The sequence below is a fragment of the Streptomyces sp. NPDC047853 genome, from assembly GCF_043204535.1.
Classification (GTDB): Bacteria; Actinomycetota; Actinomycetes; order Streptomycetales; family Streptomycetaceae; genus Streptomyces.
Map to the genome: position 1 here is coordinate 113,003 of NZ_JBIDCI010000001.1, position 224,584 is coordinate 337,586.

Below are 224,584 nucleotides of genomic sequence, written 5' to 3' on the forward strand. Positions count from 1 at the left end.
GCCCGGACCCAGCACGGAGAGCACACCCACCGCCACACAGCCGTACACGATCAGCGTGATGCCCAGGGCCAGCGGGATCGCGCGCGGGATGGTGCGCTCCGGGTCCCGGACCTCCTCGGCGAGCGTCGCGATGCGCGCGTATCCCGCGAAGGCGAAGAACAGCAGACCGGCCGCCTGGAGGATGCCGCCCGACACCCCGACGTCCAGCCGACCGGCGTCGGCCCGGCCCGACCCGAGACACACCACCACCACGGAGGCGAGGACCACCAGCACCACTGCCACGATCACCCGCGTCACACGGGCCGACTTCTGGATCCCGCCGTAGTTCACCGCGGTCAGCAGTGCCACGGCCGCGACCGCCACCGAGTGCGCCTGCTCCGGCCAGACGTACATGCCCACGGTGAGCGCCATGGCAGCACAGGAGGCCGTCTTGCCCACGATGAACGACCAGCCCGCGAGGTACCCCCAGAACTCCCCGAGCTGCTCACGCCCGTAGACGTAGGTGCCGCCCGAGGCCGGGTGGCGAGCGGCGAGCCGTGCCGAGGAGGTGGCGTTGCAGTAGGCGACGACGGCGGCCACCGCGAGGCCGAGCAGGAGCCCCGACCCGGCCGCGCGGGCCGCGGGTGCGAGGGCCACGAAGACGCCGGCGCCGATCATCGAACCGAGTCCCACGAACACGGCGTCGCCCACGCCCAGGGTGCGCCGCAGCTCAGGACCGGCAGGTGTCATGCGTCGCACCCTACTGATCGACGCAACCACCAGGAGTGATCGGAACGTCCCCCTGACCAGGAAGACATGAACACCCGCGGAGACCGGCCCGCCGGACGGGACCACGTGGGTACCGGGCGAACGGGCAGGTGCACGGCATGACGATCTTGAGTTGGATCATCCTGGGACTGCTGGCCGGGGCTGTCGCCAAGTTCCTGCTGCCGGGCCGTGATCCGGGAGGGCTCGTCGGCACGACCCTCATCGGCATCGCGGGTGCGTTCATCGGCGGGTGGATATCGGCCCGTTGGCTCGACCACCCGGTCAGCAAGGACTTCTACGACGGTGCCACGTGGGCGGCGGCGATCGGCGGTTCCCTGGTGCTTCTGATCGCCTACCGGCTCCTGTTCGGCAACTCGCGCGACTGACGACCAGGTACGGCACCCGGCCGACGCGAAGGGCGGGCACCCGCGGGCGCCCGCCCTTCCCCGTCGAACGGGACCTTGCCCGTCGTGCTGCGTCGGATCAGCAGGTCACCGGTGGATCACCGGTAGTTCACGAACTGCAGCGCGAAGTCGAAGTCCTGGTTCTTCAGCAGGGCGATCACGGTCTGCAGGTCGTCCCGGCTCTTGGAGGAGACCCGCAGCTCCTCACCCTGCACCTGGGCCTTCACGCCCTTGGGACCCTCGTCGCGGATGAGCTTGGCGACCTTCTTCGCGTTCTCCTGGGAAATGCCCTCCTCGATCGACGCGAAGATCTTGTAGTCCTTGCCGGAGAGCTGGGGCTCGCCCGCGTCCAGCGCCTTCAGCGAGATGCCGCGCTTGACCAGCTTGGACTGGAAGACGTCGAGGACGGCGTTCACCCGGTCCTCGGAGTTGGCCTCCATGAGGATCTTCTCCCCGGACCAGGAGATCGAGGCGCCCACACCCTTGAAGTCGTAGCGCTGCGAGAGCTCCTTGGCGGCCTGGTTGAGGGCGTTGTCGACCTCCTGCCGCTCGACCTTCGAGACGATGTCGAAACTGGAGTCGGCCATGTCCTGTGGCTCCTTGTATCTGGTGCGTGTCGGGCCGCGTATCGGGTCCGTACCGGCATACGTCGGCGACCGCCGGGCCCGCGGGGGCCCTCGGCCGCATCCGGACAAGACTAGCCACCCGCCGTCCCCCGGGTGGCGATCAATCGGGTGGCGAAGCACCCCTCCACATCGGGTATTGTTTACGTCGTTGCCACGGAGCGCCGCCGCAAGGCGGTTCGAAGGGCAGCGAACCCCGGCGGTGTGCCCGAGCGGCCAAAGGGAGCAGACTGTAAATCTGCCGGCTCAGCCTTCCCAGGTTCGAATCCTGGCGCCGCCACACGGGAACGCAAGGACCCCGTGACCTGTCCGAACAGCAGGTCACGGGGTCCTTCGTCATGTCCGGGGCCGAAAGCGCGAGTGCGTTCCGGGCGGACGGTGTCTCCGGGCAGACTGGTGCCATGGCCTCGCCCTCCCGTCGAAGAGTCTGCCCCGAGTGCCGCCGCGAGATCGCCGTCGTCGCGGGGCGGTACGCTCGTCACGACCCGTCCGGCGCGCGCGGGAGCGGCGAACTCGTCTCCTGCCCCGGCTCACGCCGACCGGCGCAACTGGGCGCGGTGCAACCCTCCCTGGACGGGTACGTCGTCCCCGACTTCCCCGGACAGCTGCCCCTGTTCTGACGCTCGTTCCGCTCCTGCTCGCGGCCTCCGGCGTGGTCAGTTCCCGGCCACCGACTTCACCGCCACCGACACCGGCGCCGAGCCGCCGATCAGCTCCAGGGTCAGGCCGGCCGTCGCCGGGCTGTCGACCAGCTCCGCCAGGACGGCGGCCACGTCGTCGCGTGCGACGGGCCCGCGGCCGGTGTGTGCCTCCAGGCGGACCAGGCCCGTGCCGGCGTCGTCCGTCAGCTGGCCGGGACGCAGGATCGTCCAGTCCACCCCGTCCAGCGACCGGACGTACGCGTCGGCCTCTCCCTTGGCGCGCAGGTAGACGTCGAAGATCTCGTCCCCCTGGTGTCGCGGGTCGGCTCCCATGGAGGACACGACGACGAGACGCCGTACGCCGGCCCGGACCGCCCCGTCCGCGAAGAGGACGGCTGCGGCCTTGTCGACCGTGTCCTTGCGGGCCGCTCCGCTCCCGGGGCCGGCGCCCGCCGCGAAGACCGCCGCGTCGGCGCCCCGCAGCCGCTCCGCGACCTCCTCGACCGAGGCCGACTCCAGGTCGAGCACGACCGGTTCGGCTCCGGCCTCGCGCAGATCGTCCGCCTGCTCGGGTCTGCGGATGATGCCCGCCACCTCGTCACCCCGCGCGGCGAGCAACCGCTCCAGCCGCAGCGCGATCTGACCATGACCACCAGCGATGACAATGCGCATGTCTTCGACCGTACGCCCCGACGGCCGCCCGCGCCGCACGACTTCGGCCGCGTCCGACCACTCCCACCGAGCCCTCGGACGCCCACGGGCCCCGCCACGCGCGCGGCCACATCCTCCGGGCGTCCACGGCCCCCACGGCCCCCACGGCCCCACGCCCGCACACCGCCACAGCCTCCGGACGCCACCGGAGTCACGGCCTCACGGCCTCACGGCCTCACGGCCTCACGGCCTCACGGCCTCACGGCCTCACGGCCTCACGGCCTCACGGCCTCACACCGCCACAGCCTCCGGACGCCACCGGAGTCACGGCCTCACGGCCTCACGGCCTCACGGCCTAAGCCCCGCCCGCCCGTCCGCCGCCGATGCCGACGGACGCCCCCGCTCTCAAGCCACGCCCGCCGCCAAGGCCCGCGGGCAGCACCGCGCCGGACCCCGACCCACCCCGTCACGACGGTTCGCCACGTCCTCCGCGTCCCTGCCGGGGGAGGTCGAGATCCGTCGGGGACGTCGAGTCGCCGTACTCCCGTACCGCGCTCGTCCGTGCCACCACGCGCCCCCGGTGCACCACGACGCGGCTGTACGCCAGGGAGAGGGCGGCTGCCAGCCGGTCCCCGCGCACCGCGAGGAGTTCGGCGGGGAACCCCGCCTCCACCCGTACCTCGGGCAGGCCCAGCGCCGCCCGCGCCGCCGTGCTCACCGCGTCGTACGCGTCGTCGGGGCGCAGCCCCTGGCGCGAGGCCAGGAGGTACGCCGCCTCCAGGGGGTCCCCGCGCCCGACGGGGTTGGCGGCGTCCCGCAGCGCACCGCTCCCGGCGGCGATCCGCACGCCGGCCGCCCGCAGCAGCCGTACCGGAGCCGTGCCGTCGCGGGAGCCCTCGGCACCGCAGGGGCCCTGTGGCAGGCACACCACCGTCACCCCGGCCGCCGCCAGCCCGTCCGCGGCCCGGGAGGCCACGTCGGAGGGGAGCCGGCCCAGACCGTCGCAGGGCCCGAGGGCGACTCCTGGACGCAGTCCGCCCGCCATCGCCGCCAGCCGGGCCAGCCGTGCCGGGTCGGCGGCGTCCGTGTGCAGGTCGACCGGGCAGCCGTGCTCCGCGGCGACCTCCAGGACCGCCTCCACGTACCCCGCCGGATCGGGGTCCAGGTCCGGGCACCCACCGACGACGTCCGCGCCCATCTTGACCGCGTCCCGCAGCAGCGCCAGCCCGTCCGCCCCGGCCACCCCGGTCAGCACCCTCGGCATCGCCACCGCGGACAGCTCGGCGAGCCCTCGCAGCGAGCGCCGCGCCCGCAGCACCCCCGTCAGCGCGCCCAGCCCCGCGACGTCACCCACGCGCACGTGCGCCCGCAGGGCCGTCGCCCCGTGCCCCAGCTGGAGCAGGGCGGCTTCCGTGGCCCGCCGCTGGACGGTGTGGGGGTCGTGGGAGGCAGGGGCCGGGGCGTCGGCCGTCAGCGCCGTGTCGCCGTGGAGGTGGGGCTCGGCGGGGGCGGGGAGGAGCAGGTAGCCGGCGAGGTCCACGCGGCTTCCGGGCCCCGGTGTGCGGGCCGCCAGACTGCCGGCCGTGCCGACCGCCTCGATGCGTCCGCCGCACAGGCGCACGTCCACGGTCCGGCCGTCGGTGAGCCGTGCTCCGGACAGCAGGAGCGAGCTGGGGCGGGCGGGGCCCGAAGGGGAGGGCGAGTGGGGCGGCTGCGGCTGGCTGTCGGGCATCGCACTCCTCTGGGCTCGGGGCTGCGCAGTGGGGGACGCAAGATCACGCAGAGTGGGACGAGCCTAGGACGGTGATCAGCCCCTGGCGCGGAGGAGGGCAATAGTCGTACCGGCCGCGGTCCGCCCCGCACGCCACCGGTCACCCGTCGGCCCAGCGTGCGGGGCGGCCGTGCCGGGCGGTCGTGCGGGGCGGACCGCGGGCGGCCGTGGGGGCCGGTTCCCGTCGCCCGCACGCCGATGGGGACGGGCCGGGGCACGGGCGGCGAAACGGATTTGGGCGAACGGCGGGCGACCGTGTAATGTCTTCATCGCTCGCCCCAATAGCTCAGTCGGTAGAGCGTCTCCATGGTAAGGAGAAGGTCTACGGTTCGATTCCGTATTGGGGCTCTGGTGTGAAAGGTTCCCGCCGCGAGGCGGGGCCCGATCACATCACAGCGGTGTAGCTCAGTCGGTAGAGCAAGCGGCTCATAATCGCTGTGTCACCGGTTCAAGTCCGGTCACCGCTACTCTCAGTAGCCGATTGCGGGGTCGGTCCTTCAATCGGCTACTCTTTCCTGCGTTAATACCATCAATCCGTTCGTCAAGGAGTGCACTCACGTGGCTGCCACCGACGTCCGCCCGAAGATCACGCTGGCCTGCGTGGAGTGCAAGGAGCGGAACTACATCACCAAGAAGAACCGGCGTAACAACCCGGACCGACTGGAGATGAAGAAGCACTGCCCGCGTTGCAACGCGCACACCGCGCACCGCGAAACGCGATAATCAAGGCTCGTACTCGAGGCCGTCCCCGAAGCTTGGGGGCGGCCTCGAGTCGTTCCTGGTCAAGAAGAGACTGGCCAAGAGAAGAGCAGCAGGAGGTTGCCACCCGTGGCGCTCGACCAGACGTTCGTGGGGCGGACGTATCCGCCGACCGCGCCCTATGAAGTGGGCCGGGAGAAGATCCGCGAGTTCGCGGAGGCGGTAGGAGACGCCAATCCGGCGTACACGGACACGGAGGCGGCGAAGGCCCTCGGTCATCCGGACGTGATCGCTCCGCCGACGTTCGTGTTCTCGATCACGTTCAAGGCGGCGGGGCAGGTCGTCGAGGACCCGCAGTTGGGCCTGGACTACAGCCGGGTGGTGCACGGCGACCAGAAGTTCGCCTACGTCCGTCCGGTGCGGGCCGGTGACCGGCTGACGGTGACCTCGACCATCGAGGCGGTCAAGTCGATGGCGGGCAACGACATCCTGGACATCCGTGGTGAGGTGCACGACGAGGCCGGCGAGCACGTCGTGACCGCCTGGACCAAGCTCGTGGCCCGCGCGGCCGAGGAGGCGTGAGCATCCCATGACGGCGAAGGTCGCGTACAGCGACGTCGAGGTCGGTACCGAACTGCCCGCGCGGAGCTTCCCGGTGGACCGCGCCGCGCTGGTGCGGTACGCGGGTGCCTCCGGCGACTTCAACCCGATCCACTGGAACGAGCGGTTCGCCAGGGAGGTCGGTCTGCCGGACGTCATCGCGCACGGCATGTTCACGATGGCCGAGGCGATCCGTGTGGTCACCGACTGGACCGGTGATCCGGGGGCGGTCGTCGAGTACGGCGTCCGCTTCACCCGGCCCGTCGTAGTCCCCGACGACGGCCAGGGCGCCGTGATCGAGGTCAGCGGCAAGGTCGCGGCCAAGCTCGACGACCGCACCGTCCGCGTCGACCTCACCGCCACCAGCGCCGGCCAGAAGGTCCTCGGCATGTCCCGAGCCGTCGTACGCCTGGCCTGAGGCGCTCCGGTCAGGTGTGCGTGACCTGGCGTCTGACCGATCGACCGTCTGGCCGCCCTCCCGCCGGACCGCCGGGGTAAGGGGCGTTCTCCATGGAGATCGCCCCTTACGGAGAGCGCCCCTCCGGCGAGGATCACACCCTCCGCAACCCCGCCTTGACGAAGTTAGTGATTGAGTACTAACTTCGTTCCCATGGTCAGGATGAGTGCGGAGGAGCGGCGCGAGAGCGTCATCCGGGCGGCGACGAGCGAGTTCGCCCAGGGTGGCTTCTACGGCACTTCCACGGAGGCCATCGCCAAGCGGGTGGGGGTGTCCCAGCCGTACCTCTTCCGGCTCTTCCCGGGGAAGAAGGCGATCTTCCTGGCGGTGGCGGAGCGCTGCCTGGAGGACACGCGCAAGGTCTTCGTGGAGGCCTCCGACGGCCTGCACGGCGAAGAGGCCCTGCACGCCATGGCCGAGGCCTACATGCAGCTGATCGCCGATCACCCCGAGAAGCTCCAGATGCAGTTGCAGGTGTACGTCGCGGTCGCCGCCGCCGAGGCGGCCGGGGACCACGAGTTCGGCAAGATGGTGCGCAAGGGCTGGCTCGAACTCTGGGACGCCGTGCACCTGCCTCTGGGCGGGGACGTCTCCGAGACGACGACCTTCATGGCGTACGGCATGCTCATCAACGCGCTGGCCGGGATGGGCTTCCCGCCGGGGCACCGGATCTGGGACGGCTTCTACATCTCGGCGCGTCTCAAAGAGGGTCGGGAAGGCGCGTAGGGGCGGTCGAAGGCGTGCGGGAGCGCGCTCCCGCACGGCTGCAAAAGTTAGTCATCGATCACTAACCAAACGGCAAGCAAGCAGTGCACACCCTCTGGGGGAGAGATGTCACAGCACGGCACACAACGCGGCTCACGCGGCGGGGGAGCGGTCTGGGCCCTCGTCATCACCAGCATCGCCGGTTTCATGGCGGCATTGGACAACCTCGTCGTCACCACCGCCCTGCCCTCCATCCGTGAGGACCTGGGCGGGGCGATGCACGACCTCGAATGGACCGTCAGCGCCTACACGCTCACCTTCGCCGTCCTCCTGATGTTCGGCGCGGCCCTCGGGGACCGTTTCGGCCGCCGCCGCCTCTTCGTCGTCGGACTCACCGTCTTCACCGGCGCCTCCGCCGCCGCGGCCATGGCGCCCGGCCTCGACTCCCTGATCGCCGCCCGCGCGGTCCAGGGCGTCGGCGCGGCGATCATGATGCCGCTGACGCTGACCCTGCTCACGGCCGCCGTGCCCGCCGAGCGGCGCGGGATGGCGTACGGCATCTGGGGTGCGGTCAACGGGCTGGCCGTGGCGTCCGGTCCCCTGGTCGGCGGCAGCCTCACCGAGCACGTCTCCTGGCAGTGGATCTTCTGGCTGAACGTGCCGCTGGGCCTCGCGCTGCTGCCGCTCGCCCGCCTCCGCCTCAACGAGTCGTACGGGAACGGCGCACCGCTCGACCTCCCCGGCACCCTGCTCGCCAGCGGCGGACTCTTCGGCATCGTCTACGGCCTGGTCCGCGGGCCCGTCGACGGCTGGACCGGCCCGGTGGTGCTGACGGCGCTGTTCGCCGGGGCCGCGCTGCTCGTCGGGTTCGTCCACCACGGGATCCGCGCCAGGAACCCCATGCTCCCCATGCGCCTCTTCCGCTCCCGCGCCTTCTCCGGCATCAACGCGGCGAGCCTGCTCATGTTCCTCGGGATGTTCGGGTCGATCTTCCTGCTCAGTCAGTACATGCAGAACGTGCTCGGCTACTCGCCGACCGAGGCGGGCCTGCGCATGCTGCCCTGGACCGGCATGCCGATGCTGGTCGCGCCGATCGCCGGCATCCTCTCGGACCGCGTCGGAGGGCGCCCGGTCGTCGCCGCCGGGCTCTTCTTCCAGGCGGCCGGCCTCGGCCACCTCGCCTACGTGGTCACCACCGATGCCTCCTACGGCAGCCAGTTGCCCGGCCTCATCCTGAGCGGCATCGGCATGGCCCTGTACTTCGCCCCCGCCTCCGCGCTCGTGATGTCCAGTGTCACCGCGAAGGAACAGGGCATCGCCTCCGGCGCCAACAACGCCCTGCGCGAGGTGGGCGGAGCGCTCGGCATCGCGGTCATGGCGTCGATCTTCTCGGCCCAGGGCGGCTACGAGACCCCGCAGGCCTTCGTCGACGGACTGCGGCCCGCGGTCGCGGCGGGCGCCGGGCTCGTGGCCCTGGGAGGCGTCGCGGCCCTGTTCGTCCCGGGGCGCCGCCGCGGTGGCGAGCCGGGCACCGCCGAGGTGGGGACGGAGCCCGTACCCGCGGCTGAGTCGGCGCTGGCCGGCACCGGGCCCACGGCGTCCCGCTGACGTCCACGAGCGACGGAACCGAAAGGAGCCGACATGCCCACCCTTCCCTGGACCGAGCCGCACCGGCCGCCGCGGGCCACCGAGGTCCACGTCTTCGCCTCCCGTTTCGAGACCCGCACCCTCTGGGGGGCGCTGAAGTTCCTGGCGGCCACGCCGCGCGTGTGGCGCCAGGTCAGAAGCGCGCCCGGAGCGTACGGGGCCTCCCTGAAGGCGGAGCCCTTCCGGCGGACCTTCTGGACCCTGTCCGCCTGGGAGTCGCCCGAGGCGCTCAAGGCCTTCGCCCGCTCGGGCACCCACGCGCCGGCCGCCCGAGGCCTGTCCGCACAGATGCGGGACGCCGAGTTCGCGACCTGGTCCGCGTCCAGCGACGACCTGCCGGTGAGCTGGGCGGAGGTCCGACGGCGCCTGACATGAGCACCCAGGACGAGAGAGGGGACGCCCCGGCCGACCGGTCGGGGCGTTTCCCGCTGCCCGGGGCTGTCGGTGCCGTCTCGTAGTCTTGAGCGCGTGCAGGTACTCCATGACGCCCCCCTCGCCCCGCTGACCACCTTCCGGCTGGGAGGACCGGCGACCCGGCTGGTCACCGCCACCACCGACGCCGAGGTGATCGCCGCCGTCCGCGAGGCCGACGACACCGGCACGCCGCTGCTGCTCATCGGCGGCGGCTCCAACCTGGTCATCGGCGACAAGGGCTTCGACGGCACCGCCCTGCACCTCGCCACCCGCGGCCTCACCCTCGACGGGACGACGCTGGAGCTGGCGGCCGGCGAGATCTGGACCGATGCCGTCGCCCGCACCGTCGAGGCCGGACTCGCGGGCGTGGAGTGCTTGGCCGGCATCCCCGGCTCGGCCGGCGCCACCCCCATCCAGAACGTCGGGGCGTACGGCCAGGAGGTCTCCTCCACGATCACCGAGGTCACCGCCTACGACCGCCGGTACCGCGAGACGGTCACCCTCTCCAACGCCGACTGCGCCTTCTCCTACCGGCACAGCCGCTTCAAGGCCGAGCCGGAGCGCTATGTCGTCCTGCGCGTCCGCTTCGCCCTGGAGGACGCCGAAGGTCTCTCCGCGCCCCTGCGCTACGCGGAGACGGCCCGCGCCCTGGGTGTCGAGCCCGGCGACCGGGTGCCGCTGGCCACCGCCCGCGAGACCGTGCTGAAGCTGCGCGCGGGCAAGGGCATGGTCCTGGACCCGGAGGACCACGACACCTGGTCGGCGGGGTCGTTCTTCACCAACCCGATCCTCACGGACGAGGAGTTCGCGGCCTTCCGCGCGCGTGTCGACGAGCGCCTCGGTGACGCCGTCGAGCCGCCCGCCTTCCCCGCGGGCGAGGGCCGCATCAAGACGTCCGCCGCCTGGCTGATCGACAAGGCCGGCTTCACCAAGGGGTACGGCAACGGAGCCGCCCGCATCTCCACCAAGCACACCCTCGCCCTCACCAACCGGGGCGAGGCGACCACGGAGGATCTGCTGGCCCTGGCCCGCGAGGTCGTCGCCGGCGTCCGCGAGGCCTTCGGGGTCACGCTGGTCAACGAACCGGTGACGGTCGGCGTCAGCCTCTAGCCGAAGCCGAAGCCGAAGCCGAAGCCGAAGCCGAAGCCGAAGCCGAAGCCGAAGCCGAAGCCGGGCGTCAGTAGGCGATCCCCACGCCCTGCCGTACCGTCCCCGGGTCGCCGGTCATCGCGAGCATCGCGTGGGCCACCTCGGCACGCCCGAGGAAGCGCCCCTTGGCCGGGAAACCGCCGACCACCGTCCGGTACCGGCCGGTCAGCGGCCTGTCCTGCAGCCGGGGCGGCCGGACCACCGTCCACTCCGTGGCACTGCGCGCCAGGTCGTCCTCCATGACGCGCAGGTCGGCGTAGACCTCCTTGAAGACCGTGGAGATCACCCCCCGCACCCCTCGGTCCAGCAGCCCCTCGCCCTCGGCCCGGGGCCCCACCGGCATGGCACTGACCACCAGCACCCTGCGCACGCCCTCCGCCTCCATCGCGCCGACCACCGTGCGGGTCAGCCGCGCCACCACACCGGCATCGGCACGGCGACGGGGGCCCAGCGCGGACAGCACGGCGTCCCGCCCGGCCACGGCAGTCCGCACCGAAGCGAGGTCGTCCAGATCGGCGCGGACCACCTCCAGACGCTCACCGCTCCCGGGCAGCCGCGCGGGGTCGCGCACGACGGCCGTGACGTGGTGCCCGGCGTCGAGGGCCTGCCGGACGACCTCCCGGCCGGTGCCTCCGGTGGCACCGAAGACGGTGAGCTTCATGGCGTACTCCATTCCGCGCGGCGGCGTCCGGGGCAGGGGCGCCGGCCGATGAGCGCTGACTCATCGGCGCACCGCCTCCCACCTTTTCAAGGCCCGTTCATCCAAGGCCCATTCAAGGGAGTGGGCACTCACCCGCCGGTCGAGTCCGCCTCGAGCACGGCACCGCCCGCCGGGCCACAGCCCCTCGTCAGTGCCGGCCCTGGAACGTCGGCGCGACGCCCTCGTCGGCCAGCCAGTCGTCGATCCCCGACAGGAGCTTGCGCTGCACGTCCTCCGGCGCGGCCGATCCCCGCACCGACTGCCGGGCGAGCTCCGCCAGCTCCGCGTCCGTGAAACCGTGGTGCTCGCGGGCGAACTCGTACTGGGCGGCCAGCCGCGCCCCGAACAGCAGCGGGTCGTCCGCGCCCAGCGCCATCGGCACCCCCGCAGCGAACAGCGTCCGCAGCGGCACGTCCTCCGGCTTCTCGTACACGCCGAGCGCGACGTTCGACGCCGGACACACCTCGCACGTCACCTGCCGGTCCGCGAGCCGCTTCAGCAGCCGCGGGTCCTCCGCCGCCCGCACCCCGTGCCCGATCCGGTCGGCCTCCAGGTCGTCCAGGCAGTCCCGCACGGACGCCGGACCGGTCAGCTCGCCGCCGTGCGGAGCCGACAGCAGCCCGCCCTCCCGGGCGATCGCGAACGCCCGGTCGAAGTCCCGGGCCATGCCCCGCCGCTCGTCGTTGGAGAGCCCGAAACCGACGACCCCCCGGTCCCCGTACCGCACCGCCAGCCGGGCCAGGGTCCGCGCGTCCAGCGGATGCTTCATCCGGTTCGCGGCGACCAGCACCCGCATGCCGATCCCGGTGTCCCGCACGGCCGTCTCCACCGCGTCCAGGATGATCTCCAGCGCCGGGATCAGCCCGCCCAGCCGCGGCGCGTACGACGTCGGGTCCACCTGGATCTCCAGCCACCCCGAGCCGTCCCGCAGGTCCTCCTCCGCGGCCTCCCGCACCAGTCGCTGGATGTCTTCCGGCTCCTGCAGACACGACCGCGCCGCGTCGTACAGCCGCTGGAAGCGGAACCAGCCCCGCTCGTCCGTCGCCCGCAGTTTCGGCGACTCCCCGCGGCCCAGCGACTCGGTCAGCGTCTCGGGCAGACGCACGCCGTGCTTGTCGGCCAGTTCCAGCAGGGTCGCGGGCCGCATCGACCCGGTGAAGTGCAGGTGGAGATGGGCCTTCGGCAGTTCAGAGACATCACGTACACGCTCCATTCCGTGATCCTGCCGCACGACACGCCCGACCCGACAGCACTTTCCCCGGACGTGGTCTTGCTCGCACAAACAAACAGGGCACCCCGTGATGCCACGGGGTGCCCTGCGGGAAGCGGGGGAAGTCAGTCCCTGGCCTCCGCCAGCAGCTTCTGGATCCGGCTCACGCCCTCGACGAGGTCCTCGTCACCGAGCGCGTACGACAGCCGCAGGTACCCGGGCGTGCCGAAGGCCTCGCCCGGCACCACCGCGACCTCGGCCTCCTCCAGGATCAGCGCGGCCAGCTCGACGGAGTCCTGCGGACGCTTGCCGCGGATCTCCTTGCCGAGGAGCGCCTTCACCGACGGGTAGGCGTAGAACGCGCCCTTCGGCTCCGGGCAGAGCACGCCGTCGATGTCGTTGAGCATCCGCACGATGGTCTGGCGGCGCCGGTCGAAGGCCTCCCGCATCTTCGCCACCGCGTCCAGGTCACCGGAGACCGCGGCCAGCGCGGCCGCCTGGGCCACGTTGGACACGTTGGACGTGGCGTGCGACTGGAGGTTCGTCGCGGCCTTGACGACGTCCTTCGGGCCGATGACCCACCCGACCCGCCAGCCGGTCATCGCGTACGTCTTCGCGACGCCGTTGACCACGATGCACTTGTCGCGCAGCTCGGGCAGCAGGGCCGGCAGGGAGACGGAGAAGGCGTCGCCGTACACGAGGTGCTCGTAGATCTCGTCCGTGAGCACCCACAGGCCGTGCTCGACGGCCCACTGGCCGATGGCCTCGGTCTCGGCCTCGGAGTACACCGAGCCCGTCGGGTTCGACGGGGACACGAAGAGGACCACCTTCGTCTTCTCCGTGCGCGCCGCCTCCAGCTGCTCCACGCTCACCCGGTAGCCGGTGGTCTCGTCGGCGACGACCTCGACGGGCACACCGCCGGCCAGCCGGATCGACTCCGGGTACGTGGTCCAGTACGGCGCCGGGACGATGACCTCGTCGCCCGGGTCGAGGATCGCGGCGAACGCCTCGTAGATGGCCTGCTTTCCGCCGTTGGTGACGAGGATCTGCGAGGGGTCGACCTCGTAGCCGGAGTCGCGCAGCGTCTTCGCGGCGATCGCGGCCTTCAGCTCGGGCAGACCGCCGGCCGGCGTGTAGCGGTGGAACTTCGGGTTCTTGCAGGCCTCGATCGCGGCCTCGACGATGTAGTCCGGCGTCGGGAAGTCGGGTTCGCCTGCGCCGAAGCCGATCACCGGACGCCCGGCGGCCTTGAGGGCCTTGGCCTTGGCGTCCACGGCGAGGGTGGCGGACTCGGAGATCGAGCCGACTCGGGCGGAGACCCGGCGCTCGGTGGGTGGGGTTGCAGCGCTCATGGCCCCATCGTTCCAGACCGGAAACCTCCCCGGCACAGGGGTTTCACGGACTGAACAGGACCGGGTCCCGTCCTGAACATCAGTCCGGGCGTGCTTTCTGTTCGACGCCCGGCCCGTGAACACGTACACTCTCACCTCGTTGGCCTTCACCGGCCCGCAGTCACTCGGTGCACACCAAGCATCCGGGCGGATGCGGTACGTTGGGGGACACACAAAGGGTCGTAGCTCAATTGGTAGAGCACTGGTCTCCAAAACCAGCGGTTGGGGGTTCAAGTCCCTCCGGCCCTGCTACACACACCTTCGCCAGGATGTGTGCGCATGTACGTACAGCAATGCACCGCCGTGCGGCTCAGACCGGGCGCGGCACGGCCACGACCCGGAATCAGGTGAGGACGAGTGACGGACGCCGTGGGCTCCATCGACATGCCTGATGCCCAGGACGAGGCGCCGGACAAGAAGTCTCGCAAGGGCGGCAAGCGTGCCAAGAAGGGCCCCCTGAAGCGCCTCGCCCTCTTCTACCGCCAGATCGTCGCGGAGCTCCGCAAGGTCGTCTGGCCGACTCGCAACCAGCTGACGACGTACACCACCGTGGTGATCATCTTCGTGGTCATCATGATCGGCCTGGTGACTCTGATTGACTATGGCTTCTCTCACGCCGCCAAGTACGTCTTCGGCTGAGTCGAGAGCGAAGGGCGCCGAGGTACCCGGCGCCCCTTTCGCGTGTTCCACCCCTATGTATCCAGGAAGAAGCAGCCACAGTGTCTGACCCGAACGTGAACGACGCCATCGAGCCGGTCGAGTCCGTCGAGGACGAGCTCGGCACCGTCGAGGGCGCCGACAACGAGGACACCGAGGTCTCCGCCGAGACCGAGGCTGCCGACGACGCCGTCGTCGCGGACGAGACCGACGAGGACGTCGCGGACGAGACCGACGAGGCCGTCGAGGACGAAGCCGCCGAGCCGGCGGACGAGGCCGCGGAGCCCGAGCCCGAGCTCGACCCGATCGAGGCGCTCCGCCAGGAGCTGCGCGTCCTCCCCGGCGAGTGGTACGTCATCCACACCTACGCCGGTTACGAGAACCGCGTGAAGACCAACCTCGAGCAGCGCGCCGTCTCGCTGAACGTCGAGGACTACATCTTCCAGGCCGAGGTGCCGCAGGAAGAGGTCGTCCAGATCAAGAACGGCGACCGCAAGACGATCCGCCAGAACAAGCTGCCGGGTTACGTCCTGGTCCGCATGGACCTGACCAACGAGTCCTGGGGTGTCGTCCGCAACACCCCCGGCGTCACCGGCTTCGTCGGCAACGCCTACGACCCGTACCCGCTGACGCTGGACGAGATCGTCAAGATGCTCGCCCCCGAGGCCGAGGAGAAGGCCGCCCGTGAGGCCGCCGAGGCCGAGGGCAAGCCCGCTCCGCAGCGCAAGGTCGAGGTCCAGGTCCTGGACTTCGAGGTGGGCGACTCGGTCACCGTCACCGACGGCCCGTTCGCGACGCTGCAGGCCACGATCAACGAGATCAACGCCGACTCGAAGAAGGTCAAGGGCCTCGTCGAGATCTTCGGCCGCGAGACCCCGGTCGAGCTGAGCTTCGACCAGATCCAGAAGAACTAGCACCGCACACCGGTCGTTCTCTGGACGTAGTGCTTCCGAGCCGGTCAGGCGGGCGTTCGCGCCCTGCCTGACCTGCTCGGTTTTTGGCCGCACATCCATACCCGTTATCGTTGTGCGGTATGCCTGTGTCCGGGTCGCCCCCGGATGCGGGCAGGACCCGAATCGAAAGGACCCGGAGAGCTATGCCTCCCAAGAAGAAGAAGGTCACGGGGCTCATCAAGCTCCAGATCCAGGCCGGTGCCGCGAACCCGGCCCCGCCGGTCGGCCCCGCGCTGGGTCAGCACGGCGTCAACATCATGGAGTTCTGCAAGGCCTACAACGCCGCGACCGAGTCGCAGCGTGGCTGGGTCATTCCGGTGGAGATCACGGTCTACGAGGACCGCTCCTTCACCTTCATCACGAAGACCCCGCCGGCCGCGAAGATGATCCTCAAGGCCGCGGGCGTGGAGAAGGGCTCCGGCGAGCCGCACAAGACCAAGGTCGCGAAGATCACCCGCGAGCAGGTCCGTGAGATCGCCACCACGAAGATGCCCGACCTCAACGCCAACGACCTGGACCAGGCGGAGAAGATCATCGCCGGTACCGCGCGCTCCATGGGCGTCACGGTCGAGGGCTGACCTCCACCCCCGTACACCAGCAGTAGTAGTGGCAGGGCCTGCTCGGCCCGGACCACGACTCCTCAGTAGCCAACAGGAGCAGTAGTGAGCAAGCGCAGCAAGTCTCTCCGCGCTGCGGACGAGAAGATCGACCGGGACAAGCTCTACGCCCCGCTCGAGGCCGTCCGTCTCGCCAAGGAGACCTCCACGACCAAGTTCGACAGCACCGTCGAGGTCGCCTTCCGCCTGGGTGTCGACCCGCGCAAGGCCGACCAGATGGTCCGTGGCACCGTGAACCTCCCGCACGGCACCGGTAAGACCGCCCGGGTCCTGGTCTTCGCGACCGGTGACCGTGCCGAGGCCGCGCGTGCCGCGGGCGCCGACATCGTCGGCGCCGACGAACTGATCGACGAGGTGACGAAGGGCCGTCTGGACTTCGACGCCGTCGTCGCCACCCCGGACCTCATGGGCAAGGTCGGCCGCCTCGGCCGCGTCCTCGGCCCGCGTGGTCTGATGCCGAACCCGAAGACCGGCACCGTGACCCCGGACGTGGCCAAGGCCGTGACCGAGATCAAGGGCGGCAAGATCGAGTTCCGCGTCGACAAGCACTCGAACCTGCACTTCATCATCGGCAAGACGTCGTTCGACGACACCAAGCTGGTGGAGAACTACGGCGCGGCGCTGGAGGAAGTCCTCCGTCTGAAGCCGTCCGCCGCCAAGGGCCGGTACATCCGGAAGGCCGCCATCAGCACCACGATGGGCCCCGGCATCCCGCTGGACTCCAACCGCACCCGCAACCTCCTCGTCGAGGAGGACCCGGCGGCGGTCTGAGCCGACGGCTCAATCCCCCAGGGTTCACGGGCCCCGCACCTTCCGAGGTGCGGGGCCCGTTCCGCTTTTCCGGTACGGACACCGGCCCGCTGGGCTAGCGTGCGGGCAGCGAACTCGCATACGGCGCACAGGGGTGGGGCGGATGACGCGCACGACGGCACGCCGTACGGTCCTCCGGATCGCGGTGACGACCGCGCTGATCTCCGTCACCGCCTGCACCTCCGCCGCCGGGTCCGCGCCCTCCACCGACGCCGCCCGCGCCACCGACCCGACGACCCGGCCCCTGCGGGCCGTGGAGCGGGCCACCGGACGGGCCGGCTCGGCCAGGGTTGAGTCCACGACCGTCATGGGCGGGGAACTGTCCCTGAAGGCCGCCGGCACCCTCGGCTGGCGCGACGGCCTCACCGGCACCCTGACGATCACATACACGGGCGGCACGACCGCCGAGACGATGCGCCGGCTCGGCACCACCGCGCTGGAGGCCCGCTACCTGCCCGACGCGTACTACGCCAGGCTCGGCGACCGGTTCGCCGACCGGGTGGGCGGCCGGCACTGGATCAAGTACGCCTACGCGGATCTGGACGCCCTCGGGTCCGACGCGGGCGGCGGCTTCGCGGACCAACTGCGCGAGACCACCCCGCACCTGGCGGTGCAGGCCCTGCTGGCGGCCGAGGACGTGCGCGAGGTCGGCGCGGAGACGACCCGCGGCCGGCGCACCACGCACTGGACCGGCACGGTCGGCGGCGCCACCGCCCGCACCGTCGACATCTGGGTGGACGACCGGGACCTGCTGGTCAAGAAGGTCGAGCGGGGCCGGACGGAGACCGGGAAGCTGACCCAGACCGCGTACTACAGCGGCTACGGCACAGGCGCCGTCCCGAAGCGCCCACCGGCCGCGGACACGGCGGACTTCAGGGAACTGCTGAAGACGCGGGGCGGCGGCTCCTGACCGGACGCCGGCCGCCGTACTCCCGCGGAACGGCCCCCGCATAAACACAAGATCGTTCGAACCATCTCCGATACGCTCGCGTCCTTGCTGTGAAGAAGCAGTGCGCAGTCCGTGTGCCCTGCGAAGCGTGTTTCCGTGGGGGGAACTCATGAAGACGTCCGTACGCGTGCCCGTGGGCGCCGGTCTGACCGCTCTGCTGCTCGCCGCCGGCGCGGTGGGCTGTTCCGACGGGGGCGAGGAGTCCCCGAAGATGACGCCGGCCGCGGCCGTCGCCAAGGCGGCGAAGAACACGGAGGAGATCGACTCCCTCCGGTACCGCATGACCGGGCGGGCCCCCGAAGAGGGCCGGGTCGAGGCCGAGGCCGAGATGCAGATCAAGCCCACGCTCGCGATGAGCATGAAGATGACCGCGCTCGACCAGGGTGCCGACGCCAAGGCCGAGATCCGGCTCGTCGACAAGGCCATGTACATCGGCGGGGGCGCCGCGGCCGCCAAGGAGATGGACGGCAAGAGCTGGATGAAGTTCGACCTGGCCGCCATGGGGGCCGACGACGAGCTGAACCAGCTGGGCGGGGCCTCCCAGGCCGACAAGAACCCGGCGGCCGAGTCCACCTTCCTCACCGGCGCCAAGGACGTGGAGAAGGTCGGCACGGAGACGGTCGACGGCGTCGAGACCACCCACTACAAGGGCACCGTCACCCTCGCCGAGCTGGAGAAGGCCCTTGGGGACGAGGACAAGGCCACCCGGGAGAAGCGCCAGAAGAGCCTCGAGCAGTACAAGAAGATGGGCCTCGACAAGCTCACGATGGACATGTGGATCGACGGCGACGACCACACCAAGCAGTTCCGCATGCGCGGCAAGGCCGACAAGGGACCGCTGGACATGACGATCACCTTCCTCGGCTTCAACGAGCCCGTGAAGGTCACCGCGCCGCCCGCCAAGGACACCGTCGACCTGGCCGAGATGATGGAGGAGTCCCAGGCGGGCTGAGCGCCCTCCGGGTGGCCCCACGGGCGGATTTGCTCGACACTGCCCCGTTCACGTACGCTTCACGAGAAGCCAAAGACCGCTGGTCGTTGCCGTGTGCTCCTCGGAGGGCACGGTGGCCGAAGGATCCGCTGAACTGCGGACGACCCGCGCAGGTGACTGTGGATGAGCTCCCGGAGACCACGCCTCGTGCGTGTGCAGCCGGTCGAGCCACGCCCCGTGCGCCTGCGCCGGGGCGTTTCGTTTTCCCCAGTCCTCCTTCGGGTCCGCGCGGTCCGAATCACCCGGAAGGAGGCCGAGGCTCTATGGCGACGCCCGACAAGGCTGCCGCGGTTGCCGAGCTGACGGACAAGTTCCGCAGCTCCAACGCCGCCGTGCTGACCGAGTACCGCGGTCTCACCGTGGCGCAGCTCAAGACGCTGCGCCGGTCGCTCGGTGAGAACGCCCAGTACGCCGTGGTGAAGAACACGCTGACCAAGATTGCGGCCAACGAGGCCGGGATCACGACGCTGGACGACCAGTTCAATGGTCCGACGGCTGTCGCCTTCATCACCGGTGACCCGGTGGTGTCGGCGAAGGGTCTGCGCGACTTCGCCAAGGACAACCCCAACCTCGTCATCAAGGGCGGTGTCCTTGACGGCAAGGCGCTGTCCGCCGACGAGATCAAGAAGCTTGCGGACCTCGAGTCCCGCGAGGTTCTGCTCGCCAAGCTGGCGGGCGCCTTCAAGGGCAAGCAGACGCAGACTGCTCAGCTCTTCCAGGCGCTTCCCTCGAAGCTCGTCCGCACCGTGGACGCGCTCCGTGCCAAGCAGGACGAGCAGGGCGGTGCCGAGTAACTCGGCTCGCTTTCTGACTCACGCCGCCTAGCGGCGCGGGTCGCAGCGGGCCCGACGTACGCCCGCCTCACCCAGTACATACGGCACCCCCTGCCGAATAGTGGAAGGACCGCCACCATGGCGAAGCTCAGCCAGGACGACCTGCTCGCCCAGTTCGAGGAGATGACCCTCATCGAGCTCTCCGAGTTCGTGAAGGCCTTCGAGGAGAAGTTCGACGTCACCGCCGCCGCGGCCGTCGCCGCCGCCCCGGCCGGCCCGGCCGCCGCCGCCCCCGCCGAGGAGGAGAAGGACGAGTTCGACGTCATCCTCACCGGTGCCGGCGACAAGAAGATCCAGGTCATCAAGGTCGTGCGTGAGCTGACCTCCCTGGGTCTGAAGGAGGCCAAGGACCTCGTGGACGGCGCCCCGAAGCCCGTCCTCGAGAAGGTCGCCAAGGACGCCGCCGAGAAGGCCGCCGAGTCCCTCAAGGGCGCCGGCGCCTCCGTCGAGGTCAAGTAAGACCGCACCGGCACCACGGATCCGGCAGGGTCTGTAACGCCGTAGCACCGAAGAGCGATCATCCATCCGGGTGGTCGCTCTTCGGCGTATCCGAGGGTGCGGCGGCGGCTGCCTTGCACGCGTGACGGCGGAGAGTAGGGTGATCTTCGTCGTGCCGTCTCCGGGGCCCTGAGAGCCGCTGGAGGCGACCGGTTCGGGCCTAGGGGGGCCTTGACGAACAGCACGCAGCGCGCAATTCTCAGGGCGTCGTCAAAGGATCCGAATCCGAGGCATGGATCGACGGCGAAGAGGGCAGTATCAACGTGCGTTGAGGGCGAGGCCTTGCCGCAGGTGGTGAGAACAACGAGGAGTGAACACGGTCCCCGAGAACCGCACTGGACATCAGTGAGCCAAGTGGCTACACTGTCCCTTTGCGCTGCCTGTTAGCTGCCCCCTGCCCGTCACCAGGGGTCTACCCTCGCCCGAGCACTGACGACCAGAGCATGTCTGACCTGGCCCTTCGGTCACATCAGACACCCCCTGTCTTCGTGCACGGAAGAGGGGCCGGTACGCGCGTAGTGAGTCCGAGCCCTCGGAAGGACCCCCTCTTGGCCGCCTCGCGCAATGCCTCGACCGCGAATACGAACAACGCTGCCAGCACCGCCCCGCTGCGCATCTCCTTTGCAAAGATCAAGGAGCCCCTCGAGGTTCCGAACCTTCTCGCGCTGCAAACCGAGAGCTTCGACTGGCTGCTCGGCAACGACGCCTGGAAGGCTCGCGTCGAGTCGGCTCTGGAGTCCGGTCAGGACGTCCCCACCAAGTCCGGTCTGGAAGAGATCTTCGAGGAGATCTCGCCGATCGAGGACTTCTCCGGGTCGATGTCGCTGACGTTCCGCGACCACCGTTTCGAGCCCCCCAAGAACAGCATCGACGAGTGCAAGGACCGCGACTTCACGTACGCGGCCCCGCTCTTCGTCACCGCCGAGTTCACCAACAACGAGACCGGCGAGATCAAGTCCCAGACGGTCTTCATGGGCGACTTCCCGCTCATGACCAACAAGGGCACCTTCGTCATCAACGGCACCGAGCGTGTCGTGGTGTCGCAGCTGGTCCGTTCGCCGGGTGTCTACTTCGACTCCTCGATCGACAAGACGTCCGACAAGGACATCTTCTCCGCCAAGATCATCCCGTCCCGGGGTGCCTGGCTGGAGATGGAGATCGACAAGCGCGACATGGTCGGTGTGCGCATCGACCGCAAGCGCAAGCAGTCCGTGACCGTCCTGCTCAAGGCGCTCGGTTGGACGACCGAGCAGATCCTCGAGGAGTTCGGCGAGTACGAGTCCATGCGCGCCACCCTGGAGAAGGACCACACCCAGGGCCAGGACGACGCGCTGCTCGACATCTACCGCAAGCTGCGTCCGGGCGAGCCCCCCACGCGTGAGGCCGCGCAGACGCTGCTCGAGAACCTCTACTTCAACCCGAAGCGCTACGACCTCGCCAAGGTCGGCCGCTACAAGGTGAACAAGAAGCTCGGCGCCGACGAGCCCCTGGACGCCGGCGTCCTCACCACCGACGACGTCATCGCCACCATCAAGTACCTGGTGAAGCTGCACGCCGGTGAGACCGAGACGGTCGGCGAGTCGGGCCGGGAGATCGTCGTCGAGACCGACGACATCGACCACTTCGGCAACCGCCGCATCCGTAACGTCGGTGAGCTGATCCAGAACCAGGTCCGTACGGGTCTCGCCCGTATGGAGCGCGTCGTGCGCGAGCGCATGACCACCCAGGACGTCGAGGCGATCACGCCGCAGACCCTGATCAACATCCGGCCGGTCGTCGCCTCCATCAAGGAGTTCTTCGGCACCAGCCAGCTGTCCCAGTTCATGGACCAGAACAACCCGCTGTCGGGGCTGACGCACAAGCGTCGTCTGAACGCCCTCGGCCCGGGTGGTCTCTCCCGTGAGCGGGCCGGCTTCGAGGTCCGTGACGTTCACCCGTCGCACTACGGCCGCATGTGCCCGATCGAGACGCCCGAAGGCCCGAACATCGGTCTGATCGGCTCGCTCGCCTCGTACGGCCGGATCAACCCCTTCGGTTTCATCGAGACGCCGTACCGCAAGGTCGTCGAGGGCCAGGTCACGGACGACGTGGACTACCTGACCGCCGACGAGGAGGACCGCTTCGTCATCGCGCAGGCCAACGCCACGCTCAACGACGACATGCGTTTCTCCGAGGCCCGCGTCCTGGTCCGCCGCCGTGGCGGAGAGGTCGACTACGTCCCCGGTGACGACGTCGACTACATGGACGTCTCGCCGCGCCAGATGGTGTCGGTCGCGACCGCCATGATCCCGTTCCTCGAGCACGACGACGCCAACCGTGCCCTGATGGGCGCGAACATGATGCGTCAGGCGGTGCCGCTCATCAAGAGCGAGTCCCCGCTGGTCGGCACCGGCATGGAGTACCGCTCCGCCGCCGACGCCGGCGACGTGGTCAAGGCCGAGAAGGCGGGTGTGGTCCAGGAGGTCTCCGCGGACTACATCACCACGACCAACGACGACGGCACGTACATCACGTACCGCCTGGCCAAGTTCTCCCGGTCCAACCAGGGAACCTCGGTCAACCAGAAGGTCATCGTCGCCGAGGGCGACCGGGTCATCGAGGGCCAGGTCCTGGCCGACGGTCCGGCCACCGAGAACGGCGAGATGGCGCTCGGCAAGAACCTGCTGGTCGCGTTCATGCCGTGGGAGGGTCACAACTACGAGGACGCGATCATCCTGTCGCAGCGCCTCGTGCAGGACGACGTCCTCTCCTCGATCCACATCGAGGAGCACGAGGTCGACGCCCGTGACACCAAGCTCGGCCCGGAGGAGATCACCCGGGACATCCCGAACGTCTCCGAGGAGGTCCTCGCCGACCTCGACGAGCGCGGCATCATCCGGATCGGTGCCGAGGTCGTCGCCGGCGACATCCTCGTCGGCAAGGTCACGCCCAAGGGTGAGACCGAGCTGACCCCGGAGGAGCGCCTGCTCCGCGCGATCTTCGGTGAGAAGGCGCGCGAGGTGCGCGACACCTCCCTGAAGGTGCCGCACGGTGAGATCGGCAAGGTCATCGGCGTCCGCGTCTTCGACCGCGAGGAGGGCGACGAGCTTCCCCCCGGTGTGAACCAGCTGGTGCGCGTGTACGTGGCGCAGAAGCGCAAGATCACCGACGGTGACAAGCTCGCCGGCCGCCACGGCAACAAGGGCGTCATCTCCAAGATCAACCCGATCGAGGACATGCCGTTCCTGGAGGACGGCACGCCCGTCGACATCATCCTGAACCCGCTGGGTGTCCCGTCCCGAATGAACCCGGGACAGGTCCTGGAGATCCACCTCGGCTGGCTCGCCAGCCGCGGCTGGGACGTCTCCGGCCTCGCGGAGGAGTGGGCCCAGCGTCTGCAGGCCATCGGCGCCGACAAGGTCGAGCCCGGCACCAACGTCGCCACCCCGGTCTTCGACGGTGCGCGTGAGGACGAGCTGGCCGGTCTGCTCCAGCACACCATCCCGAACCGCGACGGCGAGCGCATGGTGCTCCCGTCCGGCAAGGCGCGGCTGTTCGACGGCCGCTCCGGTGAGCCGTTCCCGGAGCCGATCTCGGTCGGCTACATGTACATCCTCAAGCTCCACCACCTGGTCGACGACAAGCTGCACGCCCGGTCGACCGGTCCGTACTCGATGATCACCCAGCAGCCGCTGGGTGGTAAGGCCCAGTTCGGTGGCCAGCGCTTCGGTGAGATGGAGGTGTGGGCGCTGGAGGCGTACGGCGCCGCGTACGCCCTCCAGGAGCTGCTGACCATCAAGTCCGACGACGTGACCGGCCGCGTGAAGGTCTACGAGGCCATCGTCAAGGGCGAGAACATCCCTGAGCCCGGCATCCCCGAGTCCTTCAAGGTGCTCATCAAGGAGATGCAGTCCCTGTGCCTCAACGTGGAGGTGCTGTCCTCGGACGGCATGTCCATCGAGATGCGTGACACCGACGAGGACGTCTTCCGCGCTGCGGAGGAGCTCGGCATCGACCTGTCGCGGCGCGAGCCGAGCAGCGTCGAAGAGGTCTGACGGGAGTCAGGCGGGGCCTCCCACGCAGAGGCCCCGCCGATCCCGCGACCCCCGTTTCAGACCACAGACTTACAACCCTGAGAGGGATTGACGCATAGTGCTCGACGTCAACTTCTTCGACGAGCTCCGGATCGGCCTGGCCACCGCTGACGACATCCGTCAGTGGAGCCACGGCGAGGTCAAGAAGCCCGAGACGATCAACTACCGCACGCTCAAGCCCGAGAAGGACGGACTCTTCTGCGAGAAGATCTTCGGTCCGACCCGGGACTGGGAGTGCTACTGCGGCAAGTACAAGCGCGTCCGCTTCAAGGGCATCATCTGTGAGCGCTGTGGCGTCGAGGTCACGCGCGCCAAGGTGCGCCGCGAGCGGATGGGCCACATCGAACTGGCCGCACCCGTCACCCACATCTGGTACTTCAAGGGCGTCCCGTCGCGCCTCGGCTACCTGCTCGACCTCGCCCCGAAGGACCTCGAGAAGGTCATCTACTTCGCGGCGTACATGATCACGTTCGTGGACGAGGAGCGTCGTACCCGCGACCTGCCGTCCCTGGAGGCGCACGTCTCCGTCGAGCGCCAGCAGATCGAGAACCGTCGCGACTCCGACCTGGAGGCCCGCGCCAAGAAGCTCGAGACGGACCTCGCCGAGCTGGAGGCCGAGGGCGCCAAGGCCGACGTGCGCCGCAAGGTGCGCGAGGGTGCCGAGCGCGAGATGAAGCAGCTGCGCGACCGTGCGCAGCGCGAGATCGACCGCCTCGACGAGGTGTGGAACCGGTTCAAGAACCTCAAGGTCCAGGACCTGGAGGGCGACGAGCTGCTCTACCGCGAGCTGCGTGACCGCTTCGGCACGTACTTCGACGGCTCCATGGGCGCCGCCGCGCTGCAGAAGCGCCTGGAGTCCTTCGACCTCGACGAGGAGGCCGAGCGCCTCCGCGAGATCATCCGCACCGGCAAGGGCCAGAAGAAGACCCGTGCGCTCAAGCGCCTCAAGGTCGTCTCCGCGTTCCTGCAGACCAGCAACAGCCCCAAGGGCATGGTGCTGGACTGCGTGCCGGTCATCCCGCCGGACCTGCGTCCGATGGTGCAGCTGGACGGTGGCCGCTTCGCGACCTCCGACCTGAACGACCTGTACCGCCGCGTGATCAACCGCAACAACCGCCTGAAGCGGCTTCTCGACCTCGGCGCGCCCGAGATCATCGTGAACAACGAGAAGCGCATGCTCCAGGAGGCCGTGGACGCCCTCTTCGACAACGGTCGTCGTGGTCGCCCGGTGACCGGTCCCGGCAACCGCCCGCTGAAGTCCCTGAGCGACATGCTCAAGGGCAAGCAGGGTCGTTTCCGTCAGAACCTGCTCGGCAAGCGAGTCGACTACTCGGCGCGTTCCGTCATCGTCGTCGGCCCGCAGCTGAAGCTGCACCAGTGCGGTCTGCCCAAGGCCATGGCGCTGGAGCTCTTCAAGCCGTTCGTGATGAAGCGCCTGGTCGACCTGAACCACGCGCAGAACATCAAGAGCGCCAAGCGCATGGTCGAGCGCGGCCGCACGGTCGTGTACGACGTGCTGGAAGAGGTCATCGCGGAGCACCCGGTTCTGCTGAACCGTGCGCCCACGCTGCACCGCCTCGGCATCCAGGCCTTCGAGCCGCAGCTGGTCGAGGGCAAGGCCATCCAGATCCACCCGCTCGTCTGCACCGCGTTCAACGCGGACTTCGACGGTGACCAGATGGCCGTCCACCTGCCGCTCTCCGCGGAGGCGCAGGCCGAGGCCCGCATCCTGATGCTGTCCTCGAACAACATCCTCAAGCCGGCCGACGGCCGTCCGGTGACGATGCCGACCCAGGACATGGTCCTCGGTCTGTTCTTCCTCACCACCGACGGCGAGGGCCGGGACCTCAAGGGCGAGGGCCGCGCGTTCGGTTCCGCCGCCGAGGCGATCATGGCGTTCGACGCGGGCGACCTGTCGCTCCAGTCGAAGGTCGACATCCGCTTCCCGGTGGGCACCATCCCGCCCCGCGGCTGGGAGCCCCCGGCCCGCGAGGAGGGTGAGCCGGAGTGGCAGCAGGGTGACACCTTCACCCTGAAGACCACGCTGGGCCGCGCGCTCTTCAACGAGCTGCTGCCCGAGGACTACCCCTTCGTCGACTACGAGGTCGGCAAGAAGCAGCTCTCCGAGATCGTCAACGACCTCGCCGAGCGGTACCCGAAGGTCATCGTGGCGGCGACGCTCGACAACCTGAAGGCCTCCGGCTTCTTCTGGGCGACCCGTTCCGGCGTCACCGTGGCCATCTCCGACGTCGTCGTTCCCGAGGCGAAGAAGGAGATCGTCAAGGGCTACGAGGCTCAGGACGAGAAGGTCCAGAAGCAGTACGAGCGCGGTCTGATCACCAAGGACGAGCGCACGCAGGAGCTCATCGCGATCTGGACCAAGGCGACCAACGAGGTCGCCGAGGCGATGAACGAGAACTTCCCGAAGACCAACCCGATCTTCATGATGGTGAACTCGGGCGCACGAGGCAACATGATGCAGATGCGTCAGATCGCCGGTATGCGTGGTCTCGTGTCGAACGCCAAGAACGAGACGATCCCGCGTCCGATCAAGGCCTCGTTCCGTGAGGGCCTGTCCGTGCTGGAGTACTTCATCTCCACGCACGGTGCCCGTAAGGGTCTGGCGGACACCGCTCTGCGTACCGCCGACTCGGGTTACCTCACCCGTCGTCTGGTCGACGTCTCCCAGGACGTCATCATTCGCGAGGAGGACTGCGGCACCGAGCGCGGCCTCAAGCTGCCGATCGCCACGCGCGACGCGGACGGCACGCTGCGCAAGGCCGAGGACGTCGAGACCAGCGTGTACGCCCGCATGCTCGCCGAGGACGTCGTCATCGACGGCAAGGTGATCGCGCCGGCCAACGTCGACCTCGGTGACGTCCTGATCGACGCCCTGGTCGCCAACGGTGTCGAGGAGGTCAAGACCCGTTCGATCCTGACCTGCGAGTCCCAGGTCGGCACCTGCGCTATGTGCTACGGCCGCTCCCTGGCCACCGGCAAGCTGGTCGACATCGGTGAGGCGGTCGGCATCATCGCCGCCCAGTCCATCGGTGAGCCCGGCACCCAGCTGACGATGCGTACCTTCCACACCGGTGGTGTGGCAGGTGACGACATCACGCAGGGTCTGCCGCGTGTCGTCGAGCTCTTCGAGGCCCGTACCCCGAAGGGTGTCGCCCCGATCTCCGAGGCCTCCGGCCGCGTCCGGATCGAGGAGACCGAGAAGACCAAGAAGCTCGTCGTCACCCCCGACGACGGCAGCGACGAGACGGCGTTCCCGATCTCGAAGCGTGCCCGTCTGCTGGTGGGCGAGGGCGACCACGTCGAGGTGGGCCAGAAGCTCACCGTGGGTGCCACCAACCCGCACGACGTGCTGCGCATCCTGGGTCAGCGTGCCGTCCAGGTCCACCTGGTCGGCGAGGTCCAGAAGGTCTACAACTCGCAGGGTGTGTCGATCCACGACAAGCACATCGAGATCATCATCCGGCAGATGCTGCGCCGCGTGACGATCATCGAGTCGGGCGACGCGGAACTGCTGCCCGGCGAGCTGGTCGAGCGCTCGAAGTTCGAGACCGAGAACCGTCGTGTGGTCCAGGAGGGCGGTCACCCGGCCTCCGGTCGTCCGCAGCTGATGGGTATCACCAAGGCCTCGCTGGCGACGGAATCCTGGCTGTCGGCCGCCTCCTTCCAGGAGACGACCCGAGTGCTGACGGACGCGGCGATCAACGCCAAGTCCGACAGCCTCATCGGCCTCAAGGAGAACGTCATCATCGGTAAGCTCATCCCGGCCGGTACGGGCCTGTCCCGCTACCGCAACATCCGGGTGGAGCCGACCGAGGAGGCCAAGGCCGCGATGTACTCGGCCGTCGGCTACGACGACATCGACTACTCGCCGTTCGGCACCGGCTCCGGCCAGGCCGTTCCGCTGGAGGACTACGACTACGGTCCGTACAACCAGTGAGCGGGTAACGCTTGAACGCCGAAGGGCGGTCACCCCGGGAGGGGTGGCCGCCCTTCGGCGTGTGCGGACGCGGTGGCTACGGCACGCCCAGCTCGAAGATGACGTAGTGCGCGTACCAGCCGGAGGCGAGCGCGGCCGTGGTGAAGAAGACCGCGAGGCTCGGGAGCCTCAGGCGGGCGAGGGCCGCGGCCGGCGCGAGGAGCAGGGGGAAGGCCGGCAGCAGGTAGCGCATGGTGTTGCCGAACATCTGCTGGGTGCCGAGGACCGTGATGATCGTGGCCAGCGTGTAGGCGACCAGGACCAGCGGGGGCTTCTTGCGCAGCATCAGGGCGATCAGGAAGGGCAGCGCCAGGACCAGCTGGAGGGAGAGCAGGTCCGGGGTGGAGAAGGCGAAGACGTAGTCGCCCTTGCCGACGGCGAGGTTGCGCAGCACGTCCAGGGTGTAGGCGCCGTAGTCGAAGAAGTGCGCCCAGCCCTCGCGCTGGAGCGTGAAGTACGCGGTGGCCTCGCCGGTGCGGTAGCCGACCCAGGCGATGTAGCCGAGCAGGCCGAGCGGCGCCACGACCATGGCGTACACCGGGCCCCGTACGCCGTGCTCGCGCCGGGAGGCCGGCCGGGCCAGGGTCACCAGGGCGGCCAGGCCCACGGCGCCTATGAGGACGGCGGACGTCGGCCGGTTCAGGCCCGCGGTGAAGGCCAGCAGCCCGGCCGTCACCCAGCGCCCGGTCATCACCGCGTAGCAGGCCCAGGCGGCGATGGCGACGAACAGGGACTCGGAGTACACGGCCCACTCGACGCCCGCGCCGGGCGCGACGGCCCACAGCCCGGCGGCGATCGTGCCCGCGCGGGCCCCGGCCACGAGGCGGACCACGGCGAAGATGCCCGCGGCCGCGACGAACGAGCAGACGACGGAGACGAGGATGCCGGCGCCGTACAGCCCGAGGCCGGTGACCTCCGAGACCATGCGGATCAGCGCCGGGTAGAGCGGGAAGAAGGCGACCGAGTTCTGCTGGACGGTGAACAGGCCGTCGCCGCCGAGCCGTACCAGGGAGGGGCTGTAGCCGTGCTCGGCGACCTGGAGGTACCACCAGCCGTCCCAGGTGGCCAGCACGTCCCACCAGTGGGCGCCCCCGCCGAAGCGCGGGTTCTTGCCCTCGTAGTCACCGGCGTACTCCAGCAGCGACGCGAAGACCGCGAGGCCGACGAGCTTGGTGACGCCGTACAGGGCCAGTGCGGGCAGGTAGGGGCGGGCGCGGTCGGGGAGGACGGGACGCCAGGTCCGCCAGGAGCGCTCCGGACGGTCCTCGGACTGCCCGTCCGGTGCGCCGGCGGGCCTGTCGGTCACCGTGTCGTCGGCAGCCGTGTCCATGGCTGTCATCCCCCTCGGTCCGTGCTCAAGCGTCAATTGCTGCCATAAGATCGCACAAGAGTCGCACATCTGTGCTCAGGATCAGGGTGAGGGGAGGCGCGGTGCCCGAGGAACGGGACGCGGAGCAGCACGGACCGGTCGTGCTGTCGGTCGTCATACCGATGTACAACGAAGAAGAAGTCCTCCCCGCGCTGGTCAGCCGACTGCGCCCGGTCCTGACGGAGCTGGGCGTCGCCCACGAGGTCGTGGCGGTCGACGACGGCAGCGGGGACCGTACGGCGGAGCTGCTCGCCGCCTTCCGGCTGGGCTGGCCGGAGCTGCGTGTGGTCGCGCTGCGGCGCAACTCCGGGCACCAGGCGGCCCTCACGGCCGGCCTGGACCGGGCCGTGGGCACCTACGTGGTCAGCCTCGACGCCGATCTCCAGGACCCGCCGGAGAAGATCCCCGACATGCTGGCGCTGGCCCGTGCCGAGGGCCTCGACATCGTCTACGGCGTCCGCGACGACCGCAGCAGCGACTCCGGGTTCAAGCGGTGGACGGCGGGCTGCTACTACCGGCTGATGCGGCGCCTCGCGGGTCCCTCGGTCCCGGCCCAGGCGGGGGACTTCCGGCTGCTCAGCCGGGCCGCCGTCGACGCCCTGAAGGCCCTGCCGGACCAGCAGCGGGTCTACCGGCTCCTGGTGCCCTGGCTGGGCTTCCCGAGCGGGCAGGTGACGTACGAGCGCGCTCCGCGTACGGCGGGGCGCACCAAGTACCCGCTGGGGAGGATGATCCGGCTCGGGGTCGACAGCGTCACCGGCTTCTCCGCCGCCCCGCTGCGCATCGCCACCTGGCTGGGCGCCGGCGCGTTCGTCGTCTGCCTGGGGCTGCTGGTCTACACCCTCACCGCCTTCGCGCTGGGCCGGACGGTGCCGGGCTGGACCTCCCTGTTCACCGGCATCGTGTTCATCGGCGGGGTGCAGCTGATCTGCGTCGGTCTGCTGGGCGAGTACGTGGGGCGCATCTACACGGCCGTGCAGAACCGGCCGACGTACTTCGTCCGGCACGACACGGCGGCGCCGACCGCGCCCTCGGCGGGGCCGGCGTCCCCGGTACCGGGGCAGGGCGCGGCCGGGGAGAACGGGGTGCGGGTGCCCGCCCCCAGGGCCTGAGGCGCCCGGCGCCGAACGGTACGTACCGGGACGGAAAGGGTGGCGCTGTCGGTCCAGCGCATTTGTTTTGACCGCAGCGAATGCGATAGGTACGCTCAGACCTTGTGCCTGGGGTGTGCCCTGGCTCCCGTGCGTGCCTTCCCACCGCGATGGGGGTCTTCACCGGCCACCGTGATCCGCGCTCCTTCCGCTTTGGCGGCAAGAGTCCGCGGCTCCGACACACCCGACCGCGTGGGTCGGAAAAGTTCCAGGTTAGCTTCACCATTCGGCACACAGAAACCGGAGAAGTAGTGCCTACGATCCAGCAGCTGGTCCGGAAGGGCCGGCAGGACAAGGTCGAGAAGAACAAGACGCCCGCACTCGAGGGTTCGCCCCAGCGTCGCGGCGTCTGCACGCGTGTGTTCACGACCACCCCGAAGAAGCCGAACTCGGCCCTGCGTAAGGTCGCGCGTGTGCGTCTGACCAGCGGGATCGAGGTCACCGCTTACATTCCGGGTGAGGGGCACAACCTGCAGGAGCACTCCATCGTGCTCGTGCGCGGCGGCCGTGTGAAGGACCTGCCGGGTGTTCGCTACAAGATCATCCGCGGTTCGCTTGACACCCAGGGTGTGAAGAACCGCAAGCAGGCCCGCAGCCGCTACGGCGCCAAGAAGGAGAAGTAAGAATGCCTCGTAAGGGCCCCGCCCCGAAGCGCCCGGTCATCATCGACCCGGTCTACGGTTCTCCTCTGGTGACCTCCCTGATCAACAAGGTGCTGCTGAACGGCAAGCGCTCCACCGCCGAGCGCATCGTCTACGGCGCCATGGAGGGCCTGCGCGAGAAGACCGGCAACGACCCGGTCATCACGCTGAAGCGCGCTCTCGAGAACATCAAGCCGACCCTCGAGGTCAAGTCCCGCCGTGTCGGTGGTGCGACCTACCAGGTCCCGATCGAGGTCAAGCCGGGCCGTGCGAACACGCTCGCCCTGCGCTGGCTGGTCGGTTACTCCCGCGCCCGTCGCGAGAAGACCATGACCGAGCGTCTGCTGAACGAGCTCCTCGACGCCTCCAACGGCCTGGGTGCCGCTGTGAAGAAGCGCGAGGACACGCACAAGATGGCCGAGTCCAACAAGGCCTTCGCGCACTACCGCTGGTAGTCGCTACCCACATCGAGACCGAGAGAAGACTGAAGCCTTATGGCTACCACTTCACTTGACCTGGCCAAGGTCCGCAACATCGGGATCATGGCCCACATCGACGCGGGCAAGACGACCACCACCGAGCGGATCCTGTTCTACACCGGTGTGTCGTACAAGATCGGTGAGGTCCACGACGGCGCCGCCACGATGGACTGGATGGAGCAGGAGCAGGAGCGTGGCATCACGATCACGTCTGCTGCGACCACCTGTCACTGGCCGCTCGAGGACAACGACTACACGATCAACATCATCGACACCCCGGGGCACGTCGACTTCACCGTCGAGGTGGAGCGTTCCCTGCGTGTGCTCGACGGTGCCGTGACCGTGTTCGACGGTGTCGCCGGTGTCGAGCCGCAGTCCGAGACGGTGTGGCGTCAGGCCGACCGCTACGGCGTGCCGCGCATCTGCTTCGTCAACAAGCTGGACCGCACCGGCGCCGAGTTCCACCGCTGCGTGGAGATGATCTCGGACCGCCTGGGCGCCCAGCCGCTCGTCATGCAGCTCCCGATCGGTGCCGAGGCCGACTTCAAGGGCGTCGTGGACCTGGTCCGCATGAAGGCGCTCGTGTGGTCCGCCGAGGCGGCCAAGGGCGAGATGTACGACACCGTCGACATCCCGGCCACGCACACCGAGGCCGCCGAGGAGTGGCGCGGCAAGCTGGTCGAGGCCGTCGCGGAGAACGACGAAGAGATCATGGAGATGTTCCTCGAGGGCCAGGAGCCCACCGAGGAGCAGCTGTACGCCGCGATCCGTCGTGTCACCATCGCGTCCGGCAAGTCCAGCGACACCACGGTCACCCCGGTGTTCTGCGGCACCGCGTTCAAGAACAAGGGCGTCCAGCCCCTGCTCGACGCGGTCGTGCGCTACCTGCCGACCCCGCTCGACGTCGAGGCCATCGAGGGCCACGACGTCAAGGACCCCGAGGTCGTCGTCAAGCGCAAGCCGTCCGAGGACGAGCCGCTGGCCGCGCTCGCGTTCAAGATCATGAGCGACCCGCACCTCGGCAAGCTCACCTTCGTCCGGGTCTACTCGGGCCGCCTGGAGTCCGGCACCGCGGTGCTGAACTCCGTCAAGGGCAAGAAGGAGCGCATCGGCAAGATCTACCGCATGCACGCCAACAAGCGTGAGGAGATCGAGTCGGTGGGCGCCGGCGACATCGTCGCCGTCATGGGCCTGAAGCAGACCACCACCGGTGAGACGCTGTCCGACGACAAGAACCCGGTGATCCTGGAGTCCATGGACTTCCCGGCGCCGGTCATCCAGGTCGCCATCGAGCCCAAGTCGAAGGGCGACCAGGAGAAGCTGGGCGTCGCGATCCAGCGCCTCGCCGAGGAGGACCCGTCGTTCCAGGTCCACTCGGACGAGGAGACGGGCCAGACCATCATCGGTGGTATGGGCGAGCTGCACCTCGAGGTGCTGGTCGACCGCATGCGCCGTGAGTTCAAGGTCGAGGCCAACGTCGGCAAGCCGCAGGTCGCGTACCGTGAGACGATCCGCAAGACCGTCGAGCGCGTGGACTACACCCACAAGAAGCAGACCGGTGGTACCGGTCAGTTCGCCAAGGTGCAGATCGCGATCGAGCCGATCGAGGGCGGCGACGCCTCGTACGAGTTCGTGAACAAGGTGACCGGTGGCCGCATCCCGAAGGAGTACATCCCTTCGGTGGACGCCGGTGCTCAGGAGGCCATGCAGTTCGGCATCCTGGCCGGCTACGAGATGACGGGCGTCCGCGTCACGCTCATCGACGGTGGCTACCACGAGGTCGACTCCTCCGAGCTCGCCTTCAAGATCGCCGGTTCGCAGGCCTTCAAGGAGGCCGCGCGCAAGGCTTCGCCCGTGCTCCTGGAGCCGATGATGGCCGTCGAGGTCACCACGCCCGAGGACTACATGGGTGAGGTCATCGGCGACATCAACTCCCGCCGTGGCCAGATCCAGGCCATGGAGGAGCGGATGGGTGCCCGCGTCGTGAAGGGCCTCGTGCCCCTCTCGGAGATGTTCGGCTACGTCGGCGACCTCCGCAGCAAGACGTCGGGTCGCGCAAGCTACTCGATGCAGTTCGACTCCTACGCCGAGGTTCCCCGGAACGTCGCCGAGGAGATCATCGCGAAGGCCAAGGGCGAGTAACGGGCTACTCCGTTCAACGGACCCCGTTCACACGCTTTAGGCTTGACCCCGGAGCCTGCAAGGGTCATTCCGTCGCCAACCCGACGGAATGACCCGGGTCCGGGTTTCCCAGCAAAGATCACCTGGCGCCGATGAGTAAGGCGTACCAGAACCACTCTCAGGAGGACCCCCGTGGCGAAGGCGAAGTTCGAGCGGACTAAGCCGCACGTCAACATCGGCACCATCGGTCACATCGACCACGGTAAGACGACCCTCACGGCCGCCATTACCAAGGTGCTGCACGACGCGTACCCGGACCTGAACGAGGCCTCGGCCTTCGACCAGATCGACAAGGCTCCCGAGGAGCGCCAGCGCGGTATCACCATCTCCATCGCGCACGTCGAGTACCAGACGGAGACCCGTCACTACGCCCACGTCGACTGCCCCGGTCACGCGGACTACATCAAGAACATGATCACGGGTGCGGCGCAGATGGACGGCGCCATCCTCGTGGTCGCCGCCACCGACGGCCCGATGCCGCAGACCAAGGAGCACGTGCTCCTGGCCCGCCAGGTCGGCGTTCCGTACATCGTCGTCGCCCTGAACAAGGCCGACATGGTGGACGACGAGGAGATCCTGGAGCTCGTCGAGCTCGAGGTGCGCGAGCTCCTCTCCGAGTACGAGTTCCCGGGCGACGAGCTTCCGGTCGTCAAGGTCTCCGCTCTGAAGGCCCTCGAGGGCGACAAGGAGTGGGGCAACTCGGTCCTCGAGCTCATGAAGGCCGTGGACGAGTCCATCCCGGAGCCCGAGCGCGACGTCGACAAGCCGTTCCTGATGCCGATCGAGGACGTCTTCACCATCACCGGTCGCGGTACGGTCGTCACCGGCCGCATCGAGCGTGGTGTCCTCAAGGTCAACGAGACCGTCGACATCATCGGCATCAAGACCGAGAAGACCACCACCACGGTCACCGGCATCGAGATGTTCCGCAAGCTGCTCGACGAGGGCCAGGCCGGTGAGAACGTCGGTCTGCTCCTCCGTGGCATCAAGCGCGAGGACGTCGAGCGCGGCCAGGTCATCATCAAGCCGGGCTCGGTCACCCCGCACACCGAGTTCGAGGCCCAGGCCTACATCCTGTCGAAGGACGAGGGTGGCCGTCACACCCCCTTCTTCAACAACTACCGTCCGCAGTTCTACTTCCGTACGACGGACGTGACCGGCGTCGTGACCCTCCCCGAGGGCACCGAGATGGTCATGCCGGGTGACAACACCGAGATGAAGGTGGAGCTCATCCAGCCCGTCGCCATGGAAGAGGGCCTGAAGTTCGCCATCCGCGAGGGTGGCCGGACCGTGGGCGCCGGCCAGGTCACCAAGATCAACAAGTAAGCTCCGCTTGCTTGTCCGGTCTCTGACCTGACATGGGCTGATGCCTGAGAGAGGGCCCGCACGACTTCGGTCGTGCGGGCCCTTTCGCATGGGCGGTGGGCGTGGCGATGGGGGCGGGGGCGCTGGGCGTGGACGTCAAGCCGGGTCCCGGCCCTTCACCCGATCGGCGGCATTGCTGGCATATGTGGCTGGCAAGCCCCGTCCCTCTTCTACGTTCGGTGCATGGTCAGTTCATCCCACGAGGCGCTGCACCGGATCTTCCAGGAGGATCCGGCGCTCTTCGCCCGGGCCGTCCGGGCCCTCGGCGTCACCTTCGCCGAACCGGTCTCCGCGGTACCGCTCACGACCGACCTCACCGAGAACCGCCCGGTGGAGCGACGTGTGGACACGCTGCTGCGCATGGAGACGAGCGACAACGGCAGCTTTCTGCTCGCCGTCGAGTCCCAGGGCAGACAGGACCCCGACAAGCACGCGAGCTGGGCCTACTATCTGGCGCACCTCTACGCCAAGTACGGGTTGCCGCCGGTCCTGCTGGTCGTCTGCGCCGATCGACGCACCGCCTCCTGGGCCGCCCGGCAGGTGGACCTCGGGCCCCCGCAGTGGCCTTCGCTCACCGTGCGCCCGTTGGTCCTCGGGCCCGACCACGTGCCCGTGATCGACAGCCCCGACGAAGCGGCGCGCGACATCCCGCTGACCGTGCTCTCCGCGGCGCTGCACCGCCGGGATCCGGGCGCCGATGCGATACTGAAGGCGCTGGCCTCGGCGTTGAAAGGCCTGTCGGCCGAGGACGAGAGCACGGCAAGCATCTACATCGAACTCACGGAACAAGGACTCGGCAAGACGCCGGCCGCAGACTTCTGGAGGCAGATCATGGCCGCCGACCTTTCCTTCTTCCAGTCGGAGACCGCGCAGAGCCTGCGGGCTGAGGGGCGGGCTGAGGGGCGGGCTGAGGGGCGTGCGGAGGACATTCTGCTGTTGTTGGAGCGGCGGGGTGTTGCGGTGTCGGGTGGTGAGCGGGAGCGCATCGTGGGGTGTGCGGATCTTGAGGTGCTGGGGGTCTGGTTCTCGCGGGCGATCACGGCTGGGTCGGTGGCGGAGGTGTTCGGGCCCGCGGAGGGGGAGTGAGCCGCTTGGCCGCCGACCTTTCCTTCTTCCAGTCGGAGACCGCGCAGAGCCTGCGGGCTGAGGGGCGGGCTGAGGGGCGCGCGGAGGACATTCTGCTGTTGTTGGAGCGGCGGGGTGTTGCGGTGTCGGGTGGTGAGCGGGAGCGCATCGTGGGGTGCGCGGATCTTGAGGTGCTGGGGGTCTGGTTCTCGCGGGCGATCACGGCTGGGTCGGTGGCGGAGGTGTTCGGGCCCGCGGAGGGGTGAGGCGGGACGCCGTGGTGGTCACGGGCGGGTGCCCGCGAGGTGGACCGCGGTACGTCGCAGGGCCAGGGCCGAGGGGATGACCGAGGCGAGCACCGCGAGCACCGCGCAGGCGCCGACGGCCGTGCCGAGGGCCGTCCACGGGACCGCCGGCGTGGGACGTACCGCCAGCAGGCCCAGCGCCACCCACATCCCGGCCAGGTTGAGCCCGGCGACGAGCAGCCCGAGGACCGCGCCGACCGCGACGACCACCAGCGACTCGGCCCCCACCAGGCGCAGTACCTGTCCCCGCGTGGCCCCGGTCAGCCGCAGCGCCGTCAGGTCGCGGACCCGGTCGGAGGTGGCCATCACCATCGTGTTGACCAGCGAGATGCCGGTGTAGAGCAGGGCGATGCCGAGGACCAGCAGCAGACCGAGCCGGGTCGGGCGGTTGGTCTCCGGGTAGGTGGCCGCGACCCACTCGTCCGTGTCGTACACCCGCCCGCCGGCCGAGCGCACCGCCTCGCGCAGCCCGGCGGCCACCGCCCCGCTGTCGGCGCCGTCGGCCAGGGCCACGTCCACCCGGTCGACGAGGGCGCCGGGGGCGTTGGCGGGCGTGACCCAGACGCCGTTGCCGCCGGTGCCGGTGTGCATCACGGCGGCGATGCGCAGGGTCTTCTCGGTGCCGTTCCCCAGCCACACCCGCACGCTTTCGCCCACGGAGTGCCGTTCCCACTCCTCGTTGACGATGAGGGAGCCGTCGTCGAGGTCGGCCGGGTTCCCCGCGGCGAGCGGCAGCCGGGTGGTCGCGGCGAGGGCCGCGGGCCCCCCGACGGCGCGCGCCTCGGACCGGACGAGCGCGACGCCCTCCTCCAGGACGTGGACCGCCCCCGACGAGGTCGGCGAGACGGTGACCCCGGGCACGGCGCGCAGCCGCCGCACGGTCCGTTCGTCGAAGCCCGTGCCGTCCGGCGCGGTGACCACGAAGGCGGCGGCGGTCCGCTCGCGCGTCTCGGTGGCCTTCGCCTCGTTCAGCGTCGCGGTGGCGCCGAGCAGGGAGCCCGCGAGAGCGACCGTCACCAGTACGGGTGCCGCCACGGCCGCCGTGCGGCGCACACCGGCGGCCGCGTTCTCGCGGACCAGCATGCCCGTGGCGCCCGGCAGGCGGGCGGGCAGCCATGCCAGGAGCCGGGCCAGCGGACGCACCACGACCGGCGCGAGCAGCGCCGCCGCGGTGATCAGCAGCATCGGGCGGACGAGGTACGTCTTGCGGTGCAGCAGGTCGCCGGGGTCGTCCACCAGGGCGATGCCGAGCGTCACCAGGGCCGTCAGCAGCAGCGCGAGGCCGCACAGCCACCGGCCCCGGGTCATCGCCCCGGCGTCCACGGCGGCCTCGCGCAGCGCCTCGGTGGGGCCGGTCCGGCCCGCCCGCCAGGACGCCGCGACCACTCCGCACAGGGCGACGAGGAGTCCCGTCCAGAAGGCCATGTGGAACGGCCAGGTGTGGTCGCCGAGGGTGAACCAGGCCGGCGCCAGGCCGGCGTCGACCACCCACGCGACGAGCAGCGGCGCGCCGTACCCGCCGAGTGCGCACCCCGCGGCCGAGGCCGGTACGCCGACCAGCAGGGCCTCGGCGAACACCGTCCGCCGGATCTGGCCCGGCGTCGCGCCCGCCGTGCGCAGCAGCCCGAACTCGCGCCGGCGCTGGGCGACCGTGAAGGCGAACGTGGACGCCACGACGAACACCGAGACGAACGCGGTGACGCCGCCGGCCGTGCCGAACAGGGCGTTCATCGCGGTCAGTGCCTCGCCGTCCCGGCCGGGGTCGGCGTCGGCGTACCGGCGGTCGTCCCCGGTGAGCACCCGGACACCGGCGCTGCCCCGCACCGCGTCCCGTACGGCGGACGGGTCCGCGTCCACCACGAGCTGGAGGCTGACGGGGGACAGCCGGGCGGCACGCGGGTCGGTGAAGAAGACGGCGTCCTCGAACCCGAGGTCGGGGACGGTGCCCACGACCCGCACGGTGCCGCGGTCGGTCCGGACGCGGTCGCCCGGCGCCGCCCAGCCGCCGGTGACGACGACCTCGTCGGCCGTGCGGGGCGCGCGGCCCGCGTCGATCGCGTACGGAGCGAACGGGGCCGTGGACCACGGGTGGCCCACCAGGGAGCGGGGCCCGCCGTCGGCCCGTACCGGGAAGGAGCGGTCCTCGACGACGGTGCCGAGCCGCTCCAGCCGGGCCACGGCCGGAGCCGGCACGGCACGGGGCTGCGTGAGCGCCGCCGTACGGTCGCCGATCGGCGTGGACACCGTCAGGGTGTCCTGGCCCCGGACCACGACCGGCGCGGCGGCGAACCGTTCCGGGGCGCGGTCGGGGGCGTCCGACGAGGAGGCCAGGACCAGTCCCATGACGGTGAGCAGGGCGACGCCCAGCGACAGCGCGACGAAGCTGCCGGTGAAGGCGGCCCAGCGGAAGCGCAGGGTGCGCAGGGCCACGGTCAGCACGGGGTGGCCTCCGGCCGGGGGGTGGGGTGGGCGATGCGGTGGGCGCCGGTTGCGGTGGTGCGGGGGGCGCGGGGAGGTGACGTGCGGCCGAGGCGGCGGGTGTGGGGGGCGGGGGTCAGCACGGGGTGGCCTCCAGGCGGGTCATGCGGGTGGCGATGGCGTCGGCGCCCGCCGCGGTCAGCTCGCCGTGGACCCGGCCGTCGACCAGGAAGACCACGCGGTCGGCGTAGGAGGCCGCGACCGGGTCGTGGGTGACCATGACGACCGTCCGGCCCGCGTCGTCGACCATGCCGCGCAGCAGCGCCAGCACCTCACGCCCGGTCCGTGTGTCCAGGGCACCGGTCGGCTCGTCGCCGAAGAGGATCTCGGGGCGGGTGATCAACGCGCGGGCCAGCGCGACGCGCTGCTGCTGGCCGCCGGACAGCTCCGCGGGCCGGTGCCGGGCCCGGTCGGCGAGGCCGACCCGGGCGAGGACCTCGCGCACCCGGGCCCGGGAGGGGCGGCGGCCGGCCAGGCGCAGGGGGAGCGCGACGTTCTGCGCGGCGGTCAGCGACGGCAGCAGGTTGAACGCCTGGAACACGAACCCGATGCGCTCACGGCGCAGCAGAGTCAGCCGCCGCTCGCTCAGCCCGGTCAGGTCGGTGCCGCCGACGACCACCGCACCCGACGTGGGCCGGTCCAGACCGGCGGCACACTGGAGGAGGGACGACTTGCCCGAGCCCGAGGGGCCCATCACGGCGGTGAACGTGCCCCGGGGGAAGGCGAGGGAGACCTCGTCGAGGGCCGTGACGCCGCTGTCGCCCGACCCGTACCGTCTGCTCACGGAGCACAGCCGGACCGCGTCCACCGCGTCCACCGCGTCGAGCGCACGGGCAGGGTTCGCGCCGACCGCACGGTCATGGCCCGCGTCGAACGCCCGGGCCGTGTTCCTGTTCATCTGTCCCCAATCGTCGGCTTCTCGGCTGGTGACTCCACGAAACCGTCCGCGAGCACCCCGGCGCAGTGCGGCAGGGGCGAGAAAGGGGGTAGGGCCGGCCATACCCCCAGGACGCCCCCTGGACCGATGGCCCGGTCGTGCGCGGGCGACCTACGGTGATCCGCATGCACCCTCGCAACGTGTGGCAGGCCATGTCCGGCCCGGGCCCCGGCTTCCTGCTGTCGGCCTGGCCGTGGCGTGCGGTCGCCTACCTGGCGACCGGGGCGGTGGCCGGTGCCGTGACCCTGGTGGGGGCCGTGACCGCCGTCGCCGTCGGCGGTGTCCTCGCCCTCGTCGTGGTGGGTCTGCCGCTGCTGGTCCTCATCGCCCTCGCGGGCATACCCGTCGCCCACCTGGAGCGCCACCGTCTGCGTCTCGTCGACCGCGACCCCGTACCCGGCCGCCACCGGCAGCCGGCCGCCGCGGGGCTGTGGGCCTGGCTGACCACCCGGCTGCGGGAGCCGGCGACCTGGCGGGAGCTCGGGTACGCGCTGCTGTTCGCCTTCCTGCTCTGGCCGGTGGACGCCCTCGTCCTCGCCGCCGCCCTGGTCCTGCCGCTCTCCACGGTCGCCACGCCGCTGCTGATGGCCACCGTGGGCGACGGCGAGGAGGCGAAGGTCCTCAAGCAGTGGACGGTGACCACCTGGCCGACCGCGTTCGGCGTGGCGCTGCTCGGGCTGCTGCTCCTCGCCGCCGGGGCCTACGCGCTGGGGCTCGCGGCGGGCGCGCGGGCCGAGCTGGCCCGCGTCCTCGTGGGCACCCCGCGCGGCGGTGACCCGGACGACCGGGTCGTCGAACTGACCCGCTCCCGCGTGCGGTTGGTGGACGCCTTCGAGGCCGAGCGCCGCCGGATCGAGCGCGACCTGCACGACGGCGCCCAGCAGCGCCTGGTCGCCCTGACGATGGCCCTCGGTCTGGCCCGCCTGGACGCGCCGCCCGGCCCGCTCGCCGACCAGCTGGCCAAGGCCCACGGGGAGGCGGGGAAGGCGCTCGGGGAACTGCGGGAGCTGATCCACGGCATCCACCCCAAGGTGCTCGCCGACTACGGTCTGGCGGCGGCCGTCGAGGACGCGGCCGACCGGTCCGCCGTCCCCGTGGACGTGCGCCTGGAACTGCCCGGCCGGCTGCCCCAGGCCGTGGAGGCCGCCGCCTACTTCGTGGTCTGCGAGGCCCTCGCCAACGTCGCCCGGCACAGTGGTGCCGATCGGGCGGAGGTGACCGGCGGGCACCGCGACGGACGGCTGTTCCTGGCGGTCCGCGACGACGGCCGGGGCGGCGCGGAGGCCGGGGCGGGCAGCGGACTGACCGGGCTCGCCGACCGGGTGTCCGTACTGGATGGCAGACTCGCCCTGTCCAGTCCGCCGGGCGGACCGACCCTGTTGCGTGTGGAGATCCCGTGCGAGTGGACCGAACGCTTCGCGTAGTGCTGGCCGAGGACAGCGTGCTGCTGCGGGACGGCCTGGTCGGCCTGCTCGGCCGCTGTGGGCACGAGGTGGTGGCGGCCGTCGGCGACGCGGAGGCACTCGTCGCGGCGGTGGAGGAGCACACCCCGGACATCGTCGTGACGGACGTCCGGATGCCGCCCGCCTTCCAGGACGAGGGCCTGCACGCGGCGGTGCGGCTGCGCGAGAAGCGCCCCACCCTGCCCGTCCTCGTCCTGAGCCAGTACGTGCAACGGGCCTACGCCGCCGAACTGCTCGACTCCGGCGACGGCACGGGCGTGGGCTACCTGCTGAAGGACCGCGTCGGCCAGGTCGAGGAGTTCGTCGACGCGCTGACCGAGGTCGCGGCCGGCGGCACGGTCGTCGATCCCGAGGTGGTCCGCCAGTTGCTGCGCCGCCGCCGGGACCCTCTGGAGCGGCTCAGCCCGCGCGAGCGGGAGGTGCTGGCCCTGATCGCCGAGGGCAGGTCCAACGGGGCCATCGCCCGCGAACTCGTCGTCTCCGAGGCGGCCGTCGGCAAGCACGTCGGCAGCATCCTCACCAAGCTCGACCTGCCCCCGGCGGACGGGACGCACCGCAGGGTGCTGGCGGTGCTGGCGTTCCTGCGGGGCTGAACCGGTGGGCGCGCGCCGCCGCCCCGCGCCCGAGGCGCAGGACGGACGCGACCGGGCCCGGGCGCTCTCCCACTGCGCACCCGGGCCCGTCCCCGACATCCCCGGGTCGTCGCCCGGGGACCGTCCCCCGTGGGTTCCTCAGCCGCTCACACCCGCTGCCACAGCGCCGGTACGTTCGACGGCTCCCAGCCCCGCTGGGCCTGGTGGCCCTGGAGGCAGCGGTAGGTGGCGCCGCCGTACGTCACCGTGTCGCCCGGCTGGTAGACGGTGCCGGCCGCCCAGGTGCCGCCGGGCTCCTCGGGCTCGCCCGGGTCCTCGCCGCCGCCACCGGTCGTCTTCAGGGTGAGGCCGTAGTTCTGGAGCAGCGGGTTGATCGGCTGGAAGTACGTCGTCCCGCCGCTGCGGCAGTCGCCCGAGCCGCCCGAGGTGACGCCCTGCGCCTGGCTGCCGGAGATGTAGGAGCCGCCCGAGTCGCCGGGCTCGGCGCACACCGTGGTGCGGGTGACGCCCGTGATGGTGCCCTCCGGGTAGGTGACGCTGGTGTTGTGCTGCTGGACGGTGCCGCAGTGCCAGCCGGTGGTGGAGCCGGAGCGGCACACGGACGCGCCGACCGGGGCCTGGGTCGACCCGGCGACCTGCACGTTCTGCCCGCCCGCGCCGCTGACGTACGGGGTGGCCGTCCACTGGGAGTTGGTGGCCACCCACGCCATGTCGCGGCCCGGGAAGACCGAGCCCTGGAAGGTGCCCTGGGCCACCCGGTTGGCGCCGCTGGTGCTCGCGCCCGCCCGTCCGCAGTGACCCGCGGTGGCGTAGCCCTGCTGGGTGCCCTTGGTGACCGGGAAGCCGATCGAGCAGCGTCCGCTGTTGTTGATGTAGTACGCCTCGCCGCCGCGCAGGTCGTACAGCGGGCGGGGCCGCTCGGCCGACTTCTCGACGCGGACGGGCCCGGCGTCGACCCCGGCCGCGTCGAGCAGGGCGCGGGCCGCGGCGGGGTGCGGGGCCCGCACGGTGACCGTGTTGGCGCGTACGTCGACGTACCGCACGGGCGCGGCGGCGCTGTCCCGGGCGGCGACGGCACGGTCGACACGGGCCTTGGCCGCGTCCAGGTCGGCGAGCGAGTGCCGTACGACCTCCGCCACCGCGCCCTCGGCCTCGATCGCCGCCACGTCGCCCGCGTCCGTGGTCGCCACGGTCAGCGTGCCGGACTCGGCGCCGCGCACCCACGCGCCCGCGAAGTCGGCGCCGAGCGCGGCCCGGAGCCGTCCCGCGGTGGCGCCCGCGTCCGCCTCGTTGGCGAGCCGGAGCACCGCCTGCCGCCGGTCGAGGCCGAGGTCGCGTTCCATGGCCCGGAGCAGCGCGGGCGGTGCGGTGTCGGTGCGCAGGGACTCGGCCGCGGTGGGCGCCGCGTCGGCGGGGGCCGTCCCGGCGCTCGCGGAGCCGCTGAGCCCGGCCACGAGCAGGGCGGCCGTCGCGGCGACGGCGGCGCCCACGGCTCTGGTGTGTCGGTGGGGCATGGGGGATCTCCTCGGTCTCGGTGGGGAGGTCCCGAAACCGTAGGGAGGGCCGACCGGCGGCCATAAGCCGTCGGTCGACCCTCCCTACGGTGTTATGGAAGGCGTCTGCGGGTCAGGGCACCCGGTTCGCCGCCATCCACTGCGTGTAGCTGTCGCTGCCCGCCGCCACGCCCGCGTGGGCCATGCGCGCCTGCGCCAGCACGGTGGCGGCGATGTCCTGCCGCTGCGCCACCGCATGCCAGCCGAGCAGGTGCCGCCAGGCCAGCGGAGTGCCGGTGAGCGGACGGGTGACGATGCCGGGCGTGGTCGGGAAGGTCGCCCGGCACAGGCCCACCGCCCGCCCCACCTGCACCAGGTGCACGAGGGACGCGGTGTCCGTCTCGTACATGCGGCGCGGGGTGAACCCGGCGCGGGTGCAGGACGCGGTGAAGCAGTCACCGAAGCAGCCGTCGCCGGGCACGCAGGCCCACTCCTCGCCCGCCAGCTCGGTCAGGCCGACCTCGGGCCGGTGGGCGAGCGCATGTCCCTCGGGCACCATGACGAAGACCGGGTCGACGGCGACCTCCCGCCAGACCAGCCCCTCGGCGCCGGGCGGGGAGGCGGAGCCGCAGGTCCCGGCCAGGGCGAAGTCCAGCCGCCCCTCGGCCAGTTGTTCGGCCAGCGCCCGTTCCGACCAGGAGGTGCAGGTCGTCATGCGGGTGTCCGGCGCCACGTCCGCGAGCCGGTCCACCAGGGCGCCCAGCAGGGGCCCGTGCGTGCCGCCCAGCCGCAGGTGCCGCGCGGTACGGGGCGCCCGCGCGAACCGCGCCGCCTCCTGCTGCAACTCGGTCACCGCGGGCAGCACGATCCGGCTGCGCTCCAGCACCAGCTCGCCCAGCGCGGTGGCCCGCACGCCGTGCCGGCCGCGCACGAACAGCGCGCCGCCCAGCGCCCGTTCGATCCGCTTGAGCTGAGCGCTCAGCGCGGGCTGCGCGAGACCGAGCGCCGTCGCCGCCCTGGTGAGGCTGCCGGCGTCGGCGATGGCCCGGACCGTCCTGAGATGCCGCAACTCCAGCTCCATAAGGGGAGCTTGCGTCGGGGGAGGGGCGGGGGCAAGGGGTTGGTCCGGACCTGTGACGGTGCGCTGCCGACCGGAGCGCGGGAACGCAGGTGAGGGCCGTGCCCGCGGTCGTGCTTCAGGTCGTGCCGACGAGCTGTGACACCCACTCCGGCCTGGACGGCCGGGTCGAGCTGCTGAAGTTCCCGGACGGCACGGCGGTCGGGCCGGCTTTCATCGAGCGACTGCCGGGAGAAACATGATCCGCAAGACCACTGCCGGGGACGCCTCCGAGCCGGCGTGGTTCCAGAGCACTCACAGCGGCGGAAACGACGGCGAGTCCTGCGTCGAGATCGCGACCACCCCCGCCACCGTCCACGTCCGCGACTCCGAGCACGACGACGCCGGCCCCCGCCTCGCCCTCACCCCGAGCGCCTGGACGCACTTCCTCCCGTACGCCTCGCAGGGCTGACGACCTCCTGCGTCCCCACCACCGCCAGCAGCTCCAGCAGCCCCGCGCTCTCCGTCCCCACGGCCGGGGTGAACCACAGCAGCCGCTGGCGCCCGTCCTCGCTGAACAGGTTGAGGCAGTTGACCTCGATGACGCCGAGCGTGGGGTGCACGATCCGTTTCCGGTCGTCCCGTCGGAAGGCCACGTCGTGGTCGGCCCACAGCGCGGCGAACTCGGGGGAGACGCCGAGCAGCGTACGGATCATGGAGGTGACCTCCGGATCCTTCGCGTCCCTCCTCGCCGCCGCGGCCCGCAGGTCGGCGACGAAGGCGCGGGACTGGCCCTCGTGGTCGGCCTCGGGATGCAGGCGCCGCGCCTCGGGCTCGGTGAACCACCGGTGCACGAAGCTGGCCCTGGGTCCCGTCAGACCGGACTGGTCCCCGACCAGTGCCACGGCCAGCGGATTCTGCACCAGAGTGACGTGCAGGTCGGTGATCACCTGGGCGGGGGTCGAGGGCATGCGGCCGAGCAGGTCGAGCATGCCGGGATGCACGTGCGAGGCGGCGCCGCCCTGCACGGGCACCGGGCGGTCGGCGAGCCGGTAGAGGTAGTCGCGCTCGTCGGCGGAGAGCCGCAGTGCCCTCGCCGGCGCGGCGACCATCTGCTCGGACGGCTGGGACCCGGCGCCGCGCTCCAGCTCGTTGTAGTAGTCCACCGACGCCCCGGCGAGCTGGGCGACCTCCTCGCGCCGCAGCCCCGGCACCCGGCGCCGCGGTCCGGCCGGGAACCCGACGTCGGCCGGCCGGATGCGCTCCCGACGCGACCGCAGGAACGCTCCCAGCTCGGCGTACTTCACAGCGCTCATGCCGTCCATTCTGCGCCGGGCCGGGACCGTGACCCAGGGGATGGCGTCCCCTGGCTCCGCCGCCGCGCGCCGCGCATCGTGGAGGCATGACTCCGAACACGCCACCGAACACGACCCCGAGCACCACCCCGAACACGCAGCAGCACACCCCGGAACCGCCGCCGTCGGGCTCCCGGGTCGCCGTCGTCACCGGCGGATCACGCGGCATCGGACGGGCGGTCTCGCTCCGGCTCGCCCAGGACGGCCTCGCGGTCGTCGTGAACTACGCCCGCGACGCGGGCTCCGCCGACGAGACGGTGACGGCGATCACCGAGGCAGGCGGGCGGGCGATCGCCGTCCGGGCCGACGTGGCGGAGGAGAAGGAGGTCGCGGCCCTGTTCGACCGGGCGGAGGACGAGTACGGCGGTGTCGACGTGGTGGTGAACTCGGCGGGGCGGATGACCCTGTCGACCATCGCCGACCTCGACCTGGCGGCCCTGGACGCCATGCACCGCACCAACATCCGCGGCGCCTTCGTCGTCGCCCAGCAGGCGGCCCGGCGGCTGCGGGCGGGCGGTTCCTTCGTGGGCTTCTCGACCTCCGTGGTCGGCGCACAGTTCCCGACCTACGGGGCGTACACGGCGAGCAAGGGCGCCGTGGAGGCCATGGTCCTGATCATGGCGCGCGAGCTGCGCGGCCGGGACGTGACGGTGAACGCCGTGGCCCCCGGTCCCACGGCCACGGACCTGTTCCTCACCGGCAAGACCCCCGAGCAGATCGAGCAGCTCGCCAAGACCCCGCCCCTGGAGCGGCTGGGCACCCCGGAGGACATCGCCGCCGTGGTCGCCTTCCTCGGCAGCCCCGCCGGCCACTGGGTGAACGGACAGGTCCTGCGGGCCAACGGGGGCCTGGTCTGATGCCCTTCGCCCACTTCAAGGTCCCCGCGGGCACCGTCACTGCCGAGGACAAGCGGAAGATCGTCGAACGCACCACCGACCTGTACGCGGAGATCTACGGCGAACGGGCCCGCCCCACCACCGTCGTCCTCGTCGACGAGGTCGCCGACGGCGGCTGGGGCGTCGCCGGGAACGTCCTCACCGCCGAGATGCTCAACGGGGACGGGAGCGGGGACGGGGACGGGGGCGGGGGCGGGGCGTGACCCGGGTGCGGGAGGCGGTGGGGCCGAGCACGTCGGGCTCCCTTCACCCCTTATGATCCCGAGAAGCCGATATGTGAGGTACGCGTCTCACATAGTGGTCGCGCCCGAGACGCCACCCTGGCCAGGGTGTTTACATGCGCGTAACACTTACGTGTCCCTGCGCGCGGCAACGGCGCCGAGCGCCCCTCACCGGACGGGACCGGAACGCCGACCCCGGCGTTGCCGCCCGGCCCCGGTGTCCGCCGTGCCAGAAAGGGCTTCCGTGACGACGCGATCCGCATCGACGAACACGCTCGACCACCTCCTCACCGAGATCGAACACCGCAACCCCGCCCAGCCCGAGTTCCTCCAGGCCGCCCACGAGGTGCTGGAGACGCTCGCGCCGGTGCTCGCGGCCCGCCCCGAGTACGCGGAGCCGGGCCTCGTCGAGCGGCTGGTCGAGCCCGAGCGGCAGGTGATCTTCCGGGTGCCGTGGCAGGACGACCGGGGCCGCGTCCACGTCAACCGCGGCTTCCGCGTCGAGTTCAACAGCGCGCTGGGCCCGTACAAGGGCGGTCTGCGCTTCCACCCCTCGGTCAACCTGGGCGTCATCAAGTTCCTGGGCTTCGAGCAGATCTTCAAGAACGCGCTGACCGGACTCGGCATCGGCGGCGGCAAGGGCGGCAGCGACTTCGACCCGCACGGGCGCAGTGACGCGGAGGTCATGCGGTTCTGCCAGTCGTTCATGACGGAGCTGTACCGGCACATCGGCGAGCACACGGACGTCCCGGCCGGTGACATCGGCGTCGGCGGCCGCGAGATCGGCTACCTGTTCGGCCAGTACCGCCGGATCACCAACCGCTGGGAGGCCGGCGTTCTCACCGGCAAGGGCGCGGGCTGGGGCGGCTCGCTGATCCGCCCGGAGGCCACCGGCTACGGCAACGTCCTCTTCGCGGCGGCCATGCTGCGCGAGCGCGGCGAGGACCTGGAGGGCCAGACGGCCGTCGTCTCCGGCTCCGGGAACGTGGCGATCTACACGATCGAGAAGCTGGCCGCCCTCGGCGCGAACGCCGTGACCTGCTCGGACTCCTCCGGGTACGTCGTCGACGAGAAGGGCATCGACCTCGACCTGCTCAAGCAGATCAAGGAGGTCGAGCGCGGCCGCGTCGACACCTACGCCGAGCGCCGGGGCTCCTCCGCCCGCTTCGTGCCCGGCGGACGGGTCTGGGAGGTCCCCGCCGACATCGCCCTCCCGTCGGCCACGCAGAACGAGCTGGACGAGACCGACGCCGCGACGCTCGTGCGCAACGGCGTGAAGGCCGTCTCGGAGGGCGCGAACATGCCGGCCACCCCCGGGGCCGTCCACCTCCTCCAGCGCTCCGGCGTCGCCTTCGGCCCCGGCAAGGCGGCCAACGCGGGCGGCGTCGCCGTCAGCGCCCTGGAGATGGCCCAGAACCACGCGCGTACGTCCTGGACCGCGGAGCGGGTGGAGGAGGAACTGACCGCCATCATGAACAACATCCACACCACCTGCCACGAAACCGCCGCCCGCTACGGCGCCCCCGGCGACTACGTCACGGGTGCGAACATCGCGGGCTTCGAGCGCGTCGCGGACGCGATGCTGGCGCAGGGGGTCATCTGAGCCGCGGGGGCACGCCCACCCTCCCGGAGTGCGGACCGGCGCCCCGGGAGGAAAGGGGCCAAAGCCCCGGGGCCGGAGCGTCCTGAGGCGTGGCAGGTGTGGCCTTCGGTGACGTGGGGTACAGTCATCCGCTTCGATTGGCCAGCGCGGTGCCCCGTATGGCAGACTGGTCGAGTTGCTCGGTCGAGTGCCGATGCTGCGCGCCTCCCGCCGGGGGGACCGGAAGCGAGTCCCACAGTACTCGTCGCCCCACGCATTACATCGAGAGGTGTAGGGGCGGACGTACGGGAATCTTCCGGGAAGTGTCAGCGGGGTACCGGCCAGGCACCCGGTGGGCCTCTCGCCCCCGGTCCGCGGTTCCGGAAGGGCCCGCACCTCCCAGAGCAGGGATGTTCGAACAAGGGACATCTGTGTCAGCGAGAGTGCGACACGCCCGACCGCGTGGGTCGGAGGGTGAGGGAGTACCAGGGGCCACCGGGTCCAGAGCGTTACGAGAGACAGGACTACTGAGTAGCCATGGCGGGACAGAAGATCCGCATCCGGCTCAAGGCCTACGACCACGAGGTCATCGACTCTTCGGCGAAGAAGATCGTCGAGACGGTGACTCGCACTGGTGCGTCGGTCGCGGGCCCGGTGCCGCTGCCCACTGAGAAGAACGTGTACTGCGTCATCAAGTCGCCGCACAAGTACAAGGACTCGCGCGAGCACTTCGAGATGCGCACGCACAAGCGCCTGATCGACATCCTCGACCCGACCCCCAAGACCGTTGACTCTCTGATGCGACTCGACCTCCCGGCCGGTGTCGACATCGAGATCAAGCTCTGAGGGCGGTGATCTGAAGATGACCAAGCAGATCAAGGGCATCCTGGGCGAGAAGCTCGGCATGACGCAGGTGTGGGACGAGAACAACCGTGTTGTTCCGGTCACCGTCGTCAAGGCCGGCCCCAACGTCGTCACCCAGGTCCGCACGAACGACGTCGACGGCTACGAGTCGGTCCAGATCGCCTTCGGCGAGATCGACCCGCGCAAGGTGAACAAGCCCCTCAAGGGCCACTTCGCCAAGGCCGACGTCACCCCCCGTCGTCACCTCGTCGAGATCCGTACCGCTGGTGCCAGCGAGTACACCCTCGGCCAGGAGATCACCGCTGAGACCTTCGAGTCCGGCGTGAAGGTCGACGTCACCGCGAAGAGCAAGGGCAAGGGCTTCGCCGGCGTCATGAAGCGCCACAACTTCAAGGGTGGCAAGGCGTCGCACGGTGCCCACCGTGTGCACCGCATGCCCGGATCCATCGGTGGCTGTGCCACCCCCGGCCGTGTCTTCAAGGGCATGCGCATGGCGGGTCGCATGGGCAACGAGCGGGTCACCACCCAGAACCTGACCGTTCACGCCGTTGACGCGGAGAAGGGCCTGCTCCTCATCAAGGGCGCGGTTCCTGGTCCGAACGGCGGCCTCGTCCTGGTCCGCACTGCGGCCAAGGGGGCCTGAGGTAACCGATGAGCACTGTTGACATCCTTTCGCCTGCCGGCGAGAAGACCGGTAGCGTCGAGCTCCCCGCGGAGATCTTCGGCGTGGAGAAGATCAGCATCCCGCTGATCCACCAGGTCGTCGTCGCGCAGAACGCCGCTGCCCGCCAGGGCACGCACAAGACCAAGCGTCGCGGCGAGGTCCGCGGTGGCGGCAAGAAGCCGTACCGCCAGAAGGGCACCGGCCGCGCCCGCCAGGGTTCGACCCGTGCGCCGCAGTTCGCCGGCGGTGGCGTCGTCCACGGCCCGCAGCCGCGTGACTACTCGCAGCGGACCCCGAAGAAGATGAAGGCCGCGGCCCTGCGCCACGCCCTCACCGACCGGGCCCGCCACAACCGCATCCACGTCGTCTCCGGCGTCATCGAGGGCGACAGCCCGTCGACGAAGGCCGCCCGGACGCTGTTCGGCAAGATCTCGGAGCGCAAGAACCTGCTCCTGGTCGCCGACCGCTCCGACGAGGCCGCGTGGCTGTCCGCCCGCAACCTGCCCCAGATCCACATTCTGGAGCCGGGCCAGCTGAACACGTACGACGTTCTCGTCTCGGACGACGTGGTCTTCACCCAGGCCGCTTTCGAGTCCTTCGTGTCCGGCCCCAAGGCTGCTGACACCGAAGGGAGCGAGGCCTGATGGCTACGCGTCACCCGAGCATCGCCTCCAAGGCGGCCAAGGCCGCCAAGGCCGCGCGCGTCGCCAAGGCGCGTCGCCACGAGGCCGAGGGCAAGAACACCGTCGTCACCCCGGCCAGCAAGGCGTTCACGGACCCCCGTGACGTGCTGCTGAAGCCGGTCGTGTCCGAGAAGAGCTACGCGCTCCTCGACGAGAACAAGTACACGTTCATCGTCGCGCCGGGCTCCAACAAGACCCAGATCAAGGAAGCCGTCCAGGCGGTCTTCTCGGTCAAGGTCACCGGGGTCAACACGATCAACCGCCAGGGCAAGCGCAAGCGGACCCGCACGGGCTTCGGCAAGCGTGCCGACAGCAAGCGCGCGATCGTGACCCTTGCCGAGGGCGACCGTATCGACATCTTCGGCGGTCCGACCTCCTGACGGAGGTCCGGATCGTCCGGAATCGGACGAGGACTGAGAAATGGGAATCCGCAAGTACAAGCCGACTACGCCGGGCCGTCGTGGCTCCAGCGTCGCCGACTTCGTCGAGGTCACGCGGTCCACGCCGGAGAAGTCGTTGGTCCGCCCCCTGCACAGCAAGGGTGGCCGTAACAACTCCGGTCGTGTGACCGTCCGCCACCAGGGCGGTGGCCACAAGCGCGCCTACCGCGTGATCGACTTCCGTCGCCACGACAAGGACGGCGTGCCGGCGAAGGTCGCGCACATCGAGTACGACCCCAACCGCACCGCGCGCATCGCGCTGCTGCACTACGCGGACGGCGAGAAGCGCTACATCCTCGCCCCGCGCAACCTGCAGCAGGGTGACCGCGTCGAGAACGGTCCCGGGGCCGACATCAAGCCGGGCAACAACCTGGCGCTCCGCAACATCCCGGTCGGTACCACGATCCACGCGATCGAGCTCCGACCCGGTGGCGGCGCCAAGTTCGCCCGTTCCGCCGGTGCCTCCGTGCAGCTGCTCGCGAAGGAGGGCTCGATGGCCCACCTGCGCATGCCGTCCGGAGAGATCCGCCTGGTCGACGTGCGCTGCCGCGCCACCGTCGGCGAGGTCGGCAACGCCGAGCAGAGCAACATCAACTGGGGCAAGGCGGGCCGTAAGCGCTGGCTGGGCGTTCGCCCGACCGTGCGTGGTGTGGTCATGAACCCGGTGGACCACCCGCACGGTGGTGGCGAAGGCCGTACCTCGGGTGGTCGCCACCCGGTGTCCCCCTGGGGCAAGAAGGAAGGCCGTACTCGTTCGCCCAAGAAGGCGTCGAACAAGTACATCGTCCGCCGCCGCAAGACGAACAAGAAGCGCTAAGGACGGGTTGAGATGCCTCGTAGCTTGAAGAAGGGACCCTTCGTCGACGACCACCTGATCAAGAAGGTGGACACGCAGAACGAAGCCGGTACCAAGAACGTCATCAAGACCTGGTCCCGTCGCTCGATGATCGTCCCGGCGATGCTCGGCCACACGATCGCGGTGCACAACGGCAAGACCCACATCCCGGTGTTTGTCACCGAGTCCATGGTCGGCCACAAGCTCGGCGAGTTCTCGCCGACGCGCACCTTCCGGGGTCACGTCAAGGACGACCGGAAGTCGAAGCGCCGCTAGTCAGCGGGGTGTGAAAGATCATGACAAACACTGAAGGGACAACCATGGAAGCCAGGGCCCAGGCGCGGTACATCCGCGTCACGCCCATGAAGGCCCGCCGCGTGGTGGACCTCATCCGTGGCATGGATGCCACGGAGGCTCAGGCGGTCCTGCGTTTCGCCCCGCAGGCCGCGAGCGTGCCGGTCGGCAAGGTGCTGGACAGCGCCATCGCCAACGCCGCGCACAACTACGACCACACCGACGCCGACAGCCTCTTCATTTCCGAGGCCTACGTCGACGAGGGCCCGACCCTGAAGCGGTTCCGGCCGCGCGCCCAGGGCCGCGCCTACCGGATCCGCAAGCGGACCAGCCACATCACCGTGGTCGTCAGCAGCAAGGAAGGAACCCGGTAATGGGCCAGAAGGTAAACCCGCACGGGTTCCGGCTCGGCATCACCACCGACTTCAAGTCGCGTTGGTACGCCGACAAGCTGTACAAGGACTACGTCAAGGAAGACGTCGCCATCCGTCGGATGATGACGTCCGGCATGGAGCGCGCCGGCATCTCCAAGGTCGAGATCGAGCGCACCCGTGACCGCGTGCGGGTGGACATCCACACCGCCCGTCCGGGCATCGTCATCGGCCGCCGCGGCGCCGAGGCCGACCGCATCCGCGGTGACCTGGAGAAGCTGACCGGCAAGCAGGTCCAGCTGAACATCCTCGAGGTCAAGAGCCCGGAGACGGACGCTCAGCTGGTGGCCCAGGCCGTCGCCGAGCAGCTCTCCTCCCGCGTCTCCTTCCGTCGTGCCATGCGCAAGAGCATGCAGGGCACCATGAAGGCCGGCGCCAAGGGCATCAAGATCCAGTGCGGTGGCCGCCTCGGTGGCGCCGAGATGTCCCGCTCGGAGTTCTACCGCGAGGGCCGTGTGCCCCTGCACACGCTCCGCGCGAACGTGGACTACGGCTTCTTCGAGGCCAAGACGACCTTCGGCCGCATCGGCGTGAAGGTCTGGATCTACAAGGGCGACGTCAAGAACATCGCCGAGGTCCGCGCCGAGAACGCCGCTGCCCGCGCCGGCAACCGCCCGGCCCGTGGTGGCAACGACCGCCCGGCCCGTGGTGGCCGCGGTGGCGAGCGTGGCGGTCGCGGTCGCAAGCCGCAGCAGCAGTCCGCGCCGGCTGCCGAGGCCCCCAAGGCCGACGCTCCCGCCGCCGCTGCCGCTCCGGCTGAGAGCACCGGAACGGAGGCCTGACCGACATGCTGATCCCCCGTAGGGTCAAGCACCGCAAGCAGCACCACCCGAAGCGCCGTGGTCAGGCCAAGGGCGGTACGACGGTCGCGTTCGGCGAGTACGGCATCCAGGCCCTCACGCCGGCGTACGTGACCAACCGCCAGATCGAGGCGGCCCGTATCGCGATGACCCGCCACATCAAGCGTGGCGGCAAGGTCTGGATCAACATCTACCCGGACCGCCCGCTCACGAAGAAGCCCGCCGAGACCCGCATGGGTTCCGGTAAGGGTTCCCCCGAGTGGTGGATCGCGAACGTGCACCCGGGCCGGGTCATGTTCGAGCTGTCCTACCCCAACGAGAAGATCGCCCGTGAGGCGCTGACTCGTGCGGCCCACAAGCTGCCGATGAAGTGCCGGATCGTCAAGCGCGAGGCAGGTGAAGCGTGATGTCGGCCGGTACCAAGGCGTCCGAGCTGCGCGAACTGGGTGACGAGGAGCTTCTGGCGAAGCTCCGCGAAGCCAAGGAAGAGCTGTTCAACCTCCGCTTCCAGGCGGCGACGGGTCAGCTCGAGAACCACGGTCGGCTCAAGGCCGTCCGCAAGGACATCGCGCGGATCTACACCCTGATGCGTGAGCGCGAGCTGGGCATCGAGACGGTGGAGAGCGCCTGATGAGCGAGAGCAACGTGACTGAGACCAACACCGAAGCACGCGGCTTCCGCAAGACCCGCGAGGGTCTTGTCGTCAGCGACAAGATGGACAAGACCGTCGTCGTCGCCGTCGAGGACCGCGTCAAGCACGCGCTGTACGGCAAGGTCATCCGCCGTACCAGCAAGCTCAAGGCCCACGACGAGCAGAACGCCGCGGGTGTCGGCGACCGCGTCCTCCTCATGGAGACCCGGCCGCTGTCCGCGACGAAGCGCTGGCGCGTCGTCGAGGTCCTCGAGAAGGCCAAGTAATTTCCTGCGGCATCACCCCGCAGGTCAGTTCCGCCAGGCTCCGGGAGCCGCTCGCTGAGCGGCTCCCGGGGAACCGGCAGACAATCAGGAGATAGACGTGATCCAGCAGGAGTCGCGGCTTCGTGTCGCCGACAACACGGGTGCGAAGGAAGTCCTCTGCATCCGTGTGCTCGGTGGCTCGGGCCGCCGCTACGCGGGTATCGGTGACGTCATCGTCGCCACCGTCAAGGACGCGATCCCCGGTGGCAACGTGAAGAAGGGTGACGTCGTCAAGGCGGTCATCGTTCGCACCGTCAAGGAGCGCCGCCGTCCGGACGGCTCGTACATCCGCTTCGACGAGAACGCCGCCGTCATTCTGAAGAACGACGGCGACCCCCGCGGCACCCGTATCTTCGGCCCGGTGGGCCGTGAGCTGCGCGAGAAGAAGTTCATGAAGATCATCTCCCTCGCGCCGGAGGTGCTGTGAGCATGAAGATCAAGAAGGGCGACCTGGTCCAGGTCATCACCGGTAAGGACAAGGGCAAGCAGGGCAAGGTCATCGCGGCCTTCCCCCGCGAGGACCGCGTCCTGGTCGAGGGTGTCAACCGGGTCAAGAAGCACACCAAGGCCGGGCCGACCGCTCGCGGTTCGCAGGCCGGCGGCATCGTGACCACCGAGGCCCCGATCCACGTCTCCAACGTCCAGCTGGTCGTGGAGAAGGACGGCAACAAGGTCGTCACGCGCGTCGGTTACCGCTTCGACGACGAGGGCAACAAGGTTCGCGTTGCCAAGCGGACGGGTGAGGACATCTGATGGCTACCACCACCACTCCGCGTCTCAAGACGAAGTACCGCGAGGAGATCTCGGGCAAGCTGCGTGAGGAGTTCTCCTACGAGAACGTCATGCAGGTTCCCGGCCTCGTCAAGATCGTGGTCAACATGGGTGTGGGCGACGCCGCCCGCGACTCCAAGCTGATCGAGGGTGCCATCAAGGACCTCACCACGATCACCGGCCAGAAGCCGGCCGTCACCAAGGCCCGCAAGTCCATCGCGCAGTTCAAGCTGCGTGAGGGCCAGCCGATCGGTGCCCACGTCACGCTCCGTGGCGACCGCATGTGGGAGTTCCTGGACCGCACCCTGTCGCTCGCGCTGCCGCGCATCCGCGACTTCCGCGGTCTGTCCCCCAAGCAGTTCGACGGCCGTGGCAACTACACCTTCGGTCTCACCGAGCAGGTCATGTTCCACGAGATCGACCAGGACAAGATCGACCGCACCCGGGGTATGGACATCACCGTGGTGACCACGGCGACCAACGACGCTGAGGGCCGCGCGCTCCTTCGTCACCTCGGCTTCCCCTTCAAGGAGGCGTGAGCGAGATGGCGAAGAAGGCTCTGATTGCCAAGGCTGCTCGCAAGCCCAAGTTCGGTGTCCGCGGCTACACGCGCTGCCAGCGCTGCGGCCGTCCGCACTCCGTCTACCGCAAGTTCGGCCTCTGCCGCGTGTGCCTTCGTGAGATGGCTCACCGTGGAGAGCTGCCGGGCGTGACCAAGAGCTCCTGGTAATCCGGTAATTCCGGGTTATTCAGACTCTCGGTAAGCATCTGGGTCGGCAGGGGCCCGGCTCCGCATGCCTTAGGCTTGTGGGGTTGGGCGTCTGCCGCCCGTACGACTTACTACGCCGTAGGTCCACCGCGCCGCACCCGTCCCGTCTCGGATCGGGGAGAGGGATGGCGCACCAGGAAACCCCGGCGAGAGAGGCCGAAGGCCAATTCATGACCATGACTGATCCGATCGCAGACATGCTTACGCGTCTGCGGAACGCGAACTCGGCGTACCACGACTCCGTGACGATGCCGGCGTCCAAGATCAAGTCTCACATCGCGGAGATCCTCCAGCAGGAGGGCTTCATCACGGGCTGGAAGACCGAGGACGCCGAGGTCGGCAAGAACCTCGTCCTCGAGCTGAAGTTCGGCCCGAACCGTGAGCGCTCCATCGCGGGCATCAAGCGGATCTCCAAGCCCGGTCTCCGGGTGTACGCGAAGTCCACCAACCTGCCCAAGGTGCTGGGTGGCCTCGGCGTGGCGATCATCTCCACGTCCCACGGGCTCCTCACCGACAAGCAGGCCGGCAAGAAGGGCGTAGGCGGAGAAGTCCTCGCCTACGTCTGGTAGCGGAAGGGAACGGAGGAAACAGCTATGTCGCGCATCGGCAAGCTCCCCATCGCGGTTCCCGCCGGCGTGGACGTCACCATCGACGGCCGTACGGTCTCGGTCAAGGGCCCCAAGGGTTCGCTGACTCACACCGTCGTGGCGCCGATCGACATCGCCAAGGGTGAGGACGGCGTGCTGAGCGTCACCCGCCCCAACGACGAGCGTCAGAGCAAGGCCCTGCACGGCCTGTCCCGCACGCTGGTGGCGAACATGATCACCGGCGTGACCCAGGGTTACGTGAAGAAGCTCGAGATCAGCGGTGTCGGTTACCGCGTGCTCGCCAAGGGTTCGAACCTGGAGTTCTCCCTCGGCTACAGCCACCCGATCCTGGTCGAGGCCCCCGAGGGCATCACCTTCAAGGTGGAGTCCCCGACCCGTTTCTCGGTCGAGGGCATCGACAAGCAGAAGGTCGGCGAGGTTGCGGCCAACATCCGCAAGCTGCGCAAGCCCGACCCGTACAAGGCCAAGGGCGTCAAGTACGAGGGCGAAGTCATCCGCCGCAAGGTCGGAAAGGCGGGTAAGTAAGCCATGGCATACGGACAGAAGATCCTCAAGGGCGACGCCTACAAGCGCGCCGCGATCAAGCGCCGTCACATCCGGATTCGCAAGAATCTCTCGGGTACGGCGGAGCGTCCCCGTCTGGTCGTTACCCGCTCGAACCGCCACATCGTGGCCCAGGTGATCGACGACCTCAAGGGTCACACCCTTGCGTCGGCGTCCACCCTGGACACCTCGATCCGTGGTGGCGAGGCGGACAAGTCGGCGCAGGCCAAGCAGGTCGGTGCCCTGGTCGCCGAGCGCGCCAAGGCCGCCGGTGTCGAGGCCGTCGTGTTCGACCGTGGTGGTAACCAGTACGCCGGGCGCATCGCCGCCCTGGCGGACGCCGCCCGCGAAGCCGGACTGAAGTTCTGAGCCGGTTCCGTATCGCTAGCGGAAACAGAGAGAGGTAATTCCAATGGCTGGACCCCAGCGCCGCGGTGGCGGTGCCGGTGGCGGCGAGCGGCGGGACCGGAAGGGCCGTGACGGCGGCGCAGCTGCCGCCGAGAAGACCGCTTACGTTGAGCGCGTCGTCGCGATCAACCGCGTTGCCAAGGTTGTGAAGGGTGGTCGTCGCTTCAGCTTCACCGCGCTGGTCGTGGTGGGCGACGGTGACGGCACCGTGGGTGTCGGATACGGCAAGGCCAAGGAGGTGCCGGCCGCCATCGCCAAGGGTGTTGAGGAGGCCAAGAAGCACTTCTTCAAGGTCCCCCGCATCCAGGGCACCATCCCGCACCCCATCCAGGGTGAGAAGGCTGCCGGCGTCGTGCTGCTCAAGCCCGCGTCCCCCGGTACCGGCGTGATCGCCGGTGGTCCGGTGCGCGCCGTGCTCGAGTGCGCCGGTATCCACGACGTGCTGTCGAAGTCGCTCGGCTCCGACAACCAGATCAACATCGTGCACGCGACCGTGGAGGCCCTCAAGGGCCTGCAGCGTCCCGAGGAGATCGCGGCTCGCCGTGGTCTGCCCCTCGAGGACGTCGCCCCCGCGGCTCTTCTCCGTGCACGTGCCGGGGCGGGTGCGTAATCATGGCGCAGCTCAAGATTACGCAGGTCAAGTCCTACATCGGCAGCAAGCAGAACCACCGTGACACCCTGCGTTCCCTTGGTCTCAAGGGCATCAACACGCAGGTCGTCAAGGAGGACCGCCCCGAGTTCCGCGGCATGGTGCACACCGTCCGCCACCTCGTGACGGTCGAGGAGGTCGACTGATCATGGGTGAGCAGAACCCGCTCAAGATCCACAACCTCCGTCCCGCCCCGGGCGCCAAGACCGCCAAGACCCGTGTGGGTCGTGGTGAGGCGTCGAAGGGTAAGACGGCCGGTCGTGGTACCAAGGGCACCAAGGCCCGTTACCAGGTTCCGGAGCGCTTCGAGGGTGGCCAGATGCCCCTCCACATGCGTCTCCCGAAGCTGAAGGGCTTCAAGAACCCGTTCAAGACCGAGTTCCAGGTCGTGAACCTCGACAAGCTGGCCGCGCTGTACCCCGAGGGTGGCGAGGTCACCGTCGAGGGCCTGGTGGCCAAGGGTGCCGTTCGCAAGAACAGCCTCGTCAAGGTCCTCGGCCAGGGCGAGATCTCCGTGGCGCTGCAGGTGACGGTCGACGCCGTCTCCGGCTCCGCCAAGGAGAAGATCACCGCCGCCGGCGGTACCGTCACCGAGCTCGTCTGAACCCTTCAGGCGTCTCGATGACATGAGCGATCCCGACCGGGGATGCCCCACAAAAGGGGTATCCCCGGTTGGTCGTTCCAAGGAAAGTACTCCCGCCGGTAAGGTGGCCTGCGCTGCCCTCTTTCACGGGTGCGTCACATGGGGCACCCTGGGCGGCAGTTGACCGTTACTTACTTAGTCGTCAGTCGAATCCTCAAGACCGTCACCCTTGACGCAGTAGCGCGGGGGTCGCAGGAGGCACCGTGCTCACCGCGTTCGCCCGGGCGTTCAAGACGCCCGACCTGCGCAAGAAGCTGCTCTTCACGCTCGGCATCATCGTGGTGTACCGGCTCGGTACCCACATCCCCATCCCAGGCGTCGACTACAAGAGCGTCCAGGAGTGCGTGGACCAGGCGTCCGGCAACCAGGGCATCTTCGGCCTGGTGAACATGTTCAGCGGCGGCGCCCTGCTGCAGATCACGGTCTTCGCGCTCGGCATCATGCCGTACATCACGGCGAGCATCATTCTGCAGCTGCTGACCGTGGTCATCCCGCGCCTGGAAGCCCTGAAGAAGGAGGGCCAGGCGGGCACGGCGAAGATCACGCAGTACACGCGCTACCTGACCATCGCGCTCGCCATCCTCCAGGGCACCGGCCTGGTGGCCACCGCCCGCAGCGGCGCCCTGTTCTCCGGGTGCACCGTCGCCGGTCAGATCGTGCCCGACCAGGCGATCTTCACCACCGTCGTCATGGTGATCACCATGACCGCCGGTACCGCCACCGTCATGTGGCTCGGCGAGCTGATCACGGACCGCGGTGTCGGCAACGGCATGTCGATCCTGATGTTCATCTCGATCGCCGCGACCTTCCCCTCCGCCCTGTGGGCCATCAAGCAGGAGGGCACCCTGGCCGACGGTTGGATCGAGTTCGGCACGGTGATGCTCGTCGGCTTCGTGATGGTCGGCCTGGTCGTCTTCGTCGAGCAGGCGCAGCGTCGCATCCCGGTGCAGTACGCGAAGCGCATGATCGGCCGCCGTTCCTACGGCGGCACGTCGACGTACATCCCGCTCAAGGTGAACCAGGCGGGCATCATCCCCGTCATCTTCGCCTCGTCGCTGCTCTACATCCCGGCCCTGATCGTCCAGTTCTCCGGCTCGACCGCGGGCTGGGCCACCTGGATCCAGAAGAACCTGGCGGATCCGGAGGCGGCGCCGCACGTCGTTCTGTACTTCCTGTTGATCGTTTTCTTCGCCTTCTTCTACGTGGCGATCTCGTTCAACCCCGAGGAAGTCGCGGACAACATGAAGAAGTATGGTGGGTTCATCCCGGGCATCCGGGCTGGCCGACCGACCGCTGAGTATCTGAGCTACGTACTCAACCGGATCACCTGGCCGGGTTCGCTGTATCTGGGCCTGATCTCTCTCGTACCGACAATGGCGTTGGCCGGTTTCGGGGCAAACCAGAACTTCCCGTTCGGCGGGACCAGCATCCTGATCATCGTGGGTGTGGGTCTTGAAACGGTGAAGCAGATCGAGAGCCAGCTCCAGCAGCGCAATTACGAAGGGTTCCTCCGCTGATGCGAATCGTCCTCGTCGGGCCGCCGGGTGCTGGAAAGGGAACGCAGGCCACCCGCCTTGCCGAGACGCTGCACATCCCGCACATCTCCACGGGTGACCTGTTCCGCGCGAACATCAGCCAGCAGACCGAGCTGGGCAAGCTCGCCAAGTCCTACATGGACGCCGGAAACCTCGTCCCGGACGAGGTCACCATCGCCATGGCGAAGGACCGGATGGAGCAGCCCGACGCCGAGGGCGGCTTCCTGCTGGACGGTTTCCCGCGCAACGTCTCCCAGGCCGAGGCGCTGGACGAGCTGCTCGAGACCGAGGACATGACGCTCGACGCGGTGCTGGACCTGGAGGCCCCGGAGGACGAGGTCGTCAAGCGGATCGCCGGCCGGCGCGTGTGCCGCAACAACTCGGCGCACGTCTTCCACGTGACGTACACCCCGTCGAAGCGGGACGACGTCTGCGACGTCTGCGGCGGCGAGCTGTACCAGCGCGACGACGACTCCGAGGAGACGGTGCGCAAGCGGCTCGAGGTCTACCACACGCAGACCGAGCCGATCATCGACTACTACAAGGCGCAGGGTCTGGTCGTCACCATCTCGGCCATGGGCCCGGTGGACGAGGTCACCGGCCGTGCGCTGGAGGCGCTCAAGCGCGACAAGTAGTTCTTCCTCACGGATCAGCCGCGGTCCCTCGCCCGAGGGCCGCGGCTGAGCTGTGGGACGGGGTGGTCACCGCCCCGTATCGTTGGAAGCGTTCCCCGCCCTCCCCAGGTCCAGAAAGGCCGCAGCCCCCATGGTGCAGATCAAGAGCCCCGAGCAGATCGCCAAGATGCGTGAGGCGGGGCTGGTCGTCGCCGCCATCCACGCGGCCACGCGCGAGGCCGCCGTGCCCGGCGCCACCACCAAGGACCTGGACCAGGTCGCCCGCAAGGTGCTCGCGGAGCACGACGCCAAGCCGAACTTCCTCGGGTACGGCGGCTTCCCGGCGACGATCTGCACGTCCGTGAACGAGGTCGTCGTCCACGGCATCCCCTCCGACGACGTGGTCCTCAAGGACGGCGACGTCATCTCCATCGACTGCGGCGCGGTCATCGACGGCTGGCACGGCGACGCGGCCTACACGGCCTTCGTGGGCTCCGGTCACTCCCCGGAGCTGGTCGAGCTCTCCCGGGTGACCGAGGAGTCGATGTGGGCGGGCATCGCGGCGATGAAGCAGGGCAACCGGCTCGTGGACGTCTCCCGGGCCATCGAGACCTACATCCGCCGCCAGCCCAAGCCCGGCGGCGGCAAGTACGGGATCATCGAGGACTACGGCGGCCACGGCATCGGCACCGAGATGCACATGGACCCGCACCTGCTGAACTACGTCGACCGCCGGCGCGGCAAGGGCCCCAAGCTGGTCCCCGGCTTCTGCCTGGCCATCGAGCCGATGGTCTCCCTCGGTACCCCGCGCACGGAGGTGCTGGAGGACGAGTGGACGGTCATCACGACCGACGGCACGTGGTCCTCGCACTGGGAGCACTCGGTGGCCCTGACCGAGCGGGGTCCGCTGGTCCTGACGTCGCCGGACGGTGGCAGGGCGAAGCTGGCCGAGCTGGGTGTCACGGCGGCTCCGGACCCGCTGGCATGACGACGGCCTTGAGTCCGTCCGCCGGTCGGAGGCCGGCGCAGCCGCTCGAAGCCTGTGAGGCGCTCCCGGCGCCGAGCCCGCGAGGGGGGCGTGGGGGATCGGTCGAGTGGACGGTCATCACGACCGACGGCACGTGGTCCTCGCACTGGGAGCACTCGGTGGCCCTGACCGAGGGGGGTCCGCTGGTCCTGACGTCGCCGGACGGTGGCAGGGCGAAGCTGGCCGAGCTGGGTGTCACGGCGGCTCCGGACCCGCTGGCATGACGATCACCCTCCCGGGGCAGACTTCCCCGTTTCGCCTTTCCGGGTGTACTGACGTAGACTGACGCGTCGGCTCTCGTGCACCCGCATGTCTGCATGCGCTCGTACGGCGTACGGGGGTCGATCAAGGTAGTCGATTCGAAGGGCGAAGCGTGGCCAAGAAGCAAGGTGCCATCGAGATCGAAGGCACTGTCGTCGAGTCTCTTCCGAACGCCATGTTCAAGGTGGAGCTCCAGAACGGCCACCAGGTCCTGGCACACATCAGCGGCAAGATGCGTATGCACTACATCCGCATCCTCCCTGACGACCGGGTCGTGGTGGAGCTGTCTCCGTACGACCTGACGCGTGGCCGGATCGTCTACCGGTACAAGTAGATCTTGCCCACGTCCCGCGCGGCTCTCGCGCGGGTCCGCCGGCAACTGACCCGGAGAACCTCACACCCATGAAGGTCAAGCCGAGCGTCAAGAAGATCTGCGACAAGTGCAGGGTGATCCGCCGTCACGGTCGGGTCATGGTCATCTGCGACAACCCGCGCCACAAGCAGCGCCAGGGCTGACGTTCGACCGACCGAACCCTCTGCATCTTTCTCGCAGGGATTCGCGCGACGCGAGCTGAATTGTTCATACGCAGGACCCGGGCACGCGTGCCCGACACCCCCGGTTCGGAGGCCGGGGACCTTGTCCGTACCTAGTACGGCGGACGGGGAGCCGGTCCTGTGGAAGACCTCCGAAGATCACCAGGAGCCATTGAATGGCACGCGTTTCCGGTGTCGACATCCCGCGCGAAAAGCGCGTGGAGATCGCCCTCACCTACGTGTTCGGCATCGGCCGGACGCTTTCGCAGCAGACGCTGGCCGCGACCGGCGTCGACCCGAACACCCGCGTCCGCGACCTCTCCGAGGAGCAGCTCGTCGCGATCCGCGAGTACGTGGACAACAACATCAAGACCGAGGGTGACCTCCGTCGCGAGGTCCAGGCCGACATCCGCCGCAAGGTCGAGATCGGCACGTACCAGGGTCTGCGTCACCGTCGTGGCCTGCCCGTGCGCGGTCAGCGCACCAGCACGAACGCCCGTACCCGCAAGGGTCCGCGTCGCGCGATCGCCGGCAAGAAGAAGCCGGGCAAGAAGTAGTCCTCAGCGGACGCTCATCAGCGGTCTTCGCTGTAGGACCGACCACCTCCCGTAGGAGAACGACATGCCCCCCAAGGGTCGTCAGGGCGCTGCCAAGAAGGTGCGCCGCAAGGAAAAGAAGAACGTCGCTCACGGCCACGCGCACATCAAGAGCACGTTCAACAACACGATCGTGTCCATCACGGACCCGACCGGCAACGTGATCTCCTGGGCCTCCGCCGGCCACGTCGGCTTCAAGGGTTCCCGGAAGTCCACGCCGTTCGCCGCGCAGATGGCCGCCGAGTCGGCTGCCCGTCGCGCGCAGGAGCACGGCATGCGCAAGGTCGACGTCTTCGTCAAGGGCCCGGGTTCCGGTCGTGAGACCGCCATCCGTTCGCTCCAGGCGACCGGCCTCGAGGTCGGCTCGATCCAGGACGTCACCCCGACGCCGCACAACGGCTGCCGTCCGCCGAAGCGTCGTCGCGTCTGATCCGTCGCGTCACTCCCGACGCGTCTGATCTCGCTTCACCAGGGTTTCCGGGCGGTACGGCTCCTCAGGGCCGTATCGCCCGTACCCTTGCAGTACTGGTCGGGCGTCAAATAGCGGGCGCCCCTGACTGAAGGAACACCACATGCTGATCGCTCAGCGTCCCTCGTTGACCGAAGAGGTCGTCGACGAGTTCCGCTCCCGGTTCGTCATCGAGCCGCTGGAGCCGGGCTTCGGCTACACCCTCGGCAACTCCCTCCGCCGCACCCTCCTCTCGTCGATCCCCGGCGCTGCTGTCACCAGCATCCGCATCGACGGTGTCCTGCACGAGTTCACCACCGTGCCGGGCGTCAAGGAGGACGTCACCGACCTGATCCTCAACATCAAGCAGCTGGTCGTCTCCTCGGAGCACGACGAGCCGGTCGTGATGTACCTGCGCAAGCAGGGCCCGGGTCTGGTCACCGCCGCCGACATCGCGCCCCCGGCCGGTGTCGAGGTGCACAACCCCGACCTCGTCCTCGCCACGCTCAACGGCAAGGGCAAGCTGGAGATGGAGCTGACCGTCGAGCGCGGTCGCGGCTACGTCTCCGCCGTCCAGAACAAGCAGGTCGGTCAGGAGATCGGGCGCATCCCGGTCGACTCGATCTACTCGCCGGTCCTGAAGGTCACGTACAAGGTCGAGGCCACGCGTGTCGAGCAGCGGACCGACTTCGACAAGCTGATCGTCGACGTCGAGACGAAGCAGGCCATGCGTCCGCGCGACGCCATGGCGTCGGCCGGCAAGACCCTGGTCGAGCTGTTCGGTCTCGCCCGCGAGCTGAACATCGACGCCGAGGGCATCGACATGGGTCCGTCCCCGACGGACGCCGCGCTCGCCGCCGATCTGGCGCTGCCGATCGAGGAGCTGGAGCTCACCGTTCGGTCGTACAACTGCCTCAAGCGCGAGGGCATCCACTCCGTGGGTGAGCTCGTGGCCCGTTCCGAGGCGGACCTGCTCGACATCCGCAACTTCGGTGCGAAGTCGATCGACGAGGTCAAGGCCAAGCTCGCGGGCATGGGCCTGGCGCTGAAGGACTCGCCTCCCGGCTTCGACCCGACCGCCGCCGCGGACGCCTTCGGCGCCGACGACGACGCGGACGCCGGGTTCGTGGAGACCGAGCAGTACTGAGCGCTCCGCGAGGAGGGCCGTACTGCGGCTGCCGGTCCGGCGTGGCTGGTCGCGCAGTTCCCCGCGCCCCTCTGGGGCGCGGACCCTCCGGGGCGCCGGCAACGGCGCCCCGGATCTCCGACAGGCGACCGCCTGCTCGGATACTGACCTCGGTACCTGATACGGCCGGGGCAGACACCTAGGAGAAACACCATGCCGAAGCCCAGCAAGGGTGCCCGTATGGGCGGCAGCGCCGCGCACGAGAAGCTGCTCCTCGCGAACCTCGCGAAGTCGCTCTTCGAGCACGGCAAGATCAAGACCACCGAGGCCAAGGCGCGCAAGCTGCGTCCGTACGCCGAGCGTCTGGTCACCAAGGCGAAGAAGGGCGACCTTCACAACCGCCGTCAGGTGCTCCAGGTGATCACGGACAAGAGCATCGTCCACACGCTCTTCACCGAGATCGGCCCGCGCTACGAGAACCGTCCCGGTGGCTACACCCGGATCACCAAGGTCGGCAACCGCCGCGGTGACAACGCGCCCATGGCCGTCATCGAGCTGGTCGAGGCGCTGACCGTGGCGCAGCAGGCCACCGGTGAGGCCGAGGCCGCCACCAAGCGTTCCGCCAAGGACGCCGAGACCACCGAGGCCGCCGAGACCAAGGTCGACACGACCAAGGCCGACGACGCCGCCGAGGAGTCGAAGGACGCGTAAGCGTTCTGCCGCGGGCCCGTCCCTTTCGAGGGGCGGGCCCGCTTTCGCGTTGCTGAGAGGATCTCCGGGTGAGTGACGAAGTAGAGGCCGGACACGTCCGGGTGCGGCTGGACCTGTCCTACGACGGGGCCGAGTTCTCCGGCTGGGCCAAGCAGGCCGGCGGGCGGCGGACCGTCCAGGGCGAGATCGAGGACGCGCTGCGGACCGTGACGCGGTCGCGGGAGACGTACGAGCTGACAGTGGCGGGGCGGACCGACGCGGGCGTGCACGCGCGCGGTCAGGTCGCGCACGTCGACCTGCCGCACGCGGTGTGGGCCGAGCACCACGAGAAGCTGCTCAAGCGGCTCGCCGGGCGGCTGCCCAGGGACGTGCGGGTCTGGGCCCTCCGGGAGGCGCCCGACGGCTTCAACGCCCGTTTCTCCGCCGTCTGGCGGCGCTACGCCTACCGGGTCACCGACAACCCCGGTGGCGTCGACCCGCTGCTGCGCGGGCACGTCCTGTGGCACGACTGGCCGCTCGACGTGGACGCCATGAACGAGGCCGCCCGCGGGCTGCTGGGGGAGCACGACTTCGCCGCCTACTGCAAGAAGCGGGAGGGGGCCACCACCATCCGCACCCTCCAGGAGCTGAGCCTGGTGCGCGGAGAGGACGGGATCGTCACGGCCACCGTGCGGGCCGACGCCTTCTGCCACAACATGGTGCGCTCCCTCATCGGGGCGCTGCTCTTCGTCGGCGACGGCCACCGCACGCCCGACTGGCCGGCGAAGGTGCTCGCCGCCGGCGTACGGGACTCGGCCGTGCACGTCGTACGGCCGCACGGGCTGACGCTGGAGGAGGTCGGCTACCCGGCGGACGAGCTGCTGGCGGCCCGGAACAAGGAGGCGCGCAACCGGCGCTCCCTGCCCGGGGCCGGCTGCTGCTGACCGGGCGCGGGGCGCCATGAGGCGCCCCCGGGGGCCGGCGTCGTGGGGCGGCCCCGCCGGGGTCAGCCCGCGGCCGCCGCCGAGGCCTGCGCCTCGCCGCGCCGGTGGATCTGGCGGAAGGTGAACTCGGCCAGGTCGTCGCCGGCGCGGAAGACCTCCGTGGTCTTCTCCGTCACGTCCTTGCCGTTGGTGAAGCCGGCGAGGGTGAAGTAGGCGTAGCGGCCGTAGGAGTTGGTGGTGGAGCGGCAGACGGCGCCGGTGCAGAAGGACTTCACCCCGCCGCCGGACAGGGAGCGGACGATGCTCTTCTTGTCGGCCTGCCGCTTGGCCGCGAGGGCCTTGGCCTCGGTGTCGAAGACGGCGACGCCGACCGTCACCGCGGTGTCGCCCACGGTGTAGGTGACGCGCATCAGGCGGGTGCAGTCGTTGTCGGCCAGCACCTTCGGCAGCGTCTTCTGGGCCGCGGAGCCGCAGGTGCGGGTGTCGGCCGTCGGGCCCTTCTTGTAGACCGTCTCGCCCATGGTCAGCTGCGTGCCCGAGAAGAGCAGGTCAGGGCTGAGCGGGGCCTTGTCCTTCTTCGCGCCGGCGATGAAGTCCTTGGGGTCGAGCGGCGGCGGGGCGCTGGTCGGGGCGAAGGACGGGGTCGCGTCCGTCGCGCTGGGTATGTCGGCCGTCGCCGGGAGCTGCGAGGAGGGGCTGTCCGAGGCCTGCCCCGAGCCGTTGGCCGAGACCACCGCCACGGCGACGGCACCGGCGATCGCCACGGTGGCCAGCGCGCCGCCGCCGATGAAGAGCAGCCGGCGCCGCTTGGCGCGGGCCTCGGAGGCCTCGGCGAGGGCCGCCCAGTCCGGGGAGTTGTCGCCGTCGCCACTCTTCCAGGGCTGCTGCTGCGGCTGCTGCGATTGCGGTTTCCAGGGATCCCACTGCGACTGAGGTCCCCCCTGCCCAAAGCTCATGGGCCGCATCTTAGACGGGCCGCGGGGCGTGCTGGTGCGGCTCCCGGCGCCTTGCAGCGCCTAGCGTTCCGTCCATGCGGACGGGCAAAAACGACATCTCCGGGTGGTTGGTACGACCGGCGAGCGGGCATCTGTGGGCGGTGCTCGGGACGGTGCTGGCGGTCACCGTGGCGCACGCGGCGCGCGTGACCCCCGACGGCGCGGACGGCGGGATGGACAACGCGATCGTCGTGCGGGCCGCCCGCACCTGGCTGGCCGGCGGCTCCCCGTACGACGATCCCCACTTCCTCTACTTCCCGAGCGCGGTGCTCGCCGCCGCCCCGCAGGCGCTGCTGCCCCCGGGCGTGCTGCGGGTGCTGGCGCCGTGCGCGGTGACGGTCCTGCTGGCGCTGGCCTGGGCCGCCGCGCTGCGGCTGCACCGGGTACCCCTGCGCAGCCGGTTCGCGGTCCTCGGGCTGACCGGGCTCGCGGCGGGCTTCGCTCCCTTCGGGCACCTGGTGCGCCTCGGCAACTGGACCGTGACGGCGGCGGTGGCCCTGCCGCTGGCCCTGCTGCTGGCCGGGCGCGGTCGGTGGACGGCGGCGGGCGCGGTCATCGGTGCCGCGGTGGCGCTCAAGCCGCTGCTCGCGCCCGTGTGTCTGCTCCTGCTGTTCGCCGGGCGGTGGCGGGCGCTGGCGGCGGCCGGTGCGGTGCCCGCGCTCGCCTGCGGTGCCGCCGCGCTGCTGATGCCCGACCCGGCGGGCTTCGTCACCCGCACCCTGCCCTTCCTGCTCCACGGCGACGACGGCTTCGTACGGCTCTACGAGGCCTCCCCGGCCGCCGTGCTGCCCCGGCTCGGGGTGCCCGGGGCGCTCGCCCAGGGCGCGGCGGTGGCCGCCGCCGGTGCGGGGGTGCTGTGCGCGTACGCCCGCTGGCGCCGCGCCGACCCCGGACCGGCGCGGCTCGCCGAGACCGCCGCGGGCCTGATGCTCTCGGCGTTCCTCGTCTCCCGGCCCTCCTACGACCACTACCTGCTGGTCGTCCTGCCGCTGCTGCTCGCCGGGCTGCCGTACGCCGGTGCGGTGGCCCGGGGGCCCTGGTTCTGGATCGCCCTGGTGCCCCAGCTGCCGGGGCTGACGTGGCCCTGGCTGGAGTCGGGGCAGCGGCGGGCCTTCAAGGACGCGTTCACGCTGTGCGTGCTGGCGGTGGCGGTCGCCCGGCGGTCCGGGGCCGGTACGGTGGACGGCGACGATCACGCGGTCACCGGGCGGGCGACGGTGCCCGTGCGGGCCCCCGCGGCTCCGTTTTGACCCGGCCGTGGGACCCCGGGTATTCTGCACAGTCGTATGTGTATTGGCTTGCTCATTCTCACGTGAGGGGCCCTTACACCGGTCCACCGGGACCGATGACCAGCGACCAGCACGCGGTATGCGTCACCGCAGTGCGGTCAGGGCTGTCGTGATCGTCTTCGGTGACCAATGTCAGGACCACTCACTGAAGAAGCGAAGGCTACGAACCGTGCGTACGTACAGCCCCAAGCCCGGCGATGTGACCCGCCAGTGGCACGTCATCGACGCTCAGGACGTCGTCCTGGGTCGTCTGGCCACCACTGCGGCCTCCATCCTGCGCGGCAAGCACAAGCCGATCTACGCGCCCCACGTCGACACCGGTGACTTCGTCATCATCATCAACGCCGACAAGGTGCACCTCTCCGGCAACAAGCGGACCCAGAAGATGGCGTACCGCCACTCCGGGTACCCGGGCGGTCTGCGCTCCGTGCGCTACGACGAGCTCCTGGACAAGAACCCGGAGAAGGCCGTCGAGAAGGCCATCAAGGGCATGCTCCCGAAGAACTCCCTGGGCCGTCAGATGCTCTCGAAGCTGAAGGTCTACAAGGGTGACCAGCACCCGCACGGCGCGCAGCAGCCGCAGCCGTTCGAGATCACCCAGGTCGCGCAGTAGTTCCGGCCACCCCCTAAGACTGAACAGAATCTGAGGAGCATCGTGGCCGAGACCACTGCCGAGCAGCCGCTCGAAGAGATCGACATCGACAGCTACACCACCGAGTCCGAGGTGCCCGTCGAGGGCGAGTACACCTCGGAGTCCATGGCCTCCGCCTTCGGCGAGCCCCAGCCGGCCGCCGGCCTGGGCCGTCGCAAGAACGCCATCGCCCGTGTCCGGATCGTCCCGGGCACCGGCAAGTGGAAGATCAACGGCCGCACCCTCGAGGACTACTTCCCGAACAAGGTGCACCAGCAGGAAGTCAACGAGCCCTTCAAGGTGCTCGAGCTGGAAGGCCGTTACGACATCATCGCCCGCATCGCGGGTGGCGGCGTCTCCGGCCAGGCCGGTGCGCTCCGTCTCGGTGTCGCCCGCGCCCTGAACGAGGCCGACGTGGACAACAACCGCGGCGCCCTCAAGAAGGCCGGCTTCCTGCGCCGCGACGACCGCGCGGTCGAGCGGAAGAAGGCCGGTCTGAAGAAGGCCCGCAAGGCTCCGCAGTACAGCAAGCGCTAAGCTTCGCTGCCTGTACTCCGAACGCCCCGGCGGCACGCCACTGTGCTGCCGGGGCGTTCGTTTATCCCCGTCGTTGGGCGTATAACGGCACAAGACGTTCAGACGTTCAGACGTTCAGGCGCTCTAAGGCTTGTGTGATCGGATGGTCGGGCGGTGCGTCGCGAAGCGCGGCCGTGGCCACGGGAGCCGACCCCGTGTGAGCCGCACTTGCGGCCGGCTCCCGGAATTGACGTTTCCTCAGGAGGACAAGTGGGACGACTCTTCGGCACGGACGGCGTGCGCGGTGTCGCCAACGCGGATCTGACGGCCGAGCTGGCGCTCGGGCTCTCCGTCGCCGCGGCGCACGTACTGGCCGAGGCGGGCACCTTCGCCGGACACCGGCCGACGGCCGTGGTCGGCCGTGACCCGCGCGCCTCCGGGGAGTTCCTGGAGGCGGCCGTGGTCGCCGGTCTGGCCAGCGCCGGTGTGGACGTGCTGCGGGTCGGCGTGCTGCCGACGCCCGCGGTGGCCCACCTCACCGGAGCGCTCGGCGCCGACCTCGGCGTCATGCTCTCCGCGAGCCACAACGCGATGCCCGACAACGGCATCAAGTTCTTCGCCCGCGGCGGCCACAAGCTCGCCGACGAGCTGGAGGACCGCATCGAGTCCGTGTACGCCGAGCACCGCACGGGCGCCCCCTGGGAGCGCCCGACCGGCGGCGGCGTGGGGCGGGTGCGGGACTACGACGAGGGGCTCGACCAGTACGTCGCCCACCTGGTCGGCGTCCTGCCGAACCGCCTCGACGGGCTGAAGATCGTCCTCGACGAGGCGCACGGCGCGGCCCACCGGGTCTCGCCCGAGGCGTTCGCGCGGGCCGGGGCCGAGGTCGTCACCATCGGTGCCGTGCCGGACGGCCTCAACATCAACGACGGCTGCGGCTCGACCCACCTCGACCTGCTCAAGGCCGCCGTCATCGAGCACGGCGCCGCCCTGGGCATCGCGCACGACGGCGACGCCGACCGCTGCCTGGCCGTGGACCACACCGGCGCGGAGGTGGACGGCGACCAGATCCTGGCCGTGCTCGCGCTGGCGATGCGGGAGCGCGAGGCGCTGCGCTCCGACACCGTCGTGGCGACCGTCATGTCCAACCTGGGCTTCAAGCTCGCCATGGAGCGCGAGGGCATCCGGTTCGTGCAGACCGGCGTCGGCGACCGGTACGTCCTGGAGGAGATGAAGGCCAACGGCTACGCCCTCGGCGGCGAGCAGTCCGGGCACGTCATCATCCTCGACCACGCCACCACCGGCGACGGCACGCTGACCGGGCTGATGCTGGCGGCGCGGGTCGCGCAGACCGGCCGTACCCTCCAGGACCTCGCGTCGGTGATGGAGCGGCTGCCGCAGGTGCTGATCAACGTGCCGGACGTGGACAAGTCGCGGGTGACGACCTCCGCGGAGCTGGCGACCGCCGTCGCGGAGTCCGAGCGGGAGCTGGGCAGCACCGGCCGGGTACTGCTGCGTCCGTCGGGGACCGAGCCGCTGGTGCGGGTCATGGTCGAGGCCGCGGACATCGAGCAGGCGCGGTCGGTGGCGGGCCGGCTGGCCGACGCGGTGAAGTCCGCGCTGGGCTAGCGGAACCGTACGTGACGCAAGGGGCGGCCCTCGGGCCGCCCCTTCGCGTTCCTCCGGGCGGGGCGCCAGGCCGCGCCCGGCCCAGGTGTCACAGCTTGCGCAGGCGGAGCCGCTGCACCTTGTGGTCGGGGCCCTTGCGCAGGATCAGGGTGGCCCGGCCGCGGGTCGGGGCCACGTTCTCCACCAGATTGGGCTTGTTGATGGTGCGCCAGGTGGTGCGGGCGTAGTCGAGTGCCTCCTCCTCGGACACCTGGGTGTACCTGCGGAAGTACGAGGACGGGTTCTGGAAGGCGGTCGCGCGCAGTTTGCGGAAGCGGCTGAGGTACCAGCGCTCGATGTCCTCGGTGCGGGCGTCGACGTACACGCTGAAGTCGAAGTAGTCGGCGAGCCCTACCCGGGTGCGGCCGTCCTTGCCGGGCAGCGCGGGCTGGAGCACGTTGAGGCCCTCGACGATCAGGATGTCGGGGCGGCGCACGACCAGCTTCTGGTCCGGGACGATGTCGTAGATGAGGTGGGAGTAGACCGGGGCGGTCACCTCGGCCTTGCCCGCCTTGATGTCGGCGACGAACCGGGTGAGGGCCCGGCGGTCGTACGACTCGGGGAAGCCCTTGCGGGACATCAGCCCGCGGGCCTGGAGCTCCCGGGTGGGCAGCAGGAAGCCGTCGGTCGTGACCAGCTCCACGCGCGGATGCTCGGGCCAGCGCGACAGCAGCGCCTGGAGCAGCCGGGCGACGGTGGACTTGCCGACGGCGACCGACCCGGCGACCCCTATGACGAACGGGGTGCCCGACTGGGAGCCCTGTTCGCCGAGGAAGGTGTTCAGCGCGCCGCGCAGGCCGTCGGTGGCGCCGACGTAGAGGTTGAGGAGCCGGGAGAGCGGGAGGTAGATGTCCCGCACCTCGTCGAGGTCGATGACGTCGCCGAGGCCGCGCAGCTTCTCGACCTCCTCGGCGGTCAGCGGCAGCGGCGTCTTGTCGCGCAGCGCGCTCCACTCGGGACGGGTGAGGTCGACGTAGGGAGTCGCCTCCGGCCGCTGCCGGTGGGCGCTCCGGGGCATCGAGGGGACCGGAGAGATCACAGTCCATTGTTAACGGAGTTCGAACGCGGCGGCGGGTGGGGTGTGTCACGCCCGGCCGCGCCGTGTCCGCGGATGATCACGCCGGTGTCACGGTTCGGGTACCGGGTGGTACAGGGGTGATCGGCTGTCAGTTCCCTGTGCGACAGTGCTCGCACATACGTGCGGACCCTCCGCCGTCCGGAAGAGAGAAACCCAACGTGAGACTGACCGTCGTCCGCCGTACCGCCCTCGCGGCCTCCGCCGCCGCCCTGGCCCTGCTCGTCACCGCCTGCGGCGGCTCCGGCGACGACGGCGGCTCGTCCGACGAGGGCAAGAACGGCGACGCCGGCTCGGCGGCCCCCGCGGCGGCCGAGGCGCTCAGCGCCGCGGAGCTGGAGAAGGCGGCCCTCGCGCAGGCGGACGTCAAGAACGGCAAGGTCACCAAGGCGTCGGCGACGGACGACATCGCGAAGGACAAGGTCAAGGCGGAGAAGGCGGAGTGCGAGGCGCTCGCCTTCGCCGAGACCGGCGTCCCCCTGGGCACGCCGGCGGCGACCGTCAAGCGGTCCTGGACGGAGGGGCCGAAGAAACCGTCCGGGGGCGAGGCGACCGAGGAGTCCATCGGTGCCGCCTTCGACCTGGACAAGGCGCTGGTGACCCTGGCCACCTACGACGACGGCGGCGCCGAGACGGTCCTCGCGGACGTGAAGAAGGCGGCCGGCGCCTGCGCCGGCGGGTTCGCCTTCACCGCCATGGGTGAGCAGGCGAAGATCGCGAAGGTGGCCGAGGACAAGGCGCCCGGCGGTGCCGACGAGGCGGTCGCGATGACGATGACGATGACCGGCGACGAGGGAGAGGCCTTCCCGGTCAAGGTGGTCGTCACCCGGAAGGGCTCCACCGTCGTCACCTTCACCGTCCTGAACCTCGCCTCCGCCGGCACCGGCAAGGACTTCCCGTTCCCCGCCGAGATCAGCGACGCGCAGCTCGCCAAGCTGGGCTGAGGACGCGGCCGGGCCGCCGCGCACCGTGCACCGAAGTTCCCACCGGGGCGTTCGTACCCCGGTGGGAATTTCCGATTTCGGGCATGGGAAGGCCGGTTCAGGACCGGATCTGATCGTAGGCTGCCGGTCATGTGCGGAATCGTGGGATACGTGGGGTCTCAGTCGGCGCTCGATGTCGTACTGGCCGGACTGAAGCGACTCGAGTACCGGGGGTACGACTCGGCGGGCGTCGCCGTGCTCGCGGACGGCGGCCTCGCCACCGCCAAGCGCGCGGGGAAGCTCGTCAACCTGGACAAGGAGCTGTCCGAACGGCCCCTGCCGACCGCCGTGACCGGCATCGGCCACACCCGCTGGGCCACGCACGGGGGGCCGACCGACGCCAACGCCCACCCCCACCTCGACAACGCGGGCCGGGTGGCCGTGGTCCACAACGGCATCATCGAGAACTTCGCCTCCCTCCGCGACGAGCTGGCGGAACGCGGCCACGAGCTGGCCTCCGAGACCGACACCGAGGTCGTCGCCCACCTGCTCGCCGAGGAGTTCTCCGCCTGCGCCGACCTCGCCGAGGCGATGCGGCTGGTGTGCCGGCGGCTGGAGGGCGCGTTCACGCTGGTCGCGGTGCACGCGGACGCGCCGGACGTGGTCGTGGGCGCGCGCCGCAACTCGCCGCTCGTGGTGGGCGTCGGGGAGGGCGAGGCCTTCCTCGCCTCGGACGTCGCGGCCTTCATCGCGCACACCCGGGACGCCATCGAGCTGGGCCAGGACCAGGTGGTGGAGCTGCGCGGGGACGGCGTGACCGTCACCGGCTTCGACGGCACCCCGGCCGACGTCCGCTCCTACCACGTCGACTGGGACGCCTCCGCCGCCGAGAAGGGCGGCTACGACTACTTCATGCTCAAGGAGATCGCCGAGCAGCCGAAGGCGGTCGCCGACACGCTGCTGGGCCGCGTGGACGGCTCCGGCACGCTTAGCCTCGACGAGGTGCGCATCCCCGCGGCCGTGCTCCGGGAGGTCGACAAGGTCGTCATCGTCGCGTGCGGCACGGCCTTCCACGCCGGGCTGATCGCCAAGTACGCCATCGAGCACTGGACGCGCGTGCCCTGCGAGGTGGAGCTGGCCAGCGAGTTCCGCTACCGCGACCCGATCCTCGACCAGCAGACGCTGGTGGTCGCCATCTCCCAGTCCGGCGAGACCATGGACACCCTGATGGCCCTGCGCCACGCCCGCGAGCAGGGCGCCAAGGTGCTGGCCATCTGCAACACCAACGGCTCCACCATCCCGCGCGAGTCCGACGCCGTGCTCTACACGCACGCCGGCCCCGAGGTCGCCGTCGCCTCCACCAAGGCCTTCCTCACCCAACTGGTGGCCTGCTACCTGGTCGCCCTCTACCTCGGACAGGTGCGCGGCACGAAGTACGGGGACGAGATCCGCGACGTCATCCGCGACCTCTCGCGGATCTCCGGCGCGGTGGACCGGGTCCTGGAGACCATGGAGCCGGTACGGGAACTCGCCCGCTCCCTCGCCCACAAGAACACGGTGCTCTTCCTCGGCCGCCACGTCGGACACCCGGTCGCCCTCGAAGGCGCCCTGAAGCTCAAGGAGCTGGCGTACATGCACGCCGAGGGCTTCGCGGCGGGCGAGCTGAAGCACGGGCCGATCGCGCTGATCGAGGAGGACCTGCCGGTCGTCGTGGTGGTCCCGTCGCCGCGCGGCCGCTCGGTCCTGCACGACAAGATCGTGTCCAACATCCAGGAGATCCGGGCCAGGGGCGCCCGCACCATCGTCATCGCCGAGGAGGGCGACGAGGCGGTCGTCCCCTACGCCGACCACCTGGTGCGCATCCCGGCCACGCCGACGCTGCTCCAGCCGCTGGTGGCGACGGTGCCGCTGCAGGTCTTCGCCTGCGAGCTGGCGACCGCCCGGGGCAACGAGGTGGACCAGCCGCGGAACCTGGCGAAGTCGGTGACGGTGGAGTAGGCCCTCAGCCGTCGGCGGGGCGGAGGTCCGCGACCAGACGGAAGCGCTCCAGCACCGCGGGCGTCCCGTCGTCCACGGTGAACTCCGGGTCGCCCAGGGCCGCGCGCATCTCCTCGCCGTGCCAGAACCGCTCGTGTCCGGCCCGCCACCCGGCCACGTCGGTGTGGCCCTCGCCCTCGTCCAGCACGTGGGCGAGGTCCACCTGACCGAGCGGGACGACGCGTACGGCGGTGACCTCGATGACGGCGACCGGCCGGTCGTGGGAGTCGACGACCACCGCGCGGTTCCCGGGCCGCGGCAGCGGCTCGCCCTCGTGCTCGTAGTCGACGACGAGCCCGGTCGTCGTCGTCTTCGAGCCGTCCAGGATCGCCGAGACGAGCCGGTCGCGCAGGGGGCCGGGGAAGGCGAACTCGGCCCTCGGCAGCGCGGCGGGGTCCGTGGGCGCCGAGGCGGGGTCAGACGTCATGCGAGCACCGTATCGGTGCGGTGGGGTGCCGTGCGGTGCAGACGTCGTGCGAGGGCCGTATCGGCGTGACGCGGGCGCCGTATCGGCGTGAGGCGAGCGCCGTCACGGCGTCATGTGGTCACCGTGACGCCCCGGCGCCCCACGGAGTGCCCGCTCACCCCGCCCGCGCCACGTCCCGCCACGCACGGGGGATCGCCTCCGCGACGTCATGCGCCCCCGTCGGCGCGCCCTCCGCAGCGAACCGTCCCGCCAGCCCGTGCAGGTACGCCCCCGCGCTGCCCGCGTCCCGGGCCGAGAGCCCCGCCGCGAGCAGGGAACCGGCCAGCCCGGACAGCACGTCCCCGCTGCCCGCCGTGGCGAGCCACGAGGTCCCCGTCGCGTTGACCCGCACCGGCCCTCCCTCCGCCCCGGCGACCACCGTCGTCGACCCCTTCAGCAGCACCGTCGCCCCGTAGCGGCCCGCCAGCTCCCGCGCCGAGGCCAGCCGCGCCCCCTCGACCTCGTCCCGGCCCACGCCGAGCAGCGCGGCCGCCTCCCCGGCGTGCGGCGTCATCAGCGTCGGTGCCGTGCGCCCCCGTACCGCCTCCGCGTCCGCCAGCCGCAGCCCGTCCGCGTCGATCAGCACCGGCACGTCGGCCGCCAGCACCTGCGCCACGGTGCCGGCGTCGTCACCGGCCCCCGGCCCGACGACCCACGCCTGCACCCGTCCCGCCCGCTCCGGCCCCCGGTCCGACACCAGCGTCTCCGGGAAGCGGGCGATCACCGCGTCCCCCGCCGGACCGACGTACCGCACCGCCCCGGCCCCGCCCCGCAGCGCACCGGCGACGGCGAGCACGGCCGCGCCCGGATAGCGGGCCGACCCGGCGGCGATTCCGACGACCCCGCGCCGGTACTTGTCGCTCTCGGTCCCCGGCACCGGCAGCAGCCGCGCCACGTCGGCGTGCTGCAACGCCTCCAGGGCGGCCCCGTCGGCCGGCAGCGGCAGGCCGATGTCCACCAGCCGCACCGACCCGGCGTACTCCCGCGCGGGGTCGATCAGCAGCCCCGGCTTGTGCGCCCCGAACGTCACCGTCAGGTCGGCCCGTACGGCCGCTCCGCGCACCTGCCCGGTGTCCGCGTCGACGCCGCTCGGCAGGTCCACGGCGACGACCGCGGCCCGGGACCGCGCGGCCGCGTCCGCGAGCGGCACCGCCTCCTCGCGCAGCCCGCCCCGGCCACCGATCCCGACGATGCCGTCGACGACCAGGTCGGCCCGCGCGATCAGGTCGCCGGCCGCCCCGCCACCGGCCGCCACGACCCGCCCGCCGGCCCGCCGCAGCGCCGCCAGCCCCGCCCCGTGCGCGCGCTCCGGCGTCAGCGGCACGGCCGTCACGCCCGCGCCCCGCCGGGCCAGCCGGGCCCCGGCGTACAGGGCGTCGCCGCCGTTGTCCCCGCTCCCGACCAGCAGCACCACCCGGCTGCCGTAGACCCGGCCGGCCACCCGCCCGAGCACCTCCGCGCAGGCGGCGGCGAGTCCGGCCGCCGCCCGCTGCATCAACGCCCCCTCCGGCAGTCGTGCCATCAGCTCCCGCTCGGCCGTCCTGACCATCTCCACGCTGTACGCAGTCCGCATGCCGTCGAGTCTTCCCCGTACACCGCGCACGTTCACGAGTCCCGTGCGGGACAGTTGTCCCATGGGCGACGAGGAGACGGCACAGGTGATGACCTCGCTCGGGGCACGCCTGCGCGCCATCCGGCAGGCCCGCGGCCTCACGCTCGGCCGGCTGGCCGCCGCCACCGGCATCTCCGTGAGCACGCTGTCCCGGCTGGAGTCGGGCCTGCGCGAGCCCGGCCTGCGCCACCTCCTGCCGCTGGCCCGGGCGCACCGGCTGCCGCTCGACGACCTCGTCGGCTCCCGCACCGGCGACCCCCGGGTGCATCCGCGTCCCTTCACCCGGCACGGCCAGACGTGGGTGCCGCTCACCCGGAACCCGGGCGACGGGCTGCACGCCTACAAGCAGATCCTCCCGGCGCCGGCCACCCCGCGGACCGCGTCGACGCCCCGCCCCGCGCAGGGGTCGCACGAGGGCCACGAATGGCTCCACGTCCTCTCCGGCCGGCTGCTCCTCGCCCTGGGCGACCACGACCTCGTGCTGACGGCCGGCGAGACGGCGGAGTTCGACACCCGCGTCCCGCACGGCCTCGCCAACGCCGGTGAGCAGCCCGTCGAATGGCTCGCCCTGTACGGCGCCCAGGGCGAGCGCATGCACATCCGGGTCCGGCCGACGGGGAGCTGACGGAGGGAGCTGGAGGGGGGCGGCGTGGGGCGGGGAGAGCGGCGGTGCCGCTACCCCTCCGCGATCACCACCGCCGACGCGATCCCCGCGTCGTGGCTCAGCGACACGTGCCACGACGCCACGCCCAGTTCCGCGGCCCGCGCGGCCACCGTCCCCGAGACCCGCAGCCGCGGCTGCCCACTGCCCTCCACGTACACCTCGGCGTCCGTCCAGAGCAGCCCCGCCGGTGCGCCGAGCGCCTTGGCCAGCGCCTCCTTCGCCGCGAACCGGGCGGCGAGCGAGGCGGTGCCCCGGCGCTCCCCGCTGGGCAGGAGCAGTTCGCTCTCCAGGAAGAGCCGCCGGGCCAGGGCCGGCGTACGTTCCAGCGACACCCCGAACCGCTCGACCTCGGCCACGTCGATCCCGACCCCGATGATGCTCATGCCGGGCACCCTAACGACCGGCGGGCGCCGGCGTCGCCGCCGGACGCTGCGCCTCGGGGGGCGTCCGGGCGCTCTGAGAGACTGTGGGCACGATGAGTGAGACTGCTGCTCGGCGGGACGCGGTACTGCGGGCCCGGGCCGAGATCGACCTGGCCGCCCTGCGGGCCAACGTCCGCGCCCTGCGCGAGCGCGCCCCCGGTGCGGCTCTCATGGCCGTCGTCAAGGCCGACGGCTACGGCCACGGCGCGATCCCGTGCGCCCGCGCGGCCGTCGCGGCGGGCGCGACCTGGCTGGGCACCGCCACGCCGCAGGAGGCCCTCGCGCTGCGCGCGGAGGCCGGGCTGCCGGACGACGTGCGGATCATGTGCTGGCTGTGGACGCCGGGCGGCCCCTGGCGCGAGGCCGTCGAGGCCCGTCTCGACGTGTCCGTCGGCGCCCTGTGGGCGCTGGAAGAGGTCACCCGGGCGGCCCGGGCGGCCGGCACCCCCGCGCGCGTGCAGCTCAAGGCCGACACCGGCCTCGGCCGGGGCGGCTGCCAGCCGGGCGAGGACTGGACCGAACTGGTCGGGGCGGCCCTGCGCGCCCAGGACGAGGGGCTGCTGCGCGTCACCGGGCTCTGGTCGCACTTCGCCCGCGCCGACGAGCCCGGGGACCCCTCCATCGCCGCCCAGCTCACCCGCTTCCGGGAGATGACGGCGTACGCCGAGGAGGAGGGGGTGCGCCCCGACGTGCGGCACATCGCCAACTCGCCGGCCACGCTCACCCTCCCCGAGAGCCACTTCGACCTCGTCCGGCCCGGCATCGCCCTGTACGGCGTCTCGCCCAGCCCCGAGATCGGCACCCCCGCCGACCTCGGACTGCGCCCGGTGATGACGCTGTCCGCCTCGCTGGCCCTGGTCAAGCAGGTACCCGGCGGCCACGGCGTCAGCTACGGGCACCACTACACCACCCCCGGCGAGACCACCCTCGGCCTCGTCCCCCTCGGCTACGCGGACGGCGTACCGCGCCACGCCTCCTCCACCGGGCCCGTCCTGGTCGACGGGAAGTGGCGCACGGTCGCGGGGCGTATCGCGATGGACCAGTTCGTCGTCGACCTGGGCGGGGACCGGCCGGAGCCGGGCGCCGAGGCGGTGCTGTTCGGGCCCGGGGACCGGGGCGAGCCCACCGCCGAGGACTGGGCCCAGGCGGCGGGCACCATCGGGTACGAGATCGTCACCCGGATCGGAACACGCGTTCCGCGCGTCTACGTCAACGAGTGACACGCCTCCCTCCATGGAGCGGCGGGCCCGGCGGGTCCGGCGTGCATGACGGACGCGTTCGGGTGAATCAGGAACTAGAGGGGAATCCGCACAGCGGCCCGGCGAAGAGGAGCGGTACGTGAGCGAGAGCAGCGCGGAGGTCGTCGCGGACGTGGCCGCGGCGGCCGTCGCCTCCGCCACGGAGGCCGCCACCGAGGTAGCCGTCGGCGGCTGGCGCCGGGCGACCGGTGTCGCCGGTGTCGCGATAGGCGTGGTCGCGGCGGGCGCCGCGGCCGGTGTGGCGATAGAGCGGCTCACCGTCGGCCGCGGCATGCGCCAGAAGGCACGGCTCGCCCTCGACTCGGCGGGACCGTACGGCGGACTGCGCGGCACCCCCGGCAGGGCCTACGCCGACGACGGCACCGAGCTGTACTACGAGGTCGACGACGTCGACCCGGAGACGGAGTCCGCGCTCACCCGGCGCCGTCGGCGGCTGTTCGGCCGCAAGGCCCCCGCCCCCGTGACCGTCGTCTTCAGCCACGGCTACTGCCTCAACCAGGATTCCTGGCACTTCCAGCGGGCGGCCCTGCGGGGTGTGGTGCGCACCGTGCACTGGGACCAGCGCAGCCACGGCCGGTCCGGACGGGGCGTGTCCCAGACGCGGGACGGCCGGCCGGTCACCATCGAGGAACTGGGCCGCGACCTGAAGGCCGTCATCGACGCGGCCGTGCCCGAGGGCCCCGTCGTGCTGGTCGGGCACTCCATGGGCGGGATGACGGTGATGGCCCTCGCCGACGGCTTCCCCGACCTGGTCCGCGAGCGGGTCGTCGGCGTGGCCCTCGTCGGCACCTCCTCCGGGCGGCTCGGCGAGGTCAACTTCGGGCTGCCGGTGGCCGGGGTCAACGCGGTGCGGCGGGTGCTGCCGGGGGTGCTGAAGGCGCTGGGGCAGCGGGCCGAGCTGGTGGAGAGGACGCGGCGGGCGACGGCGGACCTCTTCGCGGGGATCATCAAGCGGTACTCGTTCGCCTCCCGGGAGGTCGACCCGGCCGTGGCCCGCTTCGCCGAGCGGATGATCGAGTCGACGCCCATCGACGTGGTCGCCGAGTACTACCCGGCCTTCAGCGACCACGACAAGACCGAGGCCCTCGCCCACTTCGCCGGCCTGCCGGTCCTGGTGCTGGCCGGCGTACGGGACCTGGTCACGCCGAGCGAGCACAGCGAGGCGATCGCCGACCTGCTGCCGGACGCGGAGCTGGTGCTCGTCCCCGACGCGGGGCACCTGGTGATGCTGGAGCACCCCGAGCTGGTCACCGACCGCCTCGCCGACCTCCTGGCCCGCGCGGGCGCGGTGCCCGCAGCGGCTACCGTTGACGGCTATGGAAGCACCAGCAGCACCGCAGGGCCCGGCTGAGCCCTCCGGATCCCCCGCACCCGCACCCGCCCCCGACGTCGAGATCACCGTCACCTCCCCGGAGCAGATGCGGGACCTGGGCCGCAGGCTCGCCGCGGTGCTGCGCGCCGGTGACCTCCTGATGCTGAGCGGGGAGCTGGGCGCGGGCAAGACGACGCTGACCCGGGGCCTCGGCGAGGGCATGGGGGTGCGCGGTGCCGTCACCTCCCCGACCTTCGTGATCGCCCGGGTGCACCCCTCCCTGGGCGACGGTCCGCCGCTCGTCCACGTCGACGCCTACCGGCTGTCGGGCGGCCTGGACGAGATGGAGGACCTCGACCTCGACGTCTCCCTCTCCGACTCGGTGATCGTGGTGGAGTGGGGCGAGGGCAAGGTCGAGGAGCTGACCGAGGACCGGTTGCAGCTCCGGATCGAGCGGGCCGTGGGCGACACCACCGACGAGGTGCGGCACGTGACCCTGACGGGCGTCGGCGCACGCTGGTCCACGGCCGACCTGGGCACGCTCGCCGTCTGAGCCGTCTGAGCCGTCTGAGCCGGTGGGGGCGAGGCGCTCACCGCTTGAGTGGCCGCAAGGGCGCTTGCCGTCTGGGCCGGTGGTTGCTGGGGGCGTGCTTGCCGTCTGGGCCGGTGGTTGCTGGGGGCGTGCTTGCCGTCTGGGCCGGTGGTCGTCGGGGGTGCGCTTGCCGTCTGGGCCGGTGGTTGCTGGGGGTGTGCCTGCCGTCTGGGCCGGTGGTCGTCGGGGGTGCGCTCGCCGTCTGGGCCGGCGGCTGCCGGGGGTGCGCTCGTCCTCCCGGTCGGCGGCCGCCGACCGGGAGCGTCCCGACATGACGTCGGCAAGATATTGCGTTCCGGGTCTTGCCCGTGGTCACATGGTATCCAGCTCGTGGTTAGGGTTGCCTAACTGCGCCCGCCCCCGACCTTCAGGAGGCGTCCATGTCGGAGACCGAGCCGCAGGCCCGGCCGAGGCCGCAGTCGTCCGCGCTCGCCGGGGTGTCCATGCGGGACCTGCTCGCGTCCTGCGCCGCCGCGAGGGCGGTCTCCACGCCGCCCCCCGCTCCCGGGCCGGCGACCCGCCGGCCCGCCCCGGAACACCGCGAGGCGGCCTGACCGCACCGGGCGGCCGTGCGCCCCTCCGACGCCCTGCCCCGCCCCCCTGGTCAGGGGACGACGACGACCCGCTGCCCGATCGTCGCGAACCGCCACATGGCGTCGCCGTCCGCGCGGGTCTGCCGGATGCCGCCGGTGCGCTCGCCCGGGTCGGGCTCGGCCATCGAGCCGTCCACCGCCGCGCTGAACCCGATGACCACGTCCTTGACGCCGGCGAACCGCACGACGTGCTCGACCGGGATGCCGTCGGACCCGGTGACCCGGTTCGAACGGGACGTGACCGCGTAGGTGCCCGGTGCCGGGTCGACCGTGCTGGGCGTGACCTCGAAGGTGCGCCGCACCGTGCCGCTCGCGTCGACCAGCCACACCCGGTCGTCGTCCACCGAGTACACCACCCGTTCACCCCGCCCGGACCCCGCGGGCAGCGCGTCCGGATGCCGCCGGTCGCGGGGGGCCTTGGAAGCACCGGGCGCCGGCGTGCTGCTCGCGTGGCTCCGGTCCAGCGCGGCCGGGGCGCCGGCCGACGCCTGATGGGTGAGGACGCCGATCGTCACGAGAGCCGCCGCGGTGAGGCCGGTGACGAAAACGGCGCTGCTGCTGACCACTGCCGACCACCTCGTCGTCGTAGGGCGTGCTTCTGCTTCCCGGCGACGGTAGCAGTAAGTGACCGTATGACCGCGGTGGGCGACGTGGTCGCGCCGGATGCCGTGCCGGGCCCGTCCACCGGGCGTCCGCCGCGCCTCCCGTGGCGCCGTAGGCTGTTTGCGTGCTCTTGCTCGCTCTGGATACCGCCACGCCCGCCGTGACCGTCGCGCTGCACGACGGTACGGACGTCATCGCCTCGTCGAGCCAGGTGGACGCACGCCGGCACGGCGAGCTGCTGCTGCCCGCCGTCGACCGGGTGCTCGCCGAGGCCGGACTGCGGCTCGACGCCGTCACCGGCATCGTCGCCGGGACCGGCCCGGGCCCGTACACCGGGCTGCGCGTCGGCCTGATGACCGCGGACACCTTCGGGCTCGCGCTCGGCGTCCCCGTGTACGGCGTGTGCACGCTGGACGGCCTCGCCTACGCCACCGACCTGGAGGGTCCCTTCGTGGTGGCGACCGACGCCCGCCGCAAGGAGGTCTACTGGGCCCGGTACGCCGACTCCCGCACCCGCCTCACCGACCCGGCGGTCGACCGGCCCGCCGACATCGCCGAGCAGGTCGCCGGGCTCCCGGCGGTCGGTGCGGGCGCGCTGCTCTACCCGGACACCTTCCCCAAGGCGCACGAGCCGGAGCACGTGTCCGCCGCCGCCCTGGCGTCCCTGGCCGCCGAGCGGCTGGCGGCGGGCGAGGAACTGCCCGTGCCCCGGCCGCTGTACCTGCGCCGGCCGGACGCCCAGGTCCCCAAGAACTACAAGGTGGTCACCCCCAAGTGACCGAAGCGACCGAGCCCCTGACCCCGCCCGCCGGACTGCGCGAGATGCGCTGGTGGGACATCGACCCCGTGCTCCGGATGGAGCGCGAGCTGTTCCCCGAGGACGCCTGGTCGCGGGGGATGTTCTGGTCCGAGCTGGCCCACGCGCGCGGCCCCGGGGCGAGCCGGCGCTACCTGGTCGCCGAGGAGGACGGCCAGGTCGTCGGCTACGCGGGCCTGGTCACCTCCGGGGAGCAGGCCGACGTGCAGACCATCGCCGTCGCCCGCGACCACTGGGGCACCGGCCTCGGCGCGCGGCTGCTGACCGAGCTGCTGCGGGCGGCGACCGCCTTCGAGTGCACCGAGGTGCTGCTGGAGTGCCGGGTGGACAACACCCGCGCCCAGCGCCTCTACGAGCGCTTCGGCTTCGAGCCCATCGGCTTCCGACGCGGCTACTACCAGCCGGGCAACGTCGACGCCCTGGTCATGCGGCTGACCGACCCTTCCACCTCCGTACCGGGAACCGAACGAGGAACCGACCACCATGGCTGACCCACGCGACGAACCCCTCGTCCTCGGGATCGAGACCTCCTGCGACGAGACCGGCGTCGGCGTCGTCCGCGGCACCACCCTGCTGGCCGACGCCGTCGCGTCCAGCGTCGACGAGCACGCCCGCTTCGGCGGCGTCGTCCCCGAGGTGGCCAGCCGCGCCCACCTGGAGGCGATGGTCCCCACCATCGAGCGCGCCCTGAAGGAAGCGGGGGTCACCGCCCGCGACCTCGACGGCATCGCCGTCACCGCGGGCCCCGGCCTCGCCGGCGCCCTGCTGGTCGGCGTCTCGGCGGCCAAGGCGTACGCCTACGCCCTCGGCAAGCCCCTCTACGGCGTCAACCACCTCGCCTCGCACATCTGCGTCGACCAGCTGGAGCACGGCCCGCTGCCCGAGCCGACGATGGCGCTGCTCGTCTCCGGCGGGCACTCCTCCCTGCTGCTCTCCACGGACATCACCTCCGACGTCCGCCCGATGGGCGCCACCATCGACGACGCGGCCGGCGAGGCCTTCGACAAGATCGCCCGGGTGCTGAACCTGGGCTTCCCCGGCGGTCCGGTCATCGACCGGTACGCGCGCGAGGGCGACCCGAACGCGATCGCCTTCCCGCGCGGCCTCACCGGTCCGCGCGACCCCGCGTACGACTTCTCCTTCTCCGGGCTGAAGACGGCCGTGGCCCGCTGGATCGAGGCCAAGCGGGCCGCGGGGGAGGAGGTGCCGGTACGCGACGTGTCGGCGTCCTTCCAGGAGGCCGTCGTGGACGTGCTGACCCGCAAGGCGGTGCGGGCCTGCAAGGACCAGGGGGTCGACCACCTGATGATCGGTGGCGGCGTGGCCGCCAACTCCCGGCTGCGGGCCCTCGCCCAGGAGCGCTGCGAGGCGGCCGGCATCCGGCTGCGCGTACCGCGGCCCAAGCTGTGCACGGACAACGGCGCGATGGTGGCCGCCCTCGGCGCCGAGATGGTCGCCCGTAACCGGGCCGCCTCCGACTGGGACCTCTCGGCGGACTCGTCGCTGCCGGTGACGGACCCGCACGTGCCGGGCAGCGGCCACGCGCACGGACACGAACACGGACACGGCCAGGCGCACGGTCACGGCCACGCGCACGGTCACGGCCACGCGCACGGTCACGACCATGTGCACGAGGTCAGCAAGGAGAACCTGTACCCGTGACCGTCGCGCTCATGTGGGAGGCGCGGGCCGTGCCCGGCCGCGGTGGGGACCTGCTGGCCTGGGTCCGCGCGCAGCGGCCCGGCGGCGACCCCCTGCGCCGGGAAATCCTGCGCGCCCCGCAGGACCGGGTCCTCGTCATCACCTGGTGGGACGCCGCCTACGACGCCGAACTGCCGGAACTGCCCGAGCCGGACGGCGACCTGGTCACGCGGGCGGTGCACCGGTGGCGGTTCGAGTCGGTGGCCGAGGACTGACCCGCGAGGCCACGAGCTTCCGCGTCCCGGCGTACCGCGTCTCCTCCTACCGCCCGCGGCGAATCGAATGTTTCGCCATCTCCAGCGAATGATCGGTGAGAGAGGGGCCGCCGAAGACTGCGTCAGGAGGCGTCGCAGGGTTACGATCGCCGCCATGACATCCCCGCAGCCCGCTGAAACCCGGACGCAACGGCGATCCGGGCAGACCGCGACCCTCGCCGAGATCGCGCGCGAAGCCGGTGTGTCGGCGCCGACTGTTTCGAAGGTCCTCAACGGCCGCGCCGACGTCGCCCCCGCGACCCGGGCCCGCGTGGAGGAGCTGCTGCGCGACCACGGGTACCGGCGCAGGCGCGCCGAGGCGACCCGCTCGCCCCTGATCGACCTGGTCTTCCACGAGCTGGAGAGCGCCTGGGCGATGGAGGTCATCCGGGGGGTGGAGAACGTGGCGCGGGACACGGGGCTCAGCGTCGTGCTCTCCGAGAGCGCGGGGCGCCTGACCCCGGGCCGGACATGGGCCGACCAGGTGGCCGCCCGCCGTCCGCACGGCGTGATCCTCGTCCTGTCCGACCTCGACGGGTCCCAGCGGGCGCTGCTCACCAGCCGCTCCATCCCGTTCGTGGTGATGGACCCGGCCGGCGACCCGGGCGCCGACGTGCCGTCCATCGGCGCCACCAACTGGCAGGGCGGGCTCGCCGCCACCCGACACCTGGTCGAGCTGGGCCACACCCGCATCGGCGCGATCAGCGGGCCCACCCGGATGATGTGCAGCCGCGCCCGCGTGGACGGCTACCGGGCCGCCCTGGAGACGGCCGGGCTGCCGGTCGATCCCGACCTGATCGTGACCGGCGACTTCCACCACGAGGCCGGCTACCGGCAGGGCCTGAACCTGCTGCGCCGCCCGGACCGGCCGACCGCCGTCTTCGCCGGCAACGACCTCCAGGCGCTCGGCCTGTACGAGGCCGCGCGCGAGCTGGGCCTGCGCATCCCGCAGGACCTGAGCGTGGTCGGCTTCGACGACCTGCCGGTGGCCCGTTGGGTGGGGCCGCCGCTGACGACCGTACGGCAGCCGCTCATGGAGATGGCCGAGGCGGCGGCCCGGCTGGTCCTGGACCTCGGGCGCGACGACGGCTCCTCGGCGGCGACCCGGGTGGAGCTGGCCACCAGCCTGGAGGTGCGCAGCAGCACGGCGCCGCCCGCGGCCTGACGGAGCCCGGCCGACCCGCCGGTGCGCCGGTGCGCCGATCCCATCGTGCCGCCGACCCCGTCGTGCCGCCGACCCCGTCGTGTCGCCGACCCCGTCGATCCGTCGACCCCGCCGGTGCGTCGACCCCGTCAGTCCGTCGGCGAAACTTTCGGCACTTTCGGCACCTTCGGCGTCCTCCGAAGTCTGAGAAATTCCGCAGAATGTCGGCCCTGTGTCCCCGCTCGCAACAATTCGGACTTATGTTCCTTGCGATGGGGCATTCGCGTGGGGACGCGAACGGGACCGGCACGGGCGGGGGCGGACGCATGGCTGCGCGGGGTGTGCCGGATGCGCGGGACGGGCGGGGCGCACTCCGTGGGCGTTCGAAAGGGCTGAAGGCGGCCGGGCTCGCCCTGGCCGGCGCCCTGCTGCTCGGGGTGGCCGCGGCGGGCTGGGCCTACTGGCACCTGAACGGCAACATCACCAGCGTCGACATCAACGGCGCGCTCGGCGACGACCGCCCCGAGCGGCCGGTCACCGCCCCCTCCGCCGCGCCCTCCGCGTCCCCGGTGCCCACCGGGGCCCTGAACATCCTGGTGCTCGGCTCGGACTCGCGCAGCGGCGAGGAGAACCGGGAACTGGGCGGCGGCGACAGCGAGGGGGCCCGTTCGGACACGGCGATGGTCGTCCACCTCGACCCGGGCCGGACCGCCGCCACCGTGGTCAGCATCCCCCGGGACACGCTCGTCACCCGCCCGTCCTGCCCGCTGCCGTCCGGCGAGGAGACCCGGGAGGCGAGCGGCGTGATGTTCAACTCCGCCTACGCCCTGGGCGGGCCCGTCTGCGCCGTCAAGACCGTCGAGACCCTCACCGACGTCCGCATGGACCACTACGTCGAGATCGACTTCTCCGGCTTCGCCGAGCTGGTCGACGCGCTCGGCGGGGTCACCGTCACCACCGACGAGGACATCGACGACGACAAGAGCCACCTCCACCTGGACGCCGGCACCCACCACCTCGACGGCACCGAGGCCCTCGGGCTGGCCCGCACCCGGTACGGACTGGAGGGCGGCAGCGACCTCGCCCGCATAGAGCTCCAGCAGAAACTGGTCAAGGCGCTGCTGGAGCGGATCTCCGGCACCAACCTGCTCACCGACCCCGCCCGGCTCTACCAGGTCACCGACGCGGTCACCGGCAGCCTCACCACCGACACCGGCCTGGACTCGCTGGGCGAGCTGATGAGCCTCGGACGGAGCCTCGGGGGCCTGTCGGCGGACGACGTGCGCACGGTCACGATGCCGGTGGTGCCGGCCCCCTGGGACGCCAACCGGGTGGTCGCCCGCGAACCGGACGCCGGTGACCTGTGGGAATCGCTGCGCTGAGAATTCCTGCGGAAAATCTCCGGGCGGCTGTCGATCCAGGGGGCTCCCGTTCGACGCAGGGGTGAGAGGCCGGCGGAACCCGGCCGCCGACGACCCCGAGGAGTCACCATGCCCCGCTACCTGTCCCTGATCCGGATCGAGGAGAGCGACGCGCTCTCCGGCGGTCCCAGCCCCGAGCTGATCCAGCGCATGGAGAAGCTGATGGAGGAGATGACGAAGGCCGGCGTCCTGCTCGACACCGCCGGGCTGACCCCGACCGCCGAGGGCACCCGCGTCCACTACGAGGGCGGACAGCTGTCCGTCACCGACGGCCCCTTCACCGAGACCAAGGAGGTCGTCGGCGGCTACTCGCTCCTCCAGGCCAAGGACAAGGCCGAGGCGATCGAGTGGACCAAGCGCTTCCTCAAGGTCCACGAGGAGCACTGGACGGTGACCTGCGAGGTGCGGGAGCTGATGGAGGGCTGACCGGAGTCGCCCCCCGCCCGCCCGAGGGTGTTGCATGGTGGGCTGTGGAACCACAGCCCACCGAGGCCCTCGAAACCGTCTTCCGGCTGGAGTCGCCCCGTGTCATCGCCGGCGTGGCCCGCCTCGTCCGGGACGTCGGCATCGCCGAGGAACTCACCCAGGACGCGCTGGTCGCCGCCCTGGAGCAGTGGCCGAGGGACGGCGTGCCCGACAACCCGGGCGCCTGGCTCATGGCCACCGCCCGGCGCCGCGCCGTCGACCTGATCCGGCGCCGGGAGACCTACGCCCGCAAACTCGCGGAGGTCGGCCGCGAGCTGCCCGCCGCGACGCCGCCGCCCGCGGAACCCGCCGATCCGCAGGACATCGACGACGACCTGCTGCGGCTCGTCTTCACCGCCTGCCACCCGGTGCTGTCCGCCGAGGCCCGCATCGCCCTCACCCTGCGCCTGCTCGGCGGACTGACCACGCCCGAGATCGCCCGCGCCTTCCTGGTCCCCGAACCGACGGTCGCGCAGCGCGTCGTGCGCGCCAAACGCACCCTCGCCACCAAGGACGTCGCCTTCGAGGTGCCCTACGGCCCCGACCGCGCGGCCCGCCTCGGCTCGGTCCTGGAGGTCATCTACCTGATCTTCAACGAGGGGTACGCGGCCACCGCCGGCGACGACTGGCTCCGCCCCGCCCTGTGCGAGGACGCCCTGCGGCTGGCCCGCGTGCTCGCGGCCCTGATGCCGAAGGAGCCCGAGGTGCACGGCCTGGCCGCCCTGCTGGAGCTGCAGGCGTCCCGTACGGCCGCCCGCACCGGCCCCGACGGGGCGCCGGTGCTCCTCAGGGACCAGAACCGCCGCCGCTGGAACCGCATGCTGATCACCCGCGGCCTCACCGCCCTCGACCGCGCCCGCACCGCCGGCTCCGGCGCCCCGGGTCCCTACGTCCTCCAGGCCGCGATCGCCGCCTGCCACGCCACCGCGTTCACCTACGAGGAGACCGACTGGCCGCGCATCGCCGCGCTCTACGGCCTGCTCGCCGCCCGCACCCCGTCCCCGGTGGTCGCCCTCAACCGCGCGGTCGCCGTGTCCATGGCCGAGGGACCGACCCCCGCACTCGCCCTCGTCGACGCCCTCGCCGCCGAGCCCGCCCTGCGCGACTACCACCTGCTGCCCAGCGTCCGCGGCGACCTGCTGCTGCGCCTGGGCCGCACCGCCGAGGCCCGCACCGAGTTCGAGCGCGCCGCCTCACTGGCCCGCAACGCGCGCGAACGCGAGCTGCTGGCCCGCCGGGCGGGGGAGTGCGGTTGAGACCGCCCGGTCAGCGCACAGGGTGCCCGATCAGCATCGTCGGTGCCCCCGCGACCCGGGTCATGAAGACCGTGGCCGCGTTCGGCCCCTGCGGCTTGACCTTCCGCCGCAGCTCCTCCGGCTCCACCGCCGAGCCCCGCTTCTTCACCGTCAGCGTGCCGACCCGGCGCTCCCGCAGCAGCGCCTTCAGCTTCTTGAGGTTGAAGGGCATCACGTCGGTGATCTCGTAGGCGGTGGCGTACGGGGTCGGCCTCAGCTCGTCGGCGGTGACGTAGGCGATCGTCGGGTCGATCAGCCCGCCGTCCAGCTCCTCGGCGACCTCGGCGACCACGTGGGCGCGGATGACGGCGCCGTCCGGTTCGTACAGGTACCGGCCGACGTTCCGTACCCCGGGGTCCGGGAGCATGGTCTCGGGCGTCACGTAGATGCCCGCGCCGGCGGGCAGCAGCGTCGCCCGCCGCGCCCCCGGCGTCATGTCCGGGCCGAACCACAGCACGGCCTCCTTGACGTCCCCGCCGTCCGAGACCCACTCGGCCGTCGCCTGCGGAGGGATCGCCTCGTGGGGGATGCCCGGCGCGATCTTCAGCAGACCCAGCGGCGCCCCGAGGGCGGCGGAGACGGCCCAGGACAGGGGCGGCGAGTAGGCCTCCGGGTCGAAGATCCGGCCACGCTTGGAGGAGCGTCGGGCCGGGTCGACGAACACGGCTTCGTACCCGGACGTGTCCACCTCGGTCACGTCGGCCTCGCGCACCTCGATCAGGCCCGCCAGGCCGAGCGCGTCGGCGTTGGCTCGGGCCGCCGCGCAGGTCGACGCGTCCCGGTCGACGGCCAGCACCCGGATACCGGCGCGGGCGAACGCGATCGCGTCCCCGCCGATCCCGCAGCACAGGTCGGCGACGGACCGCACCCCCATCGCCCGGAGGCACTCGGCCCGGTACGCGGCCACGCTCGCCCGCGTCGACTGCTCCACCCCGTTGGGCGTGAAGTACATCCGCCCGGCGTCCTCGGCCCCGAACTTCGCCACCGCCCGCTGCCGCAGCCGCGCCTGCCCGAGCGCCGCGGACACCAGCTCGGCCGGGTGCGTGCGCCGCAGCCGGGTCGCGACGGCGAGCTCCCGCGCGGGGTCGGTGTCGCGCACCTCGTCGAGGAGGGCACGGCCCTCCGGGGTGAGCAGGGCGAGGAGGGCGTCGAGGTCGTTCACCGGGACATTGTGGGCCAGTCGGTGGACGGTGTGCCTCCGGCGCGGTGTCGGACGGGGTCGGGCGGCCGGGGACTGCGAAGATCCGGCACCATGCGAGCAGTCGTACAAAATGACAAAAGTCGGATGTTCCGCGTCGCCCGGACGTCCGCCCCCGGGTCCCGGATGCGCGGCGCTGCCGCCGCCCTCGCCGTCGCCGCCCTCGCCTCCGGCTGTGCGCAGGACGCCTCCGAGGTCCGCGGCGCCTCAGGTCAGCAGCCCCTCCAGGCGCCCCCCGCCCGCGCGCTCGACGCCTACGCGTCCAAGCTGCGCGCCGCCCAGGCGGCCCGGGTCGCCGCCGCGAAGCGCTGGAAGCTGAAGAAGGTACCGCTGACGGCCCCGCCGCCCCCGGCCAGGAAGCCGGAGATCAGGGCGCGCAAGGGCTTCGAGGTGACCGGCCAGGAGGACCTCCCGCCGGTCTTCACCTCGATCCCCACCAAGGAGAAGATCGTCTTCCTCACCATCGACGACGGCGCCGAGAAGGACCCGGCGTTCCTGCGCATGATGAGCGAGCTGAAGATCCCGTACACCGCCTTCCTCAGCGACTATCTGGTCAAGGAGGACTACGGCTACTTCAAGGAGATGCAGGACCGGGGCGTCACCCTCAACAACCACACCCTCCACCACCCCTACCTGCCCGGCCTGTCCTACGCCGAGCAGAAGCGCGAGATCTGCGGCATGCAGGACGTGATCGAGAAGCGCTACGGCAGCCGCCCCACCCTCTTCCGCCCGCCCTTCGGCAACTACAACCGCGACACCCTGCGCGCGGCGAAGGCCTGCGGCATCAGGTACGCCCCGATCTGGAACGAGGAGGTCTTCGCCGACCGCTGGGACTACCGGGAGTGGGACCGGGAGATCCACCCCGGTGACATCGTCCTCAGCCACTTCCGGGGCGAGGACGACTGGGACGGCACCATGCGCGACATGGTCCGCGAGTTCCTCGACAAGGTCACCGCCGAGGGATACGCGGTGGCCCGGCTGGAGGACTACCTGTGAGGCGGGGGCGGTTCCGGACGGCCGGGGCCGCCCTGGCCGCCGTACTCCTCACCGGCTGCGCCCAGTTCGCCGGCCCCACGCAGCGCCCGGCGGCCGGCGAGCCCGCCCAGGGCGGCGACCGCGGGCAGAACCTGCCGCCCGTCGTGGACCACGTCCGCACCACCGACCGGGTCGTCTTCCTCACCTTCGAGGACAGCGCCGAGCGGGACCCGCGTCTCGCCGCCCTCATCCGCGAACGGCGCCTCCCGGTCACCCTGTTCCTCACCGACACGGTCACCGGACCCGCCTACGGCCACTTCGCCCGGCTCCGCTCGGTCGGCGCGAGCCTGCAGAACCACACCCTCGACCACCGCTCCCTGCGCGGCCTGCCGCACGCGGGCCAGCGCGCCGAGATCTGCGGCCAGCAGACCAAGCTCACGGCCCGCTTCGGCGTCCGCCCGCACCTCTTCCGCCCGCCCTACGGCACGTACGACACCACGACGCTGCGCGCCGCCGCCGACTGCGGCATCGCGGCGATCGTCCTGTGGCGCGCGTCCCTGGAGGCCGACGGCGCCCTCGCCTACACCCGCGGCGAGCACCGCCTCCATCCCGGCGACATCGTGACCGTCGCCCCGGACGACCCGACGGGCCGGGACCTGCGCGACCGCACGGCGCGTCTGTTGGAGACGATCGAGGAGCAGGGGCTGAGGGTGGGGCGCCTGGAGGACTACCTGTAGGCGGGGCCCGTCCAGGCCGAAAGCGGGGATCCGGGGGCGGCAGCCCCCGGCGGGCCCGGCACCGTCGCAGGGTGCCCACCTGGGCCGGCGAATACGAAAAAACCGCCGACGCGCCGTCGGCATTGGCACTCCGCTTGACCGAGTGCTAATCGCGGTCATAGTCTCGGGTCTGGCACTCACCACTGGAGAGTGCCAACACAGCGACGGGCAGGTCCGGCACCCGCGACGACGGATCCACCTGGTCGCCACCTCAGACAGTTAACCCCGTGAGATCTCCGAAGGGGGAGGTCGGATCGTGACGACCACCAGCTCCAAGGTTGCCATCAAGCCGCTCGAGGACCGCATCGTGGTCCAGCCGCTCGACGCCGAGCAGACCACGGCCTCGGGCCTGGTCATTCCGGACACTGCCAAGGAGAAGCCCCAGGAGGGCGTCGTCCTGGCCGTCGGCCCGGGCCGCTTCGAGGACGGCAACCGTCTTCCGCTCGACGTGAGCGTCGGCGACGTCGTGCTCTACAGCAAGTACGGCGGCACCGAGGTGAAGTACAACGGCGAGGAGTACCTCGTCCTCTCGGCCCGCGACGTGCTCGCGATCGTCGAGAAGTAGAAGCGGCTCTTCACTTCACCGAAGTACCTGGCTTCTCATCTGCGCCCCTGGCTCCCGCGACCTTTAACAAGCCGGGCGCCCGGGGCGCATTTGCCGTATAACCCCAAGATTTCCGGAAGAGGGCTCACGCTCCCATGGCGAAGATCCTGAAGTTCGACGAGGACGCCCGTCGCGCCCTCGAGCGCGGCGTCAACAAGCTTGCCGACACGGTCAAGGTGACGATCGGCCCCAAGGGCCGCAACGTCGTCATCGACAAGAAGTTCGGCGCCCCCACCATCACCAACGACGGTGTCACGATCGCCCGCGAGGTCGAGATCGAGGACCCGTACGAGAACCTCGGCGCGCAGCTGGTGAAGGAGGTGGCGACCAAGACCAACGACATCGCGGGTGACGGTACGACCACCGCCACCGTGCTGGCCCAGGCCCTGGTCCGCGAGGGTCTGCGCAACGTCGCCGCCGGTGCCTCCCCGGCGCTGCTGAAGAAGGGCATCGACGCGGCCGTCGCCGCCGTGTCCGAGGAACTCCTCGCCACCGCGCGCCCGATCGACGAGAAGTCCGACATCGCCGCCGTGGCCGCGCTGTCCGCCCAGGACCAGCAGGTCGGCGAGCTGATCGCCGAGGCGATGGACAAGGTCGGCAAGGACGGTGTCATCACCGTCGAGGAGTCCAACACCTTCGGTCTGGAGCTGGACTTCACCGAGGGCATGGCCTTCGACAAGGGCTACCTGTCGCCGTACTTCGTCACGGACCAGGAGCGTATGGAGGCCGTCCTCGACGACCCCTACATCCTCATCAACCAGGGCAAGATCTCCTCGATCGGCGACCTGCTGCCGCTGCTGGAGAAGGTCATCCAGGCCGGCGCCTCGAAGCCGCTGCTGATCATCGCCGAGGACCTGGAGGGCGAGGCCCTCTCCACCCTCGTCGTCAACAAGATCCGCGGCACCTTCAACGCCGTCGCCGTCAAGGCCCCCGGCTTCGGCGACCGCCGCAAGGCGATGCTCCAGGACATGGCCGTCCTCACCGGCGCCACCGTCATCTCCGAGGAGGTCGGCCTCAAGCTCGACCAGGTCGGCCTCGAGGTGCTCGGCACCGCCCGCCGCATCACCGTCACCAAGGACGACACCACGATCGTCGACGGTGCCGGCAAGCGCGACGAGGTCGAGGGCCGCATCGCCCAGATCAAGGCCGAGATCGAGTCCACCGACTCCGACTGGGACCGCGAGAAGCTCCAGGAGCGCCTCGCGAAGCTGGCCGGCGGCGTGTGCGTGATCAAGGTCGGCGCCGCCACCGAGGTGGAGCTGAAGGAGCGCAAGCACCGTCTGGAGGACGCCATCTCCGCGACCCGCGCCGCGGTCGAGGAGGGCATCGTCTCCGGTGGTGGCTCCGCGCTGGTCCACGCCGTCAAGGTCCTCGAGGGCAACCTCGGCAAGACCGGCGACGAGGCCACCGGTGTCGCGGTCGTCCGCCGCGCCGCCGTCGAGCCGCTGCGCTGGATCGCCGAGAACGCCGGCCTGGAGGGCTACGTCATCACCTCCAAGGTCGCCGAGCTCGACAAGGGCCAGGGCTTCAACGCCGCCACCGGCGAGTACGGCGACCTGGTCAAGGCCGGCGTCATCGACCCGGTGAAGGTCACCCGCTCCGCCCTGGAGAACGCCGCCTCCATCGCCTCCCTCCTCCTGACGACCGAGACCCTGGTCGTCGAGAAGAAGGAAGAGGAAGAGCCGGCCGCCGCGGGCCACGGCCACGGCCACGCCCACTGAGCGCTGCGCTGAACCGAACGGTGCCCGGTCCCCTGCGGGGGGCTGGGCACCTGTTCTTGGTGCCGGTTGTGCGCCCGCACGTCGGGCCTCCTGCCTGGTGCGGCGCCGTCGCGGTTGCTCGCACCCCCTGCTTGGCGGCAGGGGGCTGCTCCTCACCACGGGGAGGCGGCGTGGCGGCGGTCCGTCACCGGCGAGGCGTCACACCAGCCCGCTCAGGGGCAGCACCCGTTCGGCGAGCCGCCCCCGCAACCTGCCCCCGGCGGTGTCGGCCTCGGTGAGCCAGCCGGCGGCGACCAGCAGCTCGGCGTGCTCGGCGATGTCCTCGGGCCGCAGGCCGCAGAACGAGGCGACCGCGTCCAGGCCGACACCGTCGCCCTCGGCGCCTTCGACCCGCTCACCGAGACGCCCGTCGGGACGGCTGTGGGCGACGGTGTACACGGCGAGGAGCCGGGTGGCGGCACCCGCCTTCTTCTTCCGGAGCTTCCGGTCGCCCACCACTTTCTGCGCCCACCCCGACAGCCGCGCCCGGGTGACCTTGCCGAAGGGGAGCGGGCGCGGCTCGGCGGGCAGCAGCGAGGGGACGGTGATTTTGGTGGGCTCCTCGGGCCGGGAGTCCAGCGCGTCGGCGACGTCGACCCCCTCAGGCAGACGCAGCCAACCGACGTCGACGAGTTCCTGGAGCACCCGCTCGGCGTCGCCCTGCAACCAGCCGCCGAGATCCTGCCCGGTGACGTTCCCGGTGCCGGCGCGCGCGGCCCGCAGGGAGAGCATGAGCACCGCGAGCCGCGCCTCGGCCCCGGGGAGCGGGGCGTGGACCCGCACGTGCTCCAGCACGCCACGGGCGTGGGCGCCCTGACCCCGGGTCAGCAACCGCTCGACGACCGGCCCGCCCCCGTCCACCTCGATGCCGAGGCGGTTGGCGTTCATCTCGCGCGTGGTCCGCGCCGCTGTCTCCGCCCGCTGCGCCTCCTCCCGCAGGGACGCGTCGTCGGTGACGTCGGCCCACGACGCGAACGCGCGGGCCTTGCGGTCGTGGAGTTCGGCGAGGACGGCGAGGTCCGGTTCGGGGCGCCGCTGGTACGCGCGGAAGGCGTCCCCGAGTTCGGTCAGCTCCAGGCGCAGCGCCTCGGGCCGGAGGTCGTCCGGCACGATCCGCTGCGCGATCCTCCCCGACCGTCCCGCACCCGGGTGCCCGGCAGGGACACCGCCGGGCCGGGGACGCGGGGCGGGCCGGGCGCGTGGCACGGAGGCAGCCCCCGCACCGACCGCACCGGGGCACCCGGAGGCGGGATCCGCCGACGGCGACCCACCGGCGCCGGGGGCGTCGGAGAACATCACCGTCCCCCCGCCGGCCACCGCCCCCCGGCCCGCCCTGCCCCTGCCCTCACGCCCGCTGTCGGCGCCGTCGCCGAACAGTCCGCCCCGGTCACCCGTGCCCGCGCTCACCCGATGCCCCTTTCCTGTGCCTGCCTGCCCCGCCCCCTGCGTGGGCGCAGCCACCCGACGCTACGTTCCCCGCAGCCGCGGCCGGGCCGGGACCGGAATGGACCACACGTTCGGGTGACGCTCCCGCGCGTGCACCGGAGCTGGGCTCTCCACGGGCTTGGGCTCCACGAACGGCTCCGGCGGTGTCAGGGCCGATCCGTCGGCTCCGTCCGGCTATCGCGTCCTCACCTCGTTCCCGCAGCCCTAGCACCCAGATGTGGAGCAGTTGATGAGTCACCCGTTTCCGCCAGGACAGCGTTTTCACGAACTCAGCGATCTGCTGGGGTCGTACGCCAACGTGGACTTCACGTTCTCCGACACGGCAGATGCTCCCGGGCCGGCTCTCTCCGCCTACCTCCGGACCGCCGCACGGGACCCCGCGCGTGCCACGACGGCGATCCGGCAGATCGACGACCTGCTCTCCATCGGCCTGTTCTCCGAGGAGATCGCGGACGAGGTGGAGTGCCTACCGCACATCCGCCCGCCGATGGGCACGAGCGTCGAGGACTGTCTGCGCGTGGTGAGGGACCACCTTCACCGCTTCCTGCGGGACCCGTCACGCATCCCGCAGGTCAATCCGCAGAGCTCCTGGGAATGGAATGAGCGTTTCCCCTCCCTGGGCCAGTTGCTCGGCGCCTACTTCCACCGGGACTTCTCCGACATCTACGCCTCCCGCGAAGAGGCCCTCGGCGAGTACGTCAGCGAGACGCCACCGGAGGACCGCGCGCAGGCAGCCCAGGAAATCGGTGAGCTTCTGACCATGGTCTCGTCGGACCAGGAACTCATCACCGCGGGCACGGCCTTGGGCCTCGACCTCCTGCCGCCGCGAGGGACGACCCTGCGGACCTGGCTCGAGTCGGTCCGCCGGAGGATCTCCGAACAGTAGGGCCCCGCCGGAGCCGGGCTGACATGACGGGATCGTCCGTGCGTACGGCGGCCGTGTGCCCCCCCACGACCGTCAATCGTTCCACGACGGGGGAGGTGGGGCGCCGACAGCCGGTCCGGAGCCGGCTGCCCGACCGACGATGACGAGGGGGCGTGGCTCATCCCCGCCTACTGCGGCCCGTACTTCCGCCCCGTCCGCGACGACAGGCCGCCCAGCATGCCCCGCGGTACCAGCTTCGCCGCGCCCATCAGGGTCTTGTAGCGGGGGTCGGGGATCGACAGGGACTTGCCGCGGGACAGGTCGGCGAGGGCCGCCGTCACGACCTTGTCCGCGTCCAGCCACATCCAGTTCGGGATGTTGTCCGTGCCCATGCCGGCCCGCTCGTGGAACTCCGTGCGCACGAAGCCGGGGCACAAAGCCATCAGGCGTACGCCGCTGCCGGCCAGGTCCTTCGCCACGCCCTGGGTGAACTGCACGACCCACGCCTTGGACGCGCCGTAGGTGCCGCGCGGTACGAAGGCGGCGACCGAGGCGACGTTGACGACGCCGCCGCGGCCGCGCTCGCGCATCGCCTCCGTCGCCGCCGAGGTCAGCCGCAGCACCGCCTCGCAGTGCACCTTGAGCATGGTCAGCTCGTCGGCCATGGAGACCTCGAGGAAGCGGCCCTTGTTGCCGAAGCCGGCGTTGTTGATCAGCAGGTCCACGGGCTTCCTGCGCTCGCCGAGCCGGGCGGTCACCGCGTCGATGCCGGTGTCCGTGGCCAGGTCGGCCGTGAGCACCTCCGCCTCGATGCCGTGCCGGTCGTGCAGTTCGGTCGCCTGTTCGCGCAGCCGCTTGGTGTCACGGGCGACCAGCACCAGGTCGTGCCCGTCGGCCGCCAGCCGCCGCGCGAACGCGGCGCCGATGCCCGCCGTCGAACCCGTAATCAATGCCGTTGTCATGGCGCAAGATTATGGGTCGAGGCCGCGCGGGGTCCCCTTCGCTCACCGGGACCACCGCGGGACCGCCGCTCGCGGCGGAGCGGTGCGCACGGCCCCGGTGAGGGCCGGTCAGGCCCCGTGCGCCGCCACGTACTTCCGGGCGGCCGCCAGCGACTCCGGGTGGAGCGCCTCGCCCGCCGCGAGCAGCCGCGGCAGCAGCTCCCGCCGGGTCGTCACCGCCCGGAACTGCAAGGCCACCGTCACCTCGTGGTCGGGCCGGTGCACGAGCGCGACCGGGTCGCCGACCCGTATCTCACCGGGCGCGATCACCCGCAGGTAGGCGCCCGGCGCCCCCTTCTCCGTGAAGCGCCGCACCCACCGCTCCTCCCCCAGATGGCCCTGGAAGGTACGGCACGGGATACGGCCGCAGGTGACCTCCAGCACCAGGTCGGGGCCGATCCGCCAGCGCTCGCCGATCCGCGCGCCGGAGACGTCCACGCCCGTGGTGGTGAGGTTCTCGCCGAAGGCGCCGTTCGGCAGCGTCCTGCCCAGCTCGCGCTCCCAGTCGTCCATGTCCTCCCGCGCCACCGCGTAGACCGCCTGCTCGTCGCCGCCGTGGTGGCGCGTGTCGCACACCGTGTCCCCGGCCACCCCGCTCGCCCCGACTCCCTTCGGCCCGGGCGCCGACACCCGCACGATCCCGTCGGTGGGCTGCTTGTCGATACCGGTGACACCGTCGGGGTGGTCCGTGTAGGGCACGGCCTTCGGGCGGCCCAGGTTGACAGAGAGAAGCTTCATGGCGGAACGGTAGAACACCGCTCATCAAAGCGTCGACGCACTATTCGGCGTCCGGCCAAAGCGTCGCTTATCCTCGGCGGTGTGATCGAGGCTCGTCATCTCCGCGTGCTGCGCGCCGTGGCATCCACCGGTTCCTTCTCCGCCGCGGGACGCGAGCTGGGCTGCACCCAGCCCGCCGTCAGCCAGCAGATGAAGGCCCTGGAGGCCTCCGTCGGCACCCCCCTGCTCGTGCGCACCGGGCGGGAGATGCGGCTGACCCAGGCCGGCGAGGCGCTCGTGCGGCACGCCGCCGGGATCATCGCCGGGCTGACCGCCGCCGAGGAGGAGGTCGCCGCCATCGCCGGGCTCCGGGCCGGCCGGGTCCGCCTGGTCTCCTTCCCCAGCGGCAGCTCCACCCTCGTGCCGACCGCCCTGGCCGCGCTGCGCGCCGCGCACCCCGGCACCCGGGTCTCCCTGGAGGAGGCCGAGCCGCCGAGATCCGTCGAGCTGCTGCGCGAGGGCGACTGCGACGTGGCGCTCGCCTTCCGCTACGAGGGCGCCGCGGGCGCGGAGGAGTGGGACGACCTCGTCGTACGGCCGCTGCTGACCGACCGCCTGGTCGCGCTGGTGCCCGAGGACCACCGGCTGGCGCGCACCGAGGCGACCGGGGCCGTGGCCATCGGGGAGCTCGCCCGGGAGTCCTGGATCGCGGGCTGCCCGCGCTGCCGGGGGCAGCTGGTCGAGGTCTGCGAGGGGGCCGGCTTCACGCCCCGTATCGACTTCGCGACCGACGACTACCCGGCGGTCGTCGGCCTGGTGGGGGCGGGCCTGGGCGTGGCCGTCCTGCCCCAGCTCGCCGTCGAGTCCGTACGGCCCCGGGGCGCGCGCACCGTGGCGCTGGAGCCGGCGGTGCGGCGGGAGATCGTCGCGCTCACCCTTCCCGACCTGGCCCAGGTGCCGGCGGTGACGGCGACGCTGGACGAGCTGGCCCGGGCGGGGGCGCGTCAGCCGGCGGCGCGCTGACCGGCGGCCCCGACACCGCGCGCCGAGTCGTCGGGCCGCGTTGCCGAGGGGGAGAGAGAAACGTTCCTTCAGTGAGGTGCGGCCGCCTCCCCGCCGGCCGACGCCGACGCCGCCACCAGGCGGTTGCGGGCGCGCCCCATGAGCTCCTCGCGCTCGTCCTCGGTCAGGCCGCCCCACACGCCGTACGGCTCGCGCACCGCGAGCGCGTGTGCCGCGCACTCGGCGCGGACCGGGCACCTCATGCAGACCTCCTTGGCCGAGTTCTCGCGAGCACTCCGCGCCGCACCGCGTTCGCCTTCCGGATGGAAGAAGAGCGAGCTGTCCACCCCGCGGCACGCGGCCAGGAGCTGCCAGTCCCACAGATCCGCGTTCGGTCCGGGAAGGCGGGAGAAATCTGCCATTGCGTGACCCCTTGTAGCCGATATGGGTAGAAGCCGGGATACAGCGTCCACGACCGTACAACTACGATCTAAGGAGATGAAAATATGACTCATTGCGAATCTAGCCGCAGACACCAGCGAAGCGGAAGAAAAGCGGCTAAATGGGGCATCGGTTGTGATGAAACGGGGCGGGTCCAACGGGCATGTCTGCTGCGTGGCCGCCCCCTCACGTAGAGTGCCGAAGACGACACACAGCCCCGTAACTCTTTCGAGTGACCGTCGTTGAGAGTGCGGAGGCGGTTGAAGGAACAAGTGCTCGGGCGGGCGTCCGGGACGGTCGACCGCACAGGTGACGATTTCGTACCAGCCTGGAGGCTCAACGTGACGCGCATCAGCTGCGGAGGACGGCCATGACTTCCGTCCTCGTCTGCGACGACTCCCCGCTTGCCCGAGAGGCGCTCCGCCGCGCCGTCGCGACCGTGCCCGGCGTGGAGCGCGTGACGACGGCGGCCAACGGCGAGGAAGTCCTCCGCCGCTGGGGCGCCGACCGCTCGGACCTGATCCTGATGGACGTACGCATGCCCGGCCTGGGCGGCGTCGAGACCGTCCGGCGGCTGCTGTCCGCCGACCCCGGGGCGCGCATCATCATGCTCACCGTCGCCGAGGACCTGGACGGCGTGGCCCTCGCGGTCGCCGCCGGCGCCCGCGGTTACCTGCACAAGGACGCCTCGCGCGCCGAGCTGCGGGCCACCGTGACGCAGGCCCTCGCCGACCCGACCTGGCGGCTCGCCCCGCGCCGGCTGCGCTCGGCCGAGATGGGCGCCGCGCCCACGCTCACCGCGCGGGAGATCCAGGTGCTGGAGGGCATGAGCCACGGCCGCTCCAACGCGGAGATCGGCCGCGAGCTGTTCCTCTCCGAGGACACCGTCAAGACCCACGCCCGGCGGCTCTTCAAGAAGCTCGGCGCCTCGGACCGGGCACACGCGGTGGCGCTCGGCTTCCGGTGGGGCCTGGTCCGCTAGGGGCACCCCGTGCGGTGGAGGCGGAAAGGGCCCGTCGGGGATGCCGCGATCCCCGCTTATCGCGAGGTGAGCGGGGCTGACAAGGCGACCCGCCGGACGCCCCATGCTTGTTTCGCCGCCGATGACGCATCCTTGAGGTGTGGAGTTCCTCGGGGACGAGTCGGTCGAGCGGAAGGGGAGGGCGCAGGGGATGAGTTCCGGCGCACCTGCTCATAACGCTTCGGTGCACAACAACGGGCGCGGAGCCACGGATCGGACGGCCGCAAGGCACCATGGACCGATGCGTGACGACGAGGCGGCCCCCGATCAAGGGACGGTCGGTGGGCTCGTCCACCGCGCCGTCGACGGGGACGAGCAGGCCACGCACGACCTGCTCGCCCATGTCCACCCCTTGGCGCTGCGCTACTGCCGCACCCGTCTCTCCCGGCTGCCGGGCGACGCCCGGCACTTCGTCGAGGACCTCGCCCAGGAGGTCTGCGTCGCGGTGCTGCTCGCCCTGCCGCGCTACAAGGACACCGGACGCCCCTTCGAGGCGTTCGTCTTCGCCATCGCCGCCCACAAGGTCGCCGACCTCCAGCGCGCGGCGATGCGCCACCCCGGCTCGACGGCCGTCCCGTCCGACGAGATGCCCGAGCGGCCGGACGACTCGCTGGGCCCCGAGGAGCGCGCGCTGCTCAACAGCGACGCGGCCTGGGCCAAGAAACTGCTGGCCAACCTGCCCGAGAACCAGCGCGAGCTGCTTCTGCTGCGGATCGCGGTGGGGCTCACGGCCGAGGAGACCGGGCAGATGTTGGGAATGTCACCCGGTGCCGTGCGCGTCGCCCAGCACCGGGCCCTGAGCCGCCTGCGGGCCCTGGCGGAGCAGTAGCGCCGGGTCTGAACGCGCGACCACCGGCGTCCGTACGAAGCTACGAATGCCGCGGCCGCCCCGGATCGTGGAATGAGCCACCTCCGCTTCCCGTTAGCATGGACATCCGCACCGATCAAGGCCATTTTGAGGAAGGTGTCATGACTGCCAACGTCGACGGAGTGCCCGCCAAATTCGCGACACTCGGGCTGACCTACGACGACGTGCTGCTGCTGCCGGGCGCGTCGGACATGGCGCCCGACGAGATCGACACCGCCTCGTACGTCTCCAGGAACGTGCGGGTGAACATCCCGCTGCTGTCCGCCGCCATGGACAAGGTCACCGAGTCGCGCATGGCGATCGCGATGGCCCGCCAGGGCGGCGTCGGCGTCCTGCACCGCAACCTGTCCATCGAGGACCAGGCCAACCAGGTCGACCTGGTCAAGCGCTCCGAGTCGGGCATGGTGGCCAACCCCATCACCATCCACCCGGACGCCCTGCTCGCCGAGGCCGACGCGCTGTGCGCCAAGTTCCGCATCAGCGGCGTCCCGGTCACCGACGGCTCCGGCAAGCTCCTCGGCATCGTCACCAACCGCGACATGGCCTTCGAGACCGACCGCTCCCGTCAGGTGCGCGAGGTCATGACGCCGATGCCGCTGGTCACCGGCAAGGTCGGCATCTCCGGCGTGGACGCCATGGAGCTGCTGCGCCGCCACAAGATCGAGAAGCTGCCGCTGGTCGACGACCACGGCGTGCTCAAGGGCCTGATCACGGTCAAGGACTTCGTCAAGGCCGAGAAGTACCCGCACGCCGCCAAGGACGGCAAGGGACGGCTGCTGGTCGGCGCGGCCGTCGGTGTCGCCGGTGACGCCTTCGAGCGGGCCCAGGCGCTGATCGAGGCGGGCGTCGACTTCATCGTCGTCGACACCGCGCACGGCCACTCCCGCCTGGTCGGTGACATGGTCGCCAAGATCAAGTCGAACTCCTCCGGCGTCGACGTCATCGGCGGCAACATCGCCACCCGCGACGGCGCCCAGGCCCTCATCGACGCCGGCGTGGACGGCATCAAGGTCGGTGTCGGCCCCGGCTCGATCTGCACCACCCGCGTCGTCGCCGGCATCGGCGTCCCGCAGGTCACGGCCATCTACGAGGCCTCGCTCGCCGCCAAGGAGGCCGGTATCCCGGTCATCGGCGACGGCGGCCTCCAGTACTCCGGCGACATCGCCAAGGCCCTGGTCGCGGGCGCCGACACGGTGATGCTGGGCTCGCTGCTCGCGGGCTGCGAGGAGTCCCCGGGCGAGCTGCTGTTCATCAACGGCAAGCAGTTCAAGTCGTACCGCGGCATGGGCTCGCTCGGCGCCATGCAGACCCGCGGCGACCGCAAGTCGTTCTCCAAGGACCGCTACTTCCAGGAGGGCGTCGCCTCCGACGAGCAGCTGGTGCCCGAGGGCATCGAGGGCCAGGTGCCCTACCGCGGCCCGCTCTCCTCGGTCGTCCACCAGCTGGTCGGCGGCCTGCGCCAGTCGATGTTCTACGTCGGCGGCCGGACCGTGCCCGACCTCCAGGACAACGGGCGGTTCGTGCGGATCACCTCCGCCGGTCTCAAGGAGAGCCACCCGCACGACATCCAGATGACCGTCGAGGCACCGAACTACAGCCGCAGCAAGTAGACAGCAGCCTCCCGAGGGCGGCCCCGGACCACCCGGGGCCGCCCTCAGCAGTGCCCCGGCATGCCCGTCGGGGATACTGGAAGGCGCTGCAACGCATCAGGGAAAGGCCACAGACGTGACTGAGATCGAGATCGGGCGCGGCAAGCGCGGCCGCCGGGCGTACGCCTTCGACGACATCGCCGTCGTCCCCAGCCGCCGTACGCGGGACCCGAAGGAGGTCTCGATCGCCTGGCAGATCGACGCCTACCGCTTCGAGCTGCCGTTCCTGGCCGCTCCCATGGACTCGGTCGTCTCCCCGGCCACCGCCATCCGCATCGGCGAGCTGGGCGGCCTCGGCGTGCTCAACCTGGAAGGGCTGTGGACGCGGTACGAGGACCCGCAGCCGCTGCTCGACGAGATCGCCGAGCTGGACACGGACAACGCGACCCGCCGCCTCCAGGAGGTCTACGCGGCTCCGATCAAGGAGGAGCTGATCGGTCAGCGCATCAAGGAGGTGCGCGACTCGGGCGTGGTCACCGCCGCCGCGCTCTCCCCGCAGCGCACCGCCCAGTTCTCCAAGGCCGTCGTGGACGCGGGCGTCGACATCTTCGTCATCCGCGGCACCACGGTCTCCGCGGAGCACGTCTCCGGCTCGCACGAGCCGCTGAACCTGAAGCAGTTCATCTACGAGCTGGACGTCCCGGTGATCGTCGGCGGCTGCGCCACCTACACCGCCGCCCTGCACCTGATGCGCACCGGCGCGGCGGGCGTCCTCGTCGGCTTCGGCGGCGGCGCGGCGCACACCACGCGCAACGTGCTCGGCATCCAGGTCCCCATGGCGACCGCGGTCGCCGACGTGGCCGCCGCCCGCCGCGACTACATGGACGAGTCCGGCGGCCGGTACGTGCACGTCATCGCCGACGGTGGCGTCGGCTGGTCCGGCGACCTGCCCAAGGCGATCGCCTGCGGTGCCGACTCCGTGATGATGGGCTCGCCGCTGGCCCGCGCGACCGACGCGCCGGGCAAGGGCAACCACTGGGGCATGGAGGCCGTGAACGAGGAGCTGCCCCGTGGCAAGAAGGTGAACCTCGGCACGGTCGGCACCATCGAGGAGATCCTCACCGGCCCGGCCCGCAACCCCGACGGCTCGATGAACTTCTTCGGCGCGCTGCGCCGGGCGATGTCGACGACCGGCTACAGCGAGCTGAAGGAGTTCCAGCGCGTGGAGGTCACGGTCGGGGACTCGCAGCACCGGCGGTAGTCACCCGCACGCCGTACCGAAGGGCCCGCAGCGATCGCTGCGGGCCCTTCGGCGTCTCTTCGGGTCAGAGCCGGTGCGCCGCCCCCGTGGGCGTGGCCCCCCGCGTGTCCAGCAGCAGCTGGGCCTTGACCGACAGACCCTGGAGGTCGTACGTGCGGTGCTGCTGGAGGAGGATCGTCAGGTCGGCGGCGGCGGCGGCCTCGTAGAGCGAGTCGGCGCGCGGGACCGGGCGGTCGGCGACCTTCCAGGCCGGGATGTGGGGGTCGTGGTAGCTGACCGCGGCGCCCATCGACATCAGACGGGACGCGATCTCCTCGGCCGGGGTCGCCTGCTGGTCGGCCAGGTCGGCCTTGTAGGTGACGCCGAGGAGCAGGACGCGGGCGCCGCGCGCGGACTTGCCGTGCTCGTTGAGGAGGGCGGCGGCGCGCTGGACGACGTAGCGGGGCATCTGGGCGTTGACCTGCTGGGCCAGCTCCACCATGCGCAGGCTGTGGGGGGCCTGCCCGGTCAGGTCCTGGGGGACGGAGTGGCCGCCGACGCCGGGGCCGGGGCGGAAGGCCTGGAAGCCGAACGGCTTGGTCTCCGCGCAGCGCAGCACGTCCCACAGGTCGACGCCGAGGTCGTCGCAGAGGACGGCCATCTCGTTGACGAGGGCGATGTTGACGTGCCGGAAGTTGGTCTCCAGCAGCTGGACCGTCTCCGCCTCCCGGGGACCGCGTGCGCGGACCACCTTGTCGGTGAGGCGGCTGTAGAAGGCGGCGGCCGACTCGGTGCAGGCCGGGGTGAGGCCGCCGATGACCTTCGGGGTGTTGGCCGGGGTGAAGTCGCGGTTGCCGGGGTCGGCGCGGCTGGGGGAGTAGGCGAGGTGGAAGTCGCGGCCGGCGCGCAGTCCGGAGCACTGCTCCAGGAGGGGGCGCAGGAACTCCTCCGTCGTGCCCGGGCGCACCGGCGACTCCAGGATCACCGTGGTGTGCGGGCGCATGTGCGCGGCCAGGGTGCGGGCCGCGGCCTCCACCTGGGTGAGGTCCAGACCGCCGTCCGCGCCCGGTGGGGTCGGGGCGCAGATGACGGCGGTGCGCACGCGGCCCAGCTCGGCGGGGCCCGCGGGGGTGCGGAAGCCCGTGGCGAGCATCCGGCGCACCTCGGCGGGGGTGAGCGGGTCGGCCTCGGGGCCGGTGCGGTAGCCGAGGGTCGGGATGCCGGCGGCGACGGCGGCCTGGGCCAGGGGCAGGCCGTACGGGCCGAGTCCGATGACGGCGAGATCTGCGGGCATGGCGTGGGCCGTCCTTCCCAGTAACCGAAGCGGGACAGGTGCGCAAACCCGGTGGACAGGATGGGCGAGCACAACGTCAGACTAGGAGTAAATATGACCGATTTACGGGATTGGTCCGGCGAGTTTCGCTGAGTGTCGGGGGGCGGCGGTGAGCCGCCGGGGGGTGCGGCGGGACGGTGGGAGGGGAGTTGTCCACAGGCTGGGGGGCGTGCGGCGGCCGATGTCGGGCAGTCCGGTCAGAATCTGGGCATGGTGGGTACCAGGAACCGGGCTTCGCCCCGACGGGTGCGGCCGACGCGACCGACAGCGGGAGGCAGCAGTGAGGACAGCGACACTGGGGCCGGCGCAGCGCGCCGAGTCGCTCGCGGCCATGGCCGAGCGCGAGCTGGACGTGCTGGTGGTGGGGGCGGGCGTGGTCGGCGCGGGCACGGCGCTCGACGCGGTGACGCGTGGCCTGTCCACGGGCCTGGTGGAGGCGCGGGACTGGGCCTCGGGCACCTCCAGCAGGTCCAGCAAGCTGATCCACGGCGGCCTGCGCTATCTGGAGATGCTCGACTTCACGCTCGTCCGTGAGGCGCTGAAGGAGCGCGGCCTGCTGCTCGAGCGGCTCGCGCCGCACCTGGTGAAGCCGGTGCCGTTCCTGTACCCGCTCCAGCACAAGGGCTGGGAGCGGCTCTACGCCGGCTCGGGCGTCGCGCTCTACGACGCCATGGCGATGGCCCGCGGCCACGGCCGGGGCCTGCCGACGCACCGGCACCTGAGCCGTCGTCACGCGCTGCGGGTGGCGCCCGCCCTGAAGAAGGACGCGCTGGTCGGCGCGCTCCAGTACTACGACGCCCAGATGGACGACGCCCGGTTCGTGACGACGCTGGTGCGCACCGCGGCGGCGTACGGCGCCCAGGTCGCCAACCGCGCGCGGGTCACCTCCTTCCTGCGCGAGGGCGAGCGCGTGGTCGGCGCGCGCGTGCAGGACGTCGAGGCGGGCGGGGAGTACGAGATCCGCGCCAAACAGGTCGTGAACGCGACCGGTGTGTGGACCGACGACACCCAGTCCATGGTGGGCGAGCGCGGCCGGTTCCACGTCCGGGCCTCCAAGGGCATCCACCTGGTGGTGCCGAAGGACCGCATCCACTCCACCACCGGGCTGATCCTGCGCACCGAGAAGTCCGTGCTGTTCGTCATCCCCTGGGGCCGGCACTGGATCATCGGCACCACGGACACCGACTGGGACCTGGACAAGGCCCACCCCGCCGCCTCCAGCGCGGACATCGACTACCTGCTGGAGCACATCAACTCGGTGCTGTCGGTGCCGCTCACCCGCGACGACGTCGAGGGCGTCTTCGCCGGGCTGCGCCCGCTGCTGGCGGGGGAGTCGGACGCCACCAGCAAGCTCTCGCGCGAGCACACCGTCGCGCACCCGGTGCCCGGCCTGGTCGTCGTGGCGGGCGGCAAGTACACGACGTACCGCGTGATGGCCAAGGACGCCGTGGACGCCGCGGTGCACGGGCTCGACCTGCGCGTCGCCGACAGCGTCACCGAGATCACGCCGCTGCTCGGCGCCGAGGGCTACCGGGCGCTGTGGAACGCGCGGGCGCGGGTCGCCGCGCGTACCGGCCTGCACGTCGTACGGGTGGAGCACCTGCTGAACCGGTACGGGGCGATGGCCGAGGAGGTGCTGGAGCTCGTCGCCGCCGACCCCTCCCTCGGCGCACCGCTGCACGCCGCCGACGACTACCTGCGCGCCGAGGTCGTCTACGCCGCCTCGCACGAGGGCGCGCGCCACCTCGACGACGTGCTCACCCGGCGCACCCGCATCTCCATCGAGACCTTCGACCGGGGCACGCGCAGCGCCCGCGAGGCCGCCGAGCTGATGGCACCGGTCCTGGGCTGGGACGAGGAGCAGGTCGAACGGGAGGTCCAGCACTACGAGAAGCGGGTCGAGGCCGAGCGGGAGTCCCAGCGCCAGCCGGACGACCTCACCGCCGACGCGGCCCGGCTCGGGGCGCCGGACATCGTGCCCCGCTAGCGCGCGGAGGGGGCCGGCGGGAGGGGCCGGTGGGGCCCGGGTGACGTGCGGTCAGTCGGTCACGGCGCCCGCCCCGGCGCCCGGGCGGGCCGTGAGGCACCCTGGGCGTCGAGCACTTGTCGGGTGAGAGACAATGAAGGCTCTGTCAGGGCGGGTTGCATGAGGGGACGCATGTCGGAGGCGGAGCGGGCGGGGACATCCCGTACGGACAAGAGCGCACGTCTCCTCGCCGGGCGGTACCGGCTGGGAGACGTGCTCGGCCGCGGCGGCATGGGGACGGTGTGGCGGGCGGAGGACGAGACCCTCGGACGCACGGTCGCCGTCAAGGAGCTGCGGTTTCCCGGGAGTATCGACGAGGAGGAGAAGCGGCGCCTGATCACGCGCACGCTGCGCGAGGCCAAGGCCATCGCGCGGATCCGCAACAACAGCGCCGTGACGGTCTACGACGTGGTCGAGGAGGACGACCGGCCGTGGATCGTGATGGAACTCGTCGAGGGCAAGTCGCTCGCCGAGGCCATCCGTGAGGACGGCCTGCTGGAGCCGAAGCGCGCGGCGGAGGTCGGCCTCGCGGTCCTCGACGTCCTGCGCTCCGCCCACCGCGAGGGCATCCTGCACCGCGACGTGAAGCCGTCGAACGTACTGATCTCCGAGGACGGCCGGGTCGTCCTCACCGACTTCGGCATCGCCCAGGTGGAGGGCGACCCGTCCATCACCTCCACCGGCATGCTCGTCGGCGCCCCCTCCTACATCTCCCCCGAGCGCGCCCGCGGCCACAAGCCGGGGCCCGCGGCCGACCTGTGGTCGCTCGGCGGACTGCTGTACGCGGCCGTGGAGGGCACCCCGCCCTACGACAAGGGCTCCGCGATCGCCACGCTCACCGCGGTGATGACCGAGAACCTGGAGGAGCCCAGGAACGCCGGGCCCCTGCGGGACGTCATCTACGGCCTGCTGACCAAGGACCCCGAGCAGCGGCTCGACGACGCGGGTGCCCGCGCGATGCTCAACAAGGTCATCCACGCGCCGGACAGCACGGCCGACACCGAGCCGGCCGACGCCACCAAGGTCGTACCGCTGCCCGCGCAGCCGGACGAGCGGACCCGCCGGGGCGGCTCGGCGGGTGCCGGGGGCAAGCGGGCCGAGGAGGCCGGGGAGCGGTTGCGCGGCGCCCTGCGTTCCGTGCGCAAGGCCGCGGTCGGAGCCGGTGGAGCCGGCGCGACGGCCGCGTCCCGTGGCAAGCAGGGCGAGGCCGACCGGGACGCGCGAGGGGCCGCCGGCGCGGCCTCCGCCGCGGGTGCCGCCGGGACGGCCGCGCAGGCCCCGCGCGGTGCGCGGGCGGCGACGGACCCGGGAGCCGCCCCGGCCTCCGGCGCGTCGAACGCCGCCGCGGGCAACCGCAGCTCCGGCTGGCCCGTCGTACCCCCGCCGGACCTGCCCGCCCGGTCCGCGCCCAGGGCGCCGCTCACCGACGTGGTGCCGCGCCGGACGCTGGTGATCATCGCGGTGATCGTGGCGCTCGCCGTACTCGGCACCGTGCTGGCCCTCACCCTCGGCGGCGACGACAAGGGGACCGCGGGCGGCGGCGGCGACAAGCCGGTCGCCTCCGCCGGCGCGAGCGACGACACGAAGCAGGACGACGGGAGCGGGACCCGCACCGACGGCTCCGCGTCGGACGGGGCGTCGGACAGCCCCTCGGACGGGGCGTCGGACGGCGGCGCACCGGGAACCGGCCCGAGCGCGTCCGGCGACACCGGTGCCGGGTCGGGCGGTGCCGGGAAGTCCGACGAGGGGGGCGCGGCCTCCACCCACCGGGGCGGCCAGGGCTACTCCCTCGGGCTGCCCGCGGGCTGGAAGCACCGCTCCACGGACGCAGCGGGGGACCGGTTCACCGGCCCGCGGGGCCAGAAGCTGCTCGTCGCCTGGACGTCCACGCCCAAGGACGACCCGGTCGCCGACTGGAGGAACCAGGAGCGGTACATGGTCCGCTCCCAGTACAAGAAGATCCGCATAGAGAAGGTGGACTACCGCGGCTGGAACACGGCCGACTGGGAGTTCACCTACTCGGACGGCGGTACCGCGTACCGCACCGTGGACCGGGGCTTCGTCGTCAGCGACCGCCAGGGGTACGCGCTCATGTACACCGCGAAGGCCGCCGACTGGGACAGTGACCTGCGCCGCGACACCTGGCGCACCCTCACGAAGTCCTTCGAGCCCAAATCCTGAACCGACGCGGCCCGGGTTTGAGCGGTCCGATATCTGGCATCCCCTCTTTGTGGGTTGCCTCCGGCACGTATCGTGAATGCTCGCGGACCGTACGCAGCCGGAACGGCCCGCCGGGCGAACGGAATTGACCGACGGGCTGCCGGGGGTGGCGACGTGGACGACTATGCGGGTCGGGTGCTCGCCGACCGCTACCGGCTGCCCCTGCCGCCCTCCGACGAGTACGAACTCACCGAGACCCGGGCCTTCGACACCTACAGCGGCCAGGAAGTCCTGGTCCGCCAGGTGCCGTTGCCCGAGGTCGTCGAGGCGGAGGTGCTCGACGCCGACGGTCTGCCCGACGGCTTCACGGCCCGTGACGGCGTCCGGCGCCCCGGCCGGCGCGCGCACTCCGCGCAGGGCGGCACCCGGCGCCCCGCCGACCCGGTGGTACGCCGTGCCGTCGAGGCGGCGCAGGCCGCCGCCGCCGTCCCGGACCACCCGCGCCTGGACCAGGTCTTCGACGTGTTCGCGGAGGGCGGTTCGCTCTGGATCGTCAGCGAACTGGTGGCCGCGCGACCGCTGGCCGCCCTCCTCGCCGAGGAGCCGCTGACGCCCTACCGGGCGGCCGAGGTGGCCTCCGACATCCTCCTCGCGCTGCGGGTGCTGCACTCCTACGGCTGGGTGCACCGCAACATCACCGCGCGCACCGTGCTCGTCTGCGACGACGGACGCGTGATGCTGACCGGCCTGGCGGTCGGGGCGGCGGAGGAGGCGCTGTGCGGGTACGACCCGGTGCCGGCCCCCGAGGGCGAGGACGACGGGGGCTCGCCGGTCGCCCCCGGCGGGACCTTCGGCCGGGGCGGCGGCCCGACGCCCGGCGCCCTCGGGCCCGGCGGTGGCGGCGGTGCCGGGGCGGGCTGGCCCGGCGCGGGTGGAGCGGGGCCCGGCCTGCCCGGCCCCGTCGGCGCCGGCCCCCGGCACACCGGTCCCGCGGGCGTGCGGTCCGGGATGCCCGGTCCCGGTGGCGACGACCCCGAGGCCGCCCGGCGTGCCGCCATCGAGGCAAGGGGAGCCGGCGGGCTGCCGGGTCCCGGAGCGGTGCCCGGCGGAGCCGCCGGGCTCACCCCCGCCGCGCTCGACGCCGGCGGTGACGTCCGCGCCGCGCGCGCCGGGGCCATCGCCGCGTACCGCGCGGGGGCCCGGGCCGCGGCCCGCGTCCAGGAGGCGCAGAACGGCCGTGCCGCCCTGCCCGGCGCCCGCCCCGCCCCCGACGACCCCGGCCGGCCCCCGCACACGGCGGGCCCCGCACCCGGCGCGGGGCGGCACCCGTACCCGCCGAGTCCGGAGAGGCCGCCCCTGACCACCGGCCCCGGCGCGTCCCCCGCCGCCGACCGGCCCGGCCGGTCCGACCGGTCCGCGGCGGACCGCCACGGCGGCCCGCCCGGCGCCGTCCAGCCCGGGCAGATCGCCGACCCCTACGGCGTCCGCACGACCTCGTGGCACGGCGCCACGCCCCGCACCGCGGACGACCACCCCGCCGGTCCGGCGCCCTCCGGCCAGGTCCCGCCCGGCCAGACCCCCGCTCCGGCGGCCGGTCGTGCCCTGCCCGCCGGTCCACCGCAGGAGACCGGCGCCGCGCCTCCCGGCCAGTGGGACGACCTGGTCGCCCGGACGTCCGCCGCACGCGGCCCGGCCACCGCACTCGCCGCCGAACGGGCCCGGCAGACCCGGATGGCCGTGGTCGGACCGGTGACCGAGCGCTGGGCGCCGGAACAGGCCGGGCCGGTGCACGAGAACTGGCAGCTGGCCGCGCCCATCGGCCCCGCCACCGATCTGTGGGCGCTGGGCGCCCTGCTCTTCCGCGCCGTACAGGGGCACGCGCCCTACCCGGAGGACTCGACCGCCGAGCTGGTGCAGATCGTGTGCGCGGAGCCTCCGGCCTTCGCCGAGGAGTGCGGACCACTGCGGCCGGTCGTGGAGTCGCTGCTGCGTCAGGACCCCATCGAGCGCATCGACTTCGAGGAACTGAGCGGCTGGCTGCGCTCGCTGGTGCGCTCGGCCCCCGAGCCGGAGGCCGGCCTGCACGTCGTCCCGGCCCCGCCCGCCGAGACCAGCAGGCTGCCCATCGTGCGCCGCCGGGGCGAGCTGGTGCGCAGGCGGCGGGCCGGGCTGCCCGCACACCACGGGCGGCACAAGCGGGACCGGCGGGAGACGGACCGTTCCCCGCGCAGCCTCGGCCGGACCCTGCTCCTGCTGATACTGCTCGCCCTGGCCGGAGCGATCGCCTACGCCATGTTCCTGATGCCGAAGGACGACCCGGGTGCCACCGGCGGCGCCGACCGGACGGGAGCCGCGGGCGAGGCGAGCCAGGCACCGCCCGAGCGGTCCCCCGACGCCGGCGGCGAGCCCCGGCCGGAGCGGACGTCCCCGGAGGACCGGCCCAGCGCCGCCGAGACGGGCGCCGGTTCCGCAGAGACGCAGACCACCGACCCCGACGTCGCCGACGGGTTCGCCCTGCGCAAGGACCCGGAGGGATTCCGCGTCGCCGTCGCCGAGGGCTGGACCCGCACCCCGCGCAACGGGAGCGGCCAGGTCGTCTACGGCAAGGGCGGCCTGGAGCTGATCGTCGTGCCGGGCCGGGACCGCACCAGCGAGTTCGGCGACGACCCGATGACGTACCAGCGCGACAGCGAGCCCGAGTTGGCCTCCTACCGGGCCTCCAGCTGGGCGACCTCCAGTGGGCTGAAGACCATCGAGGTGGGCGGACGGACCATGGCGGAGGGGCAGTTCACCTGGACCGGCGCGAACGGCGAGCTGTACGTGCGCAACGTCGCGATCCTCATCGACGGCAGGTACCACGTCGTGCAGGTCCGCGGACCGGTGGCGGAGCGGGACGAGGTGAGCCGGCTGTTCGAACAGGCGTCGGCGACCTACCAGTACACCGGCTGACCGCGGTTCGGCCCGATGGTTGCCCTCCGGGACGGAAAGCGACAACCGTCACAGAGCGGTTTCCGTACCACCCCACCCGTTCCCCGAACAGGGCCCGGTCCCTAGTCTGACCCTGACAAGACCATTGCGGGGCAACGTGAATCAGATGCAGGGCCGGCTCGTGGCGGGCCGTTACCGGCTCGGCGACACCATCGGCAGCGGCGGCATGGGCCGGGTGTGGCGCGCCCACGACGAGGTGCTGCACCGGGCCGTCGCCATCAAGGAGTTGACCGCCGCGCTGTACGTCTCGGAGAGCGACCAGGCGATCCTCCTGGCGCGTACCCGGGGCGAGGCGCGCGCGGCGGCGCGGATCAACCACTCGGCCGTCGTCACCGTGCACGACGTACTCGAACACGACGGTCGGCCGTGGATCGTGATGGAGCTGGTCGAGGGCCGCTCCCTGGCCGACGCCGTCAAGGAGGAGGAGCGGGTCGACCCGCGCGAGGCGGCCCGCGTCGGCCTGTGGGTGCTCCGGGCACTGCGCGCCGCCCACACCGCCGGCGTGCTGCACCGCGACGTCAAGCCCGGCAACGTGCTGCTCGCCGACGACGGACGGGTGCTGCTCACCGACTTCGGCATCGCCCAGATCGAGGGCGACAGCACGATCACCCGGACCGGCGAGGTCGTCGGTTCGGTCGACTACCTCGCGCCCGAGCGCGTCCGGGGCCACGACCCCGGCCCGGCCTCCGACCTGTGGGCGCTCGGCGCGACGCTGTACACGGCGGTGGAGGGCAGGTCGCCGTTCCGCCGGACCTCGCCGCTCACCACCATGCAGGCGGTCGTCGAGGAGGAGGCCTCCGAGCCGCGGTACGCCGGTCCGCTCGCGCCCGTCATCAGCGCGCTGCTCCGCAAGAACCCGGACGCGCGGCCCGACATGACCGAGGCCGAGCACATGCTGGCCCAGGCGGCGGAGGGACGCCGGCCGGACGCGGCCCAGGCGTACGTGCCGACCCAGTACACGGGCCCGGCACGGCAGGGCGACACGCTCCACCAGAGGACGCCGGGTGCGCCGGGGACTCCGCCGGCACCGGAACCGGCCGGCGCGACGCCGTACCCGCCGGTGACCGGCCCGACGACGTTCGGCTACCCGGCCGTCGGCCCCACGGCGAGCGGACACCGGGTGCCGGGACACGCGCCGGGCGCCCCGCCCGCGGGGAGCGTCCCCACGGGCCCCACGGCGGCGGGGTACCCGCCGCCCGGACCGTCCGGCACGACCGGGTCCCGCGGCCCCCGGCGCGGCCGGCTGCGCATGGTCGTGGGGATCCTCGCCGTCGCCGCGCTCATCGGCGCGGGCACCGCCGTCGTCCTGCAACAGCGCGACGGGGGCGGCTCGCAGGACGGGCCCGGGCCCACCCCCTCGACGTCCTCCTCGCCCTCCGGCTCCGCCACCGGGAGGGACCCCGGCGGGTCCGTGCCGGCCGACTGGGTGCGGCGCGACGACCCGTTGGGTTTCAGCCTCTACCTGCCCGAGGACTGGAAGCGCGAGGCCTTCGACGACGAGGGCGAACTCCGGCAGGTCGACTACACCCCCGACGGCGGCGAGCACTTCATCCGCATCTCCGTCGACACCGCCCCCGACTACAACGACCCCTACGCGCACCAGCTCGACCTCGAGGCGCAGCTCCAGCGGCTGGTCGACTACCGGCGCGTCACCCTGGAGCGCACCACCTACCGGGACCGCGACAGCGCCCGGTGGGAGTACACCTGGACCGCGCTGGCGAAGGACACCCCCTTCCCCGGGCCGCGCAGCGGCGTCGTCCACACCTACCTGTCCCGGGGCGGGGCCGAGTACGCCCTCAACATGTCCGGGCCCACGGGCGACTGGCCGGTCACCCGGCGGCAGTTCGCAGCGGTGCTCCAGAGCTGGCAGGAGCGGACCGGCTGAGACCCGCGGCGGACACCGTCCGCGACCGCCGCGACGCCGGCCGGGTACCCGTCGGTTGTCGGCCACCCGTGGGACGGTGACACGGAGCCGCCGCGTCCGGTCGGGCATGATGGGACGCATGGTGACCGAGGGGGCGGGCGGGCGTGTCATCGCGGGCCGTTACCGGCTCCACGAACGGCTCGGCCGCGGCGGCATGGGCATCGTGTGGCGGGCCACCGACCAACTCCTCGCCCGCGAGGTCGCCGTGAAGGTGCTCCCGCTCGACGAGACCCTCTCCGCGGCGGAGGCCAGGCGGCGCCGGGAGCGCACCCTGCGCGAGGCCCAAGCGGTGGCGCAGCTGAGGCATCCGCACGTCATCGTGGTGCACGACGTCGTCGAGGACGACGAACGCGCGTACATGGTCATGGAGCTGGTCGACGGCGGCTCGCTCGCCGACCGCGTCCTCGGCCACGGCCCGGTCGACGCCACCGAGGCCGCCCGGATCGGCGTCGCCCTGCTCGACGCCCTGGGCACCGCGCACGCCGCCGGCATCCTGCACCGGGACGTGAAGCCGTCCAACGTGCTGATCGCCGAGGACGGCCGGGTCGTCCTCACCGACTTCGGTGTCGCCCAGGTCGCGGGCGCCACCACGCTCACCGAGAGCGGCTCCTTCGTCGGCTCCCCCGAGTACACCGCGCCGGAGCGGATGTCCGGTGCCGGGACCGGTCCGGAGTCCGACCTGTGGTCGCTGGGCGTGCTGCTCTGCGCGGTGCTCAGCGGCGCCTCGCCCTTCCACCGGGACTCGCTGGGCGGCGTCCTGCACGCGGTGGTCACCGAGGAGATCCGGCCGCCCGCCCAGGCCGGGCCGATCCTGCCCGTCGTCCGGGGGCTGCTGGAACGCGACCCCGAGCGGCGGCTGGACGCGGCCGAGGCGGAGCGAATGCTGCGCGCCTTCCTGGCCACCGGGCGCACGCCCCCGCCGCCCCGGCCCGGCGGGCCCCGGCAGGTGACGCGGGGCGTGCTCATGGCGGTGCTGCTGGTCGTCGCGGCGGCGGGCGCGGGCGTCGCGGCGGCGGCGCTGCTGGCGGACGCCGACGGCGGCGGGGCCGGTACGCCGACGAGTTCGACGCCCGTGACGCCGACCACGGGCCCGACGTGGACCGCCACGGCCTCCTCCGCGTCGCCGCCCGGCGCCGGGTCGCCCGTCGCACCGCACCCAAACGGGAGATAAGCGGCACGACGCGTCACGGGTCTGTGACCGAGGCGCACGGGTGGTGGATGCGGACCCGCCGGGCGAGATAAGGATGGAGCCATGAGCAGCAACGGGGGACCGCGCAAGGGCTCGGACGAGCCGACGAGTTTTGGCCTGCAACCGCCGAACCCGCCCGCCGCGGTGCCGCATCCCGGCAACCCGTACGCGGCGCCCACCCAGGTCGTACCGCCGCGACCCCCGGCAGGACCCGCGTCGGCGGACGTGCGCGAGCCGGGCGCCGGGCGGCTCATCGCGGGACGCTACCGGCTGATGGCCAAGCTCGGACACGGCGGCATGGGCACCGTGTGGCGGGCGAAGGACGAGACGGTGGACCGTGAGGTCGCCGTCAAGGAACCCCGCGTACCCGATCATCTTCCCGAGCGCGAACGGGACAACGCCTTCGAACGGATGCGTCGCGAGGCGCGGGCGGCGGCCCGGCTCGACCACCCCGCCGTGGTCAACGTGCACGACGTGGCGGTGGTGGACGACCAGCCGTGGATCGTGATGGAGCTGGTGCGGGGCCGTTCGCTGGGTGACGCGCTGCAGGAGGGAACGCTGGGCGCGCGCGAGGCGGCCAGGATCGGCCTGGAGGTGCTCGGCGCGCTGGAGGCCGCGCACGCGGCAGGCGTCCTGCACCGGGACGTGAAGCCGGACAACGTGCTGCTCGGCCGGCACGACCGGGTCGTCCTCACCGACTTCGGCATCGCCCGGATCGAGGGCGACACCAACCTGACGGACACCGGCGGCTTCGTCGGCTCCCCCGAGTACATCGCCCCGGAGCGGGTGCTCGGCCAGCGCCCCGGCCCGGCGAGCGACCTGTGGTCGCTGGGCGTGGTGCTGTACGCGGCGACGGAGGGCGTCTCGCCGTTCCGCCGCAGCAACACCCCCGCCACGCTCCAGTCGGTGCTCAACGCCGCACCGGCACCGCCGGCCTCCGCGCGGGGACCGCTGGCCGAGGTGATCACCGGCCTGCTGGACAAGGACCCGGCGCGCCGCCCGGACGCCGCCCGGGTCCGCGCCCTGCTGGAGGCCGCCGCGAACCCGCCCGCCCCGGCCCCCACCCAGGTCGTGCGGGTCGACGGACCGGGCGCGGCGCCCGTGTCCCGGTGGGGCGTCCGGCTGGGCCGCAACGCGTGGATCACCCTCGGTGCCGCGGTCGCCCTGGCCGCGGCGGCGTCGTACCTGGTGATCGCGGACCCCTTCGCCGGGCCGCTGCCCGAGGGCTGGAAGAAGCAGGAACTCGGCGCGAAGCTCGGCATGGGCGTGGCGGTGCCCACCGCGTTCGTGAAGCAGAAGCACGCCGACGACTGGGACGGCACCGACGAGTCGTTCGCCGACCCCAGCGGCGCGGTCGTCGTCCACGTGGACCGCGACATCAAGGCCGACGACACGGAGAACCGGATCCCCGACTCCGCGATCGCCAACGCCTGGGCGGACTGGGACGTGCTCAAGGACGGCGAGTACTCCTGGAACTTCGCCGACACCCCCGCCCCGAGGGGCGAACCGGTCGCCACCGAGTACGAGGGCGGCAAGGCCGCCGAGAACACCATCGCCTACACGACCGCGGACACGCAGAACCCCCGCGAGCGCGAGTTCCGCATCGTCTACTACCGGGCGGGCAACGGCGACATGTACAAGGTCTCGATCGACTACCCCCGCAAGGGCTACTTCGCCGACGAGGGACGGGACATTGCCCGGACCGTCGTCGCCAACTGGGAGGTCGACAAGCTCTGATGGAAGCCCAGGGCCGTCTGGTCGGCGAACGGTACCGGTTGCGGCGGCGCGTCGGTGCCGGCGCCTCGGGGACCGTCTGGCAGGCGTTCGACGAACGCGCGGCACGGGAGGTCGCCGTCAAACGGCCGAGGCTCCCCGGCGACCCGGAGGACGAGGCCTACCGCCGGGCCGCGCACCGCCTCTACCGCGAGGCACGGGCCGCCGCCCGCGTCGACCACCCGGCGGCCGTGCGCATCCACGACGTGGTCGTGGAGGAGGCCGGGCTCGACGGACTGCCCTGGATCGTCATGGAGTGGGTCCCCGGCGAGTCCCTGCACGAGGTGCTCCGGCGCGGTCCGGTGGAGGCCCCGGAGGCGGCCCGCATCGGCCTCGCGGTCCTCGGCTCCCTGCGGGCGGCGCACGCCGTCGGCATCGTGCACCGCGCGGTCAGGCCCGCGAAGGTCCTGCTCGGCCCGCACGGCCGGGTCGTGCTCACCGACTTCGGGACGGCCCGCGCACCGGACGAGGGCCCCCACCGGGGCGCCGGCCCGGAGGCGGACCTGCGCTCGCTGGGCGACCTGCTGCGCACCGCCGTCGGTGACCGGGCGCCCGCCGCACCGCTCGGCCCGCTGATCGCATCGCTGCGGGCCGGGGACGGGGCGGGGCGACCGGACGCCGAGGAGGTCGAGCGGCACCTGCGGGAGGTGGCCGGCACCCGTCGGCCCGCACCGGGCCGACGGGACGCGATCAGGTCCGGCCCTTCCGCGTAGCCGTCCCCAACTCCCTGATCAGCACGTTTGTTGCCAGCGATCACTGGCGGTGTGTGAGCACTCGGTGAATCCCCATTACCGACGGGTACACAAAGCTCGCGCGGCGGCATACCCTGCGGCTCATGACGGATGCGCAGGCCCCGGAAATCACCGGCACGAACCCCCTGGCCCCCGCCCCCGCGGGCGCCCGTACCGCTGCCGACGTGGTGACACCCGAGCTGGTCGCCCAGCTCACCAAGGGCGTGGCCGGCTCCGGCCGCACCGCCAACCACTCGCCGTTCACCGGCGAGAAGCTGGCCGACCTGCCCGAGTCGACACCCGAGGACGTGGCCCACGCCTTCGAGCTGGCCCGCGCCGCCCAGGCCGTCTGGGCCCGCACCCCGGTACGGCAGCGCGCCGCCGTCCTGCTGCGCTTCCACGACCTGGTGCTGGAGCGCCAGGCCGAGGTGCTCGACCTCATCCAGCTGGAGACCGGCAAGGCCCGCCTGCACGCCCACGAGGAGGTCCAGGCCGTCGCGGTCGCCGCCCGGCACTACGGCCGCAAGGCCCCCGCGTACCTGCGGCCCAAGCGGCACACCGGCGCGGTGCCGGCGCTGACGAAGGTCACGGAGCTGCGCCACCCGCGCGGGGTCGTCGGCCAGATCGTGCCCTGGAACTACCCCCTCGAACTCTCCGTCGGCGACGCCCTGCCGGCGCTCGTCGCGGGCAACGCCGTCGTGATGAAGCCCGACACCGAGTCCTGCCTCACCGCGCTGTGGGCCCGCGACCTGCTGATCGAGGCGGGGCTGCCCGCCGACGTCCTCCAGGCCGTCATCGGCGTCGGTCCCGTCATCGGACCCGAGGTCGTCAAGCACGGCGACTACGTCTCCTTCACCGGCTCCACCCGTACCGGCCGCGAGGTCGCCACCGTCGCCGCGGACCGCCTGGTCGGCGTCTCGCTGGAGCTGGGCGGCAAGAACGCCATGCTGGTCCTGGAGGACGCCGACATCGAGAAGGCGGCCGCGGGCGCGGTCCGCGCGTGCTTCTCCTCCGCCGGCCAGCTCTGCGTCTCCATCGAGCGGCTCTACGTCCACGAGTCGGTCGCCGACGCCTTCCTCGACCGCTTCGCCGCCCGCGCCCGCGCGATGCGGCTGGGCAGCGCCCTGGCGTACGGCGCGGACATGGGTTCGCTGGTCAGCGGGCACCAGCTGGAGACCGTCAAGCGGCACGTGGAGGACGCCGTCGCCAAGGGCGCCCGCATCGTCGCGGGCGGAGTCGCCCGCCCCGACATCGGCCCGTTCTTCTACGAGCCGACCATCCTCGACGGGGTCACGGAGACCATGACCCTGTGCTGCGAGGAGACCTTCGGCCCGGTCGTCTCCGTGTACCGCTTCTCGGACGTGGACGAGGTCGTCGAGCGCGCCAACGCCACGCCGTACGGGCTGAACTCCTCGGTCTGGACGACGAACGCCCGCCTCGGCCGCGAGGTCGCCGCCCGGCTGCGCACCGGCACCGTCAACATCAACGAGGGCTACGCCTCGGCGTACGGCAGCGTCCAGTCGCCCATGGGCGGCATGAAGGAGTCCGGCCTCGGCCGCCGGCACGGCTCCGAGGGCATCCTCAAGTACACCGAGTCGCAGACCGTCGCCCACCAGCGGCTGCTGCCGATGGCGCCCTCGCTGGGCATGGACGACGAGAAGTACGCGGCCTTCATGAGCCGCAGCCTGCGCCTGATGAAGGCGTTCCGCTTCCGCTAGACCACCGGACCCACCAGGCCGCCCAGGCCGCCCCAGGGCCCCAGGCCGCCCCAGGCCCCCAGTCCACCCCGTTCTCGACGAGGAGAGCACGTGCCGCAGGAGAAGACCGTCCGGACCCGGGACGAGAACGGGTACGACTACGACGTGGTCGTCGTGGGCTCGGGGTTTGGCGGTTCCGTGTCCGCCCTCCGGCTCACCGAGAAGGGCTACCGCGTCGGCGTCCTGGAAGCCGGCCGCCGCTTCACCCGCGACTCGCTGCCGAAGAACTCCTGGGACCTGAAGAACTACCTCTGGGCCCCCAGGCTCGGCATGTTCGGCATCCAGCGCATCCACCTGCTCGGGAATGTCATGGTCCTGGCAGGCGCCGGGGTGGGCGGCGGTTCCCTGAACTACGCCAACACCCTCTACGTGCCGCCGAAGCCCTTCTTCGAGGACCCCCAGTGGCGCGACATCACCGACTGGCACGAGGAGCTGACGCCGTACTACGACCAGGCCCGGCGCATGCTCGGGGTCCGGCTGAACCCGACGATGACCCCGTCCGACGTGCACCTGAAGGCGGCGGCCGAGCGGATGGGCGTGGGCGACACCTTCCACATGGCGCCGGTCGGCGTCTTCTTCGGCGACGGCGAGGACGCCGACGGCACGGCGAAGGCCAGGCCCGGCGAGAAGACACCGGACCCCTACTTCGGCGGCGCCGGCCCCGAGCGGCAGGCCTGCACCGAGTGCGGCTCGTGCATGACCGGCTGCCGCCTCGGCGCGAAGAACACCCTCAACGAGAACTACCTGTACCTCGCCGAGCGGGCCGGAGCGGTGGTGCACCCGATGACGACGGTCCTCTCGGTCACCGAGGACTCGCGCGGCGGGTTCGCCCTCGCCACCCTGCCCACCGACCGCCGCAAGAAGAGGGCGGGCCGCACCTTCACGGCCCGCCGGGTGGTCGTGGCCGCCGGCACCTACGGCACCCAGACGCTGCTGCACCGCATGAAGGCCGGCGGTCAGCTCCCGCACCTGTCCGACCGGCTCGGCGACCTGACCCGCACCAACTCCGAGGCCCTGGTCGGCGCCCAGACCGACGACCGGCGCTACCGCAGGGCCACCGGCGAGCCCCGGGCCGACTTCACCCGCGGCGTCGCCATCACGTCCTCGATCCACCCGGACGCCAACACCCACATCGAGCCGGTCCGTTACGGCAAGGGCTCCAACTCGATGGGCAGCCTGTCCATCCTCCAGGTCCCCTACGCCGGGCAGACCGCGTCCGGCGCCGCCCGTGTCCTGGGCTTCCTGGGCCACGCCGCCAAGCACCCGCTGCTGGTGCTGCGTTCGCTGTCCAACCGCAAGTGGTCGGAGCGGACCATCATCGGCCTGGTCATGCAGTCCCTGGACAACTCGCTGACCACGCACCTGAAACCGAGCGGCGTCGGCAAGGGCCTGCTCACCGCCCACCAGGGGCACGGCTCGCCCAACCCCAAGCAGATCAAGGCGGCCACGGAGGGCGCCTCCGCGCTCGCCGCGGAGATCAACGGCTTCGCGGGCTCCAACGTCGGCGAGCTGATGGGCACCCCGCTCACCGCCCACTTCCTCGGCGGCTGCCCGATCGGCGCCTCCCGCGAGACCGGCGTCATCGACCCGTACCACCGGCTCTACGGCCACCCCGGCATCTCGGTCGTGGACGGCGCCGCGGTCTCCGCGAACCTGGGCGTCAACCCGTCGCTGACCATCACGGCGCAGGCCGAGCGGGCGATGTCCTACTGGCCGAACAAGGGCGAGAGCGACCCGAGGCCGGCCCAGGGCACGGCGTACGAGCGCCTGGCCCCCGTCGAGCCCAAGGCCCCGGCGGTCCCGGCGGAGGCCTTCGGCGCGCTGCGGCTGCCGTTCCTGGGGATGCCGGCGGTGCCGCCGAGGGAGCCGAAGGAGTAGCGCGGACCGGACGGCGAAAGGACCTGCGCCCCCCTCCGAGCGCAGGTCCTTCCCGTCCGATGGGCCGTACCGGCGGCTACGCCTCGGTACCGGCCTTGCGGCGGCGCACCGCGAACACCGCGCCGCCGCCGACGACGAGGGCGAGCCCGCCGACCAGCCCGATCACCGGCAGCGCCGAGCCGGCGCCGGTCTCGGCGAGCGCGCCGGTGACCTCGGGCGTCCCGGCGGCCGGCTTCTCGACGGCCACCGGCGCCCTGCCGCCTTCCTGCGGCTCGGTGCCCTCGGTGTCCGTGCCGGCGGCCACGATCCGGAACTCGTAGGCGACGTCACCGAAGCCGGTGCACTCGCCGTCCGCGTCCCCGTAGATCGTCGCGCCCAGCGTGAAGCCGGCGCCGACCGGGGCGTCGGCCCGCACGTTGATCCGCATCGCGATGTCGACCTCGTAGCCGGGCGCCAGCTCGTCGGTGTAACCGATGTAGCCGACCGCGTACCCGAACTCGTCGAGCTCCTCCCAGCTCCCGTCCTCCGGGTTCCAGGCCTGGAGGCCGACCTTCTCGCTCTCGAACAGCTCCACGCCGTCCAGGTCGGCGGAGGCACCGGCCAGGTATTCGAGGTCCCGCAGCGTGGAGCCGGAGTTGTTCGCCACGGTCAGCGAGAACTCGTGCCAGCCGCTGCCCACCGCGATGCTGCCGGGCAGACCGCTCATGGCGACATCGACCTTGCTGTCCTCGCACACGGACGGCTCGGGGTCGGGGGTCTCCGTCTCCTCGGGCTCCTCGGGCGCCGAGGTGCTGGGGGACGGCGGGGTGGACGGCGAGGCAGGCGGCGCCGAGGTGCCGGGCGCCGTGGTCCCGGGCGCCGTCGTGCTCGGGGAGCCGCTCGGGGAACCGCTCGTCGTGTCACCCGGCGCGGGAGCGGTCTCGCTCTGGGACGCGCCGGGGGACGGAGCGCCGGTCGTGGGCGTGCTCTCGGCACTGCTCGCGGGCGGGGACGACGGCGTGTCACCGGTCGCGTGGGCGGCCGGTGCCGCGAGCAGCGCCACCGGGGCCAGCACGGCGGTGACGGCCGCGGCTGCCACGGCGCGACGAAGCTTCATGAAGACCTCGAGGTGTCCGGCGTGCCGCACGTGCGGCACGGGAGAGTCGGGAGGCCTCCGCGTGTGGGGCGCGGGTGTGGCCCGTGATCGTTCTGTGCGGCCTGTTTGATCGGTGAAAGCTGTGAAGGGTTGTCCGGCACTCACAGAACTTTTATGTAACGTGCGTCACCCGTTGCGTCACCTGTTGCGTCACCCGCGACCGGGGGGGCGGCATGCACGACCGGGGGACGGCATGGCGAAGGGCCCCGCGGGCTGGTGCCACGGGGCCCTTCCTCAGCCAGCACCGGCGTCAGGGCAGCGCCGGTGCCTGGGGAGCGGCGCCGGGGGGTTGCGCCGCTTGCCTCGGAGGCAGTGCGATCGAGTGGGTCGCGCGGGGGACTCGGGCGCGGACCTGTTCCGTCGGCCGGCTCCGGGCGTCCCCGGAGCCGACCGTTCTCTGGGTGACCGGGCTGCTGTCCCCTGCCGTCCGGTCACTTCCCTGGAGCGAGGTCCCACGACGTGCGGCACGATCCGTACGTCTCATCGCTCCAGCGAGCCACGCGTGGTTCTTTCGGGCCCGCCCCTGGATGACACGGACACCGGGACCAACGAAGCCGTCGGCGTCCCGGTCACGCGCCGTACGGGTGAGTCGGTCTCCGAACGCGGATGCGACGCTCGGACGCGTGCGGGCCTCAGACGCGCCCGCGGCACAGCTCCAGCATCGTCATCGCCAGCGCCGTACCCGGCTTGCCCAGCGCCTCCCGGTAGTGGTCGAGGACCTCCATCTCGCGGGAGAGGTTCACCCGCCGGCCGCCGGAGGTGATCCGCGCCTCCTGGATGACGGCGGACACGGCCATCCGCTCCTGGATCAGCCCGATGATCCGGTCGTCGAGGGCGTCGATGCGCTCCCGGGCACCGGTGATCACACCGGCGGCCTCACTGGTGCGGGCGCCGGTCCTCTCGGTCGCGGTCAGGGCTGTCGCGGTGGCGTCCGCTGCGGTCACGGTCATGTCGGGGTCTCCTCGCCGAAGGGGGCGGTGCCCCGGGCCGACAGACCCCAAGACGCCAGACGCCCCGGGCCTTGTCGGCCCGGGGCGCCTGGGAAGTCGCTTGTCAGTTGCTCAAGCAGCACGACCATGGCAGCCGGTGGGCCGGTTGCCATAGGTAAACAGGAAGGTCTGGTGCGTGAGCATGGGCCCAGTATGCCCCGGCGACGGACGGTGTCCAAGCCGGTTCGGATGGTGAGACGCGGCGGGCGCGGTCGCCCCCCGGGGCCGCGGGCGGGACGGGCCACCTGCCCGTCTCGGTAGAATCGGCAGTACAAGACCCCCGCCCGACCGCCGGAAGGCACCCCGTGTCATCAGCGACTCCCGCTGCCGCCGCCCCCGACACCGTCCTGGTCGTCGACTTCGGCGCGCAGTACGCCCAGCTCATCGCCCGTCGTGTCCGCGAGGCGCGGGTCTACAGCGAGATCGTGCCGAGCTCCATGCCGGTCGAGGAGATGCTCGCCAAGAACCCGGCGGCCATCGTCCTCTCCGGCGGCCCCTCGTCGGTGTACGAGCCGGGCGCCCCCACCATCGACCGCGCCCTGTTCGAGGCCGGCGTCCCCGTCTTCGGCATGTGCTACGGCTTCCAGCTGATGGCGCAGACCCTCGGTGGCACCGTCGACAACTCCGGCGCCCGCGAGTACGGCCGCACCGACCTGTCGGTCTCCAAGCCGTCCTCCACCCTCTTCGAGGGCACCCCCGCCGAGCAGGCCGTGTGGATGTCGCACGGCGACGCCTGCTCCGCCGCCCCCGAGGGCTTCACCGTCACCGGCTCGACGAGCGTCGTCCCGGTCGCCGCCTTCGAGAACGACGAGAAGAAGCTCTACGGCGTCCAGTACCACCCCGAGGTGATGCACTCCACGCACGGGCAGCAGGTGCTGGAGCACTTCCTGTACCGGGGCGCGGGCCTGCGCCCGGACTGGACCACGGGCAACGTGATCGAGGAGCAGGTCGCGGCCATCCGCGAGCAGGTCGGCGACAAGCGCGCCATCTGCGGCCTGTCCGGCGGCGTGGACTCCGCGGTCGCCGCCGCCCTCGTCCAGAAGGCCATCGGCTCCCAGCTGACCTGTGTCTACGTCGACCACGGCCTGATGCGCCAGGGCGAGACCGAGCAGGTCGAGAAGGACTTCGTCGCCGCGACCGGCGTGCAGCTGAAGGTCGTGGACGCCAAGGAGCGGTTCCTCAAGGCGCTCGCCGGGGTCTCCGACCCCGAGGAGAAGCGGAAGATCATCGGCCGCGAGTTCATCCGGGTCTTCGAGCAGGCCCAGCTGGAGATCATGCGGGAGGACGGCCCCGAGGTCGCCTTCCTCGTGCAGGGCACCCTCTACCCGGACGTCGTCGAGTCCGGCGGAGGCACCGGCACCGCCAACATCAAGTCCCACCACAACGTGGGCGGGCTCCCGGACGACATCGAGTTCGAACTCGTCGAGCCGCTGCGCAAGCTGTTCAAGGACGAGGTCCGGATGGTCGGCCAGGAACTGGGCCTGCCCGAGGAGATCGTCCAGCGCCAGCCGTTCCCGGGCCCGGGTCTGGGCATCCGCATCGTCGGCGAGGTCACCGAGGAGCGGCTCGACCTGCTCCGGGCGGCCGACGCCATCGCCCGCGAGGAGCTGACCGCGGCCGGCCTCGACCGCGAGATCTGGCAGTGCCCCGTGGTGCTCCTCGCCGACGTCCGCTCGGTCGGCGTCCAGGGCGACGGCCGCACCTACGGCCACCCGATCGTGCTGCGCCCGGTCTCCTCCGAGGACGCGATGACGGCCGACTGGTCCCGGCTGCCGTACGACGTGCTGTCCAAGATCTCCACCCGGATCACCAACGAGGTCAAGGACGTCAACCGGGTCGTCCTCGACGTGACGTCGAAGCCGCCGGGGACCATCGAGTGGGAGTGACCCCTGCCTAGGTGCGCCTGAGGGTGCGCAGGGGTTTCCCGGGCTGCCAGACCTGGACGACCAGATACGCGTCGTCCTCCACGTAGGTCCGCACGACCTCCGTCAGCTCGGTACGGAAGAGGTGGAACGGCTCCGGCGGTTCCACCTCTTTCACGTACCCCGCCCGGACCGCGGGGTCCTCGACCTCGACCGCCCGTCCCGAGATCCGCACGTCCCCGCCTCCCATGCCGGTGCCGTCCCCCGGGTTCGCCTGCAACGCGAACCGCGGATCGCGCCGCAGGTCGAGCGCCTTCAGCGAGCCCGGCATCATGCCGAGCCACAGGTCGCCGCTCAGGAAACGCACCTCCAGTCCGCTGGTACGGGGCGAGCCGTCCTGGCGCAGGGTGGCGAGGACGTGGTGGGTGTAGGCGCCGAAGCGGGCTTCCACGGTGGCCGCCAGCGCGGGTTCGGCGCCCGCGAAGGACGACCAGTCCGTCGTGGTGTTCTGGGTCATACGGTGAGTGTGGCCCCGAAAGGGGACACCTCGTGTCGGGTATGGACCCGGTGTCTGTCGCCCCGGCCGCACCGCCGGTAACTTCCGGCCCTAAGGCACATCCAGTGCCGGTCCGGCGCCGAAGGACAGAGGACACATGGACGGGACGCCCGGGGCCACGCCGCCCCCGCCGCTGCCCACCGAGAAGCTGCGGTTCGCGATGCCGCCGATGCACGACTCGGTCGAGGAGGAACGCCGGTACCGCAAGGAGCGTCTCGCGGGCGCGCTGCGGCTCTTCGGCCGGTACGGCTTCGAGGACGGGGTGTCGGGGCACATCACGGCCCGCGACCCCGAGTACAGCGACTGCTTCTGGGTCAACCCGTTCGGTATGCCGTTCGGGCACATCACGGTGGGCGACCTGGTGCTGGTCAACTCCGACGGGCAGGTGATCGAGGGCCGCCACCACGTGAACCAGGCCGCCTTCACCGTGCACTCCCGGGTCCACGCCGCCCGCCCGGACGTCGTCGCGGTCGCCCACTGCCACTCGGTGCACGGGCGGGCCCTGGCGGCCCTCGGCGACCTCCTCGACCCCCTCACGCAGGAGAGCTGCGCCTTCTACGAGGACCACGCGCTGTACGACACCTACTCCGGTGTCACCGTCGACGCCGAGGAGGGACGGCGCATCGCCGAGGTGCTGGGTTCCGGCAAGGCACTCGTGCTGCGCAACCACGGGCTGCTGACGGTCGGCGGCTCGGTGGACGCGGCGGCCTGGTGGTTCCTGTCCATGGAGCGGTGCTGCCAGGTGCAGCTGACGGCCCGGGCGGCGGGCCGGCCGGTGCTGATCGGCCACCGGCAGGCGGTGGCGACCCGGGAGCAGCTCGGCGGGGACCTGGTCGCGTGGATCAACTACCAGCCGCTGTGGCAGGAGATCAGCCGCAGCGAGCCGGACCTGCTGGACTGAGTGTCACCGGGGTCGGCCGTCCGGGCCGGGGGTCGGCGGTCCGGGCCGGGGGTCGGCGGTCCGGGCCGGGGCCGCTATGGGCGGGTTCAGAAGCACCGCAGCACGGCGGCCTTCGTCCGCGCGAACTCCTCGTCCGTCAGGACGCCGCCGCGATGCAGCTCGCCCAGCTCGCGCAGCCGGCGCAGCAGGACGTCGTGAGGGCCCGCCGGGCGCGGTACGGCGGCCCGGGGCGGCCGGGCCGACGGATGCGGCAGCCGGGCCGTGACCGCGGTCGCGATCAGCGCGGTGAGCAGATCGCGGCGGGCACTGCCCCACAGGTCCAGGGCGTACGGGTCCTTCCGCGGAGGCAGCCCGGGGGACGGCGCCCCCCGGGTCACGAAGCGCAGGAGGCCGCTCTCGGACCCGGAGTTGGGCAGCCACTCGACCCGGGCCAGATCACCGAGGCCGACGGTCCGGGGGCCGGCGGCGCGCTTGACCCGCTCGGAGGTGTCGGCCCAGTCGATCCGCACCCGGGCCCCGTCGAAGGAGACCGTGCCGTCCGAGGAGCGCACCGAGACCGGCACCGGCGGTCCGGGCAGCAGATAGGCCTCGGTGGGCCCCTTCGGGACCCGGTCGAGGAGGAGGGCCCGGCGGACCTCCTCGGCGACGTACTCGGCGACCGAACCGCGGTCGGCCTCCACCCACAGCCGGTAGGGGTTCGCCGCGTCGGGCAGCCGGCCGCCGGTGGCCCGCAGGAGGGGATCGGCGCCCTCGCGCAGCCGCAGACGCAGGCACCCTCGCCTGCGGTCCGGTGCCAGCGCGATGCCCGCGACGGCCTCCAACGGCACCGAGACCTCTCCGTAGGCCTGCCGGAACGGCGACACCGAGCGGTGCAGCCCCGGCGTGATCCGAACCGTGCCGCCGTCGAACGCCCAGGTCCCGTCGCGCTGGATGATCTCGGCCATGACGGAATTCTCGCAGCCGGGTCAACACGGTGGTCCCCGTGTCACTCGCCCTGAGCGGAGCGGGCCGGGGCCGCCGGGCGCGCGGGGCGCCATGTGGGGCACAATTCGCGTGCGCCCCACGGGACTTGCGGGTACGGCCGCGGGGGACGGCGGCACTGCCGCAGGGGTCGTTGCTGGGTTTCGCGGGAGTTCGGGAAGGCGGGCGTCGGGCGTGGCGGTGCGGGAGGCGAGACGCGGGAGCGGCTCGGACAAAGGCGCGTACGAGGCGGCGCACGGGGGCGGCTGCACCTGCGGGGACTGCCCCCACGGGGCCCGCGAGGGACACCGCCGGGCGGTGGCCGCGTTCCTGGTGCGGCGGGACGAGTTCGCGGCCGGGCAGGGGCTGCCGGCCGCCGTGGCCCACTCGGCCTCTGCCTCCCGGCAGTGGGTCTCGGAGGAACTGACCCAGTCCGCGGAAGTCGTCGCCGAACGGGGTCGCGCCGAGGGCGAGGCATGGCTGGCAGGCCTCGGCCGGCGCACCGCGGCCGTCGCGTGGGCCGCGGTCGTGCTGCTGCTCCTCGTGCAGGCGCTCACCGCGATCGGTGCCGGATGGACGGCGGCGCGCACCGCCGGGCTCGCGGCCGCGCTGGTCGTGGCGGGCGCGCTGAGTGCCGCGTCGTGGTTCCACCGGGCGCGGGGCGGGGCGCTGGCGCCGGTCATCGGCGAGGACAACCGCCTGTCCACGTCCCGGGCCGTGGCCGCGGTCTGGGTGCTGTTCGTCGCGTACGCGGTCCTGGTGCTGGCCGGACAGCTGGCCGTGGCCTCGGACGGCGAGCGGCGGGACGCGCTGATCTCCGGTCTGGAACTGGCCCGCGGCGCCGGGGCGGTGACGGTGCTCGCGGTGGTGTGCGGGATCGCGGTCCTGGTGCGGCGGGTGGTCGGGCTGCGGGTGCTGGGGCGGCGGCTGCAGAAGGTACGGGCGGACCGGCCGCGCGCCGCCGACCTGCTGACGGACGACGCCGGACGCGGGACCTTCGCCGACATCCAGTACGTGGTGATCAGCGCCGTCGCCCTGGTGTTCGCGGCGGTACGGCTGGCCCGGCGCCCGGAGCAACTGCCCGACCTGCCCTGGGGTCTTGCGGTCGTGGTGCTGGTGTCGGCGGCGACCTATGTGGCCGGCAAGTACGCGGAGGGCGGCCGGCCCGTCATCCTCTCCGTGGTCCGGGCGCGGGAGGCCGGCGACCTGGACGCGCCGATCCGCACCGGTGACGACATCGAGATCCGCGGCGCCGGATTCGTACCCCCGGGCGCCCAGCGTGCGGACCGCCTCTCCCGCATGGTCGTCCGCATCGGGGCGGTCAACGTCCACGTGCCGCTCGTCCCGGTCACCGGCGGCTTCAGCAACCCCGCGGACGACCTGCTGACCGTCCCGGTCCCCGCCGACGTCGAGCCGGGCAGGGTCGACGTCCAGGTGGTCACCGCCGCGGGCGTGGAGACCGACCGGTACGCGATCGACGTCACCGACTGAGACCCCCTCGCCGCGTCGGCCGCCTGTCGAAACCGACAGGAAGATCCCGGCCGGCGGAGGATTGAGCCAGGCTTCCGCGTCGTACGTATGGACTGTTGACGGAGGCTCGGCGCGCGGGTGAGAGGCGGCTGGCAGTGATGGCTCACGGCATGCGGACGGACGCGTACCTCTCCCCTCCGGGCGGCGGCGGGGACTGGCGCGACCACGCCACCCGGTACGCCCTGCTGCCCCTGCGGATCTTCCTGGGCGTCACCTTCGTCTACGCGGGGCTGGACAAACTCACCGACAGCGCCTTCATGAAGGACGCCGGGGCCGGCTCCGTCGGCGACATGATGCGCGCGGTCCGCGACTCCTCGGCCATCCCGTCCCTGGTCGACCTGGCCCTGGAGAGCCCGGCCGGCTTCGGCTACGCCATCGCCCTCGGTGAACTGGCCGTCGGCATCGGCACGCTGCTCGGCCTGCTGACCCGTCTGGCGGCCCTCGGCGGAGCGCTGATCTCGCTGAGCCTGTGGCTGACCGTCAGCTGGGCGTCTGACCCCTACTACTACGGCAACGACCTCGCCTACCTCATGGCCTGGACGCCCCTCGTCCTCGCCGGTGCCCCGCTGCTGTCCCTGGACGCCGTCCTGCGTACGCGGCGACGGCGCGGGACGGTCGACGGACACCGCGGCTAGCCGGAGAGGCCGGGCCCCGGCTCGTCGGCGTCCTCGCGGAGCGCCCCGCGGCGCCGGTGCGCGGAGCGGGCCACGACCCCGACCGCGCCCGCGAGGCCGAGGCCGCCCATGACGAGGGGGATCACCACGAACCACGGCGTCTCCCAGAGACCGCCCGCCTCACCGGCGTAGACGACGCCCGCCGCGGTCAGGAAGAGGCCGGCGACCAGGCGTCCGGGCTGGAAGCTATGACGCAGCACGGGACACCTCCGCCTGCCCGACGCCGACCTGGAGGTCGAGGTCGAGCGTGCCGGCGGCCTCGACGCCCGCGGTGGGGGACAGGGTGATCTCCTTGTGCTTGCCCGGTGCCACGTCCACGTCCTTCTCGTCGTCGCCGGGCAGTTGGATGTCGCCCACGCCCACCTCGACGTTCAACCGGACCGTCATGTCCTGCGGCACGACCACCCGTATGCGGCCCACGCCCACGTCGGCCCGCGTGGTCACCGTCTGCCCGGCGGCCAGGTCCAGCGCGGACAGGTCGAGGGTGCCGGTGCCGGCCCCGATGTCGTACTGCTCGCGCACACCGGCCGCCGTCGTGGGCTCCCAGGTGCGCCGGACCCAGTCGGTGCCCACGTCCTCGGGGACGGCCGCCGAACCGGCCAGCAGGCCGGCCGTGACGATCGCCAGGAAGATCGAACCGGCGCCCGTGCGCCCCAGGAAGGAGCTGACCGCGATGCCGATGCCGAGGACGGCGAGCGCACAGGCGAGCCCTGCCTGAAGACTCGTGCCGAGCGGCTGGTCGTCCCAGGTCAGCCGGGTGCCGAGGAAACCGGCGAGCAGGGCGAGGAGGAAGACCCAGCCGCCGATCCCGTGCGGGCCGCGCGGCTGCGGTGGCCGCGGACGCCGGTCGCCCCCGCCGCCCGGGACGCCACGGCCGATGTTGACGGCCGCCGCGATGTCGCGGTCCTGGGAGTCCGACGGGCCCCACAGATACCCCGTCCCGCCGACGCGCGTGCCGTCCTTGACGATGGGCTCGCGCCACCAGGAGGGCCACGTGAACATGATCGGCGGCGCCTGGGCCTCCGGCGGGGCGTCGGCGACGGCCTGGGCGGCGAGGGGGTCGGGATCGGGTGTCTTGCGGTGCCGCGACCAGTAGCCGGCGCCCGCGAGGAGGAGGGAGAGCACGACGGCGAAGGTCAGTACCCCGCCGTTGTTCAGCATGGTCAGCAGGACTCCGCAGCCGACCAGGGCGAACAGCACGGCCGCCAGCGCCTGGCCGTCGACCCGGCCGGTGAGCAGCTTGCGCACCTCGTTCTCGTCCTCGTCGTCATAGGGGACGAAGAGCCAGGCGAAGCCGTAGAAGATGAGGCCGATGCCGCCGGTGGCGGAGAGCACCGCGAGCGTGATGCGGAAGATCACCGGGTCCATGTCGCACTGCCGCCCGAGACCGGCGCACACCCCGGCGAACGTCTTGTGCCGCCGGTCGCGCCGGAACGAGGGGGGCGGCTCGGGGACGTCCGGGCCGGCCGCGGAGCCCGAGCCGGCCGCGGCACCCGCGGCACCTGTGCCACCCGCGGCGCCCGTCGCATCCGCGGCGGGCGCGGCACCCTGCGGCCCGGCGCCCCGTGGCGGGCGTGGGCCGGAGCCGGGTCCCGGACCCGTCGCGGCGTGCTCGTGATCTGTCATGCGTCCATGGTGACGGGCGCGGCGCCGTCACGGCAGTCGGTACGACCCTGGTCGGACCCTGATATCGGCCCTGACGCCTTGCCGGGGGAGCGTTCGAGGCCGCCCCGGACCGAAGATCAGGGGAGTCTCGGGGGCCGACCCTGATGCCCGCCCTCCCGGGGCCGTGTGAATATCGGTGTCATGCCGGACGCCGCCACAGCACCAGTCGTCGAACCGCGGCCGCCGCGCAAGCTCTACCGCAGCGGCGACGGACGCTGGCTCGGTGGCGTGGCGCGGGGGCTCGCCGGGCACCTCGGCCTGCCCGTCATCTGGGTGCGGTTCGCCTTCGTGGGCCTCTTCATGGCCGACGGCCTCGGTGCGCTGCTGTACGCGGCCTTCTGGTTCTTCGTGCCGCTGGGCATCGGCGGCGTCGACGCCCAGCGGCCGCCGTCGCTCGTCACCTCCGAGACCGCGCCGGACGGCCGCCGCAGACTCGTCGCCCGCAAGCCGGACAAGGGCCAGATCGTCGCCCTGCTCCTCATGGTCGTCGTGGCCCTCGTCTTCGTGGGCAACGTCGACCTCGGCGGCGGAGCCAAGGCCTACCTGTGGCCGACCGTGCTGGTCGGGGCCGGTGTCGCCCTCGTGTGGCGCCAGGCGGACAACGCCCGACGGGCCCGCTGGGCCGAGGTGGGCCGCCACCGGCGCACCGTCACCCTGCTGCGTTCGGTGGCCGGCGTGCTGCTGGTGACGGCCGGGGTCACGGGCATCTTCGTCCTCCAGGGTTCGGCCGCGCACCTCGGCTCCGTCCTCCAGGCGGCCCTCGCCGTCCTCGTCGGGATCACCCTGCTCGCCGGCCCCTACCTGGTGCGCATGACGCAGGACCTCTCCGAGGAGCGGCTGATGCGCATCCGCGCGCAGGAGCGCGCCGAGGTCGCCGCCCACGTGCACGACTCGGTGCTGCACACCCTGACCCTGATCCAGCGCAACGCCGAGAGCCCGGGCGAGGTGCGCCGGCTGGCCCGCGCCCAGGAGCGCGACCTGCGCGCCTGGCTCTACAAGCCGGAGGGCAACGGCAAGGACGAGGACGACGAGCCCACCACCCTCGCCGAAGCCGTCAAACGCAATGCCGCCGAGGTCGAGGACAAGCACGGCGTCCCCATCGAGGTCGTGGTCGTCGGCGACTGCCCGCTCGACGAGAGGATCAGCGCACAGATGCAGGCCGGACGCGAGGCGATGGTGAACGCGGCCAAGTACGGTGGCGAGGGCGGCGCCGTGCAGGTCTTCGCCGAAGTCGAGGGCAGGACGGTCTTCGTGTCCGTCCGGGACCGGGGACCGGGCTTCGACCTCGACTCGATACCCGCGGACCGCATGGGCGTCAGAGAATCGATCATCGGCCGCATGGAGCGCAACGGCGGCACGGCGCGGCTGCGCGCGGTGCCGGACGGCGGCACGGAGGTCGAGCTGGAGATGGAGAGGGCGGAGAACACGTCATGAGCGACCCGACCGAGACGGACGGCACGGCGGGAGCGGGCGAGGCGGCCCGGCCGACGAGCGGCGGCACGGGGGAGCGGCACGTACGCGTGGTGCTCGTCGACGACCACCGCATGTTCCGCACCGGCGTCCAGGCCGAGATCGGCCAGACCGCGCAGACGGGGGTCGAGGTCGTCGGCGAGGCCGCCGACGTCGACCAGGCCGTCACGGTGATCACCGCGACCCGGCCCGAGGTCGTCCTCCTGGACGTCCATCTCCCGGGCGGCGGCGGGGTCGAGGTGCTGCGCCGGTGCGCCCCGCTGATGAGCGACGCCGAACAGCCCGTCCGCTTCCTCGCCCTGTCCGTCTCGGACGCGGCGGAGGACGTGATCGGCGTGATCCGGGGCGGCGCCCGGGGCTACGTGACCAAGACGATCACGGGGACCGACCTGATCGACTCCGTCTTCCGCGTCCAGGAGGGCGACGCCGTCTTCTCCCCGCGGCTGGCCGGGTTCGTGCTCGACGCGTTCGCCTCCACCGACGCCCCTCCGGTGGACGAGGACATGGACCGCCTGACCCAGCGCGAGCGCGAGGTGCTGCGCCTGATCGCCCGCGGCTACGCGTACAAGGAGATCGCCAAGCAGCTGTACATCTCGGTGAAGACGGTCGAGTCCCACGTCTCGGCGGTCCTGCGCAAGCTCCAGCTGTCCAACCGGCACGAGCTGACCCGCTGGGCGACGGCCCGCCGGCTGGTCTGACCCGGCCGCGGGGAGGTCACACCACCCGCGTCGCCCCGGCGAACGGCATCTGGTCGACCGGGGCGAGGCGGACCGGCGCCGAGGGGTTCGGGGCGTGGATCATCATGCCGTCGCCGACGTAGAGGCCGACGTGGCTGATGCCGGAGTAGAAGAAGACCAGGTCGCCGGGGAGCAGTTCCGAGCGGGAGACGCGGCGGCCCGCGTCGATCTGGCCGTAGGTCGTGCGGGGCAGTGAGACGCCGGCGGCGCGGTAGGCGGCCTGGGTGAGACCCGAGCAGTCGAAGGCGTTCGGGCCGGTCGCGCCCCACACGTAGGGGCTGCCGAGCTTCTGGTGTGCGTAGGCGACGGCCGCGGCGGAGCGGGAGTCGGGCGCCTGGGCCGCGGCGGTGAGGCCGGCCCGTGGGCCCGCCGAGGCGCGGGAGGCGCGCTCGTCCGTGCCGTGCCCGACGCGGTCCCGTTCCCCGGCGGTCAGCCCGGACAGGAGACGGCGGGCGGCCCCCAGCTTGCCGGTGACCGTCTCGCGGTGGCGTTTCAACTCGGCCCGGCGCGACGTCAGCGAGGCCACCTCGACACGAGCGGCGCCGCGCAACTGCTCGATCTCCCGCAGTTCCGCGCGCACCCGGCGCACCGTGGCCGCCTGCCGGCTGCCCGCCCGCTCGACGAAGGCGGCTCCGTCGAGATACCCGTCGGGGTCGGCGGAGAGGGCGAGTTGCAGGGCCGGCGAGAGGCCACCGCTGCGGTACTGGGCCGCGGCGACCGAACCCAGCGCCTCCCGCGCCGAGTTCAGCCGGTCCTCCTTGCGGGCGACCTCGTCCCGCAGCCGCTCCAGGCGCCGTTCGGCGGCGTCGGCCTTCTCCCGGGCGCCGTTGTACTTCTCGGTGGCGACCTCGGCCTGTTGGTACAGCTTGTCCACCTTGGCCCTGACCTGCGTCGGCGTCGGCTGAGGAGCGGCGTGGCCGGTCCCGCCGCCCAGGCCGGTCGCGGTGGCCGCGCCCGCGAGGGTGAGGGTGGCGGCGGTGCGGGCCGCCCCGCCGCTCGCGGGACGCCGTGGCCTGCGGTGCGCTGCCACCTGGATCCACGTCCTTCCGTACTCGGAGCCTGCTCGTGCCGGTCGCTTCCGGTCGCTTCCGGTCACTCGACCTGGACGCTAGGCGGGGTCGCGGCGCGGGGGAGACGGGTTGCGCGGAACTGGCGGTACCGGATCGCGCGGTGCCCGCAAGTGACCGGAGGGCCGTCGTACGGCGGCCCCCTTCACGCAGGGTGATGACCGAGATGCCCTATCGGGGGCGGGTGAGGGGACTGAGGTGTTATGGGGCGCATATATGCACCCGCGCCGGTTCCGCACGCTCCCGCATCCGCCGGGCCGGTGTCGGACGGTGTCCAGGCCCCTGATTAGGCTCCGGCCCCATGGACGTACTCATCCACCTCTTCGTCGGTCTCCACATCATCGGCATCGCGGCGCTCCTCGGGGGCTTCCTGACCCAGATGAAGGCGATGGGCCAGGGCACGGCCCGTTTCACCCCCGCGATGCTGCACGGGGCGCTGACGATGCTGGTGACCGGCGTCGCCCTCGTCGGCCTCAACCAGGCCCAGGACTACTCCGTCGACAACATCAAGATCGGCGTGAAGCTCGCCGTGCTGATCGTGATTCTCGGCCTGGTCTACGTGAAGCGCGACGACGAGAAGGTGGAGAAGCCGCTGTTCGGCCTGGTGGGCCTGCTGACCGTCGTGAACGTCTTCATCGCGGTGCTGTGGACCTGAGCCCCTCCGCCCCCGCGTCCGCACCACCGGACCGCAGCCCCGCCCGGGCCTGCAGGACCGCCCCGGCCGCCACCGCCAGCCACGCGGCCACCGCGATCCACAGCAGCACCTGACCCGGAGCGTCCAGCCACGGGACGTCGACGGCGGCGGCGACGGACAGCGTCGCCGCCGCCGTCATGCCGAGGGGGAAGACCGTCGACCAGCGGCGCACGTCGTAGCGGATCCGGGGCCACGCGATCTCCGCGGCGAGGAGCACGGCGTACCAGGCCAGGTCGAGGGCGAGCAGGAAGACGGTCAGGTCGTGCAGGACGGCGCTGTCGTCCTCGTTCCACAGGTACATGCCCGTTCCGGCCGCCGCGAGCAGCTTGGCGCCGGCGAGCGCCGAGATGGCCAGCGCGCCGCCCGCCACCCAGTGGTCACCGGCCCCCCGCGCCACCTGCCGCAGATCGAAGCGGAACAGCGCGACCAGGTACAGCACGATCCCCAGGAAGAACGGCACCAGCGACGCGTGCGCCAGCCAGGGCGTCGAGGTGGTGGCGGACAGCGTGGCACCCAGTACGGCGAGCCCCTCCGTCGCCACGCAGCCCAGGAAGACCGCCCCCGGCATGCGGCGCCCCCAGTGCGTGACGACCAGGAACAGCAGTGCCGGCCACAGCAGCGCCGCCAGCGCCAGCAGCGCCGCCGCCGGGGTGGACCGGTCGAACAGGGCGATCCGGGTGCCGAGCACCGTCGTCGCGGCGACGGCGGTCAGCGCGCCCGGCGTCCCCGCCCGCGTCAGCCACCGCGCCCGCTCGACCAGCAGCAGGTAGGCGAAGTTCGCCGCCAGGGTCAGCCAGGCCGCGCAGGCCAGGACCAGGGCGATGCGGGAGAGCAGTTCGTGGCCCGTCAGGTGCAGGCCGACCGACAGGATGCCGGTCGCCATCACCGCGGCCCCGGCCGCCGGCGGACGCTGCGCCCACCAGGCGCGCAGAGGGGAGGGGGAGGTGCGCGACGACATGCGCCCGATGCTAGAGAGCCGTGCGGCTCACGCCGGGCGCACCACGCTGTGGATCGACGACTCGCCGTCGTAGAAGATCGACTCCTCGCGGACGTACGCCCCCGGCTTCGGGGCGTGGATCATCATGCCGTTGCCGATGTAGAGGCCGACGTGGCTGAGGTCGTCGTAGAAGAAGACCAGGTCACCGGGTTGCGCCTGGGAGACCGGGACCGTCGTGCCGGCGTTCACCTGGTCGTAGGTGGTGCGGGGCAGCGTGACGCCCGCGGCCTTCCAGGCGGCCTGGGTGAGGCCCGAGCAGTCGTAGGAGCCGGGACCGGTGGCGCCCCACACGTACGGCTTGCCGATCTGCGCGCGGGCGAAGGCGAGCGCCTTCTCGGCCTTGGTGCCGTACGAGGCGTCGGGCGCGGTGGAACCCGAGGAGGCGCCGGTGCCGCCCGAGGACTCCGACGAGCCGGAGCCGGCGTCGCTCTCCTCCTGGGCGGCCCGCTCCCGCCGCTCACGCTCCTCGGCCTGCCGCTCCTCGGCCTGCCGCTCCGCGAGCTCCGCGGCCTTGCGGGCGGCCTCCTCCTGCTTCTTCCTCTCGATCGCGGCCAGCCGGGCCTTCTCCTCGGCGGTCAGCTCCGACAGCAGCTCGCGCGCGGTGGAGAGCTTCTTCTGGACGGTGGCCTTGGCCGTCTTCAGGTCGTTCTGCGACTCGGTGAGCGTCGCCAGGCTCTCGGTGGCCTCGCGCCGCTTCGCCATCGTCTCGGACTGCTGGGTGGTGAAGTCGTCGACCGCGTCCTTCTGGCGGCCGGTGAGCCGGCTCAGCAGATGGTTCCGGTCGACGTAGTCCTGCGGCGAGTCCGCCAGCAGGAAGGTCGCCGTCTCCGGGATCGCGGAGCCGGTGCGGTACTGCGCGGAGGCGTAGGACCCCAGCTCCTCGCGTGCCTCGTTGAGCCGCTGGGTGCGCTTGGCCACGTCGTCGAGAAGGGTGTCGACGCGCTTGCGCTGCTTGGTCGTCTTCTCCTTGGCCGCGTTGTACTTCTCCGTCGCCGACCCCGCCTGGCGGTAGAGGTCGTCGACCTTCTTCTCGACCTCTTCCAGGCTCGGCCGGTCGTCGTCCGAGGGCGTGGCGGTGGCCGTCTGGGACAGCAGGGCCACGGAGGTGAGGGCCGCCGTCGCGAGGGCGGGGGTCCGTAGGCCTGCTACGCGCGTGCCCGTGGGACGCGACTTGCGGTGCGACGCCAAGGAGGCGACTCCTTCCACAGCTCCGCCTACCGGGTCAGCGGTGGGGTCCCCCCCAGGCTTTCAGCCCCCTGGGGGAGGGTTCGGGCGGTGTTTCGGAAGGGTTGCCCTACGGCGTCCGCCCCCGTCGGGGAGCGGTGAGCCGATTCACCCCAAGGTTCTCGGTGGGTCCCCGGCTCCGGCTGCCGTGCGGGCACACCGGACTCGGCGGAGGCCGCGCGGCCCGGCGAGGTTCGCCGGAGGGGGTCGTGCGGCCTGCCCGCACCGTAGCCAACTCGTGTGGTGGCTGTGAAGGTTGGTGGGTGATATGCCCGATACATTTTCGTGACCTTGGCGACGGGCGTCACTCTTCGTGTCCCGGCAGGTCGCAGCGCGTACCGGTGTGAGGTGTCCCGGCCATTTTCCGGGGTGGCGCCGGGTTGTCGGTGGGGCGCCCTAGACTCGGAGAGCGATGAGCAGCCTCTTTGACGACAGCTTCCTGGCGAGCCTCCAGACCCCCCGGGGTCATGAGGAGGAACCTCCGCCGCCGCCCGAGGACGATCACGCACCGGAAGCGGTGCCGCACGATCTGTTCGGCGGGAAGTTCGACACGCCCCCGGACCGCGACACCCACTACCGGGACGGCGCCCCGCGCCCCGCCCTGGACGCGGCCGCCCTCCTGGACGGGCTGAACGAGAACCAGCGCGCCGCCGTCGTCCACTCCGGCACCCCGCTGCTCATCGTGGCCGGTGCCGGCTCCGGCAAGACCCGCGTCCTCACCCACCGCATCGCCCACCTGCTGGCCGAGCGGAGCGTCCACCCCGGCCAGATCCTCGCGATCACCTTCACCAACAAGGCCGCGGGCGAGATGAAGGAGCGCGTCGAGCAGCTCGTCGGCCCGCGGGCGAACGCGATGTGGGTCATGACCTTCCACAGCGCCTGCGTCCGCATCCTGCGCCGCGAGTCGAAGAAGCTCGGCTTCACCTCGTCGTTCTCGATCTACGACGCGGCCGACTCCAAGCGCCTCATGGCGCTGGTCTGCCGCGATCTCGACCTGGACCCGAAGAAGTTCCCGCCGAAGTCCTTCAGCGCCAAGATCTCGAACCTGAAGAACGAGCTGGTCGACGAGGAGGACTTCGCCGCCCAGGCGAACGACGGCTTCGAGAAGACCCTCGCCCAGGCGTACGCCATGTACCAGTCGCGGCTGCGCGAGGCCAATGCCCTCGACTTCGACGACCTGATCATGACGACGGTCAATCTGCTCCGCGCCTTCCCGGACGTCGCCGAGCACTACCGCCGCCGCTTCCGGCACGTCCTGGTCGACGAGTACCAGGACACCAACCACGCCCAGTACGCCCTGGTGCGCGAGCTGGTCGGCACCACCGAGCACCCCGTCGACGTACCGCCCGAGGCCGAGGTCCCGCCCGCCGAGCTGTGCGTGGTGGGCGACGCCGACCAGTCGATCTACGCGTTCCGCGGCGCCACCATCCGCAACATCCTCCAGTTCGAGGAGGACTACCCGGACGCCACGACCATCCTCCTGGAGCAGAACTACCGCTCCACCCAGACCATCCTCAGCGCCGCCAACGCGGTCATCGAGCGCAATGAGTCGCGCCGCCCCAAGAACCTGTGGACCAACCAGGGCACGGGCTCGCAGATCACCGGGTACGTCGCCGACACCGAGCACGACGAGGCCCAGTTCGTCGCCGACGAGATAGACCGCCTCACGGACGCGGGTGAGGCCAAGGCCGGCGACGTCGCCGTCTTCTACCGCACCAACGCCCAGTCCCGTGTCTTCGAAGAGGTCTTCATCCGGGTCGGCCTGCCCTACAAGGTCGTCGGCGGCGTCCGCTTCTACGAGCGCAAGGAGGTCCGGGACGTCCTGGCCTACCTGCGCGTCCTGGCCAACCCCGAGGACTCGGTGCCGCTGCGCCGCATCCTCAACGTCCCCAAGCGGGGCATCGGCGACCGCGCCGAGGCGATGATCGACGCCCTGTCGCAGCGCGAGAAGATCAGCTTCCCGCAGGCGCTCAAGCGCGTCGACGAGGCGTACGGGATGGCTGCGCGCTCCAGCAACGCCGTCAAGCGCTTCAACACGCTGATGGAGGACCTCCGTACGGTCGTCGAGTCCGGAGCCGGACCGGCGACCGTGCTGGAGGCGATCCTCGAACGCACCGGCTACCTGGCCGAGTTGCAGGCCTCCACCGACCCGCAGGACGAGACCCGCATCGAGAACCTCCAGGAGCTGGCCGCCGTCGCCCTGGAGTTCGAGCAGGAGCGCGCCGAGGGCGAGGAGGCCGGCACCCTGGCCGACTTCCTGGAGAAGGTGGCGCTGGTCGCGGACTCCGACCAGATCCCCGACGAGGAGGACGGCGACGGCGTCGTCACCCTGATGACCCTGCACACCGCCAAGGGCCTGGAGTTCCCCGTCGTCTTCCTCACCGGCATGGAGGACGGCGTCTTCCCGCACATGCGCGCCCTCGGCCAGGCCAAGGAGCTGGAGGAGGAGCGGCGCCTGGCGTACGTCGGCATCACCCGCGCCCGCGAGCGGCTGTACCTGACCCGCTCGACGCTGCGCAGCGCCTGGGGCCAGCCGTCGTACAACCCGCCCTCGCGCTTCCTGGAGGAGATCCCGGCCCCCCACCTGGAGTGGAAGCGGACCGGGGCGAACGGGCCCGCGTCCGCCGCGCCCGTCTCGGCGGTGGCGGCCTCGCTGTCCTCGTCCCGTTCCCGCTCCTCGGCGTCGGGCGCCTCCGGCTTCGCCACGCGCCGCACCGCCGAGGAGCCGACGGTCTCGCTGTCCGTGGGCGACCGCGTCACACACGACCAGTTCGGTCTCGGCACGGTGGTCGCGGTCAAGGGCACGGGGGCGAACGCGGAGGCGACGATCGACTTCGGAGAACCCAAGCCCAAGCGGCTGCTGCTGCGGTACGCGCCGGTGGAGAAGCTCTGACGGCGCGTCCCGGGCGCGCCGCGCGGTGAAGCCCCGTCGGCCGACGGGGCTTCACCGAGGACGTGCTGAGACGTTACTCCGTCACTGCGGATCGAGGCCGTGGCTGCGCAGCCACGACAGCGGGTCGATCGCCGAACCGCCCGCGGGACGCACCTCGAAGTGCAGGTGCGGTCCGGTCGAGTTGCCCGAGTCGCCCGAGGACGCGATCGCGTCGCCGGCCTTGACCGTGGTGCCGGTGGGTACCTGGTAACCGGAGAGGTGGCAGTACCACGTCTCGGTGCCGTCCTTGGCGGTGAGGATCATCATGTTCCCGTACGCCACGTTGAACTGCGTACGGACGGTGCCGTCGGTCGCGGCCATCACGGTCGTGCCGTAGGACACGGGGAAGTCGATGCCGCTGTGCGCGGACATCCAGTTGATGCCGGCCTGGCCGTAGTACGCGCTGAGGCCGTGCTGGGCGACGGGGAGCGCGAACTTGGGGCGCAGCCGCTCCTTGCGGGCCGCCTCCTCGGCCGCCCGCCTCTTCTCAAGGGCCTGCTCGGCCTTGAGGTCGATGCGTTCCTGCGTACGGCTGGCCCGGTCGGCGAAGTCGTCGGCTCCGGCGGCGAGGCTGGTGAGCTGGGTGTCCAGCTTGTTGTTGGCGGTGGACGGCTTGACCGGCGCGGCAGCGGGGTCCTCCGCGTCCGCCGCGGACGCCGTGGCCTCCGCGCCGTCACCCCCGGTCATGCCGACGGAGGCGGCGGCGATGCCGGCGACGCTCATCACGCAGGCCGACGGCACGGCGATGGTCATCAGCGCCGAGCGCTTGGCGGGCTGGCGGCGCCGGGAACGGGACCCGTTGCGGGAGGCGGCGCGGGCGGCCGGGATCCGGGGAGCGGGGGTGACCTCCTCCTGGCCCTCCAGGAGGGTGGGCACGGCGGGGAGTTCCCCGGTGGCCGCCGGGTCGTCGTACGGGCCGGGTTCCTCGGCGGCCGGCTCGACGTCGGCCGTCCCGTTCTCCGATGACTGCGTGGTGTCCTGCGGGGCGCCGTCCGAGTTCCACTGCGTGGCGTCGTAGGCCCCGGTGTCGGGGCTGCCACCGTCGTACGCTCCGGTGTGGAACGTACCGGTCGCGAACGTGCCGGTGTCGAAGGTGCCCGTTTCGAAGGTCTGGGTGCCCCAGTCCCACTGCTGGGTCCGGTCGGCCGGGTTCCCCGACTGGTCCGGCGGCGACCAGGCGCCGGTGTCCCACTGGCCGGTGGCCTCGGTCTCCGCCGCCTGCGGCGGTACGACCGCGGGCTGCTGGAGGTGGCCGTCCGTCCACGTGGTCGTGTCGTAGGCGCCGGTGTCGTAGCTGCCGGTGTCGTAGGCGCCGGTGCCGTAGCCGGCGGGCTGGGCCGCGTACGCGTCGTGGTTCAGGACCGGACCGCTGCCGGTGGACCACTGGGTGGCGTCGTAGGCGCCCGTCGTGTCGTACGCGCCGGTGACGTCGTAGCTGCCGGTGTCCTGGCCCGGGAGGCTGCCGAAGAGGGGGTCCGAGGCGAAGGTCGCCGTGGCGGTGCCGCCGGGCGGAAAAGCGGTGGCGTCGTAGCCGCCGTACGTGGTGAGGTCGCCGTACTGGGACTCCCCTGTGCCGTACGACGCGTAGGGCGCCGATGCGGCTTCGGAAGCCGAGGCCGGGGTGGTCAGGCCCCCCGACGGGTGACGGTCGTTCACCAACTTCTCTTTCGCCTCGACAACAGGGGCTGCCAGAGCAGTGCGGCGACTGTACCCGTCGGTATACGGGCGCGACAATCTTCCCCAGGTTTCGTGCCCGAAGGAAACGGGCAATCGGCCGTGTTTTGGGGGACGGCGGGCACGAGTTTGGCTTTGTGTTCGACGTTTGTTCGAAGCTGAACGGGTTGTGTCCGCCTGGTTCCGGACCCGTCAGGGGTTCGGGCGGCCGCCCCGAGGCTGGGTGTCGGACGGCCGTCCCGGGCGTCAGGCGACCGTCCCCGGGGCGTCAGGCGACCGTCAGTCCGCCGACCTGGCTGCCGGGCCGGAGGTCCGGCTCCGCGGCGACGGCGTCGAGCGCCCGGCGGATTCCGGTGGCCACGGCGGGGTGCACGGGCAGGGCGAGATGGCCGATGCCGCTCACCCTCACGTTCTGCACGGTCAGGTCGGGGTGGTCGAGACAGGCCGTCTCCAGGGGGTCCATCACGCGGTCCAGATCGCTCCAGAAACTGACGAACCGCGTACGGCAGCCGGGCGCGGGCAGGGTCAGTTCCTCCAGCACCGCCGATCCGGGGCGCATCTGGCGCACGATGGGGTGCGCGTTCGCCAACGGGATCACCCGGGTGCCGGTGTGCGGCGTGCCGAGCGTCACGAGCGTCCGGACGCGGTGGTCGCCGCCGAGTCGCTGCACGTAGTACCGCGCGATGAGTCCGCCGAGGCTGTGCCCGACGACATCGACGCGCTCGCTGCCCGTCCGCTGGCAGATCTCCTCGATGTGCCGGCCGAGCAGCTCGGCCGCGGTGCGGATGTCGCAGGTCAGGGGCGAGTAGTTCAGCGACTCGATCTGGTGCCTGCCGTGCTGGGTCAGGCTGCGGCGCAGAAGCAGGAAGACCGAGCGGTTGTCGATGAAACCGTGCAGCAGGACGACGGGCGGGCTGGCGGGGGCCGGGAGGCGGCAGGTGGGCGGGTCGGGCTGCTGGTCCCGGGGATCCACCGTCGGCAGGGTGGAGACGGGCCGGCGCTCCTGGATGACCCCGGAGGGGTAGAGGAGCAGGTGTCCGGCGAGGATCGCGGCCTCCAGGGCGCTCGCCTTGAGGAGGGTCAGGGAGAGCCCGGTCAACCGGCCCGGAAGGGCCGCCAGCTCCGACAGTCCCGGGAGCCCCGGCACCCCTGGAAGGGCGGGGAGGCTGGGCAGGAGACGCTGACAGAGCGGGAGAAGGGGCAGTGCTGCCGTGGTGACCTTCATGGGCCGACCTCCTGTCGGCACGCGCAGGGAGCCTCTGTCCCCCGTGTGCCCTCGGGGAGAGACGTGACACCAGTGTTTCGTGATGATTACGAGGTTTGACCGACCGGATGTGCCGTCGCGCCACGTCAGTGCCCTGCGTGCCCTGCGTGCCCTGCGTGCCCTGCGTGCCCTGTTCAGCTCCAGTGAGCTCTGTGTGTTTCGTGAGTCTTGTTCGTGAGCTTGGCGGAACCCGGCCGTTCCGTGGTGTCGTCCCGCGAGGGCGAGGCGTGCTGACGCCCCCGTCCCGCCCTCGCCGCGGCTCTCCGTACGCGTGATGTCGCCGCGCCCCGGAGCGGTGCGCGGCGAACGTGTCCCACCGTGTGATTTCCCCCTCTGTATCGACCACGAAACTGCCGGTTGCGGGATCCTGGCGATAACGTTCGTTCACTTCCCCGGACGATGCGGTGCGGGGGTCCGTGCCCGCGTCACGGAAGCGCGCCCTCGGCACTGGGCGCCCGGGGCGATGTGCGGCTCGTGTGTCCCGTTGCCCGTGCCCGTGTGTACGGCGTCGGCGAAGTGTGCGGTACTTGTCGGTACGGATGGATGTAGTCGCTTCATGGAGGCAGTGATGGGTGTGGCAGCCGGTCCGATCCGCGTGGTGGTGGCCAAGCCGGGGCTCGACGGCCACGATCGTGGGGCCAAGGTGATCGCGCGGGCGCTGCGTGACGCCGGTATGGAGGTCATCTACACCGGGCTCCACCAGACACCCGAACAGATCGTGGACACCGCGATCCAGGAGGACGCCGACGCGATCGGGCTGTCCATCCTCTCCGGCGCGCACAACACCCTCTTCGCCGCCGTGATCGAGCTGCTCCGGGAGCGGGACGCGGAGGACATCCTGGTCTTCGGTGGCGGGATCATCCCCGAGGCGGACATCGCGCCGCTGAAGGAGAAGGGCGTCGCGGAGATCTTCACGCCCGGCGCGACGACGGCGTCGATCGTGGACTGGGTGCGGACGAACGTACGGGAACCCGCGGAGGCGTAACCGCGGGGACGGGGACAGGAGCGGGGACGGGAGCGGGTTTCGAGGGTTGGTCATCGGCGGGCGGATGGTCCGCCGTGGGTGCGGGCCCCTGTCCCGCCTTATGGCGCCCCCAGTTCCTCGGCCATCGCCGCGCGCAGTCGCAACGTCGTGACGAGCCGTTGGAAGGCCTCCGCCCAGTACCCCCCGGCACCCGGCGCCGCGTCCTCCGGTTCGTCGGGTATCGCCAGCAGCCCGTCGAGCCGGCCCGCCTCCGACGGGTCGAGGCAACGCTCGGCCAGCCCCATGACGCCGCTGAAGCTCCACGGGTAACTCCCCGCGTCGCGGGCGATGTTGAGCGCGTCGACCACGGCCCGTCCCAGCGGCGGGGTCCACGGCACGCCGCACATGCCGAGCAACTGGAACGCCTCCGACAGCCCGTGTGTCGCGATGAACCCGGCGACCCACTCGGCCCGTTCACCGGCTCCCAGCGTGCCGAGCAGCTTGGCCCGCTCGGCCAGTGAGACCGCGCCCGGCCCCCCGGCCTCGGGTGCCGTGGGCGCGCCGAGCAGGGCCCTCGCCCACGTGCCGTTCCGTTGCCGCACCGCGGCTCGGCACCACGCCGCGTGCAGATCGCTCCGCCACTCGTCCGTCACAGGCAGGGCGACGATCTCCTCGGGGGAACGGCCGCCGAACCGGGACGTCCAGGCACCCAGCGGGGCGGCCTCCACCAACTGGCCCAACCACCACGACCGTTCTCCCCGGCCCGAGGGCGGTCTGGCCACGACGCCGTCCCGCTCCATGCCCGGGTCGCACTCGTGCGGAGCCTCGACCGTGATCGCCGGCGGCTCCACGGCCCGGTCGAGGAACACGCACGTCACGGCCCGCGCCGCCATCCGCGCGGCCAGCGCCGAGTCCGGCAGCGCCGACAGCAGTTCCGCCGCCGTCGCCCGTACGTTGCGGCTCCGATCGGCCAGCCCGGCCTCGAGGAACGGCTCGTCCGCCGGTGCCAGCCCCGACCGCAGCGAGTCGAGGAACATCAGGCGGTCCTCGGCCCGTTCCGTCGGCCAGGTCGAGGCCAGCAACTCTCGGGCACCGGCGGGGTCGCGGGACCGCAGGGCCGTCAGCAGGGCGACCCGCTCGGCGAACAGGCCCTCCTCCCAGAGCCGTCGCACCTGGTCCGCGGCATCGGGACCGGGCAGTGCGGTGCCTCCGCCCGGCGTGGCGCGCAGGGCGAACCGCCAGTCCGGATTCAGCCGGGCCAGCCACAGCCCGCGCGTCCCCGCGAACGCAAGCGCCGCAGGACGCAGGTCCGTGCGGCCCCGGGCCGCGTCCAGCAGGGCCGGGAGTGCCTCGGGGGGTGGCGCGAAGCCCCGGGCGTTCGCCGCGGCCAGCCACTGGGGGAGCAGCTCCATCAGGTCGGGCGCGGTACCCCGGCGGCCGCCGCCCGCCGTGCCGGGGCGGTCGGTGAGCAGCATCGCGAGCCGACGGGCGGCCGCGGCCGGCAGTGGCGGACGGTGATCTGCGGGGGCCGCTTCCGGACGGCGGCCGGCGTGTGCCGGGCGCAGTCCGGCGCGTCGGCGAACGGTCTCCGCGGCGGCCGCGTCCAGCAGCGCCGTCGGCGCGTGTGCACCGGGCGGGCAGCCCGGAGGGGTGCGCCGGTCCGTGCCGAGCAGCGCTGCCGTGACCAGTTCCTCCCAGGTGCCGGAACCGGGGGAGGTGGCGGGCTCCGCGGCGGGCGTGGGTGTGCTGGTCATGCGATTCCCTTCCGCTTTCATTCCGAGGGCCTTGGGGTGCCTTGGGGTGTCTTCAGGAGCCTTCAGCTGCCTTCGAGTTCCTGCGGGTGCCTTCCGGTGCCTTCCGGTACTTTCCGGCTCCTTCCGGTCCCGTTCCGTCTGCATGTCGTGGGAACGGGTCAGCACAGCGGCACCGCCGGGCCCGGTCCGGTCGGCCAGGCCGTCAGCGGAGTGAAGCCCCGGTGGCCGAACTCGCCGAAGACCCGCACGGGCGCACCCCCCGACAGGGCGACCAGGCGCCACAGGCCCGGGCGGCTCCCGGCCGGCGCCGACAACGGCAGTGCCGTGTCCCCTTCGGCATCCGCCAGCTGCCAGCGGTCTCCGTCCGGCACCGGGACGACCCGCTCCAGGGTCACCGGCACCGCGTCCAGCCACGGGTCGTCGCGGAGGGCCTCGCCGTACCGGACGGCCGCTCGGGCCGTCGTCCCGCCCTGCGGGCGCAGGTCCGCGGGCGTGGGCGGCGTGAACTGCTCCCGCAGGGCGACGCGCTGCCGCCCGGCGCCCGGATACGTCGACACCTCGGCCTCCAGGGCCGATCCGACGGGCAGCGTCAACTCCGGTGCCCGGCCCGCCGCACCGTAGGAGAGGAGCAGTGCGGTGCGCTCCGTCTCCGCGCCGTACAACCAGATGCGACGCGTCGTCAGCCGGCCGTCCCCGGTGTCGTGCTGTGCGAGGACCAGCCACCGGTCGCGCACCGGAGGGCCGTCCGCGGACGCCGGCAGACCGACGCGTGAACGGACCGTCGCAGCCAGGGACTCCGGCAGCCGGTGCCGGCGCAGCCAGGCCTGGTCGAGCAGGTGGAGGAGGGCGCACTCCTCCAGCAACCGGACCGGCCAGCCGACGCCCGACGACGGTATGCCGCCCAGGTCCCGCACCCGCGCGGCCAGCCCCGACGCCTGGGCGTCGACCATGCGGGCCGCCGTCTCCTCCCACAGCTCGTACCCCCACTGCTCGGCGCCGGCCAGGCCGCCCCGCAACAGGTCCGCCAGCCGCTGCTCCAGCTCCGTCGCGCCCGCGGTGATCCGCTCGGCGCGCTGCTCCGCCCGGCGCCGCGCGGCCTCCTGATCACCGGGTCCGGCCGCGGCCCCGGCCGGACTCTCCGTCCTCTTCCCCTCCGCGCGTTCGCGCCGTCCCGCGATCCACCGGTCCACCCAGTCCGGCGCCTCCGTCACCGGCACCGCGTCAGCTGCGTCCGCCCAGAGCAGCAGCAGCCCGATCGCGTGCTTGCACGGGAACTTGCGGCTCGGACAGTCGCACCGGTACCCGGGCCCGGACGTGTCCGCGATGTCCACGGCCGTCTGATACGGCCGGCCACCGCTGCCCCGGCACAGCCCCCACACCACCCCTTCCCCGGAACTTCCCGCCTCCGACCACGGCGCGGCCACGCCGAATCTGCTCCCCGCTCCACGTGACGCGGCGTCAGGCGCCAGTGCCAGCACCTGGTCAGCGGTCCAGCGCACCCCCTGCTGTGTCATGCCATCGAAGGTAGGTCCCCCCACTGACAATCGGTCGAGAGTCAGCGTTTGTGCAGGTCAGAGCGATTGTCAGTGGTGTGGTGCACCGTGGATGCGAGATCGAACCGGTCGAGCTGGAGGGGGACCAAGCCATGCCCGTGTCCGCAGAACCGACGTCCGCCGAACCGACGTCCGTAGACCCGGGGCGGGACGCGTCGGGGCCCGCCGCGGAGGCGTTGCGGCCGCACGCCGAGGACGCGTTCGCGGTCGAACTGGCCGCGCTGGCCGCCCGGGACGACCGCCCGCGTCCGGCCCGCTGGAAGCTGTCGCCGTGGGCCGTCGCCACCTACCTGCTCGGCGGCACCCTGCCCGACGGCACGGTGATCACACCGAAGTACGTGGGCCCGCGCCGTATCGTCGAGGTCGCCGTCACCACGCTCGCCACCGACCGCGCCCTGCTCCTGCTCGGCGTGCCCGGGACGGCGAAGACCTGGGTGTCCGAGCACCTCGCCGCGGCCGTCAGTGGTGACTCGACCCTGCTGGTGCAGGGCACGGCCGGCACACCCGAGGAAGCCATCCGCTACGGCTGGAACTACGCGCGGCTGCTCGCCCACGGTCCGAGCCGCGACGCCCTCGTGCCGAGCCCGGTGATGCGGGCCATGGCGGAGGGCAGGACCGCCCGTGTGGAGGAGCTGACCCGTATCCCGGCCGACGTGCAGGACACCCTCATCACGATCCTGTCGGAGAAGACCCTGCCGATACCGGAGCTGGGCCAGGAGGTGCAGGCGGTTCGCGGCTTCAACCTCATCGCCACCGCCAACGACCGGGACCGCGGGGTCAACGAACTCTCCAGCGCCCTGCGCCGCCGCTTCAACACGGTGGTGCTGCCGCTGCCGGAGACCGCCGAGGCCGAGGTCGAGATCGTCGCTCGCCGCGTCGACCAGATCGGCCGCTCCCTCGACCTGCCCTCGGCACCCGACGGCATCAATGAGATCCGCCGCGTGGTCACCGTCTTCCGCGAGCTGCGCGACGGACTGACGGGCGACGGGCGTACGAAGGTGAAGTCGCCCAGCGGCACCTTGTCCACGGCCGAGGCGATCTCCGTGGTCACCAACGGCCTCGCCCTGGCCGCCCACTTCGGTGACGGGGTGCTGCGGCCCGGGGACGTCGCCGCGGGCATCCTCGGCGCCGTCGTCCGCGACCCGGCCGCCGACCGCGTCGTCTGGCAGGAGTACCTGGAGACGGTCGTCCGCGAGCGCGAAGGCTGGAAGGACTTCTACCGGGCGTGCCGGGAGGTGACCGGGTGACGGTGACGGGAAACGGCGGTCTGCTGGACGGTGCCGGGACCGCCCGGGCCGGTGGTGACGTGCTGCTCCTCGGGGTGCGCCACCACGGGCCGGGATCGGCGCGCGCGGTCCGGGCGGCGCTGGAACAGACCCGGCCCGCAGTGGTGCTGATCGAGGGTCCGCCGGAGGCCGACTCCTTGATCCCGTTGGCCGCCGACGAGGACATGCGCCCTCCGGTCGCGCTCCTCGCCCACGCCGTGGAGGAGCCCGGCCGCTCGGCCTTCTGGCCCCTGGCCGAGTTCTCCCCCGAGTGGGTGGCCCTCCGCTGGGCCCTGGAGCACGACGTCCCCGCCCGCTTCATCGACCTCCCGGCCACGCACACGCTGGCCTGGCAGGAGCAGGAGCAGGAGCAGGAACTCGAAACCGCGCGGGAGGAGCACGCCACCGGCCGGAGGCCCGAGGCCGCCGCGGCCCTCCCCGACGTCCGGGTCGATCCGCTCGCCGCCCTCGCCGAGGCCGCCGGTCACGACGACCCGGAGCGCTGGTGGGAGGACGTCGTCGAGCACCGGGGCGCCGAGGACGGGGACGCGCTGGCACCCTTCACGGCCCTGGAAGAGGCCATGAGCGCACTCCGGGAGACGGAGACGGGTTCGGGAACCGGGACGGAACCGGGGACGGGGGAGGGAAGCGGGCGCGACCGGGACCTCGTCCGGGAGGCCTACATGCGGTTGCAGGTCAGGGCGGCGCAGCGGGAGTTCGAGCGGGCCGTCGCCGTGGTCTGCGGCGCCTGGCACGTGCCGGCGCTCCGGCGCAGGGCCACCGTCGCCGCCGACCGCGCACTGCTCAAGGGGCTGCCCAGGGCCAAGGTCGACATGACCTGGGTGCCCTGGACCCACCGCAGGCTGTCCCGGTCCAGTGGGTACGGGGCGGGAATCGAGTCACCGGGCTGGTACGGGCACCTGTTCGGAGCGCCCGACCGGCCCGTGGAGCGCTGGCTGACCAGGGTGGCCGGGGTGCTGCGGGAGGAGGACCGGAGCGTCTCCTCGGCACACGTCATCGAAGCGGTGCGGCTGGCCGAGACCCTCGCGGTGATGCGCGGCCGTCCGCTGCCCGGGCTGAGCGAGACGACGGACGCCGTGCGGGCGGTGATGTGCGAGGGCTCGGACGTACCGCTGGCGCTGGTGCACGACCGGCTGGTCGTGGGGGACGTGCTGGGGGAGGTGCCCGCCGGGGCGCCCGCGGTGCCGCTGCAGCGTGACCTGGACCGGACCCGGCGGCGGTTGCGGCTGAAGCCGGAGGCGTCGGAGCGGGAGCTGGAACTCGACCTGCGCAAGGAGACCGACGCGGGGCGCAGCCGGCTCCTGCACCGGCTGCGGTTGCTCGGCGTCGGCTGGGGCGAGCCGGCCGCCTCGCGGGGCAGCACGGGGACGTTCCGGGAGACGTGGCGGCTGCGGTGGGAGCCGGAGCTGTCGGTGCGGGTCGCCGAAGCCGGGGTGTGGGGCACGACCGTGCTGTCCGCGGCGACCGCCAGGGCGGAGGCGGACGCCGTCACCGCGCAGGGCCTCGCCGACGTCACCGCCCTCGCCGAGCGCTGCCTGCTGGCCGAACTGCCGGACGCGCTCCCCCCGGTGATGCGGATACTCGCGGACCGCGCGGCACTGGAGATGGACGTCGGCCACCTCGCCCAGGCCCTGCCGGCCCTCGTCCGCTCGCTGCGCTACGGCGATGTGCGCGGTACCGACACCGGAGCGCTGGCCGAGGTCGCCGCGGGTCTCGCCGAGCGGGTCTTCGTCGGCCTGCCCCCCGCCTGCGCCGGGCTCGACGCCGACGCGGCGGAGGAGATGCGCCGGCACGTGGACGCCGTGCACGGGGCGGTGGGACTGCTGGGCGACGCCCCCGCCGCGGACCACGGCGCCCTGAGGTCCCGTTGGCGGACCGTGCTGCGCACCCTCTCCGCGCGGGGCGGCGTGCCCGGCGTGGTCCGGGGGCGGGCTGTACGGCTCCTGCTGGACGACGGCGCGCTCGCGCCGGAGGAGGCGGCGCGGCTCATGGCGCGGGTGCTGTCCCCGGGGACGCCACCGGCGGACGCGGCCGCGTGGATCGAGGGCTTCGTCGGAGGCGGCTCGGGAGGCGGCATGCTCCTCCTGCACGACGAGCGGCTGCTCGCCCTCGTCGATGCCTGGCTCACCGGCGTCCCGGGGGAGACGTTCACGGACGTGCTGCCGTTGCTGCGCCGCACCTTCTCGGCCTACGAACCGGGGGTCCGCCGCAGCCTCGGCGAGCTGATCAGGCGCGGACCGGAGTCGCGGGGGAGCGTGACGACGACCGGCTCGGGCATACCCGGGTTCGGTGCCGGGCTCGCCACCGGACGCGCCGAAGCCGTCCTGCCGGTGGTCCGGCTGCTGCTGGGGCTGGACGAGGCGGAGGCGCCGGACGCCGACGACATCGACCTCGTGGGGGTGGACGCATGACGACCGAGCCGGTGCAGGGCGACCCGGCGCAGGAGCGGCTGCGGCGGTGGCGGCTGGTGCTCGGGGGTGACCCGGCCGACGGCACCGGTCACGCCCTCACCGGACGGGACGCCGCGATGGACGGGGCGCTCGCCGCGCTCTACGGGAAGGAGAGCAGGCCACGGGCGGGCCGGGACCGTTCGGCGGGGCTCGGGGCCTCCGCGCCGGCCGTGGCGCGCTGGCTGGGGGACATCCGCACCTACTTCCCGTCCTCCGTCGTGCAGGTGATGCAGCGGGACGCGATCGACCGGCTCGGACTCGCCACCCTCCTGCTGGAGCCGGAGATGCTGGAGGCCGTGGAGGCCGACGTGCACCTCGTCGGCACGCTGCTGTCCCTCCACAAGGCGATGCCGGAGACGACGAAGGAGACGGCGCGGACCGTCGTCCGCAAGGTGGTCGCGGACCTGGAGGAACGGCTCGCCACGCGCACCCGGGCGACCCTCACCGGTGCCCTTGACCGGAGCGCCCGCGTCACCCGCCCCCGCCACCACGACATCGACTGGAACCGGACGATAGCGGCCAACCTCAAGCACTACCTGCCCGAGTACCGGACGATCGTGCCGGAGCGGCTCATCGGTCACGGACGGGCGTCCCGCTCCGTGAAGAAGGAGGTCGTCCTCTGCGTCGACCAGTCGGGCTCGATGGCGGCGTCCGTGGTGTACGCGTCCGTGTTCGGCGCGGTGCTGGCGTCCATGCGGTCGATCGACACCCGGCTCGTCGTCTTCGACACGGCGGTCGCCGACCTCACCGATCAGCTCGACGACCCGGTCGACGTCCTCTTCGGCACGCAACTCGGCGGCGGCACGGACATCAACCGCGCGCTGGCCTACTGCCAGTCCCGGATCACCCGGCCCACGGAGACGGTGGTGGTGCTGATCAGCGATCTCTACGAGGGGGGCATACGCGACGAGATGCTCAAGCGGGTCGCGGCGATGCAGGCGGCCGGGGTGCGGTTCGTGACGCTGCTGGCGCTGTCCGACGAGGGGGCGCCCGCCTACGACCGGGAGCACGCGGCGGCGCTCGCCGCGCTGGGCGCGCCGGCCTTCGCCTGCACGCCCGATCTGTTCCCCGAGGTGATGGCGGCGGCGATCGAGAAGCGGCCGTTGCCGATCCCGGACGCCGGGTGACGACGTGTCGAGGCGAGACGCCCGCTTCCCCCTTCCTCTCTCCCTGCCCATAAAAGGGACATGACTGCCCATCGGTGACGACGGGCTTGCGTACCTGCCGGAGTTCCGTGCGAGGATCGCGCGTCGTATCGATGTGTTGTTCGATGCCCGCGCTGTCGGGTGAGGCGTCCGGCGCGCGTGCCCGTTCCGTCGTACGGAGGAATCTCCCCCCTTGAGCTGGTCAGCGGTTCTGCCCGGTGCCGCCCCGCGTGTCGTGCGCGCGGCGGCAGGGCGGCGTGCACTGCACGTGGGACTGCTGGTGGCCGGCTTGTTCGTGCTCGGGGTGCTGTGCGGGGAACGGGCGCGGGCGACCGAAGAGGCGCCGTCGGTGAGGGACACGGTCCACCAGGTGATCGAGGTCCCCCAGGTGATCGAGGTTTCCCAGGACCGGCACGGGGGTCGGGCCGAGTTCCACACCCAGGCCGACACCCGGGCCGAGGCTCCGACTCCGACTCCCACTCCGACTCCGACGCAGCGTCCGGGAGCCGGCGTCCAGGAGTCCCGGGCCCTCGTCGAGAGCGCTGACCTGGTGCTGCCGGGACTCACCGCCGTGACCGCGGGCCTCCGTCCGCTGACGGAAGACGTCGTCCGGCCCGTGCGGGAACGAGTCCTGGAGCACGTCGGGAGCGCGGTGGAGGCGCTGCCGATTCCGCCCCTCCCCACCCTGCCTTCCGCACCCACCTCGCCTTCCCCACCCTCCCTTCCGGACTCGCCCTCCCTTCCGGACTCACCCTCCCTTCCGGACTCACCCTCCCTTCCGGACTCACCCTCCCTTCCTGCCCTGCCTTCCCTTCCGGACCCGTCCGACCCGTCGGCCTCGCCCGGCCTGCCGGAGCTGCCCGAGCCGACAGGCCCCGCCGGTCCCGTCCCGCCCGGCGGACCGGCCCAGGAGCCCTCGGCCCCGGAGCCCTCGGCCCCGGAGCCGGACGCCTCCGACGACGCCAGCACCTCCCGAGACGCAGGCACCTCCGACGAGGCAGGCGCCCGAGCCTCCGCCGACGGAGCCTTCGCTGACGGAGCCGCCGGCGTCGTGACCGCCGCCCACGGGCCGGAAAGGGCGGGCGACGGGCCGTCCACCGCGGGCCGCGTCGACACTCCGCGCGTCCAGTCGGCCCCCGCCGGACAGGCTCCCGTCCGCCGGGCGCCCACCGGCGACCCCGACGGCACGCTGGGCGCCGGGGCGGGTGCCGACCACGGCACGGCGCGCCACGGCGACGCGCACGCGGTCACCCCGCATCACCGGATCCCCTTCCGGCTCGTGCCCGGCGCCCTCGAGCGCGCCGACGCGGCGGAGACCCGGGACCGGTACCGGGACATCCCCGTCTCGCCCGCCTAGGGCAGGACCTCTCCCCGCCGCAGACCCGCCGCCGCGCGATGCGGAGGCGGGCGGTCAGCGAGGACCCCACGGCCCACGCCCACCGCCCACGGCCCACGGCCCATGGCCCATGGCCCATGGCCCACGGCCCACGGCCCATGGCCCATGGCCCATGGCCCATGGCCCATGGCCCATGGCCCATGGCCCATGGCCCATGGCCCATGGCCCACGGGTCACCGCCCGCCGTCCCCTGCCGGCCCTCCGGAAACCGTCGCTGCTCCAGGCGGACGTCGCCGGTTTCCCGCAGGAGCCGTCGGGTCCGGCCCGCCCGCCCTCGACGGCCGACCCGGTGGAGCCACGCCCGCCCGGCGGTCGGCGACGCCCCCCGGCCTACGCCGTCCGTCGGCCGGCCCCGCGGGCACCGGCGCGTACGGGGTCTGACATCCGCCCACCTGGACAGCAGGTGGAGCACCAGCTTCGCGGGGCACAGCGCCCTGGACGGTCCGGCCGAAAGCCGTCGGCCGCCGTCCGGCCGCAACCCCGCGGATCGGGTGGAGCGGTCCCCATTGGGGTGGGGACCGGCCGCCCACACCTCCAGGGCCGCACCCCTGCGGTCCCTGCGGGGGTGTTTCCGCGGGCCTCACCGGGCCGACCCCAGCCCGGTGAGGCCCGCACCCCCCCGACGACGCCCGCGCCGGCCCAGCCTCACTTCCGGCACCCCGTGCCAGTGAGCGCGGCATCATGTGACAGGCATCACCGCTCAGGTGTGACCCACGATTTAGAGACCCTCCGCATGCGGCGATAACCTGCGAGACGGACATGCCGCGCGCTCGGACACCGTGTGCGCCCCCCTTGTGACACAGCGGACGTCACGTTGCCCTTCGCGGCACGCCCACGCATCCAACGAACCGCGAGATCACTGATAGGGACGGAAGCGCGTGGACCTGTTCGAGTACCAGGCGAGGGACCTCTTCGCCAAGCACGATGTACCGGTGCTGGCCGGTGAAGTCATCGACACGCCTGAGGCGGCGCGCGAGATCACCGAGCGTCTGGGCGGCAAGTCCGTCGTCAAGGCGCAGGTGAAGGTCGGTGGTCGTGGCAAGGCCGGTGGCGTGAAGCTGGCCGCCTCCGCGGACGAGGCCGTCGCCCGCGCGACGGACATCCTCGGCATGGACATCAAGGGCCACACGGTCCACAAGGTGATGATCGCCGAGACCGCCCCCGAGATCGTCGAGGAGTACTACGTCTCCTTCCTCCTCGACCGTGCCAACCGCACCTTCCTCTCCATCGCCTCCGTCGAGGGCGGCATGGAGATCGAGGAGGTGGCGGCCACCCGTCCGGAGGCCGTCGCCAAGACCCCGATCGACGCGATCGACGGCGTGACGCCGGAGAAGGCGCGCGAGATCGTCGAGGCCGCGAAGTTCCCGGCCGAGGTCGCCGACAAGGTCGCCGACATCCTGGTCAAGCTGTGGGACACCTTCATCAAGGAGGACGCCCTCCTGGTCGAGGTCAACCCGCTGGCCAAGGTCGTCTCCGGTGACGTCATCGCTCTCGACGGCAAGGTGTCGCTGGACGACAACGCCGAGTTCCGTCACCCCGACTTCGAGGCCCTCCACGACAAGGCCGCGGCCAACCCGCTCGAGGCCGCCGCCAAGGAGAAGAACCTCAACTACGTCAAGCTCGACGGCGAGGTCGGCATCATCGGCAACGGCGCGGGTCTCGTCATGAGCACCCTGGACGTCGTCGCGTACGCCGGTGAGAAGCACGGCAACGTGAAGCCCGCCAACTTCCTGGACATCGGCGGCGGCGCCTCCGCCCAGGTCATGGCGAACGGCCTGGAGATCATCCTCGGCGACCCGGACGTCCGTTCCGTGTTCGTCAACGTCTTCGGCGGCATCACCGCCTGCGACGAGGTCGCCAACGGCATCGTCCAGGCGCTGAAGCTCCTGGAGGACCGCGGCGAGAAGGTCGAGAAGCCGCTCGTCGTCCGTCTCGACGGCAACAACGCCGAGCTGGGCCGCAAGATCCTCACCGACGCCAACCACCCGCTGGTCCAGCGCGTCGACACCATGGACGGCGCGGCCGACAAGGCCGCCGAGCTGGCCCACGCCGCCAAGTAAGCACTCAGGACGAGGACAGAACACACCATGGCTATCTGGCTCAACAAGGACAGCAAGGTCATCGTCCAGGGCATGACCGGCGCCACCGGCATGAAGCACACCAAGCTCATGCTCGGTGACGGCACCGAGGTCGTGGGCGGCGTGAACCCGCGCAAGGCGGGCACCTCCGTGGACTTCGACGGCACCGAGGTACCGGTCTTCGGCACCGTCAAGGAGGCCATCGAGAAGACCGGCGCCAACGTCTCCGTCATCTTCGTGCCGGAGAAGTTCACCAAGGACGCCGTCGTCGAGGCCATCGACGCCGAGATCCCCCTGGCCGTCGTGATCACCGAGGGCATCGCCGTGCACGACTCGGCCGCGTTCTGGTCGTACGCCGGCAAGAAGGGCAACAAGACCCGGATCATCGGCCCGAACTGCCCCGGCATCATCACCCCGGGCCAGTCCAACGTCGGCATCATCCCGGGCGACATCACCAAGCCGGGCCGCATCGGCCTGGTGTCGAAGTCCGGCACGCTGACGTACCAGATGATGTACGAGCTGCGGGACATCGGCTTCTCGACCGCCGTCGGCATCGGTGGCGACCCGATCATCGGCACCACGCACATCGACGCGCTCGCCGCGTTCGAGGCCGACCCCGAGACCGACCTGATCGTCATGATCGGCGAGATCGGTGGCGACGCCGAGGAGCGTGCGGCCGAGTACATCTCGAAGAACGTGACCAAGCCGGTCGTCGGCTACGTCGCGGGCTTCACCGCGCCCGAGGGCAAGACCATGGGCCACGCCGGCGCCATCGTCTCCGGTTCGTCCGGCACCGCCCAGGCGAAGAAGGAGGCCCTGGAGGCCGCCGGCGTCAAGGTCGGCAAGACGCCGACCGAGACGGCGAAGCTCGCCCGGGCCATCCTGGCCGGCTGACCGCCGCACCGGCACACCGAACGGCCCGCTCCCGGCACCCGGGAGCGGGCCGTTCGGTTTCCCCTAACCCATCCGGTCCTCCGTCAGTCGAGGCGGGGCGTCAGGCGCTCCGGCCCGTGCTGCAACTGGTCCCGCAGTTTCTGCCGCAGCTCCAGCTGCTCGTCCGACAGCGCTCCCGGCGCCACCCGCGGCGGCACTCCCCGCACCGTCTCGCCCGGGGACACGGGCGGCTCGTAGTGCGTGGGCGCGGTGCGCAGGGTCAGGGCCGTGGTGCCGATGAGGGCGACCGTGAACGCGATCGCGGCCCGGGTCAGGTACCGCGCCCGGCGTTCGCTGCCCCTGCGCACCGTCGGTGGCCGGGCCGCCCGCAGCCGCTCGGCCGACGCCACCTCGGCCAGCCGCCGGTGCAGCACCTGCGGGTCGGCCAGCTCGGGCAACCGGTCGGCGAGGGCCTCGCGGGCACGCAGCAGCCGGTTCGCCGCCGTCGGTGTGCTCGCCTCCGTCTCCGCGGCCGTCTCGGGCAGGCCGAGGCCCACACCGTCGTAGAGCACCAGCGTGCGGCGGCGCGGCGGGGGGAGCCGCAGCAGGGTGTTCAGCAGGGTGCGGTCGCCGGGGTCGGCGGGCGGGGGCTCCGGGTGCCGGTGACGCAGCCGGAACCGCTGCCAGGGCGACAGCGCGTACTCGTACGCCGTCGCCCTCACCCAGCCCACCGGGTCGCGATCGCGGGCCACCTCCGGCCACCGCTCCCAGGCGGACTGGAAGGCACGCTCCACCGACTCGCGCGCCAGCTCGCGACGGCCGGTCAGCAGGTAGGCCTGCCGCACCAGGGCGGGGGCGCTGAACTCGTACAGTGCGTCGAAGGCCTGAGCAGGTGTCATGCCGGCCGGCGCGAGTCCCGGCTCCGGCCCCGTCAAGGGGCCCGCGCCCGGCTCAGCACCCGCACCCGACACCGCCCCCGTCCCGGAATCGGCCCCGGACTCCGCGCCCGCCCCGGCTCCCGAAGCCCCCGACTCCTCGGACGCCCCCGACTCCTCGGACGCCCCCGGCTCCTCGGACGCCCCCGACTCCCGCCCGTCCAGCGGTTTCGCGGGGAGGACGAGGCTGTCGGTGGCCTCGTCCGAGAGGGCACCCGGTCCGGCGCCGACCGCCACGACGACGGGCACCGGCTCCGCCTGCCGGGACGCCGCCTCCTCGGCCAAGGTGCTCAGCAGCTTCGCGTACGCCTCCCGTTTCCGGCCGCGGGGAGTCGTGCGGCCGCTCTCCCACGCACGGACCGTCTCGTGGGTGACGCCCACCCGCGCCGCGAGCTGAGCCTGGGTCAGCGCGGCGTTCTCCCGCAGGCGTCGGCGTGCCTTGGGCGGAGGCAGCGGGGTCGCAGGGCTCCGTGTCACAGGGCGCCCCTTCGTACGAAAAAGTACATAAACATATATTGAGCGACACAACGGTCGTTCGCCTGTTACGCCGGGAAAGCGCGTGTCGTTGGGAGCATGGCGGGCGTGACCCAGACGACCGCTCACCGAGCCCCGTTGTCCCTGCTGCACACCCGTTGGCGTGACCGTTCGCCCGGACTGGGCGCGGGCCTCCTGGGCGGCACGCTCGCCGCGTTCCTCGGACTGGTCTCGTGCGCCGCGCTCGTCGCCCTGCTCTGGATCAGTTCGCCGTACCCCGACAGCGGTCCCGGCGGTGCCCTGCACGTCGCCACGGCGCTGTGGGTGCTGGCGCACGGGGTCGACCTGGTCCGCCTCGACACGCTCTCCGGCGTCCCCGCACCCATGGGCGTCACCCCGCTGCTGCTGCTCCTGCTGCCGGTGTGGCTGGTGCACCGGGCGGCCCGGGACGCCACGGACCCCGGGGACGGTGTGGGGGTGGCCGTGGGCGCGGGCCCGCGAGCGGGGGCCGGTGGGCGTCCGGGCGGGCCGCCGGACGCCGGGCCGCCCCCCGTCTCCGCGCGGATCGCCTGGTCGGGGGTGGTCCTCGGGTACCTCGCCGTGGCCGCGCCCGTCGTCCTGTACTCGGCGGACGGTGTGCTGCGGCCGTCCTGGTGGGGGGCGGTGGTGTGCCTGCCGCTGCTCACCATGGGCGCGGCGGGCGCGGGCGTGTGGACGGCGTTCGGCCGGCCGGGCGGGCCGGTGGGGCGGGCGCTGCGCGTGCTGCCCCGGGAACTGCGGGAGCTGATGGTGGAGCCGGACGCCCGCCTCGGCGCCGCGACGCGGGCCGCGGGCGCCGGTGCGGCCGTGCTGGTCGGTGGCGGCGCGCTGCTGCTCGCGGTCTCACTGGTCTGGCACTCGGCCGCCGCCCAGGAGGCGTTCCTGCGGCTGACCGAGGGCTGGTCGGGCCGGTTCGCCGTACTGCTCCTCTGCCTGACCCTGGTGCCCAACGCGGCCGTCTGGGCGTCGGTGTACGCCCTCGGCCCCGGGTTCGTACTCGGCACCGGGCATGTCGTCGGCCCCCTCTCCTCCGCCCCGGCGCCGCTGCTGCCGCCGTTCCCGCTGCTGGCGGCGGTGCCGGACGCGGGACCCGGGACCCCGCTGCACTGGGCGGCCGCGGCGGTGCCGCTCGCGGCGGGGGCGGTGGTGGGCTGGTTCACGGCGCGGGCCGCGACTCCCGCGGCGACGGAGTACGAGGAGAGGGCCGGGGTGTGGTCGTGGCGGCGGACCGTCGTCGCGGCCGTACTGGCAGCCGTCCTGTGCGCGACGCTCGTCGCCCTGCTGGCCGCGCTCGCGGGCGGTCCGCTCGGCGGGGCCGGCCTCGCCCGCTTCGGGCCGGTGTGGTGGCAGGCCGGCGGCGCGACGCTGGGATGGATCGCGGTGGTGGCGGTGCCGGTGGCGTCGGTGGTGCGCGCGTGGCGGCAGCACGGCCCCACGGCGAAGGCGTCCGAGGCGCCGGCATCCGGTACCGGCGACGACGGCGGGCGGCGCTGGGGCCCGGGACCGGCGCACGAGGCGCCGGCATCCGGTACCGGCGGCACCGGCGACGGCGGCGGGCGGCGCTGGGCCCGTGGGCCGGAATCCGGCAGCGGGAAGGGGAACGGCGACGGGGGCGGCGGCCGGCGCCGCTGGAGCCTGGGACCGGTGTCCGAGGTATGGCGTCGCCCGGTGCGCAAGCAGGCGAAGGCGAGCGGCGACGGCGGCAGGGGCGCGGGCGGCGCGGCGGGGGACGCGGGCGCCGTGCCCTTCGGGCGCTACGACCGGGACGGCGCCGATGCCGACAAGGCGCCCTACGACCTCCTGCCGGTCGATCCCCCCGCGGAGCGGCCCCCGGCGCCCTGAGGAGGCCCCTGACCCCCGGCGCCTCCCTCTCCCGCGAGCCGGAGAACCGGCCCGCGGGCCTCAGCCCTCCGTGCCCAGCAGGTCCCGGAACTCCTCGGGGAGGTGGGTCTCGCAGGACTGCCGCGCCTCGTTGGTCGGGGCGTCGGTCCGGCAGGTGTAGTAGTCGTTGAAGACCAGCTGGGCGCCGAAGGACGCGGCGACCAGCAGGATGGCCAGCGAAGCCGTGACCAGGCCACTGATCGAGGCGGTCCGCTGCGGGCCGCCGCCGGACTGGCCCGCGGGCGCGGCCGGGGTGTCCGGGTCGGAGGCGGCCCGGGGCTTGGCACGCAGGGCGCTGATGCCCCAGTAGAGCGCCAGCGCGCCGAGCAGCAGCGCCACGTACGGCCAGTCGAAGAGCGCGAAGAAGAGCGCCCACATGCCGCCCATCAGGGCATAGCGGGCACGCCGCTGCATGGGGTCCGTGGGGTCCCAGCGCGGGCCCGTGCCGCCGCCCGAGCCCTCGGGGCCGGAACCGGAACCGGAGCCCGGGGCGCCGGGCCGCTCGCCGAAGCCGCCGGGGGAGCGGCCGGGCTGCCGGTCGCTCCACTGCCGGCCCCACGGGGAACGGCCGCCCTCGCCCCGGTCGCCGGACGGGCCCCGGGAGTCGTCGTCACCCGACGGGTGCCGAGGCTGCCACGGACGGTCCGGCGTGCCCTCCGGGGGCGGGGCGAACGGGTTGTCCTGCTGGCCGGCGCCGTCCTGCCCGCCGCCGTTCCTCCCGTCCGAAGGGGTGTCGGGTGGTGAGGAGGGGCGCTCCCGCAGCAACACGGTGCTGCGCTCCCCTGGCTGCGCCGACTGCTGGGGGAGGGTGAGCAGTCGCAGGCTGCGGTCCGGCATCAAGTGAGCGTCTTCCCCTTGGCGATCGTGACGGTAAGGAACGGGCGAACGGGTCGGTACGACTGGTGAACGCCTGACACGCGGATCGCGTTCCCGGCCCGGCTCCACGCAGACGCTACCTCCCGGCCGCGCCCCCGTCCCGAGGGGGCCGTCCGGTGTGCCGGTATCGTTGCTGACGGTCGGCCGCTTCGTAGACTTCCCCGTATCCCGGGGCGCGAAGCATTCGTACGACTGTACAAACCGATGAACGTGCACAACCGGCGGTCGCCTCCGGCCGGCGGACGAGCGCAGCCGACGGCCGTACGAGACCGACCGCACCGACCCGCTCCCCCGAGAAAGGCCCCCACCGTGGCCGCCAAGCCCGTGGCCCAGCGAGCCAAGCGCCTCGTCGTGCTGGTCTCCGGTTCCGGCACCAACCTCCAGGCGCTCCTCGACGAGATCGCCGCCACCGGCGTCGAGGCCTACGGGGCCGAGATCGTGGCCGTCGGCGCGGACCGCGAGGGCATCGAGGGGCTGGCCCGCGCCGAGCGCGCCGGGCTGCCGACCTTCGTGACGAAGGTCAAGGACCACGGGACCCGTGAGGAGTGGGACGCCGCGCTCGCCGAGGCCGTCGCCGCGCACGAGCCGGACCTCGTCGTCTCGGCCGGGTTCATGAAGATCGTGGGCAAGGAGTTCCTGGCCCGCTTCGGGGGGCGGTTCGTGAACACCCACCCCGCCCTCCTCCCCAGCTTCCCGGGAGCCCACGGCGTGCGGGACGCGCTCGCGTACGGCGCCAGGGTCACCGGCTGCACCGTCCACTTCGTCGACGACGGCGTCGACACCGGGCCGATCATCGCGCAGGGCGTGGTGGAGATCCGGGACGAGGACGACGAGAGCGCTCTGCACGAGCGCATCAAGGAAGTCGAGCGAAGGCTGCTCGTCGATGTCGTGGGGCGGCTCGCCCGCAACGGCTATCGCATCGAGGGACGAAAGGTAGTTATCCAGTGACCGCCGAGAGCAACAAGCGGGCCATCCGTCGCGCGCTGGTCAGCGTCTACGACAAGACCGGGCTGGAGGATCTCGCCCGCGGGCTCCACGAGGCGGGCGTCGAACTCGTCTCCACCGGCTCCACGGCCGGCCGTATCGCCGCCGCCGGCGTCCCCGTCACCAAGGTCGAGGAGCTGACCGGCTTCCCCGAGTGCCTGGACGGCCGCGTCAAGACCCTGCACCCCAAGGTGCACGCCGGCATCCTCGCCGACCTGCGCCTGGACAGCCACCGGCAGCAGCTCGGCGAGCTGGGCGTGGAGCCGTTCGACCTGGTCGTGGTCAACCTCTACCCGTTCCGCGAGACCGTCGCCTCGGGCGCCACCCCCGACGAGTGCGTGGAGCAGATCGACATCGGCGGCCCCTCCATGGTCCGCGCCGCCGCCAAGAACCACCCCTCCGTCGCGGTCGTCACCAGCCCCGCCCGGTACGCCGACGTGCTCTCCGCGGTCAAGGACGGCGGCTTCGACCTCGCCGCCCGCAAGCGGCTGGCCGCCGAGGCCTTCCAGCACACCGCCGCCTACGACGTGGCCGTCGCCTCCTGGTTCGCCTCCGAGTACGCCCCCGTCGACGAGACCCGGTTCCCGGACTTCCTCGGCGCCACGTACGACCGCGCCCACACCCTGCGCTACGGCGAGAACCCGCACCAGCCGGCGGCCCTCTACACGTCCCCCGAGGGCGGCGGCCTCGCCCGTGCCGAGCAGCTGCACGGCAAGGAGATGTCGTACAACAACTACACGGACACGGACGCCGCCCGCCGTGCCGCGTACGACCACGACGAGCCCTGCGTCGCGATCATCAAGCACGCCAACCCGTGCGGCATCGCGGTCGGCGCGGACGTCGCCGAGGCGCACCGCAAGGCGCATGCCTGCGACCCGCTCTCCGCGTTCGGCGGCGTGATCGCGGTCAACCGCCCGGTGTCCAAGGAGATGGCCGAGCAGGTCGCGGAGATCTTCACCGAGGTCATCGTCGCGCCGGACTACGAGGACGGCGCGCTGGAGGCCCTCGCCAGGAAGAAGAACATCCGCGTGCTGCGCGCCCCCGAGGCGCCCGCCGCCCCGGTCGAGGTCAAGCCGATCGACGGCGGCGCCCTCCTCCAGGTCACCGACCGCCTCCAGGCCGACGGCGACGACCCGGCCACCTGGACGCTGGCCACCGGCGAGGCCCTCTCCCCGGCCGACCTGGCCGACCTGGCCTTCGCCTGGAAGGCCTGCCGCGCCGTCAAGTCCAACGCGATCCTCCTCGCCAAGGACGGGGCCTCCGTCGGCGTCGGCATGGGCCAGGTCAACCGGGTCGACTCCGCGAAGCTGGCGGTCGAGCGGGCGGGCGCCGAGCGCGCCGAGGGCGCGTACGCCGCCTCCGACGCCTTCTTCCCCTTCCCGGACGGCCTGGAGATCCTCACCGCGGCCGGCGTGAAGGCCGTGGTCCAGCCCGGCGGCTCGGTCCGCGACGAACTGGTCGTCGAGGCGGCGAAGAAGGCCGGCGTCACGATGTACTTCACGGGGACGCGGCACTTCTTCCACTGACGCGTCACGCGAGGGCGCCCCGGTGCACCGGCACCGGGGCGCCCTCCGTCGTCCCCGCACCGAGCGCGGCCGTCCCTCAGTCCTCCCCGGGTCGGACCTCGCACCAGACCGTCTTGCCGCAACGCCCCTGCTCGACGCCCCAGCGCAGCGCCACCGCGGCCAGCAGCAGAAGGCCCCGGCCGCTCTCGTCGTCGTCGCGGGCGCGGCGCGGCGCGAGCCGGGCGTGCGGTGCGAGGTCGGTGACTTCCAGCCGTACGCGGTCCCGTGTCCGCGTCAGCCGCAGGGCCACCGGTGTGCCCTCGCCCACGTGGTCGATGACGTTCGTCAGCAACTCGCTGACGCAGAGCTGGACGTCCGGGCAGGGGGAGCCCAGGTACGCGCGGACGTGGCGGCGGACCTCCGGGACCGCCTTGGGGAGCGCGAGCAGGTCCAGCACGAGGGGGTCGGGACTCACGTGCCGGCCGCCTTGCGCAGAACGGCGGTCAGGGCACGGGCGGTCTCCTCGTTGCAGTTGCCGAGCGCGATGAGCGGCGGCGTGCGGTACGCGCTCGCGAAGGTCGGCAGGTCGGTTCCCAGCGACGGGAGCGTGATGCCGTGCGCCGCCAGGGCGGCCCGGAGTTGTTCGACTTGAGACGTCGTGTCGTGGGGGTGCATGCAGTACGCCTTTCACGTCCAGTGCGTTCCGTGACGGATCGCTCACAGAGTGACGCGGGTCGGGGTACCGTGACAGACGTTTCGGTTGCGCACGGTAACTGGTGAACGGCGGTGGTGGGTTGTGCCTCCTCGTAAGGACACGGACGCCTCGGTGAGCGTCCCCTGCTTCTACGGCGCGGAGTTGCGCTTCCAGCGGGAGCAGGCGGGGCTGACACTGGAGCAGTTGGCGGAAGGCAGCTTCCGGGGGCTCTCGTTCCTGAGCCAGATCGAGCGCGGGGAGCGGGGGATGCCGATGGATCTGGCCCGGCATGTGGACGAGCGGCTGGGGACGGACGGGTTTTTCCAGCGGCGGTGCGAAGACGCGGCGCGGGCGCGGCGGGTGGGTATCGCTCCCCACTTCGCGGACGTCGCGGAGCTGGAGAAGCTGGCGCGAACCATCGAGGACTGGGCACCCCTTCTGGTGCCGGGGTTGCTCCAGACCGAGGCGTACGCAACGGCTATCGCCCGTTCCGCGATGCCACGAGCCACGGACACCGAGGTGGAGGAGGTCGTGCAGGCTCGCCTGAACCGGGCGCGGCTCTTCGAAGGGGCGTCCCCGCCGAAACTCTGGGCGATTCTCGACGGGTCGGTCATTCGGCGGCGAGTGCTCCCGCCCGCGGGGATGGCGGAGCTGTTGAACCACATCACCGAGGTGGTCAGGTCCACGCGCTCGATTGTTCAGATCGTTCCGGAAACCGTGATGCACCCGTTCCTGATGGGCCTCACGCGGATCATGACCTTCTCGGACGCGCCACCGCTGGTGTACACGGAGGGTCTGCACAGTGGCCAAGTCATCGACTATCCAGCCCTCGTGATGGATTACCGCGAGTCGTACGATCTGCTCAGGGCCGCCGCACTGCCGCCGGAGGCGTCCCTTGCCATGATCGAGGCAGCAGCGGAGGAATGCCGGAATGAAGCTCAACAGCAGCATCGACCTTAGCTGCGTGCAGTGGCGCAGGAGCAGCTACAGCAGCGGGACAGGGGGTGAGTGCGTCGAGGTGAGCGACGATCTCCCCGGCCTCGTCCCCGTCCGTGACTCCAAGGACCCGCACCGCCCCGCCCTGCTCTTCCCCTCCGCGGCCTGGTCGGCCTTCGTCGGCGCGCTCTGAGCCCCGGCGCCCGTCACCACGGGCACCGCGAAGCCCCCGGGCCCTCCGAGGAGGGGCCGGGGGCCGCCGTTCGCCGGCCGGCGAACGGAGTGGATCAGCAGGGGCGCAGCGACCAGATCGGGTCCCACGTCGCGGTGCCCGCCTGGTAGGCCGTCGAGGTCCAGCGGACGCTTCCGTCCCGGTTGAAGAACTTGGCGACCGTGCCGCGCGTCTGGTTGTTGGTGAACGGCCCGTCACCGGTCCAGTTGGTGACGTTCCACGTCTGGCACTTGTAGAAGTCGAACTTGGTGCCCTTGACGACCATGCACAGGTGGCCGTAGTCGCAGGCCAGGTCCTGGGCGCCCATGGTCCGGGGCGCCTCGGTGACGGTCAGGCCCTCGTACTTCACCGCGTCGGCGGTCACCCGGAGCGGTTCGGGACGGTCGGCCAGCACCTGTTCGGCCGCCTGCTGGAGCGCGGTCACCCGGGTGCCGGCCGGGTCGGCGGCGGTGGCCGCCGCCGTGGAGCCGGCGACCAGGGCCGAGGCCGCGACGAGCAGCGCGGCGGATTTGGTGATGTTCACTGTGGTTCCCCCATGAACGTCGGTGTCGTACCGCCGAAGCGGTGTGCTCACACCGTGCCCGTGCCGCCCGCCGCGCGGTACCTGGCAACTCCCAGGGTCAGTCGCCGCCCCGCGGGGTGTACTCCTTGAGGTGGTGGGCGACGCGGTCGGCGTAGTCGCGGTACTTCGGGGGAACACCGCCCGCGTCGTTCACCTTGTCGTACGACGTCCGGTAGGCGACCGCGATCAGCACCCGGCGGTCTCCCGGCAGGCGGGCGTCCAGGCGCGGCGCGATCCAGCACAGGTAGCGGCCCATCGCAGGGATGGACTCGGCGGGCGGGAACGGCGGTTCGGGGACGGTGGTGCCGGGGGTGCCGTCCTCGTTCATCCACCAGCGCAGCACCTTCGGGGTCCAGCGGGCGATGCCGTACTCGTCCCGGGCGGGGTCGGAGAGGGCCGGGTCGAAGTCGCTCTCCACCTTCAGCATGGCGGCGATCAGGGGCGAGCTGACGTCCTTGCGATCGCAATCGTGCGCGGTCTCGACGATCAGCAGGCGGTAGGCGGGCGGCACGCCCCGGTCGGTGCGCAGCTCGTCCGCGCCGTAGGAGGCGGCGGAGACGTTCGTCGCGGTGGCGCCGGTGCCCTGGGCCCCCGGCCCGGAGCCGCCGCCCTCGTCCTCGTCGCGGACGGCGAGGCCGTACCCGAGCGCGGCGGCGGTCACGGCGGCGGTCAGGGCGAGGGCCACCCGCCGGGTGCGGGCGCGGCGCGGGACGGACCGTCCGATGCGGACACCGGACGCCGCCGCGACCCGTCGGGACAGGGCGTCCGTGCCGATGCGTTCGGCGTGCGTACGGGTCAGGCAGGCCCGCACGATCTCCCGCCACTCCTCGGGCAGCGCGGGCGACAGCCGCAGCTCCTCGGTGCCGCGGGCGTAGGCGGCGCCGGCGTCGCGGCGGGCCGCGGGGGTGCCGCCGGGCAGGGGGAAGGAGCCGCTGAGCACGAGGTGGGCGAGGACGCCGAAGGCCCACACGTCGGCCGAGGGGCGGACCCGGCGGCCGCGTTCACCGATCTCGGACCAGAGCATCTCGGGCGGCGTGTAGTCCGGGGTGGAGAAGGCGGGCGTGTAGGCGTGGGTGCCCTCCAGCTCGGCGGCCATGTTGAAGTCGGCGAGCCGGACCGAACCGTCCGCCATCAGCAGCACGTTGGCCGGTTTCAGGTCGCCGTGCACCCACCCGGCACCGTGCAGCTGGGCCAGGCCCTCGCAGACCTGGGCGACCAGCGCGGCGCCGCCGGCCGGACGCGGCCGCGCGGACAGCAGGGCGGCCAGGGACCCCTCCGCCTTCTCCAGCACCAGGACGGTGGCGCCGTCGAGGGCGGGGCGGGCCGGGTCGTCGACGACCAGCGTCTCGTACATCCGCACCAGCCGGGGCCTGCGCAGCCTGCGGTGCAACTCCACCTCGCGCTCGACGAGTTCGCGCAGGTGCGTGAGCTGGCGCGGGGTGCCCGTCCCGGTGGGCAGGAACTTCAGGGCGGCCGTGCGCGGCAGCCCCCCGTCACCACCGTCGACGCGGCGGGCCTCGTACACACTGCCGAAGGCGCCCGTCGCGATCGGCGCCCGCACCTCCCAGCCGCCGACGCGGTAGCCCTTCGGGACGGCGACGGCGTACGGCTCGGTCACCGCGGCACCCGGCGCGGCGGCGGGGCGAGGACCACGAGGTCGTCCTCCCGTACGAGGTCGAAGCGGAGCGCCATGGAGACCAGCGACTCCTTCTTGCCGTTGAGCCGCGCGCCCGCCTCCGCCGTCTCCGGGCCCGGCTTCAGGCGCAGCTTCACCGCCAGGTAGTCGATGTTCCACTGGACGGTCGTGCGCGAGGCGGCCGGCCAGCCGGGCCGCAGCCGCTCGACGACCTGCTCGACGGTCGGCAGCGGCGCGTGCGGCGCCCCGCGCAGCCGCGGCTCGCACAGGGCGGCCAGCACGGCGAAGTACCGCTTGGTGCGGTCGACGGAGAAGGCCGGGGCGGTCGGCTCGCCGTCGGTGCCGTCCTCGGCGCGCAGGTAGTCGTGGCGCGGCGCCCACACCTCGACCGGCAGCAGGTCGCCCGCCGCGGGCAGCACGATCCGGGAGAACTCGAAGGGCACCGGGGCGTCCAGCCGGCCCGGCGCGACCTTGATGTGCTCGCCGGCGCCCTCCGGGTTCTCCACCACGTACGTCTGGTGGGCCGAGAGGTTGCTCACGGTCCAGAAGGTGCCGTGCGCGGTGATCTCACCCGCTCTGCGGGACACCCCGTCGTGCCCGATCAGCAGGCCGCCCTCGGGCACGGCCCGCCCGAAGACGAGCCGTTCGCCGGGGGCGAGCCGGAGCTGGGTGCGGGTGCGTTCGTCCTCCGTGGTCGGCGGAGGTACCACGATGATGCTGTACAAGGTGCGTCTCCCCGTGCCTGACGGCTACCCGGGCCAGACTATTGCGACGCACCAGGGCCGTGCCCCCCTCGTACGGGTGAGACACGGCCCTGTGACGTGATTGGCGAGAAAGCGTTCCGCGGCGAATCAGTAGCGCGGGCGCTTGAACCAGGCGGCGCCGTTGGCATTGCCGACGAACACCGCGATCAGGATGCCGAGCACCAGATGGATGATGCCGAAAATGGTGAACGGGTAGACGGCGAGGATGGCGGTCAGGATGCCGAAGACCAGCGCGGTCACGCGCAGACCGCTGCCGCCGGACGCGAACTTCACCGCCAGGACGGCCGCCCAGACACCCCAGACCAGCGCGAGCACCGCGATGCCCCACAGGGCGCCGGTCGGGTAGTCGGCCAGCCCCTCGAAGGCGGGGTCGTCCTTGGCCTGGTCGACGGCGACGGCCGAGAAGGCGAAGAGGGCCGTGCCGATCACCTGGAAGCCGACGATGACCCAGAGCATGACCCGGGCGGCACCGACGGTGCCGGGCATCGTGGTGGGCGCGCCGCCGCCGTAGGGCTGCTGCACGGGCGGCGCCGACGGGTAGCCGTAACCGGGCTGTCCCTGCTGCTGGGGATAGCCGTAGCCCGGCTGGCCCTGGGGCGGCTGCTGGGGGTGGCCGTAGCCGGGCTGGCCCTGGGGCGGCTGCTGGCCCTGCGGCGCACCGTAGGGATTGTTCGGGTCGCCGAAACTCATGGCGGGACTTCCTCCGTCGCTGTCACGTGCGGGGACGACGCGCGGCCCGGCTCGGAGGAGGTACGTCGTTGCGGTTCGTCCCCCCGGTACGGCCCCGCGGCACTGTGCACCCCAATCGTTCTTGACCGGTCTCTCGCTTGTCCAGCCCGGCAACGAGGTGTTGTGCAAGTGCAACCACGTCGATCATGCGCGGACACGCGTGAAGTGTTCCGTGATGTCGCTTTGCGGGAGATTCGACGGTGCTTTCTCGTCGATCCGGTGCCCGGTCGGTGTCCGGGCGGCCTCCGCTCACCGTCCGGATCATGACCGGATTGGAACCGGGGGCCGGTCATCCGCGAGGATGGGGGCATGACCGCCCAGATTCTCGATGGCAAGGCCACCGCAGCCGCGATCAAGTCCGAACTGACCGCCCGCGTGGCGGCGCTGAAGGAGAAGGGCGTCACGCCCGGCCTCGGCACGATCCTCGTCGGGGAGGACCCCGGCAGCCAGAAGTACGTAGCCGGCAAGCACCGCGACTGCGCCCAGGTGGGCATCGCCTCCATCCAGCGCGAGCTGCCCGCCACGGCGACGCAGGAGGAGATCGAGGCGGTCGTCCGCGAGCTGAACGAGGACCCGGCCTGCACCGGCTACATCGTCCAGCTCCCGCTGCCCCGGGGCATCGACGAGAACCGCATCCTGGAACTGATGGACCCGGACAAGGACGCGGACGGCCTGCACCCGATGAACCTCGGCCGTCTCGTGCTGAACGAGCCGGCCCCCCTGCCCTGCACCCCGAACGGCATCCTCACCCTGCTGCGCCGCTACGGCGTGGAGATCAAGGGCGCCGAGGTCGTGGTGGTCGGCCGCGGTGTCACCATCGGCCGCCCGATGCCGCTGCTGCTCACCCGGCGCAGCGAGAACGCCACCGTGACCCAGTGCCACACCGGCACCCGCGACCTGGCCGCCCACCTCAAGCGCGCGGACATCGTCATCGCCGCCGCCGGCTCCCCGCACCTGGTCCGCCCCGAGGACGTGAAGCCGGGCGCCGCCGTCCTCGACGTCGGCGTCTCCCGCAACGCCGAGGGCAAGATCATGGGCGATGTCCACCCCGGCGTGTCCGAGGTCGCCGCCTGGATCTCCCCGAACCCGGGCGGTGTCGGCCCCATGACCCGCGCCCAGCTGCTCGTCAACGTGGTCGAGGCGGCGGAGCGCAGTGCCGGCTGACGACACGCGCGCAGAGGAGGCGGAGGACCAGGAGCGCGCCGAGGGCCAGGAGCGCACCGAGGCCGAGGAGCGCGCCGAGAGCCGGGAGCGTGCCGAGGGCCAAGAGGGCGGGGAGCGCGCCGAGGGCCGTACGCGCGCGGAGCCTCCGGAGGCCCCAGGACACGAGGACGGGGAGGAACTCACCGTCCGGGACCCCGTCAGCGCGCCCGACGCCGACGGCAGGCCGCGGCGGTCCACCCGCCGGTTCCCGCTCTTCACCCGTGACACCGCGCGCCCCGAGGGCGGCGGCCGGGCCGCCACCGCCGACGCGCCCGCGCCCGCCCGGCAGTGGCCGATCCTGCTCGTGGTCGGCCTGGTCGGGATCGGCCTGCTGCTCAGCGCGCTGGACGTGTTCCGCTGGGGTCTGGTCCTGATCGGCGCCGCGCTGCTCGGCGGCGCCGTGCTCCGCTGGGTGCTGCCCGACGTCGGCATGCTCGCCGTGCGCTCGCGCTTCACCGACATCGCCACCTACGGCGTCCTCGGCCTCTCCATCGCGCTGCTGGCGCTGATGGCCCAGCCGGACCCGCTGCTGGAGATCCCGTTCCTGAAGGACACCCTGCACTTCACGGTCAGCTAGGAACGGGGCGCGACGGCCCGTCCTCCACCCCCGTGGAAGGACGGGCCGTCGCCGCGACCAACCCTCCTGTACGCCGAACGCCCTGTTCAACGCCTGGCAGGCCGCTGTGGCACGGAAGTGACCGTTCCGCTACTCCGTCACGCGAGCCGTGAAAAAGAGGGTTCGGTGCGGGGCACGGTGACGCCGGTGGGACACTGGACCGCGGGCCGGTGGGCGTGCGACGGTGCATGCCCACGGCCCCTGTGCTCCTGTGCGCCCCCACCCCGGGAACTGACTTCCTGACCGGGCGCATCCCTGTGGGTAGCCAGAACGAGGACTCCGCGCGGGACGCCGCGCGCGAGGACAACGGGGAACGAACAGCACGTCACCGGGGGGAAGAGGGGGAAGCAATGCCTCGTTGGAAGGCCTTGCCGGATGAACTCGATCCGCAGATCAAGGAGTTCACCAGCCAGCTGCGTCGACTCGTGGACCGCAGCGAGCTGGGCATCGCGTCGGTGGCCGACGCCACGGGCTACAGCAAGACGTCCTGGGAGCGCTATCTGAACGGCCGGCTGCTGGCGCCGAAGGGCGCCATCGTGGCCCTGGCCGAGGTGACGGGGACCAACCCCGTCCACCTGACCACCATGTGGGAGCTGGCGGAGCGTGCCTGGAGCCGCTCCGAGATGCGCCACGACATGACTATGGAGGCCATCCGGATCTCGCAGGCACGCGCCGCGCTCGGCGAGCTGGGCACGCCCGCGGCCGCGTCGGGCAACGGCGGCAGGAACGGCAGGGGAAGCCGCTCCGGCCGCCACGGCGGGGGAGCGACGGCCACGCCCGGGATCGCCGGGCCGGCCGGTGTCGCGCCCACCCTGCCGCCGGCGGTCCCCGTGCAGCCGACGGCCGCCGACAGCCCCGACTCCGCCGTCGGCACGGCGCGGAGCGGCGGTGCGCCGGGCTTCCCCTCCGTCCCGTCCTCCGGCGACGCGACCGACGGCAACTCATGGAACATCGCGGGGTACCGGGGGCCGGCACCGACCGGTGACCGCACGGCGCGGCCCGCGCACCCGGCGGGCACCCGGGACGAGGCGGGGTCCGCGACCCCACCGGCCACCCCCGCCCCGGGCCACCGGGGGACCCCGGGCGCGCACGGCGAGCCCCCGCGCGGCGGCTCCCGCTCGCGGAACGGGTCCGCCGGTGGCGGCAGCAAGCGGACGGCGACGTTCGTCGCGGGTGTCGTCGGCGTGCTCGTCGTGATCGCGGGCGCCTTCTTCCTGCTGAACGACGGCGGTGACAAGAAGGACGAGGGCGCCGCGCCCTCCCCGTCGCCGACCGTCAGCAGCGACCCCGCGCTGCCGCCGGGCGTGAAGTGCAGCGGCGACTCCTGCACCGGCAAGGACCCGGAGGTCATGGGCTGCGGCGGCGACCTGGTGACCACCGCCGCGACCGCCACCGTCGGCACGGCCGCCGTCGAGGTCCGCTACAGCAAGACCTGCGGCACCGCGTGGGCCCGCGTCACCCAGGCCGCACAGGGCGACGAGGTCCAGGTGAGCGCGGACGGCAGGAACGCCCAGACGGGCGCGGTCACCGGGACCGGCGACACCGTCGCCTACACGCCGATGGTGGCGGTGAAGTCCCCGGCCGACGCCGAGGCGTGCGTGACGCTGGCCTCGGGCCAGAAGGGGTGCACGGAGTAGGCGAGCGGCGGCTCCCGACGGGCCGGAAAAGAAAATCCGCTCCGGACACGCATGGCCCGCGCCGAGTCGGGCACGCGAGAAGTACCCCCACGGGAGTCCGGCAACGGCACCCCCGAACGGCGGTCGCCTTCGTCCCTCCTCTCCCGGACAGGCGGCCGCCTCACTCATGCCCCCGCGCGCACCGCACCGCACCGCGCCGCACCCCCGGGACACCTCGGACCCCCGACGCCCCCGCCCCTGGTCCCCAGGCACCCCCCGTCCTCCGCGGCGCCCGGGTGACCCGGCGGCGCCTGTGGGCCGGGCCACACGGGCCCGGACGTCCCGCGCACCGCGGGCGCGATAGCCTGACGGCTGCATGGATCTCTTGATACCAAGAGATCGATCAGACGCCCGGGGCAGGGACGCCCCACCGCCAGCTGTCATACGGAGAACGCCATGACCCGCACTCCCGTGAACGTCACCGTCACCGGCGCGGCCGGCCAGATCGGTTACGCCCTGCTCTTCCGCATCGCCTCCGGCCAGCTGCTCGGCGCGGACGTGCCGGTCAAGCTCCGCCTCCTGGAGATCACCCCGGCGCTCAACGCCGCCGCGGGCACCGCGATGGAGCTGGACGACTGCGCGTTCCCGCTGCTCCAGGGCATCGAGATCACCGACGACCCGAACGTCGCCTTCGACGGCGCCAACGTCGCCCTCCTCGTGGGTGCCCGCCCGCGCAGCAAGGGCATGGAGCGCGGTGACCTCCTGGAGGCCAACGGCGGCATCTTCAAGCCGCAGGGCAAGGCCATCAACGACCACGCCGCGGACGACATCAAGGTCCTCGTGGTCGGCAACCCGGCCAACACCAACGCCCTGATCGCCCAGGCCGCCGCCCCGGACGTACCGGCCGAGCGCTTCACCGCGATGACCCGCCTGGACCACAACCGCGCGCTGACCCAGCTCGCGAAGAAGACGGGCGCGTCGGTCACCGACATCAAGCGCCTGACCATCTGGGGCAACCACTCCGCCACCCAGTACCCGGACATCTTCAACGCCACCATCGCCGGCAAGAACGCCGCCGAGGTCGTGAGCGACGAGAAGTGGCTGGCCGACGACTTCATCCCGACCGTCGCCAAGCGCGGCGCCGCCATCATCGAGGCCCGCGGCGCCTCGTCGGCCGCGTCCGCCGCCAACGCCGCCATCGACCACGTCCACACCTGGGTCAACGGCACCGCCGACGGCGACTGGGCCTCCATGGGCATCCCGTCGGACGGCTCCTACGGCGTCCCCGAGGGCCTCATCTCCTCCTTCCCGGTCACCTGCAAGGACGGCAAGTACGAGATCGTCCAGGGCCTGGAGATCAACGACTTCTCCCGCGCCCGCATCGACGCCTCCGTCAAGGAGCTGTCGGAGGAGCGCGACGCGGTCCGCGGTCTCGGCCTCATCTGACCCACCCCACCGGCCCCCGGCACCGCCTCACGGGCGGCCCGGGGGCCGAGGTGTTTCCCGGGTGCCCTGTCCCCGTTCGGGACGTGCGGGCCCGGTCGCTCCCCTATGCTGATGCCTCGTCAATTCGTCCGTCGACGACGACGGACTTCACGCGCATCGGGGGATCGGCGTGAGCACCGCCTACGTGCCGCAGCAACCACAGCAGGGCGATGCGGCGACACCGCCGGAACCCGCGCCCTTCCCGCCGTACGCCAGCGAGGCCACCCGGCTGCTGTGCGCGGGCGCCTATCTCGACCCCGCCTACCGGGACCGCGTCATCGACGAGCTGTACCTCGACGAGCAGCGGATCGTGGCGCCGTCCCTCGGCTTCGACGCGGCCCGGGTCCTCGCACACGCCCTGCGGGCCCGCCGGCACGAGCTGCTGTGGTCCGCGGCCGTCATCGGACTGTGGGTGGTGGGCCTGCCCCTCAGCGGCTGGCTGCTCGCCTACTTCGTGTGGCCCAGCGTGCTGCTCGCCCTGGCCCCCTGGCTCCGCGGCCGCGCCGAGCAGCCGCCCCTGTACCGGCGGCTCGCGGCCTTCGTGGCCCGCTGGTGGGGCCGGCTGCAGTTCGCCTTCTTCCTGATCGTGCTGGTCGCCTTCGCGTTCGGCGGCGGCGAGGACGACTCCTCCTACGGATCGTCGTCGTACGGCCCCTACGACTCGGGCGGCGGCGACTGGCAGGAGACCACGGAGCTGCTCACCCCGTCCGTCGGGGGCGACCTGATCGACGTGTGGCAGGCCTGGTTCGGGATCGCCGTCCTGGTGCTCATCGGGCTCTGCGTGGCCGCGCAGCGCAACCAGTTCGCCCGCGCGCTCGCCGCCGAGCTGTCCCCGGGACGCTTCCCGGACGCGGCCGGTGACCCGGCGGAGAAGGGCGACGGCGCCCGCTTCCAGCGGATGATGCGGCGCATCCGGCTGGAACAGCACGCGCCGCTGGTCATGTACAACGAGAGGCACCCCTTCTGCGGGGCGGGGGCGGCGTACGACACCTGGGTCCTGGCCGTCGAGCTGAAGCCGGACGACGAGAAGCAGCAGCAGCCGCTCAGCAACCGCGCGATCCTGGACCGCGTCCGGCCCATGATCGAACAGCTGCGCCTGCCCTCCGAGTACGCGGGCGCCCAGGTGCGCGACCGGTTGCGCCGGCTGGAGATCGACGAGTGCGTCTTCCTCCCGGTGGAGGGGCTGCTCGACCGGGAGCAGGCCCCGTACGGCTGGGAGCTGTTCGAGCAGCACCGGACGAGCGCCGTGGAGGAGGGTGCCGAGAAGCGGCGGCACTTCCTGCGGATCCGGGTCGGCGGCTGGGAGGAGGAGCTGGTCGTCACGGTCTTCGTGCGCCTGCACACGCAGGGCCGGATGCTGATGCTGGAGATCGCCCCGCACGTGCTGACGCCGGTGCGCGCGGACTTCAAGGACGCCGACCGCGCCTCCCACCGGTTCCGCAACAACAACGTGCTGGGCAAGGCGGCCGGCGCCGTCGTCCTGGTGCCCGGGTCCGTGGGCCGCTCCCTGGTCACCCTGGGCCGCGGCGCGGTGTACGGCTGGCGGCTGCTGACCGGCGGCCACACCGGCGCGCTTCCCGCCGGGCCCGCGGCCTCCGTACGGGAGCTGGCCTCGACGCCCACCGGGTCGACCTTCCAGGAGATGGACGTCAGCCGCTATCTCCGGAGCATCCAGGACCGGGTCGGGCACGGGGTGCGGCTGGCCCTGGCCGACGCCGGTTACGAGACCGGCGAGTTCGTCCAGAAGATCGTGAACCTCAGCAACGGCAGCACCTACATCGGCAACGCGCAGGGGGCGACCTTCGCCGTCGGCGACAAGGCGCACGTCTCGTCCACGTCCGGCGGCCCCGCGCCGCAGAAGGGATCCGGAAACCATGGCGGCACATGAGCCGAACGTGCACATCGGCAACGCGCAGGGGGCCACGTTCGCCGTCGGCGACAACGCGAACGTGACGGGCAACTACGGCACCGCGCCGGCGCGCGACGAGGCGGCCGAGGAGCTGCTGAAGGCGGTGCGGGAACTGCGCGCCGACCTGGCCCGCATCCAGCGGACCGAGCAGACCGCCGAGCTGGACACCGCCCTCGCGGACACCGAGGAGGAGATCACCCGGACCGGCACGACCCCCGAGGGCCGCCTCCAGCGGCTGCGGACCGCGCTCGAGGACACGCAGACCGCCCTGTCGCTGTTCGCGTCCTTCGGGACGGTGGCCGGGCTGCTGGGGATGTGAACCGATGAGCGGGGGACAGCAGCGGCACTGGAACGAGGCCGCCCAGCGCTGGGAGGACGCGGCGGGGAGCACGACACCCGCCACCCCACCGCCGCCGCCCCGGCCGGGGCCGGTGCCCGAGGCACCCCGAACGCCCCCACCCCAGGCACCCCAGGAACCTCGGCCACCCCGGACACCCCAGGCGCCCCAGCCCCCGGGCCCCACCGGTCCGTCCGGCGGCTCCGCGCCCGTACCGCCGCCGGTACCGCCGCCCGTCCCCGGCCCCTGGTCCACGCCCGAACTGCCGCACCCGGGGACGCCACCGCCCGGCTACCCGCCGGCCCCGGCCCCCGCCGGCACCGGCCGGCCCAGCCGCCGGTTGGTGTGGTCCGTGCTGGGCGGAGCCGCCGCGGCCGGGGCCGTGGCGGCCCTGGTGCTGACGCTGGTGGTGCCGGGGGACGACGGCACGGACGACCGCGGCGGCCGGGCGGCGGAGTCGGCGAGCGCCTCCGGGAGCGCGGACTCCCCGGCCCCCGAGCCCACCGCCCTGCGGACCGGGGAGAGCGGGGAGACCGGGGAGACAGGGGAGTCCGCATCCCCCGAGGAGCCCTCGGGAGCGGTCACCGAGCCGCCCGACGGTTACGAGGTGCACGTCGACGAGGAGGGCTTCACCCTCGCCAGGCCCGCGGGCTGGGTGCGCGAGGAACTGCCCTCGGAGTACGGCATGGGCGTGGTCAACTACCGCAGCTCCGACGGCGAGCGGCGGCTGCAGGTCTACCAGGTGGCGGAGTCCTCGCCCGCCGCGTCCTTCGAGCTGTTCCTCTCCGACGCCACCCCCAAGGGGGACGGTTTCCGCAGGCTCTCCCTGGAGACGCTGGACGAGGGCGACTTCACCGGCTCCCGGCTGGAGTACCTCGTCGACTCCATCAGGAGGGAGCCGGAGATCGGACCCTGGCACGTCGTGGACGAGCGCTTCGTGGCCGCCGACGGCGAGGTGTACGCGATCGCCGCCTACGGAGCCGACGCGGACGGCCGGGAGGACGAGCGCGAGCTCCTGCGGACGGCGCTCGGCCACTTCTGCCCGCCGTCCACCACCTGCCCGCCGGCAACCGGTGACCAGTAGCGGGCCACCGGACTCCAACCCCCCACCGCGCGGGTGATGTATTCCGTTCTGCCCGCTTTTTCAGTGACCCGGCGCACTTCCGGCCCCCGATCCGCATGCATCGGGGGCCAAAGGGCATGAGCCCCCGGTCCCGTGGACGACACGCGTGTGACTCACGGGCGCTGAACAGGAACGGAAGGCATTCATCGATCATGGCGGACAGTACGGAACTTCAGGCACGCGAGACGATCCACGCCGACGGCGAGTGGCGGGCCGCCGTCTCGGGCGGCACCCGCGAGATCCTCGACCCCGCGGACGGCCTGCCCTTCGCCGTGGTCGCGGAGGGTGACGAGCAGGACGCCGACCTGGCGGTGGCCGCCGCCCGGCGCGCCTTCGACGAGGGGGAGTGGCCGCACACCCCGGTCGCCGCCCGCGCCGCCCTGCTGCGCCGCGTGGCCGACCTCCTGGTGCGCGACCGCGAGCGGCTCGGCCTGCTGGAGAGCCGCGACGCGGGCAAGACGGTGGAGGAGGGGCGGGTCGACATCGACTGCGTCGCCGACGCCTTCCGCTACTTCGCGGACCTGGTCGCCGGCGAGGCCCCCGGCCGGGTCGTCGACGCCGGCTCGCCCGACATCCACAGCGTCGTCGTGCACGAACCGGTCGGCGTCTGCGCGATGATCACGCCCTGGAACTATCCCCTGCTCCAGGCCAGCTGGAAGATCGCCCCGGCGCTCGCCGCCGGCAACACCTTCGTGATCAAGCCCAGCGAGATCACCCCGCTCACCACCGTCGCCCTGATCGACCTGCTGGTCGAGGCCGGCCTCCCCACCGGCGTCGCGAACATCGTCACCGGCCCCGGCCACACGGTCGGCGCCCGGCTCGCCGAGCACCCCGGCGTCGACCTGGTCTCCTTCACCGGGGGCCTGGTCAGCGGCACCAAGGTCGCCCAGGCCGCCGCCGTCACCGTCAAGAAGGTCGCCCTCGAACTGGGCGGCAAGAACCCCAACGTCGTCTTCGCCGACGCCTGCGCGACCGAGGAGGGCTTCGACACCGCCGTCGACCAGGCCCTCAACGCCGCCTTCATCCACAGCGGGCAGGTCTGCTCGGCGGGCGGCCGCCTGATCGTCGAGGAGTCGGTCCGCGAACGCTTCGTCACCGAACTCGTCCGCCGCGCCGAGCGGATCCGCCTCGGCCGCGGCACCGAGGAAGGCGTCGAGTGCGGACCGCTCGTCTCCGCGCAGCAGCGCGCCAGGACCGAGGACCTCGTCGCCTCCGCCCTCGCCGAGGGCGCCGAACTGCGCTGCGGCGGCAAGCGTCCCGCGCCCTCACCCCAGCGGCCGGAGAGCGGCTACTTCTACGAGCCGACCGTCCTCGACCACTGCCACCGCGGGATGCGGGTCGTACGGGAGGAGGTCTTCGGGCCGGTCCTCACCGTCGAGACCTTCCGCACGGAGGACGAGGCGGTAGCCCTCGCCAACGACACCGAGTACGGTCTGGCCGGTGCCGTCTGGACCGCCGACGCGGGACGGGCCCGCCGGGTCGCCGGCCGGCTGCGGCACGGCACCGTCTGGATCAACGACTTCCACCCCTACCTGCCGCAGGCCGAGTGGGGCGGCTTCGGCAAGAGCGGAGTCGGCCGCGAACTGGGCCCCGCGGGCCTCGCCGAGTACCGCGAGAGCAAGCACGTCTACCAGAACCTCGCCCCCGAGCCCGTCCGCTGGTTCGCCGGCTGACCGCACCCGCTCCCCGCACCAACCGCGTCCCCGCACCATCCGCTCGCCCCACTGGAGTACCTCCATGCCAGAGACCACCCACGTCTACGACTACGTCGTCATCGGCGGCGGCACGGCGGGATCGGTGATCGCCTCCCGCCTCACCGAGAACCCGGACGTCACCGTCGCCGTCATCGAGGGCGGCCCCAGCGACGTCGGCCGCGACGACGTGCTGACCCTGCGCCGCTGGATGGGCCTGCTCGGCGGCGAGCTGGACTACGACTACCCGACCACCGAGCAGCCACGCGGCAACTCGCACATCCGGCACAGCCGCGCCCGGGTGCTCGGCGGCTGCTCCTCGCACAACACCCTCATCGCCTTCAAGCCGCTGCCGTCCGACTGGGACGAGTGGGAGGCCGCCGGCGCCGAGGGCTGGGGCGCGGTGCCGATGGAGGCGTACTACGCGCGGCTGAAGAACAACATCGTCCCGGTCGACGAGAAGGACCGCAACGCCATCGCCCGCGACTTCGTCGAGGCCGCGCAGAAGGCCCTGGAGGTCCCCCGGATCGAGGGCTTCAACAAGAAGCCGTTCACCGAGGGCGTCGGCTTCTTCGACCTCGCCTACCACCCCGAGGACAACAAGCGGTCCTCGGCCTCGGTGGCGTACCTGCACCCGGTGATGGACGAACGCCCCAACCTCACCCTCATGCTGGAGACCTGGGCGTACCGGCTGGAGCTGGACGGCACCCGCGCCGAAGGCGTCCACGTGCGCACCAAGGACGGCGAGGAGATCCTCGTCCGGGCCCGCAACGAGGTCGTGCTGTGCGCCGGTGCGGTCGACTCGCCGCGCCTGCTGCTGCACTCCGGCATCGGGCCCCGCGAGGACCTCGAAGCCCTCGGCATACCCGTGGCGCTCGACCTGCCGGGCGTCGGCGAGAACCTGCTCGACCACCCCGAGTCGGTGATCGTGTGGGAGACCCACGGCCCCATCCCGGACAACTCCGCGATGGACTCCGACGCCGGCCTGTTCGTGCGCCGCGACCCCGAACACGCGGGCCCCGACCTGATGTTCCACTTCTACCAGATCCCGTTCACGGACAACCCGGAGCGCCTCGGCTACGAACGCCCGGCGCACGGCGTCTCCATGACACCGAACATCCCCAAGCCGAAGAGCCGCGGCCGCCTCTACCTCACCAGCGCCGACCCCGAGGTCAAGCCGGCCCTGGACTTCCGCTACTTCACCGACGAGGACGACCACGACGGCCGCACCCTCGTCGACGGCATCCGCATCGCCCGCGAGATCGCCGCGTCCGAACCGCTGGCCGGCTGGCTCAAGCGCGAGGTCTGCCCCGGCCCGGACGTCACCGGCGACGAGGAGCTGAGCGAGTACGCCCGCAAGGTCGCCCACACCGTCTACCACCCGGCGGGCACCTGCCGGATGGGCGCCGCCACCGACGAGCAGGCCGTCGTCGACCCCGAGCTGCGCGTGCGCGGACTGAGCGGCCTGCGGATCGCCGACGCCTCCGTGTTCCCGACCATGCCCGCCGTGAACCCGATGATCGGTGTGCTCATGGTCGGGGAGCGCGCCGTCGAGCTGATCGGTGGTGACCACCGATGACCACGACCGTCAACGACACCGCCGCCGAGCGTCCCCCGGTCTTCGCCGTCGAGGGCCTGTGGAAGGTCTTCGGCCCCAAGGCCGCCCGCGTCCCCGCCGACCCGGAACTGGCCGCCCTGAGCCCGGCCGAGCTGCGGTCCCGCACCGGCTGCACGGCCGCCGTGGCGGACGTCTCCTTCGACGTGCGCAAGGGCGAGGTCTTCGTCGTCATGGGCCTGTCCGGCTCCGGCAAGTCCACGCTGGTGCGCTGTCTGACCCGGCTGATCGAGCCGACCGCGGGCTCCATCGCCATCGACGGCGAGGACGTCCGCGCCATGGACCGGTCCCGGCTGCGCGCCCTGCGCCGCCACCGCGCCGCGATGGTCTTCCAGCACTTCGGCCTGCTCCCGCACCGCACGGTCCTCGACAACGTGGCCTACGGCCTGGAGGTCCAGGGCGTGGGGCGCGCCGAACGCCGCGAGCGCGCCGCCGCCGTCGTCGCCAAGGTCGGCCTGGAGGGCCTGGAGCACCGCCGCCCCGGCCAGCTCTCCGGCGGTCAGCGGCAGCGCGTCGGACTGGCCCGCGCCCTCGCCGTCGACCCCGAGGTGCTGCTCTTCGACGAGCCGTTCAGCGCGCTCGACCCGCTGATCCGGCGGGACATGCAGGAGGAGGTCGTCCGGCTGCACCGTGAGGAGGGCCGCACGATGGTCTTCATCACCCACGACCTCCAGGAAGCGCTCAAGCTGGGCGACCGCATCGCCCTGATGCGCGACGGCCGCGTGGTGCAGCTCGGCACCCCCGAGGAGATCGTCGGCTCACCCGCCGACGACTACGTCCGGGCGTTCGTCCGCGACGTCCCGCGCGAGCAGGTGCTCACCGTCCGGACGGCCATGCGCCCCGCCGCCTCCGCCGACGAGGCCGGGAACGGTCCGGCGCTCCGGCCCGACGCCACCGTGTCGGAGGCCATCGAGGCCGTCGCCCGGGCCGGCACCCCGGCCCGCGTCATGGACGCCGGACGCTGCCTCGGCGTGGTCGACGCGGACGCGCTGCTCGGCGTCGTGGCCGGCACGGAACGCCCCGGGGAGGCTGCTGCCCCGGGCCCCGTCGGGGAGGCGGACCAGCGCAAGGAGGCGGTCTGATGGCAACGGCCACCGCCCCTGCCGCCCGCCCCGCGCTCCCCGGCGTCCTCGGCCGCCCGGCCGTCCGCAAGCTGCTGGTCCTCGCGGTCGCCGCCGCCGTCCTCGTCCCCCTCGCCGTCGCCCGGTGGGGCGGAGCCACCTGGCCGGACGCCCTCACCGTCGACGTCTCCGGACCGCTCGGCGAGGCCAGCGACTGGATCATCGACCACCGCGACAGCCACCCGCTGTTCCTCCACTTCCTCGGCCACGTCAGCAACGTCGTCGTCATCGCCGTACGCGCCGTGTACCTCGCCCTCCTCGCCGTCGGCTGGGCCGGGGTCACCGCGATCGGCGCCCTGGTCGCCTGGCGCGCGGCCGGCGTGCGCCTCGCGCTGGGCACCGCCGCCGCGTTCCTGGCCTGCGGTCTGCTCGGCATGTGGGTGCCGACCATGCAGACCCTGGCCCTGATGGTCGTCGCCGTCCTCGCGTCGGTCGCCGTGGGCGCCCTGCTGGGCCTCGCGGCCGGCCTGTCCGACCGGATGGACCGCCTGCTGCGCCCGGTGCTCGACACCATGCAGGTGCTGCCCGCCTTCGCCTACCTCCTCCCCGTCGTCCTGGTCTTCGGCATCGGCGTGCCCGCCGCGGTCCTCGCCACCGTCGTCTACGCCGCGCCGCCCATGGCCCGGCTCACCTCGCTCGGCCTGCGCGGCGCCGACCAGGAGGTCCTGGAGGCCGTCGAGTCCCTCGGCACCACCGCCCGCCAGCGGTTGCTGACCGCCCGCATCCCGCTGGCCCGCAAGGACCTCCTCCTCGGCGTCAACCAGACGATCATGATGGCGCTCTCCATGGCGGTCATCGCCTCCGTCATCGGCGCCGGCGGCCTCGGCGACCGCGTCTACCAGGCGCTGGCCTCGGTCGACGTCGGCGCCGCCCTCGCGGCGGGCGTCCCGATCGTGCTGCTCGCCGTCGTCCTGGACCGCGTGACCGGCGCGGCGGGGGAGCGGCTCGGCGGGTCCGGCACGTCTCCGCTGACCTGGCTGTACGTCCTCGTCGCCGCCGCGGCCGTCGCGGTCGCCGGACGGGTCGCCGGGTTCCTGGACTGGCCCGAGGCCTGGGAGGTGGACATCGCCGAGCCCGTCAACCGGGCCGTCGACTGGATGACCGCCCACCTGTACTCCGGGGTACCCGTCGTCGGCGGCACCGCCGACTGGGCCGCGCACTTCACCAGCTGGGTCCTCAACCCGCTCCGGGACGGCCTCCAGTGGCTGCCCTGGTGGTCCGTCCTGCTGGTCGTCGCCGCCCTGGCCTGGCTGATCGGCACCTGGCGCACGGCGCTCACCGCCGTCCTCGCCATGGCCGCGATCGGCGTGCTCGGCGTGTGGAAACCGTCCCTGGACACGCTCTCCCAGGTCCTGGCGGCCGTCGCCGTGACGCTGGTCGTCGGTTTCGCCGCGGGCATCGCCGCCGCCCGCAGCGACCGCTTCGAACGCCTGCTGCGACCCGTACTGGACGTCTTCCAGACCATGCCGCAGTTCGTCTACCTGATCCCGGTCGTCGCCCTCTTCGGCGTCGGGCGCGCCCCCGCCGTGGCCGCCGCGGTCGTCTACGCCCTCCCGGCCGTCGTCCGCATCATCGCCCAGGGGCTGCGCCAGGTCGACCCGGCCGCGATGGAGTCGGCCCGCTCGCTCGGCGCCACCAGCGGACAGCAGCTGCGGCAGGTGCAGCTCCCGCTGGCCCGCCGGTCGCTGCTGCTCGCCGTCAACCAGGGCGTCGTCCTGGTCCTCGCCGTCGTCATCATCGGCGGCCTGGTCGGCGGCGGGGCGCTCGGCTACCAGGTCGTCTTCGGCCTGGCCCAGGGCGACCTGGCGACCGGCCTGGTGGCCGGCGCGGCGATCGTCTGCCTCGGCCTGATGCTCGACCGGGTCACCCAGCCGTCCGAACGACGTACGAAGAAGGGGGCCTGAGATGTCCCGCAAGCGGATCACGGCTGCCGCCGCCGTGCTGGTGCTGGCCACCGGCTGCGGCGCCGCCGACATGACCCAGCAGGCGTCCCCGTTCGCGAACGCGCAGGGCGCGAGGACGGTCACCCTGTCCGTGCAGTCCTGGGTCGGCGCCCAGGCCAACGTGGCCGTCGCCCAGTACCTGCTGGAGCACGAACTCGGCTACCGCGTCGACACCGTGCAGGTCGACGAGGTCCCCGCCTGGGACGCGCTCAGCCAGGGCCGCGTCGACGCCATCCTGGAGGACTGGGGCCACCCCGAGCAGGAACAGCGCTACGTGAAGGACAAGCGCACCATCGCCCCCGGCGGCGACCTCGGCGTCACCGGGCACATCGGCTGGTTCGTCCCGACGTACTTCGCGCAGAAGCACCCGGACGTCACCGACTGGAAGAACCTCGACAAGTACGCCGACCTCATGCGCACCGCGGAGAGCGGCGGCAAGGGCCAGCTGCTGGACGGCTCCCCGTCCTACGTCACCAACGACAAGGCCCTGGTGGACAACCTGGACCTGGACTACCAGGTCGTCTTCGCCGGCTCCGAGGCCGCCCAGATCACCCAGATCCAGCAGTTCGCCAAGGAGAAGAAGCCCTTCCTCACCTACTGGTACACCCCCCAGTGGCTGTTCGAGAAGGTGCCGATGACGGAGGTGAAGCTGCCGCCGTACAAGGAGGGCTGCGACGCCGACCCCGCGAAGGTCGACTGCGCCTACCCGGTGACCCCGCTGCAGAAGTACCTCAACGCCGACTTCGCGAAGGACGGCGGCAGGGCGGCGGAGTTCCTGAAGAAGTTCCGGTGGACCACCGAGGACCAGAACCAGGTCTCCCTGATGATCGCCGAACAGAAGATGCGGCCCGAAGAGGCGGCGAGGAAGTGGGTGGACGGCCACGAGTCCGTCTGGAAGCGCTGGCTTCCCTGACGGCACCCGAGCGACCCGGCCCCGGGCCCGCCCCCCGCGGCGGACCGGGGCCGGGGTCGCTCACCAGTCGTCGCTGCCGGGCGGGATGCGCCGGCCGACCATCAGCCGGTTCCAGCTGTTGATCGCGGCGATCAGCCCCAGCAGGTGGGCCAGCGCGGCGGCGTCGAAGTGCCGGGAGGCCTCCTCGTACACCCCGTCCGGCACGAAGCCTCCCCCGGACCTCGTCCGGGAGGTGCCCCCGGTCAGCACGGTCACCGCCTCGGTGAGCGCCAGCGCGGCCCGCTCCCGGGCGTCGAAGACCTCCCCGGCCTCCTCCCAGGCGTCCAGCAGACCGAGCTGCCGTTCGTCCACGCCCTGCTTCCGGGCGATGCCGAGGTGCAGGTCCAGACAGAACGCGCACCGGTTGAGCTGCGAGGCGCGGATCTGCACCAGCTCGGCGAGGGCCGGGTCGCCCAGGCCCCGCTTGGCGGCGGCGCCCAGTTCCCGCAGTGCGGAACGGACGCCGTCGGCCAGGAAGGTGGTGCGGGCCGTCACGCGTACTGGCCCGGCGTGTAGTGCCCCGGCGTCAGCCGGCAGCTCACGCCGAACCGGTTCCAGGCGTTGATCACGGTGATGGCGGCGATCAGGTGGGCCATCTCCGTCTCGTCGAAGAACTTCGCGGCCCGCTCGTACACGTCGTCCGGCACGAACCCGTCCGTGAGCACGGTGACCGCCTCGGTCAGCTCGATCGCGGCGAGCTCGCGCTCCGTGTAGAAGTGCCGCGACTCCTCCCAGGCGGCGAGCTGCACGATCCGCTCCACGCTCTCACCGGCCGCCAGCGCGTCCTTGGTGTGCATGTCGAGGCAGAACGCGCAGTGGTTGAGCTGGGAGGCGCGGATCTTCACCAGTTCCTTCACCTTGGGGTCAAGACCCTGGCCCGCGGCCTTCTCCAGCCGCAGCATCGCCTTCCAGACCTCGGGGGCGTGCTTGGCCCACTCCAGCCGGGGGGCCTGCTCGGGAGCGAAGGAGTCGGGAGCGGCGGCCGTACCCGCCGGGTTCGTCGTTGGCGTCGTCTGCGTCGTGTTCGTCGTCATGCCTTCGAGACTAGAAGCGGGGCAGCCCAGGAGTATGGTCCATTCCCATGGGGAATCCGTGGGCCACTTTCGGCGTCGACCTGCACCTCGACCGCTCCGGGCCCGGGCTGCGCCGCGGCCTCACCGACGCCCTGCGCGAGGCCGTCCGCGGCGGCAGGCTGGCTCCCGGCACCCGGCTGCCCTCCTCCCGCTCCCTCGCCGGCGACCTGGGCGTGGCACGCAACACCGTGGCCGAGGTCTACGCCGACCTGGTCGCCGAGGGCTGGCTCACCGCCCGCCAGGGTTCCGGCACCCGGGTCGCCGAACGGACACCGGCCGTACCCCGCCACCGCCCGGCCCCCACCCGCCCCGCCCCGCACCGCCGGGAACCCGCCCCGCCCGCCTACGACCTCGTCCCCGGCACCCCCGAACTCGCGTCGTTCCCCCGCACCCGGTGGCTGCGGGCGGCCCGCCGCGCCCTGACCGCCGCACCGGACCGGGCCCTCGGCTACGGCGACCCCCGCGGCCGCGTCGAGCTGCGCACCGCGCTCGCCGGGTACCTCTCCCGCGCCCGGGGCGTGCGCGCCGACCCCGACCGGATCGTCGTCTGCTCCGGCTTCCTCGGCGGACTCGGTGTCCTCGCCGACCTGCTGCACCGCCGGGGAGCGCGCTCCCTCGCGGTCGAGTCCTACGGCCTGCCCCACCACCGCCGGCTGCTCGGGCGCGCGGGCTTCGCCGTGCCGCCGCTGCCCTTCGACGACCGCGGCACCCGCCTGCCGGACGAGCGGATCACCGCCCGGGCCGTGCTGCTGACGCCCTCCCACCAGTTCCCGCTGGGCATGCCGCTGCTCCCGGAGCGCCGCACGGCACTGATCGACTGGGCCCGCGCCACCGGCGGCCTGGTCCTGGAGGACGACTACGACGGCGAGCTGCGCTACGACCGCCAGCCCGTCGGCGCCCTCCAGGGACTGGACCCCGACCGCGTCGTCTACCTGGGCACCGCCAGCAAGTCCCTCGCCCCCGCCCTGCGCCTGGGCTGGCTGGTGCTGCCCGCCTCGCTCGTCGAGGAGACCATGGACGCCATGGCCGGCCGCACCCCGGGCGTCCTCGACCAGCTGACCCTCGCGGAGTTCATCGGCTCCGGCGACTACGACCGGCACGTGCGGGCCGCCCGGCTGCGCTACCGGCGCCGCCGCGACGCCCTGGTCGCCGCCCTCGCCGAGCGCGCCCCCGAGGTGCGGGTCACCGGCATCGCCGCGGGACTGCACGCCGTCCTGCGGCTGCCACCGGGCACCGAGCAGCAGGTCGTCCGGGCCGCCGCCTGGCACGGGCTGGCGGTGCACGGCATGTCCACCTTCCGGCACCCCGAGGCGGCCGTCCCCCCGTTGGACGCCCTCGTGGTCGGCTACGGCACCCCGCCCGACCACGCCTGGGCGGGGGCGCTGGACGCGCTGTGCCGGGCGCTGCCGTAGGGGTCCTCCGGCCGGTGACCCGCCGGGTCACCGGCCCGGCCGACGCCGTCGAGGCGCCGTCCACGGCGATCCGCCGCACCCGTGCCGGTCGAGCGGCCCGGTGCGGCTCCGCACGGCACCCCGGCGGACGCCTTCCGGTAGCCTTGCCCCCGGGCCGTGACTGGCGCGCTGGGATGGACCAACCATCGGGGAGCGGCCCGAGCAACGAGTGCCGTGCGCCTGGGCCGTCCGTACCGTGAACGCTGAACACAACGTCCGGAGGCCCCCGTGTCCGCAGAGCGCACCCCCGAGTCCACCGCCTACCGAGCCGCCCTCGACGTCATCCGCGCCGTCGAGCCGCGCGTGGCCGACGCGATCGGCCAGGAGGTCGCCGACCAGCGCGAGATGCTCAAGCTGATCGCCTCGGAGAACTACGCCTCCCCGGCCACCCTGCTGACCATGGGCAACTGGTTCAGCGACAAGTACGCCGAGGGCACCGTCGGCCGCCGCTTCTACGCCGGCTGCCGCAACGTCGACACCGTCGAGTCGCTGGCCGCCGAGCACGCCCGCGAGCTGTTCGGCGCCCGGCACGCCTACGTCCAGCCGCACTCCGGCATCGACGCCAACCTCGTCGCCTTCTGGGCCGTCCTCGGCGCCCGCGTCGAGGTGCCCTTCCTGGAGAAGACCGGCGCCCGCCAGGTCAACGACCTGACCGACGCCGACTGGGCCGAGCTGCGCCGCGCCTTCGGCAACCAGCGGATGCTCGGCATGTCCCTGGACGCCGGCGGCCACCTCACCCACGGCTTCCGCCCCAACATCTCCGGCAAGATGTTCGACCAGCGCTCCTACGGCACCGACCCGGCGACCGGCCTCATCGACTACGAGGCCCTGCGCGCCTCGGCCCGGGAGTTCAAGCCGCTGATCATCGTCGCCGGGTACTCCGCCTACCCCCGGCTGGTGAACTTCCGGATCATGCGCGAGATCGCCGACGAGGTCGGCGCGACCCTCATGGTCGACATGGCGCACTTCGCCGGTCTCGTCGCGGGCAAGGTCCTCACCGGCGACTTCGACCCGGTCCCGCACGCCCAGATCGTGACGACGACCACCCACAAGTCGCTGCGCGGCCCGCGCGGCGGCATGGTCCTGTGCGACGACTCCCTCAAGGACCAGGTCGACCGCGGCTGCCCGATGGTCCTCGGCGGCCCGCTCCCGCACGTCATGGCCGCCAAGGCCGTCGCCCTCGCCGAGGCCCGCAGGCCCGCGTTCCAGGACTACGCCCAGCGCATCGTCGACAACGCCCGCGCCCTCGCCGAGGGGCTGATGAAGCGCGGCGCCACCCTGGTCACCGGCGGCACCGACAACCACCTGAACCTGATCGACGTGGCGTCCTCCTACGGCCTCACCGGACGCCAGGCCGAGGCCGCCCTCCTCGACTCCGGCATCGTCACCAACCGCAACGCGATCCCGGCCGACCCGAACGGCGCCTGGTACACCTCCGGCATCCGGATCGGCACCCCGGCACTGACCACGCGGGGCCTCGGCACGGCGGAGATGGAGGAGGTCGCGGGCCTGATCGACCGCGTCCTGACCGCCGCCGAGGCCGGCACCACCAAGTCCGGCGCCCCCTCCAAGGCCTCCCACGTCCTCGACGCGAAGACCGCCGACGAGATCTCCCGCCGGGCGACCGACCTGGTGGCGGGCTTCCCGCTGTACCCGGAGATCGACCTCGGCTGACGGCCGCGACCGGGGGAACGAGCCACGGGTGGAACCTGAGAGAATGGTGCGCATGGCGACTGACCGACCCCGCGTGCTCTCCGGAATCCAGCCCACCGCAGGCTCGTTCCACCTCGGCAACTACCTCGGCGCCGTCCGCCAGTGGGTGGCGCTGCAGGAGACCCACGACGCGTTCTACATGGTCGTCGACCTGCACGCGATCACGGTGCCGCAGGACCCGAAGGAGCTGCGCGCCAACACCCGGCTCGCCGTCGCCCAGTTGCTGGCCGCCGGTCTGGACCCGGACCGCTGCACGCTCTTCGTCCAGAGCCACGTCCCCGAGCACGCCCAGCTCGCCTGGGTCATGAACTGCCTCACCGGCTTCGGCGAGGCGAGCCGCATGACCCAGTTCAAGGACAAGTCCGCCAAGCAGGGCGCCGAGCGCGCCTCCGTCGGCCTGTTCACGTACCCCGTCCTCCAGGTCGCGGACATCCTGCTCTACCAGGCCAACGAGGTCCCGGTCGGCGAGGACCAGCGCCAGCACATCGAGCTGACCCGCGACCTGGCCGAGCGCTTCAACGGCCGCTTCGGCGAGGCCTTCACCGTCCCCTCCCCGTACATCCTCAAGGAGACGGCGAAGATCTACGACCTCCAGGACCCGTCGATCAAGATGAGCAAGTCGGCGTCGACGCCGAAGGGCCTGATCAACCTCCTGGACGAGCCCAAGGCCACCGCGAAGAAGGTCAGGAGCGCGGTCACCGACACGGACACCGTGATCCGCTTCGACCCGGCGGAGAAGCCGGGCGTCAGCAACCTGCTCTCCATCTACTCGGTGCTCACCGGCGCGGGCGTCGCCGAGCTGGAGGAGAAGTACGCCGGCAAGGGCTACGGCGCGCTCAAGACGGACCTCGCCGAGGTCATGGTCGAGTTCGTGACCCCCTTCCGGGAGCGCACCCAGCAGTACCTCGACGACCCGGAGACGCTGGACTCGATCCTGGCCAAGGGCGCGGAGAAGGCACGCGCCGTCGCCGCGGAGACCCTCGCCCGGACCTACGACATGGTGGGCTTCCTGCCCGCCAAGCACTGAGCACGGCCCCGCACCTCAGTGCGGGTCCCAGTACACCCGTGCGCCCCGGTACGCCGTCACAGCGCTGCACATCACTCCGGTTGCGCCTGCCCAGGGCACGGCCGTGGCCGTACAGTCGATAGCCGGGTGTCCGACACCGCGACACACCACCAGTGACACGGAACGACAGGAGACGACGTGGGGACCGTAACGATCGGCGTGTCGATCGCGGTCCCGGAGCCTCACGGCAGCCAGCTCCAGCAGCTGCGCGCGGGCTTCGGCGACGCCGCTGCTCACGGTATCCCCACGCACGTCACCCTGCTGCCGCCGACCGAGGTCGACGGCGCCGCGCTGCCCGCGATCGAGGCCCATCTCGCGGAGGTCGCGGCGCGCGGCCGGCCCTTCCCGATGCGGCTGGCCGGCACCGGGACCTTCCGCCCGCTGTCGCCGGTGGTCTACGTCCAGGTGGTCGAGGGCGCCGCGGCCTGCGCCTGGCTGCAGAAGCGCGTCCGGGACACCTCCGGGCCGGTCCCCCGCGAACTCCAGTTCCCGTACCACCCGCACGTCACCGTCGCGCACGGCATCGAGGAGGCGGCGATGGACCGCGCCTACGAGGAGCTGGCCGACTACGAGGCCCAGTGGCCCTGCACCGGCTTCGCGCTCTACGAGCAGGGCGCCGACGGGGTGTGGCGCAAGCTGCGGGAGTTCCCCTTCGGCAGCGCCACGGTGCCCCCGCAGACGGGGCGCGTGGAGAGCGGCTCCCTGCCCGCCCGGTAGCCCCGTTCAGACCGGCAGCCGCCGGAACACCGCCCGCGGCAGGTGCCGCAGCGCCGACATCACCACCCGCAGCGCGCCGGGCACCCACACCGTCTCCGAGCGCCGCCGCAGCCCCAGCTCGATCGCCGTGGCGACCGCCTCGGGCGTCGTGGCCAGCGGCGCCTCCTCCAGCCCCGCGGTCATCCGCGACCGTACGAACCCGGGGCGCACGACCATGACGTGCACGCCGGTGCCGTGCAGCGCGTCGCCGAGGCCCTGGGCGAAGGCGTCCAGGCCGGCCTTGCTGGAGCCGTAGATGAAGTTGGCGCGGCGGGCCCGCTCACCGGCCACGGAGGAGAGCACCACCAGGGAGCCGTGGCCCTGGGCCTGGAGGGCACGGGCGCTGACCAGCCCGGCCGACACCGCCCCGGTGTAGTTGGTCTGCGCCACCCGCACGGCGTTCAGCGGCTCGCGCTCGTCGTGCGCCTGGTCGCCCAGGATGCCGAAGGCGAGCAGCACCAGGTCGACGTCGCCCTCGGCGAAGACCTTGCCGAGCGCCGCCTCGTGGGACTCGGGATCGAGTGCGTCGAAGGCGACGGTGCGCACCTCGGCGCCGAGGCCGCGCAGATGTTCGGCCGCCCGGTCCAGGGCGGGGGAGGGGCGGCCGGCCAGCCAGACCGTGCGGGTGCGGCGGGCGACGAGACGGCGCGCGGTGGCGAGCGCGATCTCGGACGTACCGCCGAGGACGAGAAGGGACTGGGGGATGCCGAAGGCGTCCTTCACTGCAGCTCCTGATTGCCTAGAGGTGGAGACGGCGGGCCAGGTCGGACACGAACACCCCGCGCGGGTCCAGCTCGGCCCGCAGGGCGCGGAAGTCGTCCAGCCGCGGGTACATCGCGTCGAGCAGCTCGGGCCGCAGCCGGGAGTCCTTGGCGAGGTAGACCCGGCCGCCGGCCTGGGCGACCTCCTCGTCGAGTTCGTCGAGGAAGGCACCGAGTCCCGGCAGCCCCGCCGGGACGTCCAGGGCGAGGGTCCAGCCGGGCACGGGGAAGGACAGCCACCCCGGATCGGCGTCCCCGAACCGCTTGAGGACGGCCAGGAAGGACGGGCAGCGGTGCTCCGAGATGCGCCGCACGATCCGGCGCAGGGCGTCCTCCCGCCCGTGGCCGACGACGAACTGGTACTGCACGAAGCCGCCGCGGCCGTAGACCCGGTTCCAGTGCGGGACGCCGTCCAGGGGGTGGAAGAACGTGGAGATCCGCTGGAGCTGGCCGGTGCGCCGGCGGGGGGCCCGGCGGTACCACAGCTCGTTGAACAGGCCCACCGTCGTCCGGCTCAGCAGGCCGTCGGGGACGAGGTCGGGAGCGGCCGGCAGGCGGGAGGTGCGGAAGGCCAGCGGTGCCCGCCGGGCCCGCCCGTGCTCGGGCAGCGCGTCCAGCGGGGCGTGGTCGCCGCGGGTGAGCACCGCCCGGCCGGTCGCCGCGCCGCGGGCGAGGAGGTCGATCCAGGCGACCGAGTAGCGGTAGCGGTGGTCGGTGGCCGTGAGGCGGGCCATCAGGTCGTCGAGGTCGGTGGCGCGCTCGGTGTCGACCGACATCAGGGAGGTCCCGACCGGCTGGAGCCGCACGGTGGCGGTGAGGATCACGCCGGTCAGGCCCATCCCGCCGGCGGTGGCGTCGAACAGGGGGGTGCCCTGCTCCACGGTGCGGACCCGGCCGTCGGCGGTGAGCAGCTCGAACGCCGGCACGTGCCGGGCGAAGGAGCCCGACACGTGGTGGTTCTTGCCGTGGATGTCCGCGCCGATCGCCCCGCCGACGGTCACGTAGCGGGTGCCGGGCGTCACCGGCACGAACCAGCCGAGCGGCAGCAGGACCTCCATCAGCCGGTGCAGGGAGACGCCCGCGTCGCACAGCACGGTGCCGCCGGCGACGTCGATGGCGTGGATGCGGTCCAGGCCCGTCATGTCCAGCACGGCGCCGCCCGCGTTCTGCGCGGCGTCCCCGTACGCCCGTCCCAGACCCCGCGCGATGCCGCCGCGGGCGCCGCAGTCCCGCACGGCGTCGGCGGCCTCCTGGTAGGTCCGGGGGCGGATCAGCCGGGCGGCGGTGGGCGCGGTGCGGCCCCAGCCGGTGACGGGTCCCCAGGCGACGGCGGGGCCCTCTTCGGCGGCGGGAACGGTGTCGGCAGACATGCCGGTGACCGTATCGCCCTCATGAGAACGATTAGTTCCAACACATCCCGCTCATACCCGAAACGGGTGATTAATGGTATGTCGCTCCATCATGCCGGACTTCCCGCGGCGTCGGCGTGAACAGTGAGGTCACATGGACGACCTCGACGACATGGACCACCGGATCGTGACGGCGCTCAGAGCCTGCGGCACGGACCCGCGCGTGGCCGGTGCCGCGCGTGCCCTGTCCTGGGCCGGGGAGCACGGAGCGCTGTGGCTCGCGGCGGGCCTCGCCGGAGCCGCCGTGGACGGCGCGCGACGCGGCGCCTGGCTGCGCGCAGCGGCGCTCACCGCGGGCGCGCACCTCGTCAGCATGGGAGTCAAGCGGGTCGTGCGCCGCCCGCGCCCCACCCACGTCGTGCCCCTGGTGCGCACCGCCGGCCGGCACTCCTTCCCCAGCTCGCACGCCGCCTCGGCCGCGGCGGCCGCCGTCGCCTTCGGCGCGCTGGGCATCGGCGCCGTCCGGCCCGTCGCCGCCGCCGTCTGCGTCTCCCGGCTGGTCGTCGGCGTCCACTACCCCTCCGACGTGGCGGCGGGCGCGGCCCTGGGCGCGCTCACCGCCCGGCTCGGCGCCGACTGGATGCGCGGAGGCACCCGTGACTGAGACGGCGGTCCTGCGGCAACGCGCCCCCGAACAGCGGCCGGACCCCGCCCCGCCCGGCCGCACAGGGCTGCTGCCCGGCCTGCTCAGGACCGCGCGCCCCCGCCAGTGGATCAAGAACGTCCTGGTCGTCGCCGCCCCCGCCGCCGCCGGCGAGCTGTTCTCCCGGCACACCCTGGTCCAGCTCGCGCTGGTCTTCGTCCTCTTCACCGCCTGCGCCGCCGCCGTCTACCTCGTCAACGACGCCCGGGACGCCGAGGCCGACCGCGCCCACCCCGTCAAGCGGCACCGCCCGGTCGCCGCCGGACAGGTCCCGGTACCGGTCGCCTACGCCGTCGGGGGCGCCCTCGGCGTCCTCGCACCCGTCGCCGCGGCCTGGCTGTGCCCGCCGGCCGTCGCCGCCCTGCTGACCACCTACCTCGCGATGCAGCTGGCGTACTGCGTCACCCTCAAGCACGTCCTCGTCGTCGACCTCGCCGTCGTCACCACCGGCTTCCTGATGCGGGCCATGATCGGCGGCCTGGCGCTGGGCATCCCCCTGTCGCGCTGGTTCCTCATCACCACCGGCTTCGGCGCGCTCTTCATGGTCTCGGCCAAGCGCTACTCCGAAGCCGTCCAGATGGCCGGGAAGGCGGGCGCCACGCGGGCGCTGCTCACCGAGTACACCACCGGCTACCTCCGCTTCGTCTGGCAGCTCGCGGCCGGCGTCGCCGTCCTCGGCTACTGCCTGTGGGCCATGGAGGAGGGCGGCGTCCCGCACACCAGCGTCCTGCCCTGGCGCCAGCTGTCCATGGTCGCCTTCATCCTCGCCGTCCTGCGCTACGCCGTCTTCGCCGACCGCGGCACCGCCGGCGAGCCCGAGGACGTCGTCCTGCGCGACCGCGCGCTCGCGCTGATCGGGGTGGCGTGGATCGCGATGTACGGCCTGGCGGTGGCCAATTGGTAACCGCCCGCACCCCGGGCACCCGACGCGAACTGGCCGGCTTCGCCGCCGCCGGCCTCCTCGCCTACGCCGTCGACCTCGGCCTCTTCACGCTCCTGCGCGGCCCGGCCGGCCTCGATCCGCTCACCGCCAAGACCCTGTCCTTCCTCGCCGGCTGCTCCGTGGCGTACGCGGGCAACGCGCTCGGCCCCTACCGGCACCGCCGCCCGCGGGGCCTGCGCCCCTACGCCGTGTTCTTCGCCGTGAACGCCGCCGGCGCGGCCGTCCAACTGCTCTGCCTGGCGATCAGCCACTACGGCCTCGGCCTCACCTCGCAGCGTGCCGACACCGTCTCCGGGGCGGTCGTCGGCATGTTCCTTGCCACGCTTCTGCGTTTCTGGGGCACAAGGACCCTGGTGTTCCGCACCGGTCCCGCGACCGGCGGCGCAGCGGGATCATGGAACGAGGGAACCGGGGGCAGGGTCGGATCATGGACTGGCTGAAGAAGCTCCCCGTCGTGGGGCCGTGGGTGGCACGGCTGATGACCACGCACGCCTGGCGCTCCTACGAGCGGCTGGACCGCGTGAAGTGGACGCGGCTGGCCGCCGCCATGACCTTCACCAGCTTCCTCGCGCTCTTCCCGCTGCTCAGCCTGGCCGCGGCCGTCGCCGCCGCCACGCTCGGCAAGGAGCAGCAGGACCAGCTCCAGGACAAGATCGCCGAGCAGATCCCCGGCATCTCCGAGCAGCTGGACATCCAGGGCCTGATCGACAACGCCGGCACCGTCGGCCTCATCTCCGGCGCCCTGCTGCTGTTCACCGGCATCGGCTGGGTCGACGCCACCCGGGGCTGCCTGCGCGCCGTCTGGGAGCTGCCCGACGAGGAGGAGAACCCGGTCATGCACCGGGTCAAGGACGGGGGCGTCCTCGTCGGCCTCGGCGGCGCCCTCCTGGTCACCGTGGCCATCTCCACCGTCGCCTCGGCGCTCGTCGGCTGGATCATCAGCCGGCTCGGCATCCCCGAGGGCGGCTTCGGCGGGGTGCTGCTCTACATCGCCGCGTTCGCCGTCGCCGTACTCGCCGACTTCCTCCTGCTGCTGTACGTCCTGACCCTGCTCCCCGGCGCCAAGCCGGAGCGCCGCCGCCTGGTGGTGGCCGCGCTGATCGGCGCGATCGGTTTCGAACTGCTGAAGCTGCTGCTGAGCGGCTACATGCAGGGCGTCGCCGCGAAGAGCATGTACGGCGCCTTCGGCGTCCCCGTCGCGCTGCTGCTGTGGATCAACTTCACCTGCAAGCTGGTGCTGTTCTGCGCCTCCTGGACGGCGACGGGCAGCAAGGAGCAGGAACTCGGCGACCAGGAGGACGGGGAGCAGGACGTCACGGGCGGGTCCGGCGACGGACCAGGTCCGGCAGCGGCCATTTCCGGTTGATCAGGAACACGCCGCCCGCGAGCAGCACCAGCAGCCCGCCGGCGATGCCGGCCGCGACGCCGACCCCGCTGGAGCCGTCGGCGGCCGGGGCGCCCGCCACCGGCTGGGTGCCCGCCGCGCCCTTCCCGGTGCCGCCGGCCTCCCCGACGGCGGTGTCGTCCGGCGCGGGGCTCGGCTGGGCGGCGCTCCTCGGCGGCACCAGCTCACCGACCGGTTCCACCTTGCCGACCGCCTTGAAGCCCCAGTCGAACAGGCGGGCGGTCTCCTTGTAGACCTCGTTGTGCTCGTCCTTCGCCGGGTTCATGACCGTGACCAGCAGCACCTTGCCGCCCTGCTCGGCGACGCCGGTGAAGGTGGAGCCCGCGTTGGTGGTGTTGCCGTTCTTCACGCCCGCGATGCCCGGGTAGACGTCCACGTCCGAGTCGCCGGACAGCAGCCTGTTGGTGTTCTGGATCTCGAAGGGCTCGCGGGACGTCCTGCCCTTCTTGTCCTTCTTCGTCTCGCCCGGGAACTTGGCGCTGACCGTCGACGCGTACTCGCGGAAGTCCTTCTTCTGCAGCCCGGAGCGGGCGAACAGGGTCAGGTCGTACGCGGAGGAGACCTGCTCCGGGGCGTCGTAGCCGTCGGGGGTGACGACGTTCGTGTCGAGGGCCTGGAGCTCCTCGGCATGGGCGTTCATCTCCGCCACGGTGCTCTCGACGCCGCCGTTCATCGCGGACAGCACGTGCACGGCGTCGTTGCCCGAGCGCAGGAAGACGCCGAGCCACAGGTCGTGGACGGTGTAGGTCTCCTCCTCCTTGATGCCGACCATGCTCGACCCGGCGCCGACGTCCACCAGGTCGGAAGGGACGACCTTGTGCTTGGTCGACTTCGGCCACTTCGGCAGCAGCGTGTCCGCGAACAGCATCTTCAGGGTGCTCGCCGGGGCCAGCCGCCAGTGCGCGTTGTGCGCGGCGAGCACGTCGCCGGACTCGGCGTCGGCCACGATCCAGGAACGGGCGGTGAGGTCCTTCGGCAGCACCGGCACCCCGCCCGCGAGTGCGACCTGCGTGCCGGGCTTCCCGAGCCGCGCGCCGCCCACGGTCGACATCGACGCGGGCGGGGTGGCCGACGGGCTCGCCGAGGGATCCGGGGCGGCCAGCGCGCCGGGGGTGAGGGCGGCGAGAGCGGTCAGGGCGGCGGAGGCGACCGTCAGGGCGCGCCGGACGGTCTTCTTGGGTGCGGGCACGAGCGAGAACGTACCGCCCGCGACCGGCGCTGACCTAGCCCCCTCCCCACCCCGCGCACGGTTCCGGACACCGGGCGGCGATACTGAAGCCATGAAGCTCAGCCGCCCCGTCTCCTGGTTCCTGCTCGCTTTCGGGGTGTGGAGCTGGATCATCTGGATCACTTTCGTCAAAAACCTGGTCAAGGACGGCAGCGGGCTCGCCTTCGAGGACGGCGACCCCACGGCGTACTTCTGGGTGCACCTGCTGCTCGCGGTCGTGTCCTTCGTATTGGGGACGGCCGTCGGGGTCATCGGGTTGCGCGGACTGCGCGCACTGCGCCGAACGTCATAGGCGTCGAGGACGTCACAACTGAGGGGAATCGACGGCATGGTGGTCGTCTTCGCGCTCGTCGCGCTGGCCGTGGTGAGCGTCCTCGTCACGGCGAACTGGTACCTGTGGCGGCGCCTGTTCCGCGACACGACCCGGGCCCCCGGCCCGGTGCGCCGTATCGGCGCGGTGGTGATCGCCGGCGGCTGGGTGCTGGCGGTGGCCGCGCTGGTCGCCGAGCGCGCGGGCGCCCCCTTCTGGCTGCAACGCGTCCTGGCCTGGCCGGGCTTCCTGTGGCTGGCCCTGTCGATGTACCTGCTGCTGGCGCTGCTGGTGGGCGAGGTCGTCCGGCCGCTGCTGCGCCGGTTCCTGGAGCGGCGGACGGCCCGGCGGACGGCCACGGGGGAGGCGGCGCCGGGGACGGCACCGGCCCCGGGCGCGGACGCCGAGCGCATACCGGCGGGGACGGCCCCGCGCGAGGAGGCCGCCCGCGAGGAGGCCGCGCCCGCTTCCGGGCCGGGCGCCGCCCCGGACGCCGTCCCGCCCGGCACCGCGCCCGACGCCGGGTCCGGCGGCCGGCCCGAGAGCCCCCTCGCCCTCCCCTCCCGCCGTCTCTTCGTCTCCCGCGTCGTCGCCGGCGCGGCCGCCGCGGCGGCCGTGGGGACGGTCGGCGCCGGCACGTACGGCGTGCTGAACGGCCCGACGGTGAAGCGGGTCACCGTACCGCTGGCCAAGCTCCCACGCGCGGCGCACGGCTACCGCATCGCCGTGGTCAGCGACATCCACCTCGGCCCGGTGCTCGGCCGGGGCTTCGCGCAGAAGGTCGTCGACACGATCAACGGCACGCAGCCCGACCTGATCGCCGTCGTCGGCGACCTGGTCGACGGCAGCGTGAAGGACCTCGGTCCGGCGGCGGCCCCGCTGGCCCGGCTGCGAGCGAGGGACGGCGCGTACTTCGTCACCGGCAACCACGAGTACTTCTCCGGTGCCGAGCAGTGGGTCGCCGAGGTGCGGCGGCTCGGCCTGCTCCCGCTGGAGAACGCGCGCACCGAGCTGCCCCACTTCGACCTGGCCGGCGTCAACGACGTGGCGGGCGAGGAGGAGGGCCAGGGCCCCGACTACGCCCGGGCCCTCGGCGACCGGGACCGGGCCCGCGCGTGCGTGCTCCTCGCCCACCAGCCGGTGCAGATCCACGACGCCGTCGACCACGGCGTCGACCTCCAGCTCTCCGGCCACACCCACGGCGGCCAGCTCTGGCCCGGCAACCTCGTCGCGGGCGCCGCCAACCCGACCCTGGAGGGCCTGGAGCGCTACGGCGACACCCAGCTCTACGTCAGTCGCGGCGCCGGCGCCTGGGGCCCGCCCACGCGCGTGGGGGCGCCCTCGGACGTCACGGTGATCGAACTGGCCTCACTGCGGGCCTGAGGGGCCCGGCGCGGCGGCGTCCTTGGGGGGCGCCGCCTTCCTCGCCGGGTCCGGCAGCGCCTTGGTCATCCCGGGCAGGAAGTCCGTGAACAGCTCGTGCACCTCGCGCACCAGCGGGCGCAGCACCCGGAAGCGGGCCAGGGCCACACCCCGCGCGGTGAGCCGGGCGCCGCGCTCGGCGAGGCGGTAGCTGCGCTCGCGCCCCTCGGTCCGGTCGAAGATCCAGTACAGGACCAGGCCCATCTGGGAGAGCCACATCAGCTCCGGCAGGATGTCCCGCAGTTCCGCGGGCACCTTGGTCCTCGTCCCGGCCAGCACGGAGCGGTGCACGCTGATGGCCTCCACGCGCGCGTGCTCCGACTCCGGGGAGAAGGGGCTGAGCGGGCTGTCCGGATCGGCCGCGTTCTTGAAGAACTGCACCGCGAACTCGTGGTACGGCGTGGCGATGTCCAGCCAGACCTTCAGCACGCCCGCCAGCCGCGACTCCAGGTCGCTCTCCTTGGCCAGCACCTCCCGGACCGCCGCCTGGTGCTCGGCGGCGATCCGGTCGTAGAAGCCCTGGATCAGGTGCTCCTTGCCGGCGAAGTAGTAGTACGCGTTGCCGACGGAGACCCCGGCCTCCTGGGCGATGGCCCGCATGGTGGTCCGGTCGTAACCGCGTTCCTGGAACAGCCGCATGGCCGTCTCCAGGATCAGCGCGCGGGTCTGCTCGGACTTGCTGAGGGGGGCACCGTCGTCGGGGCCGTCGTTCTTCGCAGGCACGGGACCAGAGCCTAACGAGTGGCGCAGGTGCCGTCGTCACAGCCGGGTCCCGCGTACCTCCACCCGTGGCCGGGTTCGTAGACCCAGCCGTCGGCGCGGCGGTAGCCGTTGCCGCCCCACCGGCCCCCCTGGCGCCACTGGGCGGCGGCCAGCACGGCGCCCCTGGCCAGCTTCGCCCCGGCGGGCGTGGCGAGCCGGTGGGCGAGCGGCCGGTGCTCGCGCAGCGCCCACAGGACGACGATCCAGGCGGCGGCGCCCCGGTACACCTGCCCGGCGTCGCCGACCACGGTGACCTCCTCCAGGGAGGTGCCGTGGTCGAGTCCGGGGAAGCGTCGGCGCGCCTGGTCCGACCCGGCCGGCACCAGCTCCAGCGGCACGAGCCGCGGCTGCCGCAGCAGCCAGTCCCGTACGTGGGTGCACAGGGAGCACTCGGCGTCGTAGAGGACGGTGAGCCGGCGCACGGGGGCGCCGGCCGTCCCGGGAGCGGGAACCATCGGCTCAGGCCCCGGCCGTCGGGGCCACCCAGCCCTGCGGCGGGACCGGCGGCACCTGCTCCCGCTCCATCACCCCGCGCCGCCGGATGCGGTTGAGCACGTACACGTTGCCGAGGTGCATCACGCCGAGTACCAGCAGCACCACGCCGAGCTTCGTGGACAGGGCCTCGAAGACGCCCCGGGTGTCGGCGATGGTCTCGTCGCCGCTCAGGTAGAGGGCGACGAAGCCGAGGTTGACGAGGTAGAAGCCGACCACCAGGAGGTGGTTGACGGCGTCGGCGAGCTTCTCGTTGCCGTGCAGCACGTCGGCGAGGAAGACCCGGCCGTTGCGGCTGAGCGTGCGGGCCACCCAGATGGTCAGACCGATGCTGACCAGCAGGTAGATGACGTAGGCGATGACGGTGCGGTCCATGCCCCACCCCTTCTTGAACGCGTTCAAAACGCTGACGGGGATGACTCTAGACCTGTTTTTGAACACGTTCAAGCGAGAGTCGGGGAGGGGCGGCGGGGGCGGGGAGGGGTGGGGAGGGGTGGCGGCGGAGGGGCGGGGGTCGGCCTCAGGGGCGGCGGGCCAGCTCGGGCCGCTTGGAGTAGTCCGTGAGGCCGATGACGTTGCCCCAGGGGTCGGCGAACTCGACGGTCCAGCCGGTGGCGACGGAGAAGGGCTCGTCGAGCGGCTCCACCCCGGCGTCCCGCAGGGCCTGGGCGGCGGTGCGGGCGTCCGACACCTCCAACCACACCCGCGCGGCGGGCCACAGCGGTGGCCGCCGCCCGAACTCCTCCTCGGCCCGCAGCAGGATGCCCGGGGTCTCGCCGCCGGCCTTCAGCAGGGCGATCCCGGCCTCGTCGAGCCGGAAGGCGACCGGGAAGCCGGCCCGCTCGTAGAAGTCGACGGCCGCGCCGAGTTCCCCGACGGGCAGCAGGACGTTGTCGAACCCGAGCAGTTCGTACGACTCATGATCTGACATGACGTCACATTAGGTGTGCGGGGCGCGAACCGGTCGCAACCGGCGGCGGGGCGGCGGCGCGGTCACTCGCCCGGGCGGACGGCCCTGGTGGGCCCCGACTTCTCTTTGTCCTTCCGGTCCTGCAATATGACCGGCAGTTTCCCGCGACGTCCAGGAGTGACACCACTGTGAGCGAGCAGCCGCAGCAGCCGTCCCAGCCGCCCGGTTACGGCTACCCGAACCAGGGCTCCGACCAGGCCGGCCAGGCCGGTCAGGCAGGCCCCTACGGCTACCCGCAGGGCGCCTACCAGCAGCCCGGCCAGCAGCCGCCGCCCGGCGGCTACCAGGCACCGGGCTACCAGCCGCCGCCCGGCTACTACGCCCCCGACCCCAACGTGCCCTTCGGCTACGACCCCTACGGCCGCCCGTACTCGGACAAGTCGAAGATCGTCGCCGGCATCCTCCAGCTCTTCCTCGGCTCCTTCGGCATCGGCCGCTTCTACGTCGGCAACGTCGGCATGGGCATAGCCCAGTTGCTCACCTGCGGCGGACTGGGCTTCTGGGCGCTGGTCGACGGCATCATCTACCTGGTCAGCAACGACCGTACGGACGCCCAGGGGCGGATCCTGCGTGGCTGACGCGGCGCGTCCCGCACCACCCGGGGCGCGGCGCCTGATCCGGCACCCCGCGGCGGCACCCCTGGCGGTGCTCGCCGCGGGGATCGCGGGCGCCGCGTACCTGTGGGGCACCGACCCGCACGAGCCCGGGCACCTGCTGCCCCAGTGCCCCTTCCGCTTCGTCACCGGGCTGCTCTGCCCGGCCTGCGGCGGCACCCGCATGACGTACGACCTGATGCACGGTCACTTCGCCGCCGCCTGGCTGGACAACCGGGCCCTGCTGCTGGCCGCGCCCCTCGCGCTGGCGCTGTGGGGCCGCTGGACGGTGGAGGGACTGCGCGGCCGCCGCTACCGGCCGCGGCTCGCCCCGTGGGCGCAGGCGCTGATCCTGCTGACGGCGGTGGCCTGGACGGTCGTCCGCAACGTCGTGTGAGCACGGGTCACGTGAGCACGGGTCACGTGGGCACGGGGCACGTGAGCAGGCATCATGTGAGCGAGGATCACGAAATGGGAACGTTGGATCATAATATTTCCCAACCACCCCGCCCGTCTCCTACGCTTCGTCACGCACAGGGGGGGACGGCCACGTCACTGACGTGAGCCGCCGTGCGTCGAGCGTGCGATCAGCGGTGTTCCCTCCTGGGCCGCCGGGGCCATCCGCCCCGGTCCGTCCCACGTCTTCCAGGAGCACCACCATGACCGTCCCCCCGAACGCCGCCGCTCCCTACGGTGTCGACCCGCAGGGCCGTCCGTACTCGGACAAGTCGAAGATCATCGCCGGTATCCTCCAGCTCTTCCTGGGCACCCTGGGCATCGGCCGCTTCTACGTGGGCTCCGTCGGCGTGGGCGTGGCCCAGCTGCTGACCTGCGGTGGCCTCGGCGTCTGGGCGCTGATCGACGGCATCATGTTCCTGGTCAGCAACGACCGCACGGACAAGGAAGGCCGCCCGCTGCGCGGCTGACCCCCCGTCACCCGGGCGGCTCGGCCGCCCGCGACGCGGAACGGCCGAGGGCCCCGATCACGTCGATCGGGGCCCTCGGCCGTGGCGGTCGCCGACGGGTCAGAAGCGGCGCGTGATGAGCGCCCGCTTCACCTCCGCGATCGCCTTGGTGACCTCGATGCCGCGCGGGCAGGCGTCCGTGCAGTTGAAGGTCGTGCGGCAGCGCCAGACGCCGTCGCGGTCGTTCAGGATCTCCAGCCGCTGCTCGCCGGCCTCGTCGCGCGAGTCGAAGATGAAGCGGTGGGCGTTGACGATCGCCGCCGGGCCGAAGTACTGCCCGTCGTTCCAGAACACCGGGCACGAGGACGTGCAGGCGGCGCAGAGGATGCACTTCGTCGTGTCGTCGAAGCGCTCGCGGTCCTCGGCGGACTGCAGGCGCTCACGCGTCGGCTCGTTGGTGTCCTTCGTGATCAGGAAGGGCATCACGTCCCGGTACGCCTGGAAGAACGGCTCCATGTCGACGACCAGGTCCTTGAGGACCGTCAGGCCCTTGATGGCCTCGACCGTGATCGGCTTCTCGGGGTTGATGTCCTTGATCAGCGTCTTGCAGGCGAGCCTGTTCTTGCCGTTGATCCGCATGGCGTCCGAACCGCAGATGCCGTGCGCGCAGGAACGGCGGAAGGTGAGGCTTCCGTCCAGGTCCCACTTGATCTTGTGCAGCGCGTCGAGGACGCGCTCCTTCGGGTCGATCTCCAGCTGGAAGTCTTCCCAGGCCGCCTCCGCCGAGACCTCCGGGTTGAACCGCCGGACGCGGAAGGTGACCGTGATGTAAGGGGAGTCGGCGAAGCCGGGCTCGGGGGCCTTGTCGCTCTTCTCCATGACAGGGGTAGCCATCAGTACTTACGCTCCATCGGCTGGTAGCGGGTCTGGACGACCGGCTTGTAGTCGAGCCGGATGGACTCGGCGCCGTCGTCGCCCACCTCGCGGTACGCCATGGTGTGGCGCATGAAGTTGACGTCGTCGCGGTTGGGGAAGTCCTCGCGGTAGTGACCGCCGCGCGACTCCTTGCGGGCGAGCGCGGACACCGCCATGACCTCCGCCAGGTCGAGCAGGTTGCCCAGCTCCACGGCCTCCAGCAGGTCGGTGTTGAAGCGCCGGCCCTTGTCCTGGATCGACACGTTCCGGTAGCGGGCGCGCAGCTCGCCGATCTTCTCGACGGCCGTCTTGATCGTCTGCTCGGTGCGGAACACCATGACGTTGGCGTCCATGCACTCCTGCAGCTCGCGGCGGAGCTCGGCCACCCGCTCGGTGCCGGTGGAGGCGCGCAGCCGCTCGATCTGCTCGACGACCAGGGACTCCGGGTTCTCCGGCAGCTCGACGAAGTCCGCCTTCTGGGCGTACTCCGCCGCCGCGATGCCGGCCCGCTTGCCGAAGACGTTGATGTCCAGCAGCGAGTTGGTGCCCAGGCGGTTGGCGCCGTGCACGGAGACGCAGGCCACCTCGCCGGCCGCGTACAGGCCCGGGACGACGGTGGTGTTGTCCGCGAGGACCTCACCCTCGACGTTGGTCGGGATGCCGCCCATGGCGTAGTGCGCGGTGGGCTGGATCGGGATCGGGTCCGTGTAGGGCTCGATGCCGAGGTAGGTCCGCGCGAACTCCGTGATGTCGGGCAGCTTGGCGTCCAGCTGCTCCGGCGGGAGGTGGGTGAGGTCCAGGTAGACGTGGTCGCCCTCGGGACCGCAGCCGCGGCCCTCGCGGATCTCCGTGTAGATGGAGCGCGAGACGACGTCGCGCGAGGCGAGGTCCTTCATGACCGGCGCGTACTTCTCCATGAAGCGCTCGCCGTCCTTGTTGCGGAGGATGCCGCCCTCACCGCGGGCGCCCTCCGTCAGCAGGATGCCCATGCGCCAGATGCCGGTCGGGTGGAACTGGAAGAACTCCATGTCCTCCAGCGGCAGTCCGCGCCGGTACACGGCCGCCTGGCCGTCGCCGGTCAGCGTGTGCGCGTTGGAGGTCACCTTGAAGAACTTGCCGGTGCCGCCGGACGCGTAGATCACGGACTTCGCCTGGAAGACGTGGATCTCGCCGGTCGCCAGCTCGTAGGCCACCACACCGGCGGACTTCTTGACGCCGTCGACCTCGGTGATCAGCTGGTCCAGGACGTAGAACTCGTTGAAGAACTCCACGCCCTCCTTGACGCAGTTCTGGTACAGCGTCTGGAGGATCATGTGACCGGTGCGGTCGGCCGCGTAGCAGGACCGGCGGACCGGGGCCTCGCCGTGGTTGCGGCTGTGACCGCCGAAGCGGCGCTGGTCGATCGTCCCGTTCGGCGTGCGGTTGAAGGGCAGGCCCATCTTCTCCAGGTCGAGGACCGAGTCGATGGCCTCCTTCGCCAGGATCTCCGCGGCGTCCTGGTCGACCAGGTAGTCACCGCCCTTGACCGTGTCGAAGGTGTGCCACTCCCAGTTGTCCTCCTCCACGTTGGCCAGCGCGGCGGCCATGCCGCCCTGCGCGGCGCCCGTGTGGGAGCGGGTGGGGTAGAGCTTCGTCAGCACGGCGGTGCGGCTGCGCTTCGTCGACTCGATGGCCGCGCGCATGCCGGCGCCACCGGCGCCGACGATGACGGTGTCGTACTTGTGTACCTTCATGATTTTCGCAGCCCCGTGCCTAGCGGATGTTCGGGTCGAAGGTGAAGATCACCAGCGTGCCCAGCAGGATGGTGAACACCGTGGCGGTGTAGAGCAGGCCCTTGAGCCACAGGCGGGTGTTCGGGCGCTCCGCGTAGTCGTTGATGACCGTGCGCAGGCCGTTCGTGCCGTGCAGCATCGCGAGCCAGAGCATCAGGAGGTCCCAGACCTGCCAGAACGGCGAGGCCCAGCGGCCCGCCACGAAGGCGAAGCCGATCTTCGAGACGCCGCCGTCCAGCACCAGCTGGATGAGCAGGTGCCCGATGACCAGGACGACCAGCACCACGCCGGACAGGCGCATGAACAGCCAGGCGGCCATCTCGAAGTTGCCGCGCGTGGACTTCGGGGACTTCTTGGTCCGCTTGCGGGGCGGCTCGATCAGCGGCGCCGGGTTGTCCACGGTGTAGACCGAGGCGCCCGCGCCCTCGACGGGGCCGATGCCGGAGGGGGTGGTTTCAGTGGTCGACATGTGCGTCAGCTCCCGAACAGTTCACGAGCGGCGTGGCCGAGGACGGGGTAGATCGCCCCGACCATGAGCACGACCCACAGGGCGACGACGGTCCAGAGCATCTGCTTCTGGTAGCGGGCGCCCTTGACCCAGAAGTCGACGGCGATGACACGCAGGCCGTTGAGCGCGTGGAACAGGATGGCGGCGACGAGGCCGTACTCCAGCAGCGCGACGATCGGCGTCTTGTACGTGGCCACGACGGTGTCGTAGGCCTCGGGGGACACCCGCACGAGAGCGGTGTCCAGCACGTGAACGAACAGGAAGAAGAAAATGAGGACGCCGGTGACTCGATGAGCCACCCAGGACCACATTCCTTCCCGGCCGCGGTACAGCGTTCCAGCCGGCACGGAAGTTTCCTCCGGGAGCGGTGATTGGGGCCGCGCCGGCTTTCCTTGTCGGTCGGGCCCGGCCGGGTACGGTCCACCGGCCCCCAGCATCGTAGCGACGGTTGCCTGCGGCGCTTACGGGGGGCCTGCTTGTGTGATCAAAGTTGCACTCAAAGGAGCAGTGGGGTGACCGCGGGGCGGCTACCGGGCCGGGGGCTCCGGCAGGTTCGCCGGGTACGGGCCGTCCGTCTCCGGCCCGGCCTGCGCGGTGCGGCCGCCGGGGTCACCGCCCCGGGCCCCGGTGAGCCGGGTCAGCCGGCCCCTGGCCAGGAGGCGCAGCTCCTCCAGCGCGACCAGCCGCTCCTCGTCGGGATCGTTCGCCAATCGTGACCGGATGCCGGTCAGTACGTGGTTCACGGCCTCGCCCGCCGCCAGGCCGTCCAGACAGATGGCGAACACGTGTCCGAAGCGCGCCTCGTACGCCGCGTATCCCGCGCCCAGAGCGGTGTGCGCCGCCGCGTACGTGTCCTCGGGGAGCGGGGGCAGCGTCTCCGCCGCCAGGGCCTCCGCCAGATCGTCCGGGGACAGGTCGTACGCCGCCTCGTCCGCGGCCGCCAGCAGGGACGGCAGGTCGGGGTAGGGGCGGTGGGAGGTCAGGCGCTCGGCCCACCAGGCGCTGTTCAGGCAGGTCAGGAGCGTGCCGACGGCCTCCTCGGCCGGGGCGGTGTTGAAGCGCTCCAGCGAGGAGGGCGGGACCGGCGCGGCGCGGGTTTGCACCGGTACCGGTGGGGCCACTCGGCCGGGGAGGTCGGGAAGACGGTGCGCAGGCAGCGTGGATCCTCGTGGGCGTCACGTGTGTGTCGGCAGGGGATTGTGCGAAAGATGTGGCGTCACGTTATCGAGTGACGGCATGGCGTGTCCGTCCGATGCCCGAATTTCACCTGAACGGGAGAGTTTCAGAACATGTGGTGGACGCATGGTGAGGCTCATGACCCTAGGTTGGCGATGTGAGCGAGCACGCACGCCGGTCACCGGCGCACAGAGTCAGGCAGCGGGCCGTGATCGCCGGCACGGTGGTCGCCGCCCTCGGCGTGGGAGTGGGCCTGTGGGCCACCGACGGTGACGGGGACGGCGAGGCCGGGGCCCCGGCGGCGCGGTCCTCCGGAGAGGCGGCCGCACCCGCCACCTCGCCCGGCCCCAGCCGCTCCTACGCCCTGTCGAAGGAGCCGCGCACCATACCCGCGGTGCGCGAGCACACTCCGGCCCGCGGTCCGGGCTGGCAGCCGGAGAAGGCGCACCGCGTCGTCGTCGCCGACCCCGGCCTCGCCGACGAGGGACGTCAGACCGCCGCCGAGCTGGGGCTCACGTACGCGGGGGAGCAGGACGACGAACGCGCCGGCGACCTGCTGCTGGACGTCCGGCAGGACAAGGGCGCGAACCCGGAGTCGTACACCATGACCGTGCGCGACGGCCGCGTCACCGTCACCGGTCCGGCCGAGGCCGGCGTCTACTACGGCACCCGGACCCTGAAGCAGGCCGTGGACGGCGGCGGCACCGCGCCGGAGGGCGTGGTCAAGGACGAGCCGGCCAAGCCGAAGCGCGGCTTCTCGCTCGACATCGCCCGCAAGCACTACGACGCCGACTGGATCAAGGACCGGATACGCGAGCTGGGCGACCTGAAGTTCAACGAGCTGGGCCTGCACTTCTCCGACGACCAGGCCTTCCGCGTCGAGTCCGACTCGCACCCCGAGATCGTCTCGGACGACCACCTGACCAAGGCCGAGATGAAGGAGATCATCGATCTCGCCGCCTCGCGCCACATCACCGTCGTCCCCGAGATCGACTCGCCCGGCCACCTCGGCGCCGTGCTCGCCGCCCACCCGGACCTCCAGCTGCGCAACGCGCAGGGCACGCCCACCCGGGGCGCGATCGACATCTCCAAGCCCGAGGCCGCCGAGATCGTCGACGACCTGCTGAACGAGTACGCCGACCTCTTCCCCGGCACCCAGTTCCACCTGGGCGCCGACGAGTACCAGGCCCTCGTGGTCTCCGACCCCGAGGCGTCCTACCCGACGCTGGCCGCCGCCGCCCGCGAGGCCTACGGCCCCGGAGGCACCGTCGCCGACCTCACCACCGGCTGGCTCAACGGCCGCGCGAAGACGGTGCAGGCCCACGACCGCGTCCCGCGCGCCTGGAACGACGGGTTCTTCAAGGACACCTCCGTCGAGCCCTCGAAGGACATCAAGGTCGCCTACTGGACCGGCAAGGAGATCGGCGCCCGCCCGCCCACCGAGTACCTCGCCGAGGGGCGCCAGGTCCTCAACTACAACGACGAGTTCCTCTACTACGTCCTCGGCGAGCCGCAGACCTTCGTCTACCCGACCGGCGAGCGCATCTACGAGCAGTGGACCCCGCGCGTCATCCGCGGCACCACGCCGGTCGACGCCAAGTACGACGACCAGATCCTCGGCGGCAGCTTCGCGGTCTGGGGCGACATCCCGAGCGCCCAGACGCAGGCGCAGGTCGCCGAGGGCATCCGGCTGCCGCTGGCGGCGACGGTCCAGAAGCTGTGGGACCCGGGCGAGCCCGAGCTGTCCTGGGCGGAGTTCAGGTCGCTGGCGAACCGGCTCGACTGAGCCGGTCCGCCCCGGAGGCCGGACGCCCGGCCGGGACGGGAGTTGCCGGATACGGCTGCGCACTCCCGTACGGCTGTGGTGGTCTTTTCGGGCGAGCCGAACCGAGACGCCGGGGGGACCGGGACATGGGCTACTGGGGGTACTACGTCGTGGGCCGCGCCGAGCGGCCGCTCGCGGAGCTGGAGGCGCTGTCGGGCGCCGCGGGTATGACCCTGCGTCTGACGGCGCCGGACGGCTGGCAGGTGTGGGAGTTCCCGGGCGGCGACGGAGACGTCGGGAACATGAACGACCTGGCCGCGCAGACCGGCGCGCCCGCGCTGTTCGGGTACGTCATGGACAGCGACTGCGTGGTCGTGGAGGCCGCGGCGCCGGAGAGCGGGGCGTGGACGACCTGTCTGGCGCGGTCCGCGATGGCCGGGTACCTGGGCGCCGAGAAGAAGGGGCTCACGCTGGAGGACTACTTCCTGGAGCCCCGCGACGCCGCCGAGCGGGCCGTCGCCTGGGCCGCCGAGGCGGGGCGCACCGCGGATGCCGGGGAGTTGGCGGAGGTGCTGTCGGCGGACCCGGACCCGGCGACCGGTCCGGTGGCCGAAAACCTCTTCTTCCGCTTCCTCGACCGGCTGGGCGCCGTGCCCCTGTGACACTCCCGGCCCGTCGCACGCAGTAAGGGAAAGTGCGGGCTCCGTGCTGGTGGGCGGGCCGGAGCGGGAGCGACAGGGAGGCACCGGATGAGCCTGGTGGAACTGATCACGCGGGCCGACGCACGCGGACTCGCCGGGAGCGGACTGGCTTGTTTGGACCGTTGCGTTCCCTTGTTGGACGGCGACGACGAGGTCCTGAGACCGCTGTGGGCGGCCCTCGCCGAGACCGGCTCGGACGCCGGCGACGGCGACGGGGACGGCGACGGGGACGGGGACGGCTGGGCGCAGGGGCTGGCCCGGGTGCGCGAACGGCTCGCCGGCCCCGACGCCGCCGGCGAGGACGAGGCGGTGCTGCTGGTCCGCCGGATGCTGGCCGCCGCACCGGACACGTGCTCCGGCGCGCGGATACGGGTGTGGGCCGACGCCTGTTCGGTCGCCTCGCTCCGCGTGCACCGGCTCCTCGACCCCGTCGCGGAGCCCGGCGGCGGCCTCGGCCGGGAGAACTCCGCGGGCGGCCGTCCGCAGGACCGTACGGAGGGCCTCTCGCCGCTCGTCGCCGCCGAACTGCGCCGCCAGATCATCGTCCTCGAGGTGCTCGCCGGTCACGGCCCCGCCGGGCTGCGCCGGGCCGTGGAGGTCTCCACGGAGGGCCGCCGGGTGCTGCGCGCGGTGGTCTCCCGCCGGGCCCGCGGGCGGGGCTGACCCTCCGTCCGCCTGTGACCGTCGTGCGGGGAAGGCGCGGCGGCGGTGCGACGGACGTGGCGGACCTGGGGCGGTCCTGCGCCGGTTGCGGAACGGGCGGCGGACGTGTGTGACGAAACGCCGCCCGGCGGCGCTCTAGCCGATGTGACTACTGTGACCAGCGGATTGACGACCCAGCAGGAGAACCGGCCGTCGGCCGCCGCCAAGCCGGTGCGGTGGGCGGCGGACGCGGTGGCCACGATGCGCGAGGGCGCCCGGCTCCGCCTGGACTACTCGGCGCAGAGCCTGTGGCGGGTGGACCGGGTGATAGACGGCATCCGGCGCGAGGGACCGCCGTACGCCGCCGTGGAGACGGCACTGCGCGGACTCGGCGCCTACGCGGGCGAGGTGATCGTGCGCCGGAGCGGCGGCGAGTGGTGGGCCGCGGGCGGGGACCACTGGGTCCGCACCCCCGACGGCCGCCTGTGGGACCCGATCGACGAGGCCCGCCGCTGTTTCGCCGGCGACGGTTCGCTGCGGCTGCTGTGCCGGGACGCGACGGCGGACGGCTGACCGGGGCGACGGGCAGCCCGCGCCGATCCGACGTCCCGTCCCCCTCGGACCGGCGGGGCGAGGGGAACGGCCCGACCGCGTGCCGGTCCCGGCGCGTTTCCTGTGACACTTCCGTGCGCGCCCACGCTGATGACGGTGGGGGCGGGCTCACCCGAGCACGCGGAGGACTCGGTACGGACGAGGACGGTTCTTGGGCCAGCGAGGGGAAGCCCGCCGCGTTCAGGCGTACGACGGGGAACTGGGCGCGGCCGTCGCGCGGGCCCAGGAGGGTGACGAGGCCGCCTTCGCGGTCGCCTACCGGATCGTGCAGCCCGGCCTGCTGGGCTACCTGCGCGGACTCGTCGGCGACGACGCCGAGGACGTCGCCTCGGACGCCTGGCTGGAGATAGCCCGCGACCTGCGGCGCTTCCGGGGCGACGGCGCGGGCTTCCGGGGTTGGACGGCGACGATCGCCCGGCACCGGGCGCTGGACCACCTGCGGCGCCAGAAGGTGCGTCCCCGGCCGAGCGCGCTGGAGCAGGACGTGCTGGACCTGCCCGGCCCGCACTCCACGCCCGACCAGGCGCTGGAGACACTCTCCACGGAGGCCGCCCTGGCGCTGGTCTCCGGGCTGCCGCGCGACCAGGCCGAGGCCGTGCTCCTGCGGGTCGTCGTCGGCCTCGACGGGCCGTCCGCCGCCCGGGTGCTCGGCAAGCGTCCGGGCGCGGTGCGGACCGCGACGTACCGGGGGCTGAAGCGGCTGGCCCGGCAACTCGGCGCCGGCGGTGTGACGGACGAGGCGCCCAGGGCGCTGGGGGAGTCGACATGAGGGGCGCCCACGGCGGCGGCCCGGTGGACCGGGTGGGAACGGGGGCGGACATGGACGCACGGCACGGCGACGGCGGCGCCGACCGCGCCGTCCCCCGGACCGCCGCGCCCGCCACCCCGGGAACGGAGGGGCTGCTCGCCGCCGCCCTGCGGGACGAGCGTGTCGGAGCCGAGGGCGAGCGGCGCGCCGTGGCCGCCTTCCGGGCGGCCCTCGACGCCCGGCCGGGGCGGGCCCCGCGCACCCGTCGGCGGGACGACTGGCGTCCCCGGGAGCGGTGCCGCGCACGGCGTTCGTCGAGGGCCGTGCTCTCGATGCTGCTGGCGAGCCTCACCCTGGGAGGCGTCGCCTACGCGGCCATCGGCGGGAACGGTCCCCAGCCGGGCGCCGCCGGGCCGGACCGCGTCCGCCCCACCGCCGGCCCGGACGGCACCGCGGAGCGGCGCACCGCCGACCCGCTCCCCGTCGTGCCGCTGCCCACCCCCACCGCACCCCGTACCCCCGCGCCGCCCGGCACCGGGGCCGCCACCGCCCCGGACACCGAGGCGGGCTGCCGTGCCCACCAGCGGCCGCGGGAACGCGGCAGGGCGCCGGGCGCCGAGGTCCAGCAGCGGCTCGCCGGGGTCACAGGCGGTGAGGAGGGCGGCGTGGCCCACTGCGCCGGCCGGGGCAGTGGGCAGTCCACGCCGAGCGCCGCGAGCGGCCCGACCGCACCGGGCCGGACGGGCGCCGCCACCGGAGCGGGGCGGGCGCAGGGCAGGACCGACGGTGGTGGCAAGGGGGCCGGGGCCGACGGGAGGACACGGCGGGCGGACCGGGCGGCGGGCGCCGGCGACTAGGACCTGCCCGGCGGTCCCCGGCCCCGCGCGGGCGGCGGGCACGGCGGCCAAGGCAACGGCCGGGGCCGCCACCCCCCACAGGAGAGGCCCCGGCCGTCGCGCGGCACGGGCCGCGCGGCGGCCCGTACTCCCTACAGCGCCGCGACTGCGTTTTCTGTCACACCTTCTCGCGTCACGGCTTAGTTGCATCTTGTACGGCAAGGCGAGGAGGACATGGACGAGGAACGGTTTCTAGACGTAACGTGCCATTCGCGCCGATGAGCGGGGGACTGTCTCCCGCACCCGACCAGCGGTGGACCACCGCGACCACACTCCTTGAGGAACCACGACGGCGAGTACCCGGTCCGCGAGAGCGGCGCCGGCTGAGGCGCAAAGAGAGGCTCGGTGCTGGGGGACGACGCGGAGCTGACCGCCGCGGTACGTGCGGCCCAGGGCGGGGACGAGACCGCGTTCCGGACCGTGTACCGCGCGGTGCAACCGCGCCTGCTGGGATACGTGCGGACGCTGGTCGGCGATCCGGACGCCGAGGACGTGGCCTCCGAGGCCTGGCTGCAGATCGCCCGCGACCTGGAACGGTTCGACGGCGACGCCGACCGGTTCCGCGGCTGGGCCGCCCGCATCGCCCGCAACCGCGCGCTGGACCACATCCGGATGCGTGGACGCCGGCCCGCGGTCGGCGGCGACGAGACGGAACTGACCGGCAGGCCCGCCGAGTCCGACACCGCGGGCGAGGCCATCGAGGCCCTGGCCACCGACAGCACCCTCTCCCTCATCGCCCGGCTGCCCCAGGACCAGGCCGAGGCCGTGGTGCTGCGCGTGGTGGTGGGCCTCGACGCGAAGAGCGCCGCCGAGACGCTGGGCAAGCGGCCGGGCGCCGTCCGCACGGCCGCGCACCGCGGTCTGCGGCGTCTGGCCGAACTGCTCGGCGGCGATCCGGAATCGGGCGGCGGGCTCGACGCGCTGCCGCCCCAGCGAGAACCGCGCGGCCCCGCGGTGACGTCCGCGAGTGTGACGCATACGCGTGCGCGGACGCAGAAGGACATGTGATGGCCGACGAGCAGGACAGGTGGCTGGACCGCGCGACGGCGGAGATCCTGCTGCGCGGAGAGTCACCGGAGGCTGTCGATCCCGCGGTCCGCGACCGGGCCGCACGACTCGCCGAGGTGCTCGGCGCACTGGCCGCCCCGCCCGCGCCGACCAGCGGTGAACTCCCCGGCGAGGCCGCCGCGCTGGCCGCCTTCCGCACGGCGCGCGCCGAGCGGGCCGACGTGCCCGAGGGAACGCCGGCCCACCCGGGGCGGGACACCTCGGCGGCGCCCTCCGATGCCGGGCTGGTCCGCATCGGTCCCCGCGGGGACGGTGCCGGGCGCGCCCGGTGGAGCCGCCCGCTGCGCCTCGGTCTGGCCGCCGCGCTGACCGTCGGCATGGTCGGCGGGGTGGCGGTGGCGGCCGGAACCGGAGTTCTGACGACGCCCTTCGAGGGCTCCGGACCCGACCCCGCCGCGACCGTGTCGGCCGCCACGTCCTCCGACGGCCCGCCCGCCTCGCCCTCACCGCTGGACGGGGTGCAGGGCGGCGCCGGGCCGGGCCGGGACGGCGCCGAGGGCGGCGGCAGGGCCGGGGACCGCGACACCGGCTCCGACGAGCGGGCGGCGGCGGGCGCCGGCGACGGACGGCCGGACCTGACCGCGGCCTGCCGCGAGGTGAGGGCCGGCGAGCAGCCGGAGGGTGCGCGCGGGCGCGCGCTGAAGGAGGCGGCCGGGGGCGCGTCGCGCGTCGCCCCGTACTGCCGGAGCCTCCTGGCCCAGGCCGGCACGAGCGCCCGGGACCGCGACGGCGCGAGGGACGCCAAGGAGAACGGCCGGGCCCGGGAGGTGACCCGGGAACAGGACCCGTCGCGGAACGGCAAGGGCGGCAAGGGCGACAAGGGCGGTAAGGACGGCAAGAGCGACAAGGGGAGCAAGAGCACCAAGAGCACCAAGAGCACCAAGAGCACGAAGGGCGACAGGGGCGGCAAGGACTCCAGGGATTCCCGAGAGGGCGGGGGTGGAGGGAGGGGCGGCGGCAAGGACGATGACGACGACCGCCACCGCCCGCTCCCGCCCGCAGGCCACCGGTACGACCCGCACGCCCCCTCGGCCTTCGCGCCCTCGCCGCAGCAGCGGCCGGCCCTCCCGGCGCATGCCGTGCTCGCTCTCGCGGAACCGGCCTGACCTGCGCTTTCGCAGAGGCGCCGACCATTTCTCGCCGAGGGTGTGACACTTTCGGCCGCCCTGGCGCAGTAATGAGTGAGCCGACTGGTCATCGGCTTCCGCACCGAGCCGGGGTTCCCCCCGTACCTACGGCTCGTGCACCTCGGCGCGGGCGGGACACGTTCCCCCGGTCCCGTCCGCGCCCCATCCCCTCCGGTTCCGCCCCGCCTCAGCGGTACACGACGACCTTGTCGCCGTCGCGCACCTGGGCGTAGAGGTCCGCGATCGCCGCCTCGTCCCGCACGTTGACGCAGCCGTGCGAGGCGCCGGCGTAGCCGTAGGCGGCGAAGTCCTCGGAGTAGTGGACGGCCTGGCCGCCGCTGAAGAACATCGCGTACGGCATGGCCGAGTCGTAGAGCGTCGAGACATGGTGGCGGGACTTCCAGTAGACGTGGAACACCCCCTCCCGGGTCGGCGTGTACTGCGAGCCGAAGCGCACCGCCAGCGTCGACAGGGTCCGTCCGTCGACCATCCAGCGCAGTGTCCGGCTCGACTTGCTGACGCACAGGACCCGGCCGGTCAGACAGCGCGGGTCGGGCGCGGCGGCCGGCTGCCCGCCCATCAGGTACAGCTCCCACCGGCCCGGCTCGCGCGTCATCCTGAGCAGCCGCTGCCAGGTGACGTCGTCGGTCCGCCCGGTCCGGGGCAGCCCGCGCTTGCCCTGGAAGCCGCTCACCGCGCGCTCGGTCAGGTCGTCGTACGTGCCGGTCGGACCGTCCACGAGCCACTCCACCTGACGCAGCCGCGCCTGGAGTTCGCGCACGTCCCGGCCGGTGTCGCCGCGCTTCCACAGCACCCGGGGCGGGGTGCGCACGGGCGGCGCACCGGACGGTTCGCCGGTCCCCGGCGCGTCCTCGGACGGTGCGCCGGTGACGTCGATGCGCACCGGAGAACGCCCCTTGCCGTCGGCGCCGGTGCCCTGCACGGTGCAGCCGCCCGCCACCAGTACGGCTCCCAGCGCCGCGGCGACCGCCCGCCCGGCACCCCCCGCGCTCCCCCTGCCCGTCCCGCGCATCGCGCCCCCCGTCGTCGCACCGCCTCGCCCGGACGTCCCCTGGGATGTTCCCCCCGAATCACGTGCCGCGAACGGCGCGGCACCGTTGTGACCGGGACCGTAGGAGGGCTGTGAGCAAGGTCCCAGCGTGTGGCTCTCCACCGGGTGCACGCACGCCGATACAGTCCGTCGAGGGATCGGCCTGTACTGGCGAGTAACTGACGGGTAGTTCGAGCACCTTCGAACATGTGCTCAGCGGGAGGCATCACACCATGGCGCGCGAGACCGAGTCCGGACTGCCCATCGAACCGGTCTACGGGCCCGACACCCAGGCGGACTGGAACCCGGCCGAGAAGCTCGGTGAGCCGGGGCAGTACCCGTTCACCCGGGGTGTGTACCCGTCGATGTACACCGGCCGGCCGTGGACGATGCGCCAGTACGCCGGATTCGGCACGGCGACGGAGTCCAACGCCCGCTACAAGCAGCTCATCGCCAACGGCACCATGGGCCTGTCGGTCGCCTTCGACCTCCCCACCCAGATGGGCCACGACTCCGACGCGCCGATCGCGAGCGGCGAGGTCGGCAAGGTGGGCGTGGCGATCGACTCGATCGACGACATGCGGGTGCTGTTCGGCGGGATCCCGCTGGACCAGGTCTCCACCTCGATGACGATCAACGCCCCCGCCGCCCTGCTGCTCCTGCTCTACCAACTCGTCGCCGAGGAGCAGGGGGTCGGCGCCGACCAGCTCACCGGCACCATCCAGAACGACGTGCTGAAGGAGTACATCGCGCGCGGGACGTACATCTTCCCGCCCAAGCCCTCCCTGCGGCTGATCGCGGACATCTTCAAGTACTGCCGGGCCGAGATCCCGAAGTGGAACACCATCTCCATCTCCGGCTACCACATGGCCGAGGCGGGGGCCTCGCCCGCGCAGGAGATCGCCTTCACCCTCGCGGACGGCGTCGAGTACGTGCGCACCGCGGTCGCGGCCGGCATGGACGTCGACGACTTCGCGCCGCGCCTGTCCTTCTTCTTCGTGGCCCGCACGACGATCCTGGAGGAGGTCGCCAAGTTCCGCGCGGCCCGCCGGATCTGGGCGCGGGTCATGCGCGAGGAGTTCGGCGCGAAGAACCCCAAGTCGCTGATGCTGCGCTTCCACACGCAGACGGCGGGGGTGCAGCTGACCGCCCAGCAGCCCGAGGTCAACCTGGTCCGCGTCGCCGTGCAGGGCCTCGGCGCGGTGCTCGGCGGCACGCAGTCCCTGCACACCAACTCCTTCGACGAGGCCATCGCGCTGCCGACCGACAAGTCCGCGCGCCTCGCCCTGCGCACCCAGCAGGTGCTCGCCTACGAGACGGACGTGACGGCGACCGTCGACCCCTTCGCCGGGTCCTACGTCGTCGAGAAGATGACCGACGACGTCGAGGCGGCGGCGCTCGACCTGATGCGGAAGGTCGAGGACCTCGGCGGCGCGGTCAGCGCCATCGAGCACGGCTTCCAGAAGAGCGAGATCGAGCGCAGCGCCTACCGCATCGCCCAGGAGACCGACTCGGGCGAGCGGGTCGTGGTCGGCGTCAACCGCTTCCAGCTCGACGAGGAGGAGCCGTACGAGCCGCTCCGCGTCGACCCGGCCATCGAGGCCCAGCAGGCCGCCCGCCTCGCCGCGCTCCGCGCGGAGCGCGACCAGCGGGCGGTGGACACCGCGCTCGCGGCGCTGAAGAAGGCCGCCGAGGGCGAGGACAACGTCCTGTACCCGATGAAGGACGCGCTGCGGGCGCGGGCGACGGTGGGTGAGGTGTGCAACGCGCTGCGGGAGGTCTGGGGGACGTACGTGCCCTCCGACGCCTTCTGATCCCGGGCGCTCCCGGCCTCCTTCTCGACGTCTGGAACACCCGCGCGGAGTGTCGTACCGCCGTGCGACACTCCCTCCATGTTCGGCGTCATCGATCTCCCCACCTATCTCGCGGGCCTCGCTCTGATCATCCTGCTCCCCGGCCCCAACTCGCTCTACGTCCTGTCCGTGGCCGCCCGCCGCGGCGTGCGCTCCGGGTACACGGCCGCCGCCGGGGTCTGGTGCGGGGACATGGTGCTGATGACCCTGTCGGCCGCCGGGGTCGCCTCCCTGCTGCAGGCCAACGCCCTGCTGTTCGGGATCGTGAAGTACATCGGCGCCGGATACCTGACGTGGCTGGCGATCGGGATGATGCGGGCCGCCTGGGCGATGTGGCGGACGCGGCGGGAGCAGACCCCGCAGGGCGCCGGCACCGAGTCCGCGGCCGACGCCGAGCGGCCGTTCCGCCGCGCCCTGGTCGTCAGTCTCGTCAACCCGAAGGCGATCCTGTTCTTCGTCGCCTTCTTCGTGCAGTTCGTCGACCCGGGCTACGCCTACCCCGCCCTCTCCTTCGTCGTCCTCGGCGTCTTCGCCCAGCTCGCGAGCTTCCTGTACCTCAGTGCCCTGATCTTCGGCGGCACCCGGCTGGCCGCGGCCTTCCGCCGCCGCAAGCGGCTGTCGGCGGGGGCCACCTCGGCGGCGGGCGCGTTGTTCCTCGGCTTCGCGGTGAAGCTGTCGGTGGCGAGCGCGTAGCTCCGCACGGACCACGACCGACCACGACCGGCCCTTCGAGGAAGGGCCGGTCGTGGTCGGTCGTGGTGCATCGCGGGACTCGGGGCGGCCTACGGCCTCCGTGCCGTCCCGCCCGTCCTCGCGCGCCGCGCCGCCCGGTACCGGCGCACCGCCCGGGTGACGACCGGGGGCAGCAGGTCCAGCGCGAGCCGGCGGGCGCGGGGCCTCGCCGGGCGGACCGCCGGACGGGCCTGTGCCGCCTTGCCCGGCAGGGCGTCCGCTCGCCGCGCCGGTGCACCGGGCGCCGGGTGCCGGGAGGCCGGCAACGAGGGCGGCTGCATCCGCTTGCCCTTGGCGCGGGCCCGCACCAGCCGGTGCCCGGCGGCCTGCTCCACGGTCACGGCGACGTCGTCGCGTCCACGCAGCGCGGCGAGCAGCTCCTCCTGGACGGGTTCCGGATCGCCCCAGGTGGCGTAGAGCTTCTGGCTGCTCAGGCAGACGGGACGCAGCCCCCGGTTGAGCACGGCCTCCCAGGCGGCGACGGCGACCCCCGGGGTGTGCTCGCTGCGGAAGTCGTCGAGGACGACGATGCCGTCCGGCAGCAGCAGCCGGCGGGCCGCGCCGATGTCGCCGTGGACGTGCTCGTACAGGTGCGAGGCGTCGATGTGGGCGAAGCGGCAGGTGCCGGGCCCGACCTCGTCGGTGATCGTGGAGCTGACGTCCTGGACGATCCTGGGCAGGGTGTCGTGGAAGGAGAGGTAGTTCCGCTCGAAGGCCCGCCGGGTGAGCGTGGAGTACGACTGCGCCGCCTCCGCCCGGTTGGCCGCGTCCGGCGGCTCCGTCTCGAACAGGTCGCAGACCGTGAGCGTTTCGCCGTCCCGCAGATGGTGGCCCAGCAGGATCGCGCTCTTGCCCAGGTAGGCGCCCAGTTCGAGCAGGTCGCCGCGGGTGCCCCGCCGCTCCTGACGCTCCAGGAACCAGGAGAACAGCACCTGGTCGAGCGGCCAGAACCAGCCGGGGACGTCGTTCAGGTCGCCGGGGTACGTGTGCGTCTCTTGCGCAGTGGCCATGCAGGGAGGATGCCTCCTCGCCGGCCGAAAAGAGGTCGGCGCGCGCGATCTGGTGTGAGGAAAATCGCACGAATCGCCCAACGTGCTCGCCTCGGCACCTTCCGCGACCGGGACGCCCAGGTCGCCCGGGTCGCCCAGGGGGCGCGCAATCTGCCCTGGGCGCCCCCGGCGTGCGGCGGATCGCGCGTGTCCGCGTCGGGGCGCGTCCCCGACGCGCCGGCTCAGGCCGCCCGCAGGTACGCCGAGTGGGCCGCCTTGCCCAGGTAGGTGAGGCGCGTGGCGTCCTTCAGGTGCTCGTCCAGGGCCTCCTTGATGCCAGGCCAGTTGGGGTCGCCGTAGTCGTCGAGGACGACGATCGCGCCCGGCGCGGCGATCTCCTCGGCCCACTGGAGGTCCCGGCGGACGCCCTTGGCCGAGTGGTCGCCGTCGACGACGATGACGCCGTACGCCCGGTCGGAGACCGCCTCCCGGGTCTCCGGGTCCTCCGAGAAGCCCTGCCGGATGCGGGCCGCCGCGCCCGCCGGGCCGGCCAGGGCGAGGTTGGTGCGCACCGCGTGCTCGTCGACCGGGGTGCCCGTCGGGTCCGGGCGCGGGTTGGTGCCCGGCTGGAGCTGCACGCCGGCGAAGGGGTCGACGATGGTCAGGCTCGGGCTGCGGCCGTCGCGCTCCAGCATCCGGATCAGGCCGGTGGAGAACATGCCGTACAGCGTGCCTATCTCCAGGATCTCGTCGTTCGGCGGGCCGAGCAGCGGGATCGTGCCGAGCTTGCCGCAGATGTTCATGGTGCCGCCCGCGACCCGGCCCACGCCCAGCGACTCCAGCGCCACCAGCAGCCGGTAGGCGGTGGCGACGTTGCGCTCCGCCGCGTCGCGGTCGCCGGACAGGGCCGCGACCTCGGCGTGCAGGCGCTTGAGCGGGCCCTCGGCCACCACACGGGACAGGCCGCGTCCATGGGAGCCGAGGAGCAGCTCCGAGGTGAGCCGGTGGGTGGTGGACTCGCGCACCGCCTCCCGCACCGCCTCCCGCACCCCCTCCCGCACCGCCGAGCGGACCTGACGCTGGACGCGCTGGTCGATGAGGTCGGCCACGGGACGCAGCAGACGCCGGGAGACCGGACTGCGGAGCAGGGAACGGCTGTTCATGGGCAACGACCTCGATCCGTCACGGAGGTGAACGTGTGGGTACCTGGAACGCCTGTGGGGTGGACGGGGCCAGACTAGGGAGGGCCCGGGACGGAAACCGAGCCGTCCGAACGGGCCACCGGGGGAACTCTTGCGGAACGCCGGATGACGCGGCGGTGGCGGCACCCGGCGTTCACCGGAAGGTCACGCGCGCGTGGCCGATGTTCATCCCGGACAGGTTCCCGGTGCTCGCCGCGCCCTCGTAGCCTGCACCGATGTGCGCCGCGCGGCGCCGCCACCGGGAGTGCGCGCGGCGCCGGCACCCCACCCCTCCCGGGCCCGGCCGGAAACGGCGGGCCCGCGCGTCCTGTCCGGGAGTGAACACCCATCGCCGCCGAGCCCATGACCGCCGCCGAGCCCCAGCGCGGCCCCGCACCCGAAGGGGCCCCGGCGGCCCCGCGCCCCCGGGGCGAGCACCGCCACGACATCGACCTCGTCCGGGTCCTCGCCTCGGTCGGGGTCATCGTCTGCCACGCCGCGGGTGAACTCATGAAGTCCGTGGACCGCACCCCCTCGGGAGGCGGCCCCGTGTACTGGACCGCGCTCGTCGGGGACGCCCTGAGCCGGTGCGCCGTGCCGCTGTTCTTCGCGATCGCCGGCTGGGTCGTGCTGAGCGGGGCCCCGCCCCGGGACGGCGGACAGGTCCGCAGGCGGCTGACCCGCATCGTCGTGCCGATGGCCGTGTGGACCGCCGGCTACCTGCTGTGGGACTGGGTTCGGGACGCCGAATCCGAGCCCACGCGGGACCTCGCCCGGGACGCGCTGTTCGCCTCGGTACGCCCCGCCTTCCACCTCTGGTACCTGTACGCCTACGTCCCGGTCGTCCTGCTGCTCTCGGTCGTCCTGCTGATCCGGGCCGGAAAGCGGCCCTGGGGCGCGGGCGCCGTCCTGCTCGGGCTGGCGCTCGCCCCGACCCTCCTCGGCGACCTGGCACGCCTCCTCGACGTCGAACGCCCGCCCTTCGCCTGGCAGTTCGGCGTCTACCAGATCGTGTACGCGGTCGCCGGCGCCCTACTGCTGTCCCTGCCGGGTGCCGCGGTCGCCGGACGGGGCAGGCGCCTGCTGTGGCTGGCCGGCGGGCTGTGCGCCTGGGGTGCGGTGGCCGTGTACGAGCACCGGGTGCACTTCCCCGGCCCGTACGGCTCCGTCGTCGTGGCCCTGCTCGCGGGGACCCTGCTGATGGCCCTCAACCGGATCAGGGTGCCGGAGCGGCTGCGCCCGCTGCTGGGCCGGCTGGCCGGGGTCTCCTTCGGCGCCTACCTGGTCCAC

The 224,584-nt window shown here is 72.3% G+C and carries 220 protein-coding genes, 4 tRNA genes, 2 pseudogenes and 1 riboswitch (2 of these 227 cut by a window edge); of the genes and pseudogenes, 162 read left to right on the top strand and 64 right to left on the bottom strand.

Annotation, left to right across the window (positions count from 1 at the left end):
• Positions 1-729, bottom strand: the 5' portion of a protein-coding gene (locus ACGF5T_RS00530; RefSeq protein ID WP_356609122.1) for an APC family permease. Its footprint begins 516 nt before the window's first position; 729 of the gene's 1,245 nt are visible here — the first part of the coding sequence; its start codon is at positions 727-729; its stop codon lies beyond the left edge, outside the window.
• A 137-nt stretch (positions 730-866) separates the two neighbouring features.
• Between ACGF5T_RS00530 and ACGF5T_RS00535 the strand changes: the two genes are divergently transcribed.
• Positions 867-1,133, top strand: a complete 267-nt coding sequence (locus ACGF5T_RS00535; protein WP_356609120.1) for a GlsB/YeaQ/YmgE family stress response membrane protein — start codon at positions 867-869, stop codon at positions 1,131-1,133.
• A gap of 116 nt (positions 1,134-1,249) precedes the next feature.
• On the opposite strand, the gene ACGF5T_RS00540 is transcribed toward ACGF5T_RS00535, so the two are convergent.
• Positions 1,250-1,738, bottom strand: a complete 489-nt coding sequence (locus ACGF5T_RS00540) for a YajQ family cyclic di-GMP-binding protein (protein WP_356609118.1) — start codon at positions 1,736-1,738, stop codon at positions 1,250-1,252.
• 234 nt (positions 1,739-1,972) lie between these two features.
• On the opposite strand from ACGF5T_RS00540, the gene ACGF5T_RS00545 reads away from it, so the two are divergent.
• Both ACGF5T_RS00545 and ACGF5T_RS00550 read left to right on the top strand, forming a co-directional pair.
• Positions 1,973-2,054 (top strand) — tRNA-Tyr (locus ACGF5T_RS00545).
• 121 nt (positions 2,055-2,175) lie between these two features.
• The gene (locus tag ACGF5T_RS00550) at positions 2,176-2,394 is read left to right on the top strand and encodes a hypothetical protein (RefSeq protein WP_356609116.1); all 219 of its coding nucleotides are present in this window, start codon (positions 2,176-2,178) and stop codon (positions 2,392-2,394) included.
• A 36-nt stretch (positions 2,395-2,430) separates the two neighbouring features.
• Here ACGF5T_RS00550 and ACGF5T_RS00555 read toward each other — a convergent pair whose 3' ends face one another.
• Entirely contained in the window at positions 2,431-3,087 is a 657-nt protein-coding gene (locus ACGF5T_RS00555; protein WP_361014356.1) for an SDR family oxidoreductase, read from the bottom strand.
• 445 nt (positions 3,088-3,532) lie between these two features.
• Complete coding sequence (locus ACGF5T_RS00560; RefSeq protein WP_356609112.1) at positions 3,533-4,798, bottom strand: hydrolase; 1,266 nt, start codon at positions 4,796-4,798, stop codon at positions 3,533-3,535.
• Positions 4,799-5,112: 314 nt separating this feature from the next.
• Here ACGF5T_RS00560 and ACGF5T_RS00565 point away from each other — a divergent pair.
• The 9 genes from ACGF5T_RS00565 (at position 5,113) to ACGF5T_RS00605 (ending at position 10,469) form a co-directional block, all read left to right on the top strand.
• A tRNA-Thr gene (locus tag ACGF5T_RS00565) sits at positions 5,113-5,185 on the top strand.
• Positions 5,186-5,231: 46 nt separating this feature from the next.
• A tRNA-Met gene (locus ACGF5T_RS00570) sits at positions 5,232-5,304 on the top strand.
• Between the two features lie 91 nt (positions 5,305-5,395).
• Positions 5,396-5,560 (top strand): 50S ribosomal protein L33, encoded by a 165-nt coding sequence (gene rpmG, locus ACGF5T_RS00575; RefSeq protein WP_003948671.1) that lies wholly within the window; start codon positions 5,396-5,398, stop codon positions 5,558-5,560.
• Between the two features lie 105 nt (positions 5,561-5,665).
• Positions 5,666-6,118 carry a MaoC family dehydratase N-terminal domain-containing protein gene (locus tag ACGF5T_RS00580; RefSeq protein WP_361014363.1) on the top strand — a complete coding sequence of 151 codons (453 nt, stop codon included), beginning with the start codon at positions 5,666-5,668 and terminating at the stop codon, positions 6,116-6,118.
• Positions 6,119-6,125: 7 nt separating this feature from the next.
• Entirely contained in the window at positions 6,126-6,554 is a 429-nt protein-coding gene (locus ACGF5T_RS00585) for a MaoC family dehydratase (RefSeq protein WP_392886420.1), read from the top strand.
• Between the two features lie 192 nt (positions 6,555-6,746).
• Complete coding sequence (locus ACGF5T_RS00590; RefSeq protein WP_356601694.1) at positions 6,747-7,319, top strand: TetR/AcrR family transcriptional regulator; 573 nt, start codon at positions 6,747-6,749, stop codon at positions 7,317-7,319.
• A 105-nt stretch (positions 7,320-7,424) separates the two neighbouring features.
• Positions 7,425-8,906: an MFS transporter gene (locus ACGF5T_RS00595; RefSeq protein WP_366769396.1), complete on the top strand. Its 1,482-nt coding sequence runs from the start codon at positions 7,425-7,427 to the stop codon at positions 8,904-8,906.
• A 33-nt stretch (positions 8,907-8,939) separates the two neighbouring features.
• Positions 8,940-9,320, top strand: a complete 381-nt coding sequence (locus ACGF5T_RS00600; RefSeq protein WP_356601697.1) for a DUF3291 domain-containing protein — start codon at positions 8,940-8,942, stop codon at positions 9,318-9,320.
• 93 nt (positions 9,321-9,413) lie between these two features.
• Positions 9,414-10,469 carry a UDP-N-acetylmuramate dehydrogenase gene (locus ACGF5T_RS00605; protein ID WP_366769397.1) on the top strand — a complete coding sequence of 352 codons (1,056 nt, stop codon included), beginning with the start codon at positions 9,414-9,416 and terminating at the stop codon, positions 10,467-10,469.
• Positions 10,470-10,536: 67 nt separating this feature from the next.
• Here the strand turns inward: ACGF5T_RS00605 and ACGF5T_RS00610 are convergent, their stop codons facing one another.
• The 3 genes from ACGF5T_RS00610 to ACGF5T_RS00620 all read right to left on the bottom strand — a co-directional run bounded on the left by ACGF5T_RS00610 (position 10,537) and on the right by ACGF5T_RS00620 (position 13,770).
• The gene (locus tag ACGF5T_RS00610) at positions 10,537-11,169 is read right to left on the bottom strand and encodes an NAD(P)H-binding protein (RefSeq protein WP_356601700.1); all 633 of its coding nucleotides are present in this window, start codon (positions 11,167-11,169) and stop codon (positions 10,537-10,539) included.
• Between the two features lie 187 nt (positions 11,170-11,356).
• Positions 11,357-12,421 (bottom strand): adenosine deaminase, encoded by a 1,065-nt coding sequence (locus tag ACGF5T_RS00615; RefSeq protein WP_361012836.1) that lies wholly within the window; start codon positions 12,419-12,421, stop codon positions 11,357-11,359.
• 122 nt (positions 12,422-12,543) lie between these two features.
• Positions 12,544-13,770 carry a pyridoxal phosphate-dependent aminotransferase gene (locus tag ACGF5T_RS00620; protein WP_053135547.1) on the bottom strand — a complete coding sequence of 409 codons (1,227 nt, stop codon included), beginning with the start codon at positions 13,768-13,770 and terminating at the stop codon, positions 12,544-12,546.
• Between the two features lie 215 nt (positions 13,771-13,985).
• Between ACGF5T_RS00620 and ACGF5T_RS00625 the strand changes: the two genes are divergently transcribed.
• The 11 genes from ACGF5T_RS00625 (at position 13,986) to ACGF5T_RS00675 (ending at position 28,148) form a co-directional block, all read left to right on the top strand.
• A tRNA-Trp gene (locus tag ACGF5T_RS00625) sits at positions 13,986-14,058 on the top strand.
• Between the two features lie 108 nt (positions 14,059-14,166).
• Entirely contained in the window at positions 14,167-14,448 is a 282-nt protein-coding gene (gene secE / locus ACGF5T_RS00630; protein WP_356601704.1) for a preprotein translocase subunit SecE, read from the top strand.
• A gap of 80 nt (positions 14,449-14,528) precedes the next feature.
• Positions 14,529-15,380, top strand: a complete 852-nt coding sequence (gene nusG, locus ACGF5T_RS00635) for a transcription termination/antitermination protein NusG (RefSeq protein ID WP_361012832.1) — start codon at positions 14,529-14,531, stop codon at positions 15,378-15,380.
• Between the two features lie 182 nt (positions 15,381-15,562).
• The gene (gene rplK, locus ACGF5T_RS00640) at positions 15,563-15,997 is read left to right on the top strand and encodes a 50S ribosomal protein L11 (protein WP_073725164.1); all 435 of its coding nucleotides are present in this window, start codon (positions 15,563-15,565) and stop codon (positions 15,995-15,997) included.
• A gap of 84 nt (positions 15,998-16,081) precedes the next feature.
• Entirely contained in the window at positions 16,082-16,807 is a 726-nt protein-coding gene (gene rplA, locus ACGF5T_RS00645) for a 50S ribosomal protein L1 (protein WP_053135556.1), read from the top strand.
• Positions 16,808-16,949: 142 nt separating this feature from the next.
• Positions 16,950-17,756 (top strand): hypothetical protein, encoded by an 807-nt coding sequence (locus ACGF5T_RS00650; RefSeq protein WP_366769353.1) that lies wholly within the window; start codon positions 16,950-16,952, stop codon positions 17,754-17,756.
• Positions 17,757-17,904: 148 nt separating this feature from the next.
• The gene (locus ACGF5T_RS00655; RefSeq protein WP_356601711.1) at positions 17,905-18,747 is read left to right on the top strand and encodes a DUF1396 domain-containing protein; all 843 of its coding nucleotides are present in this window, start codon (positions 17,905-17,907) and stop codon (positions 18,745-18,747) included.
• 302 nt (positions 18,748-19,049) lie between these two features.
• The gene (gene rplJ, locus ACGF5T_RS00660) at positions 19,050-19,580 is read left to right on the top strand and encodes a 50S ribosomal protein L10 (protein WP_053135564.1); all 531 of its coding nucleotides are present in this window, start codon (positions 19,050-19,052) and stop codon (positions 19,578-19,580) included.
• Positions 19,581-19,697: 117 nt separating this feature from the next.
• Positions 19,698-20,078, top strand: coding sequence for a 50S ribosomal protein L7/L12 (gene rplL, locus ACGF5T_RS00665; protein WP_053135567.1), 381 nt, complete (start codon positions 19,698-19,700; stop codon positions 20,076-20,078).
• A 587-nt stretch (positions 20,079-20,665) separates the two neighbouring features.
• Positions 20,666-24,151, top strand: a complete 3,486-nt coding sequence (gene rpoB, locus ACGF5T_RS00670; protein WP_356601717.1) for a DNA-directed RNA polymerase subunit beta — start codon at positions 20,666-20,668, stop codon at positions 24,149-24,151.
• A 97-nt stretch (positions 24,152-24,248) separates the two neighbouring features.
• Entirely contained in the window at positions 24,249-28,148 is a 3,900-nt protein-coding gene (locus ACGF5T_RS00675) for a DNA-directed RNA polymerase subunit beta' (protein WP_053135573.1), read from the top strand.
• A gap of 76 nt (positions 28,149-28,224) precedes the next feature.
• On the opposite strand, the gene ACGF5T_RS00680 is transcribed toward ACGF5T_RS00675, so the two are convergent.
• Positions 28,225-29,517 (bottom strand): hypothetical protein, encoded by a 1,293-nt coding sequence (locus ACGF5T_RS00680; RefSeq protein ID WP_356601720.1) that lies wholly within the window; start codon positions 29,515-29,517, stop codon positions 28,225-28,227.
• Between the two features lie 101 nt (positions 29,518-29,618).
• On the opposite strand from ACGF5T_RS00680, the gene ACGF5T_RS00685 reads away from it, so the two are divergent.
• From ACGF5T_RS00685 to ACGF5T_RS00715, 7 genes are all read left to right on the top strand, one after another.
• The gene (locus ACGF5T_RS00685; protein WP_356601722.1) at positions 29,619-30,668 is read left to right on the top strand and encodes a glycosyltransferase family 2 protein; all 1,050 of its coding nucleotides are present in this window, start codon (positions 29,619-29,621) and stop codon (positions 30,666-30,668) included.
• Positions 30,669-30,958: 290 nt separating this feature from the next.
• Entirely contained in the window at positions 30,959-31,330 is a 372-nt protein-coding gene (gene rpsL, locus ACGF5T_RS00690; protein WP_003948652.1) for a 30S ribosomal protein S12, read from the top strand.
• Positions 31,331-31,332: 2 nt separating this feature from the next.
• Positions 31,333-31,803: a 30S ribosomal protein S7 gene (gene rpsG, locus ACGF5T_RS00695; protein WP_003974303.1), complete on the top strand. Its 471-nt coding sequence runs from the start codon at positions 31,333-31,335 to the stop codon at positions 31,801-31,803.
• A gap of 39 nt (positions 31,804-31,842) precedes the next feature.
• Positions 31,843-33,969 carry an elongation factor G gene (fusA, locus tag ACGF5T_RS00700; protein ID WP_356601724.1) on the top strand — a complete coding sequence of 709 codons (2,127 nt, stop codon included), beginning with the start codon at positions 31,843-31,845 and terminating at the stop codon, positions 33,967-33,969.
• A 171-nt stretch (positions 33,970-34,140) separates the two neighbouring features.
• Positions 34,141-35,334: an elongation factor Tu gene (tuf, locus tag ACGF5T_RS00705; RefSeq protein ID WP_053135585.1), complete on the top strand. Its 1,194-nt coding sequence runs from the start codon at positions 34,141-34,143 to the stop codon at positions 35,332-35,334.
• A gap of 222 nt (positions 35,335-35,556) precedes the next feature.
• Positions 35,557-36,459 (top strand): hypothetical protein, encoded by a 903-nt coding sequence (locus ACGF5T_RS00710; protein WP_366767177.1) that lies wholly within the window; start codon positions 35,557-35,559, stop codon positions 36,457-36,459.
• A gap of 5 nt (positions 36,460-36,464) precedes the next feature.
• The gene (locus tag ACGF5T_RS00715; protein WP_366767178.1) at positions 36,465-36,704 is read left to right on the top strand and encodes a hypothetical protein; all 240 of its coding nucleotides are present in this window, start codon (positions 36,465-36,467) and stop codon (positions 36,702-36,704) included.
• An 18-nt stretch (positions 36,705-36,722) separates the two neighbouring features.
• On the opposite strand, the gene ACGF5T_RS00720 is transcribed toward ACGF5T_RS00715, so the two are convergent.
• The gene (locus ACGF5T_RS00720; RefSeq protein WP_366767179.1) at positions 36,723-39,182 is read right to left on the bottom strand and encodes an ABC transporter permease; all 2,460 of its coding nucleotides are present in this window, start codon (positions 39,180-39,182) and stop codon (positions 36,723-36,725) included.
• A gap of 115 nt (positions 39,183-39,297) precedes the next feature.
• Entirely contained in the window at positions 39,298-40,119 is an 822-nt protein-coding gene (locus ACGF5T_RS00725) for an ABC transporter ATP-binding protein (RefSeq protein ID WP_392886437.1), read from the bottom strand.
• 164 nt (positions 40,120-40,283) lie between these two features.
• Here ACGF5T_RS00725 and ACGF5T_RS00730 point away from each other — a divergent pair, with 164 nt between their 5' ends.
• Both ACGF5T_RS00730 and ACGF5T_RS00735 read left to right on the top strand, forming a co-directional pair.
• Complete coding sequence (locus ACGF5T_RS00730; RefSeq protein ID WP_366767180.1) at positions 40,284-41,582, top strand: sensor domain-containing protein; 1,299 nt, start codon at positions 40,284-40,286, stop codon at positions 41,580-41,582.
• Entirely contained in the window at positions 41,582-42,214 is a 633-nt protein-coding gene (locus ACGF5T_RS00735) for a response regulator transcription factor (protein WP_366767234.1), read from the top strand. Before ACGF5T_RS00730 ends, ACGF5T_RS00735 begins: the two co-directional genes overlap by 1 nt.
• 146 nt (positions 42,215-42,360) lie before the next feature.
• Here the strand turns inward: ACGF5T_RS00735 and ACGF5T_RS00740 are convergent, their stop codons facing one another.
• Complete coding sequence (locus ACGF5T_RS00740; RefSeq protein WP_361012805.1) at positions 42,361-43,728, bottom strand: carbohydrate-binding protein; 1,368 nt, start codon at positions 43,726-43,728, stop codon at positions 42,361-42,363.
• Between the two features lie 112 nt (positions 43,729-43,840).
• Positions 43,841-44,788, bottom strand: a complete 948-nt coding sequence (locus ACGF5T_RS00745) for a LysR family transcriptional regulator (protein WP_361012802.1) — start codon at positions 44,786-44,788, stop codon at positions 43,841-43,843.
• 107 nt (positions 44,789-44,895) lie between these two features.
• Between ACGF5T_RS00745 and ACGF5T_RS00750 the strand changes: the two are divergent.
• Positions 44,896-44,991, top strand: a pseudogene (locus ACGF5T_RS00750) (transcriptional regulator); the annotation flags it as partial.
• A gap of 32 nt (positions 44,992-45,023) precedes the next feature.
• A complete protein-coding gene (locus ACGF5T_RS00755) occupies positions 45,024-45,236 on the top strand; it encodes a DUF397 domain-containing protein (protein ID WP_361012799.1) in 213 nt (70 codons plus the stop codon).
• Here the strand turns inward: ACGF5T_RS00755 and ACGF5T_RS00760 are convergent.
• On the bottom strand, positions 45,187-46,089 hold the full coding sequence (locus ACGF5T_RS00760; RefSeq protein WP_366767181.1) for a helix-turn-helix transcriptional regulator: 903 nt from the start codon (positions 46,087-46,089) through the stop codon (positions 45,187-45,189). The two genes, ACGF5T_RS00755 and ACGF5T_RS00760, sit on opposite strands and share 50 nt — an antisense overlap.
• Positions 46,090-46,166: 77 nt before the next feature.
• On the opposite strand from ACGF5T_RS00760, the gene ACGF5T_RS00765 reads away from it, so the two are divergent.
• The 35 genes and pseudogenes from ACGF5T_RS00765 (at position 46,167) to truA (ending at position 66,952) form a co-directional block, all read left to right on the top strand.
• Complete coding sequence (locus tag ACGF5T_RS00765) at positions 46,167-46,976, top strand: SDR family oxidoreductase (protein WP_356601742.1); 810 nt, start codon at positions 46,167-46,169, stop codon at positions 46,974-46,976.
• On the top strand, positions 46,976-47,218 hold the full coding sequence (locus ACGF5T_RS00770; RefSeq protein ID WP_366767182.1) for a 4-oxalocrotonate tautomerase family protein: 243 nt from the start codon (positions 46,976-46,978) through the stop codon (positions 47,216-47,218). Before ACGF5T_RS00765 ends, ACGF5T_RS00770 begins: the two co-directional genes overlap by 1 nt.
• Before the next feature lie 262 nt (positions 47,219-47,480).
• Positions 47,481-48,839: an NADP-specific glutamate dehydrogenase gene (gene gdhA / locus ACGF5T_RS00775; RefSeq protein ID WP_366767183.1), complete on the top strand. Its 1,359-nt coding sequence runs from the start codon at positions 47,481-47,483 to the stop codon at positions 48,837-48,839.
• Positions 48,840-49,355: 516 nt separating this feature from the next.
• A complete protein-coding gene (rpsJ, locus tag ACGF5T_RS00780; protein ID WP_003948644.1) occupies positions 49,356-49,664 on the top strand; it encodes a 30S ribosomal protein S10 in 309 nt (102 codons plus the stop codon).
• Between the two features lie 16 nt (positions 49,665-49,680).
• The gene (rplC, locus tag ACGF5T_RS00785; protein WP_053135618.1) at positions 49,681-50,325 is read left to right on the top strand and encodes a 50S ribosomal protein L3; all 645 of its coding nucleotides are present in this window, start codon (positions 49,681-49,683) and stop codon (positions 50,323-50,325) included.
• A gap of 8 nt (positions 50,326-50,333) precedes the next feature.
• The gene (rplD, locus tag ACGF5T_RS00790; RefSeq protein WP_356601748.1) at positions 50,334-50,990 is read left to right on the top strand and encodes a 50S ribosomal protein L4; all 657 of its coding nucleotides are present in this window, start codon (positions 50,334-50,336) and stop codon (positions 50,988-50,990) included.
• Entirely contained in the window at positions 50,990-51,409 is a 420-nt protein-coding gene (gene rplW / locus ACGF5T_RS00795; protein ID WP_007443985.1) for a 50S ribosomal protein L23, read from the top strand. The genes rplD and rplW overlap by 1 nt, the downstream gene beginning before the upstream one ends.
• A 40-nt stretch (positions 51,410-51,449) precedes the next feature.
• On the top strand, positions 51,450-52,286 hold the full coding sequence (rplB, locus tag ACGF5T_RS00800; RefSeq protein ID WP_053135624.1) for a 50S ribosomal protein L2: 837 nt from the start codon (positions 51,450-51,452) through the stop codon (positions 52,284-52,286).
• A gap of 12 nt (positions 52,287-52,298) precedes the next feature.
• Entirely contained in the window at positions 52,299-52,580 is a 282-nt protein-coding gene (rpsS, locus tag ACGF5T_RS00805; protein ID WP_003974263.1) for a 30S ribosomal protein S19, read from the top strand.
• Positions 52,581-52,624: 44 nt separating this feature from the next.
• A complete protein-coding gene (gene rplV / locus ACGF5T_RS00810; protein ID WP_003974262.1) occupies positions 52,625-52,972 on the top strand; it encodes a 50S ribosomal protein L22 in 348 nt (115 codons plus the stop codon).
• Complete coding sequence (gene rpsC, locus ACGF5T_RS00815; protein ID WP_053135626.1) at positions 52,972-53,811, top strand: 30S ribosomal protein S3; 840 nt, start codon at positions 52,972-52,974, stop codon at positions 53,809-53,811. The genes rplV and rpsC overlap by 1 nt, the downstream gene beginning before the upstream one ends.
• Before the next feature lie 5 nt (positions 53,812-53,816).
• The gene (rplP, locus tag ACGF5T_RS00820) at positions 53,817-54,236 is read left to right on the top strand and encodes a 50S ribosomal protein L16 (protein ID WP_004927269.1); all 420 of its coding nucleotides are present in this window, start codon (positions 53,817-53,819) and stop codon (positions 54,234-54,236) included.
• On the top strand, positions 54,236-54,460 hold the full coding sequence (gene rpmC, locus ACGF5T_RS00825; RefSeq protein ID WP_003998824.1) for a 50S ribosomal protein L29: 225 nt from the start codon (positions 54,236-54,238) through the stop codon (positions 54,458-54,460). Before rplP ends, rpmC begins: the two co-directional genes overlap by 1 nt.
• Positions 54,460-54,747: a 30S ribosomal protein S17 gene (gene rpsQ, locus ACGF5T_RS00830; RefSeq protein WP_356601751.1), complete on the top strand. Its 288-nt coding sequence runs from the start codon at positions 54,460-54,462 to the stop codon at positions 54,745-54,747. Before rpmC ends, rpsQ begins: the two co-directional genes overlap by 1 nt.
• 97 nt (positions 54,748-54,844) lie before the next feature.
• On the top strand, positions 54,845-55,213 hold the full coding sequence (rplN, locus tag ACGF5T_RS00835; RefSeq protein ID WP_030831680.1) for a 50S ribosomal protein L14: 369 nt from the start codon (positions 54,845-54,847) through the stop codon (positions 55,211-55,213).
• A gap of 2 nt (positions 55,214-55,215) precedes the next feature.
• The gene (rplX, locus tag ACGF5T_RS00840) at positions 55,216-55,539 is read left to right on the top strand and encodes a 50S ribosomal protein L24 (protein WP_003974256.1); all 324 of its coding nucleotides are present in this window, start codon (positions 55,216-55,218) and stop codon (positions 55,537-55,539) included.
• Positions 55,539-56,096, top strand: a complete 558-nt coding sequence (gene rplE, locus ACGF5T_RS00845) for a 50S ribosomal protein L5 (protein ID WP_356601753.1) — start codon at positions 55,539-55,541, stop codon at positions 56,094-56,096. Before rplX ends, rplE begins: the two co-directional genes overlap by 1 nt.
• A gap of 5 nt (positions 56,097-56,101) precedes the next feature.
• Entirely contained in the window at positions 56,102-56,287 is a 186-nt protein-coding gene (locus ACGF5T_RS00850; protein ID WP_003948630.1) for a type Z 30S ribosomal protein S14, read from the top strand.
• A gap of 209 nt (positions 56,288-56,496) precedes the next feature.
• A complete protein-coding gene (rpsH, locus tag ACGF5T_RS00855; RefSeq protein WP_026248232.1) occupies positions 56,497-56,895 on the top strand; it encodes a 30S ribosomal protein S8 in 399 nt (132 codons plus the stop codon).
• Positions 56,896-56,919: 24 nt separating this feature from the next.
• On the top strand, positions 56,920-57,459 hold the full coding sequence (gene rplF, locus ACGF5T_RS00860; protein ID WP_053135632.1) for a 50S ribosomal protein L6: 540 nt from the start codon (positions 56,920-56,922) through the stop codon (positions 57,457-57,459).
• A 3-nt stretch (positions 57,460-57,462) separates the two neighbouring features.
• Positions 57,463-57,846 (top strand): 50S ribosomal protein L18, encoded by a 384-nt coding sequence (rplR, locus tag ACGF5T_RS00865; RefSeq protein WP_121748663.1) that lies wholly within the window; start codon positions 57,463-57,465, stop codon positions 57,844-57,846.
• 43 nt (positions 57,847-57,889) lie between these two features.
• Entirely contained in the window at positions 57,890-58,495 is a 606-nt protein-coding gene (gene rpsE, locus ACGF5T_RS00870; RefSeq protein WP_004927232.1) for a 30S ribosomal protein S5, read from the top strand.
• A gap of 2 nt (positions 58,496-58,497) precedes the next feature.
• Complete coding sequence (rpmD, locus tag ACGF5T_RS00875) at positions 58,498-58,680, top strand: 50S ribosomal protein L30 (protein WP_003974250.1); 183 nt, start codon at positions 58,498-58,500, stop codon at positions 58,678-58,680.
• A 2-nt stretch (positions 58,681-58,682) separates the two neighbouring features.
• On the top strand, positions 58,683-59,138 hold the full coding sequence (gene rplO / locus ACGF5T_RS00880; protein ID WP_043381011.1) for a 50S ribosomal protein L15: 456 nt from the start codon (positions 58,683-58,685) through the stop codon (positions 59,136-59,138).
• A gap of 242 nt (positions 59,139-59,380) precedes the next feature.
• Positions 59,381-60,694 carry a preprotein translocase subunit SecY gene (gene secY / locus ACGF5T_RS00885; protein ID WP_356601757.1) on the top strand — a complete coding sequence of 438 codons (1,314 nt, stop codon included), beginning with the start codon at positions 59,381-59,383 and terminating at the stop codon, positions 60,692-60,694.
• Positions 60,694-61,347, top strand: a complete 654-nt coding sequence (locus tag ACGF5T_RS00890) for an adenylate kinase (protein ID WP_356601759.1) — start codon at positions 60,694-60,696, stop codon at positions 61,345-61,347. Before secY ends, ACGF5T_RS00890 begins: the two co-directional genes overlap by 1 nt.
• Before the next feature lie 130 nt (positions 61,348-61,477).
• A complete protein-coding gene (gene map / locus ACGF5T_RS00895) occupies positions 61,478-62,314 on the top strand; it encodes a type I methionyl aminopeptidase (protein WP_361012778.1) in 837 nt (278 codons plus the stop codon).
• Positions 62,315-62,418: 104 nt separating this feature from the next.
• Positions 62,419-62,577, top strand: a pseudogene (locus ACGF5T_RS00900) (type I methionyl aminopeptidase); the annotation flags it as partial.
• 149 nt (positions 62,578-62,726) lie between these two features.
• Entirely contained in the window at positions 62,727-62,948 is a 222-nt protein-coding gene (gene infA / locus ACGF5T_RS00905; RefSeq protein WP_003948620.1) for a translation initiation factor IF-1, read from the top strand.
• A 68-nt stretch (positions 62,949-63,016) separates the two neighbouring features.
• Positions 63,017-63,130 (top strand): 50S ribosomal protein L36, encoded by a 114-nt coding sequence (gene rpmJ, locus ACGF5T_RS00910; protein ID WP_003974245.1) that lies wholly within the window; start codon positions 63,017-63,019, stop codon positions 63,128-63,130.
• Positions 63,131-63,324: 194 nt separating this feature from the next.
• The gene (gene rpsM / locus ACGF5T_RS00915) at positions 63,325-63,705 is read left to right on the top strand and encodes a 30S ribosomal protein S13 (RefSeq protein WP_003974244.1); all 381 of its coding nucleotides are present in this window, start codon (positions 63,325-63,327) and stop codon (positions 63,703-63,705) included.
• Positions 63,706-63,769: 64 nt separating this feature from the next.
• The gene (gene rpsK, locus ACGF5T_RS00920) at positions 63,770-64,174 is read left to right on the top strand and encodes a 30S ribosomal protein S11 (RefSeq protein WP_003948617.1); all 405 of its coding nucleotides are present in this window, start codon (positions 63,770-63,772) and stop codon (positions 64,172-64,174) included.
• Positions 64,175-64,316: 142 nt separating this feature from the next.
• On the top strand, positions 64,317-65,339 hold the full coding sequence (locus ACGF5T_RS00925) for a DNA-directed RNA polymerase subunit alpha (protein WP_003966937.1): 1,023 nt from the start codon (positions 64,317-64,319) through the stop codon (positions 65,337-65,339).
• Between the two features lie 192 nt (positions 65,340-65,531).
• A complete protein-coding gene (gene rplQ, locus ACGF5T_RS00930; RefSeq protein ID WP_356601764.1) occupies positions 65,532-66,029 on the top strand; it encodes a 50S ribosomal protein L17 in 498 nt (165 codons plus the stop codon).
• A 68-nt stretch (positions 66,030-66,097) separates the two neighbouring features.
• Positions 66,098-66,952, top strand: a complete 855-nt coding sequence (gene truA / locus ACGF5T_RS00935; protein ID WP_356601766.1) for a tRNA pseudouridine(38-40) synthase TruA — start codon at positions 66,098-66,100, stop codon at positions 66,950-66,952.
• Between the two features lie 62 nt (positions 66,953-67,014).
• On the opposite strand, the gene ACGF5T_RS00940 is transcribed toward truA, so the two are convergent.
• On the bottom strand, positions 67,015-67,908 hold the full coding sequence (locus ACGF5T_RS00940; protein ID WP_361012773.1) for a hypothetical protein: 894 nt from the start codon (positions 67,906-67,908) through the stop codon (positions 67,015-67,017).
• Positions 67,909-67,982: 74 nt separating this feature from the next.
• Between ACGF5T_RS00940 and ACGF5T_RS00945 the strand changes: the two genes are divergently transcribed.
• From ACGF5T_RS00945 to glmM, 4 genes are all read left to right on the top strand, one after another.
• A complete protein-coding gene (locus tag ACGF5T_RS00945; protein ID WP_361012770.1) occupies positions 67,983-69,197 on the top strand; it encodes a glycosyltransferase 87 family protein in 1,215 nt (404 codons plus the stop codon).
• 208 nt (positions 69,198-69,405) lie between these two features.
• A complete protein-coding gene (gene rplM / locus ACGF5T_RS00950; protein WP_003974239.1) occupies positions 69,406-69,849 on the top strand; it encodes a 50S ribosomal protein L13 in 444 nt (147 codons plus the stop codon).
• A gap of 42 nt (positions 69,850-69,891) precedes the next feature.
• Positions 69,892-70,404 (top strand): 30S ribosomal protein S9, encoded by a 513-nt coding sequence (rpsI, locus tag ACGF5T_RS00955; protein ID WP_052839842.1) that lies wholly within the window; start codon positions 69,892-69,894, stop codon positions 70,402-70,404.
• 249 nt (positions 70,405-70,653) lie between these two features.
• On the top strand, positions 70,654-72,012 hold the full coding sequence (gene glmM, locus ACGF5T_RS00960; RefSeq protein ID WP_356601773.1) for a phosphoglucosamine mutase: 1,359 nt from the start codon (positions 70,654-70,656) through the stop codon (positions 72,010-72,012).
• An 88-nt stretch (positions 72,013-72,100) separates the two neighbouring features.
• Here glmM and coaA read toward each other — a convergent pair whose 3' ends face one another.
• A complete protein-coding gene (gene coaA, locus ACGF5T_RS00965; protein ID WP_356602953.1) occupies positions 72,101-73,069 on the bottom strand; it encodes a type I pantothenate kinase in 969 nt (322 codons plus the stop codon).
• Between the two features lie 218 nt (positions 73,070-73,287).
• On the opposite strand from coaA, the gene ACGF5T_RS00970 reads away from it, so the two are divergent.
• Entirely contained in the window at positions 73,288-74,070 is a 783-nt protein-coding gene (locus tag ACGF5T_RS00970) for a hypothetical protein (protein ID WP_356601775.1), read from the top strand.
• Positions 74,071-74,199: 129 nt separating this feature from the next.
• The gene (glmS, locus tag ACGF5T_RS00975; protein WP_361012764.1) at positions 74,200-76,047 is read left to right on the top strand and encodes a glutamine--fructose-6-phosphate transaminase (isomerizing); all 1,848 of its coding nucleotides are present in this window, start codon (positions 74,200-74,202) and stop codon (positions 76,045-76,047) included.
• A gap of 4 nt (positions 76,048-76,051) precedes the next feature.
• Here glmS and ACGF5T_RS00980 read toward each other — a convergent pair whose 3' ends face one another.
• Both ACGF5T_RS00980 and ACGF5T_RS00985 read right to left on the bottom strand, forming a co-directional pair.
• Positions 76,052-76,513 carry an ASCH domain-containing protein gene (locus ACGF5T_RS00980; protein WP_366767184.1) on the bottom strand — a complete coding sequence of 154 codons (462 nt, stop codon included), beginning with the start codon at positions 76,511-76,513 and terminating at the stop codon, positions 76,052-76,054.
• A gap of 154 nt (positions 76,514-76,667) precedes the next feature.
• On the bottom strand, positions 76,668-78,125 hold the full coding sequence (locus tag ACGF5T_RS00985; RefSeq protein ID WP_366767185.1) for an NAD(P)H-hydrate dehydratase: 1,458 nt from the start codon (positions 78,123-78,125) through the stop codon (positions 76,668-76,670).
• A 61-nt stretch (positions 78,126-78,186) separates the two neighbouring features.
• Here ACGF5T_RS00985 and ACGF5T_RS00990 point away from each other — a divergent pair, with 61 nt between their 5' ends.
• Positions 78,187-78,789: a helix-turn-helix transcriptional regulator gene (locus ACGF5T_RS00990; RefSeq protein ID WP_356601783.1), complete on the top strand. Its 603-nt coding sequence runs from the start codon at positions 78,187-78,189 to the stop codon at positions 78,787-78,789.
• 50 nt (positions 78,790-78,839) lie between these two features.
• On the opposite strand, the gene ACGF5T_RS00995 is transcribed toward ACGF5T_RS00990, so the two are convergent.
• Positions 78,840-79,211: a holo-ACP synthase gene (locus ACGF5T_RS00995; protein WP_366767186.1), complete on the bottom strand. Its 372-nt coding sequence runs from the start codon at positions 79,209-79,211 to the stop codon at positions 78,840-78,842.
• Positions 79,212-79,303: 92 nt separating this feature from the next.
• Here ACGF5T_RS00995 and alr point away from each other — a divergent pair, with 92 nt between their 5' ends.
• The 3 genes from alr (at position 79,304) to tsaE (ending at position 82,374) form a co-directional block, all read left to right on the top strand.
• A complete protein-coding gene (gene alr / locus ACGF5T_RS01000; RefSeq protein ID WP_366767187.1) occupies positions 79,304-80,470 on the top strand; it encodes an alanine racemase in 1,167 nt (388 codons plus the stop codon).
• A gap of 118 nt (positions 80,471-80,588) precedes the next feature.
• A complete protein-coding gene (locus ACGF5T_RS01005) occupies positions 80,589-81,860 on the top strand; it encodes an alpha/beta hydrolase (RefSeq protein WP_361012750.1) in 1,272 nt (423 codons plus the stop codon).
• Positions 81,826-82,374, top strand: coding sequence for a tRNA (adenosine(37)-N6)-threonylcarbamoyltransferase complex ATPase subunit type 1 TsaE (tsaE, locus tag ACGF5T_RS01010; RefSeq protein ID WP_361012748.1), 549 nt, complete (start codon positions 81,826-81,828; stop codon positions 82,372-82,374). Before ACGF5T_RS01005 ends, tsaE begins: the two co-directional genes overlap by 35 nt.
• A gap of 406 nt (positions 82,375-82,780) precedes the next feature.
• Here the strand turns inward: tsaE and ACGF5T_RS01015 are convergent, their stop codons facing one another.
• Positions 82,781-82,903 carry a hypothetical protein gene (locus ACGF5T_RS01015; protein WP_356603013.1) on the bottom strand — a complete coding sequence of 41 codons (123 nt, stop codon included), beginning with the start codon at positions 82,901-82,903 and terminating at the stop codon, positions 82,781-82,783.
• Between the two features lie 114 nt (positions 82,904-83,017).
• Positions 83,018-83,572, bottom strand: coding sequence for a hypothetical protein (locus tag ACGF5T_RS01020; protein WP_361012745.1), 555 nt, complete (start codon positions 83,570-83,572; stop codon positions 83,018-83,020).
• A gap of 161 nt (positions 83,573-83,733) precedes the next feature.
• Between ACGF5T_RS01020 and tsaB the strand changes: the two genes are divergently transcribed.
• The 8 genes from tsaB (at position 83,734) to ACGF5T_RS01060 (ending at position 90,667) form a co-directional block, all read left to right on the top strand.
• Positions 83,734-84,387: a tRNA (adenosine(37)-N6)-threonylcarbamoyltransferase complex dimerization subunit type 1 TsaB gene (gene tsaB / locus ACGF5T_RS01025; protein WP_356601795.1), complete on the top strand. Its 654-nt coding sequence runs from the start codon at positions 83,734-83,736 to the stop codon at positions 84,385-84,387.
• Positions 84,388-84,431: 44 nt separating this feature from the next.
• The gene (gene rimI, locus ACGF5T_RS01030; protein ID WP_356602955.1) at positions 84,432-84,917 is read left to right on the top strand and encodes a ribosomal protein S18-alanine N-acetyltransferase; all 486 of its coding nucleotides are present in this window, start codon (positions 84,432-84,434) and stop codon (positions 84,915-84,917) included.
• The gene (gene tsaD / locus ACGF5T_RS01035; protein ID WP_366767188.1) at positions 84,910-86,088 is read left to right on the top strand and encodes a tRNA (adenosine(37)-N6)-threonylcarbamoyltransferase complex transferase subunit TsaD; all 1,179 of its coding nucleotides are present in this window, start codon (positions 84,910-84,912) and stop codon (positions 86,086-86,088) included. The genes rimI and tsaD overlap by 8 nt, the downstream gene beginning before the upstream one ends.
• The gene (locus ACGF5T_RS01040) at positions 86,085-86,342 is read left to right on the top strand and encodes a hypothetical protein (RefSeq protein ID WP_361012740.1); all 258 of its coding nucleotides are present in this window, start codon (positions 86,085-86,087) and stop codon (positions 86,340-86,342) included. Before tsaD ends, ACGF5T_RS01040 begins: the two co-directional genes overlap by 4 nt.
• A gap of 154 nt (positions 86,343-86,496) precedes the next feature.
• Positions 86,497-87,546: a LacI family DNA-binding transcriptional regulator gene (locus ACGF5T_RS01045; RefSeq protein WP_356601800.1), complete on the top strand. Its 1,050-nt coding sequence runs from the start codon at positions 86,497-86,499 to the stop codon at positions 87,544-87,546.
• Between the two features lie 305 nt (positions 87,547-87,851).
• A complete protein-coding gene (locus tag ACGF5T_RS01050; RefSeq protein ID WP_366767189.1) occupies positions 87,852-88,907 on the top strand; it encodes an LCP family protein in 1,056 nt (351 codons plus the stop codon).
• A gap of 108 nt (positions 88,908-89,015) precedes the next feature.
• Positions 89,016-89,372, top strand: a complete 357-nt coding sequence (locus ACGF5T_RS01055; protein ID WP_356601802.1) for a YciI family protein — start codon at positions 89,016-89,018, stop codon at positions 89,370-89,372.
• Positions 89,373-89,416: 44 nt separating this feature from the next.
• Entirely contained in the window at positions 89,417-90,667 is a 1,251-nt protein-coding gene (locus tag ACGF5T_RS01060) for an RNA polymerase sigma factor (protein ID WP_356601804.1), read from the top strand.
• A 10-nt stretch (positions 90,668-90,677) separates the two neighbouring features.
• On the opposite strand, the gene ACGF5T_RS01065 is transcribed toward ACGF5T_RS01060, so the two are convergent.
• Positions 90,678-91,868, bottom strand: a complete 1,191-nt coding sequence (locus ACGF5T_RS01065; RefSeq protein WP_366767190.1) for a methyltransferase domain-containing protein — start codon at positions 91,866-91,868, stop codon at positions 90,678-90,680.
• 123 nt (positions 91,869-91,991) lie between these two features.
• Here ACGF5T_RS01065 and ACGF5T_RS01070 point away from each other — a divergent pair, with 123 nt between their 5' ends.
• The 4 genes from ACGF5T_RS01070 (at position 91,992) to groL (ending at position 95,980) form a co-directional block, all read left to right on the top strand.
• Positions 91,992-92,900 (top strand): polysaccharide deacetylase family protein, encoded by a 909-nt coding sequence (locus ACGF5T_RS01070; RefSeq protein ID WP_356601807.1) that lies wholly within the window; start codon positions 91,992-91,994, stop codon positions 92,898-92,900.
• Complete coding sequence (locus ACGF5T_RS01075; RefSeq protein WP_356601809.1) at positions 92,897-93,616, top strand: polysaccharide deacetylase family protein; 720 nt, start codon at positions 92,897-92,899, stop codon at positions 93,614-93,616. The genes ACGF5T_RS01070 and ACGF5T_RS01075 overlap by 4 nt, the downstream gene beginning before the upstream one ends.
• 295 nt (positions 93,617-93,911) lie before the next feature.
• On the top strand, positions 93,912-94,220 hold the full coding sequence (groES, locus tag ACGF5T_RS01080; protein WP_003974211.1) for a co-chaperone GroES: 309 nt from the start codon (positions 93,912-93,914) through the stop codon (positions 94,218-94,220).
• 134 nt (positions 94,221-94,354) lie between these two features.
• Complete coding sequence (groL, locus tag ACGF5T_RS01085; protein ID WP_356601811.1) at positions 94,355-95,980, top strand: chaperonin GroEL; 1,626 nt, start codon at positions 94,355-94,357, stop codon at positions 95,978-95,980.
• 198 nt (positions 95,981-96,178) lie between these two features.
• Here groL and ACGF5T_RS01090 read toward each other — a convergent pair whose 3' ends face one another.
• On the bottom strand, positions 96,179-97,129 hold the full coding sequence (locus ACGF5T_RS01090) for a hypothetical protein (protein ID WP_366767191.1): 951 nt from the start codon (positions 97,127-97,129) through the stop codon (positions 96,179-96,181).
• Between the two features lie 565 nt (positions 97,130-97,694).
• Here ACGF5T_RS01090 and ACGF5T_RS01095 point away from each other — a divergent pair.
• Complete coding sequence (locus tag ACGF5T_RS01095; RefSeq protein ID WP_366767192.1) at positions 97,695-98,351, top strand: contact-dependent growth inhibition system immunity protein; 657 nt, start codon at positions 97,695-97,697, stop codon at positions 98,349-98,351.
• Between the two features lie 167 nt (positions 98,352-98,518).
• Here the strand turns inward: ACGF5T_RS01095 and ACGF5T_RS01100 are convergent, their stop codons facing one another.
• Both ACGF5T_RS01100 and ACGF5T_RS01105 read right to left on the bottom strand, forming a co-directional pair.
• Positions 98,519-99,292 (bottom strand): SDR family oxidoreductase, encoded by a 774-nt coding sequence (locus ACGF5T_RS01100; RefSeq protein ID WP_366767193.1) that lies wholly within the window; start codon positions 99,290-99,292, stop codon positions 98,519-98,521.
• A gap of 108 nt (positions 99,293-99,400) precedes the next feature.
• Positions 99,401-100,069 carry an MOSC domain-containing protein gene (locus tag ACGF5T_RS01105; RefSeq protein WP_356601819.1) on the bottom strand — a complete coding sequence of 223 codons (669 nt, stop codon included), beginning with the start codon at positions 100,067-100,069 and terminating at the stop codon, positions 99,401-99,403.
• An 81-nt stretch (positions 100,070-100,150) separates the two neighbouring features.
• Here ACGF5T_RS01105 and ACGF5T_RS01110 point away from each other — a divergent pair, with 81 nt between their 5' ends.
• Positions 100,151-101,071 (top strand): LysR family transcriptional regulator, encoded by a 921-nt coding sequence (locus ACGF5T_RS01110; protein ID WP_356601821.1) that lies wholly within the window; start codon positions 100,151-100,153, stop codon positions 101,069-101,071.
• A 68-nt stretch (positions 101,072-101,139) separates the two neighbouring features.
• Here the strand turns inward: ACGF5T_RS01110 and ACGF5T_RS01115 are convergent, their stop codons facing one another.
• Positions 101,140-101,472: a WhiB family transcriptional regulator gene (locus ACGF5T_RS01115; protein ID WP_356364186.1), complete on the bottom strand. Its 333-nt coding sequence runs from the start codon at positions 101,470-101,472 to the stop codon at positions 101,140-101,142.
• Between the two features lie 389 nt (positions 101,473-101,861).
• On the opposite strand from ACGF5T_RS01115, the gene ACGF5T_RS01120 reads away from it, so the two are divergent.
• From ACGF5T_RS01120 to ACGF5T_RS01135, 4 genes are all read left to right on the top strand, one after another.
• Positions 101,862-102,473, top strand: coding sequence for a response regulator transcription factor (locus ACGF5T_RS01120; protein ID WP_003948568.1), 612 nt, complete (start codon positions 101,862-101,864; stop codon positions 102,471-102,473).
• 280 nt (positions 102,474-102,753) lie between these two features.
• Positions 102,754-103,341 carry a sigma-70 family RNA polymerase sigma factor gene (locus ACGF5T_RS01125; RefSeq protein WP_019329587.1) on the top strand — a complete coding sequence of 196 codons (588 nt, stop codon included), beginning with the start codon at positions 102,754-102,756 and terminating at the stop codon, positions 103,339-103,341.
• A 140-nt stretch (positions 103,342-103,481) separates the two neighbouring features.
• Positions 103,482-104,990: an IMP dehydrogenase gene (gene guaB, locus ACGF5T_RS01130; protein WP_356601824.1), complete on the top strand. Its 1,509-nt coding sequence runs from the start codon at positions 103,482-103,484 to the stop codon at positions 104,988-104,990.
• A gap of 115 nt (positions 104,991-105,105) precedes the next feature.
• Positions 105,106-106,230: a GuaB3 family IMP dehydrogenase-related protein gene (locus ACGF5T_RS01135; RefSeq protein WP_361012708.1), complete on the top strand. Its 1,125-nt coding sequence runs from the start codon at positions 105,106-105,108 to the stop codon at positions 106,228-106,230.
• Positions 106,231-106,294: 64 nt separating this feature from the next.
• Here ACGF5T_RS01135 and ACGF5T_RS01140 read toward each other — a convergent pair whose 3' ends face one another.
• On the bottom strand, positions 106,295-107,503 hold the full coding sequence (locus tag ACGF5T_RS01140) for a nucleotide sugar dehydrogenase (RefSeq protein ID WP_356601827.1): 1,209 nt from the start codon (positions 107,501-107,503) through the stop codon (positions 106,295-106,297).
• A gap of 319 nt (positions 107,504-107,822) precedes the next feature.
• On the opposite strand from ACGF5T_RS01140, the gene ACGF5T_RS01145 reads away from it, so the two are divergent.
• The 9 genes from ACGF5T_RS01145 to ACGF5T_RS01185 all read left to right on the top strand — a co-directional run bounded on the left by ACGF5T_RS01145 (position 107,823) and on the right by ACGF5T_RS01185 (position 123,968).
• Positions 107,823-109,529 carry a glycerol-3-phosphate dehydrogenase/oxidase gene (locus ACGF5T_RS01145; protein WP_356601829.1) on the top strand — a complete coding sequence of 569 codons (1,707 nt, stop codon included), beginning with the start codon at positions 107,823-107,825 and terminating at the stop codon, positions 109,527-109,529.
• A 171-nt stretch (positions 109,530-109,700) separates the two neighbouring features.
• Entirely contained in the window at positions 109,701-111,749 is a 2,049-nt protein-coding gene (locus ACGF5T_RS01150; protein WP_366767235.1) for a serine/threonine-protein kinase, read from the top strand.
• Positions 111,750-111,902: 153 nt separating this feature from the next.
• Positions 111,903-114,677, top strand: a complete 2,775-nt coding sequence (locus ACGF5T_RS01155) for a protein kinase (RefSeq protein WP_366767194.1) — start codon at positions 111,903-111,905, stop codon at positions 114,675-114,677.
• Positions 114,678-114,822: 145 nt separating this feature from the next.
• On the top strand, positions 114,823-116,601 hold the full coding sequence (locus ACGF5T_RS01160) for a serine/threonine-protein kinase (protein WP_366767195.1): 1,779 nt from the start codon (positions 114,823-114,825) through the stop codon (positions 116,599-116,601).
• Positions 116,602-116,719: 118 nt separating this feature from the next.
• Positions 116,720-117,811 carry a serine/threonine-protein kinase gene (locus ACGF5T_RS01165; RefSeq protein WP_392886475.1) on the top strand — a complete coding sequence of 364 codons (1,092 nt, stop codon included), beginning with the start codon at positions 116,720-116,722 and terminating at the stop codon, positions 117,809-117,811.
• A gap of 81 nt (positions 117,812-117,892) precedes the next feature.
• Positions 117,893-119,566, top strand: a complete 1,674-nt coding sequence (locus ACGF5T_RS01170; protein WP_366767196.1) for a serine/threonine-protein kinase — start codon at positions 117,893-117,895, stop codon at positions 119,564-119,566.
• Entirely contained in the window at positions 119,566-120,315 is a 750-nt protein-coding gene (locus ACGF5T_RS01175; RefSeq protein WP_392886478.1) for a serine/threonine-protein kinase, read from the top strand. Before ACGF5T_RS01170 ends, ACGF5T_RS01175 begins: the two co-directional genes overlap by 1 nt.
• 122 nt (positions 120,316-120,437) lie before the next feature.
• Positions 120,438-122,051, top strand: coding sequence for a succinic semialdehyde dehydrogenase (locus tag ACGF5T_RS01180; protein WP_361012695.1), 1,614 nt, complete (start codon positions 120,438-120,440; stop codon positions 122,049-122,051).
• Positions 122,052-122,141: 90 nt separating this feature from the next.
• The gene (locus ACGF5T_RS01185) at positions 122,142-123,968 is read left to right on the top strand and encodes a GMC family oxidoreductase (RefSeq protein ID WP_366767197.1); all 1,827 of its coding nucleotides are present in this window, start codon (positions 122,142-122,144) and stop codon (positions 123,966-123,968) included.
• Positions 123,969-124,044: 76 nt separating this feature from the next.
• Here ACGF5T_RS01185 and ACGF5T_RS01190 read toward each other — a convergent pair whose 3' ends face one another.
• Both ACGF5T_RS01190 and ACGF5T_RS01195 read right to left on the bottom strand, forming a co-directional pair.
• A complete protein-coding gene (locus ACGF5T_RS01190; RefSeq protein ID WP_366767198.1) occupies positions 124,045-125,064 on the bottom strand; it encodes an LPXTG cell wall anchor domain-containing protein in 1,020 nt (339 codons plus the stop codon).
• A 671-nt stretch (positions 125,065-125,735) separates the two neighbouring features.
• Positions 125,736-126,053, bottom strand: coding sequence for a chorismate mutase (locus ACGF5T_RS01195; protein ID WP_356601845.1), 318 nt, complete (start codon positions 126,051-126,053; stop codon positions 125,736-125,738).
• Between the two features lie 344 nt (positions 126,054-126,397).
• On the opposite strand from ACGF5T_RS01195, the gene guaA reads away from it, so the two are divergent.
• Positions 126,398-127,978 (top strand): glutamine-hydrolyzing GMP synthase, encoded by a 1,581-nt coding sequence (guaA, locus tag ACGF5T_RS01200; RefSeq protein ID WP_361012684.1) that lies wholly within the window; start codon positions 126,398-126,400, stop codon positions 127,976-127,978.
• Between the two features lie 7 nt (positions 127,979-127,985).
• Here guaA and ACGF5T_RS01205 read toward each other — a convergent pair whose 3' ends face one another.
• Positions 127,986-128,471, bottom strand: a complete 486-nt coding sequence (locus ACGF5T_RS01205) for a pyridoxamine 5'-phosphate oxidase family protein (protein ID WP_356601849.1) — start codon at positions 128,469-128,471, stop codon at positions 127,986-127,988.
• A 136-nt stretch (positions 128,472-128,607) separates the two neighbouring features.
• On the opposite strand from ACGF5T_RS01205, the gene ACGF5T_RS01210 reads away from it, so the two are divergent.
• A complete protein-coding gene (locus ACGF5T_RS01210; RefSeq protein ID WP_356601851.1) occupies positions 128,608-129,411 on the top strand; it encodes a class II aldolase/adducin family protein in 804 nt (267 codons plus the stop codon).
• An 86-nt stretch (positions 129,412-129,497) separates the two neighbouring features.
• Here ACGF5T_RS01210 and ACGF5T_RS01215 read toward each other — a convergent pair whose 3' ends face one another.
• A complete protein-coding gene (locus tag ACGF5T_RS01215; protein WP_366767199.1) occupies positions 129,498-130,355 on the bottom strand; it encodes a DUF4429 domain-containing protein in 858 nt (285 codons plus the stop codon).
• A gap of 211 nt (positions 130,356-130,566) precedes the next feature.
• Between ACGF5T_RS01215 and ACGF5T_RS01220 the strand changes: the two genes are divergently transcribed.
• Both ACGF5T_RS01220 and ACGF5T_RS01225 read left to right on the top strand, forming a co-directional pair.
• A complete protein-coding gene (locus ACGF5T_RS01220; protein ID WP_366767200.1) occupies positions 130,567-131,862 on the top strand; it encodes a hypothetical protein in 1,296 nt (431 codons plus the stop codon).
• A 149-nt stretch (positions 131,863-132,011) separates the two neighbouring features.
• A complete protein-coding gene (locus ACGF5T_RS01225; RefSeq protein ID WP_356601855.1) occupies positions 132,012-132,536 on the top strand; it encodes a DoxX family protein in 525 nt (174 codons plus the stop codon).
• On the opposite strand, the gene ACGF5T_RS01230 is transcribed toward ACGF5T_RS01225, so the two are convergent.
• Positions 132,533-132,775: a hypothetical protein gene (locus ACGF5T_RS01230; protein ID WP_356601857.1), complete on the bottom strand. Its 243-nt coding sequence runs from the start codon at positions 132,773-132,775 to the stop codon at positions 132,533-132,535. The genes ACGF5T_RS01225 and ACGF5T_RS01230 overlap by 4 nt on opposite strands.
• Positions 132,762-134,201 carry a PspC domain-containing protein gene (locus ACGF5T_RS01235; RefSeq protein ID WP_356601859.1) on the bottom strand — a complete coding sequence of 480 codons (1,440 nt, stop codon included), beginning with the start codon at positions 134,199-134,201 and terminating at the stop codon, positions 132,762-132,764. Before ACGF5T_RS01235 ends, ACGF5T_RS01230 begins: the two co-directional genes overlap by 14 nt.
• A 180-nt stretch (positions 134,202-134,381) precedes the next feature.
• Here ACGF5T_RS01235 and ACGF5T_RS01240 point away from each other — a divergent pair, with 180 nt between their 5' ends.
• A complete protein-coding gene (locus tag ACGF5T_RS01240) occupies positions 134,382-135,674 on the top strand; it encodes a PspC domain-containing protein (protein WP_356601861.1) in 1,293 nt (430 codons plus the stop codon).
• Positions 135,671-136,408 carry a response regulator transcription factor gene (locus tag ACGF5T_RS01245; protein WP_356601863.1) on the top strand — a complete coding sequence of 246 codons (738 nt, stop codon included), beginning with the start codon at positions 135,671-135,673 and terminating at the stop codon, positions 136,406-136,408. The genes ACGF5T_RS01240 and ACGF5T_RS01245 overlap by 4 nt, the downstream gene beginning before the upstream one ends.
• A gap of 16 nt (positions 136,409-136,424) precedes the next feature.
• On the opposite strand, the gene ACGF5T_RS01250 is transcribed toward ACGF5T_RS01245, so the two are convergent.
• Positions 136,425-137,477, bottom strand: coding sequence for an NlpC/P60 family protein (locus ACGF5T_RS01250; protein ID WP_361012668.1), 1,053 nt, complete (start codon positions 137,475-137,477; stop codon positions 136,425-136,427).
• 338 nt (positions 137,478-137,815) lie between these two features.
• On the opposite strand from ACGF5T_RS01250, the gene ACGF5T_RS01255 reads away from it, so the two are divergent.
• Positions 137,816-138,169, top strand: coding sequence for a hypothetical protein (locus ACGF5T_RS01255; protein WP_366767201.1), 354 nt, complete (start codon positions 137,816-137,818; stop codon positions 138,167-138,169).
• Here ACGF5T_RS01255 and ACGF5T_RS01260 read toward each other — a convergent pair.
• Both ACGF5T_RS01260 and ACGF5T_RS01265 read right to left on the bottom strand, forming a co-directional pair.
• Positions 138,147-139,166 carry a tellurite resistance/C4-dicarboxylate transporter family protein gene (locus ACGF5T_RS01260; RefSeq protein ID WP_366767202.1) on the bottom strand — a complete coding sequence of 340 codons (1,020 nt, stop codon included), beginning with the start codon at positions 139,164-139,166 and terminating at the stop codon, positions 138,147-138,149. The genes ACGF5T_RS01255 and ACGF5T_RS01260 overlap by 23 nt on opposite strands.
• Positions 139,167-139,193: 27 nt before the next feature.
• The gene (locus tag ACGF5T_RS01265) at positions 139,194-140,393 is read right to left on the bottom strand and encodes an NlpC/P60 family protein (RefSeq protein ID WP_366767203.1); all 1,200 of its coding nucleotides are present in this window, start codon (positions 140,391-140,393) and stop codon (positions 139,194-139,196) included.
• Between the two features lie 448 nt (positions 140,394-140,841).
• Here ACGF5T_RS01265 and pcrA point away from each other — a divergent pair, with 448 nt between their 5' ends.
• Positions 140,842-143,322, top strand: a complete 2,481-nt coding sequence (gene pcrA / locus ACGF5T_RS01270; protein ID WP_366767204.1) for a DNA helicase PcrA — start codon at positions 140,842-140,844, stop codon at positions 143,320-143,322.
• 81 nt (positions 143,323-143,403) lie between these two features.
• Here pcrA and ACGF5T_RS01275 read toward each other — a convergent pair whose 3' ends face one another.
• Together ACGF5T_RS01275 and ACGF5T_RS01280 are read right to left on the bottom strand one after the other, a co-directional pair.
• Positions 143,404-145,017 carry a M23 family metallopeptidase gene (locus ACGF5T_RS01275; RefSeq protein WP_366767205.1) on the bottom strand — a complete coding sequence of 538 codons (1,614 nt, stop codon included), beginning with the start codon at positions 145,015-145,017 and terminating at the stop codon, positions 143,404-143,406.
• Positions 145,018-145,303: 286 nt separating this feature from the next.
• The gene (locus ACGF5T_RS01280) at positions 145,304-146,260 is read right to left on the bottom strand and encodes an alpha/beta fold hydrolase (RefSeq protein WP_356601877.1); all 957 of its coding nucleotides are present in this window, start codon (positions 146,258-146,260) and stop codon (positions 145,304-145,306) included.
• A gap of 607 nt (positions 146,261-146,867) precedes the next feature.
• Between ACGF5T_RS01280 and ACGF5T_RS01285 the strand changes: the two genes are divergently transcribed.
• On the top strand, positions 146,868-147,284 hold the full coding sequence (locus tag ACGF5T_RS01285; RefSeq protein WP_356601879.1) for a cobalamin B12-binding domain-containing protein: 417 nt from the start codon (positions 146,868-146,870) through the stop codon (positions 147,282-147,284).
• 98 nt (positions 147,285-147,382) lie between these two features.
• On the opposite strand, the gene ACGF5T_RS01290 is transcribed toward ACGF5T_RS01285, so the two are convergent.
• Together ACGF5T_RS01290 and ACGF5T_RS01295 are read right to left on the bottom strand one after the other, a co-directional pair.
• Positions 147,383-149,017, bottom strand: coding sequence for a DUF5691 domain-containing protein (locus ACGF5T_RS01290; RefSeq protein WP_366767206.1), 1,635 nt, complete (start codon positions 149,015-149,017; stop codon positions 147,383-147,385).
• 158 nt (positions 149,018-149,175) lie between these two features.
• On the bottom strand, positions 149,176-150,531 hold the full coding sequence (locus ACGF5T_RS01295) for an SWIM zinc finger family protein (protein ID WP_366767207.1): 1,356 nt from the start codon (positions 150,529-150,531) through the stop codon (positions 149,176-149,178).
• A 131-nt stretch (positions 150,532-150,662) separates the two neighbouring features.
• Here ACGF5T_RS01295 and ACGF5T_RS01300 point away from each other — a divergent pair, with 131 nt between their 5' ends.
• The 6 genes from ACGF5T_RS01300 to sucD all read left to right on the top strand — a co-directional run bounded on the left by ACGF5T_RS01300 (position 150,663) and on the right by sucD (position 159,819).
• Positions 150,663-151,817, top strand: coding sequence for an AAA family ATPase (locus tag ACGF5T_RS01300; RefSeq protein WP_356601885.1), 1,155 nt, complete (start codon positions 150,663-150,665; stop codon positions 151,815-151,817).
• A 2-nt stretch (positions 151,818-151,819) separates the two neighbouring features.
• Positions 151,820-154,267, top strand: a complete 2,448-nt coding sequence (locus ACGF5T_RS01305; protein ID WP_366767236.1) for a DUF5682 family protein — start codon at positions 151,820-151,822, stop codon at positions 154,265-154,267.
• A complete protein-coding gene (locus tag ACGF5T_RS01310; RefSeq protein WP_356601887.1) occupies positions 154,264-155,433 on the top strand; it encodes a VWA domain-containing protein in 1,170 nt (389 codons plus the stop codon). Before ACGF5T_RS01305 ends, ACGF5T_RS01310 begins: the two co-directional genes overlap by 4 nt.
• Positions 155,434-156,502: 1,069 nt before the next feature.
• Positions 156,503-156,808, top strand: a complete 306-nt coding sequence (locus tag ACGF5T_RS01315; protein ID WP_356601889.1) for a hypothetical protein — start codon at positions 156,503-156,505, stop codon at positions 156,806-156,808.
• Positions 156,809-157,725: 917 nt separating this feature from the next.
• Entirely contained in the window at positions 157,726-158,907 is a 1,182-nt protein-coding gene (sucC, locus tag ACGF5T_RS01320) for an ADP-forming succinate--CoA ligase subunit beta (RefSeq protein WP_053135877.1), read from the top strand.
• 27 nt (positions 158,908-158,934) lie between these two features.
• The gene (gene sucD, locus ACGF5T_RS01325; RefSeq protein ID WP_356601891.1) at positions 158,935-159,819 is read left to right on the top strand and encodes a succinate--CoA ligase subunit alpha; all 885 of its coding nucleotides are present in this window, start codon (positions 158,935-158,937) and stop codon (positions 159,817-159,819) included.
• An 83-nt stretch (positions 159,820-159,902) separates the two neighbouring features.
• Here sucD and ACGF5T_RS01330 read toward each other — a convergent pair whose 3' ends face one another.
• Positions 159,903-161,210 carry a helix-turn-helix domain-containing protein gene (locus ACGF5T_RS01330; protein WP_366767209.1) on the bottom strand — a complete coding sequence of 436 codons (1,308 nt, stop codon included), beginning with the start codon at positions 161,208-161,210 and terminating at the stop codon, positions 159,903-159,905.
• Between the two features lie 96 nt (positions 161,211-161,306).
• Between ACGF5T_RS01330 and ACGF5T_RS01335 the strand changes: the two genes are divergently transcribed.
• Positions 161,307-163,088 (top strand): DUF6350 family protein, encoded by a 1,782-nt coding sequence (locus ACGF5T_RS01335; protein ID WP_366767210.1) that lies wholly within the window; start codon positions 161,307-161,309, stop codon positions 163,086-163,088.
• 60 nt (positions 163,089-163,148) lie between these two features.
• Here the strand turns inward: ACGF5T_RS01335 and ACGF5T_RS01340 are convergent, their stop codons facing one another.
• A complete protein-coding gene (locus ACGF5T_RS01340) occupies positions 163,149-163,964 on the bottom strand; it encodes a hypothetical protein (protein ID WP_356601897.1) in 816 nt (271 codons plus the stop codon).
• A 348-nt stretch (positions 163,965-164,312) separates the two neighbouring features.
• Here ACGF5T_RS01340 and purN point away from each other — a divergent pair, with 348 nt between their 5' ends.
• On the top strand, positions 164,313-164,951 hold the full coding sequence (gene purN, locus ACGF5T_RS01345; protein ID WP_356601899.1) for a phosphoribosylglycinamide formyltransferase: 639 nt from the start codon (positions 164,313-164,315) through the stop codon (positions 164,949-164,951).
• Positions 164,948-166,513, top strand: coding sequence for a bifunctional phosphoribosylaminoimidazolecarboxamide formyltransferase/IMP cyclohydrolase (purH, locus tag ACGF5T_RS01350; protein WP_356601901.1), 1,566 nt, complete (start codon positions 164,948-164,950; stop codon positions 166,511-166,513). Before purN ends, purH begins: the two co-directional genes overlap by 4 nt.
• A gap of 76 nt (positions 166,514-166,589) precedes the next feature.
• Here the strand turns inward: purH and ACGF5T_RS01355 are convergent, their stop codons facing one another.
• Positions 166,590-166,967, bottom strand: coding sequence for an ATP-binding protein (locus ACGF5T_RS01355; protein ID WP_356601903.1), 378 nt, complete (start codon positions 166,965-166,967; stop codon positions 166,590-166,592).
• Complete coding sequence (locus ACGF5T_RS01360) at positions 166,964-167,167, bottom strand: hypothetical protein (protein WP_356601905.1); 204 nt, start codon at positions 167,165-167,167, stop codon at positions 166,964-166,966. The genes ACGF5T_RS01355 and ACGF5T_RS01360 overlap by 4 nt, the downstream gene beginning before the upstream one ends.
• A 121-nt stretch (positions 167,168-167,288) precedes the next feature.
• On the opposite strand from ACGF5T_RS01360, the gene ACGF5T_RS01365 reads away from it, so the two are divergent.
• Together ACGF5T_RS01365 and ACGF5T_RS01370 are read left to right on the top strand one after the other, a co-directional pair.
• Positions 167,289-168,146 carry a helix-turn-helix transcriptional regulator gene (locus tag ACGF5T_RS01365; RefSeq protein ID WP_366767211.1) on the top strand — a complete coding sequence of 286 codons (858 nt, stop codon included), beginning with the start codon at positions 167,289-167,291 and terminating at the stop codon, positions 168,144-168,146.
• Positions 168,118-168,315 carry a DUF397 domain-containing protein gene (locus ACGF5T_RS01370; protein ID WP_366767212.1) on the top strand — a complete coding sequence of 66 codons (198 nt, stop codon included), beginning with the start codon at positions 168,118-168,120 and terminating at the stop codon, positions 168,313-168,315. The genes ACGF5T_RS01365 and ACGF5T_RS01370 overlap by 29 nt, the downstream gene beginning before the upstream one ends.
• Before the next feature lie 94 nt (positions 168,316-168,409).
• Here ACGF5T_RS01370 and ACGF5T_RS01375 read toward each other — a convergent pair whose 3' ends face one another.
• From ACGF5T_RS01375 to ACGF5T_RS01390, 4 genes are all read right to left on the bottom strand, one after another.
• Positions 168,410-168,877: a hypothetical protein gene (locus tag ACGF5T_RS01375; RefSeq protein ID WP_356601911.1), complete on the bottom strand. Its 468-nt coding sequence runs from the start codon at positions 168,875-168,877 to the stop codon at positions 168,410-168,412.
• 97 nt (positions 168,878-168,974) lie between these two features.
• Entirely contained in the window at positions 168,975-170,534 is a 1,560-nt protein-coding gene (locus ACGF5T_RS01380; RefSeq protein WP_366767213.1) for a protein kinase, read from the bottom strand.
• Positions 170,531-171,277 (bottom strand): FHA domain-containing protein, encoded by a 747-nt coding sequence (locus tag ACGF5T_RS01385; protein ID WP_356601915.1) that lies wholly within the window; start codon positions 171,275-171,277, stop codon positions 170,531-170,533. The genes ACGF5T_RS01380 and ACGF5T_RS01385 overlap by 4 nt, the downstream gene beginning before the upstream one ends.
• Positions 171,278-171,403: 126 nt before the next feature.
• Positions 171,404-172,006 carry a hypothetical protein gene (locus tag ACGF5T_RS01390; RefSeq protein WP_361012635.1) on the bottom strand — a complete coding sequence of 201 codons (603 nt, stop codon included), beginning with the start codon at positions 172,004-172,006 and terminating at the stop codon, positions 171,404-171,406.
• Between the two features lie 348 nt (positions 172,007-172,354).
• Between ACGF5T_RS01390 and ACGF5T_RS01395 the strand changes: the two genes are divergently transcribed.
• From ACGF5T_RS01395 to ACGF5T_RS01450, 12 genes are all read left to right on the top strand, one after another.
• On the top strand, positions 172,355-173,209 hold the full coding sequence (locus tag ACGF5T_RS01395) for a bifunctional methylenetetrahydrofolate dehydrogenase/methenyltetrahydrofolate cyclohydrolase (RefSeq protein ID WP_356601919.1): 855 nt from the start codon (positions 172,355-172,357) through the stop codon (positions 173,207-173,209).
• A complete protein-coding gene (locus ACGF5T_RS01400; protein ID WP_361012632.1) occupies positions 173,199-173,825 on the top strand; it encodes a DUF3017 domain-containing protein in 627 nt (208 codons plus the stop codon). The genes ACGF5T_RS01395 and ACGF5T_RS01400 overlap by 11 nt, the downstream gene beginning before the upstream one ends.
• 389 nt (positions 173,826-174,214) lie before the next feature.
• The gene (locus tag ACGF5T_RS01405) at positions 174,215-175,501 is read left to right on the top strand and encodes a DUF2690 domain-containing protein (RefSeq protein WP_366767214.1); all 1,287 of its coding nucleotides are present in this window, start codon (positions 174,215-174,217) and stop codon (positions 175,499-175,501) included.
• 435 nt (positions 175,502-175,936) lie between these two features.
• Entirely contained in the window at positions 175,937-176,926 is a 990-nt protein-coding gene (locus ACGF5T_RS01410; protein ID WP_356601924.1) for a malate dehydrogenase, read from the top strand.
• Positions 176,927-177,095: 169 nt separating this feature from the next.
• Complete coding sequence (locus tag ACGF5T_RS01415; protein WP_366767215.1) at positions 177,096-178,853, top strand: hypothetical protein; 1,758 nt, start codon at positions 177,096-177,098, stop codon at positions 178,851-178,853.
• Positions 178,840-179,193, top strand: a complete 354-nt coding sequence (locus ACGF5T_RS01420; RefSeq protein ID WP_361012625.1) for a hypothetical protein — start codon at positions 178,840-178,842, stop codon at positions 179,191-179,193. The genes ACGF5T_RS01415 and ACGF5T_RS01420 overlap by 14 nt, the downstream gene beginning before the upstream one ends.
• A 4-nt stretch (positions 179,194-179,197) precedes the next feature.
• Positions 179,198-180,295, top strand: coding sequence for a hypothetical protein (locus ACGF5T_RS01425; RefSeq protein WP_366767216.1), 1,098 nt, complete (start codon positions 179,198-179,200; stop codon positions 180,293-180,295).
• Positions 180,296-180,486: 191 nt separating this feature from the next.
• Positions 180,487-182,007, top strand: a complete 1,521-nt coding sequence (locus ACGF5T_RS01430; RefSeq protein WP_366767218.1) for an aldehyde dehydrogenase family protein — start codon at positions 180,487-180,489, stop codon at positions 182,005-182,007.
• A 64-nt stretch (positions 182,008-182,071) separates the two neighbouring features.
• Complete coding sequence (locus ACGF5T_RS01435; protein WP_366767219.1) at positions 182,072-183,604, top strand: GMC oxidoreductase; 1,533 nt, start codon at positions 182,072-182,074, stop codon at positions 183,602-183,604.
• Positions 183,601-184,722, top strand: coding sequence for a glycine betaine/L-proline ABC transporter ATP-binding protein (locus ACGF5T_RS01440; RefSeq protein WP_366767220.1), 1,122 nt, complete (start codon positions 183,601-183,603; stop codon positions 184,720-184,722). The genes ACGF5T_RS01435 and ACGF5T_RS01440 overlap by 4 nt, the downstream gene beginning before the upstream one ends.
• Positions 184,722-186,665: an ABC transporter permease subunit gene (locus ACGF5T_RS01445; protein ID WP_366767221.1), complete on the top strand. Its 1,944-nt coding sequence runs from the start codon at positions 184,722-184,724 to the stop codon at positions 186,663-186,665. The genes ACGF5T_RS01440 and ACGF5T_RS01445 overlap by 1 nt, the downstream gene beginning before the upstream one ends.
• Before the next feature lies 1 nt (position 186,666).
• On the top strand, positions 186,667-187,617 hold the full coding sequence (locus ACGF5T_RS01450; RefSeq protein ID WP_361012612.1) for an ABC transporter substrate-binding protein: 951 nt from the start codon (positions 186,667-186,669) through the stop codon (positions 187,615-187,617).
• 60 nt (positions 187,618-187,677) lie between these two features.
• Here the strand turns inward: ACGF5T_RS01450 and ACGF5T_RS01455 are convergent, their stop codons facing one another.
• Complete coding sequence (locus ACGF5T_RS01455; protein WP_356601942.1) at positions 187,678-188,151, bottom strand: carboxymuconolactone decarboxylase family protein; 474 nt, start codon at positions 188,149-188,151, stop codon at positions 187,678-187,680.
• Positions 188,148-188,690, bottom strand: a complete 543-nt coding sequence (locus tag ACGF5T_RS01460) for a carboxymuconolactone decarboxylase family protein (RefSeq protein ID WP_366767223.1) — start codon at positions 188,688-188,690, stop codon at positions 188,148-188,150. The genes ACGF5T_RS01455 and ACGF5T_RS01460 overlap by 4 nt, the downstream gene beginning before the upstream one ends.
• A 47-nt stretch (positions 188,691-188,737) precedes the next feature.
• Here ACGF5T_RS01460 and ACGF5T_RS01465 point away from each other — a divergent pair, with 47 nt between their 5' ends.
• The 4 genes from ACGF5T_RS01465 (at position 188,738) to ACGF5T_RS01480 (ending at position 193,676) form a co-directional block, all read left to right on the top strand.
• Positions 188,738-190,141: a PLP-dependent aminotransferase family protein gene (locus ACGF5T_RS01465; RefSeq protein WP_356601946.1), complete on the top strand. Its 1,404-nt coding sequence runs from the start codon at positions 188,738-188,740 to the stop codon at positions 190,139-190,141.
• A 146-nt stretch (positions 190,142-190,287) separates the two neighbouring features.
• Positions 190,288-190,373, top strand: a riboswitch (ZMP/ZTP riboswitch).
• Positions 190,374-190,408: 35 nt separating this feature from the next.
• Positions 190,409-191,854 carry a glycine hydroxymethyltransferase gene (locus tag ACGF5T_RS01470; RefSeq protein ID WP_356601948.1) on the top strand — a complete coding sequence of 482 codons (1,446 nt, stop codon included), beginning with the start codon at positions 190,409-190,411 and terminating at the stop codon, positions 191,852-191,854.
• Between the two features lie 52 nt (positions 191,855-191,906).
• Positions 191,907-192,920, top strand: coding sequence for a tryptophan--tRNA ligase (gene trpS / locus ACGF5T_RS01475; RefSeq protein ID WP_356601950.1), 1,014 nt, complete (start codon positions 191,907-191,909; stop codon positions 192,918-192,920).
• A gap of 177 nt (positions 192,921-193,097) precedes the next feature.
• On the top strand, positions 193,098-193,676 hold the full coding sequence (locus ACGF5T_RS01480) for a 2'-5' RNA ligase family protein (RefSeq protein ID WP_356601952.1): 579 nt from the start codon (positions 193,098-193,100) through the stop codon (positions 193,674-193,676).
• A 6-nt stretch (positions 193,677-193,682) separates the two neighbouring features.
• On the opposite strand, the gene ACGF5T_RS01485 is transcribed toward ACGF5T_RS01480, so the two are convergent.
• Together ACGF5T_RS01485 and ACGF5T_RS01490 are read right to left on the bottom strand one after the other, a co-directional pair.
• Positions 193,683-194,438, bottom strand: coding sequence for a decaprenylphospho-beta-D-erythro-pentofuranosid-2-ulose 2-reductase (locus ACGF5T_RS01485; RefSeq protein ID WP_366767224.1), 756 nt, complete (start codon positions 194,436-194,438; stop codon positions 193,683-193,685).
• Positions 194,439-194,454: 16 nt separating this feature from the next.
• A complete protein-coding gene (locus tag ACGF5T_RS01490) occupies positions 194,455-195,846 on the bottom strand; it encodes an FAD-binding oxidoreductase (protein WP_361012601.1) in 1,392 nt (463 codons plus the stop codon).
• Positions 195,847-195,979: 133 nt separating this feature from the next.
• Here ACGF5T_RS01490 and ACGF5T_RS01495 point away from each other — a divergent pair, with 133 nt between their 5' ends.
• Genes ACGF5T_RS01495 through ACGF5T_RS01510 form a run of 4 tightly spaced genes read left to right on the top strand, consistent with a single transcriptional unit; the run spans position 195,980 to position 198,837 of the window.
• Positions 195,980-196,489 (top strand): phosphatase PAP2 family protein, encoded by a 510-nt coding sequence (locus ACGF5T_RS01495; RefSeq protein ID WP_366767225.1) that lies wholly within the window; start codon positions 195,980-195,982, stop codon positions 196,487-196,489.
• A complete protein-coding gene (locus tag ACGF5T_RS01500) occupies positions 196,482-197,432 on the top strand; it encodes a decaprenyl-phosphate phosphoribosyltransferase (protein WP_356601960.1) in 951 nt (316 codons plus the stop codon). The genes ACGF5T_RS01495 and ACGF5T_RS01500 overlap by 8 nt, the downstream gene beginning before the upstream one ends.
• The gene (locus ACGF5T_RS01505; RefSeq protein ID WP_366767226.1) at positions 197,426-197,911 is read left to right on the top strand and encodes a GtrA family protein; all 486 of its coding nucleotides are present in this window, start codon (positions 197,426-197,428) and stop codon (positions 197,909-197,911) included. Before ACGF5T_RS01500 ends, ACGF5T_RS01505 begins: the two co-directional genes overlap by 7 nt.
• Positions 197,899-198,837, top strand: coding sequence for a YihY/virulence factor BrkB family protein (locus tag ACGF5T_RS01510; protein ID WP_356601964.1), 939 nt, complete (start codon positions 197,899-197,901; stop codon positions 198,835-198,837). The genes ACGF5T_RS01505 and ACGF5T_RS01510 overlap by 13 nt, the downstream gene beginning before the upstream one ends.
• Here the strand turns inward: ACGF5T_RS01510 and ACGF5T_RS01515 are convergent.
• Positions 198,785-200,065, bottom strand: coding sequence for a D-alanyl-D-alanine carboxypeptidase (locus ACGF5T_RS01515; RefSeq protein ID WP_366767227.1), 1,281 nt, complete (start codon positions 200,063-200,065; stop codon positions 198,785-198,787). The two genes, ACGF5T_RS01510 and ACGF5T_RS01515, sit on opposite strands and share 53 nt — an antisense overlap.
• A gap of 91 nt (positions 200,066-200,156) precedes the next feature.
• On the opposite strand from ACGF5T_RS01515, the gene ACGF5T_RS01520 reads away from it, so the two are divergent.
• Positions 200,157-200,396, top strand: coding sequence for an SCO4848 family membrane protein (locus ACGF5T_RS01520; RefSeq protein ID WP_366767228.1), 240 nt, complete (start codon positions 200,157-200,159; stop codon positions 200,394-200,396).
• A 36-nt stretch (positions 200,397-200,432) separates the two neighbouring features.
• Positions 200,433-201,797 carry a metallophosphoesterase gene (locus ACGF5T_RS01525; protein ID WP_366767229.1) on the top strand — a complete coding sequence of 455 codons (1,365 nt, stop codon included), beginning with the start codon at positions 200,433-200,435 and terminating at the stop codon, positions 201,795-201,797.
• Here the strand turns inward: ACGF5T_RS01525 and ACGF5T_RS01530 are convergent.
• The 4 genes from ACGF5T_RS01530 to ACGF5T_RS01545 all read right to left on the bottom strand — a co-directional run bounded on the left by ACGF5T_RS01530 (position 201,783) and on the right by ACGF5T_RS01545 (position 204,021).
• Positions 201,783-202,559 (bottom strand): TetR family transcriptional regulator, encoded by a 777-nt coding sequence (locus ACGF5T_RS01530; protein WP_356601972.1) that lies wholly within the window; start codon positions 202,557-202,559, stop codon positions 201,783-201,785. The two genes, ACGF5T_RS01525 and ACGF5T_RS01530, sit on opposite strands and share 15 nt — an antisense overlap.
• An 11-nt stretch (positions 202,560-202,570) precedes the next feature.
• On the bottom strand, positions 202,571-203,053 hold the full coding sequence (locus ACGF5T_RS01535; RefSeq protein ID WP_366767230.1) for a DCC1-like thiol-disulfide oxidoreductase family protein: 483 nt from the start codon (positions 203,051-203,053) through the stop codon (positions 202,571-202,573).
• A gap of 4 nt (positions 203,054-203,057) precedes the next feature.
• A complete protein-coding gene (locus ACGF5T_RS01540) occupies positions 203,058-203,465 on the bottom strand; it encodes a hypothetical protein (RefSeq protein WP_356601976.1) in 408 nt (135 codons plus the stop codon).
• A 145-nt stretch (positions 203,466-203,610) separates the two neighbouring features.
• Positions 203,611-204,021, bottom strand: a complete 411-nt coding sequence (locus ACGF5T_RS01545) for a VOC family protein (protein WP_356601977.1) — start codon at positions 204,019-204,021, stop codon at positions 203,611-203,613.
• A gap of 167 nt (positions 204,022-204,188) precedes the next feature.
• Here ACGF5T_RS01545 and ACGF5T_RS01550 point away from each other — a divergent pair, with 167 nt between their 5' ends.
• The 3 genes from ACGF5T_RS01550 (at position 204,189) to ACGF5T_RS01560 (ending at position 205,579) form a co-directional block, all read left to right on the top strand.
• A complete protein-coding gene (locus ACGF5T_RS01550; RefSeq protein WP_356601979.1) occupies positions 204,189-204,638 on the top strand; it encodes a TM2 domain-containing protein in 450 nt (149 codons plus the stop codon).
• Entirely contained in the window at positions 204,631-205,050 is a 420-nt protein-coding gene (locus ACGF5T_RS01555) for a DUF2752 domain-containing protein (RefSeq protein WP_356601981.1), read from the top strand. The genes ACGF5T_RS01550 and ACGF5T_RS01555 overlap by 8 nt, the downstream gene beginning before the upstream one ends.
• 262 nt (positions 205,051-205,312) lie before the next feature.
• Positions 205,313-205,579, top strand: coding sequence for a TM2 domain-containing protein (locus ACGF5T_RS01560; protein ID WP_356601983.1), 267 nt, complete (start codon positions 205,313-205,315; stop codon positions 205,577-205,579).
• 99 nt (positions 205,580-205,678) lie between these two features.
• Here ACGF5T_RS01560 and ACGF5T_RS01565 read toward each other — a convergent pair whose 3' ends face one another.
• The 5 genes from ACGF5T_RS01565 to ACGF5T_RS01585 all read right to left on the bottom strand — a co-directional run bounded on the left by ACGF5T_RS01565 (position 205,679) and on the right by ACGF5T_RS01585 (position 209,856).
• A complete protein-coding gene (locus ACGF5T_RS01565; protein WP_053136005.1) occupies positions 205,679-206,452 on the bottom strand; it encodes a succinate dehydrogenase iron-sulfur subunit in 774 nt (257 codons plus the stop codon).
• Positions 206,452-208,206, bottom strand: coding sequence for a succinate dehydrogenase flavoprotein subunit (sdhA, locus tag ACGF5T_RS01570; protein ID WP_356601985.1), 1,755 nt, complete (start codon positions 208,204-208,206; stop codon positions 206,452-206,454). Before sdhA ends, ACGF5T_RS01565 begins: the two co-directional genes overlap by 1 nt.
• A gap of 19 nt (positions 208,207-208,225) precedes the next feature.
• Positions 208,226-208,714 (bottom strand): succinate dehydrogenase hydrophobic membrane anchor subunit, encoded by a 489-nt coding sequence (locus ACGF5T_RS01575; RefSeq protein ID WP_356601987.1) that lies wholly within the window; start codon positions 208,712-208,714, stop codon positions 208,226-208,228.
• A gap of 5 nt (positions 208,715-208,719) precedes the next feature.
• Complete coding sequence (gene sdhC, locus ACGF5T_RS01580) at positions 208,720-209,100, bottom strand: succinate dehydrogenase, cytochrome b556 subunit (protein WP_079030355.1); 381 nt, start codon at positions 209,098-209,100, stop codon at positions 208,720-208,722.
• A 180-nt stretch (positions 209,101-209,280) separates the two neighbouring features.
• Positions 209,281-209,856, bottom strand: coding sequence for a 2-oxo-4-hydroxy-4-carboxy-5-ureidoimidazoline decarboxylase (locus tag ACGF5T_RS01585; protein ID WP_366767231.1), 576 nt, complete (start codon positions 209,854-209,856; stop codon positions 209,281-209,283).
• A 230-nt stretch (positions 209,857-210,086) separates the two neighbouring features.
• On the opposite strand from ACGF5T_RS01585, the gene ACGF5T_RS01590 reads away from it, so the two are divergent.
• The 8 genes from ACGF5T_RS01590 to ACGF5T_RS01625 all read left to right on the top strand — a co-directional run bounded on the left by ACGF5T_RS01590 (position 210,087) and on the right by ACGF5T_RS01625 (position 217,467).
• Complete coding sequence (locus ACGF5T_RS01590; protein ID WP_392886521.1) at positions 210,087-211,715, top strand: family 20 glycosylhydrolase; 1,629 nt, start codon at positions 210,087-210,089, stop codon at positions 211,713-211,715.
• 125 nt (positions 211,716-211,840) lie between these two features.
• A complete protein-coding gene (locus tag ACGF5T_RS01595) occupies positions 211,841-212,356 on the top strand; it encodes a hypothetical protein (RefSeq protein ID WP_356601991.1) in 516 nt (171 codons plus the stop codon).
• An 87-nt stretch (positions 212,357-212,443) separates the two neighbouring features.
• Positions 212,444-213,058, top strand: a complete 615-nt coding sequence (locus ACGF5T_RS01600; RefSeq protein ID WP_356601993.1) for a hypothetical protein — start codon at positions 212,444-212,446, stop codon at positions 213,056-213,058.
• A 165-nt stretch (positions 213,059-213,223) separates the two neighbouring features.
• Positions 213,224-213,610, top strand: coding sequence for a hypothetical protein (locus tag ACGF5T_RS01605; RefSeq protein ID WP_356602963.1), 387 nt, complete (start codon positions 213,224-213,226; stop codon positions 213,608-213,610).
• A 190-nt stretch (positions 213,611-213,800) separates the two neighbouring features.
• Positions 213,801-214,418 (top strand): RNA polymerase sigma factor, encoded by a 618-nt coding sequence (locus tag ACGF5T_RS01610; RefSeq protein ID WP_356601995.1) that lies wholly within the window; start codon positions 213,801-213,803, stop codon positions 214,416-214,418.
• Complete coding sequence (locus tag ACGF5T_RS01615; protein WP_366767232.1) at positions 214,415-215,254, top strand: hypothetical protein; 840 nt, start codon at positions 214,415-214,417, stop codon at positions 215,252-215,254. The genes ACGF5T_RS01610 and ACGF5T_RS01615 overlap by 4 nt, the downstream gene beginning before the upstream one ends.
• A gap of 384 nt (positions 215,255-215,638) precedes the next feature.
• Positions 215,639-216,301 (top strand): RNA polymerase sigma factor, encoded by a 663-nt coding sequence (locus tag ACGF5T_RS01620; protein ID WP_356601999.1) that lies wholly within the window; start codon positions 215,639-215,641, stop codon positions 216,299-216,301.
• Positions 216,301-217,467, top strand: a complete 1,167-nt coding sequence (locus ACGF5T_RS01625; protein ID WP_361012570.1) for a hypothetical protein — start codon at positions 216,301-216,303, stop codon at positions 217,465-217,467. Before ACGF5T_RS01620 ends, ACGF5T_RS01625 begins: the two co-directional genes overlap by 1 nt.
• Positions 217,468-217,675: 208 nt before the next feature.
• On the opposite strand, the gene ACGF5T_RS01630 is transcribed toward ACGF5T_RS01625, so the two are convergent.
• A complete protein-coding gene (locus tag ACGF5T_RS01630; protein ID WP_366767233.1) occupies positions 217,676-218,521 on the bottom strand; it encodes a L,D-transpeptidase family protein in 846 nt (281 codons plus the stop codon).
• Positions 218,522-218,772: 251 nt separating this feature from the next.
• On the opposite strand from ACGF5T_RS01630, the gene ACGF5T_RS01635 reads away from it, so the two are divergent.
• Positions 218,773-220,353 (top strand): methylmalonyl-CoA mutase family protein, encoded by a 1,581-nt coding sequence (locus ACGF5T_RS01635; RefSeq protein ID WP_361012564.1) that lies wholly within the window; start codon positions 218,773-218,775, stop codon positions 220,351-220,353.
• Positions 220,354-220,431: 78 nt separating this feature from the next.
• Positions 220,432-221,085, top strand: coding sequence for a leucine efflux protein LeuE (gene leuE / locus ACGF5T_RS01640; protein ID WP_356602007.1), 654 nt, complete (start codon positions 220,432-220,434; stop codon positions 221,083-221,085).
• Between the two features lie 89 nt (positions 221,086-221,174).
• Here leuE and ACGF5T_RS01645 read toward each other — a convergent pair whose 3' ends face one another.
• Positions 221,175-222,134 carry a class I SAM-dependent methyltransferase gene (locus tag ACGF5T_RS01645; RefSeq protein WP_356602009.1) on the bottom strand — a complete coding sequence of 320 codons (960 nt, stop codon included), beginning with the start codon at positions 222,132-222,134 and terminating at the stop codon, positions 221,175-221,177.
• Between the two features lie 221 nt (positions 222,135-222,355).
• A complete protein-coding gene (locus tag ACGF5T_RS01650; protein WP_361012558.1) occupies positions 222,356-223,276 on the bottom strand; it encodes a class I SAM-dependent methyltransferase in 921 nt (306 codons plus the stop codon).
• Positions 223,277-223,657: 381 nt separating this feature from the next.
• On the opposite strand from ACGF5T_RS01650, the gene ACGF5T_RS01655 reads away from it, so the two are divergent.
• Positions 223,658-224,584, top strand: partial view of an acyltransferase gene (locus ACGF5T_RS01655; protein ID WP_366768662.1) — the 5' portion only. It continues 162 nt past the right edge of the window; only the first 927 of its 1,089 coding nucleotides appear in the window; its start codon is at positions 223,658-223,660; its stop codon lies beyond the right edge, outside the window.

Coding starts and splice junctions, on each gene's coding strand:
- ACGF5T_RS01300 (WP_356601885.1), top strand. CDS start 150,663: ATGCCCGTGTCCGCAGAACCGACGTCCGCCGAACCGACGTCCGTAGAC.
- ACGF5T_RS01340 (WP_356601897.1), bottom strand. CDS start 163,964: ATGCCGGACCGCAGCCTGCGACTGCTCACCCTCCCCCAGCAGTCGGCG.
- ACGF5T_RS01280 (WP_356601877.1), bottom strand. CDS start 146,260: ATGAAGGTCACCACGGCAGCACTGCCCCTTCTCCCGCTCTGTCAGCGT.
- ACGF5T_RS01425 (WP_366767216.1), top strand. CDS start 179,198: ATGAGCGGGGGACAGCAGCGGCACTGGAACGAGGCCGCCCAGCGCTGG.
- ACGF5T_RS00585 (WP_392886420.1), top strand. CDS start 6,126: ATGACGGCGAAGGTCGCGTACAGCGACGTCGAGGTCGGTACCGAACTG.
- rimI (WP_356602955.1), top strand. CDS start 84,432: ATGCGCTGGTGGGACATCGACCCCGTGCTCCGGATGGAGCGCGAGCTG.
- ACGF5T_RS00710 (WP_366767177.1), top strand. CDS start 35,557: ATGGTCAGTTCATCCCACGAGGCGCTGCACCGGATCTTCCAGGAGGAT.
- ACGF5T_RS00615 (WP_361012836.1), bottom strand. CDS start 12,421: ATGGAGCGTGTACGTGATGTCTCTGAACTGCCGAAGGCCCATCTCCAC.
- ACGF5T_RS01210 (WP_356601851.1), top strand. CDS start 128,608: ATGGACGGGACGCCCGGGGCCACGCCGCCCCCGCCGCTGCCCACCGAG.
- ACGF5T_RS00600 (WP_356601697.1), top strand. CDS start 8,940: ATGCCCACCCTTCCCTGGACCGAGCCGCACCGGCCGCCGCGGGCCACC.
- rplW (WP_007443985.1), top strand. CDS start 50,990: ATGGCTACGCGTCACCCGAGCATCGCCTCCAAGGCGGCCAAGGCCGCC.
- glmS (WP_361012764.1), top strand. CDS start 74,200: ATGTGCGGAATCGTGGGATACGTGGGGTCTCAGTCGGCGCTCGATGTC.
- tsaD (WP_366767188.1), top strand. CDS start 84,910: ATGGCTGACCCACGCGACGAACCCCTCGTCCTCGGGATCGAGACCTCC.
- ACGF5T_RS01175 (WP_392886478.1), top strand. CDS start 119,566: ATGGAAGCCCAGGGCCGTCTGGTCGGCGAACGGTACCGGTTGCGGCGG.
- ACGF5T_RS01070 (WP_356601807.1), top strand. CDS start 91,992: ATGTTCCGCGTCGCCCGGACGTCCGCCCCCGGGTCCCGGATGCGCGGC.
- ACGF5T_RS01645 (WP_356602009.1), bottom strand. CDS start 222,134: ATGGCCACTGCGCAAGAGACGCACACGTACCCCGGCGACCTGAACGAC.
- groL (WP_356601811.1), top strand. CDS start 94,355: ATGGCGAAGATCCTGAAGTTCGACGAGGACGCCCGTCGCGCCCTCGAG.
- ACGF5T_RS01615 (WP_366767232.1), top strand. CDS start 214,415: ATGAGGGGCGCCCACGGCGGCGGCCCGGTGGACCGGGTGGGAACGGGG.
- ACGF5T_RS01310 (WP_356601887.1), top strand. CDS start 154,264: ATGACGACCGAGCCGGTGCAGGGCGACCCGGCGCAGGAGCGGCTGCGG.
- alr (WP_366767187.1), top strand. CDS start 79,304: ATGAGTGAGACTGCTGCTCGGCGGGACGCGGTACTGCGGGCCCGGGCC.
- ACGF5T_RS01540 (WP_356601976.1), bottom strand. CDS start 203,465: ATGGACCGCACCGTCATCGCCTACGTCATCTACCTGCTGGTCAGCATC.
- ACGF5T_RS01055 (WP_356601802.1), top strand. CDS start 89,016: ATGCCCCGCTACCTGTCCCTGATCCGGATCGAGGAGAGCGACGCGCTC.
- ACGF5T_RS01235 (WP_356601859.1), bottom strand. CDS start 134,201: ATGACAGATCACGAGCACGCCGCGACGGGTCCGGGACCCGGCTCCGGC.
- guaB (WP_356601824.1), top strand. CDS start 103,482: ATGACTGCCAACGTCGACGGAGTGCCCGCCAAATTCGCGACACTCGGG.
- ACGF5T_RS01535 (WP_366767230.1), bottom strand. CDS start 203,053: ATGGTTCCCGCTCCCGGGACGGCCGGCGCCCCCGTGCGCCGGCTCACC.
- ACGF5T_RS00590 (WP_356601694.1), top strand. CDS start 6,747: ATGGTCAGGATGAGTGCGGAGGAGCGGCGCGAGAGCGTCATCCGGGCG.
- ACGF5T_RS00560 (WP_356609112.1), bottom strand. CDS start 4,798: ATGCCCGACAGCCAGCCGCAGCCGCCCCACTCGCCCTCCCCTTCGGGC.
- ACGF5T_RS00745 (WP_361012802.1), bottom strand. CDS start 44,788: ATGGAGCTGGAGTTGCGGCATCTCAGGACGGTCCGGGCCATCGCCGAC.
- sdhA (WP_356601985.1), bottom strand. CDS start 208,206: ATGAAGGTACACAAGTACGACACCGTCATCGTCGGCGCCGGTGGCGCC.
- ACGF5T_RS00540 (WP_356609118.1), bottom strand. CDS start 1,738: ATGGCCGACTCCAGTTTCGACATCGTCTCGAAGGTCGAGCGGCAGGAG.
- ACGF5T_RS01045 (WP_356601800.1), top strand. CDS start 86,497: ATGACATCCCCGCAGCCCGCTGAAACCCGGACGCAACGGCGATCCGGG.
- ACGF5T_RS00555 (WP_361014356.1), bottom strand. CDS start 3,087: ATGCGCATTGTCATCGCTGGTGGTCATGGTCAGATCGCGCTGCGGCTG.
- ACGF5T_RS00760 (WP_366767181.1), bottom strand. CDS start 46,089: ATGGACGGCATGAGCGCTGTGAAGTACGCCGAGCTGGGAGCGTTCCTG.
- rplO (WP_043381011.1), top strand. CDS start 58,683: ATGGGTGAGCAGAACCCGCTCAAGATCCACAACCTCCGTCCCGCCCCG.
- rplK (WP_073725164.1), top strand. CDS start 15,563: ATGCCTCCCAAGAAGAAGAAGGTCACGGGGCTCATCAAGCTCCAGATC.
- ACGF5T_RS01630 (WP_366767233.1), bottom strand. CDS start 218,521: ATGCGCGGGACGGGCAGGGGGAGCGCGGGGGGTGCCGGGCGGGCGGTC.
- rplR (WP_121748663.1), top strand. CDS start 57,463: ATGGCATACGGACAGAAGATCCTCAAGGGCGACGCCTACAAGCGCGCC.
- tsaE (WP_361012748.1), top strand. CDS start 81,826: ATGGAAGCACCAGCAGCACCGCAGGGCCCGGCTGAGCCCTCCGGATCC.
- ACGF5T_RS00890 (WP_356601759.1), top strand. CDS start 60,694: ATGCGAATCGTCCTCGTCGGGCCGCCGGGTGCTGGAAAGGGAACGCAG.
- rplX (WP_003974256.1), top strand. CDS start 55,216: ATGAAGATCAAGAAGGGCGACCTGGTCCAGGTCATCACCGGTAAGGAC.
- rplD (WP_356601748.1), top strand. CDS start 50,334: ATGAGCACTGTTGACATCCTTTCGCCTGCCGGCGAGAAGACCGGTAGC.
- ACGF5T_RS00550 (WP_356609116.1), top strand. CDS start 2,176: ATGGCCTCGCCCTCCCGTCGAAGAGTCTGCCCCGAGTGCCGCCGCGAG.
- ACGF5T_RS01160 (WP_366767195.1), top strand. CDS start 114,823: ATGCAGGGCCGGCTCGTGGCGGGCCGTTACCGGCTCGGCGACACCATC.
- ACGF5T_RS00765 (WP_356601742.1), top strand. CDS start 46,167: ATGACTCCGAACACGCCACCGAACACGACCCCGAGCACCACCCCGAAC.
- pcrA (WP_366767204.1), top strand. CDS start 140,842: ATGAGCAGCCTCTTTGACGACAGCTTCCTGGCGAGCCTCCAGACCCCC.
- ACGF5T_RS00945 (WP_361012770.1), top strand. CDS start 67,983: ATGCGGACGGGCAAAAACGACATCTCCGGGTGGTTGGTACGACCGGCG.
- ACGF5T_RS01625 (WP_361012570.1), top strand. CDS start 216,301: ATGGCCGACGAGCAGGACAGGTGGCTGGACCGCGCGACGGCGGAGATC.
- ACGF5T_RS01190 (WP_366767198.1), bottom strand. CDS start 125,064: ATGAAGCTTCGTCGCGCCGTGGCAGCCGCGGCCGTCACCGCCGTGCTG.
- ACGF5T_RS00985 (WP_366767185.1), bottom strand. CDS start 78,125: ATGCGGACTGCGTACAGCGTGGAGATGGTCAGGACGGCCGAGCGGGAG.
- ACGF5T_RS01245 (WP_356601863.1), top strand. CDS start 135,671: ATGAGCGACCCGACCGAGACGGACGGCACGGCGGGAGCGGGCGAGGCG.
- ACGF5T_RS01430 (WP_366767218.1), top strand. CDS start 180,487: ATGGCGGACAGTACGGAACTTCAGGCACGCGAGACGATCCACGCCGAC.
- ACGF5T_RS00925 (WP_003966937.1), top strand. CDS start 64,317: ATGCTGATCGCTCAGCGTCCCTCGTTGACCGAAGAGGTCGTCGACGAG.
- ACGF5T_RS00610 (WP_356601700.1), bottom strand. CDS start 11,169: ATGAAGCTCACCGTCTTCGGTGCCACCGGAGGCACCGGCCGGGAGGTC.
- ACGF5T_RS00535 (WP_356609120.1), top strand. CDS start 867: ATGACGATCTTGAGTTGGATCATCCTGGGACTGCTGGCCGGGGCTGTC.
- ACGF5T_RS01445 (WP_366767221.1), top strand. CDS start 184,722: ATGGCAACGGCCACCGCCCCTGCCGCCCGCCCCGCGCTCCCCGGCGTC.
- rpsK (WP_003948617.1), top strand. CDS start 63,770: ATGCCCCCCAAGGGTCGTCAGGGCGCTGCCAAGAAGGTGCGCCGCAAG.
- ACGF5T_RS00755 (WP_361012799.1), top strand. CDS start 45,024: ATGATCCGCAAGACCACTGCCGGGGACGCCTCCGAGCCGGCGTGGTTC.
- ACGF5T_RS01420 (WP_361012625.1), top strand. CDS start 178,840: ATGGCGGCACATGAGCCGAACGTGCACATCGGCAACGCGCAGGGGGCC.
- rplV (WP_003974262.1), top strand. CDS start 52,625: ATGGAAGCCAGGGCCCAGGCGCGGTACATCCGCGTCACGCCCATGAAG.
- ACGF5T_RS01440 (WP_366767220.1), top strand. CDS start 183,601: ATGACCACGACCGTCAACGACACCGCCGCCGAGCGTCCCCCGGTCTTC.
- ACGF5T_RS01290 (WP_366767206.1), bottom strand. CDS start 149,017: ATGACCAGCACACCCACGCCCGCCGCGGAGCCCGCCACCTCCCCCGGT.
- ACGF5T_RS01565 (WP_053136005.1), bottom strand. CDS start 206,452: ATGGCTACCCCTGTCATGGAGAAGAGCGACAAGGCCCCCGAGCCCGGC.
- ACGF5T_RS01460 (WP_366767223.1), bottom strand. CDS start 188,690: ATGACGACGAACACGACGCAGACGACGCCAACGACGAACCCGGCGGGT.
- ACGF5T_RS01170 (WP_366767196.1), top strand. CDS start 117,893: ATGAGCAGCAACGGGGGACCGCGCAAGGGCTCGGACGAGCCGACGAGT.
- ACGF5T_RS01650 (WP_361012558.1), bottom strand. CDS start 223,276: ATGAACAGCCGTTCCCTGCTCCGCAGTCCGGTCTCCCGGCGTCTGCTG.
- ACGF5T_RS00595 (WP_366769396.1), top strand. CDS start 7,425: ATGTCACAGCACGGCACACAACGCGGCTCACGCGGCGGGGGAGCGGTC.
- ACGF5T_RS01510 (WP_356601964.1), top strand. CDS start 197,899: ATGGACTGGCTGAAGAAGCTCCCCGTCGTGGGGCCGTGGGTGGCACGG.
- ACGF5T_RS01050 (WP_366767189.1), top strand. CDS start 87,852: ATGGCTGCGCGGGGTGTGCCGGATGCGCGGGACGGGCGGGGCGCACTC.
- ACGF5T_RS01545 (WP_356601977.1), bottom strand. CDS start 204,021: ATGTCAGATCATGAGTCGTACGAACTGCTCGGGTTCGACAACGTCCTG.
- ACGF5T_RS01195 (WP_356601845.1), bottom strand. CDS start 126,053: ATGACCGTGACCGCAGCGGACGCCACCGCGACAGCCCTGACCGCGACC.
- ACGF5T_RS01140 (WP_356601827.1), bottom strand. CDS start 107,503: ATGCCCGCAGATCTCGCCGTCATCGGACTCGGCCCGTACGGCCTGCCC.
- ACGF5T_RS01390 (WP_361012635.1), bottom strand. CDS start 172,006: ATGAGTTTCGGCGACCCGAACAATCCCTACGGTGCGCCGCAGGGCCAG.
- ACGF5T_RS00725 (WP_392886437.1), bottom strand. CDS start 40,119: ATGAACAGGAACACGGCCCGGGCGTTCGACGCGGGCCATGACCGTGCG.
- sucD (WP_356601891.1), top strand. CDS start 158,935: ATGGCTATCTGGCTCAACAAGGACAGCAAGGTCATCGTCCAGGGCATG.
- ACGF5T_RS01525 (WP_366767229.1), top strand. CDS start 200,433: ATGGTGGTCGTCTTCGCGCTCGTCGCGCTGGCCGTGGTGAGCGTCCTC.
- ACGF5T_RS00620 (WP_053135547.1), bottom strand. CDS start 13,770: ATGAGCGCTGCAACCCCACCCACCGAGCGCCGGGTCTCCGCCCGAGTC.
- ACGF5T_RS01100 (WP_366767193.1), bottom strand. CDS start 99,292: ATGACAACGGCATTGATTACGGGTTCGACGGCGGGCATCGGCGCCGCG.
- ACGF5T_RS01490 (WP_361012601.1), bottom strand. CDS start 195,846: ATGTCTGCCGACACCGTTCCCGCCGCCGAAGAGGGCCCCGCCGTCGCC.
- rpsH (WP_026248232.1), top strand. CDS start 56,497: ATGACCATGACTGATCCGATCGCAGACATGCTTACGCGTCTGCGGAAC.
- ACGF5T_RS00995 (WP_366767186.1), bottom strand. CDS start 79,211: ATGAGCATCATCGGGGTCGGGATCGACGTGGCCGAGGTCGAGCGGTTC.
- rpsQ (WP_356601751.1), top strand. CDS start 54,460: ATGAGCGAGAGCAACGTGACTGAGACCAACACCGAAGCACGCGGCTTC.
- ACGF5T_RS00990 (WP_356601783.1), top strand. CDS start 78,187: ATGGGCGACGAGGAGACGGCACAGGTGATGACCTCGCTCGGGGCACGC.
- ACGF5T_RS01165 (WP_392886475.1), top strand. CDS start 116,720: ATGGTGACCGAGGGGGCGGGCGGGCGTGTCATCGCGGGCCGTTACCGG.
- rplE (WP_356601753.1), top strand. CDS start 55,539: ATGGCTACCACCACCACTCCGCGTCTCAAGACGAAGTACCGCGAGGAG.
- rpsC (WP_053135626.1), top strand. CDS start 52,972: ATGGGCCAGAAGGTAAACCCGCACGGGTTCCGGCTCGGCATCACCACC.
- ACGF5T_RS01575 (WP_356601987.1), bottom strand. CDS start 208,714: ATGTCGACCACTGAAACCACCCCCTCCGGCATCGGCCCCGTCGAGGGC.
- ACGF5T_RS00650 (WP_366769353.1), top strand. CDS start 16,950: ATGACGCGCACGACGGCACGCCGTACGGTCCTCCGGATCGCGGTGACG.
- ACGF5T_RS01435 (WP_366767219.1), top strand. CDS start 182,072: ATGCCAGAGACCACCCACGTCTACGACTACGTCGTCATCGGCGGCGGC.
- ACGF5T_RS00730 (WP_366767180.1), top strand. CDS start 40,284: ATGCACCCTCGCAACGTGTGGCAGGCCATGTCCGGCCCGGGCCCCGGC.
- ACGF5T_RS01240 (WP_356601861.1), top strand. CDS start 134,382: ATGCCGGACGCCGCCACAGCACCAGTCGTCGAACCGCGGCCGCCGCGC.
- ACGF5T_RS01215 (WP_366767199.1), bottom strand. CDS start 130,355: ATGGCCGAGATCATCCAGCGCGACGGGACCTGGGCGTTCGACGGCGGC.
- ACGF5T_RS01225 (WP_356601855.1), top strand. CDS start 132,012: ATGCGGACGGACGCGTACCTCTCCCCTCCGGGCGGCGGCGGGGACTGG.
- rplB (WP_053135624.1), top strand. CDS start 51,450: ATGGGAATCCGCAAGTACAAGCCGACTACGCCGGGCCGTCGTGGCTCC.
- ACGF5T_RS00980 (WP_366767184.1), bottom strand. CDS start 76,513: ATGACGTCTGACCCCGCCTCGGCGCCCACGGACCCCGCCGCGCTGCCG.
- map (WP_361012778.1), top strand. CDS start 61,478: ATGGTGCAGATCAAGAGCCCCGAGCAGATCGCCAAGATGCGTGAGGCG.
- ACGF5T_RS01465 (WP_356601946.1), top strand. CDS start 188,738: ATGGGGAATCCGTGGGCCACTTTCGGCGTCGACCTGCACCTCGACCGC.
- ACGF5T_RS00740 (WP_361012805.1), bottom strand. CDS start 43,728: ATGCCCCACCGACACACCAGAGCCGTGGGCGCCGCCGTCGCCGCGACG.
- ACGF5T_RS01495 (WP_366767225.1), top strand. CDS start 195,980: ATGGACGACCTCGACGACATGGACCACCGGATCGTGACGGCGCTCAGA.
- rplJ (WP_053135564.1), top strand. CDS start 19,050: ATGGCGACGCCCGACAAGGCTGCCGCGGTTGCCGAGCTGACGGACAAG.
- ACGF5T_RS01180 (WP_361012695.1), top strand. CDS start 120,438: ATGACGGATGCGCAGGCCCCGGAAATCACCGGCACGAACCCCCTGGCC.
- ACGF5T_RS01595 (WP_356601991.1), top strand. CDS start 211,841: ATGGGCTACTGGGGGTACTACGTCGTGGGCCGCGCCGAGCGGCCGCTC.
- ACGF5T_RS01260 (WP_366767202.1), bottom strand. CDS start 139,166: ATGTCGTCGCGCACCTCCCCCTCCCCTCTGCGCGCCTGGTGGGCGCAG.
- ACGF5T_RS01095 (WP_366767192.1), top strand. CDS start 97,695: ATGAGTCACCCGTTTCCGCCAGGACAGCGTTTTCACGAACTCAGCGAT.
- ACGF5T_RS01205 (WP_356601849.1), bottom strand. CDS start 128,471: ATGACCCAGAACACCACGACGGACTGGTCGTCCTTCGCGGGCGCCGAA.
- ACGF5T_RS01115 (WP_356364186.1), bottom strand. CDS start 101,472: ATGGCAGATTTCTCCCGCCTTCCCGGACCGAACGCGGATCTGTGGGAC.
- ACGF5T_RS01405 (WP_366767214.1), top strand. CDS start 174,215: ATGCCTCGTTGGAAGGCCTTGCCGGATGAACTCGATCCGCAGATCAAG.
- leuE (WP_356602007.1), top strand. CDS start 220,432: ATGTTCGGCGTCATCGATCTCCCCACCTATCTCGCGGGCCTCGCTCTG.
- ACGF5T_RS01125 (WP_019329587.1), top strand. CDS start 102,754: ATGCGTGACGACGAGGCGGCCCCCGATCAAGGGACGGTCGGTGGGCTC.
- rplF (WP_053135632.1), top strand. CDS start 56,920: ATGTCGCGCATCGGCAAGCTCCCCATCGCGGTTCCCGCCGGCGTGGAC.
- rpsM (WP_003974244.1), top strand. CDS start 63,325: ATGGCACGCGTTTCCGGTGTCGACATCCCGCGCGAAAAGCGCGTGGAG.
- ACGF5T_RS01335 (WP_366767210.1), top strand. CDS start 161,307: ATGGCGGGCGTGACCCAGACGACCGCTCACCGAGCCCCGTTGTCCCTG.
- ACGF5T_RS00940 (WP_361012773.1), bottom strand. CDS start 67,908: ATGAGCTTTGGGCAGGGGGGACCTCAGTCGCAGTGGGATCCCTGGAAA.
- ACGF5T_RS01410 (WP_356601924.1), top strand. CDS start 175,937: ATGACCCGCACTCCCGTGAACGTCACCGTCACCGGCGCGGCCGGCCAG.
- ACGF5T_RS01105 (WP_356601819.1), bottom strand. CDS start 100,069: ATGAAGCTTCTCTCTGTCAACCTGGGCCGCCCGAAGGCCGTGCCCTAC.
- ACGF5T_RS01560 (WP_356601983.1), top strand. CDS start 205,313: ATGACCGTCCCCCCGAACGCCGCCGCTCCCTACGGTGTCGACCCGCAG.
- coaA (WP_356602953.1), bottom strand. CDS start 73,069: ATGCCCCGGAGCGCCCACCGGCAGCGGCCGGAGGCGACTCCCTACGTC.
- ACGF5T_RS00770 (WP_366767182.1), top strand. CDS start 46,976: ATGCCCTTCGCCCACTTCAAGGTCCCCGCGGGCACCGTCACTGCCGAG.
- rplL (WP_053135567.1), top strand. CDS start 19,698: ATGGCGAAGCTCAGCCAGGACGACCTGCTCGCCCAGTTCGAGGAGATG.
- rpsE (WP_004927232.1), top strand. CDS start 57,890: ATGGCTGGACCCCAGCGCCGCGGTGGCGGTGCCGGTGGCGGCGAGCGG.
- ACGF5T_RS00850 (WP_003948630.1), top strand. CDS start 56,102: ATGGCGAAGAAGGCTCTGATTGCCAAGGCTGCTCGCAAGCCCAAGTTC.
- ACGF5T_RS01520 (WP_366767228.1), top strand. CDS start 200,157: ATGAAGCTCAGCCGCCCCGTCTCCTGGTTCCTGCTCGCTTTCGGGGTG.
- rpsS (WP_003974263.1), top strand. CDS start 52,299: ATGCCTCGTAGCTTGAAGAAGGGACCCTTCGTCGACGACCACCTGATC.
- ACGF5T_RS01395 (WP_356601919.1), top strand. CDS start 172,355: ATGACCGCCCAGATTCTCGATGGCAAGGCCACCGCAGCCGCGATCAAG.
- trpS (WP_356601950.1), top strand. CDS start 191,907: ATGGCGACTGACCGACCCCGCGTGCTCTCCGGAATCCAGCCCACCGCA.
- ACGF5T_RS01600 (WP_356601993.1), top strand. CDS start 212,444: ATGAGCCTGGTGGAACTGATCACGCGGGCCGACGCACGCGGACTCGCC.
- ACGF5T_RS01285 (WP_356601879.1), top strand. CDS start 146,868: ATGGGTGTGGCAGCCGGTCCGATCCGCGTGGTGGTGGCCAAGCCGGGG.
- rplP (WP_004927269.1), top strand. CDS start 53,817: ATGCTGATCCCCCGTAGGGTCAAGCACCGCAAGCAGCACCACCCGAAG.
- rplQ (WP_356601764.1), top strand. CDS start 65,532: ATGCCGAAGCCCAGCAAGGGTGCCCGTATGGGCGGCAGCGCCGCGCAC.
- rpsG (WP_003974303.1), top strand. CDS start 31,333: ATGCCTCGTAAGGGCCCCGCCCCGAAGCGCCCGGTCATCATCGACCCG.
- ACGF5T_RS01450 (WP_361012612.1), top strand. CDS start 186,667: ATGTCCCGCAAGCGGATCACGGCTGCCGCCGCCGTGCTGGTGCTGGCC.
- ACGF5T_RS01370 (WP_366767212.1), top strand. CDS start 168,118: ATGAAGCTCAACAGCAGCATCGACCTTAGCTGCGTGCAGTGGCGCAGG.
- ACGF5T_RS00655 (WP_356601711.1), top strand. CDS start 17,905: ATGAAGACGTCCGTACGCGTGCCCGTGGGCGCCGGTCTGACCGCTCTG.
- rpsJ (WP_003948644.1), top strand. CDS start 49,356: ATGGCGGGACAGAAGATCCGCATCCGGCTCAAGGCCTACGACCACGAG.
- ACGF5T_RS00680 (WP_356601720.1), bottom strand. CDS start 29,517: ATGGACACGGCTGCCGACGACACGGTGACCGACAGGCCCGCCGGCGCA.
- ACGF5T_RS01120 (WP_003948568.1), top strand. CDS start 101,862: ATGACTTCCGTCCTCGTCTGCGACGACTCCCCGCTTGCCCGAGAGGCG.
- rpmD (WP_003974250.1), top strand. CDS start 58,498: ATGGCGCAGCTCAAGATTACGCAGGTCAAGTCCTACATCGGCAGCAAG.
- fusA (WP_356601724.1), top strand. CDS start 31,843: ATGGCTACCACTTCACTTGACCTGGCCAAGGTCCGCAACATCGGGATC.
- ACGF5T_RS01150 (WP_366767235.1), top strand. CDS start 109,701: ATGTCGGAGGCGGAGCGGGCGGGGACATCCCGTACGGACAAGAGCGCA.
- rpmJ (WP_003974245.1), top strand. CDS start 63,017: ATGAAGGTCAAGCCGAGCGTCAAGAAGATCTGCGACAAGTGCAGGGTG.
- ACGF5T_RS01295 (WP_366767207.1), bottom strand. CDS start 150,531: ATGACACAGCAGGGGGTGCGCTGGACCGCTGACCAGGTGCTGGCACTG.
- rplC (WP_053135618.1), top strand. CDS start 49,681: ATGACCAAGCAGATCAAGGGCATCCTGGGCGAGAAGCTCGGCATGACG.
- ACGF5T_RS01635 (WP_361012564.1), top strand. CDS start 218,773: ATGGCGCGCGAGACCGAGTCCGGACTGCCCATCGAACCGGTCTACGGG.
- rpmC (WP_003998824.1), top strand. CDS start 54,236: ATGTCGGCCGGTACCAAGGCGTCCGAGCTGCGCGAACTGGGTGACGAG.
- ACGF5T_RS01255 (WP_366767201.1), top strand. CDS start 137,816: ATGGACGTACTCATCCACCTCTTCGTCGGTCTCCACATCATCGGCATC.
- ACGF5T_RS01360 (WP_356601905.1), bottom strand. CDS start 167,167: ATGCACCCCCACGACACGACGTCTCAAGTCGAACAACTCCGGGCCGCC.